At 63.8% G+C, this 218,253-nt stretch carries 234 protein-coding genes, 2 tRNA genes, 1 other RNA gene and 1 riboswitch (2 of these 238 running past the window's edge); of the genes, 113 read left to right on the plus strand and 124 right to left on the minus strand.

From position 1 onward, the window contains the following. Window positions 1–617, plus strand: the 3' portion of a protein-coding gene (locus NDO48_RS00780) for an NAD(P)H-binding protein (protein WP_267320687.1). 226 nt of this gene lie to the left of the window's left edge; only the last 617 of its 843 coding nucleotides appear in the window; its start codon lies beyond the left edge, outside the window; its stop codon occupies window positions 615–617. Then, complete coding sequence (locus NDO48_RS00785) at window positions 614–1,102, plus strand: DUF1772 domain-containing protein (protein ID WP_267320688.1); 489 nt, start codon at window positions 614–616, stop codon at window positions 1,100–1,102. The genes NDO48_RS00780 and NDO48_RS00785 overlap by 4 nt, the downstream gene beginning before the upstream one ends. Window positions 1,103–1,181: 79 nt before the next feature. Here the strand turns inward: NDO48_RS00785 and NDO48_RS00790 are convergent, their stop codons facing one another. From NDO48_RS00790 to NDO48_RS00820, 7 genes are all read right to left on the minus strand, one after another. Continuing rightward, on the minus strand, window positions 1,182–2,258 hold the full coding sequence (locus tag NDO48_RS00790; RefSeq protein ID WP_267320689.1) for a D-alanine--D-alanine ligase family protein: 1,077 nt from the start codon (window positions 2,256–2,258) through the stop codon (window positions 1,182–1,184). A 104-nt stretch (window positions 2,259–2,362) separates the two neighbouring features. Further along, window positions 2,363–2,668 (minus strand): SelT/SelW/SelH family protein, encoded by a 306-nt coding sequence (locus NDO48_RS00795; RefSeq protein WP_026227599.1) that lies wholly within the window; start codon window positions 2,666–2,668, stop codon window positions 2,363–2,365. After that, the gene (locus NDO48_RS00800; protein ID WP_267320690.1) at window positions 2,665–3,429 is read right to left on the minus strand and encodes an RDD family protein; all 765 of its coding nucleotides are present in this window, start codon (window positions 3,427–3,429) and stop codon (window positions 2,665–2,667) included. Before NDO48_RS00800 ends, NDO48_RS00795 begins: the two co-directional genes overlap by 4 nt. Before the next feature lie 74 nt (window positions 3,430–3,503). Beyond that, on the minus strand, window positions 3,504–4,253 hold the full coding sequence (locus NDO48_RS00805; RefSeq protein WP_018429967.1) for a YebC/PmpR family DNA-binding transcriptional regulator: 750 nt from the start codon (window positions 4,251–4,253) through the stop codon (window positions 3,504–3,506). A 111-nt stretch (window positions 4,254–4,364) separates the two neighbouring features. After that, window positions 4,365–5,816, minus strand: coding sequence for a sensor domain-containing diguanylate cyclase (locus NDO48_RS00810; RefSeq protein ID WP_267320691.1), 1,452 nt, complete (start codon window positions 5,814–5,816; stop codon window positions 4,365–4,367). 131 nt (window positions 5,817–5,947) lie between these two features. Beyond that, window positions 5,948–7,453, minus strand: coding sequence for a winged helix-turn-helix domain-containing tetratricopeptide repeat protein (locus NDO48_RS00815; protein ID WP_267320692.1), 1,506 nt, complete (start codon window positions 7,451–7,453; stop codon window positions 5,948–5,950). 340 nt (window positions 7,454–7,793) lie between these two features. Then, the gene (locus tag NDO48_RS00820; protein WP_018429964.1) at window positions 7,794–8,501 is read right to left on the minus strand and encodes a glutathione S-transferase family protein; all 708 of its coding nucleotides are present in this window, start codon (window positions 8,499–8,501) and stop codon (window positions 7,794–7,796) included. Between the two features lie 129 nt (window positions 8,502–8,630). On the opposite strand from NDO48_RS00820, the gene NDO48_RS00825 reads away from it, so the two are divergent. Next, window positions 8,631–8,966: a winged helix-turn-helix transcriptional regulator gene (locus NDO48_RS00825; RefSeq protein WP_018429963.1), complete on the plus strand. Its 336-nt coding sequence runs from the start codon at window positions 8,631–8,633 to the stop codon at window positions 8,964–8,966. 32 nt (window positions 8,967–8,998) lie between these two features. Here NDO48_RS00825 and NDO48_RS00830 read toward each other — a convergent pair whose 3' ends face one another. After that, the gene (locus tag NDO48_RS00830; protein WP_018429962.1) at window positions 8,999–9,322 is read right to left on the minus strand and encodes an ArsR/SmtB family transcription factor; all 324 of its coding nucleotides are present in this window, start codon (window positions 9,320–9,322) and stop codon (window positions 8,999–9,001) included. 51 nt (window positions 9,323–9,373) lie between these two features. Between NDO48_RS00830 and NDO48_RS00835 the strand changes: the two genes are divergently transcribed. Both NDO48_RS00835 and NDO48_RS00840 read left to right on the plus strand, forming a co-directional pair. After that, window positions 9,374–9,859, plus strand: coding sequence for an SRPBCC domain-containing protein (locus NDO48_RS00835; protein ID WP_018429961.1), 486 nt, complete (start codon window positions 9,374–9,376; stop codon window positions 9,857–9,859). An 11-nt stretch (window positions 9,860–9,870) separates the two neighbouring features. Then, window positions 9,871–10,233: a glyoxalase/bleomycin resistance/dioxygenase family protein gene (locus tag NDO48_RS00840; RefSeq protein ID WP_026227598.1), complete on the plus strand. Its 363-nt coding sequence runs from the start codon at window positions 9,871–9,873 to the stop codon at window positions 10,231–10,233. A 43-nt stretch (window positions 10,234–10,276) separates the two neighbouring features. Here the strand turns inward: NDO48_RS00840 and NDO48_RS00845 are convergent, their stop codons facing one another. From NDO48_RS00845 to NDO48_RS00870, 6 genes are all read right to left on the minus strand, one after another. Beyond that, on the minus strand, window positions 10,277–10,987 hold the full coding sequence (locus NDO48_RS00845; protein WP_026227597.1) for a DNA helicase: 711 nt from the start codon (window positions 10,985–10,987) through the stop codon (window positions 10,277–10,279). Window positions 10,988–11,224: 237 nt separating this feature from the next. Then, window positions 11,225–11,983, minus strand: coding sequence for a TerC family protein (locus NDO48_RS00850; RefSeq protein ID WP_018429957.1), 759 nt, complete (start codon window positions 11,981–11,983; stop codon window positions 11,225–11,227). A gap of 161 nt (window positions 11,984–12,144) precedes the next feature. Beyond that, entirely contained in the window at window positions 12,145–12,969 is an 825-nt protein-coding gene (locus NDO48_RS00855; RefSeq protein WP_026227596.1) for a TIGR00282 family metallophosphoesterase, read from the minus strand. An 87-nt stretch (window positions 12,970–13,056) separates the two neighbouring features. Next, window positions 13,057–13,641, minus strand: coding sequence for a 5-formyltetrahydrofolate cyclo-ligase (locus tag NDO48_RS00860; RefSeq protein WP_018429955.1), 585 nt, complete (start codon window positions 13,639–13,641; stop codon window positions 13,057–13,059). A gap of 114 nt (window positions 13,642–13,755) precedes the next feature. Then, window positions 13,756–13,911, minus strand: a non-coding RNA gene (gene ssrS, locus NDO48_RS00865) — 6S RNA. 17 nt (window positions 13,912–13,928) lie between these two features. Beyond that, entirely contained in the window at window positions 13,929–14,426 is a 498-nt protein-coding gene (locus tag NDO48_RS00870) for a DUF4345 domain-containing protein (protein ID WP_018429954.1), read from the minus strand. Between the two features lie 118 nt (window positions 14,427–14,544). Here NDO48_RS00870 and NDO48_RS00875 point away from each other — a divergent pair, with 118 nt between their 5' ends. Both NDO48_RS00875 and NDO48_RS00880 read left to right on the plus strand, forming a co-directional pair. Continuing rightward, the gene (locus NDO48_RS00875; RefSeq protein ID WP_267320693.1) at window positions 14,545–15,384 is read left to right on the plus strand and encodes an AAA family ATPase; all 840 of its coding nucleotides are present in this window, start codon (window positions 14,545–14,547) and stop codon (window positions 15,382–15,384) included. A gap of 428 nt (window positions 15,385–15,812) precedes the next feature. Next, window positions 15,813–16,259 (plus strand): GNAT family N-acetyltransferase, encoded by a 447-nt coding sequence (locus NDO48_RS00880; protein WP_026227595.1) that lies wholly within the window; start codon window positions 15,813–15,815, stop codon window positions 16,257–16,259. 36 nt (window positions 16,260–16,295) lie between these two features. Here the strand turns inward: NDO48_RS00880 and NDO48_RS00885 are convergent, their stop codons facing one another. After that, the gene (locus tag NDO48_RS00885) at window positions 16,296–17,384 is read right to left on the minus strand and encodes a GH25 family lysozyme (RefSeq protein ID WP_018429951.1); all 1,089 of its coding nucleotides are present in this window, start codon (window positions 17,382–17,384) and stop codon (window positions 16,296–16,298) included. A 181-nt stretch (window positions 17,385–17,565) separates the two neighbouring features. Between NDO48_RS00885 and NDO48_RS00890 the strand changes: the two genes are divergently transcribed. Together NDO48_RS00890 and msrB are read left to right on the plus strand one after the other, a co-directional pair. Beyond that, complete coding sequence (locus NDO48_RS00890; RefSeq protein ID WP_018429950.1) at window positions 17,566–18,756, plus strand: vWA domain-containing protein; 1,191 nt, start codon at window positions 17,566–17,568, stop codon at window positions 18,754–18,756. Window positions 18,757–18,857: 101 nt separating this feature from the next. Next, complete coding sequence (gene msrB, locus NDO48_RS00895; protein WP_018429949.1) at window positions 18,858–19,259, plus strand: peptide-methionine (R)-S-oxide reductase MsrB; 402 nt, start codon at window positions 18,858–18,860, stop codon at window positions 19,257–19,259. A gap of 143 nt (window positions 19,260–19,402) precedes the next feature. Here msrB and NDO48_RS00900 read toward each other — a convergent pair whose 3' ends face one another. From NDO48_RS00900 to NDO48_RS00915, 4 genes are all read right to left on the minus strand, one after another. After that, on the minus strand, window positions 19,403–19,663 hold the full coding sequence (locus NDO48_RS00900) for a hypothetical protein (protein ID WP_018429948.1): 261 nt from the start codon (window positions 19,661–19,663) through the stop codon (window positions 19,403–19,405). Window positions 19,664–19,893: 230 nt separating this feature from the next. Continuing rightward, on the minus strand, window positions 19,894–20,721 hold the full coding sequence (locus NDO48_RS00905) for a sugar phosphate isomerase/epimerase family protein (protein WP_267320694.1): 828 nt from the start codon (window positions 20,719–20,721) through the stop codon (window positions 19,894–19,896). Window positions 20,722–20,731: 10 nt separating this feature from the next. After that, window positions 20,732–22,084 (minus strand): LLM class flavin-dependent oxidoreductase, encoded by a 1,353-nt coding sequence (locus tag NDO48_RS00910; protein ID WP_018429946.1) that lies wholly within the window; start codon window positions 22,082–22,084, stop codon window positions 20,732–20,734. Window positions 22,085–22,184: 100 nt separating this feature from the next. Next, entirely contained in the window at window positions 22,185–23,144 is a 960-nt protein-coding gene (locus NDO48_RS00915) for a LysR family transcriptional regulator (protein ID WP_026227593.1), read from the minus strand. A gap of 141 nt (window positions 23,145–23,285) precedes the next feature. On the opposite strand from NDO48_RS00915, the gene NDO48_RS00920 reads away from it, so the two are divergent. Further along, on the plus strand, window positions 23,286–23,846 hold the full coding sequence (locus tag NDO48_RS00920; protein WP_267320695.1) for an NADPH-dependent FMN reductase: 561 nt from the start codon (window positions 23,286–23,288) through the stop codon (window positions 23,844–23,846). A 1-nt stretch (window position 23,847) separates the two neighbouring features. Here NDO48_RS00920 and NDO48_RS00925 read toward each other — a convergent pair whose 3' ends face one another. Next, window positions 23,848–24,318, minus strand: a complete 471-nt coding sequence (locus NDO48_RS00925) for an Lrp/AsnC family transcriptional regulator (protein ID WP_018429943.1) — start codon at window positions 24,316–24,318, stop codon at window positions 23,848–23,850. 128 nt (window positions 24,319–24,446) lie between these two features. On the opposite strand from NDO48_RS00925, the gene NDO48_RS00930 reads away from it, so the two are divergent. Further along, window positions 24,447–25,907: an aminotransferase class V-fold PLP-dependent enzyme gene (locus NDO48_RS00930; RefSeq protein WP_018429942.1), complete on the plus strand. Its 1,461-nt coding sequence runs from the start codon at window positions 24,447–24,449 to the stop codon at window positions 25,905–25,907. A 79-nt stretch (window positions 25,908–25,986) separates the two neighbouring features. On the opposite strand, the gene NDO48_RS00935 is transcribed toward NDO48_RS00930, so the two are convergent. From NDO48_RS00935 to NDO48_RS00950, 4 genes are all read right to left on the minus strand, one after another. Continuing rightward, window positions 25,987–26,649 (minus strand): TerC family protein, encoded by a 663-nt coding sequence (locus NDO48_RS00935; RefSeq protein WP_018429941.1) that lies wholly within the window; start codon window positions 26,647–26,649, stop codon window positions 25,987–25,989. 287 nt (window positions 26,650–26,936) lie between these two features. Next, window positions 26,937–27,674: an SDR family oxidoreductase gene (locus tag NDO48_RS00940; protein ID WP_018429940.1), complete on the minus strand. Its 738-nt coding sequence runs from the start codon at window positions 27,672–27,674 to the stop codon at window positions 26,937–26,939. A gap of 116 nt (window positions 27,675–27,790) precedes the next feature. Further along, entirely contained in the window at window positions 27,791–28,780 is a 990-nt protein-coding gene (locus NDO48_RS00945; protein ID WP_018429939.1) for an aldo/keto reductase, read from the minus strand. Window position 28,781: 1 nt separating this feature from the next. Continuing rightward, window positions 28,782–29,192 carry a cupin domain-containing protein gene (locus tag NDO48_RS00950; RefSeq protein WP_018429938.1) on the minus strand — a complete coding sequence of 137 codons (411 nt, stop codon included), beginning with the start codon at window positions 29,190–29,192 and terminating at the stop codon, window positions 28,782–28,784. 121 nt (window positions 29,193–29,313) lie between these two features. On the opposite strand from NDO48_RS00950, the gene NDO48_RS00955 reads away from it, so the two are divergent. Continuing rightward, window positions 29,314–30,213, plus strand: coding sequence for a LysR family transcriptional regulator (locus tag NDO48_RS00955; RefSeq protein ID WP_026227591.1), 900 nt, complete (start codon window positions 29,314–29,316; stop codon window positions 30,211–30,213). A gap of 96 nt (window positions 30,214–30,309) precedes the next feature. Here NDO48_RS00955 and NDO48_RS00960 read toward each other — a convergent pair whose 3' ends face one another. The 3 genes from NDO48_RS00960 to NDO48_RS00970 form a co-directional block, all read right to left on the minus strand. Next, a complete protein-coding gene (locus tag NDO48_RS00960; RefSeq protein WP_018429936.1) occupies window positions 30,310–30,570 on the minus strand; it encodes a DUF2312 domain-containing protein in 261 nt (86 codons plus the stop codon). A 192-nt stretch (window positions 30,571–30,762) separates the two neighbouring features. After that, window positions 30,763–31,071: a DUF1244 domain-containing protein gene (locus NDO48_RS00965; protein WP_026227590.1), complete on the minus strand. Its 309-nt coding sequence runs from the start codon at window positions 31,069–31,071 to the stop codon at window positions 30,763–30,765. Window positions 31,072–31,082: 11 nt separating this feature from the next. Continuing rightward, complete coding sequence (locus NDO48_RS00970) at window positions 31,083–31,880, minus strand: N-formylglutamate amidohydrolase (protein WP_018429934.1); 798 nt, start codon at window positions 31,878–31,880, stop codon at window positions 31,083–31,085. 242 nt (window positions 31,881–32,122) lie between these two features. Between NDO48_RS00970 and NDO48_RS00975 the strand changes: the two genes are divergently transcribed. Both NDO48_RS00975 and pyk read left to right on the plus strand, forming a co-directional pair. Continuing rightward, window positions 32,123–32,611, plus strand: coding sequence for a DUF1036 domain-containing protein (locus NDO48_RS00975; RefSeq protein WP_040457040.1), 489 nt, complete (start codon window positions 32,123–32,125; stop codon window positions 32,609–32,611). Further along, window positions 32,608–34,044, plus strand: coding sequence for a pyruvate kinase (gene pyk, locus NDO48_RS00980; protein ID WP_018429932.1), 1,437 nt, complete (start codon window positions 32,608–32,610; stop codon window positions 34,042–34,044). The genes NDO48_RS00975 and pyk overlap by 4 nt, the downstream gene beginning before the upstream one ends. An 85-nt stretch (window positions 34,045–34,129) precedes the next feature. Here pyk and NDO48_RS00985 read toward each other — a convergent pair whose 3' ends face one another. From NDO48_RS00985 to NDO48_RS01000, 4 genes are all read right to left on the minus strand, one after another. Further along, a complete protein-coding gene (locus NDO48_RS00985) occupies window positions 34,130–35,179 on the minus strand; it encodes an alpha/beta fold hydrolase (RefSeq protein WP_018429931.1) in 1,050 nt (349 codons plus the stop codon). A gap of 137 nt (window positions 35,180–35,316) precedes the next feature. Beyond that, window positions 35,317–35,898, minus strand: coding sequence for a tetratricopeptide repeat protein (locus tag NDO48_RS00990; RefSeq protein WP_026227588.1), 582 nt, complete (start codon window positions 35,896–35,898; stop codon window positions 35,317–35,319). 80 nt (window positions 35,899–35,978) lie between these two features. Next, window positions 35,979–36,104, minus strand: a complete 126-nt coding sequence (ykgO, locus tag NDO48_RS00995) for a type B 50S ribosomal protein L36 (protein WP_018429929.1) — start codon at window positions 36,102–36,104, stop codon at window positions 35,979–35,981. Between the two features lie 315 nt (window positions 36,105–36,419). Then, a complete protein-coding gene (locus NDO48_RS01000) occupies window positions 36,420–36,761 on the minus strand; it encodes a winged helix-turn-helix transcriptional regulator (protein WP_018429928.1) in 342 nt (113 codons plus the stop codon). Window positions 36,762–36,893: 132 nt separating this feature from the next. Between NDO48_RS01000 and NDO48_RS01005 the strand changes: the two genes are divergently transcribed. Together NDO48_RS01005 and NDO48_RS01010 are read left to right on the plus strand one after the other, a co-directional pair. Then, window positions 36,894–37,778, plus strand: a complete 885-nt coding sequence (locus NDO48_RS01005; RefSeq protein WP_018429927.1) for an NAD(P)-dependent oxidoreductase — start codon at window positions 36,894–36,896, stop codon at window positions 37,776–37,778. A gap of 74 nt (window positions 37,779–37,852) precedes the next feature. Beyond that, window positions 37,853–38,224 carry a hypothetical protein gene (locus NDO48_RS01010; RefSeq protein WP_018429926.1) on the plus strand — a complete coding sequence of 124 codons (372 nt, stop codon included), beginning with the start codon at window positions 37,853–37,855 and terminating at the stop codon, window positions 38,222–38,224. A gap of 26 nt (window positions 38,225–38,250) precedes the next feature. On the opposite strand, the gene NDO48_RS01015 is transcribed toward NDO48_RS01010, so the two are convergent. The 3 genes from NDO48_RS01015 to NDO48_RS01025 all read right to left on the minus strand — a co-directional run bounded on the left by NDO48_RS01015 (window position 38,251) and on the right by NDO48_RS01025 (window position 40,292). Continuing rightward, a complete protein-coding gene (locus NDO48_RS01015) occupies window positions 38,251–39,336 on the minus strand; it encodes a 5-(carboxyamino)imidazole ribonucleotide synthase (RefSeq protein ID WP_018429925.1) in 1,086 nt (361 codons plus the stop codon). Then, window positions 39,333–39,839, minus strand: a complete 507-nt coding sequence (gene purE / locus NDO48_RS01020) for a 5-(carboxyamino)imidazole ribonucleotide mutase (protein ID WP_018429924.1) — start codon at window positions 39,837–39,839, stop codon at window positions 39,333–39,335. Before purE ends, NDO48_RS01015 begins: the two co-directional genes overlap by 4 nt. Before the next feature lie 249 nt (window positions 39,840–40,088). Further along, window positions 40,089–40,292, minus strand: a complete 204-nt coding sequence (locus tag NDO48_RS01025; RefSeq protein ID WP_018429923.1) for a YdcH family protein — start codon at window positions 40,290–40,292, stop codon at window positions 40,089–40,091. 237 nt (window positions 40,293–40,529) lie between these two features. On the opposite strand from NDO48_RS01025, the gene NDO48_RS01030 reads away from it, so the two are divergent. Then, complete coding sequence (locus NDO48_RS01030) at window positions 40,530–40,709, plus strand: YdcH family protein (RefSeq protein WP_018429922.1); 180 nt, start codon at window positions 40,530–40,532, stop codon at window positions 40,707–40,709. 209 nt (window positions 40,710–40,918) lie between these two features. On the opposite strand, the gene NDO48_RS01035 is transcribed toward NDO48_RS01030, so the two are convergent. The 3 genes from NDO48_RS01035 to NDO48_RS01045 all read right to left on the minus strand — a co-directional run bounded on the left by NDO48_RS01035 (window position 40,919) and on the right by NDO48_RS01045 (window position 42,801). Then, on the minus strand, window positions 40,919–41,182 hold the full coding sequence (locus tag NDO48_RS01035) for an ArsR/SmtB family transcription factor (RefSeq protein WP_026227585.1): 264 nt from the start codon (window positions 41,180–41,182) through the stop codon (window positions 40,919–40,921). Between the two features lie 97 nt (window positions 41,183–41,279). Further along, window positions 41,280–42,527 (minus strand): MFS transporter, encoded by a 1,248-nt coding sequence (locus NDO48_RS01040; protein WP_018429920.1) that lies wholly within the window; start codon window positions 42,525–42,527, stop codon window positions 41,280–41,282. Between the two features lie 79 nt (window positions 42,528–42,606). After that, window positions 42,607–42,801 (minus strand): DUF1192 domain-containing protein, encoded by a 195-nt coding sequence (locus NDO48_RS01045; RefSeq protein WP_018429919.1) that lies wholly within the window; start codon window positions 42,799–42,801, stop codon window positions 42,607–42,609. Between the two features lie 113 nt (window positions 42,802–42,914). Here NDO48_RS01045 and NDO48_RS01050 point away from each other — a divergent pair, with 113 nt between their 5' ends. Beyond that, complete coding sequence (locus tag NDO48_RS01050; protein WP_018429918.1) at window positions 42,915–43,925, plus strand: NAD(P)H-quinone oxidoreductase; 1,011 nt, start codon at window positions 42,915–42,917, stop codon at window positions 43,923–43,925. Between the two features lie 14 nt (window positions 43,926–43,939). Here the strand turns inward: NDO48_RS01050 and NDO48_RS01055 are convergent, their stop codons facing one another. Beyond that, on the minus strand, window positions 43,940–44,740 hold the full coding sequence (locus tag NDO48_RS01055) for a class I SAM-dependent methyltransferase (RefSeq protein ID WP_018429917.1): 801 nt from the start codon (window positions 44,738–44,740) through the stop codon (window positions 43,940–43,942). Between the two features lie 257 nt (window positions 44,741–44,997). On the opposite strand from NDO48_RS01055, the gene NDO48_RS01060 reads away from it, so the two are divergent. The 4 genes from NDO48_RS01060 to NDO48_RS01075 all read left to right on the plus strand — a co-directional run bounded on the left by NDO48_RS01060 (window position 44,998) and on the right by NDO48_RS01075 (window position 48,951). Then, complete coding sequence (locus NDO48_RS01060; RefSeq protein ID WP_018429916.1) at window positions 44,998–46,665, plus strand: sensor histidine kinase; 1,668 nt, start codon at window positions 44,998–45,000, stop codon at window positions 46,663–46,665. Beyond that, entirely contained in the window at window positions 46,662–47,246 is a 585-nt protein-coding gene (locus NDO48_RS01065; protein WP_018429915.1) for a response regulator transcription factor, read from the plus strand. Before NDO48_RS01060 ends, NDO48_RS01065 begins: the two co-directional genes overlap by 4 nt. A gap of 191 nt (window positions 47,247–47,437) precedes the next feature. Next, window positions 47,438–47,926, plus strand: a complete 489-nt coding sequence (locus tag NDO48_RS01070; RefSeq protein ID WP_018429914.1) for a GlcG/HbpS family heme-binding protein — start codon at window positions 47,438–47,440, stop codon at window positions 47,924–47,926. A gap of 323 nt (window positions 47,927–48,249) precedes the next feature. Beyond that, window positions 48,250–48,951: a DUF1013 domain-containing protein gene (locus NDO48_RS01075; protein WP_267320696.1), complete on the plus strand. Its 702-nt coding sequence runs from the start codon at window positions 48,250–48,252 to the stop codon at window positions 48,949–48,951. 197 nt (window positions 48,952–49,148) lie between these two features. On the opposite strand, the gene NDO48_RS01080 is transcribed toward NDO48_RS01075, so the two are convergent. From NDO48_RS01080 to NDO48_RS01105, 6 genes are all read right to left on the minus strand, one after another. Further along, complete coding sequence (locus NDO48_RS01080; RefSeq protein WP_018429912.1) at window positions 49,149–50,624, minus strand: serine hydrolase; 1,476 nt, start codon at window positions 50,622–50,624, stop codon at window positions 49,149–49,151. A 119-nt stretch (window positions 50,625–50,743) separates the two neighbouring features. Then, window positions 50,744–51,169, minus strand: coding sequence for a GFA family protein (locus tag NDO48_RS01085; protein WP_018429911.1), 426 nt, complete (start codon window positions 51,167–51,169; stop codon window positions 50,744–50,746). A 149-nt stretch (window positions 51,170–51,318) separates the two neighbouring features. Beyond that, complete coding sequence (locus tag NDO48_RS01090) at window positions 51,319–52,032, minus strand: helix-turn-helix transcriptional regulator (protein ID WP_018429910.1); 714 nt, start codon at window positions 52,030–52,032, stop codon at window positions 51,319–51,321. Window positions 52,033–52,249: 217 nt separating this feature from the next. After that, window positions 52,250–52,834 carry a DJ-1/PfpI family protein gene (locus NDO48_RS01095; RefSeq protein ID WP_267320697.1) on the minus strand — a complete coding sequence of 195 codons (585 nt, stop codon included), beginning with the start codon at window positions 52,832–52,834 and terminating at the stop codon, window positions 52,250–52,252. Window positions 52,835–52,857: 23 nt separating this feature from the next. Beyond that, entirely contained in the window at window positions 52,858–53,028 is a 171-nt protein-coding gene (locus NDO48_RS01100; RefSeq protein WP_018429908.1) for a hypothetical protein, read from the minus strand. Window positions 53,029–53,123: 95 nt separating this feature from the next. Beyond that, window positions 53,124–53,909: an SDR family NAD(P)-dependent oxidoreductase gene (locus tag NDO48_RS01105; protein WP_018429907.1), complete on the minus strand. Its 786-nt coding sequence runs from the start codon at window positions 53,907–53,909 to the stop codon at window positions 53,124–53,126. A 184-nt stretch (window positions 53,910–54,093) separates the two neighbouring features. On the opposite strand from NDO48_RS01105, the gene NDO48_RS01110 reads away from it, so the two are divergent. Next, window positions 54,094–54,366, plus strand: a complete 273-nt coding sequence (locus NDO48_RS01110; RefSeq protein WP_018429906.1) for a metal/formaldehyde-sensitive transcriptional repressor — start codon at window positions 54,094–54,096, stop codon at window positions 54,364–54,366. Beyond that, window positions 54,363–55,355, plus strand: a complete 993-nt coding sequence (gene dmeF / locus NDO48_RS01115; protein ID WP_267320698.1) for a CDF family Co(II)/Ni(II) efflux transporter DmeF — start codon at window positions 54,363–54,365, stop codon at window positions 55,353–55,355. Before NDO48_RS01110 ends, dmeF begins: the two co-directional genes overlap by 4 nt. Window positions 55,356–55,378: 23 nt before the next feature. On the opposite strand, the gene NDO48_RS01120 is transcribed toward dmeF, so the two are convergent. Next, window positions 55,379–56,572 (minus strand): TCR/Tet family MFS transporter, encoded by a 1,194-nt coding sequence (locus tag NDO48_RS01120; protein ID WP_267320699.1) that lies wholly within the window; start codon window positions 56,570–56,572, stop codon window positions 55,379–55,381. Window positions 56,573–57,067: 495 nt separating this feature from the next. On the opposite strand from NDO48_RS01120, the gene NDO48_RS01125 reads away from it, so the two are divergent. Both NDO48_RS01125 and NDO48_RS01130 read left to right on the plus strand, forming a co-directional pair. After that, window positions 57,068–57,541 (plus strand): VOC family protein, encoded by a 474-nt coding sequence (locus tag NDO48_RS01125; protein WP_026227584.1) that lies wholly within the window; start codon window positions 57,068–57,070, stop codon window positions 57,539–57,541. Between the two features lie 278 nt (window positions 57,542–57,819). Beyond that, window positions 57,820–59,049: an MFS transporter gene (locus NDO48_RS01130; RefSeq protein ID WP_267320700.1), complete on the plus strand. Its 1,230-nt coding sequence runs from the start codon at window positions 57,820–57,822 to the stop codon at window positions 59,047–59,049. Window positions 59,050–59,106: 57 nt separating this feature from the next. Here NDO48_RS01130 and NDO48_RS01135 read toward each other — a convergent pair whose 3' ends face one another. The 9 genes from NDO48_RS01135 to NDO48_RS01175 form a co-directional block, all read right to left on the minus strand. Beyond that, window positions 59,107–59,553 (minus strand): GNAT family N-acetyltransferase, encoded by a 447-nt coding sequence (locus NDO48_RS01135; protein ID WP_267320701.1) that lies wholly within the window; start codon window positions 59,551–59,553, stop codon window positions 59,107–59,109. 31 nt (window positions 59,554–59,584) lie between these two features. After that, window positions 59,585–60,001 carry a DUF1801 domain-containing protein gene (locus NDO48_RS01140; RefSeq protein ID WP_267320702.1) on the minus strand — a complete coding sequence of 139 codons (417 nt, stop codon included), beginning with the start codon at window positions 59,999–60,001 and terminating at the stop codon, window positions 59,585–59,587. Then, window positions 60,001–60,225, minus strand: a complete 225-nt coding sequence (locus NDO48_RS01145; protein ID WP_026227583.1) for a hypothetical protein — start codon at window positions 60,223–60,225, stop codon at window positions 60,001–60,003. Before NDO48_RS01145 ends, NDO48_RS01140 begins: the two co-directional genes overlap by 1 nt. A 34-nt stretch (window positions 60,226–60,259) precedes the next feature. After that, window positions 60,260–60,670 carry an SRPBCC family protein gene (locus NDO48_RS01150; protein ID WP_018429896.1) on the minus strand — a complete coding sequence of 137 codons (411 nt, stop codon included), beginning with the start codon at window positions 60,668–60,670 and terminating at the stop codon, window positions 60,260–60,262. Then, window positions 60,667–60,990, minus strand: a complete 324-nt coding sequence (locus NDO48_RS01155) for an ArsR/SmtB family transcription factor (protein WP_018429895.1) — start codon at window positions 60,988–60,990, stop codon at window positions 60,667–60,669. Before NDO48_RS01155 ends, NDO48_RS01150 begins: the two co-directional genes overlap by 4 nt. A 70-nt stretch (window positions 60,991–61,060) precedes the next feature. Continuing rightward, complete coding sequence (locus NDO48_RS01160) at window positions 61,061–62,689, minus strand: TPR end-of-group domain-containing protein (RefSeq protein ID WP_267320703.1); 1,629 nt, start codon at window positions 62,687–62,689, stop codon at window positions 61,061–61,063. Window positions 62,690–62,840: 151 nt separating this feature from the next. Then, a complete protein-coding gene (locus NDO48_RS01165) occupies window positions 62,841–64,526 on the minus strand; it encodes a flotillin family protein (protein ID WP_018429893.1) in 1,686 nt (561 codons plus the stop codon). A 79-nt stretch (window positions 64,527–64,605) separates the two neighbouring features. Then, window positions 64,606–65,208 carry an OB-fold-containig protein gene (locus tag NDO48_RS01170; protein WP_018429892.1) on the minus strand — a complete coding sequence of 201 codons (603 nt, stop codon included), beginning with the start codon at window positions 65,206–65,208 and terminating at the stop codon, window positions 64,606–64,608. A 3-nt stretch (window positions 65,209–65,211) separates the two neighbouring features. Further along, window positions 65,212–66,327 (minus strand): PspA/IM30 family protein, encoded by a 1,116-nt coding sequence (locus NDO48_RS01175; protein ID WP_018429891.1) that lies wholly within the window; start codon window positions 66,325–66,327, stop codon window positions 65,212–65,214. 165 nt (window positions 66,328–66,492) lie between these two features. On the opposite strand from NDO48_RS01175, the gene ybaK reads away from it, so the two are divergent. Continuing rightward, window positions 66,493–66,966: a Cys-tRNA(Pro) deacylase gene (gene ybaK, locus NDO48_RS01180; protein WP_026227582.1), complete on the plus strand. Its 474-nt coding sequence runs from the start codon at window positions 66,493–66,495 to the stop codon at window positions 66,964–66,966. A gap of 110 nt (window positions 66,967–67,076) precedes the next feature. Here the strand turns inward: ybaK and NDO48_RS01185 are convergent, their stop codons facing one another. Then, a complete protein-coding gene (locus NDO48_RS01185) occupies window positions 67,077–68,729 on the minus strand; it encodes an alpha/beta hydrolase (protein WP_267320704.1) in 1,653 nt (550 codons plus the stop codon). Between the two features lie 170 nt (window positions 68,730–68,899). Next, window positions 68,900–70,807: a propionyl-CoA synthetase gene (locus tag NDO48_RS01190; protein ID WP_267320705.1), complete on the minus strand. Its 1,908-nt coding sequence runs from the start codon at window positions 70,805–70,807 to the stop codon at window positions 68,900–68,902. A gap of 247 nt (window positions 70,808–71,054) precedes the next feature. Here NDO48_RS01190 and NDO48_RS01195 point away from each other — a divergent pair, with 247 nt between their 5' ends. Then, window positions 71,055–71,210: a hypothetical protein gene (locus tag NDO48_RS01195; protein ID WP_018429887.1), complete on the plus strand. Its 156-nt coding sequence runs from the start codon at window positions 71,055–71,057 to the stop codon at window positions 71,208–71,210. Window positions 71,211–71,308: 98 nt separating this feature from the next. Here the strand turns inward: NDO48_RS01195 and NDO48_RS01200 are convergent, their stop codons facing one another. Further along, a complete protein-coding gene (locus NDO48_RS01200) occupies window positions 71,309–72,079 on the minus strand; it encodes a sulfite exporter TauE/SafE family protein (protein ID WP_267320706.1) in 771 nt (256 codons plus the stop codon). Window positions 72,080–72,294: 215 nt separating this feature from the next. After that, window positions 72,295–72,753 carry a cupin domain-containing protein gene (locus tag NDO48_RS01205; RefSeq protein ID WP_267320707.1) on the minus strand — a complete coding sequence of 153 codons (459 nt, stop codon included), beginning with the start codon at window positions 72,751–72,753 and terminating at the stop codon, window positions 72,295–72,297. A 163-nt stretch (window positions 72,754–72,916) separates the two neighbouring features. Between NDO48_RS01205 and NDO48_RS01210 the strand changes: the two genes are divergently transcribed. Further along, entirely contained in the window at window positions 72,917–73,633 is a 717-nt protein-coding gene (locus tag NDO48_RS01210; protein WP_267320708.1) for a type 1 glutamine amidotransferase, read from the plus strand. 92 nt (window positions 73,634–73,725) lie between these two features. Then, window positions 73,726–73,884: a hypothetical protein gene (locus NDO48_RS01215; protein ID WP_018429883.1), complete on the plus strand. Its 159-nt coding sequence runs from the start codon at window positions 73,726–73,728 to the stop codon at window positions 73,882–73,884. Between the two features lie 77 nt (window positions 73,885–73,961). Here the strand turns inward: NDO48_RS01215 and NDO48_RS01220 are convergent, their stop codons facing one another. Beyond that, the gene (locus NDO48_RS01220; protein ID WP_018429882.1) at window positions 73,962–74,216 is read right to left on the minus strand and encodes a DUF982 domain-containing protein; all 255 of its coding nucleotides are present in this window, start codon (window positions 74,214–74,216) and stop codon (window positions 73,962–73,964) included. Between the two features lie 421 nt (window positions 74,217–74,637). Here NDO48_RS01220 and NDO48_RS01225 point away from each other — a divergent pair, with 421 nt between their 5' ends. The 5 genes from NDO48_RS01225 (at window position 74,638) to NDO48_RS01245 (ending at window position 77,186) form a co-directional block, all read left to right on the plus strand. Continuing rightward, window positions 74,638–74,997 carry a DUF4189 domain-containing protein gene (locus NDO48_RS01225; RefSeq protein ID WP_267320709.1) on the plus strand — a complete coding sequence of 120 codons (360 nt, stop codon included), beginning with the start codon at window positions 74,638–74,640 and terminating at the stop codon, window positions 74,995–74,997. 156 nt (window positions 74,998–75,153) lie between these two features. Continuing rightward, window positions 75,154–75,567: a hypothetical protein gene (locus tag NDO48_RS01230; RefSeq protein ID WP_018429880.1), complete on the plus strand. Its 414-nt coding sequence runs from the start codon at window positions 75,154–75,156 to the stop codon at window positions 75,565–75,567. A 96-nt stretch (window positions 75,568–75,663) separates the two neighbouring features. Continuing rightward, on the plus strand, window positions 75,664–76,167 hold the full coding sequence (locus NDO48_RS01235) for a GNAT family N-acetyltransferase (protein ID WP_018429879.1): 504 nt from the start codon (window positions 75,664–75,666) through the stop codon (window positions 76,165–76,167). 1 nt (window position 76,168) lies between these two features. Then, window positions 76,169–76,627 (plus strand): hypothetical protein, encoded by a 459-nt coding sequence (locus NDO48_RS01240; RefSeq protein ID WP_267320710.1) that lies wholly within the window; start codon window positions 76,169–76,171, stop codon window positions 76,625–76,627. Between the two features lie 136 nt (window positions 76,628–76,763). Then, on the plus strand, window positions 76,764–77,186 hold the full coding sequence (locus NDO48_RS01245) for a hypothetical protein (RefSeq protein WP_267320711.1): 423 nt from the start codon (window positions 76,764–76,766) through the stop codon (window positions 77,184–77,186). A 9-nt stretch (window positions 77,187–77,195) separates the two neighbouring features. On the opposite strand, the gene NDO48_RS01250 is transcribed toward NDO48_RS01245, so the two are convergent. Then, a complete protein-coding gene (locus tag NDO48_RS01250; protein WP_267320712.1) occupies window positions 77,196–78,221 on the minus strand; it encodes a class I fructose-bisphosphate aldolase in 1,026 nt (341 codons plus the stop codon). 294 nt (window positions 78,222–78,515) lie between these two features. On the opposite strand from NDO48_RS01250, the gene NDO48_RS01255 reads away from it, so the two are divergent. Next, window positions 78,516–78,896 carry a cupin domain-containing protein gene (locus NDO48_RS01255; RefSeq protein WP_026227578.1) on the plus strand — a complete coding sequence of 127 codons (381 nt, stop codon included), beginning with the start codon at window positions 78,516–78,518 and terminating at the stop codon, window positions 78,894–78,896. Window positions 78,897–78,990: 94 nt separating this feature from the next. Here NDO48_RS01255 and NDO48_RS01260 read toward each other — a convergent pair whose 3' ends face one another. Beyond that, the gene (locus NDO48_RS01260) at window positions 78,991–80,187 is read right to left on the minus strand and encodes a phosphoglycerate kinase (RefSeq protein WP_267320713.1); all 1,197 of its coding nucleotides are present in this window, start codon (window positions 80,185–80,187) and stop codon (window positions 78,991–78,993) included. A 152-nt stretch (window positions 80,188–80,339) separates the two neighbouring features. Here NDO48_RS01260 and NDO48_RS01265 point away from each other — a divergent pair, with 152 nt between their 5' ends. Next, window positions 80,340–80,891 (plus strand): AAA family ATPase, encoded by a 552-nt coding sequence (locus NDO48_RS01265; protein WP_267320714.1) that lies wholly within the window; start codon window positions 80,340–80,342, stop codon window positions 80,889–80,891. Between the two features lie 36 nt (window positions 80,892–80,927). Here NDO48_RS01265 and NDO48_RS01270 read toward each other — a convergent pair whose 3' ends face one another. From NDO48_RS01270 to tkt, 3 genes are all read right to left on the minus strand, one after another. Next, window positions 80,928–82,787 carry a potassium/proton antiporter gene (locus NDO48_RS01270; protein ID WP_267320715.1) on the minus strand — a complete coding sequence of 620 codons (1,860 nt, stop codon included), beginning with the start codon at window positions 82,785–82,787 and terminating at the stop codon, window positions 80,928–80,930. Window positions 82,788–83,087: 300 nt separating this feature from the next. After that, on the minus strand, window positions 83,088–84,098 hold the full coding sequence (gene gap / locus NDO48_RS01275) for a type I glyceraldehyde-3-phosphate dehydrogenase (RefSeq protein WP_018429871.1): 1,011 nt from the start codon (window positions 84,096–84,098) through the stop codon (window positions 83,088–83,090). 23 nt (window positions 84,099–84,121) lie between these two features. After that, on the minus strand, window positions 84,122–86,110 hold the full coding sequence (gene tkt, locus NDO48_RS01280) for a transketolase (RefSeq protein ID WP_267320716.1): 1,989 nt from the start codon (window positions 86,108–86,110) through the stop codon (window positions 84,122–84,124). Window positions 86,111–86,394: 284 nt separating this feature from the next. On the opposite strand from tkt, the gene NDO48_RS01285 reads away from it, so the two are divergent. Together NDO48_RS01285 and NDO48_RS01290 are read left to right on the plus strand one after the other, a co-directional pair. Continuing rightward, a complete protein-coding gene (locus tag NDO48_RS01285) occupies window positions 86,395–86,667 on the plus strand; it encodes a DUF4164 domain-containing protein (protein ID WP_018429869.1) in 273 nt (90 codons plus the stop codon). 7 nt (window positions 86,668–86,674) lie between these two features. After that, window positions 86,675–87,037, plus strand: a complete 363-nt coding sequence (locus NDO48_RS01290) for a cell division protein ZapA (protein ID WP_018429868.1) — start codon at window positions 86,675–86,677, stop codon at window positions 87,035–87,037. A 17-nt stretch (window positions 87,038–87,054) separates the two neighbouring features. Here NDO48_RS01290 and NDO48_RS01295 read toward each other — a convergent pair whose 3' ends face one another. The 3 genes from NDO48_RS01295 to NDO48_RS01305 all read right to left on the minus strand — a co-directional run bounded on the left by NDO48_RS01295 (window position 87,055) and on the right by NDO48_RS01305 (window position 91,191). Continuing rightward, the gene (locus tag NDO48_RS01295; protein ID WP_267320717.1) at window positions 87,055–88,824 is read right to left on the minus strand and encodes a diguanylate cyclase; all 1,770 of its coding nucleotides are present in this window, start codon (window positions 88,822–88,824) and stop codon (window positions 87,055–87,057) included. A gap of 252 nt (window positions 88,825–89,076) precedes the next feature. Further along, entirely contained in the window at window positions 89,077–89,976 is a 900-nt protein-coding gene (gene rpoH, locus NDO48_RS01300) for an RNA polymerase sigma factor RpoH (RefSeq protein WP_026227577.1), read from the minus strand. Between the two features lie 186 nt (window positions 89,977–90,162). Further along, on the minus strand, window positions 90,163–91,191 hold the full coding sequence (locus NDO48_RS01305) for an RluA family pseudouridine synthase (protein ID WP_267320718.1): 1,029 nt from the start codon (window positions 91,189–91,191) through the stop codon (window positions 90,163–90,165). A gap of 25 nt (window positions 91,192–91,216) precedes the next feature. Here NDO48_RS01305 and NDO48_RS01310 point away from each other — a divergent pair, with 25 nt between their 5' ends. The 3 genes from NDO48_RS01310 to NDO48_RS01320 all read left to right on the plus strand — a co-directional run bounded on the left by NDO48_RS01310 (window position 91,217) and on the right by NDO48_RS01320 (window position 92,159). Continuing rightward, entirely contained in the window at window positions 91,217–91,603 is a 387-nt protein-coding gene (locus NDO48_RS01310; RefSeq protein ID WP_018429864.1) for a hypothetical protein, read from the plus strand. After that, on the plus strand, window positions 91,600–92,007 hold the full coding sequence (locus NDO48_RS01315; protein ID WP_267320719.1) for a VOC family protein: 408 nt from the start codon (window positions 91,600–91,602) through the stop codon (window positions 92,005–92,007). The genes NDO48_RS01310 and NDO48_RS01315 overlap by 4 nt, the downstream gene beginning before the upstream one ends. Window positions 92,008–92,084: 77 nt before the next feature. Beyond that, window positions 92,085–92,159, plus strand: a tRNA-Glu gene (locus NDO48_RS01320). A 356-nt stretch (window positions 92,160–92,515) separates the two neighbouring features. Here NDO48_RS01320 and NDO48_RS01325 read toward each other — a convergent pair. Continuing rightward, on the minus strand, window positions 92,516–92,836 hold the full coding sequence (locus NDO48_RS01325) for a hypothetical protein (protein WP_267320720.1): 321 nt from the start codon (window positions 92,834–92,836) through the stop codon (window positions 92,516–92,518). 587 nt (window positions 92,837–93,423) lie between these two features. Between NDO48_RS01325 and NDO48_RS01330 the strand changes: the two genes are divergently transcribed. Beyond that, window positions 93,424–93,912, plus strand: coding sequence for a hypothetical protein (locus NDO48_RS01330; RefSeq protein ID WP_157632806.1), 489 nt, complete (start codon window positions 93,424–93,426; stop codon window positions 93,910–93,912). 1 nt (window position 93,913) lies between these two features. On the opposite strand, the gene NDO48_RS01335 is transcribed toward NDO48_RS01330, so the two are convergent. Beyond that, window positions 93,914–94,249, minus strand: coding sequence for a hypothetical protein (locus NDO48_RS01335; RefSeq protein ID WP_267320721.1), 336 nt, complete (start codon window positions 94,247–94,249; stop codon window positions 93,914–93,916). Between the two features lie 621 nt (window positions 94,250–94,870). On the opposite strand from NDO48_RS01335, the gene NDO48_RS01340 reads away from it, so the two are divergent. The 3 genes from NDO48_RS01340 to NDO48_RS01350 all read left to right on the plus strand — a co-directional run bounded on the left by NDO48_RS01340 (window position 94,871) and on the right by NDO48_RS01350 (window position 95,915). Continuing rightward, window positions 94,871–95,173, plus strand: a complete 303-nt coding sequence (locus NDO48_RS01340) for an XRE family transcriptional regulator (RefSeq protein ID WP_267320722.1) — start codon at window positions 94,871–94,873, stop codon at window positions 95,171–95,173. Window positions 95,174–95,374: 201 nt separating this feature from the next. Then, the gene (locus NDO48_RS01345; protein ID WP_267320723.1) at window positions 95,375–95,686 is read left to right on the plus strand and encodes a hypothetical protein; all 312 of its coding nucleotides are present in this window, start codon (window positions 95,375–95,377) and stop codon (window positions 95,684–95,686) included. Between the two features lie 97 nt (window positions 95,687–95,783). Then, entirely contained in the window at window positions 95,784–95,915 is a 132-nt protein-coding gene (locus NDO48_RS01350; protein ID WP_018429856.1) for a hypothetical protein, read from the plus strand. 29 nt (window positions 95,916–95,944) lie between these two features. Here NDO48_RS01350 and NDO48_RS01355 read toward each other — a convergent pair whose 3' ends face one another. Together NDO48_RS01355 and NDO48_RS01360 are read right to left on the minus strand one after the other, a co-directional pair. Further along, on the minus strand, window positions 95,945–96,502 hold the full coding sequence (locus NDO48_RS01355) for a hypothetical protein (RefSeq protein WP_267320724.1): 558 nt from the start codon (window positions 96,500–96,502) through the stop codon (window positions 95,945–95,947). Window positions 96,503–96,613: 111 nt separating this feature from the next. Then, complete coding sequence (locus NDO48_RS01360; RefSeq protein ID WP_018429854.1) at window positions 96,614–96,841, minus strand: hypothetical protein; 228 nt, start codon at window positions 96,839–96,841, stop codon at window positions 96,614–96,616. A gap of 929 nt (window positions 96,842–97,770) precedes the next feature. Here NDO48_RS01360 and NDO48_RS01365 point away from each other — a divergent pair. The 8 genes from NDO48_RS01365 (at window position 97,771) to phoB (ending at window position 107,746) form a co-directional block, all read left to right on the plus strand. After that, window positions 97,771–98,127, plus strand: a complete 357-nt coding sequence (locus NDO48_RS01365) for a putative quinol monooxygenase (protein ID WP_018429853.1) — start codon at window positions 97,771–97,773, stop codon at window positions 98,125–98,127. 105 nt (window positions 98,128–98,232) lie between these two features. Then, window positions 98,233–101,175 carry a response regulator gene (locus tag NDO48_RS01370; RefSeq protein WP_018429852.1) on the plus strand — a complete coding sequence of 981 codons (2,943 nt, stop codon included), beginning with the start codon at window positions 98,233–98,235 and terminating at the stop codon, window positions 101,173–101,175. Between the two features lie 280 nt (window positions 101,176–101,455). Next, window positions 101,456–102,493, plus strand: a complete 1,038-nt coding sequence (locus tag NDO48_RS01375) for a PstS family phosphate ABC transporter substrate-binding protein (protein ID WP_018429851.1) — start codon at window positions 101,456–101,458, stop codon at window positions 102,491–102,493. A gap of 101 nt (window positions 102,494–102,594) precedes the next feature. Next, window positions 102,595–104,061, plus strand: coding sequence for a phosphate ABC transporter permease subunit PstC (pstC, locus tag NDO48_RS01380; RefSeq protein WP_018429850.1), 1,467 nt, complete (start codon window positions 102,595–102,597; stop codon window positions 104,059–104,061). Further along, on the plus strand, window positions 104,058–105,374 hold the full coding sequence (pstA, locus tag NDO48_RS01385) for a phosphate ABC transporter permease PstA (protein ID WP_018429849.1): 1,317 nt from the start codon (window positions 104,058–104,060) through the stop codon (window positions 105,372–105,374). The genes pstC and pstA overlap by 4 nt, the downstream gene beginning before the upstream one ends. A 23-nt stretch (window positions 105,375–105,397) precedes the next feature. Next, window positions 105,398–106,219 (plus strand): phosphate ABC transporter ATP-binding protein PstB, encoded by an 822-nt coding sequence (gene pstB, locus NDO48_RS01390; RefSeq protein WP_026227575.1) that lies wholly within the window; start codon window positions 105,398–105,400, stop codon window positions 106,217–106,219. A gap of 38 nt (window positions 106,220–106,257) precedes the next feature. Further along, the gene (gene phoU / locus NDO48_RS01395; protein ID WP_018429847.1) at window positions 106,258–106,959 is read left to right on the plus strand and encodes a phosphate signaling complex protein PhoU; all 702 of its coding nucleotides are present in this window, start codon (window positions 106,258–106,260) and stop codon (window positions 106,957–106,959) included. Between the two features lie 97 nt (window positions 106,960–107,056). Beyond that, a complete protein-coding gene (gene phoB, locus NDO48_RS01400; RefSeq protein ID WP_040457026.1) occupies window positions 107,057–107,746 on the plus strand; it encodes a phosphate regulon transcriptional regulator PhoB in 690 nt (229 codons plus the stop codon). Between the two features lie 75 nt (window positions 107,747–107,821). Here the strand turns inward: phoB and NDO48_RS30530 are convergent, their stop codons facing one another. Then, window positions 107,822–108,124, minus strand: a complete 303-nt coding sequence (locus NDO48_RS30530; protein WP_416377169.1) for a GCG_CRPN prefix-to-repeats domain-containing protein — start codon at window positions 108,122–108,124, stop codon at window positions 107,822–107,824. A gap of 144 nt (window positions 108,125–108,268) precedes the next feature. Then, on the minus strand, window positions 108,269–109,522 hold the full coding sequence (locus NDO48_RS01405) for an ROK family protein (protein WP_018429844.1): 1,254 nt from the start codon (window positions 109,520–109,522) through the stop codon (window positions 108,269–108,271). 244 nt (window positions 109,523–109,766) lie between these two features. On the opposite strand from NDO48_RS01405, the gene xylF reads away from it, so the two are divergent. From xylF to NDO48_RS01425, 4 genes are all read left to right on the plus strand, one after another. After that, complete coding sequence (xylF, locus tag NDO48_RS01410; RefSeq protein ID WP_026227572.1) at window positions 109,767–110,807, plus strand: D-xylose ABC transporter substrate-binding protein; 1,041 nt, start codon at window positions 109,767–109,769, stop codon at window positions 110,805–110,807. A gap of 147 nt (window positions 110,808–110,954) precedes the next feature. Then, a complete protein-coding gene (locus NDO48_RS01415) occupies window positions 110,955–112,307 on the plus strand; it encodes a sugar ABC transporter permease (RefSeq protein WP_018429842.1) in 1,353 nt (450 codons plus the stop codon). Between the two features lie 20 nt (window positions 112,308–112,327). After that, window positions 112,328–113,116 (plus strand): ATP-binding cassette domain-containing protein, encoded by a 789-nt coding sequence (locus tag NDO48_RS01420; protein WP_018429841.1) that lies wholly within the window; start codon window positions 112,328–112,330, stop codon window positions 113,114–113,116. A gap of 107 nt (window positions 113,117–113,223) precedes the next feature. After that, window positions 113,224–114,825, plus strand: a complete 1,602-nt coding sequence (locus tag NDO48_RS01425) for a CHASE domain-containing protein (RefSeq protein ID WP_018429840.1) — start codon at window positions 113,224–113,226, stop codon at window positions 114,823–114,825. 106 nt (window positions 114,826–114,931) lie between these two features. Here NDO48_RS01425 and NDO48_RS01430 read toward each other — a convergent pair whose 3' ends face one another. From NDO48_RS01430 to NDO48_RS01450, 5 genes are all read right to left on the minus strand, one after another. Beyond that, complete coding sequence (locus tag NDO48_RS01430) at window positions 114,932–115,177, minus strand: YMGG-like glycine zipper-containing protein (protein WP_018429839.1); 246 nt, start codon at window positions 115,175–115,177, stop codon at window positions 114,932–114,934. A gap of 143 nt (window positions 115,178–115,320) precedes the next feature. Then, a complete protein-coding gene (locus NDO48_RS01435; RefSeq protein ID WP_267320725.1) occupies window positions 115,321–115,638 on the minus strand; it encodes a hypothetical protein in 318 nt (105 codons plus the stop codon). A 110-nt stretch (window positions 115,639–115,748) separates the two neighbouring features. Beyond that, on the minus strand, window positions 115,749–116,711 hold the full coding sequence (locus NDO48_RS01440; protein ID WP_323848081.1) for a sensor histidine kinase: 963 nt from the start codon (window positions 116,709–116,711) through the stop codon (window positions 115,749–115,751). Window positions 116,712–116,970: 259 nt separating this feature from the next. Then, the gene (locus tag NDO48_RS01445; protein ID WP_018429836.1) at window positions 116,971–117,135 is read right to left on the minus strand and encodes a DUF1328 domain-containing protein; all 165 of its coding nucleotides are present in this window, start codon (window positions 117,133–117,135) and stop codon (window positions 116,971–116,973) included. Window positions 117,136–117,210: 75 nt separating this feature from the next. Beyond that, window positions 117,211–118,008, minus strand: a complete 798-nt coding sequence (locus tag NDO48_RS01450; RefSeq protein ID WP_018429835.1) for a response regulator — start codon at window positions 118,006–118,008, stop codon at window positions 117,211–117,213. Between the two features lie 197 nt (window positions 118,009–118,205). Between NDO48_RS01450 and NDO48_RS01455 the strand changes: the two genes are divergently transcribed. Beyond that, window positions 118,206–118,400 carry a NepR family anti-sigma factor gene (locus tag NDO48_RS01455; RefSeq protein WP_018429834.1) on the plus strand — a complete coding sequence of 65 codons (195 nt, stop codon included), beginning with the start codon at window positions 118,206–118,208 and terminating at the stop codon, window positions 118,398–118,400. Window positions 118,401–118,406: 6 nt separating this feature from the next. Further along, on the plus strand, window positions 118,407–118,955 hold the full coding sequence (locus NDO48_RS01460) for an RNA polymerase sigma factor (RefSeq protein WP_018429833.1): 549 nt from the start codon (window positions 118,407–118,409) through the stop codon (window positions 118,953–118,955). Here NDO48_RS01460 and NDO48_RS01465 read toward each other — a convergent pair. Then, a complete protein-coding gene (locus tag NDO48_RS01465; protein ID WP_267320727.1) occupies window positions 118,941–119,324 on the minus strand; it encodes a response regulator in 384 nt (127 codons plus the stop codon). The two genes, NDO48_RS01460 and NDO48_RS01465, sit on opposite strands and share 15 nt — an antisense overlap. A gap of 155 nt (window positions 119,325–119,479) precedes the next feature. On the opposite strand from NDO48_RS01465, the gene NDO48_RS01470 reads away from it, so the two are divergent. The 3 genes from NDO48_RS01470 to NDO48_RS01480 all read left to right on the plus strand — a co-directional run bounded on the left by NDO48_RS01470 (window position 119,480) and on the right by NDO48_RS01480 (window position 121,165). Continuing rightward, window positions 119,480–120,241: a Crp/Fnr family transcriptional regulator gene (locus NDO48_RS01470; RefSeq protein ID WP_267320728.1), complete on the plus strand. Its 762-nt coding sequence runs from the start codon at window positions 119,480–119,482 to the stop codon at window positions 120,239–120,241. Between the two features lie 124 nt (window positions 120,242–120,365). After that, window positions 120,366–120,692 carry a DUF883 family protein gene (locus tag NDO48_RS01475; RefSeq protein WP_018429830.1) on the plus strand — a complete coding sequence of 109 codons (327 nt, stop codon included), beginning with the start codon at window positions 120,366–120,368 and terminating at the stop codon, window positions 120,690–120,692. A gap of 20 nt (window positions 120,693–120,712) precedes the next feature. Continuing rightward, on the plus strand, window positions 120,713–121,165 hold the full coding sequence (locus NDO48_RS01480) for a hypothetical protein (RefSeq protein ID WP_267320729.1): 453 nt from the start codon (window positions 120,713–120,715) through the stop codon (window positions 121,163–121,165). Window positions 121,166–121,307: 142 nt separating this feature from the next. On the opposite strand, the gene NDO48_RS01485 is transcribed toward NDO48_RS01480, so the two are convergent. Beyond that, window positions 121,308–122,771, minus strand: a complete 1,464-nt coding sequence (locus tag NDO48_RS01485; protein WP_267320730.1) for a sensor histidine kinase — start codon at window positions 122,769–122,771, stop codon at window positions 121,308–121,310. 459 nt (window positions 122,772–123,230) lie between these two features. On the opposite strand from NDO48_RS01485, the gene NDO48_RS01490 reads away from it, so the two are divergent. Next, window positions 123,231–124,181: a PRC-barrel domain-containing protein gene (locus NDO48_RS01490; protein WP_267320731.1), complete on the plus strand. Its 951-nt coding sequence runs from the start codon at window positions 123,231–123,233 to the stop codon at window positions 124,179–124,181. A 62-nt stretch (window positions 124,182–124,243) separates the two neighbouring features. On the opposite strand, the gene NDO48_RS01495 is transcribed toward NDO48_RS01490, so the two are convergent. Beyond that, on the minus strand, window positions 124,244–125,800 hold the full coding sequence (locus NDO48_RS01495; protein WP_267320732.1) for an alkaline phosphatase family protein: 1,557 nt from the start codon (window positions 125,798–125,800) through the stop codon (window positions 124,244–124,246). A gap of 230 nt (window positions 125,801–126,030) precedes the next feature. Here NDO48_RS01495 and NDO48_RS01500 point away from each other — a divergent pair, with 230 nt between their 5' ends. The 5 genes from NDO48_RS01500 (at window position 126,031) to NDO48_RS01520 (ending at window position 129,576) form a co-directional block, all read left to right on the plus strand. Next, window positions 126,031–126,963: a VOC family protein gene (locus NDO48_RS01500; protein WP_267320733.1), complete on the plus strand. Its 933-nt coding sequence runs from the start codon at window positions 126,031–126,033 to the stop codon at window positions 126,961–126,963. A gap of 9 nt (window positions 126,964–126,972) precedes the next feature. Beyond that, window positions 126,973–127,593, plus strand: a complete 621-nt coding sequence (locus NDO48_RS01505) for an alpha/beta hydrolase (RefSeq protein WP_267320734.1) — start codon at window positions 126,973–126,975, stop codon at window positions 127,591–127,593. Next, on the plus strand, window positions 127,590–127,889 hold the full coding sequence (locus tag NDO48_RS01510; protein WP_018429822.1) for a GNAT family N-acetyltransferase: 300 nt from the start codon (window positions 127,590–127,592) through the stop codon (window positions 127,887–127,889). The genes NDO48_RS01505 and NDO48_RS01510 overlap by 4 nt, the downstream gene beginning before the upstream one ends. Before the next feature lie 318 nt (window positions 127,890–128,207). Next, window positions 128,208–128,618, plus strand: coding sequence for a hypothetical protein (locus NDO48_RS01515; protein WP_018429821.1), 411 nt, complete (start codon window positions 128,208–128,210; stop codon window positions 128,616–128,618). A 184-nt stretch (window positions 128,619–128,802) separates the two neighbouring features. Further along, window positions 128,803–129,576: a glucose 1-dehydrogenase gene (locus tag NDO48_RS01520; protein ID WP_267320735.1), complete on the plus strand. Its 774-nt coding sequence runs from the start codon at window positions 128,803–128,805 to the stop codon at window positions 129,574–129,576. 12 nt (window positions 129,577–129,588) lie between these two features. Here the strand turns inward: NDO48_RS01520 and NDO48_RS01525 are convergent, their stop codons facing one another. Together NDO48_RS01525 and NDO48_RS01530 are read right to left on the minus strand one after the other, a co-directional pair. Then, the gene (locus tag NDO48_RS01525; RefSeq protein WP_267320736.1) at window positions 129,589–131,673 is read right to left on the minus strand and encodes a PAS domain S-box protein; all 2,085 of its coding nucleotides are present in this window, start codon (window positions 131,671–131,673) and stop codon (window positions 129,589–129,591) included. 27 nt (window positions 131,674–131,700) lie between these two features. Next, window positions 131,701–132,480 (minus strand): response regulator, encoded by a 780-nt coding sequence (locus NDO48_RS01530; RefSeq protein WP_198292870.1) that lies wholly within the window; start codon window positions 132,478–132,480, stop codon window positions 131,701–131,703. Window positions 132,481–132,679: 199 nt separating this feature from the next. Between NDO48_RS01530 and NDO48_RS01535 the strand changes: the two genes are divergently transcribed. After that, entirely contained in the window at window positions 132,680–133,396 is a 717-nt protein-coding gene (locus tag NDO48_RS01535) for a response regulator transcription factor (protein WP_018429816.1), read from the plus strand. 22 nt (window positions 133,397–133,418) lie between these two features. Here the strand turns inward: NDO48_RS01535 and NDO48_RS01540 are convergent, their stop codons facing one another. Then, on the minus strand, window positions 133,419–133,571 hold the full coding sequence (locus NDO48_RS01540) for a hypothetical protein (RefSeq protein ID WP_085941129.1): 153 nt from the start codon (window positions 133,569–133,571) through the stop codon (window positions 133,419–133,421). 749 nt (window positions 133,572–134,320) lie between these two features. Between NDO48_RS01540 and NDO48_RS01545 the strand changes: the two genes are divergently transcribed. The 10 genes from NDO48_RS01545 to NDO48_RS01590 all read left to right on the plus strand — a co-directional run bounded on the left by NDO48_RS01545 (window position 134,321) and on the right by NDO48_RS01590 (window position 145,907). Then, window positions 134,321–134,782, plus strand: a complete 462-nt coding sequence (locus NDO48_RS01545) for a L,D-transpeptidase (RefSeq protein ID WP_267320737.1) — start codon at window positions 134,321–134,323, stop codon at window positions 134,780–134,782. Between the two features lie 535 nt (window positions 134,783–135,317). After that, complete coding sequence (locus NDO48_RS01550; RefSeq protein WP_267320799.1) at window positions 135,318–137,147, plus strand: ABC transporter permease; 1,830 nt, start codon at window positions 135,318–135,320, stop codon at window positions 137,145–137,147. Window position 137,148: 1 nt separating this feature from the next. Further along, on the plus strand, window positions 137,149–138,279 hold the full coding sequence (locus NDO48_RS01555; RefSeq protein ID WP_267320738.1) for an ABC transporter ATP-binding protein: 1,131 nt from the start codon (window positions 137,149–137,151) through the stop codon (window positions 138,277–138,279). 102 nt (window positions 138,280–138,381) lie between these two features. Next, window positions 138,382–139,512, plus strand: a complete 1,131-nt coding sequence (locus tag NDO48_RS01560) for an ABC transporter substrate-binding protein (protein ID WP_267320739.1) — start codon at window positions 138,382–138,384, stop codon at window positions 139,510–139,512. Between the two features lie 67 nt (window positions 139,513–139,579). Continuing rightward, window positions 139,580–140,722, plus strand: coding sequence for an ABC transporter substrate-binding protein (locus tag NDO48_RS01565; RefSeq protein WP_018429809.1), 1,143 nt, complete (start codon window positions 139,580–139,582; stop codon window positions 140,720–140,722). A 117-nt stretch (window positions 140,723–140,839) separates the two neighbouring features. After that, window positions 140,840–141,646, plus strand: a complete 807-nt coding sequence (locus tag NDO48_RS01570) for an HAD family hydrolase (RefSeq protein WP_267320740.1) — start codon at window positions 140,840–140,842, stop codon at window positions 141,644–141,646. Continuing rightward, window positions 141,643–142,521, plus strand: a complete 879-nt coding sequence (locus tag NDO48_RS01575; RefSeq protein WP_267320741.1) for an inositol monophosphatase family protein — start codon at window positions 141,643–141,645, stop codon at window positions 142,519–142,521. The genes NDO48_RS01570 and NDO48_RS01575 overlap by 4 nt, the downstream gene beginning before the upstream one ends. Window positions 142,522–142,653: 132 nt before the next feature. Next, complete coding sequence (locus NDO48_RS01580; protein ID WP_416377170.1) at window positions 142,654–143,487, plus strand: inositol monophosphatase family protein; 834 nt, start codon at window positions 142,654–142,656, stop codon at window positions 143,485–143,487. 21 nt (window positions 143,488–143,508) lie between these two features. Beyond that, window positions 143,509–144,150: a dual specificity protein phosphatase family protein gene (locus tag NDO48_RS01585; RefSeq protein WP_018429805.1), complete on the plus strand. Its 642-nt coding sequence runs from the start codon at window positions 143,509–143,511 to the stop codon at window positions 144,148–144,150. Window positions 144,151–144,179: 29 nt separating this feature from the next. Next, window positions 144,180–145,907 (plus strand): metallophosphoesterase family protein, encoded by a 1,728-nt coding sequence (locus tag NDO48_RS01590; RefSeq protein WP_267320742.1) that lies wholly within the window; start codon window positions 144,180–144,182, stop codon window positions 145,905–145,907. Here NDO48_RS01590 and NDO48_RS01595 read toward each other — a convergent pair. Further along, entirely contained in the window at window positions 145,865–146,884 is a 1,020-nt protein-coding gene (locus tag NDO48_RS01595; RefSeq protein WP_267320743.1) for a substrate-binding domain-containing protein, read from the minus strand. The two genes, NDO48_RS01590 and NDO48_RS01595, sit on opposite strands and share 43 nt — an antisense overlap. Before the next feature lie 152 nt (window positions 146,885–147,036). Beyond that, entirely contained in the window at window positions 147,037–147,516 is a 480-nt protein-coding gene (locus NDO48_RS01600; RefSeq protein WP_018429802.1) for an NUDIX hydrolase, read from the minus strand. A gap of 195 nt (window positions 147,517–147,711) precedes the next feature. Here NDO48_RS01600 and NDO48_RS01605 point away from each other — a divergent pair, with 195 nt between their 5' ends. Genes NDO48_RS01605 through NDO48_RS01615 form a run of 3 tightly spaced genes read left to right on the plus strand, consistent with a single transcriptional unit; the run spans window position 147,712 to window position 152,069 of the window. Beyond that, on the plus strand, window positions 147,712–148,734 hold the full coding sequence (locus tag NDO48_RS01605; RefSeq protein ID WP_018429801.1) for an ABC transporter substrate-binding protein: 1,023 nt from the start codon (window positions 147,712–147,714) through the stop codon (window positions 148,732–148,734). Window positions 148,735–148,737: 3 nt separating this feature from the next. Continuing rightward, complete coding sequence (locus NDO48_RS01610; protein WP_018429800.1) at window positions 148,738–150,993, plus strand: ABC transporter permease; 2,256 nt, start codon at window positions 148,738–148,740, stop codon at window positions 150,991–150,993. Continuing rightward, window positions 150,993–152,069, plus strand: coding sequence for an ABC transporter ATP-binding protein (locus tag NDO48_RS01615; protein ID WP_267320744.1), 1,077 nt, complete (start codon window positions 150,993–150,995; stop codon window positions 152,067–152,069). The genes NDO48_RS01610 and NDO48_RS01615 overlap by 1 nt, the downstream gene beginning before the upstream one ends. A 213-nt stretch (window positions 152,070–152,282) precedes the next feature. Here NDO48_RS01615 and NDO48_RS01620 read toward each other — a convergent pair whose 3' ends face one another. The 7 genes from NDO48_RS01620 to NDO48_RS01650 all read right to left on the minus strand — a co-directional run bounded on the left by NDO48_RS01620 (window position 152,283) and on the right by NDO48_RS01650 (window position 159,275). After that, entirely contained in the window at window positions 152,283–152,720 is a 438-nt protein-coding gene (locus NDO48_RS01620; RefSeq protein ID WP_018429798.1) for a YqaA family protein, read from the minus strand. Between the two features lie 17 nt (window positions 152,721–152,737). Then, window positions 152,738–153,136 (minus strand): Cu(I)-responsive transcriptional regulator, encoded by a 399-nt coding sequence (cueR, locus tag NDO48_RS01625; protein WP_018429797.1) that lies wholly within the window; start codon window positions 153,134–153,136, stop codon window positions 152,738–152,740. A gap of 165 nt (window positions 153,137–153,301) precedes the next feature. Then, the gene (locus NDO48_RS01630; RefSeq protein WP_267320745.1) at window positions 153,302–154,855 is read right to left on the minus strand and encodes a multicopper oxidase family protein; all 1,554 of its coding nucleotides are present in this window, start codon (window positions 154,853–154,855) and stop codon (window positions 153,302–153,304) included. A gap of 71 nt (window positions 154,856–154,926) precedes the next feature. After that, on the minus strand, window positions 154,927–155,367 hold the full coding sequence (locus tag NDO48_RS01635) for a hypothetical protein (protein ID WP_157632803.1): 441 nt from the start codon (window positions 155,365–155,367) through the stop codon (window positions 154,927–154,929). A 40-nt stretch (window positions 155,368–155,407) separates the two neighbouring features. Then, window positions 155,408–156,421, minus strand: a complete 1,014-nt coding sequence (locus NDO48_RS01640; protein ID WP_267320746.1) for a 2Fe-2S iron-sulfur cluster-binding protein — start codon at window positions 156,419–156,421, stop codon at window positions 155,408–155,410. Between the two features lies 1 nt (window position 156,422). Continuing rightward, complete coding sequence (locus NDO48_RS01645) at window positions 156,423–156,686, minus strand: glutaredoxin family protein (RefSeq protein ID WP_018429793.1); 264 nt, start codon at window positions 156,684–156,686, stop codon at window positions 156,423–156,425. Between the two features lie 63 nt (window positions 156,687–156,749). Then, the gene (locus tag NDO48_RS01650) at window positions 156,750–159,275 is read right to left on the minus strand and encodes a heavy metal translocating P-type ATPase (protein WP_267320747.1); all 2,526 of its coding nucleotides are present in this window, start codon (window positions 159,273–159,275) and stop codon (window positions 156,750–156,752) included. A 273-nt stretch (window positions 159,276–159,548) separates the two neighbouring features. Between NDO48_RS01650 and NDO48_RS01655 the strand changes: the two genes are divergently transcribed. The 7 genes from NDO48_RS01655 to NDO48_RS01685 all read left to right on the plus strand — a co-directional run bounded on the left by NDO48_RS01655 (window position 159,549) and on the right by NDO48_RS01685 (window position 165,075). Continuing rightward, window positions 159,549–159,746: a heavy-metal-associated domain-containing protein gene (locus NDO48_RS01655; RefSeq protein WP_018429791.1), complete on the plus strand. Its 198-nt coding sequence runs from the start codon at window positions 159,549–159,551 to the stop codon at window positions 159,744–159,746. A 238-nt stretch (window positions 159,747–159,984) separates the two neighbouring features. Beyond that, a complete protein-coding gene (locus NDO48_RS01660) occupies window positions 159,985–160,830 on the plus strand; it encodes a cytochrome c oxidase subunit II (protein ID WP_267320748.1) in 846 nt (281 codons plus the stop codon). Between the two features lie 73 nt (window positions 160,831–160,903). Further along, complete coding sequence (ctaD, locus tag NDO48_RS01665; RefSeq protein ID WP_267320749.1) at window positions 160,904–162,673, plus strand: cytochrome c oxidase subunit I; 1,770 nt, start codon at window positions 160,904–160,906, stop codon at window positions 162,671–162,673. Beyond that, window positions 162,670–163,374: a cytochrome c oxidase subunit 3 gene (locus NDO48_RS01670; protein WP_267320750.1), complete on the plus strand. Its 705-nt coding sequence runs from the start codon at window positions 162,670–162,672 to the stop codon at window positions 163,372–163,374. The genes ctaD and NDO48_RS01670 overlap by 4 nt, the downstream gene beginning before the upstream one ends. 9 nt (window positions 163,375–163,383) lie before the next feature. After that, the gene (locus tag NDO48_RS01675) at window positions 163,384–164,106 is read left to right on the plus strand and encodes a heme-copper oxidase subunit III family protein (RefSeq protein ID WP_018429787.1); all 723 of its coding nucleotides are present in this window, start codon (window positions 163,384–163,386) and stop codon (window positions 164,104–164,106) included. Window positions 164,107–164,114: 8 nt separating this feature from the next. After that, window positions 164,115–164,501, plus strand: a complete 387-nt coding sequence (locus NDO48_RS01680; RefSeq protein ID WP_018429786.1) for a cytochrome C oxidase subunit IV family protein — start codon at window positions 164,115–164,117, stop codon at window positions 164,499–164,501. A gap of 103 nt (window positions 164,502–164,604) precedes the next feature. After that, entirely contained in the window at window positions 164,605–165,075 is a 471-nt protein-coding gene (locus tag NDO48_RS01685) for an aminoacyl-tRNA deacylase (protein ID WP_018429785.1), read from the plus strand. A 161-nt stretch (window positions 165,076–165,236) separates the two neighbouring features. Here NDO48_RS01685 and NDO48_RS01690 read toward each other — a convergent pair whose 3' ends face one another. After that, window positions 165,237–166,085 (minus strand): DUF2189 domain-containing protein, encoded by an 849-nt coding sequence (locus NDO48_RS01690; RefSeq protein WP_267320751.1) that lies wholly within the window; start codon window positions 166,083–166,085, stop codon window positions 165,237–165,239. Window positions 166,086–166,328: 243 nt separating this feature from the next. Between NDO48_RS01690 and NDO48_RS01695 the strand changes: the two genes are divergently transcribed. Further along, the gene (locus NDO48_RS01695; protein ID WP_026227567.1) at window positions 166,329–166,727 is read left to right on the plus strand and encodes a c-type cytochrome; all 399 of its coding nucleotides are present in this window, start codon (window positions 166,329–166,331) and stop codon (window positions 166,725–166,727) included. 369 nt (window positions 166,728–167,096) lie between these two features. Here NDO48_RS01695 and NDO48_RS01700 read toward each other — a convergent pair whose 3' ends face one another. The 9 genes from NDO48_RS01700 to NDO48_RS01740 all read right to left on the minus strand — a co-directional run bounded on the left by NDO48_RS01700 (window position 167,097) and on the right by NDO48_RS01740 (window position 175,970). Further along, window positions 167,097–167,702 (minus strand): histidine phosphatase family protein, encoded by a 606-nt coding sequence (locus NDO48_RS01700; protein ID WP_018429782.1) that lies wholly within the window; start codon window positions 167,700–167,702, stop codon window positions 167,097–167,099. Then, window positions 167,702–168,796, minus strand: coding sequence for an ABC transporter ATP-binding protein (locus NDO48_RS01705; protein WP_018429781.1), 1,095 nt, complete (start codon window positions 168,794–168,796; stop codon window positions 167,702–167,704). Before NDO48_RS01705 ends, NDO48_RS01700 begins: the two co-directional genes overlap by 1 nt. After that, window positions 168,793–170,538: an ABC transporter permease gene (locus NDO48_RS01710; protein WP_051091921.1), complete on the minus strand. Its 1,746-nt coding sequence runs from the start codon at window positions 170,536–170,538 to the stop codon at window positions 168,793–168,795. Before NDO48_RS01710 ends, NDO48_RS01705 begins: the two co-directional genes overlap by 4 nt. Window positions 170,539–170,636: 98 nt before the next feature. Next, window positions 170,637–171,758, minus strand: coding sequence for an ABC transporter substrate-binding protein (locus NDO48_RS01715; protein WP_267320752.1), 1,122 nt, complete (start codon window positions 171,756–171,758; stop codon window positions 170,637–170,639). A 20-nt stretch (window positions 171,759–171,778) separates the two neighbouring features. After that, complete coding sequence (locus tag NDO48_RS01720) at window positions 171,779–172,615, minus strand: MurR/RpiR family transcriptional regulator (RefSeq protein ID WP_157632802.1); 837 nt, start codon at window positions 172,613–172,615, stop codon at window positions 171,779–171,781. A gap of 163 nt (window positions 172,616–172,778) precedes the next feature. Beyond that, window positions 172,779–173,252 carry a hypothetical protein gene (locus NDO48_RS01725; protein WP_267320753.1) on the minus strand — a complete coding sequence of 158 codons (474 nt, stop codon included), beginning with the start codon at window positions 173,250–173,252 and terminating at the stop codon, window positions 172,779–172,781. Continuing rightward, on the minus strand, window positions 173,253–174,134 hold the full coding sequence (locus NDO48_RS01730; protein ID WP_267320754.1) for a MurR/RpiR family transcriptional regulator: 882 nt from the start codon (window positions 174,132–174,134) through the stop codon (window positions 173,253–173,255). Then, a complete protein-coding gene (locus NDO48_RS01735; protein WP_018429775.1) occupies window positions 174,131–175,195 on the minus strand; it encodes an ABC transporter ATP-binding protein in 1,065 nt (354 codons plus the stop codon). The genes NDO48_RS01730 and NDO48_RS01735 overlap by 4 nt, the downstream gene beginning before the upstream one ends. 4 nt (window positions 175,196–175,199) lie before the next feature. Beyond that, a complete protein-coding gene (locus NDO48_RS01740) occupies window positions 175,200–175,970 on the minus strand; it encodes an SDR family oxidoreductase (protein ID WP_267320755.1) in 771 nt (256 codons plus the stop codon). Between the two features lie 190 nt (window positions 175,971–176,160). Here NDO48_RS01740 and NDO48_RS01745 point away from each other — a divergent pair, with 190 nt between their 5' ends. The 10 genes from NDO48_RS01745 to NDO48_RS01790 all read left to right on the plus strand — a co-directional run bounded on the left by NDO48_RS01745 (window position 176,161) and on the right by NDO48_RS01790 (window position 187,065). Further along, window positions 176,161–177,396, plus strand: coding sequence for an ABC transporter substrate-binding protein (locus NDO48_RS01745; protein WP_267320756.1), 1,236 nt, complete (start codon window positions 176,161–176,163; stop codon window positions 177,394–177,396). Between the two features lie 81 nt (window positions 177,397–177,477). Next, complete coding sequence (locus NDO48_RS01750; RefSeq protein ID WP_018429772.1) at window positions 177,478–178,347, plus strand: carbohydrate ABC transporter permease; 870 nt, start codon at window positions 177,478–177,480, stop codon at window positions 178,345–178,347. After that, window positions 178,344–179,171, plus strand: a complete 828-nt coding sequence (locus NDO48_RS01755; RefSeq protein WP_267320757.1) for a carbohydrate ABC transporter permease — start codon at window positions 178,344–178,346, stop codon at window positions 179,169–179,171. The genes NDO48_RS01750 and NDO48_RS01755 overlap by 4 nt, the downstream gene beginning before the upstream one ends. A gap of 32 nt (window positions 179,172–179,203) precedes the next feature. Then, on the plus strand, window positions 179,204–180,676 hold the full coding sequence (locus tag NDO48_RS01760; protein WP_267320758.1) for a M81 family metallopeptidase: 1,473 nt from the start codon (window positions 179,204–179,206) through the stop codon (window positions 180,674–180,676). Between the two features lie 132 nt (window positions 180,677–180,808). After that, window positions 180,809–181,537 (plus strand): FadR/GntR family transcriptional regulator, encoded by a 729-nt coding sequence (locus tag NDO48_RS01765; RefSeq protein WP_018429769.1) that lies wholly within the window; start codon window positions 180,809–180,811, stop codon window positions 181,535–181,537. Then, window positions 181,534–182,724, plus strand: coding sequence for a PLP-dependent transferase (locus NDO48_RS01770; RefSeq protein ID WP_018429768.1), 1,191 nt, complete (start codon window positions 181,534–181,536; stop codon window positions 182,722–182,724). The genes NDO48_RS01765 and NDO48_RS01770 overlap by 4 nt, the downstream gene beginning before the upstream one ends. Window positions 182,725–182,753: 29 nt before the next feature. Further along, on the plus strand, window positions 182,754–184,031 hold the full coding sequence (locus NDO48_RS01775) for an ABC transporter substrate-binding protein (RefSeq protein ID WP_018429767.1): 1,278 nt from the start codon (window positions 182,754–182,756) through the stop codon (window positions 184,029–184,031). Window positions 184,032–184,218: 187 nt separating this feature from the next. After that, window positions 184,219–185,142 carry a carbohydrate ABC transporter permease gene (locus NDO48_RS01780; protein WP_018429766.1) on the plus strand — a complete coding sequence of 308 codons (924 nt, stop codon included), beginning with the start codon at window positions 184,219–184,221 and terminating at the stop codon, window positions 185,140–185,142. After that, window positions 185,142–185,990 (plus strand): carbohydrate ABC transporter permease, encoded by an 849-nt coding sequence (locus NDO48_RS01785; protein WP_018429765.1) that lies wholly within the window; start codon window positions 185,142–185,144, stop codon window positions 185,988–185,990. The genes NDO48_RS01780 and NDO48_RS01785 overlap by 1 nt, the downstream gene beginning before the upstream one ends. Before the next feature lie 4 nt (window positions 185,991–185,994). Beyond that, window positions 185,995–187,065: an ABC transporter ATP-binding protein gene (locus NDO48_RS01790; RefSeq protein ID WP_018429764.1), complete on the plus strand. Its 1,071-nt coding sequence runs from the start codon at window positions 185,995–185,997 to the stop codon at window positions 187,063–187,065. A gap of 2 nt (window positions 187,066–187,067) precedes the next feature. Here the strand turns inward: NDO48_RS01790 and thiD are convergent, their stop codons facing one another. From thiD to thiC, 6 genes are read right to left on the minus strand one after another with little or no spacing between them, the layout of a single operon-like run. Continuing rightward, complete coding sequence (thiD, locus tag NDO48_RS01795) at window positions 187,068–187,823, minus strand: bifunctional hydroxymethylpyrimidine kinase/phosphomethylpyrimidine kinase (RefSeq protein WP_018429763.1); 756 nt, start codon at window positions 187,821–187,823, stop codon at window positions 187,068–187,070. Then, a complete protein-coding gene (locus tag NDO48_RS01800; RefSeq protein WP_018429762.1) occupies window positions 187,814–188,419 on the minus strand; it encodes a thiamine phosphate synthase in 606 nt (201 codons plus the stop codon). The genes thiD and NDO48_RS01800 overlap by 10 nt, the downstream gene beginning before the upstream one ends. After that, window positions 188,416–189,189, minus strand: coding sequence for a thiazole synthase (locus NDO48_RS01805; protein WP_267320759.1), 774 nt, complete (start codon window positions 189,187–189,189; stop codon window positions 188,416–188,418). Before NDO48_RS01805 ends, NDO48_RS01800 begins: the two co-directional genes overlap by 4 nt. Window positions 189,190–189,193: 4 nt before the next feature. Further along, window positions 189,194–189,391: a sulfur carrier protein ThiS gene (gene thiS, locus NDO48_RS01810; protein WP_018429760.1), complete on the minus strand. Its 198-nt coding sequence runs from the start codon at window positions 189,389–189,391 to the stop codon at window positions 189,194–189,196. Beyond that, a complete protein-coding gene (thiO, locus tag NDO48_RS01815) occupies window positions 189,369–190,364 on the minus strand; it encodes a glycine oxidase ThiO (RefSeq protein WP_018429759.1) in 996 nt (331 codons plus the stop codon). The genes thiS and thiO overlap by 23 nt, the downstream gene beginning before the upstream one ends. Next, window positions 190,361–192,187: a phosphomethylpyrimidine synthase ThiC gene (thiC, locus tag NDO48_RS01820; protein ID WP_267320760.1), complete on the minus strand. Its 1,827-nt coding sequence runs from the start codon at window positions 192,185–192,187 to the stop codon at window positions 190,361–190,363. Before thiC ends, thiO begins: the two co-directional genes overlap by 4 nt. 107 nt (window positions 192,188–192,294) lie before the next feature. Further along, window positions 192,295–192,411, minus strand: a riboswitch (TPP riboswitch). A gap of 188 nt (window positions 192,412–192,599) precedes the next feature. Here thiC and NDO48_RS01825 point away from each other — a divergent pair. From NDO48_RS01825 to NDO48_RS01845, 5 genes are all read left to right on the plus strand, one after another. Next, the gene (locus NDO48_RS01825) at window positions 192,600–193,835 is read left to right on the plus strand and encodes a 3-methyl-2-oxobutanoate dehydrogenase (2-methylpropanoyl-transferring) subunit alpha (RefSeq protein ID WP_018429756.1); all 1,236 of its coding nucleotides are present in this window, start codon (window positions 192,600–192,602) and stop codon (window positions 193,833–193,835) included. A 3-nt stretch (window positions 193,836–193,838) separates the two neighbouring features. Further along, the gene (locus NDO48_RS01830) at window positions 193,839–194,852 is read left to right on the plus strand and encodes an alpha-ketoacid dehydrogenase subunit beta (protein ID WP_018429755.1); all 1,014 of its coding nucleotides are present in this window, start codon (window positions 193,839–193,841) and stop codon (window positions 194,850–194,852) included. Window positions 194,853–194,854: 2 nt separating this feature from the next. After that, on the plus strand, window positions 194,855–196,159 hold the full coding sequence (locus NDO48_RS01835; protein WP_267320761.1) for a dihydrolipoamide acetyltransferase family protein: 1,305 nt from the start codon (window positions 194,855–194,857) through the stop codon (window positions 196,157–196,159). A gap of 4 nt (window positions 196,160–196,163) precedes the next feature. After that, window positions 196,164–197,561 (plus strand): dihydrolipoyl dehydrogenase, encoded by a 1,398-nt coding sequence (lpdA, locus tag NDO48_RS01840; RefSeq protein WP_267320762.1) that lies wholly within the window; start codon window positions 196,164–196,166, stop codon window positions 197,559–197,561. Between the two features lie 305 nt (window positions 197,562–197,866). Then, complete coding sequence (locus tag NDO48_RS01845) at window positions 197,867–198,616, plus strand: F0F1 ATP synthase subunit A (RefSeq protein WP_018429752.1); 750 nt, start codon at window positions 197,867–197,869, stop codon at window positions 198,614–198,616. Window positions 198,617–198,661: 45 nt separating this feature from the next. Here the strand turns inward: NDO48_RS01845 and NDO48_RS01850 are convergent, their stop codons facing one another. From NDO48_RS01850 to NDO48_RS01875, 6 genes are all read right to left on the minus strand, one after another. Continuing rightward, a complete protein-coding gene (locus NDO48_RS01850) occupies window positions 198,662–200,002 on the minus strand; it encodes a virulence factor family protein (protein WP_267320763.1) in 1,341 nt (446 codons plus the stop codon). Further along, a complete protein-coding gene (gene mprF, locus NDO48_RS01855; protein ID WP_267320764.1) occupies window positions 199,999–202,614 on the minus strand; it encodes a bifunctional lysylphosphatidylglycerol flippase/synthetase MprF in 2,616 nt (871 codons plus the stop codon). The genes NDO48_RS01850 and mprF overlap by 4 nt, the downstream gene beginning before the upstream one ends. A 329-nt stretch (window positions 202,615–202,943) precedes the next feature. Then, window positions 202,944–204,140, minus strand: a complete 1,197-nt coding sequence (locus NDO48_RS01860) for a trypsin-like peptidase domain-containing protein (protein WP_416377171.1) — start codon at window positions 204,138–204,140, stop codon at window positions 202,944–202,946. A gap of 90 nt (window positions 204,141–204,230) precedes the next feature. Then, window positions 204,231–204,491 carry a DUF1344 domain-containing protein gene (locus NDO48_RS01865; protein ID WP_267320765.1) on the minus strand — a complete coding sequence of 87 codons (261 nt, stop codon included), beginning with the start codon at window positions 204,489–204,491 and terminating at the stop codon, window positions 204,231–204,233. Between the two features lie 263 nt (window positions 204,492–204,754). Next, window positions 204,755–204,831, minus strand: a tRNA-Arg gene (locus NDO48_RS01870). 164 nt (window positions 204,832–204,995) lie between these two features. After that, on the minus strand, window positions 204,996–206,159 hold the full coding sequence (locus NDO48_RS01875) for a M20 aminoacylase family protein (protein ID WP_018429732.1): 1,164 nt from the start codon (window positions 206,157–206,159) through the stop codon (window positions 204,996–204,998). Between the two features lie 211 nt (window positions 206,160–206,370). Between NDO48_RS01875 and NDO48_RS01880 the strand changes: the two genes are divergently transcribed. Both NDO48_RS01880 and NDO48_RS01885 read left to right on the plus strand, forming a co-directional pair. Then, window positions 206,371–207,531: a D-alanyl-D-alanine carboxypeptidase family protein gene (locus NDO48_RS01880; protein WP_018429731.1), complete on the plus strand. Its 1,161-nt coding sequence runs from the start codon at window positions 206,371–206,373 to the stop codon at window positions 207,529–207,531. Next, window positions 207,528–208,685 carry a CobW family GTP-binding protein gene (locus NDO48_RS01885; RefSeq protein WP_040456349.1) on the plus strand — a complete coding sequence of 386 codons (1,158 nt, stop codon included), beginning with the start codon at window positions 207,528–207,530 and terminating at the stop codon, window positions 208,683–208,685. The genes NDO48_RS01880 and NDO48_RS01885 overlap by 4 nt, the downstream gene beginning before the upstream one ends. 21 nt (window positions 208,686–208,706) lie before the next feature. On the opposite strand, the gene NDO48_RS01890 is transcribed toward NDO48_RS01885, so the two are convergent. From NDO48_RS01890 to NDO48_RS01910, 5 genes are all read right to left on the minus strand, one after another. Next, window positions 208,707–208,940, minus strand: a complete 234-nt coding sequence (locus NDO48_RS01890; RefSeq protein WP_026227561.1) for a sulfurtransferase TusA family protein — start codon at window positions 208,938–208,940, stop codon at window positions 208,707–208,709. A gap of 5 nt (window positions 208,941–208,945) precedes the next feature. After that, window positions 208,946–210,211: a L,D-transpeptidase family protein gene (locus tag NDO48_RS01895; RefSeq protein WP_018429728.1), complete on the minus strand. Its 1,266-nt coding sequence runs from the start codon at window positions 210,209–210,211 to the stop codon at window positions 208,946–208,948. Window positions 210,212–210,430: 219 nt separating this feature from the next. Further along, on the minus strand, window positions 210,431–211,381 hold the full coding sequence (locus NDO48_RS01900) for an acetyl-CoA carboxylase carboxyltransferase subunit alpha (RefSeq protein ID WP_018429727.1): 951 nt from the start codon (window positions 211,379–211,381) through the stop codon (window positions 210,431–210,433). 99 nt (window positions 211,382–211,480) lie between these two features. Beyond that, window positions 211,481–212,398 carry a site-specific tyrosine recombinase XerD gene (locus NDO48_RS01905; RefSeq protein ID WP_018429726.1) on the minus strand — a complete coding sequence of 306 codons (918 nt, stop codon included), beginning with the start codon at window positions 212,396–212,398 and terminating at the stop codon, window positions 211,481–211,483. Next, window positions 212,395–212,544, minus strand: a complete 150-nt coding sequence (locus tag NDO48_RS01910) for a hypothetical protein (RefSeq protein ID WP_018429725.1) — start codon at window positions 212,542–212,544, stop codon at window positions 212,395–212,397. The genes NDO48_RS01905 and NDO48_RS01910 overlap by 4 nt, the downstream gene beginning before the upstream one ends. A gap of 148 nt (window positions 212,545–212,692) precedes the next feature. Here NDO48_RS01910 and NDO48_RS01915 point away from each other — a divergent pair, with 148 nt between their 5' ends. The 3 genes from NDO48_RS01915 to NDO48_RS01925 are packed head-to-tail and all read left to right on the plus strand — an operon-like array spanning window position 212,693 to window position 215,345. Further along, window positions 212,693–213,316 carry a shikimate kinase gene (locus NDO48_RS01915; RefSeq protein WP_018429724.1) on the plus strand — a complete coding sequence of 208 codons (624 nt, stop codon included), beginning with the start codon at window positions 212,693–212,695 and terminating at the stop codon, window positions 213,314–213,316. Then, window positions 213,313–214,428, plus strand: a complete 1,116-nt coding sequence (aroB, locus tag NDO48_RS01920) for a 3-dehydroquinate synthase (protein WP_018429723.1) — start codon at window positions 213,313–213,315, stop codon at window positions 214,426–214,428. Before NDO48_RS01915 ends, aroB begins: the two co-directional genes overlap by 4 nt. After that, a complete protein-coding gene (locus NDO48_RS01925; RefSeq protein WP_018429722.1) occupies window positions 214,425–215,345 on the plus strand; it encodes an HlyC/CorC family transporter in 921 nt (306 codons plus the stop codon). The genes aroB and NDO48_RS01925 overlap by 4 nt, the downstream gene beginning before the upstream one ends. Here NDO48_RS01925 and NDO48_RS01930 read toward each other — a convergent pair. The 4 genes from NDO48_RS01930 to NDO48_RS01945 all read right to left on the minus strand — a co-directional run bounded on the left by NDO48_RS01930 (window position 215,290) and on the right by NDO48_RS01945 (window position 217,250). Then, window positions 215,290–215,991, minus strand: a complete 702-nt coding sequence (locus NDO48_RS01930) for an aquaporin (protein WP_267320766.1) — start codon at window positions 215,989–215,991, stop codon at window positions 215,290–215,292. The two genes, NDO48_RS01925 and NDO48_RS01930, sit on opposite strands and share 56 nt — an antisense overlap. Window positions 215,992–216,002: 11 nt before the next feature. Beyond that, window positions 216,003–216,533 (minus strand): arsenate reductase ArsC, encoded by a 531-nt coding sequence (locus NDO48_RS01935; protein WP_018429720.1) that lies wholly within the window; start codon window positions 216,531–216,533, stop codon window positions 216,003–216,005. A gap of 6 nt (window positions 216,534–216,539) precedes the next feature. Then, on the minus strand, window positions 216,540–216,884 hold the full coding sequence (locus NDO48_RS01940) for an ArsR/SmtB family transcription factor (protein ID WP_018429719.1): 345 nt from the start codon (window positions 216,882–216,884) through the stop codon (window positions 216,540–216,542). Window positions 216,885–216,947: 63 nt separating this feature from the next. Next, the gene (locus tag NDO48_RS01945; protein ID WP_018429718.1) at window positions 216,948–217,250 is read right to left on the minus strand and encodes a BolA family protein; all 303 of its coding nucleotides are present in this window, start codon (window positions 217,248–217,250) and stop codon (window positions 216,948–216,950) included. Between the two features lie 145 nt (window positions 217,251–217,395). Between NDO48_RS01945 and NDO48_RS01950 the strand changes: the two genes are divergently transcribed. Both NDO48_RS01950 and cobS read left to right on the plus strand, forming a co-directional pair. After that, a complete protein-coding gene (locus NDO48_RS01950) occupies window positions 217,396–218,013 on the plus strand; it encodes a J domain-containing protein (RefSeq protein WP_018429717.1) in 618 nt (205 codons plus the stop codon). A gap of 116 nt (window positions 218,014–218,129) precedes the next feature. Further along, a protein-coding gene (gene cobS / locus NDO48_RS01955; RefSeq protein WP_018429716.1) for a cobaltochelatase subunit CobS crosses the window boundary here: on the plus strand, window positions 218,130–218,253 show its start. It continues 863 nt past the right edge of the window; the window shows 124 of its 987 coding nt (coding positions 1–124); it begins with the start codon at window positions 218,130–218,132; its stop codon lies beyond the right edge, outside the window.

Here is a 218,253-nt window from a genome sequence, read left to right on the forward strand (position 1 = left end):
CCGCCGAGATCGTTGGTAACTTCGCCCGGCTGGCGGTTGGTATGGGCGTCAAGCGGTTGGTGCTGCTGTCCGGTCGCGGCGAGCCCGAGGCGCAGCGCGCCGAACAGGCGGTCGTCGCTGCGGGTGCCGACTGGACCGTGCTGCGCTGCAGCTGGTTCATGCAGAACTTCAGCGAAAGCTTCCTGCTGGATGCGGTGTTGTCGGGCGAGATCGCCCTGCCGGTGGGTGCGGTTGGTGAGCCATTCGTTGATGCCGACGACATCGCCGACGCGGCCGTTGCCGCACTCATCGACGATCGCCATATCGGCCAGCTCTACGAGCTGACCGGCCCGCGCCTGCTCAGTTTCAGCGATGCCGCTGCCGAGATCGCGGCGGCCAGCGGGCGCGATGTCCGTTTCATCGAGATCATGCCGGCCGACTTCGAGGCTGGCCTGGCTGCGGCCGGGTTGCCGGAGGATCTCATCGCGCTGCTGTTGGTGCTGTTCACCGAGGTGCTCGACGGTCGAAACGCCCATGTCGCTGGCGGCGTCGAACGCGCGCTCGGGCGGCCTGCACGCGATTTCAGCGACTTTGCCCGAACCGTTGCGGCATCCGGTGCCTGGGGAGACACAAAATGATCGCCACCCTGTTTTCAGTGCTTACCTTCCTCGCCGTGATCGGGAGCGGCCTTGCTGCCGGGCTGTTCTTCATCTTCTCGAACACGATCATGGCGTCGTTTGCCAGGCTGCCTGCGGCGCAAGGCATTGCCACCATGCAGCAGATCAACCTCACCATCATCAATCCGGCCTTCATGGCGGTATTCATGGGAATGGTGGTGCTTGCGCTGGTGCTGGGCGGCAAGGCGTTGCTTGGCTGGTCCGAAGCGGGCGCCGGCTGGCTGATTGCGGGCGCCGTTGCCTATGTCGTCGGTTGTTTCCTGGTGACGATCATCTTCAACGTTCCGCTCAACGACCAGCTTGCGGCCGTCGACCCGTCAAGCGCGGAGGGGGCGGCACTCTGGGCCACCTACCTCAGCGACTGGCTGCCGTGGAACCATGTCCGTACTGTCGCCAGCATGATCTCGCTCGGCGCCTTCGCCATGGCCTTTGCGCGCACTGCGTGATTCTTCGGCGCCCAAGATCGGCCGATCTCGGGAACGCATGCGAAACAGAAAGGCCGGGGTCAGCGCCGGCCTTTTCGTCTCAGCTCTGGCGCTTCCAGCGCGCCACGGCATGCGCGATCAACCGGCCGACGAGGTCGGGATAGCTCACGCCCGAGGCGGCCATCGTCTTCGGATACATGCTGATGTTGGTGAAGCCGGGGATGGTGTTGACCTCGTTGACCAGCGCCGAACCGTCGGCCTTAACGAAGAAGTCCACCCGCGCCATGCTTTCGCAGCCCAGCGCCAGGAAGGCGCCGCGGGCAATCTCCTGCAGCCTGGCCGTGCCACCGTCGGGCAGCTCGGCGGGAATGCGCAGCGCAGCGCCGTCGGCATCGATGTATTTGGCCTCGTAGGTGTAGAAGCCGTGGCTTGCCGCCGGGACGATCTCGCCCGGCACGGAGACCTGCAGCTGTCCGTCGGGCGCCTCGAGCACGGCGAACTCGACCTCGCGACCGGCAATGAATTCCTCGATCAGCACCTTGCGGTCGTGTCTGAAGGCCTCGGCCAGCGCCGTCTCCAGCTGCGCTGCCGTCTCGGCCTTGCTGACACCGACGGACGAGCCCTGACGGGCCGGCTTGACGAAGACGGGCAGGCCGAGGGCTGCCTTCACCGCCTCGAAGCCCGGGCGTTCCCCTGCATGCACCGTCAGCCCTCGGGCGACCGGCAGTCCGGCCTCCTTCATCAGCCGCTTGGCCGTGTCCTTGTCCATGGCGTTGGCCGAGCCGAGCACGCCGCAGCCGACATAGGGAACATCCGCCACTTCGGCGAGGCCCTGGACCGCGCCGTCCTCGCCGAACGGGCCATGCAGCACCGGAAACAGCACATCGATCCGGGGCAGCTCGAAAGGCACTTCGCCGCTGGGGAGGCCGACCAGGCGGCCCTTGCCGCCCGGCACCAGCGCCACTTCCGTGCCGCCAGCGGGCACGACCTGGGGCAGCGTGCCGTCGCTGCCAAGCTCCGCCAGGAACCAGCGACCGTCACGGGCGATGCCGACAGGCACGACCTCATATCTGGCAGTGTCGATCGCCTTGACCACATTGCTTGCGGACATGATGGAAACGTCGTGCTCGGCGGAACGCCCGCCGAAAAGGACTGCAATGCGTGGTCTCGATGTCATGCTTTCTCCCGCTCGCGTCAACCGCCATCCAAAAAGTCAGGCTACCGAGTGGCCGCCGATTCCAGCTTATCTGTGGCGAGCCGTTTTGAGGCCCGTGGTAATCGTCAGGCCTGATCCTTGGCCTTGTGGCCCTTGCGGTCGGAGTGGCCGAGGTCGCGCTCGGGATCGATGAGGTCGCGCACCAGCTGCTTGAGCTGAGCTGCATCGGGAAAGCCGCCGTCGCGCTTGCGGTCCCAGATCATCTCGCCGTTGCAGGTGACGGTGAAGATGCCGCCCGTGCCCGGCACCAGGGTCACTTCGCCGAGCTCCTGGCCAAAGGTCGACAGAAGCTCCTGCGCCATCCAGCCGGCGCGAAGGAGCCACATGCACTGGGTGCAGTAGGTGATGCGGATACTGTGCGATGATGTCATATCTTGACCACGATTGTTCCTGCCAACCGATCATAGAGTGGATCGGTTTTGCGAGCCAAAGAGATTGTCACCGAGATAACCCAGATGGAGGCAAAGACCAAAAAGAGCCCGCCGAGAAACACCGCAGCACCCCGAGACGTTGCTCCATACTGTTGCAACAGGAACGCGAGGATTGGTGCGAACAAAACGGCCTGTCGAAAGATCGCCTTGGGCAACGGAATTCCAACTGCGTCCAGAGCGTCTCGATCCAATACCCTGATATCGAGCACATGCTTGCCGACGGTTTGCCCGATCCGCCACTCGAAGGCTATGAGATAGAGCAGGAAAATTGCGAGTGCGGCTCCGTTCGCATCGAGCCACAGGCTTTCAACATGGTAGCCGTCGGCGTTCAGCCATAGTTCTTCAGTGAGGGTTCGCTGTTGGCCCTCGGTCTGATCAGTCTGGCTGAGAACCAATTGCCGGGACATAGGCAGGCCAAACAGCGTGGTCTGACAGTCCTGAACAGTGTCGATCCGCTCTAGAGTGTGCGGAAACCCCTCTGGCACGCGATCCAGATCGGCACATATCCTAAAGATGAGGCCGAAACTTCCTTGAATTCGGCCGTCGGTCTGAGTGTAGAGAACGACAACAAGCAATTGCAGTGGGATGAGCACAATTGCTGCGTCGAGGAAAAATGCACCGACGCGGCGCCAGAAACCTACGCGCTCCCGCCACCATGGGCCGGTGTATGCGGCACTATTTTGGGCTGCAATATCTGTCACGATTCCCTCCCCCGAACTCCATCGCAGTTTGCAAAGTGCGATGGAGCATTCAATGGGGGAGGTGGAGTTATTGCTTACGCAGCGCTCAGCTTGGCCAGCGTTGCTTCGTCGACTTCGAAGTTGGCATAGACGTTCTGCACGTCGTCGTCGTCTTCCAGCGTGCCGACAAGCTTCATCAGCGACTGCGCGCGCTCTTCGTCGACCGGGATGTTGTTCTGCGGCTTCCAGACGATCTTCACCGACTCGGCGTCGCCGAGCGAGCTTTCGAGCGCCTTGGACACCTCGCCGAGGTTTTCGAAGGCGCAGGTGATGGTGTGGCCGTCTTCGTCGGACTGCACGTCATCGGCGCCGGCTTCGATGGCGGCGTCCATCACCTTGTCGGCGCTGCCGGCCTTGGCGGCATAGACGATCTCGCCGACCCGGTCCCACATGAACGACACCGAGCCGGTTTCGCCCATCGCGCCGCCGGCCTTGGTGAAGGCGGCGCGCACGTTGGAGGCGGTGCGGTTGCGGTTGTCGGTCAGCGCCTCGACGATCAGCGCCACGCCACCGGGGCCGTAACCCTCGTAACGCACTTCTTCATAGTTTTCGGCATCGCCCATCGAGGCCTTGGAGATGGCGCGGGCGATATTGTCCTTGGGCATCGACACGGCCTTGGCGTTCTGGACGGCCAGGCGCAGGCGCGGGTTCATCGAGGGGTCGGGCACGCCGGTCTTTGCTGCAACGGTGATTTCGCGTGCAAGCTTAGAGAACATCTTGGACCGCACCGCGTCCTGGCGGCCCTTGCGGTGCATGATGTTCTTGAACTGTGAATGGCCGGCCATGGGACCCCTGTTTGTCGCTTCGGCAGTGTCTGAATGGGGCGCCTTATAGATAAATCGGCTCAATACGTCCAGACTTCCGGGCTTTCAGTGCGTCAAGATCGGCAGATTTGCCTAAGCCGCGTCCCTTGCCGCTCTGGCGCCGACCCGTACCGTATTCCGGCCTGCGGCCTTTGCCTCATAGAGCGCCCTGTCGGCGGCAAGCAGCAGGTCGTCGATGTCCTTGACGTCTGATGCCGTCTGGGCGGTCACGCCGATGCTGACCGTCATGCGCAGCCGCTCGCCCGAGGGAACCGTGATCTTTGCCGCCTCGATCGCAGCGCGGATGCGTTCTGCCACACCCGTTGCCTCGATCAGGTCGGTGCGCGGCAACAGTACGGCGAATTCTTCGCCGCCTGTCCGGCCGAAAAGGTCGTCCTCGCGCAGTTCGGCCGAAACCAGGCGGAAGAACTCCGTCAGCGCCTTGTCGCCGGCTGCATGGCCGAGGCGGTCGTTGACGCGCTTGAAGTGGTCGATGTCGAGCATCAACAGGGATGCGTCGTGCGTGCCGCGGGCAAGTTCGCCAAGGCACGCCTCGCTGTGCTCCATCAGGGCGCGCCGCGACAGGGCGCCGGTCAGCGAGTCGTGGTTGGCCTGGTGCATCAGCCGCTCGATCAACTCGCGGCGTGCCGCGTTGGTGCTTGCCACCGTGAGCGGTCCGAGCGCCATCAGGGCCACGCCAAGCCGGATCGAATCGAGCAGCCGCAGCGGGTTTGGCAAGTGCGCGAACGGAATCATGTCCGCCGGCAAGGAAATCAGCAGCCATGTGGACAGAGCCATCGTCAGCACCGTGGTGGTGAACATGCTGTAGGTCAGCGCACACCACAGCAGCGCTGGGATGGGGAAAGCCAGTGTACCTGGGCCACCGACCGCGCTTCCGGCAACAACCGAGATCAGCAAGGCGAGACAGGGTGCCGCATGCATCAGGTTGTCCCTGTTGAGTTTCGCGAACGGGGCCCATTGCTGCCTGAGCGTCTGCAGGCCGGGAAAGGTCAGCCAGATCGGCACCACGATCAGGTAGTTGACCAGTTCGCTCACCGCCCAGAACGCCAGGCCGTCGGCGAAATCGCGTCCAAACAGCATGCGCGCGGCACCGCCGCCGGTCACCGCCGAGGCCAGAGAGGCCAGGCAGCAGATGGCAAAGACGTAGAGCACCGAGATCGAACGACGCAGCTTGCGGTCTTCTTCCGGCAGCAGCTTGAACAGCAGATAGCCGGTCATGGCGCCGGCCATGTTGGCGGCCGACAGCCATGCGGTGGTGATGAGATCGCTGCCGGTCGTGATGTCGGCGGCGAAGTAGCCAACAAAGGCGGCAAGCCAGCCGGCAGGCGAGGCGAATGCCTGATAACGCACCATCAGGCCGAGCAGGACGGCGTTCGCCGGCCATACCGCGGCAAGGAAGCCTATCGGGCGGGTGAAGATGCCGAACAGGGAGGCAGCGAAGATGGTGCCTCCGACGATGAGCGCGAACAGCAATGTGCGTTTCGCGCCGGTGTCGGCACGTGGGAGCAGATTGGCGGTGAACACGTCTTTCCTTCTGTTTCCGTCAAGCAGGTCCCTCAGGCGGGACCATCGACGAAAACAGTTCACCCGGCCTTAATGCGCGCGACGATTTTAACTTGAGGTTGCATTAGCGAGGTGCGGCAAAAGGCCCGGTGCTAGTTGGCGTCGAGCGCTTTGGCGATGCCTTCGGCCAGGTGGTCGGTATCGCGGGCATGCTCGTAAGGCACGCCGTGGCGGGCATAGAGGGCGGGCGAGAAGTCAGGGGCGATTGCCAACGCCCGGGACAAGGTCTGTCGCGCCTGCTCGACCTTGCCGTCCTGGGCCTGGCAGGCAGCCACATGGGCCAGCTGCCAGGGCGGCTGCGAGGTCATGCGCTCGAGGCGGACGAGCGCGCCGGCATAGTCGCTTATGCCGTACAGCGCCATCGAACGATTGCAGTCGTACCAGTCCGGATGGATCGGATTGATCTTCTCGGCCTTTTCCATCAGGGCGAGTCCCTCCAGTGGCCTGCCGCGCAGTGTCAACACATAACCGAGCTGCGTCATCGTGTCGGCGTCGTGCGGATTGAGGTCGAGGGCACGGCGCATGTGACCCTCGGCTCCGGAGTGCTGGCTGGCGAATAGCCTGATGACGCCGAGAATGCGATGACAGCGCGGCTCCTCCGGCGCGAGCGCGACGCCCCTGGCGCCGTGTGAGATCGCCTGATCGAAGACCTCAGGAGAGAGCACGATGTCGCCGACCAGATGCGCGACGGCGAGGCCGAGATAGCCATGGGCCAGGCCATAAGCCGGGTCTTTGTCGATTGCCGCTTCGAAGTACTCCCTGGCGGCCTCGTTGTCCTCCGGCTGGTAGCCGCGCAGGCGGCTGATGCCACGCAGCAGGAGCTCATAGGCGACGAGACTGTCCGTCGGCTTGGCAGCGGCGCGATGCGTGCCCGCATCCTCCAGTCGCTTGACCAGCCGATTGACGATCTGCTCGGAAATGTCGTCCAGCACGGCAAAGACGTCGCTGCCGTCGGCGACATAACGTTCATTCCAGGCAAGGACGCCCGCCGGCGCGGTGGCCAGGGAAACGCTGATGTCGAGCCGTTCGCCCGTGCGCCGGAGCGAACCCTCGACCGCGAAATCGGCGCCGAGTTGGGCGGCGCCCGCCAGTCCTGATTGCACCGAGAATGTCGATGTGTGGCCGAGAACCATGACGCTTCGAAAACGCGCCAGCCTGACGATGATGTCCTCGACGAAGCCGTCGACAAGCGGCTCGTCCGTCCTGTCGCCGGCGTTTTGGAAACGCAGGACCGCCACTATCGGCAATTGCCGTGGTTCAGGCGCGGGCGTTGCCGGAACCAGCATGTAGCCGCGCCCGGAAATGGTTCTTATCGTCTGCTGGGTGTCGTCGCCGAGCGCCTTCCGGATTTCCTTGATCGCCTGGGTCAGCGAGTCCTCGGTGACGAAGACGTCGCCCCACACAGCCGTCATCAGCTCGGACTTGGTGACGATGCGGCCAGGGTTGCGGGCAAGGTGCTCCAGCAGGCGATAGGGCTTGGCCCGAAGCCGCACCGGCTCCTGTCCACGACGCAACAGCCCCGACGCCAGGTCAAGGCAGTAGTCGCCAAGGGCGACGGTATGAGGCGCGTGTCCCACCATGAATGACGGCTTCGCCAATCTCCTGAAGCAAAGCCAATATGCCGCGCCGGGGTTTCGTCAAGGGGCGGGGTGTTTCCGGCCTGTCTTCCGCGGGGCCGCGGTCGCGGGACGCGGCGGCCTCGACCATGCGGTCGACTGGCGTCCCCGACATTGAGCCGACCGGCAGGTACAGCCGCCCGCCGGACATTGCCTCGTCAAGTTCCCGATCGATCCGGCTGCGATCTTCGACAGGCATGGGCCTCTCCTGCTTTGATCGCAGAAGCTTGCGCCTTGCCTGGCGTCGCGTACCGAGACGGTTCTGAAATTTTGCTGAAATCGGGAGCTCCCCTGCGACCACGGCCGCAGGGGAGCGGAGACATCATGCAGCGAGGCGAGGTTCCATGTCCTCGATACCGATGTGTCCAAGGAAGCCGCCCGAAGACACTGCCTGCCGTTGTTCCTCGATGGCATGGGCGAAGATCATGGCCGGATCGGCTTCGAGCTTGGCCATGTGCCTGTGCAAACGAGGAAACTCGCTGGCGATATCGAACAGCTTGAGGTCCTCGCCCCAGCGGGCGATGCCGATGAAGTAGGCGTCGGCCACGGTCTTATGGTCGCCGACCAGCCAATCCCGACCTTCGAGTACGCCCTGCAGGTAGGCATAGGCCTTGGTCGCACTCTCCTTTGCCAGCTTGCGCAGGAACGCGGTGCCGGCCGTGTCATCCTTGTCGAGCTTGTAGACGCTCCAGCCGTAGCCGAGCGCGGAATGCAGCGTCGTGTGGAGATAAGACAGCATCGCGTTCAGTTCGTCGAACTCCCTGGTGCCCTGGGCGAAGCCGAGCCCCTGGTCGATGCCGCGCGCGGCGATGGCGTGCAGGATCGCCAGGCTCTCGTTCAGGGGCTTGCCGTCGGCCATCAGCATCGCAGGCGTCTGGCCAAGCGGGCTCGCCTTGGCGAAGGCCCCGCCCGGTCGCTGCTCCGACATGTCGATGCGGTGCAGCCGATAGGGTTGGCCCAGCCATTCGAGCGCCACGATCGAGCCGAACGAGCAGCCGTGGGGCACGCCGTAGAAAAGTACAGGTTCCATGTCTTGTCCTTTCGAAGCCGCGGCCGCGATCCGTTCGCGGCGTGCCGCAGAACCTATGCATTGCACTCGCTCCAACAAGCACCTACCTTTTCGTAAGGTACTGACTTCAAAGTAAGAATTGAGGATTTAGTGGCAAAAACCCAGCCAGAAAGTTGTGGTCTCGGCCCTGCCTTCCAGGTCATCGGCGGCAAGTGGAAGGCGCTGATCCTGTGGTTGGTGCATACCGAGCCGCGCCGCTTCGGCGAGCTCAAGCGGCTGGTGCCCGATATCAGCGAGAAAATGCTGATCCAGCAGCTGCGCGAGATGGAGGCCGACGGCCTCGTCCATCGCGAGATCTTTCACGAGGTGCCGCCGCGGGTCGAGTATTCCGCCACCCCGCTCGGCCAGTCGCTCGATGAGGCACTGGCGCCGCTCGCCGTCTGGGGCAAGGAGCATGGCCCTGCCATCGAGGCGCGCAAGGCCTAGTCGGCAAGACATACATGCACCGAGGCTGGGTTTCAGCCTTCCAGGTTATGCTTCAGCCGGTCGAGAATCGACATGGCGTGACTGGCATATTCGCTGATCCAGCGGTCGTGGATCTCTTTGATCGGCATCGAGTTGAGGTGGTTCCAGCGCTCGCGGCCGTCACGCCTGGCCACCACCAGATCGGCTTCTTCCAGAACCTTCAGATGCTGCATGACGGTGCAGCGGTCCATGTCGTCGAAGCGCTCGCACAGGGCGCCCGTCGTCAACGGACCATCCTTCAAGCAATCGAGCATCAGGCGCCGGCGCGGATGAGCCAGGGCCTTGAAAACATTGTCGTCTTTCGCTTCGCTTGACATGTTATGTTTTTATAACACATTATCGCCAAGTGCAAGTACAGGAGGTTCAAAATGTCCTTGGGGTTCAAGGTTTCGGGGCGTATCGCCAAGCCCGTCCACGAGGTGTTCGACGCGGTCGTCAACCCGACGAAGCTCAGCGCCTACTTCACCACTATACGTGGCGCCAGCGCGCCGCTGGTCGCCGGCACCACCGTTACCTGGTGGGGCTCCGTGCCGGTCGAGGTGCAGGAGATCGAGCTGGACAAGCGCATCGTGCTGCGCTGGGACGCCGAGGTGACCGAGGGCCAGCCGGCCTACAAGACCAGGATCGAGATGGGCTTCGAGGTGCTCGAGGACGGCTCGACCTTCGTTACCATCGGTGAGTCCGGCTGGGTCGAGGACGCGGTCGGCCGCAAGGCGTCCTACGGCAATTGCGAAGGCTGGGCCGAGATGCTGTCGGCCATGAAGGCGTGGCTCGAATACGGCATCAACCTGCGCGAGGGTTTTTACCCCTCCGAGATGCGCGGCGAACTGCCAACGACAAGCGAACGCAAGTGAAGGCTGAGACAGTGACGACCAAGATCGAAGGCGGCATCAACATCGCCATGAAAGTGCCCAGTCACCAGTACGAGGCGACCATCGCCTTTTACCGTGACGTGGTTGGCCTCGAAGGCATCCCGGAGAAGGCGCCTGCGGTCGGCTTCAAGCTTGGCCCGAACCAGCTCTGGATCGATGAGGCGCCGACCATGAGCCAGGCCGAGGTCTGGCTGGAGCTGTTCACGCCCGATTCCGCCGGCACGCTCAAGCACCTTGGCGATGCGGGTGCCGTGCGTTGCGACCCGATCGAGCCGCTCGGCGAAAGCTTCCGCGGCGGCTGGATCATGAACCCGGCCAACATCGTGCACATGGTGCGCGAGCCCGACGCCTGGTAGGCATGCCCGTATCGGGCGGCGGGCAACCCGCCGCCCGATTTCGTCAGACCGAGTGAAACCGCATCTCGCCCTGGTTCAGGAAACACGCCTTGTCGAACAGCCTGAGGTCGAGCGGGTTGGGCAGCCTGACGTCGCGGAGATCGGGAACCGCCTTCGTCGAGGGGTCGTAGGCGCGGTCGATCTGCGAGATCATGACGACGATCAGCCCCTTGGCGCGCGCCAGTGACCTCAACGTCCGCACTTGATCCATCAGCGCCGGGTTCTCGCGCTTCTGGTCGAGCAGCTGCAGATAGTCGACCACCACCACGCTTCCGCGGGGCGCTGCCGCCATCCGCCTGGCGATATGCTCGGCGTTGATCATGTCGGAATTGTCGAGTTCGAACAGGTTGCCAAACTGCGCCGGATCAGCGCCGATGGCGCGGAACCGGTCCAACACCTCCCTTTCGGTGTACTCCAGCGTGAAGAAGGTGGCGCGCCGGCCTGCCTTCATCGCCTCAGCGGCAAGCTCCAGGCCCATCAGCGTCTTGCCTTGACGCGGTCGTGCGCCGAGCAACACCATGTCGCCGGCTGCCAGGCGGGCAAACAGCATGCCGGCAGGCCGGGCAGCAGCCGATGTGGCGGCAAGGAGGCTCCACGCGCCAAAGCCTTCAGCCGCCGCTATGCGGTCGAGGGCCTGATGCAGCGGGAGATTGTCGGTCCGGGCGAGAAGCCTGGCCCTGCGCTTCAGCATGGGTATGGGTGCGGACAGTTTCATGCAGCGAACCTCCAGATACGAGCAGTCGTCGCAACCCCTCCTTATGCAAGCGCTCGAACAGATGGTTCGGTGACCAAGGCACCCTGCACGATCAGTACTTTCCCGTTGGAGGGGGGAGGCGTGGGCCGCGCCAGAATCAGATCATAGCGCACAATCGAGTGTCTCGACATCGGCGCGCAAACGAAAACGGCGGGCATTTTGCCCGCCGTTCGTCTCGTTTGTCGGTCGTCGTGGCCGTCAGTGGCCGCCACCGCTTTTCCTGGAGCGCTTGCGCTGCAGCATGTTGAGGCCTTCGACCAGCGCCGAGAAGCCCATGGCGGCGTAGATGTAGCCCTTGGGCACATGGTAGCCGAAGCCGTCGGCAATCAGCGTCATGCCGATCATCAACAGGAAGCCCAGCGCCAGCATGACGATGGTCGGGTTTTTTTCGATGAAGTTGGCAAGCGGCGTTGCGGCCAGCAACATCACCGTCACGGCAACGATCACGGCGATGTACATGATGCCGATCTCGTCGGTCATGCCGACAGCGGTGATGATCGAGTCGACCGAGAAGACGAGGTCCAGCAGCAGGATCTGGAAGATCGCAGCGCCCAGCGACAGCTGCAGCGTGCGCGATACGATCTCGTCCTTGTGGTCTTCCGGATCGACCGAGTGGTGGATTTCCTTGGTCGCCTTCCACACCAGGAACAGGCCGCCGGCGATCAGGATCAGGTCTCGCCAGGAGAAGCCGTGGCCGAAGGCCTCGAAGATCGGCTCCTTGAGCGCCACGATGAAGGAGATGGTGGCGAGCAGCAGCAGGCGCATGATCAATGCGGCGCCGATGCCGAGGCGGCGAGCCGGGCGCCGCTGTTCTTCGGGCAGCTTGTTGGTGAGGATCGAGATGAAGATCAGATTGTCGATGCCGAGCACAACCTCGAGCGCGATCAGGGTCAGCAACGCCACCCAGGCGGTCGGATCGTTGATGAAGCCGAAATACGGCGCCAGAAATTCGATCATAAGTGTCCCCGTTGTTCTTCTAGATACGTTTCGAGCGGCCGGCGGCCGCTCTTTCATGTGTCAGCCATGCCAATGCACGGCGCGTCCAAAAGGATGCGTCGCGCTCTAACATTTGCTGACGTGCGGCGGGCAAGTAGGTGTCCACTGGCCCCTCGTCAATGTCAGGACCAGAAGGAGGGTACGGTTTCTTCGAGCCGGGGGCCGCGACGCAATGGCGCAACCCGCTCGGCAAGGCCGGTGCGGTCGGAGATGTCGACGCCGACACCGCAGATGGTGGCTGGCCCGTTGGCCGCCTCGAAGCGGCCCTTGGGCACCTTGGACAGGAAGCGGTTCAGCGGCTCTTCCTTGTCCATGCCGAGCGAGGAATCGTAGTCGCCGCACATGCCGGCATCGGTAAGGTAGGCCGTGCCGCCATTGAGGATCTGGTGATCCGCCGTCGGCTGGTGCGTATGGGTGCCGACCACGAGGCTGGCGCGGCCGTCGACGAAATGGGCGAAGCACATCTTTTCGCTCGTCGCCTCGGCGTGGAAGTCGATCACCACGGCATCGGCCTGTTCGCCCAGCGGGCAGGCCGCCAGCTCGCGTTCGCCGGCCTGGAACGGATCGTCGAGTTCGGGATGCATGAACACCCGGCCCATGATGTTGGACACCAGAACGCGGGCGCCGTTTTTCGCAATGTAGAGACCCGATCCGCGACCCGGCGTGCCCTTCGGAAAATTCGCCGGACGCAGGAAGCGCTCCTCGCGCGGGGCAAAGCCAAGCGCCTCGCGCTGATCCCAGACGTGATTGCCCGTGGTCACCACATCGGCGCCGGCATTGATGGTCTCGCGGAAGATTTCCTCGGTGATGCCGAAGCCGCCGGCGGCGTTCTCGCCGTTGACGATGACGAAATCGAGCCGGAAATCCGAAATCAGGCCGGGCAACTGCTGCCAAACCGCTGTGCGGCCAGCCTTGCCCACCATGTCGCCTAGAAAAAGAAGTCTCATGAAAAATGCTTCTACAGGGCCATTGCGAAATCATGCAAGTGGACGCTGCCGAATTTGCCCCGAGCCGATCAGCGCCGGCCGATCACCTCACGACGGCTCGAACCGGCGCAGCCCGCTCTCCGTCAGGATTTCGGGGATGATGACGTCGTGGTTCTCGTCCGGAACGCGCTCGACCTCCTGGCAGTCGAAGGCGATGCCGATCAGTCTTGGCTCGATGCCCTTGTCCTGCAGCTTGGCGATCGCCCGGTCGTAATAGCCCGCGCCATAACCGATGCGGTGGCCGCGCGCATCGAAGGCGGCCAGCGGCACCAACATGATCTCAGGGTCCAACACCTCGGCTTCCTCATGCGGGCCGACGGTGCCGAACCCCATGTCGACCATAGGTGCGCCGCGCACCAGCTCGCGAAAGACGATTGTGTGCTTGTCGAGGATGGCCGGCAGGCAGAGGCGGGCGCCGTGTTCGCGCAGGGCGAACATCATCGGCCTGACATCAACCTCCGAACGCATCGGCCAGAAGCCGGAGACGATGGTGCCGGGCTCGAACTGGATGTTGTCGCGCGCCGTCTCGGCCATCTCCAGCGAGGCCTCGATGCGCCAGAACTCGTCGAGCGCATCACGCCGGGCCAGCGCTTCCTTGCGCAGCTGCTTCTTGATCTCGCGATGGGAAGTCATGCCTGGCCCATTCTCCTGTCGTCGCCAGTGTGTTGCATATCATTTGTCGCTACGGCAACGCAGAAACCGACGCTTCCTGGCGTCGGGTGGGCAGGTTTTATCCTGATAGGGAGGTGACGATCCACACAACCGGTGAAGAAGTCGATCCCGGAGACCTACAAAGTAGGTGGGCGCCGTGTGAAAAGACCCACGGGTCTTCCCAGGGACAGCTCCCTAAGGATCGTTAAGGCCCCGGGGAAAATGCTCTCCTGCCGCGAGGCGCAGACCGTCGCTGCCAATATAGGCGCTCATGCCGCGATGCGCCATGGCAATGCGGCGGTTCGGGCAATGATATTTGCGGGCAGGTCGCAACCTGCTTCTCCCACTAGGGGAGAAAGGGATGGCGCAATTCTTTGCTGCCAGATGACCAGCAGCGGCACCGCGATCAGTTCGACCGACAGGCCGGCAAGATGTCCCGCTGAAGGAGTGCCCGAGGCGATCAAAGACAACAGCCGCGCGAGCCCGCCACAGAAGGTCAAAAGGGCGAGAAAACGAAACCGCGTCGTCTTTGCCTCGATCGCAGGCACGCATGTGAACCAGGCGATGCCGATGACAAGGAATATTCCGGACAGGAAGCGAAAGTGGCTATCGAGGTCGACTGGCCATGGTCGCCGAACATGGAGAAAGACCGGGCCGATGACCACACCAGCCAGCCCGACCAGGACAGGGGTGATTGCGAGGACGGTGACGATCGCTTGCAGACATCTCTTTTCCGGCCATGCCGACATCTTGCCACCCATCATCATCTGTACTGTCCGCAGGGAGACACGTTGTCGCAACGCCAGGGTTTCAGGCGCTGCCCGTCAGGCTTGCGCCTACTTGCCCTGCTCCTTAGGGTCGCGGCAGAAATTATGAGGAATTCGCATGCGCTTTGAAGGAACGTCGGCCTATGTCGCCGACAAGGATCTGATGGTGGCGGTCAACGCGGCGATCGCGCTGGAGCGGCCACTGCTGGTCAAGGGCGAGCCGGGCACCGGCAAGACCGAACTGGCCCGCCAGGTGGCGGCAGGCCTCGGCCTCGAAATGATCGAATGGAACGTCAAGTCCACCACCAAGGCGCAGCAGGGTCTCTACGAGTATGACGCCGTGTCGCGCCTGCGCGACAGCCAGCTCGGCGATGGCCGTTTCAACGACATCAGGAACTACATCAAGCGCGGCAAGCTGTGGGATGCGTTTGCCGCCGGCAAGAAGGTCGTTCTGCTGATCGACGAGATCGACAAGGCCGACATCGAGTTCCCCAATGATCTCTTGCAGGAACTCGATCGTATGGAGTTCTTCGTCTACGAAACCGGCGAAACGATCAAGGCCGATGTCCGCCCGATCGTCATCATCACCTCGAACAACGAAAAAGAGCTGCCCGACGCCTTCCTGCGGCGCTGCTTCTTCCACTACATCCGTTTCCCTGACGTCGAGACGCTGCACAAGATCGTCGAGGTGCACTATCCCGGCATCAAGCAGAACCTGGTGCGTGCCGCACTGACCCAGTTCTACGAGATCCGCGAGGTGCCTGGGCTCAAGAAGAAACCGTCGACCTCGGAAGCACTCGACTGGATCCGCCTGCTGGTCGCCGACGACGTCGCGCCCGAAGACCTGCGCGCCGACCCCAAGAATGCGCTGCCCAATCTGCACGGCGCGCTGCTCAAGAACGAGCAGGATGTGCATCTGTTCGAACGGCTGGCGTTCATGGCCAGAAGGCAGGGGTGAGGAGCGGTCCGCACAGCGGACGAAAAGCCAACGATTTGGCTTTTCAAGCGACGAACGCCCGGAGCCATAGCGGAGGGCAGGGGAGCGTCAATGCCCGGCTTGCGCGTCTGGCCTCCGTTAGCCCCTGACAACATGCATGCGAAGGCACCCCCACCCCTAACCCTCCCCACAAGGAGGAGGTGGACGAGGTTAGCGCTCTCCGACCCATGGTGATTGAGATTGGCGCCAAGTAGGTGATTGAAGTCTGGGCGAGGCGCCTCACGATTCCCCCCTTGTGGGGAGGGGTTAGGGGTAGGCCCCGTCCTCGCATAGATTTGCCGACCCGCGCGCCCCTCCGGCCAATCCATTCCCGCGCTGTGGACCGTTGGCCGCTCGACAATGCTCAGGCAGTTTGCCGCGCAATCAATCCATTCACGGAGGGCAACGCCATGACCGACATCACCATCCGCCCGCTTCAGCTTGCCGATCACGAGGATTGGCGCCGCCTGTGGACGGCCTATCTCGATTTCTACAACACTGTGTTGCCCGAGAATATCTACGAGCTCGCCTGGAAGCGCCTGTTCACCGAGAGCGAATTCGAGCCCAAGGGCCTGATCGCGTTGGTCGACGGCAAGGCGGTGGGGCTGACGCATTACCTCTACCACCGCTCGGGCTGGTCCGAGGCCAACAATTGCTACCTGCAGGATCTGTTCTCCGACCCGGCCGCGCGTGGCAAGGGCGTCGGTGCGGCCCTGATCGAAGCCGTGAAACAGGAAGCGGCCAAGCTCGGCGTCACCAATGTCTACTGGATGACCCACGAGACCAATGCCACGGCGCGCAAGCTCTACGACCGAGTTGCCCGCCGCACCGGATTCATCGAATACGATTTGCTGTAGTTCTCAGCCCATCATGCAGCCGCTTCGGGCGGCCGTTCAGCCTGCCGACCTCGACACCCACTGGTGCCACTGGGCCTCGCTGCCGCGGAAGACGTTGAGGTCGATCTTGCCGTCGACGCCGTGCGACAGGCCCGAACCCGAATACTGCCAGAACACCCAGTTGCGGCCCGGATAGACCTTGGACGGCGGCTCGGCCACGGCGCGCAGCCAGAACGGGTAGTCCTGGAAGTGGCCGCGCAGGTTGTCGCGGTAGAAATCGGGCGCCGTGTAGATGACAGGACGCTGGCCGTAATGGCGCTCCAGCTTGTCCATGAAGACCTGCATCTTTTCGCGGATCTTCTCGGGGCTGTGGCGGCGCTTGCAGCTCGATTCGCCATTGTATTCGACGTCGATGACCGGCGGGAGCGCGCCCGGGACCTTGGGCACGTTGCGGATGAACCAGTCGGCCTGCTCGCCGGCGGTGCGGCACCAGTAGAAGAAGTGATAGGCGCCGCGCTTCAGGCCGGCTGCCTCGGCCTCGCGCCAGTTCTTCTTGAACATCGGGTCGAGATGGTCGCCGCCGTCGGTGGCCTTGATGTAGGCGAAGTTGGCACCCTGTGTGCGCAGCTTCGGCCAGTCGATCTCGCCCTGCCAGCGCGAGACGTCGACGCCGTGGACGGCGAAGTTCTTGGGCGACATAGTGCGGCCGAAATTGATCGGCTTGGCGTCACCGAAGCGGCGGCCGTAGATCTTGCCCGGCGCAAAGGGCGTCGCCTTCATCGGGTTGGACGGCGCGATCAGCGCGATCGGCTTGGTGTCGGGCGTCGGAATGTTGTCGAGTTCGATCCTCGGTGCCGCCATCGCCATCTGGACCGGCGCTTCGGTCACGATTTCGGCCGGCACGGACGGCGGCGCGACCAGCACATTGGCCTGCGGCACGGGCGCTGCCATTGCGGCCTGCATCGGCACGACGGGTGCCGTCGAAGCGATTTCGATCTGCGGCACCGGGCTCGCCGGGCGGGTGACCGAGGCGGTCGTTTCCTTCGAAGGTGCTGACGACATGATGTCGCTGAGCCCCATGCTCGAGGTGCAGCCGGCCAAGGCCAGGCTGGCGAGAACGATCGCTGACGCCGCTGAGAAACGCATAGGTACCCGTACGCAAAACAAACCCGGATCCCAGCGCAGACTCGCCCCGGACCCCTCTGGTCGGAATTGCTAACGGGAAATTACCAAAAAAGACTGAATCTTATTTTTACCTTCGGGTGTGGCATCGAAGCGCCTGCCGGCGTACTTGCCTGCCGGTCCACGCCGAAGCAAAGTGCCCGTCATGTTCATACCCTTCTTCCTCGAACTCAAGGCGGCCAAGGTTCCCGTGTCGCTGCGCGAATATCTGGCGCTGCTCGAGGCGCTCGACGCCGACCTCGTCAGCTATGACGTCGAGGGCTTTTATTATCTCGCCCGCGCAGCCCTGGTGAAAGACGAGCGCCACATCGACCGGTTCGACCAGGTTTTTTCGCACTATTTCAAGGGCGTCGAGGCGGTCTCGGGCGAGGGCGGCGTCGATGTCGCCAACATTCCCGAGGAATGGCTGCGGCGGCTGGCCGAGAAGACGCTGAGCGACGAGGAGAAAAAGCTGGTCGAGGCGCTGGGCGGCTTCGAGAAGCTGATGGAGACGCTGAAGCAGCGGCTGGAAGAACAGAAAGGGCGCCACCAGGGTGGCTCCAAATGGATCGGCACCGCAGGCACCTCGCCCTTCGGCGCCTATGGCTACAATCCCGAGGGCGTGCGCATCGGCCAGGAGACGAGCCGTCATCGCCGCGCGGTCAAGGTCTGGGACAAGCGCGAATTCAGGAATTTCGATGACACGGTCGAGCTTGGCACGCGCAACATCAAGGTGGCGCTCAAGCGCCTGCGTCGCTGGGTGCGCGAAGGCGCCGAGGAAGAGCTCGACCTGCCCGGCACGATCCATGCCACTGCCGACCATGGCTATCTCGACGTCAAGACCCGGCCCGAGCGGCGCAACGCGGTCAAGCTTCTGATGTTCTTCGACGTTGGCGGTTCGATGGACGACCACATCAAGGTCGTCGAGGAGCTGTTTTCGGCGGCCCGCGTCGAGTTCCGCCAGCTCGAATATTTCTACTTCCACAACTGCCTCTACGAAGGTGTGTGGAAGGACAACCGTCGCCGCCATGCCGAAGTCATGCCGACGCTCGACGTGCTCCATAAATACGGCCACGACTACAAGGTGATCTTCGTCGGCGACGCGTCGATGAGTCCCTACGAGATCGCCTATGCCGGCGGTTCTGTCGAGCACTGGAACCCCGAGCCGGGCTCGGTGTGGCTGCGCCGCGTTCTCGACCAGTGGCCGAATGCTGTCTGGCTCAACCCGACGCAGGAAAAACACTGGAGCTACACCAGTTCGATCAAGATGATTTCCGACATCTTCGCCAACCGCATGTACCCGCTGACGCTTGCGGGGCTGGAAGCGGCGACGAAGCAGCTGTCGCGGAAACACTGAACCGCCTCACCAGGAAGTGATGCCCTGTCAAGCACCGCCTCTCGTAACTATCTGTGCTGAGAACGCGAACAAGAAGAACAATCCAGGGAGACCCCCAAAAAATGGACGCCAAGACCTATCCCGTCACCCGCACCGACGCCGAATGGCGCGCGATGCTGACGCCTGAGCAGTACCAGGTGATGCGCCAGCACGGCACCGAGCGGCCGGGCAGTTGCGCATTGCTCCATGAAAAGCGTGCCGGCAGCTTCACCTGCGCCGGCTGCGACCAGCCCCTGTTCGAAGCCAAGCTGAAGTTTGAAAGCGGCACCGGCTGGCCGAGCTTCAACGATCCGGTCGAAGGTTCGGTCGAAACCACCGTCGACCGCAGCTACGGCATGGTGCGGACGGAATGCCATTGCTCGCGCTGCGGCAGCCATCTCGGCCACGTCTTTCCAGACGGTCCGCCGCCCACAGGCCTGCGCTACTGCATCAATGGCGTGGCGCTGAACTTCCAGCCGTCCTAGAGCGTTTCGCTTTTCTTCGAATCGCAGAAACCCTCTATCTCGTTGTTTTTGCGTAATTCCGGGCGGAAAACCGCTGCGCACTTTTCCTGGAATTGCTCTGGAGCAATTTGCAGCCGGGTGGAAACGCCCGCGGTAAAAAACAGCTAAAGCAGGCTCGCCAGGATGATCCAGATCGTGGCGCCCATCTTCATCGTGTTGGCGTTGGGCGCCTCGGTCAGGTCGGCTGTCCGCAGCACGCTGCCATAGAGGAAGAGATTGTAGGGCAGCGGCACCAGATGGACGGCCACCGCCAGCAGGGCATTCATCTTGGCTGCCAGGATCACCAGCGCCACCACTGTGGTCACGACATTGATCAGGCTGCCGACCACGAACATGTCCCACCAGAACAGCTGTGCCAGCGGCACCTCGCCGTTCCAGCGTCTTGAAAAGAATGCCGAAAGCCCACCCTGTCCGCCCAGAGGGTTGTCGGAAGGATGTAGTCGCCCGGTATCCGTCATCGCCTCATGACCCCGCGCCATCGTAGCATTCGCCGCAACATAACGACCAATTAGGGCAACATATGCTGCGTTTTTACAAGTGCGCCGAAAGTCTCGCCTTGCAACAAGGTGAACGCGCAGCGTCGGTGGCGGGTTCCTCAACCTTCTGTCGCGTCGATGTCGGCAAGCAAGCGCACCGACGCCTCCAGGCAGCGGCGCGCGCGCTCCTGCGGCGAAACCGTGTCGCCAAGCCGCATCATCGGGATCTCGATGCTGAGTGGCCGATCTGCGGGCAGCGCGCCTAGATAGCCTTTCAACGGCAATGTGCCTTCGCCCGGCAGGTCGCGGTCGAAAGCGGAATGATGCACCATCGTTGCGAGATCGGTGGGTGCCGGCGGTGCGTCGCAGAGATGGATGTTGTAGATCAGACTGCGGTCGACCGAGGCCAGGGCGTTCGGCGAAATGCCCATGCGGTTTATGTGCAGCATGTCGAGGATCAGCCCGGTGCTGTGCGCCGCGCCCGCAGCCACTACCGACAGCGCTTCGTCGAGCGTCCCCGCAGCACGATGGGCAATCGGCTCGAAGTCAACGCCCAGCCTGAAGCTGGCGGCCATTTCGGCGAGGGCCGCGAACCTGTCCTCGATCTCCACCTGCTCGATTGCCCCGCGCATATCGGCCACGGCAATCAGGCGTGGCGCGCCTAGGCTTGCCGCCACTTCCATCGCTTCGGCACTTTGCGAGAGATCGAAATCCCTGCGGATCATCCAGCTTTCGACCTCTGTGACCGTCAGGCCGGTGTCGCCGAGCATTGCACGGCAATCGGCCAGAAGCGTCTTGTTGCCGAGCAAAGGCGACGGCGCGTCGGCCGCCGCTGTCGGATGGATGCGCAAGCCGAGATGATCGTAGCCGACCTCCGACGCGATCCGGATCGTTTCGAGCGGCGAGGCGACGGGTGAGGTCAGGTACGACAGCGAAAAACGTCTCATGGCCGAAATCCTATCTGCGGTGGCGTGAAGCCGGATGGTCCGAGGCTGTGCGCGGACCCGAGCCCGTCACCTTCTCGCGCAGGGTGCCCGCGCCGTATTCGGTCTTGAACATGCCGCGCCGCTGCAGCTTCGGCACCACCATCTCGATGAAGTTTTCCATCGTCTCATGCGCCAGGATGCGGGCGATGTTGAAGCCGTCGACATCGGCATGTTCGACCCAGCGCGCGAGTTCGTCCACCACCTGCTCCGGCGTGCCGACGACCAGTAGGTTGCGGCCGCTGACCACCATGCTTTCGGCCGCCTGGCGCACGGTCCAGGTGCCCTTGCGCGTCAGGATTTCGAGCTGCGACTGCGCTGCGTCGGTCTTCTCGTAGAGGATCGGCTCGTCCAGCGGGTATTTCGCGAGGTCGATGCCGAGTGCTGCCGACAGCTGGCACAGCATGCCTTCGACGCTGGTGTGGCGTTTGTAGTCCTCGTAGCGGGCGCGGGCGAGTGCCTCGGTCTCGTCGACGATGATGGTGGCGCCGGCGAAGAACTTCAGGCTCCTGGGATCGCGGCCAAGCTCAGCGGCGCGCTTGCGCATGTCGGCCACCTGCGGCGCAACAAGTTCGAGTTTCGGGCCGTTGATGAAGATGCCCTCGGCATGGCTTGCGGCGAAATGACGGCCACGCGGCGAACCGCCCGCCTGGAACAGCATCGGCGTGCGCTGCGGCGAAGGCTCGGCGGCGCTGACGGCGCGAATCTTGTGATGCGTGCCGTCATGGTCGAGTTCTGAGATCAGCGTGGGGTCGGCGTAGATTCCGCTCGCCTTGTCGCGCTTCAGCGCGCGGTCGGCCCACGAGCCCTCCCAAAGCCCGTACATCACCTCCATGAACTCGTCGGCTGCGTCGTAGCGTGCGTCGTGCTCGGCCAGCTCGTCGCGGCCCATGGCCAGCGCGCCGCTGCGGAGGAAGGAGGTGACGATGTTCCAGCCGATGCGCCCGCGTGTCATGTGATCCAGCGTCGTCATGCGCCGGGCAAACAGGTATGGCGTCTCATAGGAGGCGCTGCCGGTGATGGCGAAGCCGAGGTTCTTGGTCACCAGCGCCATGGCCGGTACGATCACTGCGGGGTCGAGGCTCGGTGCGAGCGCGCCGCTGCGGAACGCCGATGCGTAGCTCTGCTGGTAGGTGTCGGGCACCCCGAGCGAATCGGCCAGAAACAGAGCGTCGAACAGCCCGCGCTCCAGCAGGCGGGCATAGTCGGCCCAGTAGTCGATGCTGGTGAAATCGAGTGCTGTGTCGCGCGGATGGCTCCACAGGCCGAAGGCGAGGAAGCTCGGGTTGCACTGGTCGAGCGCGTTGAGCCTGATTTCCCTGGTCATGCGATGGCCTCCTCCTGCCGCGTTTGCGGCGCAACTTCCCGGAGGCGCGGCTGTCGATCAAATGACCGTTTTCGACGGGGCGATCTCAAAACGAGACCACTCATTCGGCGGTCTCGAATTGCCCGGCCAGCGTCTCGACAAAACGCAGCAGCACAGGCGTTTCAATCTCGGCGCGCCAGAACAGCTTGAGCGGCAACGGCACTGAAAATCCTGATACGTCACGGATCAAGACGTTCGGCGGATGCCGCCCGGCCTGCGAGCGGTTGACGAAGGCGATGCCGAGGCCGGCCGCGACCAGGCTCAACGTTGCCTCGGTGCTCCCGGTTTCCATCAGCACGCGGGTGGCGACGCCGCGTGATTGCAACGCCTGCGCCACCTTCTCGGCCATCAGGCCCGACTGGGCGAGGTCCATGCCGATGAAGTCGGCGCCGTCGAGGTCATCGACCGCAAGCTCGGCCTTTGCAGCAAGCGCATGGTGCTCGGGCAGGGCCAGTGCCAGATCGTCGAGCACCAACTGCCGCGACTTCAGGCTGTGCGGATAGCCGAGCTCATAGGCGATGCCGAGGTCGATGCCGCCCGCCGCCAGCGCTTCGAAAGCCTGCTCTGACAGCATCGGCGTCAGCCTGAGTTCAACCGTCGGGTTGGTGCTGCGAAACTGCTGCAGCCCATCGGGGATCGGCGCAAACATCATCGCCGCCCCGTTGAAGCCGACGCGCAGCAGCGACACCTGCCCGCTGTCGATCAGGTCGAAGCGGCGGATGGCAAGATCGACCTCGCGCAGGATGCGCGATGCGTCCTCCAGCAGCGCTTCGCCGGCCAAGGTCAGTCGCACGCCGGTCGGTTCGCGCTCGAACAGCCTGCCGCCGAGTTGCGCCTCCAGTTCGCCGATGCGCCGCGACAGCGCCGACTGCACGATCGCCAGTCTGTCGGCCGCCTTGTGGAAGCTGCCGAGCTCGGCCGCGACGACAAAGTGCTGCAGGTTCTTGAGCAACTGCGCCCGGCGGATGCCGGGCCTGCCGAGGCTCCTTGTCGGTGAAACATTTTTCGGATCGCCTGTCATCTGGGCACCACGCGCAACTGGTCGTGCCCGACTGTGCCGATGCCGAAACGAGATCGCCTCGTCCGAAAAGGTCATTTGCCGCCTAAAGCGGTTGCCTGTCTCCTGAAGCCGAAACACACATTGCCTCGGGAGGACATGATGATGGCCAAACCCTTGATCGTTGGGGTCGGCGGGACCACGCGTAACGGCTCGTCGTCGGAGCGGTTGTTGCATCAGGCGCTGGCAGCAGCACAGGCTGCAGGCGCCGACACGATGGCCTTCAGCGGCGAACGGCTGCTGTTTCCGATCTACGGCACCAACAGGCCGGGTGCGGCGGAACTGGAGTTCATCGAGGCGCTGCGCCGCTCGGACGGCATCGTCATCGCTTCGCCGGGCTATCACGGCTCGCTGTCGGGCATGGTCAAGAACGCGCTCGACTATGTCGAGGAGCTGCGCAGCGATGTCAGGCCCTATCTCGAAGGCCGCGCCGTCGGACTGATCGCAGCCGCCGCCGGCTGGCAGGCCGGCGGCTCGACGCTGCAGCATCTGCGTTCGATCGTGCATGCCCTGCGCGGCTGGCCGACGCCGCTCGGTGTCGTTGCCAACTCGTCCGATCAGGGGCACGATTGCGGTACGCAGATCGGATTGATGACGGGGCAGGTGATGGGCTTTGCCCGGGCGTTCGGCGTCGCGTCGGGCGCGCCCGAACGACTCTGCGCCTGAGCTATTTCAGCCGGTTCAGGTCTGCGGCGCGGTTGTCGATGATCGCTTCCATCGAGAAGAAGCCGGTCACTGTCGCCAGGTCGAAATCGGTGATCAGCTTCTGGTAGAACGCGTCGTAGCCCGACATGCCCCGGGTCACGACCTTGATGAGATAGTCCCAGTCGCCGCCGATGCGGTAGAAGTCGATCACCTCGGGCAGGCGCTCGACATGCTTGCGGAAATCGTCGGCCCATTCCTTCGAATGATGGCGGGTGCGGATCATCACGAAGACGGTCAGGTCGTAGCCGAGGGCGGCCACGTCGATGTCGGCGTGTGTCCCGCGGATCAGGCCGGTCGTGTTCAGTCGCTGCAACCTGCGCCAGCAGGCGTTCTGCGACAGCCCGACGCGCTCGGCCAAATCACGCTGCGAGATCGAGCCGTCCTTTTGCAGGCATGACAGGATCTTGCGATCAATTTCGTCGATCTTTTCCATGATCACGATCAGATGACACAATTTCAGTTGTCTGTCCCGAGAAAACGATGAAGTTTCTTCGCTGAATAGCGATTAGAATCCTCGCTCATTCCGATCTGGAAGAGTTTCGCAGTCAGAGGAGCGCGAAGATGACCACAACCGCCGGTTTGCTGCAGGGTTTCAGGCAGGGCCTCGCCGGCGACACGGTTGCCGCGCTCCAGGCCGGGTTGGTTGGCCAGAACGCCAGGATCGAAGGCCCGTTCGGTTCCAAGTCTCTTGTCTACGCCGACTATGTCGCCTCGGGCCGGGCATTGATGCAGATCGAGCGTTTCATCCTCGAAGAGGTTCTGCCCTTCTACGCCAACAGCCACACCGAGGCGTCCTATTGCGGCGGCTTCATGACCCGGCTGCGCCGCGAGGCGCGTGCGGCGATCGCCGAGTGCTGCGGCGCCAGCCGCGACCATGCGGTGATCTTTGCCGGCTCGGGCGCCACCGCCGGCCTCAACCGTCTGGTCAAGCTGCTCGGCGTCGCTGACGGTGTCGCCGCAGGCTCGCGCGTTCGCGTCATCATCGGCCCCTACGAGCATCACTCCAACATCCTGCCCTGGCGCGAGAGCGGTGCCGAAGTCGTCGAGATCGCCGAATGCGCCACTGGCGGCCCCGACCTCGCTGAACTCGATGCGGCACTCGCTGTGCCGGCCGATCTCACCGTCTGCGCCTTCTCGGCTGCATCCAATGTCACCGGCATCATCACCGACGTTGCTGCTGTCACCCGGCGCATCAAGGCAGCCGGCGCCAAGGCCGTCTGGGACTATGCCGGCGCCGGCCCCTATCTGCCGATCGCCATGACGCCGGCCGAGGGTGTCGAGATCGACGCACTGGTGGTCTCGCCGCACAAGTTCATCGGCGGTCCGGGCGCGTCGGGCGTGCTGATCGTTCGCCGCGATGCGGTGGTTACCGTCAAGCCGTCCTGGCCGGGTGGCGGCACGGTCAAGTTCGTCTCGCCCACCGGCCATGACTACAGCGACAACATCGAGGCGCGCGAGGAGGCAGGTACGCCCAACGTCGTCGGCGACATCCGCGCCGCACTCGCCTTCCAGGTCAAGGATGCGCTGGGCGCGGAAGCCATGCAGGCGCGCAATGCCGAACTCACCCGTCGGGCGATGGCTGCCTGGCGCGGACTGGACCGGCTGGAGCTTCTGGGCTCGCTCGACGTGGCACGGCTGCCGATCTTCTCGTTTCGGGTCAAGGACGGCAAAGGCGGCCATGTCCACCAACAGCTCGTCACCCGCATGCTGAGCGACCGCTTCGGCATTCAGGCACGAGGAGGCTGCGCCTGCGCTGGACCTTACGTCCATCGCCTGCTCGGCATCGACGCGAACGAGTCCGAGGCGATGCGCGCAGCGATCAAGGCCGGCGAGGAAATGAAAAAGCCCGGCTTCATCAGGCTCAATTTCAGCGTGCTGCTGTGTGAGGAGAAGATCGCCTTCATTCTCGATTCGGTGGCGCAGCTGGCGGGCGATGCGCCCCGCTATGTGGGCCATTACGACTTCGACCCGGCGCGCGCGATCTTCTTCCCCCGCAATGCCGAGATGGCCATCGCGGTCTAGCTGAAATACTCCCTGAAAGGAAAATGGCCGGAACGTTCCCGTTCCGGCCATTCTTGTCTGTGCTTGGCCGTGCAGCCGCTTAGGTGCTCGGACCCGTCAGGTAGGGCAATACCTCCAGTGTGCCGCGATAGATCATCTCGCCGGCGACGTAGAGGATGATGACCAGGCCGACATAGGCGATCCAGCGGAACTTCTGCAGCAAGTTGGCGATGAAGCTCGCGGCAACGCCCATCAGCGCAATCGACAGCACCAGGCCGAAGATCAGCACGTTCGGATGGTCGCGGGCAGCGCCGGCGACGGCCAGCACGTTGTCGAGCGACATCGACACGTCGGCGATGACGATCTGCCAGGCAGCCTGGGTGAAGGTCTTCTTCGGCGCGGTGGCGGCAACCTTGCCGTCCTTGTCGATATCGGTCTCGGACAGCGCCTCGACGGCCTGGGTCTCATGGCTGTGGTTGGCCCGCAGCTCACGCCACATCTTCCAGCACACCCACAGCAGCAGCACGCCGCCGGCAAGCAGCAGGCCGACGATCTGCAGGAGCTGGGTGGTGGCGGCGGCGAAACCGATGCGCAGCACCGTCGCGGCGATGATGCCCATGAGGATCGCCTTGGCGCGCTGTTCTTTCGGCAGGCCGGCTGCGGCCAGGCCGATCACGATGGCATTGTCGCCCGCCAGCACCAGGTCGATCATGATGACCTGGAACAGGGCTGTCAGCGCTTCCGGGGTAAAAAATTCTGTCATACGGCACCCTTTGCGTTCAGCTGGGGGCGGCATGGCTCGCAGGCATGATCGGTCGCGCTCACAGGAGCGGGAATACAGTTCAAGCGCTGCAATAAATCGGTGATGTCAAAGCCAGGCCGCCGGATTGGTTCCCAGTCCGACATCGCAGCCATGGTGACTGCCAGAGGGGCCCGGCCTGGTGGCGTGCTTTTAGTCGAAGAGCTCGGGAAACTCAAGGCTTGCATGCGACAACGGCGCGCATGGCTGCGCGCCGCATCGTTTCCGGCTCCTGGAAGGCGTCAGGTGCCTCAGTAGGCCTGCGCCGTCGGCCTAAACAGGATCTCGTTGATGTCGACCTCCTCCGGCTGGCTCATGGCGAACGCCACGGCCCGGGCGAAGGAACTGGCCGGGATCGCCAGCTTGTAGACTTCGCGGATGCCTGCCGCGACCACGCTGTCGGTGATCGTGTCGGGCAGTTCGGTTTCGACGGCGCCGGGCGAGATGATGGTGCTGCGGATGTTGTAGGGCTTCACCTCCTGGCGCAGACCCTCGGAAATCACCCGCACGCCATGCTTGGTCGCGGCATAGACCACGCTGCCCGGCCCGACCTTGTGGCCTGCCACCGAGGCGACATTGATGATGTGGCCGCTCTTTTGGGTCTTCATGTGCGGCAGGGCAGCCGCGATGCCATAGAGCACGCCCTTCAGGTTGACGTCGATCATCCGGTCCCATTCGTCGACATGCAGGTTCTCGAGCATGGAGCTCGGCATCAGGCCGGCATTGTTGATCAGCACGTCGATGCGGCCATGCGTTGCGACCGCGTGGTCGACGAGGCGCTGGACCTGCGCGCGGTCGGTGACGTCGGTCTTGAGCACGGCCTGTTCGCCGAGGCCCAGTTCGGCCGCCAGCGCCTGCAGCCGGTCTATGCGGCGGGCGCCCAACACCAGCTTGGCGCCGTTCTCTGCCAACAGCCGTGCCGCGGCTTCGCCGAGGCCGCTGCTGGCGCCGGTAATGACGACGACCTTGTTTTCGATACCTTTGGTCATGATTGTTCCTTTCGGGGGAGGTCAGGGAAGTGGACCGAGACGGGCGCGACCGAGCCTCGCCAGGGCCGCAATGTCGGACGATGTCGGCAGCTGCCGGTGGGGGAAAATGCGATCCGCTATTTGCCCACCCGCGCCTGCAGATGTGCCGGATAGCGGTCGCCATGGACCTCGATCTCGGCGAGTGCGCGTTCGATCTCGTGGAGGTCGTTCGCCGACAGGTCGACAGCGGCCGCACCGATATTTTCTTCGAGACGATGAAGCTTGGTCGTTCCCGGAATGGGCACTATCCACGGGCGGCGGGCCAGAAGCCAGGCGATGGCGATCTGGGCGCGGGTTGCGCCCTTGTCGTCGGCAATCCTGCTCAGCGCATCGACCAGGCCTTGGTTGGCCTGCCGGTTCTCGGCGGAAAAGCGGGGAACGACGTTGCGGAAATCCGACTTGTCGAACTCGGTTGCCTGGTCGATCGCTCCTGTCAGGAAACCCTTGCCCAGCGGGCTGAACGGAACAAAGCCGATGCCGAGCTCTTCCAGCACGGGCAGGATTTCCCGCTCCGGTTCGCGCCACCACAGCGAATACTCGCTTTGCAGCGCCGCCACCGGCTGGATGGCATGGGCGCGGCGGATCGACTGCACGCCGGCCTCTGACAGCCCGAAATGCTTCACTTTGCCTTCGCGGATCAGGTCGCGAACCGTGCCTGCCACGTCTTCCATCGGCACGTCGGGGTCGACGCGGTGCTGGTAGAACAGGTCGATCCGGTCGGTCCTGAGCCGCTTCAGCGCAGCCTCGGTCACACTCCTGATATGGGCAGGCTTGCTGTTCATGCCGCTCTGGCCGCCGTCGGGGCCGAAGTCGAAGCCGAACTTGGTCGCGATCACCACCTGGTCGCGCATCGGCGCCAGCGCTTCGCCGAGCAAGTTCTCGTTCTCATAGGGGCCATAGGCTTCCGCGGTGTCGAAGAAGGTGACGCCCTTGTCGAAGGCTGTACGGATCAGGTCGATCGCCGCCTGCCTGTCGGTCGCCGGACCGTAGCCGTAGCTCAGTCCCATGCAGCCGAGGCCGATTGCCGAGACCTCGAGGCCGCTGTTTCCCAGTTTGCGCGTCTGCATGTCACTCTCCCTGGCTTCCGCGCCGATATTGCGCGTCGGTGACCTGTTCCATCCAGTCGACGACCTTGCCGTTCTGGACTTCCTGGATGGCGATGTGGGTCATGGCCGTGTTGGGCGAGGCCCCGTGCCAATGCTTCTCCTCGGGTGCGAACCACACCACGTCACCGGGCCGGATTTCCTCGACGGGACCGCCCAAACGCTGGACGCGGCCGAGGCCGGATGTAACGACAAGCGTCTGCCCCAGCGGGTGGGTGTGCCAGGCCGTGCGCGCACCGGGCTCGAAGGTGACACTGGCGCCCTGGACGCGCTCGGGCATATGCGGGTTGAACAACGGGTCGATGCGCACCGTTCCGGTGAACCAGTCGGTGGGGCCTTTCCCGGATGCACGGGAGCCTGCTCGCAAGATTTCCATTGAAAATCTCCATTTCATCAAGCTCGCCGGCAGCGGCGGCTTCGATGAGTGGAATCTAGCCAGAACCCGATTGCAGGATTAGTAGGAGTAATCTGCATGTGGTTGTGAGCTGGATTCAGCAATGCCCAGAGAGAGCGTCAACGACATGGTCGCCTTCCTCGCGGTTGCACGCGAGCGGAGCTTCACCAAGGCTGCAGGCAAGCTCGGCGTGACGCCTTCGGCGCTCAGCCACACATTGAGAGGCCTGGAAGAACGCCTCGGCATCCGGCTTCTGTCGCGGACCACGCGCAATGTCTCGCCCACCGAAGCCGGGGAACGCCTGATGCAGGCGATCGGCCCGCATTTCGACCAGATCGAGGCGGAAATCGATGCGCTCAGCGAATTGCGCGATCGGCCGGCCGGTACTGTCCGCATCACATGCACCGACTATGTGGTCGAGACCATCTTCCGACCGAAGCTGCGGACCTTCCTGCGCCAATACCCTGACATCAAGGTCGAGATCGCCATCGACTACGGCTTCACCAACATCGTCGAACAGCGCTTCGATGCCGGCGTGCGGCTGGGTGAATCCGTGAGCAAGGACATGATCGCGGTGCGCATCGGGCCGGACTGGCGCTTTGCGGTGGTCGGCTCTCCCGACTATTTCGAACGTCGCTCGCCGCCGGAAATGCCGCAGGATCTGACCAACCACAAATGCATCAACCTGCGCCTGACCACGGCGGGCGGCATCTATGCATGGGAATTCGAGAAGGATGGCCGCGAGCTGAACGTTCGGGTCGACGGACAGCTCACCTTCAACAGCATCCTGCCGGTGCTGGATGCCGCGGTCGACGGCTTCGGGCTCGCTTATGTCGCGGAAGACCTGGCCCAGCCCTATCTCGCCGACGGCCGCCTTGTCGAAGTGCTGACCGACTGGTGCCCCACCCTGCAGGGCTACCATCTCTATTATCCGAACCGCCGCCAGGCTTCCCCGGCCTTCGCATTGTTGGTCGAGGCGCTGCGCTACAGAAGCGCGACCTAGCTGCCGGGGCGGGCCTGACCGGCACGCCGGCAGCCCCAGACGAAAAACGCCGGCATCGCTGCCGGCGTTCCTGCATTCCGAAATGAGCTCGTGGGCTCAGGCCATGCCAAGGGCGGCCTTGTAAAGGTCGAGGATCGTCTCTTCTTCGGCGCGCTCGTTCTGGTCCTGCTTGCGCAGGCGGATCAGCGTGCGGATTGCCTTGGTGTCGAAGCCAGTGCCCTTGGCCTCGGCATAAACGTCCTTGATGTCGTCGGAGATGGTCTTCTTTTCTTCCTCGAGGCGCTCGATGCGCTCGATGATGGCGCGCAACTGTCCGGCGGCAACGGTCTGGCTGGTCTCGGTGATTTCGTCGGCCATGTGGCACTCCGCAACTTGTGAATGGGAAAAAGGCGCGAGTCGTGCGCCACCTGATTTCGGCGGTTTCGATGCCTCATGATGCACGGGGGGTCAAGGGGACTATGCGGCGCAGCTGCCACGCTGCCGAGAAATCGGCCGCCACATCGGCCCGAAAACCGGGGCAGGTTTTCGCAAAGCCGACATGCAGGCTGGCTAGTGATCCTTGGGGCGGCTCACTTCAAAGGCGGCCTTCTGGGCGTCCGTCGCGTCGCGCTGGTACTTCGCCTGCCATTCGGCAAAAGGCATGCCATAGACGATTTCGCGAGCGGCTTCCTTCGAAAGTTCCACGCCGCCCGCGCCAGCCGCGTCGCGGTACCAGTTGGACAGGCAGTTACGGCAAAAACCGGCGAGGTTCATCATGTCGATGTTCTGCACGTCTGAGCGCTCGCGCAGGTGTTCGAGCAGCCGACGGAAGGCGGCGGCCTCAAAATCGCGCTTCTGGTCGTCGCTGAGTTCGGCCATCTCATCCTCCTTCACAGCGGCCCGGTGCGCGAGCCGAATTGCCTGACTTCATGTATATCGGGGCGGCGGTCGATGGCGTCAACGATGGGCGCGAGGCGTTCGGCCCAGGCGGTGGTACCGGCCTCGTCGCCGATCAGGTCCTGGCGGATTTCGAGCAGCGCATGGGCATAGCCGTTGACGATGCAGTGCTTGAACATGGTGTCGCCGCGCAGGGCGCCGTCATAGGGCTCGTTGTCGCCGACGACGAGCGCCGGATCGGCGGCCAGAAGTTCGATCAGCGGCCAGGCGGCGCGATGGTCCATGTCCCAGAGCACACCTGCGTGCCACGGCCGGGCGCGGCCTTGCATGACCGGCGTGAAGGAATGCACCGACAGGATGAAGGGCGCGCTTGCCGATTCCTTGTGCACCGAGGCGACCATGGCGCCGACAGCGTCGTGATAGGGGCGGTAGAAGTTGTCGAGCCGGCGCTCGCGCTCCGTCCCGGTCATGGGATAGTTTCCCGGGATGACTGAGCCGTCATAGAGCTGGCGGATCAGCGTCGGGTCGTCCTCGCCGCGATTGGGGTCGATCAGCAGGCGCGAGAAGTTGGCGAGCACCGCGGGCACCCCCAGAAGTGCCGCCAGCTTGCGGGTCACCTGTTCGGCGCCGATGTCGTAGGCAATGTGGCGGTCGAACTCTTCAGGCGGCAGGCCGAGGTCGCCATATTCCTGCGGTAGGTCGCGCCTGGCGTGGTCGCAAAGCAGGACGATGCCCCGCCTGCGGTCGCCGTCGACGATGTCGAAAGGGGCAAAAAGTGCTGTACGCGTCATCGGCGGCAATTTGTCCTTCGGCCGGCGGGCAGGCGAAAACCAGCGTCGCTGAGGTGGGGATATGTGCTAACGCCGTTGTTTTGCCAACCTTTTTTCGAATATGCCAGTTGGGGCAGCAAATCATGCAGGCCGTGCGCAATTAAATCGATTGGATAAGCGCTCGGCCGCGCGTTGACATGGGCCAAGACATTGCCGAAAAGGGGCACCGGAAAATGCAGAACATGTCGAAGAGGGGCTTTGGGATGGGATTTGCCGGGGGAACGCGCCTGCGCTCAACCGTCGCAACGCTCTCCCTGTTTCTTGCCGTTCCGATGATTGCCACCGTTGCCGCTTCGCCTGCTCACGCCGATTTCCGCGTCTGCAATGCGACCCAGAGCCTGGTCGGCGTCGGCATCGGCTACCGCTCCAAGGCCGGATGGATCACCGAGGGTTGGTGGCACATCGAGGGTTCGACGTGCAAGACGCTGATCGAAGGCCCGCTGTCATCGAGGTTTTATTATCTCTATGCAGAAGATGCCGAGCGTGGCGGCCGCTGGGACGGGCCGATCACCATGTGTGTGGCCGAAAAAGAGTTCAAGATTGCCGGTGTCACCGACTGTGTAGCGCGTGGCTTCCAGCGTGCCGGCTTCCAGGAATACGATACGGGCGAGCAGGCGAACTGGATGGTCCAGCTCACGGATGAGCCCGCAACGGGCGGCCCGACGGCCGCCTCGGGAACGAATGGTCAATGAGACGTAGCCGCAAGGTCAAGATACTCGCCACCCTGGGTCCCGCTTCGTCCGACGAAGCGATGATCCGAAAGCTCTTCGAAGCGGGGGCTGACGTCTTCCGCATCAATATGAGCCATACCGACCACGATTCGATGCGCGCGCTCGTCGCCCGCATCCGCAAGGTCGAGGGTGACGTGGGTCGACCGATCGGCATCCTCGCCGACCTCCAGGGCCCCAAGCTCCGCGTCGGTAAGTTCGCCAACGGCAAGGAAGAGCTGACCGTCGGCCAGACCTTCACCCTTGACGACAATCCCGACCTCGGCACCTCCAGCCGCGTGCACCTGCCGCATCCCGAAATCCTCAAGTCGGTCCAGGCAGGCCACCGCCTGCTGATCGACGACGGCAAGCTCGAGCTCAAGGCAACAAAGACCGACGGCAAGTCGATCGTCTGCACGGTCGTCGCCGGCACCAAGATTTCCGACAAGAAGGGCGTCAGCCTGCCCGATACCGACCTGCCGGTCGGCGCGTTGACCGAGAAGGACCGCAAGGACCTCGACGCGGTGCTGGAAACCGGCGTCGACTGGGTCGCGCTGTCCTTCATCCAGCGCCCGGAAGACCTGGCCGAAGCCCGTAAGATCGCTCAGGGCCGCGCGCTGCTGCTCTCCAAGATCGAAAAGCCGCAGGCCGTCGCACGCCTCGCCGAGATCATCGAGTTGTCCGATGCCTTGATGGTCGCCCGCGGCGATCTTGGTGTCGAAATGCCGATCGAGTCGGTTCCCGGCATCCAGAAGCAGATCACGCGTGCTGCCCGCCGCGCCGGCAAGCCGGTGGTTGTCGCCACCCAGATGCTGGAATCGATGATCACAGCACCAGTGCCGACCCGCGCCGAAGTGTCTGATGTTGCAACGGCTGTCTTCGAGGGTGCCGACGCGATCATGCTGTCGGCCGAATCCGCTGCCGGCCAGTATCCGGTCGAGTCCGTGGCGACGATGAACCGTATCGCCCAGCAGGTCGAAAAGGATCCGACCTATCCTGGCATCATCAACGCCCAGCGCTCGCAGCCGGAGGCTACCGGCGCCGACGCGATCTCGCTTGCGGCGCGTGAAATCGCCGAGACGCTGAAGCTGTCGGCGATCGTCACCTACACCGCCTCGGGCACCACCGGCCTACGTGCCGCGCGCGAGCGCCCGCAGGTGCCGATCATCGCCCTGTCGCCGATCCTGGATACCGCGCGTCGCCTGTCGCTGTTGTGGGGCACGCACTGCGTCGTCTCGCCCGATGCCGTCGATCTCGACGACATGGTCGACCGCGCCTGCAACGTCGCCTTCAACGAAGGTTTCGCCGCTGCCGGCGACCGCCTCATCATCACCGCCGGCGTGCCGCTCAGGACGCCCGGATCGACCAATATGCTGCGCATCGCGTATGTTGGGCCGGAAGGCAAAGGCAGCAGGTGAGCGAATAGGGAGTAGCGAGTAGCGAAGAATGCGTGCCTGTCGGTCAGGCAGGTGCGCCCAACTATTCGCTACTCCTATTTACTGTTCATTCCCCGCCCACTTTCTCGTTCACGCATCCCGCGGCATGCACGTCAGCCGCGATCCGCGCCTCGACCTCGGCTGCCGCCTGTTTGAGGTCGACATTCTTGCCGGCCAGTTTCTCGACCGCGGCGAGCACCAGGTCCGGGGCCACCCAGTCGGGTTTGTGGCCGAGGTTTTTGACCCACACCAGTTCGGCGCCGGGGATGTCGCGGGCCAATCCCACCGAGTGGATTTCCTCATAGACGACGGTGTCTTCGTCGCCCGAGATCACCACCGTCGGCGCCTTGATCTCGTGGTAGCGCGGCGCCGTCTTCAGCGCGTGGCGGTATAGCCCCTCGACATCTATGGCATTGGCGCGGAAGGCCGAGGGGCGCAGCACCAGCTTGATCTGGGCGTTGTCGACATACCCGTCCGGCACCTTGTTGGGCGAAAACACACAGGTCGTCGCCGCATCGATGCGCATGAGGCCGACGGGGTCCGAGAGCGTTGCCGTGAACAGGTTGCCCAGCATGGGTGTAGCCGCCACGCTGTAGTACCAGGAGGTAGCGCCGCCCGGCCAGGGATGGGTGGCGGCCGACAGGAACAATAGCCCGCGCGTCTTGTCCGGGTGCTGCAGCGCAAAGGTCGCCGCGATCGATCCGCCGAACGAATGGCCGACGATGATCGCGTCCTTGATGCCGAGGCGATCCATCAGTGCTGCGATGGTTGCTGCCTGCCCTTCCTGTGTCTCGTTGTTGCCGTTGCCGCGCCCGGACCAGCCGTGGCCGGGACGGTCGAAAAACAGCATCTCGGCGCGGTCCTCGAACATCGGCCCGAGCGGCAGCATCTGGTCCTTGAGATTGGCGCTGGCGCCATGGATGAAGACGAGTGGCGGCAGGTCGGCGCCGGCGGGCCTAGGGACGTGCACGTAGTGTATCCGCGCGCCATCGATGTCGGCAAAGCTGCCGACAGGCGGGTTCTGCCGTTCGATCAGCCAGGCCGAGATGCGGGTGAAGCCAGCAAGCCCAAGCACGATCGCGACGAGCAGGACCAAAATCGCTGTGAGGATGTTCATACGGGATGGGGCTGGGTGAAAGGGAGTGGCGAACAGCGAATAGTGAGCAGTGGGTGGCGAATGGCAACCAAAAATCGGCGCACGCCGCACCAGCGTCATGCCAACTATTCGCTACGCCCTATTCCCTGCTCGCTTCTCTAGATGCTTTCGCCGGCCAGTTCTTCGGACAGGCGCGACACCTCGCTCTGGGCGTTGCGCATCATCGGATAGATTTCGAGCACGCGTTGCCAGGCCTTGAGCGCCATGTCCTTGTGGCCTGTCGTCGCCATGATCTGAGCCATGCCGGAGAGGGCGCCGAAATGGCGCGGCTCCAGCAGCAGCGTGCGCTCGATGTCGACCACCGACTTGCGGTAATTCTGCATCAGGAAATGGACCGTCGCCCGCCGGTTCCAGCCTTCGGCATATTTGGGCTGCAGCGTCGTCACCTGGTCGAGGAAATCGAGCGCGACATCATATTTCTTGGCGTCGATGGCCTGCTGCGACCAAAGCATCATCAGATCGATGGAGGCGCTGCCCGAGCTGTTCCACTCGCCCCAAATCTGGCCGGCGATGCGTTCGGCAGCTTTTTCGTTGCGTTCGCGCTTCAGGTCCGCAAACAGCTTGTCGAGCCGGTTTTCGGTCTTGGCCTCGACCTGTTTGTCTGCCGTCTGGGCGTGCGCCGAAGCCGGCAAGGCGTTTGCCATCAAGGCAAGTGCTAAAATGGCAAAAACGCTCCGCATGCGGGAGAGTCTAAACTCCCGCACGGGAACGTCAAATTGAATTTGCCGTGATGCTCCGGCCGCAGGCGGCCGGGCTGACATCAGCCCTGGCGGGCCTTGTAGCGCGGAGCGGTCTTGTTGATGATGTAGATGCGGCCCTTGCGGCGGACCAGCTGGCAGTCACGGTGACGGCCCTTGAGCGCCTTGAGCGAATTCTTGATCTTCATGTCACTAACCCGTCAGATGGGGCCCATCTCCGGGCCGAAACAAAAGCGCGCCCAACAGCGCGCCCAAATTTGTGTGACTGGCTCTTAGACGAGGAGTCTGGGCCCGTCAACCGCGAGAGGGCTTTGCGCTGCGGATTGATCGGCTTTTTTGCCGGCAATGGTCGTGGCCAAGCCGGCGGGAGGACTTGCCGGTGTCCGGCACACCGGAATCCAATCGCTCATCCGGGCAAGGGAGGGACAGGCGCGGTCTCCGATTCTATCGATTCCGATCGGAAGGCCGGTGTCGGCGTGCCGGCAGAATGCGACCGTATCGTCTCAGGCGTATTCCGTCTTGTCCCCGACATTGCAGGGAAGGCCGAATTGTTCGCCCCAACGGCACAGTGCGCCTGCTGCCGCATTGAGTGCCGTGCCGCGTTCGGTGAGCGAATAGACCACCTTGGCCGGCGTCTCCGAATAGACTTTCCGGTCGACCAGCCCGTCGGCCTCCAGTTCACGCAATTGCTGCGCCAGCATCTTTTCACTGATGCCGGGAATCGACTGTCTCAGCCGGCCGAACCGGCGCGATGCCGTTCCGAGCTCGCAAAGGATGTCTACCTTCCATTTGCCTTCGGTCATCCTGACAGCCATGGCAAATCCATTGTCCGCCGTCTTGTCCATGGTGTTCTCCTTACCGCCAGGTGACCACTTACGCCGAGGTTCGTATTGTGCGCCGCCCATATCAGCATACCTCCACAACGTCGCGACAAATGTCGCGCCGTGGCGCGTCGCCAGTTGATATGGAGTGTTGGAATGAAGCGTTCAATCGCCGTTGTCGGAACCGGCCGCATGGGCTCTGCCCTTGCCCGCGCCTTGCTGGCAGAGGGCCATCGCACGACCGTCTGGAACCGGACAAGAGACAAGGCCGAACCGCTTGCGGCACTCGGTGCCGTCATTGCGCCTTCAGTGCTGGACGCCGTGTCCGCCGCAGAAATCGTCATCGTGAATGTAAGCGACTACGCAGCGACAGCCGACATTCTGCGCGATGTCGCGGTTGCCTCGGCCATCCGTGGCAAGCTGATCGTCGAACTGACCTCGGGTACGCCGCATGGCGCGCGCGAAGTCGCCGATTGGTGCGCCAGGCATGGCGCCAGCTATCTCGATGGCGCGATCATGGCGACACCCGACTTCATCGGCACGGATGCGGCTACGATCCTGATCTCGGGGCAGAGCCAGGCCTTTCAGGAAAACGATGCCGTCTTTCGCGCATTGGGCGGCAATGTCCAGCATGTCGGACAAGATCCCGGACGAGCCAATGCGCTTGATAGCGCTCTGCTGGCCCTGATGTGGGGGGCATTGTTCGGCGCGCTCAATGCGATCGCCGTGTGCCAGGCCGAAGAGATCGAGCTGGGCGAACTGGGCAGCCAGTGGACGGCGACAGCACCAGTCGTCGAAGGGCTCGTCACGGATCTCATCAAGCGCACCAATGCCGGCCGTTTTGCCAGCGACGAGGAGACGCTGTCGTCGATCGCCATCCATCACAGTTCATTCCAGCACCTTCTGGGGCTCATGGATGCGCGCGGAATCGACCGCTCCGTGGTTGACGGTTATGGCTTCATCTTCCAGCGGGCGATCGCGGCCGGCCAGGTACACGGCGACTTCGCGGCGCTGTCGCAGTTTCTTGGAAAAGCTGCATAGGATCGTCGGACAACAAGGCTGGTCGCGTTGTCGTCCAGCCTCACGCCCACAAGTCATAAGAAGAAGGAAGCAGAATGTCCCTGACGCATCTCATCGACACATATTGCGCCGCCTGGTCCACTGAAAGCGCCGAGCAGCGGCGGGCGTTGCTGCTGCCGCTCTGGGGCGACGGCGCAACCTACACGGACCCGTCGGCCCATGCCGACGGCGCTGAAGAGCTGCTGGCGCATATCGCGGGAATTCAGGCCAGGTATCCCGGTGCCCGTGTCCTACGCACCAGCGACGTTGATGTTCATCACGGGGTCGCGCGCTTTGCGTGGAAATTCGTCATGCCTGACGGATCGACCCTGCCAGAAGGCCTGGACATCGCCTTTGTCGACGGGGACCAGAGGCGGATCACCCGCATCATCGGCTTTTTTGGCACGCTGAAGCGGTCTTCTGATTGATTGCGCCAGCGAGACGAGCCAGTGCGTTAGCGCCGGCTTTGCGAAATGCGGGTGAAGTGGCCCATCTTGCGGCCGGGACGGGCCTCCGCTTTGCCGTAGAGATGGACCGCGACGTCAGGTTCGGCGAGCAGTGCCTGCACCTTCTCGATGTCGTCGCCGATCAGGTTTTCCATGACGCAGTCGGAATGGCGGTTGGCATTGCCGAGCGGCAGGCCGGCGACCGCCCGCATGTGCTGCTCGAACTGGGAGATGACGCAGGCCGCCTCCGTCCAGTGACCGGAATTGTGGACGCGCGGCGCCATCTCGTTGGCCAGCAGCGCGCCGTCGGGCATGACGAAGAACTCGATGCCGATAATCCCGACATAGTCGAGCGCCGACAGGATTTTTCGCGCCGCGTCGCGTGCAGCCTCGGCGGTCTGTTCGCTGATCCCGGCAGGCACGGTCGAACTGGCAAGGATGCCGCTGCGGTGGACGTTTTCGGCGGGGTCGTAGACGGCAATGCTGCCGTCGGTGCCGCGCGCGGCGATCACCGACATCTCGCGCTCGAAGGCGACGAAGGATTCGAGTATCAGCTGGCCATTGCCGAGCGAGGCACAGGCGCCGTCGAAGCCGCCGGCAGCCATGTTGCGGAAGACCATCTGGCCCTTGCCGTCATAGCCCATGCGGCGCGTCTTGAGGATGCCGTTGCCGCCGAAGGCCTTCAGGGCATCGGCCAGTTCGTTATCGTTTTCCACAGGGCGGAAATCGGCTGTGGATATCCCGATCCCGTTGAGGAAGGTCTTTTCGACCAGCCGGTCCTGCGCCACTTCCAGCGCCCGAGCCGGCGGATAGACCGCGACTGTCTTCGACAGGTGCTCGGCAGCCACGACAGGGACGTTTTCGAACTCGTAGGTGACGACGGCACTCGAGCGGGCCAGTTCGTCCAGCGCCGCCGGATCGTCATAGGCGGCAACGATCTGGCGGTTGGCGACCTGGGCCGCGGGGCAGTCGACCTGCGGCTCCAGCACCACAATGCGATAGCCGAGGCGGGCGGCGGCCATCGCCAGCATGCGGCCAAGCTGGCCGCCGCCGATGATGCCGATGGTCGATCCGAGGGGAAGGGGGGCGGTCACGCGTCGTCCGTCGGCTGTTCTGCGACCCTTGCGGTCTGGGCGGCACGCCATTCGTCGAGCCTGGTGGCAAGCGCATCGTCTGACAGCGCCAGGACAGCCGCTGCAAGCAATGCCGCGTTGGCGGCTCCGGCCTTGCCGATGGCAAGCGTACCAACGGGAATGCCGGCAGGCATCTGGACGATGGAAAGCAGCGAATCCTGCCCCGACAGCGCCTTGGATTCGACCGGCACGCCAAACACTGGCAGCGACGTCATGGCAGCCGTCATGCCGGGTAGGTGGGCGGCACCGCCGGCGCCCGCGATGATGACGCGGAAACCTGCTGCCTTGGCGCCCTTGGCGAATTCATAGAGGCGGTCGGGGGTGCGGTGAGCCGAGACGATGCGCGCCTCGAAGCCAATGCCGAGCACTTCGAGCAATTCGGCCGCATGGCGCATGGTCGCCCAGTCGGACTGGCTGCCCATGATGATGGCGACGTCGACTTTGTCTTTGCTCACGCGCGGCATCCCTGCTTTTGCAAGGCCTGCGCTTAGCGGAAATGCGCGTCGACCGCAACCAAACTGGGACGCATCGGCCCGAAAACCGGACACGGTTTTCGGAAAGCACGATGCGCAAGTACAAACAGGTCAGAGCGTCCTTTATGCGTCCGCCCGGATGCATGGCGCTCTGACGTATCGGCCCGAAAACCAGACACGGCTCCCCGACGGCCCGAACCGGCCGCTCACAATCAACCGCGCTGTCAGGCGTGGCCTTGCTCAGGCAATGATATCTGGAATGATCCGGTCTTCGATCTGGGCGATCTTGTCCTTGAGGACCAGCTTCTTCTTTTTCATGCGCTGGACCTGCAGCGGATCGCAGCCAGTTGCGATCATCGCGTTGATCGCGGCATCGAAATCAGCATGTTCCTGCTTCAAGCGTGCAAACTCGAGACGAATCTCGGCCTTTTCCTGTTCCGACATGTCTACCGTCTGCAAACTCACTGGCGCACCCGGGGCGCTCCGAAGGCGGGTCGACGACTCCCTGTCGCCGGCGCGAAGCCCTTACCACATTTCACCTCGTCAGGAAATGCTACCACACTTTATTCGACATTGCTGGTGGCTGGTGGCAGACTGTCACGGTTCCGTCACAGAGCCACGTCTGCGGTGGGCGGGTTCGCGTGCGGTGCATCGAGGAAACCATGAAAGGGAGCACCATTCATGTCTCTTGTATCCCATCTTGAAGAGCTTCAGCGGAAGCATGGCGATGTCTCTCGTCAGATCGACGAAGCGATGAACCATCCATCCGTGGACGACCTGTTGATCGTCGCGCTGAAGCGTCGCAAGCTGGCCCTCAAGGACGAGATTGAGAAATTGAAAGGAAAGCCGACCCAGCACTAAAGGTCGTCGAATTCATCTTTTTCATAGGTGCGCATGAACCCATGCGGATCAGTCAGCCGGCGGCGGAATCTACTGCCGCCGGGACCAGTGGCTGACATACTTGCAACGGGTCGATTCAGGGCGAGGCCTTTGGGCCTGACTGATGTGATGTAGCGCAAAGTCGCTGTTTTCTGACAAATTGCTGCGGCCGGGGCCACCACAGGCGTCGGTCAGGCGTTCCAGAACTGATCAAGCCAGATGTTGAGCTTCCTGAAGCCGTCGGTGCTGACAGCATAGACGCGCTTTGTGCCGTCGGCGCGGGCGCTGACCAATCCGGCATCGAGCAGCACTTTCAGATGTTGCGAGACCGCCGGGCGCGACACCGGCAGGCCGGCTGCGAGTTCGCTGACTGTTTTCGGACCGCGACGCAATTCCTCCAGCAGATGGCGCCGGTTGGCGTCGGCAATGGCCAGGAAGGAGTCGTCAGCTTTCATGGCTCCTTTGTGCCGCAACATGTCCGAAATCTCAACCATGAGTCGAAGTTCCGCCGCTGCTCGCGGGCACTCGCACGATGCTGGCCGAGGCCGGCCATCATGCGTCGGCGTCGGCCTTCTGGCGGGGGTCGAGGCGCAGCGATTCAGGTGTTGCGGCGCGGTCGGCCGGCGTGGTCTTGAAGGCCTCGCGCTCTTCGATCGGCACCGCTGCGCGGCGCCTGATGCGGAGCGCGGTGTAGCCGGCGAGGCCGAAATGCGCGGCGGCTGTGGCGAGGAACAGCGCCTCTGGCCTGAGCGCATCCATCAGCCAGGCGCCGAGCAGCGGGCCGACCATGGTGCCGAAGCCGTAGAGCAGCAGCAGACCGCCCGAAACCTTGACGAAGTCCTCGGGCTTGGCGTGGTCGTTGGCATGCGCCACCGCCAGCGAATAGAGCGTGTAGGCGAAGGCGCCATAGCAGGCTGTCATGGCGATGACGAACGGGCCGGAACGCGGCGCCACCAGGAAGATCAGCACAGCGGCGACAGCCGAGGCAAGCGAGGCGCCGATCAGCACGTAGCGGCGATCGGTCCTGTCGGAAATCTTGCCGACCGGGATCTGGAGCGCGGCACCTGCGATGACGACGAGGCTCATCATCAGGGCGATCTCCGGTGTCGAGATGCCGACGCGGGCGCCGTAGACGGCGCCGAGTGTGCCCCAATCGCCATTGGCCACGCCGATCAGGAAGCAGGCGACGGAGGCTACGGGCGAATTGGCATAGAGCCCCTTGAGGTCGAGTGATACGTCCTGCAGCGGCTTGGGGTGGGCGGCGCTGGAGACCGCTGTCGGGATCAGCGACAGGCAGAACAATATGCCTGTCACCATGAACAACGACGCGTTTTTGACGTCGCCGCCGGCGACCATCATCTGGCCGGCCATGATCGAGGCGTAGGTCACCATCATGTAGAGGCCGAAGACGGTGCCGCGGTTCTCGTTGGTGGCGCGCTCGTTGAGCCAGCTCTCGATCACCATGAAAGCGCCGGCCATGACGAAGCCGGTGAAGGCGCGCAGGAAGATCCAGACATATTCATTGACGATCAGCCCGGTCAGCAGGGCGACGATCGCCGCCGACGCCGCGAAGGTGCCGAAGGCACGGACATGGCCGGCGCGGCGCACGACGCGCGGAGCGAAATAGCAACCGGCAACAAAACCGCCGGCCCAGGCGGTTCCCATCAGGCCGAGTGCCGTGGTGGAAAAACCCTCCTCCTGGCCGCGAAGCGGCAGAAGAAGGCCATGCAGCCCGGACGCTGCCAGCAGGAAAGCTGTGCCGCGAAGCAGCGAAAGGATCGGCCTGTAGGTTGCGAGCATCGAACTGTCCCACCAAGAATCAATAGAGCGCCAGGTCGTGAAGACCGCCCCTTTGGGGCTTTTCGGCGACGACTGGATGTCAGTTGCGCTTGAACAGCGCCTCGGCTGCCGATTTGGTCGAGCCCTTGACCCCAAGCTCGGCCTCGAGCCGCGCGATCTCGCTGCGCAGCAGGGCAATACGCTCGTTCAGTTCGCCGACCGAAAGCAGCGATAGGTCCTGGCCGATCTCGTGGGCAAGGGGCTTCTTCTTGGGGTCGTCGTCGAACAGCGCCATTCGATGTCTCCATCCTCGGACAGGCGTTTGCCTGATTTGCCAATGAGAATACATAGTGCGGGCAAGGACATGCAAATGCCGGTTCAGGCCGGACGGAACGGAGAACGACAGAGATGGCCAACGCTGCCAAACTTCCGGCGAAAATGCTCGCGGTGGCGATCACGCAACCGGGCGGACCGCGCGTGCTCAAGGCGGAAAAGCGCGACCTGCCGGAACTGGGCACCGGCGAGATCCTGATCCGCGTGCATGCAGCCGGCGTCAACCGGCCCGACGTGCAGCAGCGCAAGGGCGCCTATCCCGCACCTTCAGGCGCCTCCGACCTGCCGGGTCTCGAGGTCGCGGGCGAGGTGGCAGCGCTTGGCGACGGTGTCAGTCGCTGGCGCATCGGAGACCAGGTCTGCGCCCTGACCCCTGGCGGAGGTTATGCCGAATATGCCAGGGTGCATGAGACCAACGCGCTGCCGCTGCCGGCGGGCTTCACCTACACGGAAGCAGCGGCGGTGCCCGAGACCTTCTTCACCGTCTGGCACAATGTGTTCGAACGCGGTGCGCTCAAGGCCGGCGAGACGCTGCTGGTTCATGGCGGTTCGTCGGGCATCGGCACCACTGCGATCCAGCTTGCCTCGGCCTTCGGCGCCTATGTGATCGTCACTGCCGGTTCGGACGACAAGTGCGCTGCCTGCCTCAAGCTCGGAGCCGACCGGGCGATCAACTACAAGAACGAGGATTTCGTCCAGGCAGTGAAGGAAGCCACCGACGGCAAGGGCGCCAACGTCATCCTCGACATGGTCGGCGGCGACTATGTCGGCCGCAACTACAATGCCGCCGCCGTCGACGGCCGCATCGTCCAGATCGCGACGCAGGGCGGGGCGGTGGCAAGCACCGATTTCTCCAAGCTGATGGTCAAGCGCCTGACCCATACCGGCTCGACACTCAGGCCGCGCACCACCGAGTTCAAGGGCGCAATCGCTGCAGCGCTCGAGGCCCAGGTCTGGCCGCTGCTCGCTGTCCGCCGCGTTGCCCCGGTCATGGACATGATCTTCCCGCTCAAGGAAGCCTGGCGCGCGCATGAGCGCATGGAAGAGGGGGAGCACATCGGCAAGATCGTGCTCGATGTGGGGTGAGGCTTCCCCATGCCTCAGCTGACGGTGCCGCGCACGGCCCAGGCGATGTTGGCGAAGGAGCGCGGGCCGTCGGGCCGACCGGCCTCATAGGCATCCCGTACGGCCGCCTCCGTACGCGCCTTGTCCGCTTGGTCGAGCGTGGCGACAAACTTGCCGATCGGGCCTTCGCCCGCGCCGATGGGCGCCCAGAGATCGGCGAAGTCGGCATAGTCCATGCGCTGCAAAAGCTGCGTTTCCTCGACGCCTGACAGTCCCTGCGCTGCGAAGGCCGCCTTCATCTCGCCCGGCTGCATCATCGGCTGGAAGCAATAGCGGGCGCGCAACTGCCGGCCGGCTTCGCTTTGTGTGGCAAGGGTGTCGACCACCATGCGCATGCCGGGCATGCCGCCATAGTGGTCCCACACAGTGGCCGCGACCACGCCGCCCGGCCGCGTCACCCTGGCCATCTCCGCGATCGCTCTGGGCGCCTCTGGCACGAAATGCAGCACCAAAAGCGCCAGCGCACGGTCGAAGTCGTTGTCGTCAAAGGGCAGCGCGCAGGCATCGGCCTGGCTGATGTTTATGCGCGGATCTGAGTTGCGCGCCTGTGCTGCGGCAACAAAGACCGGCGAGAAGTCGATTGCCGTGATTGCGCTGAGGTTTGCAGCCTTGGCCAGCGCGAAGGTCAGACTGCCGGTGCCGCAGCCGACGTCGAGCACCTTTTCGCCATCGGCAAGCCCGGCAAAATCGATGAACGGAACCGCGAGCTTTCGGCTCCAGCGGCCCATCAGCTGCTCATAGCCGGCCGCGTCCTGCACGTTGAAGCTTGATGCCATCGAAGCCTCCTATGCCTGGAGGCATGGTAGGCCGGGGTGTGGGAGATGGGAAGGTCTGTTGGCCAAGTCCGCTCTATGCGGGCTTGGTTCGCGAATGACCATTCTGCGCACCAATGGCAGTTTTCAGGGACTGGCCTTTGGCGCTGGAGTCTGCACAGCTTGACGAGGAGAGCCTTTTCGTTGAGCCGACACGCCGTTCCCTTCTGACTGGTCCGCGATTATGGTGACACCAAATTCAGGCTCAGCGTTCGTCCCACGTGATCTCACCCCTCTCCAATCCCCGCATCCTCTCTCTCTCGCTTTGGCTGGCCGCACTGGCGGCTTTCATCGCCGTGTCGGTGGAGACGTCGCGGACGCGGATGGCGGACGAGCTGGAGGTGACGGGGCGGACCTTGCACCGGCTGATCTCGCAGCGGGTGGCGCAGCATGATGCGCATCTGACCACGCTGATCGCCTTGTCGAGCGGGGCCGAGCCTGCGTCCGACGGAGCCGTACGGCAGGTGATGGAGAGCATTTCGCGGTTTTATCCGCGCATTACCTGGTTGGCGCTGGTTTCGCTTGAGCCGGATGGAGTGGCGAGTGGTGCCGCAGGCGCGGAGCAGGGATCGGCCGTACCCGGCGGTTTGGAGGCATCGCAGCCAGCCGGCGTCACCGCTTCGGGCGTTGCGGTGCGCGAGGCGGTGGATGTGCCACCAGGCGGTGGCGTCGATCTGGCGCCCCTGGGAGGAAACATCGCCGCGCAGGTGAGGGGCAGGCCGAGTGTTTATGCCGCTGGCGCGGGGCGCTATCTCCTGGCCAAGCGCGCGCCGGAGCCTTCCGACCACGCGGTGGTGCTGATGATCGATGCGGCGAAGCTTGTGGAGCCGGAGGAGCGGCCTGATTTTGCGCATCTCAGGATCAGCCTTGATGGCGACGAGCTGGTGGATTTGCCGGCCGAGGCGTCGGTTGGGCCTGGGGTGTCGTGGCTTGTGCCGCCACATTTCGAGAAGGTGATCGACGGCGAGGGGCAACGGCTATTGTTGTCGCTCGACCGGTCGTTGCCGTTGGCGGCGCTGGTACCGCCGGGGCGGTTCTTGGGCTTTGCCGTGGTGGCGGGCTTGTTGGCTGCGGCCTTGAGCTTTGGGCTCGGGCAGCGGGCTGAGGTGAAGCGCTCCGAGCTTGCGGCGCGCGAGGCCGAGGAGCGGCTCTACGTTCAGGAGCGGGAGACGCGTCTTGCGCACGCCTCGCGCGTCAATGCCATGGGCGAGCTGGCGTCGGGCATCGCGCATGAGCTGACGCAGCCGCTGACCGCACTTCTCAGCCGCAGCCAGGCGGCGCTCCGGCTGTCGCGGGCGGATAGGCCCGACATGGCGATGATTTCGCAGGCGCTCGACGTCAATGTGCGCGAAGCCAAGCGCGCTGGCGAGATGCTGAAGCGGATGCGCGATTATGCCTCCAACAAGGCGCCCGAGCGGGCACTGCAGGACCTGAATGCCATCGTCGCCGAGGTGGTGGCGCTGACCCGCACCGATCTCGAGCGACGCGGGGTGGCGCTGGTGCTGGAGCTTGGCGAGCCCGCGCCTGAGGCGGTGGTCGATGCCATCGAGATGGAACAGGTGCTGCACAATCTGATCCGCAATGCGGCGGAGGCGACGGGGTCGGGCGGGGTGGTGACGATCGCCACTGGGCGGGCTGGGCGCGAGGCGAAGGTTGTCGTCAGCGACGACGGACCGGGGATCCCTGCCGAGGTGCTGCCAAAACTGTTCACGCCGTTCTTCACCACCAAAGCCGACGGGATGGGGCTGGGACTGTCCTTGTGCGCATCGCTGGTGGAACGCGTGGACGGGCGGATCGCGGCGGAGAACGGGGCGCGGGGAGCGCGGTTCACGGTGAGTTTGCCGTTGGCAAGGAGCGGCGGAGCGTCGGCCACGGAGAGCAACGGATGACGCATAGGGTCTATCTGGTCGACGACGACGAGGCGGTGCGCGAGGCGCTGGCCTTCCTGCTCTCGACCTATGGGATTGTGGCGGAGACTTTTGGCGATCCGCAAACGTTTCTCGCGCATGTCGATGAGAACAAGCCGGGCGTGCTGGTGGTGGATTTGCGCATGCCCTTGGTGTCTGGGCAGCAACTGCACCAGAAGTTGGGCGAGCGTGGAATCGACTGGCCGACGATCATGATCACTGGGCATGGCGATGTCGCGGCCTGCCGACGCGCCTTCAAGGCTGGCATCCAGGATTTTTTGACCAAGCCGGTCGACGGCGAGGTGCTGGTCGATGCGCTGCAGCAGGGGTTTTTGAGCCTCGATGCCGGGCTGGAGAAACGCGAGGCGCGCGCTCTTCTGGCAAAACTCACGGAGCGCGAGCGCGAGGTGCTCGACATGGTGGCGCGCGGCTGGGCGAGCAAGGAAATCGCCGTAGCACTCGAAGTCTCGGCCCGCACCATCGACGCGCACCGGGCGAAGATCGCCGAGAAGCTGGGCACCAGTTCGGTGGCCGAGCAGGTGCGGCTGGCGCTGATCTCCTAGTGGACATGACCCCTTCTGAAAGCCGGCCTCCACTTTTTGGGGTCATGCCCTTGGCGGTCGCAGCAGTAGGTAATCCTACCTAGGCCAGGTGGTGGCATCGCGGATTCAGCCTGCGGTGCGATGCGGGTAGTTCTCTGTCCGGACAAGCGAAACGCTTTCTCCCGAGAAAACATCAGGACAGGAACCCAGTCATGATCAAGAACATCCTCCTTGCAGCCGTTACCACTGTCGCCGTCACCGGCGCCGCTTCCGCCCAGGTTCTGACCGAGAAGAACATCTCGTCGAGCCTCGCCGTCGAGATCGCCCAGGCCGCCGTCCAGGCATGTGCCGCCGACAAGTACAATGTGACCGCCGCCGTGGTCGACCGTGCGGGTGTGCTGCGCGCGCTGGTCCGCGCCGACAATGCCGGCACCCACACCGTTTCCGCCGCCCAGGACAAGGCCTTCACCTCGGCCTCGTCGCGCACGCCGACCTCGAAGATGGCCGAGAACGTGCAGAAGAACCCGGGTGCGGCCGGCCTGGTCGACATCAAGGGTTTCCTGGTGCTCGCAGGTGGCATGCCGATCAAGGCGGGTGATGCGGTCATCGGCGCCATCGGCGTCGGCGGCGCGCCCGGCGGCAATTTCGACGAGGCCTGCGCGGTCAAGGCGATCGAGGCCGTTGCCGACAAGCTGAAGTAAGCAGCTTCGATTGAACCAGGCTCGCCGGTATCAGGTCCGGCCGGTGGGCCTGGCCTGCCTGTCCCGAAAGCCAAAACCGGTTTTCGGGCCGATACAAAAAGCCCCGCTTTCGGAGTTTCCGGAGGCGGGGCTTTTGTCGTGGAGAGGCGTTTTGAGAGACAGCGCGCGCGTTGCGGCAGGCTGTTTGTGGGCAATTGGCCATTCTGCCCAAAATCGTTGCGGAGCAGGGCGAATACGTCTATATACAGCCCGAATTTCCCATTTTCTGGTGGTCTGACCACCGCCCGCGTGAGGGACGCGGGCGAGCGAAGAGGATATATCGCATGGCCAATACGCTGCTTATGCCCAAGGCGACCGCCGTCTGGCTGGTCGACAACACCGCGCTGTCGTTCGACCAGATCGCGCAGTTCTGCTCGCTGCACCCGCTCGAGGTGAAGGCGATTGCCGACGGCGAATCGGCGCAGGGCATCAAGGGCATGGACCCTGTCATGACCGGCCAGTTGACGCGCGCCGAGATCGCCAAGGGCGAGGGCGACATCAACCACCGCCTCAAGCTGTCGGATCCCAAGGTCCGCGTGCCCGAGACCAAGCGCAAGGGCCCGCGCTACACGCCGCTGTCGAAGCGCCAGGATCGCCCGAATGCCATCTACTGGCTGGTGAAGAACCATCCCGAGCTCAAGGACGCGCAGATTTCGCGTCTGGTCGGCACGACCAAGGCGACGATCGAGCAGATCCGCGAGCGCAAGCACTGGAACATCGCCCAGCTGACGCCGATGGACCCGGTTGCGCTCGGCCTGTGCTCGCAGATCGACCTCGACATCGAAGTGCAGCGCGCTTCGCGCGGCCGCGAGGCCCCGGCGCCTGTCGGCGACACCCTGCTGCCGGCAGCGCTGACCGAGCGCCTGACGCCCGCGGCCATGGCGCCGAAGGACGAGGACCAGGAACTCGACGCCAATGCCGTCTTCGCCAAGCTTTCGGCGCTCAAGTCGAAGGAGCCCGAGGACGAAGACGAAGACAAGTTCTGAGCCCAGAGCGTTTCCGCTTTTCTTCGAATCGCGGAACCCCTCTATGTCGTTGTTTTTGCGCAATTCTTGATGGAAAACCGCTGCGCACTTTTGCTGGAATGCTCCAGGCTGCTCACACATGAAAAGGCCCCGCAATGCGGGGCCTTTTTTGTTTCTTGCGGGAGCAGGTTGGATGGCGTCCCGGCTTCGAACTGCCGCTACTCCTGGACGCGGACGGCTGGGAGATCCTTGCCGGACTGGTGCAGGGTGAGGCTTGGGGCAGAGCCGTCGCCTGCCGCAAAGGTGATCGCCGCATCGACTTCCTTGTAGAAGAAGCGGCGCTCGCTCTCGGGGAACAGGCGCAGCCGGGGCTGGCCGGTCAGTTGGGCGTAGAGCTTGTCGCCATCGCGGCTGATGGTGAAGACAAGGCCTTGCATGGCAGCGTAGCGGCCGACATAGCCGTCGAACAGCGACGCATCGACCGACACCTGTTTGGGTCTGGGTTTTGGATCGTCGAGGGGGATTGCGGCGTCGAGCAGGTGCATGCCGATGTCATTGACGCCAGCGTCCGAGTTGGACAGCACAACCACGCCGGCCTTGGTCTTGGGGTTGAAACCGATGAAGGTGCTGAAGCCGCCGGTACCGCCATTGTGCCAGACGACCTGACCATTGGGTGTGTCGGTCAGCATCCAGGCGAGCCCGATCCTGCTGCCGCCGATGACGTCGTTGCGCGGCACCAGCGAGCTGGCGAGGGCCGCTGCAAGGGGCCTCTTGTCGGGTTCGATCGCCATTTCCAGGAAGTTCAGCATGTCGTTGGCCGAGGAACGCAGGGCGCCGGCGCCCTCAAGGGCCGGCAGGTCCCAGTTGGGCACGGGTTCGAGCCAGCTATTGTGGCCGCCCGCCATGCGCGCCTTGAGCTCTGGCGATAGCGCAATCACGGTGCTGTTCATGCCCAGCGGGCTTGTGATGCGCTGCCTGACCAGTGTGGCGTAGTCGACGCCGGCCCTATGGGCGAGCGCGTCGCCGAGCAGGCCGAAGCCGATGTTGGAGTATTCGTATTTGGCGCCGATGGCGCGCGGCAGTGTGTAGGACGAGAGGAACCCGTAGAGCTGGGCCGTGGTGTAGTCGGCATAGGGATTGGCGTCATCAGTGGGCGCCATCGTCTCTGGGATCGACGGCAGGCCGGAGCGATGCGTCGCGAGGTCGGCAAGAGTGATTTCCGCGCCGAATTTGCTAGGCACAGAGACGCCTGACGGCAGATGCCTGGCCAGTGGGTCGTCGAGCCTGAGTTCGCCGCGTGCATCCATGTCGGCAAGGACAAGGGCGGTGAACAGCTTGGTGATCGAACCGATCTCATAAAGCGTGTTGCCGTCGACCGGACGCTGGTCCGCGGCGCTGAACCGGCCATGCGCCAGGATATTGCGCCCCTCCGGGCCGATCGTGCCGACGACAATGCCGACGCTCTGGGCCTGGTCGTCGATGCGTCTCTTGAGGATGTTCAGGATGTCGGCATCGGCAGGGAAGCTGCCGTCACCGGTGCTGCTCGCCAATGCAGGTGTGGCGGCCGAAAGCAGCGGGCCGCCGATCAGCTTGTCGATGTAGAGCAGCCCCCCGGCAAAGGCGGCGACGGAGGCAATGGCGGTCGCGACAACAAGGGCGCCCTTGAGGGCGGACGGTTTTCTTCGAGAGTGCATGGCGTTGCTGTCTCCGGGCAGGACTTTCCGAACGGATCTTTCGAAAAGCCTTTGACCGGAACAGATTGCGAGAGCATTGCGGCGGGGCTGCCTCCGACCTCGCTACCGTTTCTGGCTCTCTAGCCGGCGGGGATGAACTTCAGCGTTCCGGCGACGCGCGGGCCGCCACCATTGTCGGACGGATGGTTGATGCCGTCCATGACCGGCAGCTCGGTGAAATCGAATGGGCTGACCCCTGCGAGGATGGCGGCGTTGACGCCATACTGGTTGGGGTCCGAGCGGCGCTGATGGTGGGTGTAGATGCCGCATTTCGAGCAGAAGTGATGCTTCGCCGACATGGTGTTGAACTGGTAGACGGTGAGCGCCTCTGCGCCTGCCACGACATCGACGCCGCCGAGATCGGCGGAGACGGCGACCGCGCCCTTCATCCGGCAATAGGAGCAGGTGCAGCGGCGGGCCGAGTTGAGGCCGTTCGACAGGCGCACGCGCAGACGCACCGTGCCGCAATGGCAGGCACCGTCGATTTCCTTGAGGTCCATGTTCATTGGCGAAGTCCTTCACTGGATACTGACCATCCAATGAGCGTTCGTTTCAGCCGGATCAAGACGGCGCGGACGCCGGTCCCTTGTGCCAGGGCAAAAAAAGAGCCCGGCACGGGGCCGGGCTTGACTTGGGAGGTGAAGGGAAAGCCCGGCTAGACCCGGGAGCTGCGGTCGCTGTCGAAGGTCTCGCTGCGTTCGACGCTGCGATAATAGTCGACCAGCAGTTTGCCGCGTTCGGGCTTGAAGCTGCGGCCGGCGGAGGTGACGGTCGAGATGCGGTCGATGCGGAAGGCGCGGAAGTCGTTGCGCATCTCGCACCAGGCGATCAGCGTCCAGACCTTGCCCCAGAACCACAGGCCGAGCGGGCGCACGTCGCGGGCCGAGCCGCGGCCTGCCTCGTCATTGTAGTCGAGGCTGAGCACCTGGCGCTTCTCGACCGCGCGCTCGATCAGGTCGATGGCCTCGCGGTCGGCATCGGAGACCACCCACATCGGGGTGTGAATCTCGGTGCGGGCGATGCGATCCTTTTCCTGGTCGGGCAGGACAGCACCGATCTTGACCAAAGCCTCGTCGGCGGCCCTCGCCATGGCAGCACCGCCGAAGGCGCGGACCATGCGGGCGCCGGCGACAAGGGCAACGATTTCATCGCGCGTGAACATAAGCGGCGGAAGGTCGAAACCCTCCCTCATCATGTAGCCCACGCCGGCCTCGCCATCGATCGGCACACCCGTCGACTGCAGGTCGGCGATATCGCGATAGATCGTGCGCTCGGACACCTCGAGCCAGGCACCAAGCTTCTGCGCGGTGACCAGGCGGCCGCCGCGAAGATGCTGCACGATCTGGAAAAGCCTGTCGGCCCGTCTCATGAAAATCCCTCGAAATCCGGGACGTCGCGCGTCCTCGATGGCAGCGCAATAACGTCCAAGGTCATTTTCCGCACATCGTCACCCCTTGGGTCGCCGCGACTTCAGGCGATGCGTTATTCCGGCAGTCCCATTGCGTCATTCCTGACTGGGGCGGGTCAGGCGGCCATGGCGGGACAATGCAACTGTATCATCGCACAGTGCTCCTGACAGCATATTGTCAGGAGGCTTGCGCATATTCGCGCGCGAACATGGTCCGCATCTGGCTGAATTGCTCTTTGTTTTCAGGCAGAAGGGCTTCGAGAAAGGCGACAGCGAAGGTGCCGGGCGCCGAACCGGGGGCGGAGACGATCCTGCCATCGGCAACCGCATGGAGCACGTCGCTGTAGCGCGATGCGCCGGCATAGGCGGGTTCGTGGCCAAGAATCCAGTCGCGGCCGTTGGAGGTGTGGGAGACACCTTCAAACAGGCCGGCGCGGGCGAGCGGCAGCGTGCCGCCGCAGATGCCGCCGACAACGCCGCCCCGCGTCCTGACCGCATGGAGGATGGCCGAGACATCGGGTGCATCCTTGCTGGTCCAGCCGTCGGAGCCGATGACGGCGATGGCGTCGAGGTCGGTGTTGTCAACAGGGTCGGCGCTGCGCATCGCGATGAGCTTGAGACCGCCGATGGAGGTCAGCGGCGAGGCATGCGGCGACAGCGACACCACGCGCAGCCCGAACCATTCGACCGCCGAGGCAGCCAGCAGGCCATATTCCCAGTCGGCATATCCTTCGATGAACAGCAGTCCAATGGTCTTGGTCATGGTCTTTCCCCGTTGTGGCCTTGTCAGTTGTAGTCGTTGCGCCGCGCGAAGCGGTCGGGCCAACCGATGTCCTTGCGGATGTCTTCCGGCAACGAATTCATGAAACGTTCGGTGCGGATCTCATTGTGGATGGTCCTGAGCTTGCCGGCATAATGCCTGACGGAGCGGAACAGATCGGGCGTGAAGCTGGGCATGACAAATCCTCCATTTCTTGAACGGGAGGAGTATCTCACACCCCTCCTGACAGCAGTCTGTCAGGAGTTGGCGGATGCCTGTTCGTCTTTTGTTTTCATGGCTTCACCGGCACCGTGTAGTTGAGCGCGAGGCGGCCGCCGTCGGCGAAAATCGTCTGGCCGGTGATGTAGCCGGCGTCGTCGGACGCCAGGAACGCGGCGACCGAGGCGATCTCCTCCGGCTCGCCCAGGCGGCCGAGCGGGGTGCGCGACAGCACGCGGCTGCGGGCTGCCGGATCGGCGATGCCGCGGGCCATCATGTCAGTGGCGATGGAGCCGGGGCCGATGGCGTTGACACGGATGCCCCAAGGCGCGAGCGCCAGCGCCATGACGGTGGTGAGTTGGGAGACGCCGCCCTTGGACACGGCATAGGGCACCTGGTCGGGGATGGCGACGACCGAATTGACAGAGGACATGTTGACGATGGCGCCGGGCGCGCCGCCCGACTTGACCTTCTCGACCATGAAACGCGCCACGGCCTGGCCGGCGAGGAACGAGCCCTTGAGATTGACCGACAGCACGCGGTCGAAATCGGCCTCGGCGAGGTCAAGAAAGTCGGCTTTATGGTCGATGCCGGCGTTGTTGACCAGGATGTCGACGTCGCCGAAGGCGTCCAGCGAGGCAGCGACGAGATTGTGGACGTCGAGGCGCTTGGCGACGTCGGCGCGGACGAACAGCGCCTTGCCGAGCTTCTCCAGTTCGGCCTCGGCGGCGGAGCCATCGTCCTGCTGGAGGTCGGCGATGACCACGCGCGCGCCCTCGCGCAGGAAGCGCTCGGCGATGGCAAAACCGATGCCCTTGGCTGCACCCGTCACGATCGCCGTCTTGCCGTCGAGCTTCATGATGCACTCCCTGCAGCCGCCATTGGGGAGGCGGACAGTGGCGGGAAGCGGGGCTGAGGTCAACGGGTGGCCTCGGGGCGACGCAGGTGCGGGAGCGGGCTCGCCTGATAGGGCTGAGATCGATGCTGGTTGCCAACATTCGCCGCAGGATATAGGGTACCCCCCTATATTATGTGAGGTAGCGATGTCGCATGTCGTCAAGGAAAAGGCCAAGCTGCTCGCCCGTGTCAGGCGCATCAAGGGCCAGGTCGAAGCGGTGGAGCGCGCGCTGGAGGCCGAACTCGGCTGCGCCGACGTGCTGCAGCTCGTCGCCTCGGTGCGGGGTGCTGTCGGCGGTCTGACTGCCGAGCTCATGGAAGACCACATCCGCGACCACGTGCTTCAACCCACCGACGCCGCCGAACGCCAGCGCGGCGGCGACGAACTGATCGACGTCATCAGGACCTACTTGAAATGAGCAACAATCATCCGCACGGCCACGGCCATTCCCATGGCGAGCACGCCCATCACGATCATGATCATCACGGGCATGGGCATCGCCGCGCGTTCGAGGCGGCGCACAGTCACGTCTTCCTCGGCGAGCGCCACGACCGCAATGCGCGTCGCACGATGTTCGTCATCGCGCTGACAGCGGTCATGATGGTCGTCGAGATCGTTGCCGGTACGATCTATGGCTCGATGGCGCTGGTGGCCGATGGTTGGCACATGTCGACGCACGCGGCAGCGATGCTGATCGCAGCACTCGCCTATGTCTTTGCACGCCGGCAGGCGCACAATCCGCGCTTCACCTTCGGCACCGGCAAGGTCGGCGATCTCGCCGCCTTTGCCAGCGCGGTGATCCTGGCGATCGTGGCGATCTACATTGGCTGGGAGAGTGGCGTCCGCCTGATGAACCCGGTGGCGATCAATTTCCGCGAGGCGGCCATCATCGCGATGGTCGGCCTTGCGGTGAATCTCGCCAGCGCCTGGTTGCTGCATGACGGCGGCCATGACGCACATGACCACGGCCATGCCCATGGTCATGGTCATGACAACAATTTGCGTGCAGCTTATGTGCATGTGCTGGCCGATGCGCTGACCTCGGTGCTTGCCATCTTCGCACTGGTCATGGGCGCGATCTATGGCCTGCGCTGGATCGACCCGCTGATGGGTACAGTCGGTGCGCTTGTCATCGCCCGCTGGTCGTGGACGCTGATCCGCGACGCCGGTCGTGTGCTGGTCGATTATGTCCCGTCAGGCGAGGACCTGCCCGACGAGATCCGCGACGCGGTGCAGACCGACAAGGACGTGATCACCGACCTGCATGTCTGGCAGGTCGGCCCGGGCCACCATGCGGCGATCGTGGCGCTCAAGTCGAGCGCGCCGGCGACGCCCGAGACCTACAAGTCGAAGCTCGCCCATATCCACGACCTGTCGCATGTGACCATCGAGGTGCAGCCGGCCTAGCGAACAGCTTCCAGTCGGGCACGCTAGGTTGCTGGAACCACTGCGGGCTCCTTGAACCTCAAACCGAGGATAAACGGCACGCTGAGCGCGTAGACGGCGACGACCGAGAGCCAGATCGCCCCGGGCCATTGAGTCCTAACCGCGAGGTAGATGCTGGAGAAGGCGAGCGGTGCTGCGATCGAGGCCAGGCTCAGGGCAGACGCCAGCACGCCCTGGAACTGGCCTTGTTGGCTTTCATCGACCTGACGGGTGGCAAGCGACTGCAGCGCCGGCACGCCGATGCCGCCAAGGGCAAAGACCGGCATGATGGCAAAAATCATCCAGCCGTCTGTGGCAAAAGCCATGACCACCAGTGCGGTGCAGGCGCAGGCGATGCCGATCAGGATGGTGGCCCGCTCGCCGAGCAGCTTCACCGCCGGTCCGGGAAGAAAGGCCTGGGCGAGGGCCTGGCAGACGCCGAACGCGCCGAGCGACAGGCCGATCCAGAGGCCGTTCCAGTTGAACGTATCGCTGCCCCACAGAGCCCAGGAGGTGCCGTAGGCCTCGCCGGTGGCGCTGAAGACGAAGAACACGAAGATGACCGGCAAGAGGCTCTTCACCGAAAACACCCAGCGCAGTGGCTTGAGCGGATTGAGGGCGGCGAGGTCGATCTTTTCGCGGCTGGGCGTTCGCGACTCCGGCAGGATGAAGAAAGCCAGCAGGAGATTGCAGGCGTTGAGCGCAGCGGCGGCGATGAAGGGCAGGCGCAGCCAATGGTCGCCGAGCACACCGCCCAGCACCGGCCCGATGATGAAGCCGACGCCGAACATGGCGTTGAACAGGCCGAAGCGGCGGGCTCGCTGTTCCTTGGGCGAGATGTCGGTGATGTAGGCGGTGGCCACCGAGATGTTGGCGCTGGTGAGGCCGGCGACGGCGCGGCCGAGCAGCAGCATCCAGAGGCTCGGGGCAAAGGCCAGGAACAGGTAGTTGACGGCTGCACCCGCGAGCGAGATCAGCAGCACCGGCCGGCGGCCGAGCCGGTCGCTCAGCGAACCGAGAACCGGTGCGAAGACGAACTGCATGGCTGCGTAAAGCGCGGTCATGACGCCGATATAGACGGCGACATTGTCGGCATGCGTGACGTCGCGCAACAGCGCGGGCAGGATCGGGAAGATCAGGCCTATGCCGACGGCATCAAGGACAATGGCAACATAGATGACGATGAGCGGTCTGCTCATGGCGGACTCCAATGAACGCGAGCGTACAACAGCGCCTCGCGCCGATGGCTGCTCGCAACGGGGCCTGATCGATATCAGGCGGGATGATTTTCGGGAGACGCTGGCGACCCACGCTCGAAACGGCATGGGTGCTTATGCTTGACCGCCTGGACGACTATTCGTCCACCTGTTTACTCCGCCACTGAGCGGATCAAGGGAAGCGGTCGCTTTTCGCGACAACGCTGTTTACGCCAGGTGATGTCGCCCGGCAAGAGGGCTCGGCTCCTGCACCGCTTCATCGTAGCTGCCGCGCCTGCGTCGGCCCTGCTGGCGCTGTTGGCAGCAGTGATCGCGGCCTGGCTCGACAAAGCTGCCGCGCGGGCCGCATAGTTCCTGGCGTCGCCCGGCCCGATCCAGCAACCGGCCGTGGCGGGTGCCCGTCCAGTTCGGAACGCCTGAGACGCTGATGCGTTGGGCCTGCGGCTGAGATCAACGAGGAAAGGATCAGACATGGCCATCGCCAAGAACACGATCTGCCTGTGGTACGACAAGGACGCAGAAGCCGCGGCGCGTTTCTACGCAACGGTGTTCCCCAACAGTAAGGTACATGCCGTCCATCGCGCGCCGGGCGACTATCCCTCGGGCAAGGAAGGCGACGTGCTGACGGTCGAATTCACTGTCGCAGGCATCCCCTGCCTCGGCCTCAATGGCGGGCCCGCCTTCGAGCACGACGAGGCTTTTTCGTTCCAGATCGCCACCGACGACCAGGAGGAGACCGACCGCTACTGGAACGCCATCGTCGGCAATGGCGGGCGGGAAAGCGCCTGCGGCTGGTGCAAGGACAAGTGGGGCGTCAACTGGCAGATCACGCCGCGCGTGCTGACCGAGGCCATGGCTGCCGGCGGCGGTGAGGCCAAGCGCGCCTTTGCAGCGATGATGGACATGAAGAAGATCGATGTCGCCGCGATCGAGGCGGCCCGGCGCGGGTGACAAGTCGGCCTGATAGCCGCAGTGCGCCCTGCCGGCGCGACCGGCAGGGCGGACATGGCTGGCAACCATTCCCGTTGACCAGCCAATAGTTGGTCCGTATGAATTTCGGCATGAGCATGATCTCGCGTCTTATCGTGGTAGGAAAGCGCATGGGCAAGGTGGCGTAACCACCGGGCGAAAGCACCCATGCGCGGCAAACAGGCTCCTCGCGGGGCCTTTTTTGTGCCCGCCGCCGGACATGCGTCTGCGGTGCAATTCCCCGGACGAAAGACCCTGCCATGGATCGCCAGGAACCTGATGCCTCACCGAGCCTCGTTGCTTCGTCCGGAAGGGCCGGCGATGACGGCTCGTCGCGGTTTGCGATGTTTGTGGCGCTGTCGGCGCTCTCGGTGCTGCCGGTCAACATCATCGCTCCCTCGCTGCCCAACATCGCTCAGGAGTTCGGGGCCGATGCTTCCGTCATCAACCTCGCCGTCGCAGGATATGCATTCGTCACCGCCTTTGTCGGGCTGATCTCCGGCGGCCTTCTTGATCGCTTCGGACGGCCGCCGGTAGCACGGGTGTCGATCTCGCTTTTCGTCGCGGCGTCTGTTGGATGTGCGGTTGCGACCGACATCACCACGTTCCTGCTGTGCCGTGCCGCACAGGCGGCCATTGCTGCCTGCTTTTCGGTGGCGCTTGTCGGGATCAAGTCGACGTCGAGCGCCGAGACCGGGGCCAGCCGGATGGGCTATGCTGCCATGGTGTGGGCGATCGCGCCGATGGTCGGTCCGACACTCGGCGGCACTTTGGACGCGTTGTTCGGCTGGCGGTCGATCTTCCTTGGCCTCACCGCTGCCGGTCTTTTTGTTCTCCTGCTACCTGGGCATGGGTTGCGGGAAAGGCCTGCAGTGGCTGATCGATCTGGATATCTCGGCGCGTACAAGCTGCTTCTGCGCAGCGCGAAATTCTGGGCTTATGTGCTGTGCATGACGTTCTCTATGGGAACGCTGTACATCTTCCTTGCCGGCGCTCCGCTGGCCATTGGCGGATCGAGTGCAGTGCTAGGACTGTATATGGGGCTGGTCCCTGCCGGCTTCATTTGCGGCAGCTTTCTGGCCGGGCGTATCGGCGCAAGGTTTGCCCGAGGCCGGATCCTTGTCCTGGCTCGGACGCTGACATGTCTGGGACTGCTGGCCTGTCTCGGACTGGCGGCGATTGCCGCATCCCACCCGCTGGCGTTCTTCGTGCCTTGCATGTTCATCGGCGTGGGCAACGGATTGACGATGCCTACGGCCAACATGGGCGTGATGTCAATTCGGCAGGACTTGCCCGGAACAGCCGCCGGCCTGTCGGCCGCCATGTCCATTGGCGGCGGTGCACTCGTCGTGTCGCTCGCTGGCCTGTTCTTTGAGGGGCATGGCGCCATCGCAGCACTTGCAACGACGATGCTGGCGTCTGCACTGCTGGCGCTGCTTGCGGCGGTCATCGCGGTCTGGCTGGACAGGGATGATCGCCCGAACGCATGAGGCGTGGGCGCGCTTTGCCAAGGGCGGGTGAGGGGCCACCAGGAACCGATCGTTGAGCTAGGGAAGATCCTTTCGCAACCGGACAGCGGGTGCGATGTCGGTCTGCACGGTCCCGGCAAAGCGGAAGCCTGAGGCCTCGTAGAACGGGCGCGCCCGCTGTCCGGCAACGACGTCGAGCGTTTGCGCTCCGAGAGCCTTGGCGCGGCGCTCGGCTTCGGCGACGAGCAAACTGCCAATCCCTTTCCGCCATGCTTCCGGCGCGACGAAGAGATCTTCCAGTTCAGCTCGGGCGGCATTTTTGCCGGCAAGGACAGTCACGAAGCCGATGGTCTCTCCGCCCAGTTCGGCTACCACGACATGCGACAGGTGCGCGGCCGGAACTTCGCTCGCCTCCGGCATTGCCTGCAATTCCTCGACATGGTCTCCCCAGGCCAGCGAAGACCGCAGCTTGAGCGCGCCGAGGGCGTCCCTGTCCTCGACCCGAGCGCGCCGGATGACGATCATCGAGGGTTCCGTGTTCTCGCTCAGTTGCGCCTCACGTCTTTTCGCCAGGCAAGGCTCTGGCCTGCCTGACCCAGTCGTAGAACTGGGCCTCGTCGAACGGCTTGTCCTCGTAGATATCAAGATAACGCACGTCGGCCTGCTTCGACGTGCCCGGCGGCGGCGGCGAGAGCTGCGCGCCTTTGAAGAACGCGACCTTGACGTATTTCGTCAGGCAGTGGAAGCCGAGGAACCAGAGGTCCTTTTCGGTGCCGTAGAAGGGCGAGTTCCACTTCACCGCCTTGATCACGCCGGGCACCGCCTCGGTGACGAGGGTGTCGATGCGCCGCCCGATATCCTGTTTCCATCCGGGCATGGCGTCGATGTAGGACTGGACGACGGCATCGCCGTAACCCTTTGATATCTGCGGGTTGCCGCCCGACAGCAGTTTGGGCGCCGCATCCTTGGCCATCAGGCGCGTCCCTTGGCAGCCGGTAGGGCGTCCTGCCTGTCGCTGAAATAGGGCAGGAAGAACATGTAGATGCCAGTCGGGATCAGCACGGCCAGCGGCGGCAGGGGCAGGTAGTAGAACCACTCCGGTAAGGTGCTGAGCGCCATTCCGGCAAAGATCGATGCGACGATCAGGCAGAAGAGGAGCGAGGTCCAGCGATGGACCGTGCGGATCACTTGTCTCATTGCAAATACTCCTGGAATCGATGGTGCAGCGAGGTCAATCGAACCTGGCTATGACATTGACCAGCTGGTCGAAGAAGCGCGGCCAGCCGACAGACGCACCCTGGAAGTAGGCCTTCTGGGCGGAGGTGAAACCACGCTGCTCCATGCGCAGGCTGGTGCCCGACGCGGTGGGGGCCAATGTCCAGGTAACGATGCTCCGGAGGTCCTTGGTGTCCCAGCGATAGGACAGGGTGCGGTTCTCTTCGACCGTCTCAACCTCGCAGTCGACCTGGCCCCAGTCGGCGGAGAGCGTGAAGCGGCGGCCGGCCACCGGGCTGAAGTCGTTGTTCATCAGCCATTCGGCAATGAGATGGGGCTGGGTCAGCGCGCGCCAGAGTTTTTCGGGCGGATAGGGGAAATCGCGCTCGACCACGACCGAGCGCGTGGTGTCCATTGTTTCGGTCATTGGTCCATCCTCCTGAGCAAATTTTCGAGATCGTCGAAGCGGTCGGTCCAGAAGCCCGACATCTCTGATGTCCAGTCGATCAGCGTCTTCAGCGCATCGCGCTCGACGCTGTAATAGGTGTAGCGGCCCTCATGCCGGTCGCGCACCAGCCCAGCCGTCTTCAGGATCTTGAGGTGCTTGGAGACCACGGGTTGCGAGACGCCTGCCTCGGCCAGCAGGCCCACGACGGTGGTGTCTCCATTGCGGCAAAGGCGCTCGAACAGGCCGCGCCGCGTCGGATCGGAAAGCGCGCGAAAAATCGCGTCCTGAGGTTCCGTCATAACTCATACCCAAATGGCTATGCGATGATACATAGTCAATCGGGTATGGGTGTGTCAATGCGATCCCGGATCAGGAAATCCTGGGGCGGAGCACCTGCGCAAAACGCGGATGATCACGCAGGGTGTCAAAATCGGCGTCGCTGCGCAGCATGTCGATGGTGTTCTGCGGGACTTTCCTGCCGGCCTTTTCGAGGTAGTCCAGCGCCTGTTCGACCTCGCCCGACAAAGCGTGAATGCAGGCTGCGTTGACCTGGGCGATGAATTCGTCGGGTTCGATTGCCAGCGCTCGCGTCAGCCAGGCGTGCGCCTTTTCCCTGTTGCCCAGATAGGTAAGCGCCAAAGCGCCGCGATGCAGCGGCGCAGCATCTTCGGGATAGAGGGCCGTGGCACGTTGGGCTCGCTCGAAACAGACACCTGCCCACTCCAGCCGTTCCGGATCGTCCCGTTCGACGAAGGCGGCGATCATCATCGGCGACACATAGTCGTCCGGTCGGAGCCGGGAGGCCAGCTTGAACAGCGAGACCATTTGCTCCCGATCGTTGCGGAAACGTGCCATGGTCGAGGCGAAGAAGAAATTGGCGTCGTAGGAATTGGGGTCGATCGCCAGCGCCTGCCGGTAAGACTGGTCGGCTTGGGTGTAGTTTTCGTTGCAGAACAACGCAAAGCCCTTGGCCGTATGCGCTTCCGGCAGACCGGGATCGAGCTCCAGCGCCTTGTCGGCAATAGCCAGGATGGCATCCGCCGGGATGCTGCCGCCGCCATGCCAGTCGCGCAGATAGCAGTCGCAGATGACCAGACCGGCATGGGCGCGGGCATAGGAGGGATCAAGCTCGGCCGCCCGGGCGAACATGCGCCGGGCCAGGATGAGGCGTGATTTCGTCAGTGCCAGCGCCAGCTGTCGGCCGTGAAGCTCGCAGTGATAGGCCTCGACATTGGCGGTACGGGCCTGGTGAATGGCCTGCCTCTCCTCCGGCAGCAGTTCGAGTTCCAGGTGCCCGACGACGGCTTCGGTGATCTCGTCCTGGATAGCGAAGACGTTGGCAAGCTCACGGTCGAAGCGCTCTGCCCAGAGCAATTCCCCGGTCGCGCCCTCGAGCAGGCGCGTGGAGACGCGGACGCGCTGGCCCGAGAGACGAACGCTTCCCTCGAGGAGGTAGCGGACCCCGAGTTCGCGGGCGATCTGGTCGCCCCTGACGGCGTGCCCCTTGAAGGCGAAGCTATAGTTCTTCGAGACGACCCTGAGCTTCCGGCTTTTGGCGAGCGCGGTCGTGATGTCCTCGGCGATTCCGTCGGAGAACCATTGCTGGTCGGGACCGGAGTTGTCGAACGGCAGAACGGCGATCGAAGGTCTGTCGGCCGGCGAGAGATCCGGAAGTGCGGTGTCGCCTGAGCGGGACGTGAGGCGCGCCGCATCGAGGATGTAGCCGCGTCGTGGCACGGTGCGGATCAGACCTTCCGCTTGCGGCCCTAGGACCATGCGGATGTCCTTCAGGCATTGGCTGAGCGAGTCGTCCGAAACGATGACATCCGGCCAGACGACCTCGATCAGCTCGTGCTTGTCGATGACCCTGCCGGGGTTGGTGACAAAGTAGGTGAGCAGGCAGAGGGATTTTGGGCGCAGTCTGAGTTCGGCAGCGCCGTTTCGCAGCGTGCCTTGCCTGAGATCGAGCGTGTGACCTGCGAATTCGAAAATCGACATGATCGGCATGGTCCGGCTGTCGTCACGCCACAATCATGCCCAAGGATCGCAGGTATTGCCACCGGCTGCGATCCATTCTCTTTTGCTGGTGCCGATACGGCTCGTAGCGGAAGTGGGCGCACCGCCTCCGCTACGTCGTCTTCTGGCTCGATCAGCCCTGTGGTGTCGCCGTCGCTTCTTCGTCGACGTCGTAGGCTTCGACAAGTTCAGGCTCTGCGTCGGCATAGGCCGGGTTGGGCGTAACGAGATCCTTGAGGGTTCCGCCTGCGCCGTCCATGCCTGCCGCGGCCAGCAGCGCGTCGATCAGCGGCTTGTTGCCGGTGAAGCGCAGCAGTTGGTCGGCGAGGTCGCCCGCGCCGGAGCGGTTGGCGCCGTCGCCGCCCGAGCGGCCGGCGGAGAAGCCCTGCGTGTCGAATACGCGGATGCTCTCGATGCGGCTTGCCGGCTCCATCAGCGCCTTGAGCGCTTCCGGCAGCATGCTGATGCGGGCCTGGGTCAGCTCGAACTGGATCATCTTGTCGGACAGCGTGTTCGACGCCTCGTTGCGGGCCCGGATGGTCTGGGCATGGGCCTCGCCCTCGACCTGGATGCCTTCGGCGCGCACCTTCATCGCCTCGGCGCTGGCACGTGCCTCGACGAGCGTCGCCTCGGCACGATCCTCTGCCGCGGCCTTTTCGGCGGTGGCGCTGACGGTGACGGTGACGGCCTCGGATTCGGCCGCCTCCTGCGCCTGCAGGATGGCGATCTGACGGTTACGGTCGGCGATTTCGCGCTCGCGGGCCGTCTGCACCTTTTCGTGGGCCGCAACGCTCAGGGCCTCTGCCTCGCGCGCCTTGGCCTCGGCGCGCAGCGTCTCTTCGCTCTTCTTGGCGATGGCGACTGCCATGGTCTGGCGGCTCAGTTCGACATCGCGTTCGGAGTTGATGCGGGCCTCTTCCCTGGCCTTGCTGGCGGCAGCCGAACGCTCGGCGATCTCGCGCTCACGCTCGATCTGTGCGCTCTGCTCGGCAAGCTTGGCGTCTTCCTCGGCCTTGGCTTTCTCGGCGCGGGTCAGCGCTTCCTTGTTGGCGACGTCGCGCTGCTGGTCGAGGCGGGCCTCTTCTTCCTGACGCTTGAGGGCGAAACGCTGCTTGGCGGCTGTCATGTCCTGCTCGGCGATCGCCACTTCGGTCTGACGGGTGATCTCGTTGCGCTCCTTGCGGCGTTGCTCGGTGATGGTGGTGAGCTTGGCCAGGCCGACGGCATCGAACGCATTGGTCTCGTTGAAGAACTCCTTCGGCGTCTGGTCGAGGCCGGTGAGGCTGACCGATTCCAGCTCAAGACCGTTGGAGCGCAGATCGGTCTCGACGGCGTCCTGCACCGCCTTGACGAAGTCGGAGCGGCTTTCATGCAACTGGTCGAGGGTGTTGCGGGCAGCCACTGAGCGCAGGGCATCGACGAGCTTGGCTTCGACCAGATCCTGGATCGCCTTGGGGTCGTTGACGCGGTCGCCCAGCGTCTGGGCGGCCAGGCCGATGCCGTCGTCGGTGCCGTCGACACGGACGTAGAATTCGGCACGGATGTCGACGCGCATGCGGTCGGCGGTGATGAAGGCATCTTCGCGGCGGCGGTCGACCACCAGCTTGACGGTGTTGAGCTTGACCCGTGCCAGCGCATGGACAACCGGCAGGATGAGCGCGCCGCCGTCCTTGACGACGCGGCGCCCGCCGACGCCAGTACGGACGAAGGCCTCGTCACGTTCGGCGCGGTGGTACAGCCGGCCGAAGGTGAAGCCGATGGCGGCAACGATGACCGCAACGATAGCGGCCCATATCAGGAATTCCTGGATAGCTTCCAAAGTCCGCTCCTATTTTGACATGCAGATGTGACGTGCAGGCCGGCTGTGCCGACCAGAAAACCTAAGGCCCCTGGTCGCTTCACTCGCTGGTGAAGGGGATGACCAGAAAGATGCGATCACTGCCGGGCACGGCCGAAACCACGACCACCTCGGCCCCCTTGTCGATAACGCTGCCAGGGTCGGCGGGCCGCGCCTTGACGGTGTGCAGGTCGCCGTGCTCATCGCGAACGCGGATTGCGCCGGGCACACCGTCGTCGAGCGGGCCAAGGGTGACAATGCCGCGCCGGCCGATCATGTGCTCGCGCGTCACCGCGTAACTTTCGTCACGCGGCAACACCTTGGCGATGCCGTTGCCGACCAGCTTGGTGACGCCGACCGCAACGGGTGCTGCAACTATGGCGTAGGTCCAAGCCGGCAGGGCCGAGATCGTGCCGTCGAGCAGCATGCCTGTTGCACCGAAGCTGGTTAGCAGCAGCATACCGAGAATAGAGAACGGCACGCGGCCGAAGTTCAGCCAGTCGAACAACTCGCCGATGCTGGTACCGTCGATCATGTCGGCCACTGAATCGCCGAGCGAGACGCTGCCGGCGAAGTAGACGACAATTTGCAGCACGCCGAGGCTCAGCCCGGCGAGCAATGGGTAAAGATAAAGCGTTGAGGCGGACGTGAAGTCCTGAAGCATCGCTTATTCCTTGTTCTCGATCTCTTCGCGCAGGGCGGCCAGCCGGTCGTCAATTCTTCGATCTCGCCCGAATGCCTCGAGCTCGGCAAGATCTTCGCTGCGGGACGCACCCGCCGGCAAGTCGGTCAGCCGGCCGACGGCGCTGAGGGCAGCGGCGATCCTGTCTTCAGGGGAGGGGTGACGGATCGCGGCGGCCGTGGCCTGGCCCTGCGTCTGATGCTGGCTGGCGCGGCGTGCGATCTTCACCCGCTCCTCGGCATCGCGGCGGGCTGCGGCAGCGGCATTGAGGGCGGCTCTGGAGTCCGCAATGCGGACATCGACATCATCGACCAGCTTGTCGATGGAAGCGACCTGGGCATTGATATCGTCCTGGCGGCCTATACCTGCACGCGCCAGGTCTTCACGGCCGGAACGCAGTGCAACACGGATGTTGGCGTCGAGCCCGACATGTTCCTCAAGTAGATCTTCGCGCTGCATGGCATAACGCTTGCGCTCGGCGATGAGCGCGGCAAGGCCGGACTTGAGCTCGTCGGCAGCCTTGTCGATCTCGCGGATGGCCTGCTCGGCAACCGCTTCGGGTGCCTTGCGCTCGAGGCTGTCGATGACGGTGGTCACGAGGCCTGCCGCGAGGCGGGACACTCGACCGGAAATGGACTCGGTCTGCATGGCGTCGATCTCCTTGTTTTGCATCTCTCGGGAAAGAGGCACTGACAGCGAATAGGTTCCATCCTGCCGGATGAGGTGAGAAAGTGAAATCTTTTCAGTTGTTTCGCTGTATCCTGTTACCAGGAAACTGGCGATCAGGCGGCCGTGGAGGGTGGCCAGGGATACGCTGTCCACGCCCTTGAACGACATCAGCTTTTCGTCGAGCGGCAGCCGGTCCGCCGACCACAGGCCGGCGGCGTATTCGCGGATACCGTTGGTCACCAGGCGGGCAGGCAAGCCTGTCTGCAATCTGATCTGCTCGTAGGCCAGGCGCTGCAGTTCGAAAGTGTCGGCACGGTTGGACGGCGTGAGCGCATCCAAGATGTCGCGAACGCCTGCATAGGCACGAAACGTATCGGCAAGGTCGTTGCGGCCGCTTTCATCTAGGATAAGCTTGTAGTTCGCAGACTTCATGCTCAACTCCTTACTTCAATCACTTAGGAGGTGATTTTGATTTTGTCAAGAAAATCACCGATACGGTGATTGAGCGCATTTCCTGGCGATGCAGGTGGCGCGCTTCGCGAGCCAGGCGCCCATCGCCGCCTTGCGAAAGGCTGGGGCAGTGTTGCACAACGGGGCATGTCCAAGACCACTCCCGCTACGCTCGTGCTCTCCAAGTCGGGCATCCCGTTCGCGCTTGCGACCTATGACTACGATGCCGGGGCCGAGCGTGTCGGGTTGCAGGCGGCCGAGGCGATGGGGGTTTCACCTGGCATCGTGCTCAAGACGCTGATGGTCGAGGTCGACGGCAAACCGGCCTGCGTGGTGGTGCCCTCGGACCAGGAGGTCAACATGAAGAAGGTGGCGGCGGCCTTCGGCGGAAAGGCGGCGCAGATGATGAAGCCCGACAATGCCGAGCGGTTGACCGGCTACAAGGTCGGCGGCATCTCCCCCTTCGGCCAGCGTAAGCAGGTGCCGACTGCTATCGAGGAATTGGCGACGCTGGAGGACGAGGTCTTCCTCAACGGCGGACAGCGCGGCCTGCAGATCCGCATGCGCCCGGACGACCTGATCGCCGCACTGGGCGCCAAGGTGGCCGACCTCATCCGCTGAAATCGGCTTGAAGGAGCTGGCCGCCTGGCGGCGGATTTTTGCACGTGCCGCCAGGAGCGGAGCGCGGTCGGGGGCCTGACGCGCAGATCCGTTACCCCCGGCGTCCTGCGCTACTTGCGCGCGTCGATGAAGTGCTGCTTCAGCCGCGTTACCTGTTCCGGTGACCAGTCCTTGACGTCGGTCACCTCGAGCCAGGCATCGATATAGTGCTCAGCGGCGTAGACGTGGCCATGGCCCATGGGCGAGGTGGTGCCGATGGCGATGTCGAGGACGAGTTGCAGGAAGGTGACGACCGGATACCAGCGCAGTTCGGGCGAGACATCGGGGCCGCGGGGCGTCTTCATCCAGTCCGGCTCGCGGTAGAAGGCGTGCGCGTCGAAAAAGGTGATCGGGTCGCTGGCATATTGCAGGTAGACGATGCGCAGCGGGCCCCAGACGGCGCCGGGAATGGCCAACGCGTTCTTCTGGGCGGTGAAGCGGACATAGGAGCCGTCGCGGAACTCGGGCAGCCATTGGGGCGTGCCGGGATTACGGTCGGTGGTGATGGCGTTCCAGATGCGACTGGGGAAGGGTGGGCCGACCCATAGTGCGCCCTGGTAGGGATCGCCCAGCACCTCGAACAGCTCGTTGGACAGCTCGGACGAGAGCGCGCCGAGACTGAGGCCGTAGAGATAAAGCTTCGGCCGTGTCTCCTTGGGCAGGGTGCGCCAGTAGCCATAGACCTCGGTGAACAGGGCGCGGGCCTGCTCGGCGCCGTAGCCAGGCTCGACCAGCAGCGACAGCCAGCTGGCCAGATAGGAATATTGCGCCGCGACACTGGCGATGTCGCCATTGTGCAGGAACTCGACGGGATCGATGCCCTGTTCATCGACCCATCCGGTGCCGGTGGGCGTGATGATGACAAGGGCCGAGCGCTCGAAGCCGCCGGTGCGCTTGAGTTCTTCGAGTGCGAGGCGGGCACGCTCTTGTGGCTTTTCGGCGGATTGCAGCCCGACATAGACGCGGACCGGTTCCTTGGCTGGCTTGCCGGTGAGTGCCCCAATCTGGGCAGCGGTCGGCGCGGTTGCGACGTAAGAGCGGCCCATGCGGCCGAGATCCTGCCAGCGGACAAGCGAGGCGGCACTGCCGGTCTTGGCCGGATCGGTCGGTTGCCGCTCGTCCGGCGGCATCAGGCGGTCGAGGCGCTGGAACGAGCTGTCGGTAAAGCGCAGGCCATAGCGGAAGACGACGCCGTCGGCGATGGACCAGAAGACGATGACGGCGATGGTGGTGCCGACGACATAAGAGACACGCTTTGGCACGAAGCGGTTGAGGTGCCGTGAGACGAAATAGAGCGTGATCTTGAACAGCCGGGCGAGTGTGATGAGGATGACGAAGGTGACCAGCGCCAGCGCGCCGACCTCGAGCGGATGGACGCTGTCGACCGGCTCGAGGCCCATGACTGATCGGATCGAATTCTGCCATTCGGAGGCGCGCCACAGGAAGGCAAGGCCGATTGCGGCGCAGGCGACTACAGCAACGATCTTGGAGATGCGCAGGAAACGCGCCTTCGGCTCGGGCAGGCCGAGATAGTGCCACAGCCAGCGCAGGAAGAAGCCGACACCGTAGCCTGCGGCGGCCGAGCAGCCCGACAGCACGCCCTGGGTGAGATAGTTGCGCGGGATCAGCGTCGGCGTCAGCGAGGCGGCGAAGAACAGGGTGCCGATCAACAGGCCCGTCAGCGAGAACGAGTACCAGTATCTGACGATCCAGTTGCGCAGCATATTCCGGTGCCCCTCATGCAATCAGGGGCAACTTGCCTTGAGGTTGGCGTGCAGGCAATGGCACAGCGTCCAAATCTGCGGGTGCGGAGGATGAAGCGTCGTCGCGTTCCCAATACTGCTCGACGGGCTCATGGCGTGTCGAATGGTGAGCCTGTCGAGCCACGAGGGCGCTAGACTCCGATGCCTCGAGCCTTCAGCGCCTCCGTGATTTCGTCGAGGATGGCAGGATCGTCGATGGTAGCGGGCATTTTCCATTCCTCGTGGTCGGCGATCTTCTGCATGGTGCCGCGCAGGATTTTTCCCGAGCGCGTCTTGGGCAGGCGCTTGATGGTGACCACCATCTTGAAGGCGGCGACCGGGCCGATGCGGTCGCGGACGAGGCCGACGACTTCTTTTTCGATCGTTGCCATGTCGCGGGAAACGCCGGAATTCAGCACGATGAAGCCGCAGGGCACCTGGCCCTTCATGGCGTCGGCAATGCCGATGACGGCGCATTCGGCGACATCGGGGTGCTCGGCCACAACTTCCTCCATGCCGCCGGTCGACAGGCGGTGGCCGGCGACGTTGATGATGTCGTCGGTGCGAGCCATGATGAAGAGGTAGTTGTCGTCGTCGATGTAGCCGGCATCGGCCGTCTTGTAATAGCCGGGGAACTCGGCGAGGTACGCGTTGAAGAAGCGCTCGTCGGCGTGCCACAGTGTCGGAAGGCAGCCGGGCGGCAGAGGCAGCTTGACCACGACATTGCCAAGCGTGCCGCGCGGAACGTCATGGCCGGCATCGTCGAGCACACGCACGTCGTAGCCCGGCATCGGCACGCAGGGCGAGCCGTATTTGACCGGCAGCAAGCCGAGCCCGACAGGGTTCTGGCTGATCGGGTGGCCGGTCTCTGTCTGCCACCAATGATCGATGACAGGAACCTTCAGCTTCTGCTCAGCCCATTTGATGGTTTCGGGATCGGCGCGCTCGCCGGCGAGAAACAGGGTTCGGAATTTCGTGAGGTCATACTGCGGAACGAAGAGGCCTTGCGGATCTTCCTTCTTGATGGCGCGGAAGGCGGTCGGCGCGGTGAACAGGGCGACGACACCGTGTTCCGAAATGACCCGCCAGAACGTGCCGGCGTCAGGTGTGCCGACCGGCTTGCCCTCGAACAGGATGGTGGTGGCGCCGTGCAGCAGTGGGCCATAGACGATGTAGGAATGGCCGACCACCCAGCCGACATCCGATGCGGCCCAGAAGACCTCGCCCGGCCTGACGCCGAACTCGTTCTCCATCGACCATTTGAGCGCGACCATGTGGCCGCCATTGTCACGCACTACGCCCTTGGGCTGGCCCGTGGTGCCCGAGGTGTAGAGCACGTAGAGCGGATCTGTGGCGGCGACGGAGACACATTCGGTGGTGCGGCCAGCGGCGCGTGCCGCCCCCACCGCCTCGGCATAGTCGAGGTCGCGGCTGGCGACGAGGTCACATGGCAGCTGAGGGCGCTGCAGGATGAGGCAGCGCTCGGGCTTGTGGGCCGAGAGTTCGATCGCCTGGTCGAGCAGCGGCTTGTAGGCGATGACGCGGCCGGGTTCGATGCCGCAGGACGCCGAGACGATCAGCTTCGGTGTGGCGTCGTCGATGCGGGTGGCGAGTTCCTTGGCGGCGAAACCTCCGAAGACGACCGAATGGATGGCGCCCAAGCGAGCGCAGGCGAGCATGGCTATGGCTGCTTCCGTCACCATCGGCATGTAGAGGATGACGCGGTCGCCCTTGCCGATGCCGTGGTCGCGCAGCACGCTGGCCAGCGCATTCACCTCGGCCAGAAGTTCGGCATAGGTGAATTTCTTGATCGTGCCGGTGATTGGGCTGTCGTGGATCAGTGCCACCTGGTCGGCGCGGCCGGACGCGACGTGGCGGTCGAGCGCATTGTAGCAGGTGTTGCATTCGGCTCCGGTGAACCAGCGGCCATAGACGCCCGCACCGGCGTCGAACACCTTGTCCCAGGGCTTGGACCAGTCGATTGCTTCTGCCGCCTCGGCCCAGAACCGCTCGGGGTCACGCGTCCAGCCGTCATAGACCTCATGATAGCGAGATGACATGGCGTCTCCTTCCCAGGATGTCTTTGCCCTCGAGGGCCTTTTATGGTTGGCGGATTTTGTAATGTCCTTGCGGCGGCGGCGTCCATTTGACCTTGGTTTAACAGCGGCTCCGAAAATGGTGTTTCGACCGTCTTTTCGAGGCGCTTCCGCGCAAGGCCGCTGTTCTCAATTCGTAGCGCCCACTTTAGCAGATCGCCGGCAGCGTGGGGCGCTTTGACAGCGGCGCGCGAAATTGGTCAAAGACGGCATGTCCAAAGCGCTGTCGCTCGTCATCATCGCCATGATGGCCATCCAGATCATCAAGCCGCTCGGTCTGCCAGGGCTCAGGCAGCGACGCGATTTCTGGAAGCTTGCGGTAGCAGCGCTTGCGGCGATCTCGATCACCGCACTTCTCGGGCACTAGAGCATTTCCGCTTTTCTTCGAATCGCAAAAATCCTCTATCTCTTTGTTTTTGCGCAATTCCGGACGGAAAACCGCGGCGCACTTTTCCTGGAATTGCTCTAGAAGGCTGGCGCCAGGCCCTGCCAGGAAATATGGGCGCCGAGGACGGCGAGCCCGGCAAAGAACCAACGCCTGAAGGTTTCCGGTTCGATGCGGCCGCGCAGCCAGCCGCCCAGCCACATGCCCAGCAATGCCGGCAGCACAGCGTAGGCCGAGATGCCGAGCGATTGCATGGGCACCGCGCCGTTCATCCAGAGCCCGACGGCAAGTGCTGCCGTGGAGACGGTGAAGGACAGGCCAAGTGCCTGCACCAGGTCGTCGCGGCCAAGGCCAAGGCCGCCGAGATGGGGCACGGCCGGAATGACGAAGACACCGGTAGCGCCCGTCATCACTCCGGTTGCGGCGCCGACGAGCGGGCTGGCCCAGGGCTCGATGGCGGGGGGCACCGACATGCGCAGCCTGAGCAGTCCGAGCACGGCATAAGCGAGAAGCACAAGGCCGAGGCTGGCCGTGACCGTAGTCGTATAGATGCTGGTGATGAGGCCGCTCGAGGCGAGGGTGGTGAGGAAGACCGCAACCATCATCGGCCACAGGCGACGCGTCAGCGCGGAGACATTCGGGCCGGCCAGCAATTGCCAGATGTTGGTGACGAAGGAGGGCAGGAGCAGGATCGCGGCGGCCTCGGCCGGCAGCATGACGAGGCCGAGCAGCCCCATGGCGATTGTCGGCAGGCCAAGCCCGACGACGCCCTTGACCAATCCGGCAAGAACAAAGACCGCACCGACTGTTGCGACCAGCAGTAAGGGCTCCAGCATGAAGCGAAGATGCATCGATCCCGGAGTTGGGGCAATGGAGGGCGAGGGGGCCGAGGCAAGCGGCGCCCGCACACTTGCCTCGGCTGCAGAACTCGCCGGAGAGAAACCCCTTCCCCACCCCGGCGAGCCTATTCCCGATCTGATGCAGACCGGGTCCGGCTTTCACCGGCAACCGAAACGTTGCATCAAGCGTGCCAGCCGGGTGTGTGCCGAAATGGGATAAAGGCGGTTCAAAGTGCCATTGTCGCCTCGTTGACGATGCCGAGGCGGGCTTCGATCGCAGCTATCTTTTCTGGGGTATCGGCGTTCGCCACCTCGATGTCGATGAACAGTTGCTCGAAGCCACCTGGCGTGACGATGGCGAACATCTGGCCGGGCTCGTCGCCGATGGTTTTCCAGGAATGCTCGACGAAGGGCGGCAGGGTTACCACCGTGCCGGCCGGGGCGTCGAACTCGTCACCGCCGCAGCGAAACCTGTAGGTGCCCTTGATGACGCGGAAGACCTCGGTCTCGCGTGTGTGGGTGTGGGGTTCCGGGCCCCGGCCGGGCGGCGTGAAGGTCTCCCACATACCGAAGGCGCCGTTGGTGTCGGCAGCGGTGGCGTGGATAACGACCCTGGCTCCGAAGGGCGCGCGGCCAAAACACTCGCTGTCGGGCAACGAGACTACGGCCTTGTCAAACTGGGACATCCTCTCCTCCATCCCGAAACGGCACAAGAATACCACTGAAACGGAGCGGCTGCGCCGCGGCTACAGGAGAGGTGCCTGCGCCAACTTGCGCTGACGCCGTGACCTATCGCGCCTCACGGACATTGGTTTCACATTGGCGGCTGCAAGCGGCCGAGGGCATCCGATGAAAATCCTTGTATTCCAGCATCTCAGGGTCGAACACAGCGGCATCTTCGCCGAGTTCTGGCGCAATGCCGGGCATAGTGAGCACATCGTCGAACTGGACGAGGGCGAGGCGATCCCCGACCTCGACGGCTATGACATGCTGGCCGTGATGGGCGGGCCGATGGATGTGTGGCAGGAGGAGCAGCACCCTTGGCTCGTGCCTGAAAAGGCGGCGATCAGGCATTGGGTGCGCAAGCTCCGGAGGCCCTATCTCGGCATCTGCCTAGGGCACCAGCTGCTGGCCGATGCGCTGGGCGGTAAGGTCGGGCTGATGAAAGCGCCGGAGGTCGGGCTGGCGACGGTCGAATTGACCGAAGCGGGCCGCCGCGACCGGCTGTTTTCCGGCGTCGAGCCGAAGATCGAGACATTACAGTGGCACGGCGCGGAGGTGTCGATGCTGCCGGAAGGCGGAGAAGTGCTGGCCGGGAATGCCGCCTGCGCCATCCAGGCGATGCGCGTCGGCCCCAATGCCTACGGTTTCCAGTATCACATGGAGATCACCGACCGCACGGTTGGAGACTGGTCGAAGATCCCCGAATATGCGGCGAGCCTGAAGCAGGCGCTTGGGGCGGAGGCGGCGGCGCGTCTCGCCCAGACGGTCGCGCCTTATCTACAGGCGTTCCGCAAGACGGCCAGCCGCATCAACGACAATTTCTTTGTCGCCACGGGTGGTTGAGGGGTAGGTGGGGTGGCGGGCGCCGACGTGGCCGGTTGTGTTCGAGGGCGTATGGCCCTAGGCAGGCATGAACCGGAACAAGAGGACGATGCATGCCCAGACCGACGAACTACAATCAGGAACGCCGCGACCGTGATCGCGCCAAGGCGGCGAAGAAGGCCGACAAGCTGGCCGCCAAAGCCGAGGCAAAGTTGCGCGGCAAGACCGGCGCGGATGCCCAGCCGGAGCCGGAAGGCGACACCGAAGAGTAGGGCTTCGATGCACCGGTGGGTGCATCGGGACGCCGAACTATTGCACCCTGCCCGTGATCGTCGGGCCGGTGCGCCGATCAATCCTTGTCGTTGATGAAGATGCCCGCCTCGCGCGCCGCAGCGACGAAGGCCCGCCGGGCAGCCATGGCCGGCTTTTCGCCCGAGATGGCGTCGGAGCATGCCTGAAGGGCTGCGCGATGCTTGGGGCTTTTCTTGCCGGGCCAATTGTTGAGCAGGAAAGCCGAGGCCTCCTTGGCACTGCGCAGCAGCAGCGGTGTGCCGGCGGCATCGCCCTTTACGGTGACGGGCGTTTCAAACCTGATATTTTCCATCGCCGCTCATACGCCAAACCGGCGCGGGAAGCGAGGCGGATTAAGCCAAGCGACGCCAAGCGCCCGCACAGGCCATTTTAGCGGAAGGATATATGCTTTGGGGCCTTGTCGGGCTTTGGCTGCCGTGACAGACAAAACCTGTCATTTCAGGCAATGAGACAACATTTCATGTCCAGCATTTCAGCAATCAAGGCCAGTTTTTGTGGTTTGACCTTGCATGGTCTTGCGCTTGCGCCGGCGGCTGGCTTTGGCACGATGGCCGCCTTGGACTGAAGCCGGCAACCGCGGCCGTAGGGCCAGAACAATCACATGCGTTTGTGCGTCTGTCGGCCGATCGGGCAGCGGGACGTGCATGGGAGGAAAGCCAGCAAGACCGGGCGCGTGGCGGACCGTTGGGGTTCGTCGCATTGGGGGACTATCTATGTTTCAGAAAATCAGAACCGGCCTGATCATCGCCGCGCTCGTCGGCTTGCAGGCCACGTCGGCGCTGGCGTTCGGTGCGATTGCCGTCAACGACTCGCAGGGCACGTCGGCCGAAGAGGCCGGCTACGGCCTGGGTTGGGGTTCGACGCAGAAGGAAGCCGAAAACAACGCTGTGTCGGCCTGCAAGGCAGTGGGCAACGACACTTGCGAAGTCGCGGTCTGGTTCGAGCAATGCGGCGCCTATGCCGGCGACCGGGTCAATTATGGCATCGGCTTTGGCGAGACCAAGAAGATCGCCGAGAGCAAGGCGCTTGAAGACTGTCCGAACTGCAAGATCATCGTTTCGGAATGCCAGTAAGCTCACGCGTCCTCCCGGACGCGCAAGGGTGCTGCAAACCCTGAATTCGTCCATGATCCCTCCCGAGAATCGATTCTGGGTTTCGTGAGCATGGCACTAGACTACGGCTGCGCGGTTGGCGCGGCCGCCACCCGCTCAAGATGGGATGAGGAAAAAATGAAACAGGTCCTGTCAGCCGTTTTCGGCTTTTTGCTTGCAAGCGCCGCGCCGGCCCTTGCCGAGGGTGACCGCTACCGGGCCTTCAGCACCACCGCCGAGAGCATCACCGGCGACATCACGATGGACGATTTCTCCATCACTTTCGCCAATGGCGAGGGACTGAAATTTTCGGCTTTGCTGGGCGATCATTTCGTCGTCGACGGCCAGCGGGTGAACGCGTCGGTCTACAGTGTCGAGACGCCGTCCGACCCCGAGTTGGAGAACGGCAACCGACTGTGCGGGGCGGGCGACGTTTCCTATCTTGCGACCTGGTCTGGCGGCGAGGGCCTGACGGTCGTTGCAGTGTTCACCGGCGACGAGCCGCCTGAAAGCAGCGACGAGATGTGTGCGTCGTACACCTACATGGACTAGGTCCGTCGGCGTGACTGCGGTCCCGCCTGCGTGGGCGCTTGGCAGCAGGCGCGCGTGGTGGTTTGGTGGCGGCGTCGCTGCTCAGGGAGATGCGCCATGCCAGACGGCCTGACGTTGCTTGCCAACCGGCCCGAGGCCTTCTCGGAGCCTGAACTTGCCGCCTTCGCTGCGCTTGTGGCTTCGGGTGGACAGGTGCCGACCGACGGGCTCGCGCACAAGGTGCGGCAGGCGGAGCTGCTGGTGACGATCTCCGACGGCGACAGCATCGTGGCCACCTCGGCGATCAAGACGCCGTCCGATGACTATCGCGCCTACCAGTTCGCCGAGGCCGGTTCGGTGCTCGATCCCGAAAACTTCCGCTGCGAGTTCGGCTATGTCGTGGTCGCTCCCAGCCATCGAAATCGGGGGCTGGGCCAAATGCTTGCCGAGAAGGCCCTTTCCTCCTGGGGCACGGCCCCTGTTTATGCGACGACGCTGATCGGAAACGCAGCGATGCATCGGGTGCTTGAGGCGAACGGTTTCGTGCGAAGCGGTGCGGCCTACCCCGATCTCGACGCGCCTGACGACCTCCTGCATCTGTTTGTGAAGACCGGGACCTGACATGACCATGGAAGCGGGCGGGGACATCAAGATCCCACAAGGGGTGCAGACGGCGGCCGCCATGGTGGTGGCGCTGGGGACCTATACGCTTGTCTACTACGTTGCCGTCAGTCTGGTGCTGGTCGCCCAGGATGCCTTTCCTGATCTGTTTGCACTCGTGTTGATGGGCGTCCGGCCGAATGTCGTGCAGATGATCGCCGCCGTCTTCGGCGCGGTATCGAGCATGTGGATTGCCAAGGCGGTGTGCGACCTGACGCTGACCCCGTATCAACAGCGGCCGGTGTTCTGGATGTTCACTGGCGTGCTGGGGGCGATGACGCTGGGCAAATTCGGGGCGCCGTCGATGGGACAGCAGATGGCCGTGGCGACGCAGTTCGTGACGGCTGTGGGCATGGCCTACGCGCTGTTCTGGCGGGAGGGAAGGATGCCCGATATCATAGATGAGGGACCAATCGACTGACGGCCGGTGAGGTCTTGGCTCTTCTGGGGGGAAGATCATGCACGACGAAGGTGTTGCCCGCGTCGCGTTCGGGCCAAAGACGCTGGGCGCCATGTTGCTGGCGCTTGTCGTCTATGTGGTTGCCTCATAGGTCGTCATGCTGGCGGTGACCTTGGCGGTGGGGGTGCTCGTCTCCGCTGCGCAGTGGCTGCTTGGTGATCCAAATGCGCCGCTGATCCGCCTCATCGGTGCGGTCCTCGGCTCGGTCGCCGGAATGTGGTCCGCGCGCCAGGCCTGCGATATGGCCTTCGACGCGTATCAGCCGCGCCCGGTGTTCTGGATGTTCGTGGTTGTGTTGCTGGCCGCTGCCGGCAGCCGGGTGTCCGGCAATCTGGATATCGCACAGCTGGTGCTCGGTGTGTGCAATATCTGGCGGCGCTGCTGGCTGCCTTCTTTTACTTCTGGACTACGCGCTCGCCGATCACGACGACAGCCGGAATGGTTCGTTCTGATTGAGCCCCGGTTGCCGTTTGACCAAAAGCCCCGGATCGCTCCGGGGCTTTTTCATTTCAAGCCATGAGGGCGAAGCTTACGCAGCCTTTTCCAGCGCGGACTTCCACTGGCCAAGGGCTGCCAGGTGGTTCATGTGGGCGCGGTGGGTGAAAGCGGCCTGGCCGGCGGCGAGGTTTTCGACCTTGCCCGACCATGCCTTCTGCGGCGCTGCCTGCAGCGCACGGCCGTAGGAGAAGGTCAGCTTCCACGGATGCGGGCCGATGGCGTTGATGGCGTTGAGGTTGGCGGTTGCCTCTTCGTCGGACTGGCCGCCCGACAGGAAGGCGATGCCCGGGACCGCAGCCGGAACCGTCTCGCGGAACAGCTTGATGGTCTTTTCGGCGATTTCTTCGGCGCTGGCCTGCTTGGCGGCCTTCTTGCCGGAGATCACCATGTTCGGCTTCAGGATGGTGCCTTCGAGCACGACGCGGGCGGCGTAGAGCTCGTCATAGAGCTTGACCAGCGTCGCCTTGGTGACGTCGTAACAGGTGTCGATGTCGTGGGCGCCGTCCATCAGCACTTCCGGCTCGACGATCGGTACGATACCGGCTTCCTGGCAGAGCGCCGCATAGCGGGCGAGGGCCTGGGTGTTGGCCGAGAGCGAATAGGTCGACGGCACGTTCTTGCTGGTGTCGATGTCGATCACGGCGCGCCATTTGGCGAAGCGGGCACCGAGCTTGTAGTAGTCGGCAAGGCGCTCGCGCAGGCCGTCGAGGCCTTCGGTGATGGTGTCGCCCGGGAAGTTGACGATGGCCTTGGCGCCGGCGTCGACCTTGATGCCGGGGATCGCGCCAGCGGCCTTGATGAGTTCGACCAGCGGGGTGCCGTCGGCAGCGTTCTGGCGAATGGTCTCGTCGTAGAGGATGACGCCGGAGATGTACTTGGTCATCGCCTCCTTGGTGCGGAACATCATCTCGCGATAGTCGCGGCGGCTGTCGGCCGTCGACTCGACGCCGATGACGTCGAAACGCTTCTTGATGGTGCCGGAGCTTTCGTCCGCAGCCAGAATGCCCTTGCCGTTCGCCACCATGGCGACGGCGATGTCTTCGAGACGTTCGCTCATACAATTACCTCCTGGTCAGATGCGGCGCGCATAGCAGATGGTTTTCCCGAACGGAATGCCGTCGGGAAGCCTATAACCGATTGAAATTATTTCAATCGTTTTAGCTACGAGCGAGGTTTTCGCATGGATGGCAAGTATATGAACTTATAGTTTTTTGATTGTACGAAAGTACATATTGGCGTCTGAAGTGGCTGAACCCGCCTGATCTGCGAGGGGCTTGCTACCAATTATATAAGTAAGTGCTAAAATATATCCTTCCGCGTGTGTCCACGCGTGACACGATGGGAGGATGCCATGGCCGATGGAGGAATGAACGTCACCAAATTCGAGACCAAGTCCCACAACGAGCCTGATGAGGTCCGCTCGCCTGCCAAGACGCGCGTCGAGGTGGTGCGGCTGGCAGGTTTCACGCTCGGGCGGCTCAACATGGAGCCGGGATGGCGGTGGTCGGAATGCGTGAAGCCGGTGGTCAAGACAGACAGCTGCCAGGTGTCGCATGTCGGCTATGTCGTCTCAGGCACGCTGACGGTGAGGCTGAATGACGGGACGCAGAAGACGCTGGTGAAGGGCGCGTCCTACACCATCCCGCCCGGCCACGATGCCTGGGTCGAGGGCAATGAACGCTTCGTCTGCATCGAGGTGATGAGCGCCGAGCAATACGCCAAGCCGGCTTAGGCGGGCCATGGCGAAGGTTGCGGCGAGGTGAGGGGCGAGGCGGGTTGGGGTTAGAGCCCTCCCCCGCCTTGCGAGGGAGGTCTCCCGCTCGGCGTTACGCCTTGAGCACTTCGACACCAGGCAGTTCCTTGCCTTCCATCCATTCGAGGAAGGCACCGCCGGCGGTGGAGACGTAGGAGAAGTCGTCGGCAACGCCGGCATGGTTGAGCGCTGCCACCGTATCGCCGCCGCCGGCGACCGAGACGAGCTTGCCGGCCTTGGTGCGGGCTGCCGCATGCTGGGCCGCCGAGACGGTTGCCTTGTCGAAGGGCGCGATCTCGAAGGCGCCGAGCGGGCCGTTCCAGACCAAGGTCGCGGCACGGTCGATCCAGTCGTTGATCGAGGCCACTGTCTTCGGGCCGACGTCGAGGATCATGGCATCTTCAGGCACGGCATCGATGGCGACGACCTCGTTGGCGGCGCCCGCCTTGAACTCGCGAGCAACTATGCCGTCCGACGGCAGGATGATGGCGCAGCCCGATTGCGCCGCCTCGATCATGATCTGCTTGGCAGTGGGTGCCAGGTCATGCTCGCACAGCGACTTGCCGACATTGGTGCCGCGCGCGGCGAGGAAGGTGTTGGCCATACCGCCGCCGATGACGAGTGCGTCGACCTTCTTTACCAGGTTCATCAACAGGTCGATCTTGGTCGAGACCTTGGCGCCGCCGACGATGGCTACGACCGGCTTGACCGGGTTTCCGAGGCCCTTTTCCAGCGCCTCGAGCTCGGCCTGCATGGTACGTCCGGCATAGGCAGGCAGCTTGCGGGCGAGGCCTTCGGTAGAAGCGTGCGCCCGGTGGGCGGCCGAGAAGGCATCGTTAACGAAGATGTCGCCATTGGCTGCCAGCTGTTCGGTGATGGCGGGGTCGTTCTTTTCCTCGCCCTTGTAGAAGCGTGTGTTCTCGAGGAGCAGGATGTCGCCGTCTTTCATTGCGCCGACGGCCGCGGCTGCCTTTTCGCCGATGCAATCGGCGGCAAAGCCGACCGGGCGGCCGATGACCTCGGACGTCGCACTGGCAATGGGCGCGAGCGACAGGGCCGGATCGGGGCCTTCCTTCGGGCGGCCGAAATGGGCCAGCAAGATGACCTTGGCGCCCTTGTCGGCGAGTTCGGTGATGGTGGGAGCGATGCGCTCGATGCGGGTCGCATCCGTCACCTTGCCGTCGGCGACTGGCACGTTGAGGTCAACGCGGACCAGAACCCGCTTGCCGCTGACGTTGCCGATGGTGTCGAGAGTCTTGAAGGCGGCCATGGGGTTCCCTTTCCGATGGAGAGATCGCGCGGACCATACAAATCGCGGGCGCGGATGCAAGGTTTGCGCAGGGGCGTGGGCGAAATTTTGATGCTGGATGCTCTTCCGGTCGCGGCCATGAGCGGCTATCGCCGGGAAAACAAGGGGTAAGCATGCGCATCGCGGTCACCGGCACGCACGGCAGCGGCAAGACGACCCTCATCGACGACTTCATTGCCGCATATCCCGGCTATGAGCACGAGCAGGAGCCCTATTGGGCGCTGGCACAGCTAGGCACGCCATTCGCCGACGGTGCAACATCGGCCGATCTTGAGGAGCAACTGGATCAGAGCTGCGGGATGATCCTGGCTTCAACCGCGTCGCCTGACATTGTCTACGACCGCTGCCCGCTGGATTTCATCGCCTATCTGGAGGTGGTCGCAGTGCAGGAGGGATTCGAGTGGACGCCGAGCGGCAAGCTGCTCGGCAGGATCGAGAAGGCGCTCGGGTCACTCGACCTCGTGGTCTTCCTACCGCTGTCGCGGCCGGATGAGATCGACGTGGCGATTGAGCTTCCCCGGCTGCGCAGCAAGGTGGACGCGCGGCTGAAGGCGATCATCCGCGACGATGAACTTGGTCTGCTCGAAGACGGCCCGAACATTATCGAGCTGCGTGGGACGCGGTCGGAGCGGCTGGCGCTGCTTGGGGCCATCCCGGCCGGGTGAGGATGGTGCAGCTTGCTGCGTCGTCCCTGACGCGCCTCAGGCGTCCTCGGATAACCCTTCCGAGGTCGTTGCGGTCTCCTGCTTGGGGGCCTTGTCCTTGCGCCTGGCGAAGAAGCGGCGGATGCGGTCGCTGATTTCGCCGCCGCTGAGGAACACCGGCACCGGCGGCGGCGGTGGGGCGGGCTCGATGGAGAGGCCGACCGAGACGATGCGGCCCTTTTCGTCGACGTCGCGGACGATCAGATCGATGAGGCCGAGCGAGACGCGGTCGGCATATTCGACATGGCCGCGCAGCCGCTGCTTGATGAGGTCGGCGATGGTGAGCTTGCGCTCCTCTTCCTTGACGGTGGCGCCATAGACCGCTTCCAGCTCGCCGGCGAGGTGGGTCTGATCGACGGTGAAAGCGCCGAAGAAATCCTCGTCCTCGGCATCGACCTCGGCGCGGCTGGCAAACAACCGGTCGAGCAGGCGCGGATAGCGGTCGGGCACGAAGATATAGACGTTGTCGCCGGCCTGCAGGCGACCCATGTCCTGGAAGCGCATGGAGCGACCTTCGCGGACCACCAGGGAAGGGCGGGCCCAGCGCGGGATGCGCTGGCCCTTGGCGACGGGGCTGCCAGGCACGACGCGATAGGCGAGCAATTCGTGATGGGCCGAGCCCGGAAGCTCGAGCTCGACCTTGTCGAGCGGACCGTAGCGCTGCGGCACGATGAGGCCGAGGCGGCGGGCCAGCGGGCCGACCGTCCAGCCCTGGATGACAAGCGAGGTCAGGACGATGATGAAGGCGATGTTGAAGATCGCCCGCCCGTTTTCCAGTCCGCCGAGCAGCGGCGTGATGGCAAGCAGGATCGAAACCGCGCCGCGCAGGCCGACCCAGGAGATGAAGGCGGTTTCCTGGCGCGGGATTTTGAACGGGATGAGGCAGAGCCAAACGGCCACCGGTCGGGCGACGAACATCAGGAACAGACCCAGCACCAGCGCCGTGACCAGGATAGCGGGAAACTGCGATGGCGTGGCGTAGAGGCCGAGCACCAGAAACATGATGATCTGGGCGAGCCAGGACACGCCCTCCTGGAAGCGTTTCAGCGTCGACACCGCGCGGATGTCGGAGTTGCCGGCGACGAGGCCGGCGAGATAGACGGCGAGGAAGCCCGAGCCACCGACGGCGCCGGCGGTGGCGAAGACCAGCAGCGACAGCGTCAGCACGAAGATGGGCAGGAGCCCGCGATCGAGATTGAGCCGCTCGACCAGCTTGACGATGAGGAAGCCGCCGAGCAGGCCGATGGCGGCGCCCAGGATCATCTGGACGAAGAAGCCGATGACCAGGTCGATGAGCAGGAGGTCGGCGTCGGGCTTGGCGCCGAGCGCGATGATCTCGACCAGGGTGATGGTGAGGAAGATGGCGATCGGGTCGTTGGTGCCGGACTCGATTTCGAGCGTCGAGCGGACGCGTTCGCGCAGGTTGATGTTGCCGGCGCGGAGCAGGAAGAACACGGCGGCCGCGTCGGTGGAGGCGACGGCCGCACCGAGCAGGAAGGATTCCAGCCAGGTGAAGCCGGTGAGGTAATAGGCGGCGACGCCGAAGATGACGGTGGTGATGGCGACGCCGATGGTGGCGAGTGTCAGCGCCGGCATACCGGCCAGGCGCAGCACGCCAAGCGGCGTGCCGAAACCGGAATCGAACAGGATGACGGCGAGCGCTATCGAGCCGACGAAATAGGCGAGGTGGGCGTTGTCGAAGACGATGCCGAGGCCATCGACGCCACTGGCGAGGCCGATGCCGAGGAAGAGCAGCAGCAAGGGGGCGCCGAAGCGGAAGGCGATCAGGCTCGAGAAGGCCGCTGCCACCACCAGCGCCGTTCCGACCAGCGTGATCAGATATATCGCCTGTTCCATCCCGCCCCGTCCACAATGCAGCTTTGGAGCCTGTTCCATTCCAACCAGATCGGAATGGGCTCCAACATCCTAGCTGGAGCATGATCCCGTCCGGAAACTCGATTCCACTTTTCGCTAAGCGGACCTGCGGTTCGGGAACATGCTCTTTGCTGCGTCGGTTCAGAGTGCGGCGAAGAAAAGGCCATCGGCAAGCAAGAATGCGATTTTGCCAAGTTGGGCCAAAGATTTTTATGCACTGCAGCAAAAACAAAAACGCCCGGCCGGAGCCGGGCGTTTCGCGATGCCGAAACGGCGTCGAGATCAGGCGATGGTCTTGCCCATGGCAACGGCCGTGTCGGCCATACGGTTGGAGAAGCCCCACTCGTTGTCATACCAGGACATGACGCGCACCAGGTTGCCGTCGATGACCTTGGTCTGGTCGAGCGCGAAGGTCGACGAGGCCGGGTTGTGGTTCAGGTCGATGGAGACCAGCGGCTCATTGGTGAAGGCGAGGATACCCTTGAGCGGACCGTTGGCAGCGGCGACGAGCACTGCGTTGACCTCGTCCACGGTGACCGTCGTCTTGGACACGAACTTGAAGTCGATGACCGAGACATTCGGGGTGGGGACGCGGATCGACACGCCGTCGAGCTTTCCCTTGAGTTCCGGCAGCACGAGGCCGACGGCCTTGGCAGCACCGGTCGAGGTCGGGATCATCGACATCGCCGCTGCGCGGGCGCGGTACAGGTCCTTGTGCATGGTGTCGAGGGTCGGCTGGTCGCCCGTGTAGGCGTGCACCGTCGTCATGAAGCCCTTCTCGATGCCGAAGGCGTCGTTGAGGACCTTGGCCACCGGCGCGAGGCAGTTGGTGGTGCACGAGGCGTTGGAGATGACGATGTGATCCTTGGTGATCTTCTCGTGGTTGACGCCGTAGACGACCGTCAGGTCAGCGTTGTCGGCGGGAGCCGAGACGATGACGCGTTTGGCGCCGGCTGCGAGGTGGGCCGAAGCCTTCTCCTTGGAGGTGAAGATGCCGGTGCACTCAAGCACGATGTCGACGTTCAGTTCCTTCCACGGCAGCTGCGCCGGGTCCTTGATCGCAGTGACCTTGAACTTCTCGGAGCCGATGATGATCTGGTCGCCATCGACCTTGACCTCATGCGGGAAGCGGCCGTGCACGCTGTCATAACGCAGCAGGTGAGCATTGGTCTCGACCGGGCCGAGATCGTTGATGGCGACGACGTCGATGTCCTTGCGGCCCGATTCAAAGATCGCGCGGACGATGTTGCGGCCGATGCGGCCGAAACCATTGATGGCAACTCTAACGGTCATGTCTGATCCTCCTGGGGGACGTCTTAAGCCTGAAGCCGTGCCTTGGCAGCGTCGGCGGCTGCCTCGGCGGTAATGCCGAAATGCTTGTAGAGATCTTCGATCGGGCCGCTGGCGCCGAAGCCGTGCATGCCGATGAAGATACCGTCGGTGCCGATGAAGCTGTCCCAGCCCATGCGGATGCCGGCCTCGATGGCGACCTTGACCTTGGCGTTGCCAATGATGGCCGTGCGGTACTCGGGGCTCTGCTTCTCGAACAGCTCGAATGCCGGAACCGAGACGACGCGGGTCGGGTGGCCGGCGGCCTGCAGCAGGTCGCGGGCGTTCAGCGCGATCTCGATCTCGGAGCCGGTGGCGAAGATGGTGACCTTGGCTTCGCCATTGGCGGTGGCCAGTTCATAGGCGCCGTAGCCGCAGAGATTGTCCTCGGTGTATTCGGTGCGCACCGCAGGCAGATTCTGGCGGGTGAGCGCCAGCGTCGACGGCGTGGTGCGGTTTTCGAGCGTCAGCTGCCAGCACTCGGCCGCTTCCGTCGCATCCGCCGGGCGGAAGACGATGTGGTTGGGAATGGCGCGCAGGGCGGCGAGATGCTCGACCGGCTGGTGGGTCGGGCCGTCCTCGCCGAGACCGATGGAATCATGGGTCATGACGAAGCCGACGCGGATGCCCATCAGCGAGGCCAGGCGCATGGCGGGGCGGGCATAGTCGGAGAAGCACAGGAAGGTGCCGGAGTAGGGGATGACGCCGCCATGCAGCGACATGCCGTTCATTGCGGCGCACATGCCGAGTTCGCGGATGCCATAGTGGACGAAGCGCTGGCCATAGTCGCCGGGGGCGATGTTCTTGGTCTGGCTGGTCTTGGTGTTGTTCGAGCCGGTCAGGTCGGCAGAGCCGCCGATCGTCTCGGGCACGATGCCGTTGATGACCTCGAGCGCCATTTCCGACGACTTGCGGGTGGCGACCTTCGGCTTGTCGACGGCGAGCTTCTTCTTGTAGTCGGCGATTGCGGCGTCGAAGCCGGCCGGCAGGTCGCCGCGCATACGACGTTCGAACTCGGCACGGGTTTCGGTGCCGGCCTCAGCCAGGCGACCTTCCCATTCCTTGCGCTTCTTGGCCGAGTTCAGGCCGGCGAGGCGCCATGCGTCGAGGATGTCGGAGGGGATCTCGAAGGCGGGGTATTCCCAGCCGAGCGCCTTGCGGGTGGCTTCGACCTCGGCAGCGCCGAGTGGTGAACCGTGGACCTTGTTGGTGCCGGCCTTGGCCGGCGAGCCGAAGCCGATGGTGGTCTTGGCGGCGATCAGGGTCGGACGGTCGGAGCGCTTGGCGGCCTCGATTGCGCCGGCGATCGCTTCCGGATCATGGCCGTCGATAGCGAGCGTGTTCCAGCCCGAAGCGGCGAAGCGCGCCAGCTGGTCGGTCGAGTCGGCCAGTGAGATCGGGCCGTCGATGGAGATGTTGTTGTGATCCCAGAAAACGATCAGCTTGTTGAGCTTGAGGTGGCCGGCAAGCGTCAGAGCTTCCTGCGAGATGCCTTCCATCAGGCAGCCGTCGCCGGCGAGCACGTAGGTGTAGTGGTCGACCAGCGCATCGCCGAACTGGGCGTTCATGATGCGCTCGGCGAGCGCCATGCCGACTGCGTTGCCGAGACCCTGGCCGAGCGGGCCAGTGGTGGTCTCGATGCCCGAGGCATGGCCGTATTCGGGGTGGCCGGCAGTCTTCGAGCCGAGCTGGCGGAAATTCTTGATCTGCTCGATGGTCATGTCCTCGTAGCCCGAGAGGTAGAGCACCGAGTAGAGCAGCATCGAGCCATGGCCGGCGGAGAGCACGAAACGGTCGCGGTCGTGCCAATGCGGGTTGGCCGGGTCATGCTTGAGGAAGCGGGTGTAGAGCACCGTGGCGATGTCGGCAGCGCCCATGGGCAGGCCGGGATGGCCGGAATTGGCCTTCTCTACGGCGTCAATGGACAGAAAGCGGATCGCGTTGGCCATCCGGTCGTGTTTTTCGCGCGAGGACATCGTCCCTCCCATAAGCCGAGAAAAGGGGGCCGCCGGGGCCCCAGAAAGGTGGGGCGACACATAGCAGGCACAGGGCTTGAGTCAACAAATCGGTGCGTTTTCGGCGGCATTTGCGGCGCCAAGTCACGCTTGTGACGGATTCGATCGCGGACGCCGGCGCGGTTAGCGGGGGAAAGGCCGAACAGCTTTGTTGACGCCCCGTTCAACCGGTGCCTAATGTTTCAGGCATAACGCGTTCTGAAACGTGCGCGATTCGGTGATGGGCGAGGGTCCATAAAGGAACCATGACCGGGGAAACGACACTCAAGGAAGTCATTGGCCGGCTCGGCAGGGCGATCGAGACGCTGGAAAGCGCTGCCGCTGCACGCCTGGAGCATGAGCAGGATTACGGCGAAGCTGAAGCCGAGGTCCAGCGTATGAATGCCGACCGTGCGCGATTGGCCCAGGAACTCGACAATTCCGAAGCCCGGGCCGAGCGGCTCGAAGAAGCCAACAAGGAAGTCTCGCGGCGGCTCGTGACCGCCATGGAGACGATCCGCGCGGTGCTGGACAGGTAGGGTGGAGATGGCGCAAGTCACAGTCACCATCGACGGCAAGCAATACCGCATGGCCTGCGACGAAGGGCAGGAAGAGCATCTGATCGATCTCGCCAGCCGGTTCGACCGCTATGTCATGCATCTCAAGGATTCATTCGGTGAGATCGGCGACCAGCGGCTGACCGTGATGGCCGGCATCATGGTGATGGACGAGCTCAACGAGCTGCAGAAGCGGGTCAAGGGCATGGAGACCGAGGTCCAGACCCTGCGTAAGACGCGCGACGACGCGCTGACCAAGGCCGACAAGAACGACGCGGCGCTCATCGGCGCGCTCGGTGGTCTGGCTCAGCGCATGGAAGACCTTGCCGGCAAGCTGGTCAGGAAAGGGTAGGGACGGGCAAGCTCGATCTATCGAGCGGATCCGCCGCTGCTCACCATGACCCGCGTCGCCCGGTCCGGCCAGGCATCAAAGACTGGCTCGGCATCATCCTTCGATCCTTGCGCCAATGCCGTCTGGGTTCGATTGCGACCAGCAAGCTTGGCGTTGTAAAGTAGCCTGTCGGCCTGTTCGTAGAGCTTTGCGAACTCCATATCCGCATTTAGCGACGCATCCGTCATGCCCATGCTTGCAGTTACGGGTCGTCCAAGGCCTGGAACGGCATTGGCCACGACAGCGGGGATCGCCTGGCGTCGACGCTCGGCATGAAGCTGGGCATCTTCTCCGCGTACAAGCAGTACGAATTCCTCTCCGCCGAGGCGGAACGCATGAACCTGCGGGTCCGCCTGGAGGGCTTCGGCCACGGCTTTCAGCACGGCGTCGCCGATCACGTGGCCGTGAACATCGTTGATCGCCTTGAAGTGGTCCAGGTCGAGCACGGCAAGCGTGCGGTAGCCCTCGGCGCGGAACCTCTCGAAATTCTGCTCGATTGCCCGCCGGTTGAGCAATCCCGTCAGCGCGTCGCGCTCGGACAGGCGCTCAAGCATGTCGGCTTCGAAGCGTGCGCTGTCGCGCTGGCGCTTGATCGTCATGAAGCGGTCTGCCACGCCGAGCGTGGTGAACAGAACTTCGCATACGCAGCCCACATAAAACAGGAGCATGGCATCGTTGCTCTCCAGTCCGGGTACCACACCCGTGACCAGGCGTACCAGTCCAACCATGATCACCGGTATGTAGCCGACCGCCTGGAACCTGGCGGCCCGGCTTCCGCGCCGCAGGGCGTCGGCAACCGACAATATGAAAATGACGACCACCGGCGCAAAAGCTGCGGTGTACGCTGTGGACTGAAACGAGCGCCCGACGAATGGAAACGCCGCGTGCGACGTGCTGAGAAACATGGCCCATATGGCGCACCAGAGCAGCGCCCGCCGCAGGAGCGGATGTAAGCGGCCGGGTTCGATGAAACTGTGTGTAAACATCGCTCCGGACGCGACCGTGAAGCCGAAGATCACTGTCGTCAGCCAGCTCAACGTCATGGCTGGCGGATCGAAGAGAATGGCTGCAAGACCCGAAGAGACAAGGATCGTCAACAGCAAGGAGATCGTCAGCATGGAATGCCAAAGCACGAATGGCTCGCGCAGGATCCGGTAGAAGGCCGCGTTGAAAATGAGCGGCATAGAGAGCATTCCGGCAAGAATGGCCAGGATAATCAGCGAGCGCACAAGGTCCGGGCCGAGAGCGATGTCAGACGGCGACAGATAGGCTCTCTCCAGCGTCATCTGGTGGCTCGGCAGATCGATCGCGACGACGACCTGCACCGTTTCTCGGGTTACATCAGGCAGGGGGGCCTTGAAGTAGCCGCCACGCAAAGCGCTAGGCAGTTCACCGGCCGGCAAGGAGGTTTGACGCATCGCGCCATCCCGGTCGATCGCCAGCAGATGCACGGCCGCGAGCGCACTTCGCCTTGAAAAGAAATATTGGGGAAGGGCATCGGTTGGTCCGACTTCAAAACGCAGCAGCGTACGTTCGCCTTCGAGCGAATAGCTCCGGTCTCCGCAGGTCCAGCGCCCGGACGAGTGGACCACTGTGCTCAGATCCTCCGACAAGCTGCCTGATGTCCAGCAGGAGCTGCGAATGTCCATGGCTTCAGCCGCACCAAGGGGGCCGGCACCCAGAGATGCAAGCATCACCAGGCTCAGCACTGCCGTCACGAGCGCTTTTCGGAGGTCATTCCAGAACATCGATTGACGCTATGCGCCAAGCATTGAGATGCGGTTACCGGCCTGCAGCCAGCCGGAATTCCTCTGTTAACGGCGTTCCCGAAACTGCCGTGGAGAAAGGCCATGCAGGCAGATGGCCGGCCGATAGGTGGCCCGCCGGGTGCCAATACACAAGCGCCGTGCGTCACGGATGACGCACGGCGCTATAGAGGCAGTTCAGATCGCGTTTTCGTTTGCAGATGCGTTCAGAAGCGCGATCAGCGAGCCGGAATCTCAGGCGTCGATGGTGCGGAGCGCCTGGGCCTGTTTCTTGGCTGCCGCCTTGACTGCGTCCTGCACCTTCTCGAAGGCGCGGACCTCGATCTGGCGGACACGCTCGCGGCTGATGTCGAACTCGGCCGACAGTTCTTCGAGCGTCAACGGCTCTTCTGCCAGGCGACGGGCCTCGAAAATACGCTTCTCGCGGTCGTTGAGCACCGACATGGCGCTCGCCAGCATGCCGCGACGGTTTTCGAGTTCGTCCTGCTCGATCAGCATCTCTTCCTGGCTGTCATGGTCGTCGACAAGCCAGTCCTGCCACTCGCCCGACTCGCCCTCGGTCGCGCGGATCGGCGCGTTGAGCGAGGCGTCGCCCGAGAGGCGGCGGTTCATCGAGACAACTTCGGCTTCGGAAACGTTCAGCCGGGTGGCGATCTCGGTGATCTGGTCAGGCTTCAGGTCACCATCGTCGAGCGCCTGGATCTTGCCCTTGACCTTGCGCAGGTTGAAGAACAGACGCTTCTGATTGGCGGTGGTGCCCATCTTGACCAGGCTCCACGAGCGCAGGATGTACTCCTGGATCGAGGCCTTGATCCACCACATGGCATATGTGGCCAACCGGAAGCCGCGCTCCGGCTCGAACTTCTTGACGGCCTGCATGAGGCCGACATTGCCTTCCGAGATCACTTCGCCGATGGGCAGGCCATAACCGCGATAGCCCATGGCGATCTTTGCCACGAGACGCAGATGGCTGGTGACCAATTTGTGGGCGGCGCCGGTGTCTTCATGCTCATTGTACCGCTTGGCGAGCATGTACTCTTCCTGCGGCTGAAGCATCGGAAAGCGACGGATTTCTTCCAGGTAGCGGCTGAGGCCGCCTTCACCGGAAACGATACTGGGTAGTGACTGGGCCATAAAGCACCCTCCCTCTCTACGAGAATTTGCTCCCTGATCCAGGCGAGCATGAGGCGCGGATGCCGACTGCCTACCGCGCCACGGGTTTCATACAGGAACAAAACCAGAAAAGACAGCTTTTGTTCAACGCGAAACAGAGTGTCACGCCAAAGTGAACAATGCCAGTCAAGTTTCTTGATCGAGGGTTCAGAGATTCCGAAAACCTTCGACCAGCTCCCCCATGTCGCGAGGCAACGGCGCCTCGAACCGCATCAATAGATGGGTAACCGGGTGGCGAAATGCAAGGAGGCGGGCGTGCAGGGCCTGGCGTGGAAACGCCTGGACGGCCGACTTCAGCGGCTCCGGCAGCCGGTTGGACTTGGTGCGGAAGGCCTGGCCGTAGTCGGGATCGCCGACGACGGGGTGGCCGATATGGGCCATGTGGACGCGGATCTGGTGGGTGCGGCCGGTTTCGAGCCGGCACTCGACGAGGCTAGCCGTGGTGAACTCGGCCTGGTCCTCGCCGAAGCGCTCCTGGACGGTGTAGTGAGTAACCGCATGGCGGGCATCGTCGCGATGCTCCGGCACTACGGCGCGGCGGACGCGGTCGGCATGGCGGCCCAGGTGAGCGTCGATGGTGCCGGTCATGCGCGGCAGGATGCCCCATACGAGCGCCGAATAGGCGCGTTCGAGGTCGCCGGTGAGACCGTGGTCGGCGAAGGCTTCCGACAGGGACTTGTGGGCGCGGTCGGTCTTGGCGACGACCATGACACCTGACGTCTCTTTGTCGAGGCGATGGACGATGCCCGGCCGCTTGACGCCGCCGATGCCTGAAAGGCTGTCGCCACAATGATGGATGAGGGCGTTGACCAGCGTACCGGTCCAGTTGCCGGCGCCGGGATGGACGACGAGGCCGGCCGGCTTGTTGATGACGATCAGCTCTTCGTCCTCAAAGAGGATGTCGAGCGCAATGTCCTCGCCCACTGGCTCGGCCGGCTCGGGCTCGGGCATGTCGATCGAGATCTCGTCGCCAGCGGCCAGCTTGCGTTTGGTTTCGTCGACAAGCTTGCCGGCGACGTGCACGGCCCCCTGCTTGATCAGCGCCTGGACGCGGCTGCGCGACAGGTCGGGACCGAGCCGGGCGGCCAACCACTGGTCGAGCCGCTGGCCTGCGGCATCGGCGTCGGCCGTCAGCACTATCAATGTGCCTGCCTCTTCGCTATCTGATGCGCTCATTACAACAATTCCGGAAGCCTTGCCCATGACAGGCCCTTACGCCGACGAAGCAGAAGAGGACAAGCCGCTCGACCCGGCGGTGGAACGCGTTCGCAGGAAACTCGTCCGGTTCGTGGCGATCAATCTCGGGCTGCTTTTGCTGGCCCTTATGACGGTCGTCGGCGCACTTGTCTACAAAGCGCGCACCAGCTCGGTGGCGACGCCTGAGATCGGCGGCGACATTCCCGCGCCTGCCGGCGGTCAGCTGACCGGCGAGATCGTGCTGCCTGTCGGTGCGAAGGTGGTTTCGCAGTCGCTGTCGGGCGGCCGCATCACCATCGATGCCGAACTCGTCGACGGCAATCGCGTCATCTATCTCTACGACATCGCCGAACGCCGCATCGTCGGCCAGTTCTCGATCCGCAACAAATGAGCGCTTATTCGGGCACCGGCCGGCGCGTCGCCACCGTCGCGGTAGTCGTTTCCGACTATGACGAGGCGATCGCCTGGTACACCGGCAAGCTCGGCTTCCGGCTTGCCGAGGATGTCGACCTCGGCGGCGGCAAGCGCTGGGTGACGGTCGAACCAGGGGGGCAGGGCGCGCGGCTTCTGCTTGCCAAGGCCGATGGCGAAAGCCAGGCAGCCAGCATCGGCAACCAGACAGGCGGCCGCGTCTTCCTGTTCCTGGAGACCGACGATTTTGCCCGAGACCACGCGTTGATGACCGAAAGAGGCGTTTTGTTTCGCGAAACCCCGCGGCGCGAGGCTTACGGCACCGTTGCCGTGTTTGCCGATCTCCATGGCAATCTGTGGGATCTGATCGAGCCGAAGCGCTGAAATCGCTTTGGCTGTAAATAACCCGGCCGGGGCTGTTGCTTTTTCAAAAATGGCCGCCTATATCGCGGTCCTCGGCTGCGCCCATCGTCTAGCGGTCAGGACACCGCCCTCTCACGGCGGGAACAGGGGTTCGATTCCCCTTGGGCGTACCAACAATTTAGAGCACTTAGCTGCTTCCCCCTGTCTTTCTGTCCAATGTTTGTGGAATGTCAGCAAGTATCCTCCGGCGCGGAGTGGTCTAGCTGGGTCGTTCTGCGGTCTCGCGCTTGAGGTTCCCACTGATTCCGGGCAATCCTGCGAAGATCGGATGGAGGCGAAGTCGCATGAAAGTGTCCATCAGCCGCAATAGGGCTGACAAGCCGACGGCGCGAGCAATGGTTGTGCTATTGGTGGACCATCCCGACCAGCATCACGGGTCCGCGCAGCACCGCCACCGCTGAAGGCACACGCGACAGCATCGCGTCGCTCTTTTTCAGGCATCGACGCAAGGCGCGCACGGGTCTCCTGCTCAAGCCCCAGGCCGACAGCGTCCTTTTGGCGACGGCGGGCTAGCCGTGCGCTTGGCAATACCGTCAATCTCGGCCTTTGCCTTGGCGCGCGCAGCATCAAGACGCATTGCTACGCGCTCGCCTGACTTCGGCGCGGCGTTGGCGATCTGCAACAGCGCGCCTTCGTGCGTCAGTGTTCTGTCGGCCAACGCAGCACGCTCAAGATTGACGAGGCTGGTTGCCTGTTCGCGGGCAAACTTCATGGCGGCGGACAGGTCGGTGAACGCCGCATCGGCCTTCATTATCGCGCGGTGCGCGTGATCGACAACAACGCCGTTCATCCGGGCAGCATTGATCTTCGCGATGATCGGGCGACGGCGGAAAGCCTGTTCCGGCTCCTAAACCTAATCTCGGAAAATATGATTTCCGAGCCAAAGCACGTTGATAAGATTTATGCTACACTTCCACCAAACGTACTTGCTGCAATAGAGACGCGAGACAAAAAAGGATGAACTCGACAGTGTTGGACTTCGGAAGGGCTAATATGCGCACCTGTACAATTGCCCTAGCCTGTATCGGCCTAAGCTCCCCAGCTCTTTCCGCCGGTCTCGGCACGTTCCTTGGAAAGGATAATGCCGCTCTAAGGACAGAGTTGGCGGGTGTGGCGTCGTGCACAGACGGCCCTCACACTATCAGATTGCCAATAGTGGATGCACACACAGAGGTGCGCTCTGATTTGTTCAATCCGGTACCTGGGAACTCTGTTGCCGCCGATGGTAGTGGTGAGTTCACGTACTCGCTAATTGGCGTTACCACGTGCGAAATGCCGGGGTCAGCTCTTGTCCGCAGCTATAGTCGGGCCGGACAGATTTTTCGAATTTCTGTGACTTATACGCGCTGCAAAACAGACGCGGCTGCGGGAAGTTGCTTGGAAACGGACGAGAGACCGCGCCCCTACGATGCCGAAATATATTCGGCCATGTCACATAAGGACGCCTACATTTCTTCTGCTGATGGGTCATTCTTCAGCGCGTATCCAGAAACTATCTCGGACCCGATGGTCAAGAAATATGTATACGATCTTGATTGTGGTCCTTGGGTTTCGGAATTCACGTTCAATCAAAAACGATCAGCGAAGTGCATTGCAGACATTTCAATGAAGGACGGTGTGTTTGCCTCCACGACTGTTTATGAAATCTACGACGACGGCTACATAAGCAATACATTGGTCGGGCGCTTTGCAGGTGAACGCATATTCGTGGACGTTGCTGCTGAACAAGATGTGATTGCCGATCTTGCAGCAAAAATGTCAACGATTGTCGAGCAGAAACAGGCTGAGATTGCGAAATTGAAGACTGAGGAGCAGACGAAAGAAGACCGGGTCAACGAAATTCTCGGCACAACTCCGGCAAAATAGCTCACGTGTAACGTCCCCCATCACGGCGACGCCGGTTTGCAAGGTCGCCCATTTTCTGCCCTTCCGTCCGCTTAAAGCTGTCCGGCTGATTGGCCTTCAACGCCCTGTCCACGGCCCCGGCGATGCGGTCGGCAAGCAGGTGATCGTTCCGGTTTCCTGATCCGGTGACGTTGATGGCAAGCGATGGCGCGTAGGTGTTCGACGGGGCAAAGGTCGAACCGTTCACGATGCCGCCAGCGGCAAGGACCACGGTCTTCCCGGAGTTGATGGCTTCCAGCATCGCCCGATGGCGCTTGGTGGATTTGGCGTTCACGACGAACTCGCCATCAGACAGCATGGCCGGAATGCTATCGGACGTGGACGTGCCGGGACCGGATCCGCCTTCCGCGAAGACTAAAAGCCCCCAAGCAGGGCAGCGCCGCCGCCGATAGGCATCGCATGAAGCTGCTGCACGGCTCCCCAAGGCCGAGAATGGCAGAGGTCAGGGGACCAATGGTGTCAATGGTGCCCTTGCCTCCTCTCCTGATAGTGCTCTTCATGCGCCCCATGAAGTCGCTCCACCGCGCGAGCACCATCGCAATCAGGCCGACGTGAAGCTCTTCCGCCTACTTTTTGGCGAGCTCCACTACATCGTCGCGCATCGCGCGCCGACCACCCTAGGCATTCGTGTCGGCATCAGAGATAGCCGAGCACGTAGAGAATGATGATCCCGATCAACGGGACACCCAGCAGCCACAAAACAAAACCTCTCAGCATCGTATTTTCCTTCCCTGTTGCAGGGGAACAATGCCCGGGGCGGGGATGGGTTCCGCATTTTTGCAGCCAAGGGCTGCGTGCCACGCACGGTTGCCGGCGCCAATTCCGGGCTTTTGTCAGGCAGTTGCGAGGGGTGTGAAGCTCGGCGTAACCTCTGCCGAAGCGATGGACGATGGTGCAGGCAGTTGAGGAGGAAGACCCCATGATCACTGGACCGATCTGCAGGGCGGCGCGGGCGATCGTCGAAATCAACCGGGCCAGGCTGGCGACCGCATCCGGCATCGGCGAGGACCTCATCGAGGCATTCGAGCGCAAGATCTCGACGCCGGCCGACGACGCCATCCACGCGCTGCAGTCGGCGCTGGAGGAACTGGGCGCGGTTTTCATCCCCGAAAAAGGCGCCGATGGCGCCGGCGTGAGGCTGAAGTTCAGCCGCTCGGTGACCAAGCGGCTGTCGACGCTCGAAAGCGAGGGTGGGCCGGTCGCCAGCGACGACGTACCCTGAGGATTACGGCTGCTGCGGCGCGCCCCATCATTGCGCTGTCATTGGAAGAAGATCCGGTTCTGGAGACAAGCTGTCGGCAGCCCGAGAGCGCAGGCGCTCGGGCCTTCGGTTGAAGCCCGTCCGCCGAAATGCGACAAAGGCCGGGAACGAGGACAGGAAACCATCAGCACCGGGACGGCTAAAGAACGGGCTTTGAGAGCGATGGGCGGGGCTGTGCCGCTGCGCCTGATCGCGCTCGTGCTTGCCTGGGCGCTGGTGCTGCTGCCGGCAAGCCTCGGCCCCCTGCCGATCTCCGTTGGCGACCAGCAGGCGCATCAGACGGTCGTGAACAACGGGTCCGCCGGGCTCGTGCTGTCGAACTACGATCGCAGCCAGAGCGCGATCCGCAATGCCGAGATAGGGCTTCCCGAGCCAGGGCCCCGTCGCCTCGAACTGTCGCGGCCGCGCGATGCTGCGGTCAAGGCCCAGCAATTCTCGGCGTTTTCGGCCCGCGCACCACCGCTCCGCGCCTGAACCAAGACTCCACTCGCAGCCAATGTCGAAACGCCTGTTCCGCCGAGCGGAGGGCTTTTGCGCAGCTGCACCAAAATATTGCCCGAAGAGGGATATCATGACCGACAAGAACGAAAACCCGGCCGGCATGGCCGACGCCGCCGGTGGCAGGGATGCACTGAAGGGTTGGGCCCTGATGTTGGCGCTGATCGGCATCGTGCTGGTTGCCGCTTACTTCTACGCCAGGTGACGACAACGAAGCCGGACCCGTGGCGAGCGCTACGGGTCCGGTGTTTCAGGGCTCGTTCGTGCGGGCAGGGCGCGCGAAAACTCGATGCCGTCGATGACCAGAAGACGCGGGTCGGGAGCGGACGCCACGCGCTCGATGCCGTCGCTGCACGAAAACACCGGCCAGCCGGCGTCGAGGCAACTTATCTCCACGAACCAGTTGCCGAGTTGATGGGTGAGGCTCAGATGCAGGCTGCCATCGGACAGGCGGCGGGCATGCGAGCCGTTGGCTGCGGTCCATGTCCAGGGGCCGCCGAAGGGCGGACGGTCGCGCAGCACAAAGGGATAGATGCGCGGCGGCAGGCTCTCCTGGGTCGCAGCGTTGCGATAGCGCATCATCGCCGTGACATAGTCGGCGGCGATCATCGGCCACGGTCCGTAAAGCTGAGCGAGCCCGCGCTGCTGCGGATCGCCGAGCTCGTGGTGTGCTCGGTTCTCCGTGCCGGATGCGGCAGGCGGCAATTGCAGGAAAAACGCCAGCGCGCCCACCCAAACGGCGGAACATCGCAAGCGGCCAATTCGCGACACACCAAGCCCCCGCGTGGTCACACGAATACATCCCCCACAGATGCGGCCCGGCCGGTGCTCATACCCAAGCAATCCGAAAGCTCTGGTGCCTGATGGCTTCGAGCCGGGATGCCTGGCATTCGCACCGAACGATCAGGCTGCGCTTTTCGCCCGGAAACGCGGAACGCTTGCCAGCAACTTCTCTTCGTCGCGCACTCCTGACCGGTAGAGGGAGATGAGGGTCCTGGCAATTTCTGTCGCCCAGATGGAACTCGGGTCTTCGCCGCGTTCGACGCAAATCTGGTCGAAGGTGCGTTGCAGAAGGGCGAGGTCCTTGGGGTAAATCGGGGAGTTAGGCCGGGTGAAAAGTACGTGCTCCATAGTTTTCTCCCATAACGTTACTCGGCTACTGACCAATCGGAAGCTTCATCATGTAGGGCGGTCTCACCTGACGGACAGGTGCGTGCGCCTGACAGCATGCACTGCGAATTCGACCGGAGGCATTCAGGCATCTTGCCGGCATACCTGCACTCAAGCAGCACATGCCAGGCCAATTCACTGCTTCAGGTCAGCGGATGCCGATGCCCAGGGCATAGGAGATGCAGTAAACGGCCATGTCCGGATTGAAAATCGCACCGGTCTCGACCGATTGCACCGACGTATCTCCCAAGCGCGTTGGTTGCAGGGCGCCGCTTTTCTATTTCCGGGCGAAGCTTGCTCCACAACCTGAAAGATGTCGAGTCACCCTGGGTTGCACCCGGATTGCGGGAAAGGCGGAAAACCGGGCAAAAACCGGCAAACGAAAAGGCCTGCCGCGGGGGGAGAGGCGGCAGGCCTTTCGGAACGTGGCTGAAAGGTAGGACCACGCTCGGTCTGCAGAAAGAACGCCTGACCGGCCCGGAAGTTCCAAAGCCACGGCGAACGTCGCTGTCTTCCAGCCCCGGCAATCACGACGGTGCGACCCGGTGTGCCGGGACGGGCTGTGCAGGAACAAAACAATGGCGGCCCGCATTCACCAATTGTTCACCATCCGCCCGCACCATCCACCTCGCGCAATGTATCGAGTGCGCGTCTTCGGCAACGCCCGGCGGGCTGCACAACCTTCCGCCCGCCGGTGCGTTGCGAAACCGTTTCCAGTCATCGACGAACAAAGCTGCGGGCGCTTGAGGCTGCTGATCGTGTTCCGAAATCGATTCCGATTTTCGGACCGATGCGATAGCCTGAACGCTCCACGCTTGCGGCGTGGGCGCCGTCGAGCGCCGGAGCGATGTCCGAGTTGCTGGCTATGGAGGACAGAACGCGTGCCTGAAATGACCATCATCGTTGAGTTCGAGACGCTCGAGGGCGCCGAACAGCAGTTTCTCGCCTTGATCTCCGAACATGCCCGGGCGACGCTGCAGGAGGAGCCGGGCTGTCTGCGCTTCGAGGTGATCAGGCCGGTGGAGCGCGACGGCACGCCGATTGCCAACAGGGTGATGGTCAGCGAGCTCTATGCCGATATGTCGGCCGTGGCCGCGCATGAGCGCAACCCACGCATGCCCGACGTGCAGAAGGCGACATCGCCGTTGCTCAAGTCGCGGCGGCTTATCCTCGGCACGGTCGAGGGGCTCAGCGATCCCGATGGCGGCCTGCGGCCTGAGGAGCTGAACGCCGCCAACGACGACTAAGACCTTCCGTCGTTAAGGTTAGTCAGTCGTTAATGCTTATCCGGCAAGGTCTGTTGCGGTGGGTTGCGGGGGAGCGGCCTGCCCTTGCATGCAGGGCTGTGTGGGATGCGGAAAAACTGGGGGCAGGGCATCGAGCCCGCCGACAAGCCGGCTAATCATTTCAGGCAAACGGCAGCCGTGCGCAATGTGCATGTCGGCGCCGAGGCCAACCTGCCCTATGCCGATCTCGAACGCACCATCGATTCGATGAACATGGGTGTGGTGCTGGTCGACGCTGCCCTCAATGTGCTGTTCATCAACAAGGCATTCTACGACATCTGGAAGGTCTCGACCGATCAGGTTGCGGCCGGCTGCACCTTCCGGGCGCTGATGGATGTGAACCGCCACAGCGGCGTCTATGCCATCCCCGATGTCGACTGGGAGGATTATGTAGCCTCCCGCCAGGCCGAGATATCGGCCGGCGACGTGGTGCCGCGGGAATTCCGCCGCGCCGACGGCTGCACTATGATCTATTCGGTGACGGCACTTTCCGGCGGCAAGCGGCTCGTCTCCTATTACGACGTGAGCGGGCTGAAGCAGCGGGAGACCGAGGCCGTGGAGGCGCGGCGGCGCCTGGCCCAGGTGCTGGAATCCCTGCCGGCTGGCGTCGTCATCTACGATGCCGAAGACCGTTTCGTGCTGGCGAACGAAAAACTGCGGAGCGTGCTTCCTGCTTTGGCGCCGGCGATGGCCGAAGGCGGCACGCTGCACCAGAGCCTCATTTTGGCGCAACAGCACGGCTATTTCCGCGATACCGGCGATTACAGCCTCGACAGCCTCTATGACGCCGACCCCGACAAATGGGTCGAGGGCATGGTCGCCCGCTATCACACCACCCAGGGCGAGCGCGAACGCCGCAACCCCGATGGACGCTGGTATCAGGTCTTCGACCAGCGGCTGCCCGACGGCACCTATATCGGCGTGCGCGTCGACATCACCGAACTCAAGCAGCGCGAACGGGCGCTGCAGGACTCGATGCGCGAGAACGAGGTGTTCCGCAGCCTGATCGACAACGTGCCGGTGTCGATCTACGCCAAGCACGACGACCTCAGGCTCATGTATGTCAACCAGGGCTGGTGCGAACTGACCGGCTATTCCAAGCAGGACGCCATCGGCAAGACCGACGCCGAGATCTTCGGTCCCGAAGGCGAGGTCTTCATGCGCGCCGACCGCGAGGTGATGCGCACCGGCGGCACCGTCGATGTCGAGGAAACAGCCACCGATCCCGACGGCGCGACGCGCCACCAGTTTGCGCGCAAGAGCGCGATGGTCGCCTCCGACGGTTCGCTCTACCTGATAGGCTCGACCACCAACATCACCGAACTCAAGCAGCGCGAGCAGGAGCTGGAGGAAGCGCAGCGCCGGGCGGTGCTGGCCGATCGCGCCAAGTCGGAATTCCTCGCCAATATGAGCCACGAAATCCGCACGCCGATGAACGGCGTGCTGGGCATGGCCGAGCTTCTGGCGAAATCCGACCTCGACCCCAAGCAGCGCACTTTCACCGACATCATCGTGAAGTCGGGCAATGCGCTTTTGACCATCATCAACGACATCCTCGATTTTTCGAAGATCGACGCTGGCCAGCTGGTGCTCGATCCGGTGCCGTTCAACCTGTCCGAGGCGATAGAGGACGTGGCGACGCTGATTTCGACGCGCGCCAAGGAGAAGGACCTCGAGCTGATCGTCAGGATGCAGCCCGACCTCAAGCATCTCTATGTCGGCGATGTCGGCCGCATCAGGCAGATCGTCACAAACCTGCTCGGCAACGCAGTGAAGTTCACCGACGCCGGTCATGTGCTGGTCGATGTGACCGGCCAGCACGCTGGCGAGGCGACGAAGCTGCGCATCGCCGTGACCGACACCGGCATCGGCATTCCAGAGGCCAAGCTCAAGCTCGTTTTCGATAAGTTCAGCCAGGTCGATGCGTCGTCGACCCGCCGCCACGAAGGCACCGGTCTCGGCCTTGCGATCACGTCGCGGCTGGTCGACATGATGGGTGGCACCATCGGCGTGGAAAGCGTTGAAGGCGCAGGCTCGACCTTCTGGTTCACGCTGACGCTACCCAATGCGGGCCGGCTGGACACGCAGCCGTCGGCGCTGATCGACGTCAGCGGCTCGCGCATCCTGATCGTCGACGACAACGCGGTGAACCGCACCATTCTGACCGAACAGATGGTGTCGTGGGGCTTCGATTCCTGTGCGGCGCGCAGCGGCGACGAGGGACTGCGCGTGCTGCATGCGGCGCATGGCATGGGTGTGAAGGTCGACTGCGTGGTGCTGGACTACCAGATGCCCGGCATGACCGGCGCCGAGATGGCGCGGATCGTGCGGCAGATGCCGGAACTGGCGGATACGCCCATCGTCATGCTGACCTCGGTCGACCAGTCGCTTTCGGGACCGGGCTTCAGCGATCTCGCCATCGATGCCCAACTGATCAAGCCGGCGCGGTCGTCGGCGCTGCTCGAGGCACTTGTGGCGACAATCCAGCGGCGGCGGACGCCGAATCTGACCCCGGCGCAAAAGGTCGAGGCACAGGTGCCGGCAAAGGAAGAGGAAAGCACCTCTCGCAATGTGGCGCGGCTGCGCGGCGGCCAGCGGCCGGCTGGCGAGGGCGGGCTGGACATCCTGGTGGCCGAGGACAACGAGGTGAACCAGATGGTGTTCAGCCAGATTCTTGCCGAGACCGAGCTGTCGTTCGAGATCGTCAACAACGGCCGGCGCGCGGTGGCTGCCTTCGGCGAGCGCCGCCCGAAGATGATCCTGATGGACGTGTCGATGCCCGAGATGAACGGGCTCGAGGCGACCAATGAAATCCGCAAGCTCGAACGCGGCACCGGCACGCGCGTGCCGATCATCGGCGTCACCGCACATGCGCTGAAGGGTGACAAGGACCGCTGCCTGGAGGCGGGCATGGACGACTACCTGCCGAAGCCGATCAGCCCCAGGGCATTGCTGGAAAAGATCGAGCGCTGGTCGTGGCAGGACGAGGAACGACGCGGCGTCATGTAAGCGTCGTCAGACCCGGCTAGAACCCAAGACTGTGGAAATGTGACAGAACGGCGTGTGAAACGGCTGCCTGCCTTTAGGTAGGCGGCTTGCTTTTGCTTGGCCATTGTTGTTTGCCTCGCGCCGGCAAAGGACCGGCTGCGCGAAGCCTTGGCCGCCATGCACAGCGACCGTTACCGGGGTGACACGAAACTGTCATCTAACTGTAATAGAGGGGGGCTATTGGCTCACCGGGCGCCGAAGAATGGCGTCAAACGAGATACTCCCACAGGAGCAGGCCCCAATGAAAAAAGCTCTTCTCACCGCGTCGGCTGCTGCCTTCGCGATTGCCGCCTCGGTTGGTTACGCGTCCGCTCGCGACCAGATCCAGGTTGCAGGTTCGTCGACCGTTCTGCCTTACGCCAAGATCGTTGCCGAGCAGTTCGGCGAGACCTTCTCGAACTTCAAGACCCCCGTGGTCGAGTCCGGCGGTTCGGGCGCCGGCATCAAGGAATTCTGCAAGGGCGTCGGCGAAAACACCATCGACATCGCCAACTCCTCGCGTCCGATCAAGAAGGACGAGATCAAGTCCTGCGTCGACGCCGGCGTGAAGGACATCCAGGAAGTGAAGATCGGCTATGACGGCATCGTCTTCGCGACCGACGTCAAGGGCCCGGACTGGGCGCTGACCCCCGAAGACATCTACAAGGCCCTGGCTGCCAAGATCGCTGTCGACGGCAAGCTGGTCGACAACCCGAACACCAAGTGGAACCAGGTCAACCCGAACCTGCCCGACTGGGACATCGCCGCCTACATCCCGGGCGAAAAGCACGGCACCCGCGAAGTCTTCGAAGAGAAGCTTCTGATCGCCGGCTGCAAGAAGCTCGGCGGCGTTGAAGCCGGCAAAGCTTCGGGCCTCGACGACAAGGCCGCCGAAGCAGCCTGCAAGGCCGTGCGCAAGGACGGCAAGGCCATCGACATCGACGGCGACTACACCGAGACGCTGGCTCGCATCGACTCGAACAAGACTGGCGTCGGCGTGTTCGGCCTGGCCTTCTACGAAAACAACGCCGACAAGCTGAAGGTCGCCACCGTCGGCGGCGTGACGCCTTCGGTCGAGACCATCGCCAAGGGCGAGTATCCGGTGTCGCGTCCGCTGTTCTTCTACGTCAAGAAGGCGCATCTCGGCGTCGTTCCCGGCCTGAAGGAATATGTCGAGTTCTTCCTCGACGACCAGATGGTCGGCCCGGAAGGCCCGCTCGCCGACTACGGCCTGGTTGCTGCTCCGGACGCAGAGCGCGCTGCCCAGCGCGAAGCCTTCGGCGCCGGCAAGACCATGTAATGAACTGATTGCCATGGGGCGGCGGAAAATCCGTCGCCCCATGGAATATTCCGCCGACTGTCCCGTTCGGCACAAAGATCCGAATTCACCGAGGCCGGCCCATGTCATTCCTGCTCGTCTTCGCCATAGTGCTTGCAATCGGCCTCGCAGCCTTCGTGCTCGGCCGCCAGAGGGCGCTTTCGCAGGATGATGGATCCGTCAAGCCACATTCGCGGGCCCACTACCATGGCTGGTGGGCGTTCCTCGTCGGTGTCGTGCCGGCCGTCATTTTCCTGGTCTGCTGGGACGTGGGCGCCAACGCCTATCTCAACAGGTACATCCACGCCTTGCTGCCCGCCGATGTCGCCGATGGCACGGTGGCACATGAGGACCTCGCTGCCGGCCTGGTCAAGAGCCTGGCCAACGGCATGCGCCGGCTGGACGCGCAGACGCTTGGCGCGCTGCCTTCGAGCTTCGCCGAACTCCAGCCCAAGCTCGCAGAGAAGGGCGTGGCGCTGGCGCCTGACACCCAGGACTACATGATCCCGATCGCAGCGGATGCCAATCGCATCTCCGACCGGATGAACTGGATCGCCGCCATCATCTCGATCGGGCTCGCCGCGGTCGGCTCGGTCTACGGTCTCAGCCGCATCAGCCCGCGTGCCCGTGCCCGCAACAATGTCGAGAAGATCATGCTGTGGGCCCTGCTCGGCGCCTCCACGCTCGCGATCCTCACGACCATCGGCATCGTCTTGTCGATGCTGTTCCAGACCATCGCCTTCTTCGAGAAGGTGCCGCTTACCAACTTCTTCTTCGGCACCGTCTGGGATCCGCGCTTTGCTGCAGCGGGCTCCGGTGGTGCAGAGGGCCAGTTCGGCCTGATCCCGCTTCTCGCCGGCACGCTCTATATCGCTCTTGTCGCGCTGCTCGTCGCCGTGCCGATCGGTCTGATGTCGGCGGTCTACATGTCCGAATACGCCGCCCCTAAGGTACGCGCGGTGGTCAAGCCGGCGCTTGAGCTGCTCGCCGGCATCCCGACCATCGTCTACGGTATCTTCGCGCTCGTCACGCTCGGACCCTTCCTGCGTGACATCTCGGCTGCCCTTGCCGGCGGCACCCCCTTCATCCAGGCGCAGTCGATCCTGACCGCCGGCCTGGTGATGGGCGTGATGCTCATCCCTGTCGTCTCGTCGCTCTCCGACGACATCATCACCGCCGTGCCCCGCGCCATGCGCGACGGCTCGCTCGGCCTCGGCGCCACGCGCTCGGAAACGATCAAGCGCGTCATCCTCCCAGCCGCGCTGCCGGGCATCGTCGGCGCCATCCTGCTCACCGCCTCGCGCGCCATCGGCGAAACGATGATCGTGGTGCTGGCGGCGGGCGTGGCGGCGAACCTGACGCTCAATCCCTTCGAGGCGATGACCACCATCACGGTCAAGATCGTCAACCAGCTGACCGGCGACCTTGAGTTCAATACGCCGCAGACGCTGGTGGCCTTCGCGCTCGGCATCACACTCTTCGCGCTGACCTTGGTGATGAACATCGTCGCGCTCTACATCGTCCGGAAGTACCGGGAGCAGTACGAATGACCGACATTTCGCTCGACACGCTGACCACGTCCGCCGCGCCCGCGCGCCGCGACATCGGCCTCAAGAAGCGCTATGCCGCCGAACGCCGCTTCCGCCTCTACGGCGTGCTGGCGATCGCTGTCGGCCTGGTGTTCCTGGCAATCATGCTGACCTCGATCGTCTCCAAGGGCTATACTGCCTTCTGGCAGGCGACGGTGACGCTACAGGTCGAATTCGACCCCAAGATCATCGATCCCGAGAACAAGCGGGCGACCGATCCGAACGTGCTGATCACGGCGAACTATCCCAAGCTCGCCGAGACCGCGCTGATCGCCAAGCTTGGCATCGACCCGAGCGACAAGGCCGCCGTGCGCAAGCTCAAGGGCTTCCTGTCAGAAGGATCGCGCGTCCAGCTGCGCTCGATCGTGATGGCCGACCCCTCGATCATCGGCACGACGCAGAGCGTGGACATCCTGGCAGCCGCCAATCTCGACTCCGCCTACAAGGGCCAGATCGACCTGACCGTGCCGGAAAGCCGCCGCAAGGTGTCGGACCAGCAGGTCGAGTGGATGAACAAGCTCAAGGCCGAAGGCGCCATGAGCGAGCACTTCAACACCGGCCTGTTCACGTTCGGCGCATCGAGCCGGCCCGAAACCTCAGGCGTGGGCGTCGCCATCATCGGCTCGTTCTACATGATGGTGATCGTGCTGCTCCTGGCGCTGCCGATCGGCGTCGCCGCCTCGATCTACCTCGAAGAGTTTGCCAAGAAGAGCCGCTTCACCGACCTGATCGAGGTCAACATCAACAACCTCGCGGCCGTGCCGTCGATCGTCTTCGGTCTGCTCGGCCTGGCTGTCTTCGTCAATTTCCTCGGCCTGCCACGCTCGGCTTCCTTCGTCGGCGGCCTGGTGCTGACGCTGATGACACTGCCGACGATCATCATTGCGACGCGTGCGGCACTTGCCGCAGTGCCGCCGTCGATCCGCGCGGCGGCGCTCGGCCTCGGCGCGTCGAAGATGCAGATGGTGTTCCAGCACATCCTGCCGCTTGCCGCTCCCGGCATCCTGACCGGCACGATCATCGGACTGGCGCGTGCGCTCGGCGAGACGGCGCCGCTGCTGCTGATCGGCATGGTCGCCTTCGTTGCCGATTATCCGAAGACCCCCTTCGATCCGGCGACGGCGCTGCCGGTTCAGATCTACATGTGGGCGAACGAGGCCGAACGCGCCTTTGTCGAACGCATGTCGGGCGCCATCATCATCCTTTTGATCTTCCTCATGGCCATGAACATCGTCGCCATCGTCCTGCGCCGCCGTTTCGAGCGTCGCTGGTAGACGTGGACAAGGAGCACCCTGCTATGAACATCATGAGCGAGAAAACCCTCGAAGACGCGGTGACAGCCGAGATGAACAAACCGAACGAAATCATCAAGATGCGCGGCGACAAGGTGACCGTGCACTACGGCGAGAAGCAGGCGCTCTTCGGCGTGGACCTCGACGTCCGCCAGAACCAGGTGACGGCGCTGATCGGCCCGTCGGGCTGCGGCAAGTCGACCTTCCTGCGCTGCCTCAACCGCATGAACGACACGATCGACGCAGCCCGCGTCGGCGGCAAGATCACGCTCGACAGCGAGGACATCTACGATCCCAAGATCGACGTGGTCGAACTGCGTGCCCGCGTCGGCATGGTGTTCCAGAAGCCGAACCCGTTCCCGAAGTCGATCTACGAGAATGTCGCCTACGGCCCGCGCATCCATGGCCTCGCCAGGTCGAAGGCCGATCTCGACAAGATCGTCGAGCAGAGTTTGCACAAGGCGGCGCTTTGGAACGAGGTGAAGGATCGCCTGCACGAGCCGGGCACCGGTCTGTCGGGTGGCCAGCAGCAGCGCCTGTGCATTGCCCGCGCCATTGCGGTTTCGCCCGAGGTCATCCTGATGGACGAGCCATGTTCGGCACTCGATCCGATCGCCACCGCCAAGGTGGAGGAACTGATCGACGAATTGCGCGAGAACTACACCATCGTCATCGTCACCCACTCGATGCAGCAGGCGGCGCGCGTGTCGCAGCGGACGGCGATGTTCCACCTCGGCTACCTCGTTGAGGAGGGGCCGACGGACAAGATGTTCACCAATCCAGACGACAAGCGGACGCAGGACTACATCACCGGCCGCTTCGGCTGAGTGATCGTCGCGTACAGTAAGCAGACGAGGAAACGATCATGGGCGATCATACAGTCCGGTCCTTCGACGAAGAACTCAAGCATGTCGACCAGCTCATCCGCGACATGGGCGATCTCGCCGGTTCGATGGTCGCGGGCGCCATCCGGGCATTGCTGTCGTCCGACCAGGCGATGGCCCAGAACGTGATCGCCGACGACGCGATCATGGACGCCAAGCAGCGTGAGCTCGACAACGCAGCCATCACGCTGATCGCCAAGCGCCAGCCGATGGCGCAGGATCTGCGCGCCGTGGTCGGCGCCATCCGCATGGCTGGCGATCTCGAGCGCATCGGCGATCTTGCCAAGAACATAGCCAAGCGCGTCGGCGCCGTCGGCCAGATGCCGACGCCGCGCAACCTGGCGCACTCGATCGATGCCATGTCGCAGCTGGTGCTGGGACAGGTGCGTGGCGTGGTCGACCTCTATGTGGCGCGTCAGCCGGAAGGCCTGAAAGGCCTGCGCATCGACGACCAGAAGATCGACATCCAGTACAATGCCGTGTTCCGCGAACTCCTGACCTACATGATGGAAGATCCGCGCAACATCACGGCCTGCACCCATCTGCTGTTCTGCGCCAAGAACCTCGAACGCATCGGCGACCATGTGACCAATATCGCCGAGAACGCCTATTTCGTGGTGACCGGCGAGCAGCTTCCGCTCAATCGGCCCAAGGTCGACGAAACCACGACGGTTTCGAACTGAGAACTTCCGCACCGCATGCGTTTGGCGCGGGGGCGCTGCATAGGTTAAACCAGCGCATGGTCCTGATCGGGCCGTGCGCAAGGACAAGGTACAGGCGATGATCGCTCCAAAGGTCATGGTCGTTGAAGACGAAGAGCCGCTGGGCGTGCTGCTTCGCTACAATCTCGAATCCGAAGGCTATCAGGTCGAGGTCGTCACCCGTGGCGACGAGGCCGAAATCCGTCTGCAGGAAAACGTTCCCGACCTGCTGGTGCTCGACTGGATGGTGCCCGCATTGTCCGGCATCGAGCTGTGCCGCAGGCTGAGGATGCGCCCGGAGACCGAGCGGCTGCCGATCATCATGCTGACGGCACGCGGCGAGGAAAGCGACCGGGTGCGCGGGTTGTCGACCGGTGCCGACGACTATCTGGTGAAGCCGTTCTCGACGCCTGAGTTCATGGCGCGGGTGAAGGCTCTGCTGCGCAGGGCCAAGCCCGAGGTGCTGTCGTCCATCCTCAAGGTCGGCGACATCCTGCTCGACCGCGAGTCGCACCGGGTCTACCGCAAGAAGAGCGAGATCAAGCTCGGGCCGACAGAGTTCCGCCTGCTCGAGTTCATGATGCGGCATCCGGGCCGCGTGTTCTCGCGCAGCCAGTTGCTCGACAATGTCTGGGGCGAGACGATCTATATCGACGAACGCACCGTGGACGTGCATGTCGGGCGCCTGCGCAAGGCGGTCAACAACGGCCGCATGCCCGACGTGATCCGCACCATCCGCGGTGCCGGCTACGCCATCCGCGAGGATTAGGCGCCCGGCCGGCGAGACAGTTAAATTTGGCTCGCCGGCTTATCGAACATGATCAGACGTTCGCGCAGCGGGCGGTCAGCGCCATCCGCCATATGGCAACCGCCCGTGATACGGCGTATTGCGGCAATGGCCGTATGGGCCGCGCCAATAGCCCGGAGGGCACCCGTAAGCGTGACGTGCACGGTGTACGACACGCCCATAGCGGCATCCGCCATATGGCCCTCGCCAGCCTCCCGCCCCGCAGCCCTGGGCAATGGGAATGACCATTGCCGAATCTCCCGCGACAAGCGGCATGGGGTTCGGGGTGGCTGATGCTGAAAACGATGAGGCACACAAAAGGCCTACGCCGGCCAGGATGTTACGCAGCAGACTGGTCATCGCAACGTCTCCGAAACGGACGACACGTCGGTTCCAGGGTTGGTTCCGCCTCTTTGCCAGGCTGGGCCTTTCAAGGGCGGTCGCGGACTGTCGTCTAGCACGGCAGTATGGTCGCGGCGATCGTCTTAATTGCGACGGCCGAAATCAAATGTCCTTGAGCGGAATGTCTGCCTCGGCCCGCCGCGGCACCGAGCCCGCCGCAAAGACTTCCTCGTCGACATAGAGCAGGGCGCGCATGGTGCAGCCTTCGCGGATCAGGGGGACCTCGTTCGGCTCGGTGTCGAAAGAGATCGCCTTGGAGTGCGTGCCGCCGGCCGTCTTGGCGATGGCCGAGCGCACATACGGCTCCATGATGTCGAAGGCGGTGGCGCCGACACCGACGAAGGCGAGGGGGGCGGGGTCGAACAGCGCGAACATCGAGCCGAGGCCGAAACCGATTGCCTCGCCCGCCTTGCGGAAGGCCTCGCGCTCGGGGCCGTCATGGTCGCGCGCGGCGTCGGCGAGCGCCTTGATGTCCTCGTCGGAGAGGTCGGCCAGCGGCTCGGCGTTTTCGTCGCCGAGCCGGGCGTTGCGCCAGATCGCATAATTGCCGGCATAGGCCTCGATGCAGCCGCGGCGGCCGCAGCGGCACAACGCTCCGTCGGGGCGGTGGACCATATGGCCGAACTCGGCGCCCGACGATTGCGTGCCGGTGAACAACTCGCCCTTGATGACCAGGCCCATGCCAATGCCGTGGGAAAGCAGGATGGCGATAAAGTCGTCGCGATAGCGCGCCGGGTCGCGCCAGTGCAGGGCCTCGGCGATCATGTTGCAGTCGTTTTCGACGGTCACCGTCACACCGAATTCGCGCTCGAGCCTGTCGGCGAACTGGATGTCGTCATGTGGGGTAATCGGCGACCACAGGAGCTTGCGGGCGCCGGCATCCGTGGTGCCCTGGATGGCCAGCGCGATGCGCAGTACTGACGCTTGCGGGCGCCCGCTGCGCGCGATGACCTGACGCACGATGGCGACGCATTCGTCGACCAGCGCCTTGGCGGGCAGTCGCTGGGTGACCAGCCGTCGGGTCTCCTCGACGATCTGGTTGCCGGCATAGTCGATGACCGAAGCCGACAGGTGGTTGAGCGACAGGACGACGGCAACAACCGAGGCGGCGTCGGCTTCGAGCGCCAGGCCCACCTGGGGCCGGCCGCGCTTCATCGGCGACTGTTCGCCACCCTTGGCCTCGGCAAGGATGCCTTCGGCTATGAGGTCGGAGGATATGGTCGAGATGGTCGAGTGGCTGAGCCCGGTGACGGCCGCGATCTCGGTGCGCGAGGGCTGGCTTGCTCGCCGGACTGCCGATATAACCATGGCGCGGTTGCGCCGTCTCAGATCGTCGTGACGTATGCCGACCGACATGTGTGCGTCTTCCTCCCGGTGGAACGCTGCCTTTCTTAAGGGGCAGTCGCCAGCGCATTCTTATCCTGCCAGAGCCGGCGCAAATTGTCTTTATTTATTTCGGCGCTCGAAAAAATTAGCAAGGCATGGTGAAACCATGTTGACAGCCGACAATGGCTGAGTCACTATTTTTTCGAGGCTCGAAAAAATGAGCTTCTCCAAGGGCTACCGCAGAAGCGCGCCCGTTGGGCGCAGGGAGGAAACTATGAGGAAATTTACAACCGCCATTCTGGCGGGTGTCGCCATGTCGATGTCGCTTGCGGCAGTCGCCGAGGCGAAGGACAAGGTTATCGGCGTTTCGTGGTCGAACTTCCAGGAAGAGCGCTGGAAGACCGACGAAGCTGCCATGAAGGCGGCCATCGAGGCCGCCGGCGACAAGTACATCTCGGCTGATGCCCAGTCGTCGCCGGCCAAGCAGCTCACCGACGTCGAAAGCCTGATCTCGCAGGGCGCCAACGCCCTGATCATCCTGGCGCAGGACGCTTCGGCCATCGGCCCGGCCGTCGACAAGGCGGTCGCCGAGGGTATCCCTGTCGTCGGCTACGATCGCCTGATCGAGAACAAGGACGCCTTCTACCTGACCTTCGACAACAAGGAAGTCGGTCGCCTGCAGGCCAAGGGCGTGTTCGCCGCCAAGCCTGAAGGCAACTACGTCTTCATCAAGGGCAGCGGTGCCGATCCGAACGCCGACTTCCTGTTCGCCGGCCAGATGGAAGTGCTGAAGGAAGCCATCGACGGCGGCAAGATCAAGAATGTCGGCGAGGCCTATACCGACGGCTGGCTGCCGGCCAATGCCCAGAAGAATATGGAGCAGTTCCTGACCGCCAACGACAACAAGGTCGACGCGGTGGTGGCATCGAACGACGGCACCGCCGGCGGCGCGATCGCAGCCCTCCAGGCACAGGGTCTTGCCGGCTCGGTGCCGGTCTCGGGCCAGGACGGCGATCATGCCGCTCTCAACCGCATCGCACTCGGCACCCAGACCGTGTCGGTGTGGAAGGATGCGCGCGAACTCGGCAAGAACGCGGCTGAAATCGCCTCGCAGCTTGCCGACGGCAAGAAGATGGAAGAGGTTGCCAACGTCACCAAGTTCAAGACGCCCGGCGGCCTCGAGCTGAACTCGGTGTTCCTGACGCCGGTTGCGATCACCAAGGACAACCTCAACGTCGTCATCGATGCCGGCTGGGTTGGCAAGGACGTCGTTTGCCAGGGCGTGGCCGCCGGTTCGGTCGCTGCCTGCAACTAACACCTATCAGACCTGTTCGGTCGAACGCCGCGGCCCCGATGGAGCCGCGGCGTTTTTCAAAAAGCGCCCGCTTCATGACATGGCGGATTGCCCCTATCATGCGCACACCGGCTGCCGCGGAGACGGCCACCCGGTTGGGAGGTAGCAATGACAGACACGACTTCCAACGCGCCGGCTGACCGCGCGCGAACGACCGAGCTCAGCCTGGTCGGACGCTTTCTCAAAGCGACTGAGATCGACACCCGCATGCTTGGCATGATCGGCGCGCTGCTGCTGATCTGGGTGGGGCTGCAGGTGATTTCGAGCCTGCGCCTGGGCGTCAATCCGTTCGATTTCGACAGCCGCACCTTCCTCACCTTCCGCAACCTGTGGAACCTGTCGGTTCAGGCTTCCGCTGTGGCCATCATGGCCACCGGCATGGTTCTGGTCATCGTCATGCGCAACATCGACCTGTCGGTCGGCTCGGCCGAAGGCCTGATCGGCATGGTGATGGGCTTCGCCCAGGTGCATTTCCTGGTAAAGGCCGTCGGTCTCGAACTCGGCAATCCGTGGATCTGGGCGCTCGCGCTCCTCATCGGCATCGCGCTCGGCCTTGTGATCGGCGCGCTCCAGGGGTTTGTCATCGCCTATATGGAGGTTCCCGCCTTCATCGTGACGCTGGGCGGACTGCTGATCTGGCGCGGCGCTGCCTGGTGGGTCACGTCAGGCCAGACGATCGCTCCGCTCGATGCGAACTTCCAGCTCATGGGCGGCGGTCCGCAGGGGGCCATCGGCGCGACGTGGAGCTGGATCATCGGCCTTGTCGCGTGCCTTGCCGTGATCCTCGCGCTGATGAACGGCCGCCAGCAACGCAAGCGTTTCAAGTTCCCGTTACGACCGCTCTGGGCCGAGGCATTTCTCGGCGCCGTCACCTGCGGCGTGATCATGGGCGCGGTGTGGATTGCCAATTCTTATCCCTGGCCCGTCGGGATCGTGCGCAAATATGCCGAGACCAACGGCATCGCCATCCCCGAAGGCGGGCTGTTCATCGCCCATGGCATTGCCATTCCCGTGCTGATCGCGGTGGCGGTGGGCATCATCATGACCTTTGTCACCAATCGCACCCGCTTCGGCCGCTATGTCTTTGCCATCGGCGGCAATCCTGAAGCTGCCAATCTTGCCGGTATCAACACGCGCTGGATCACCATGAAGGTGTTCATGATCATGGGCGTCCTGGCTGCAATCAGCGCCGCGGTCTCCAGCGCCCGCCTGAACTCGGCGACCAATTCGCTGGGCACGCTGGATGAGCTCCTGGTGATCGCTGCGGCTGTCATCGGCGGCACCTCGCTGGCCGGCGGTTCCGGCACGGTTGCAGGTGCCATGCTGGGCGCGCTGCTGATGCAGTCGCTGCAGTCGGGCATGGTGCTGCTCAACATCGACTCGCCGCTGCAGAACATCGTCGTCGGCATGGTGCTGGTCGTGGCCGTGTGGCTCGACACGCTCTATCGCAAGCGCGTCTAACGAAATCGGGAACCAAGATCATGGAACAGACCCGTATCCCGCTCGTCGACCTCAAGAACATCTCCATCGCCTTCGGCGGCATCCGCGCCGTCGACGATGCCTCGGTCGATCTTTATCCCGGCGAGGTGGTTGCTCTTCTCGGCCACAATGGCGCCGGCAAGTCGACGCTGATCAAGATCCTGTCGGGCGCCTACAAGCGCGACGGCGGCGCGATCTTCGTCAATGGCGAGGAGGCACAGATCGCCAATCCGCGCGACGCCAAGAAATACGGCATCGAGACGATCTACCAGACGCTGGCGCTGGCCGACAATGTCGACGCCGCCGCCAACCTTTTCCTCGGTCGCGAGATCATGACCGCCTACGGCACGCTCGACGACGTCGCCATGGAGGCCGAGGCGCGCAAGGTGATGGGCCGGCTCAACCCACGCTTCCAGCGTTTCAAGGAGCCGGTGAGCAAATTGTCGGGCGGCCAGCGCCAGTCGGTGGCGATCGCACGCGCCATCCTGTTCAACGCGCGCATCCTGATTATGGACGAGCCGACGGCGGCACTGGGGCCTCAGGAGACGGCGCAGGTCGGCGAACTGGTCAAGCAGCTGAAGGCCGAGGGGATCGGTATCTTCCTGATCAGCCATGACATCCATGATGTGTTCGATCTCGCCGACCGCGTCTGCGTGATGAAGAACGGCCAGGTGGTGGGTACCGCCCGCACTCAGGACGTAACCAAGGACGAGGTACTCGGCATGATCATCCTCGGCAAATGCCCGCCCGGTGCCGTGCCTGGGCCGGGGGCGATGCAGATCGCCGCCTGACCGCTGTCGCCTGCCGGCTCACTGCCCTAAACAAGGATCGCGAAAAGCCGTTTCGACTTTTCGCGATCATGCTTTAATGATCGGGCATTGAGACGAGCCGGCCAGAATTGAGAAAGTACTTTCCCAGCCTGATCTTTGTCGGCGTCGCGCTCGTCAGCCTGACGATGGCGGCGCTTGTCTATCTCGCAACGGTCGAGGCGGCGCGGATCAAGTTCCAGTCAATTGCCGACGACGCGCTCAACCGTATCGAGGGCCGGGTGGAATTCGATATCGCCCTGCTCAGGGCGACCCAGGCCATGTTCGCAGCCCAGAAGGGCGAGCTGTCGCGCGACCAGTTCCGTGCCTATTTCAGCTCGCTCGACGTTTCCCGGAATTTCACTGGCCTCAGGGGGATTGGTTTCCTGCGCTTCATCGAGCGCGGCCATGAGGCCGACATCGCGCGCGAACTGAAGGAAGGTTACGGCATCGACCGCATGCCATTTCCCGACACCGACCTGGAGTGGCGGGCGCCTGTCGTGCTGTTCGAGCCGATGAGCAAGACCGGCCTGGACGCCATGGGCCTGGACATGGCTGCCGATCCGCTGCGGCGGCCGGCCATCGAGGCGGCGATGGCCGCCAATGGCGAACCGCGGGCAACGGGGCGCGTCCTGCTCGGCCAGGACGAGGCGACGCGGCAACCCGGAATACTCGTGTTCTCCAGAGTGGCGCGGCAGGACGGCGATGGCTCGGCGCCGGCCGGCTTCCTCTACGTTGCCTTCCGCACGGCCGAACTGTTCCAGACCGCGCTCGGCCGGGGGCCGCTGCTGCCGGTCGCGGCCGAGGTCTTCGACGGCACCAAGGGCGACGACGCGCTGTTGTTCCGCTCGGAAGCGCCGCCGGATACCAATTTCAGCGACGACTTCCTGGTGACGCGCGAGACGACGGTTGCCGGGCGCAAATGGGTGATCAATTTCCGGCCAAGCTCGGCCTTCGAGCCGCCGTCGCCGCGGTCGGGGCCGCTGATGCTCGGTCTGTTCGGCCTGGTTCTCGCCGGTTCGATCGCGCTGGTGGCGCGTTACCAGCAACGTGCCTACGAGGCTGCGGCACAACTGCACGAAACGACCGAAAAGAGCCTGCTCGAAAAGGACCTGATGCTTCAGGAGATGAAGCACCGCATCAAAAATTCGATCGCGCGCGTGCTGGCCATGGCGCGGCAGACGGCGGCGCGGGCCAAGGACGTCGACGAATTCTCGTCATCGTTTTCGGCGCGGCTGCAGGCTATGGCCGCCTCCCAGGACATGCTGACGCGTTCGCGCTGGCAGCGGGCCAATCTCGGCGAGTTGCTGCGCATCGAGCTCGGTCAGGTGTTTGGCAAGGAATTGCCCGAAGACATGATGAAGGGTCCGCCGGTGGAACTGGACGAGACCACCACCCAGGCGCTGGGACTGACCTTCCACGAGCTTGCCACCAATGCGCTGAAATATGGCGAGGCGGCCAATTCGATGGATGTGCTCAAGGTCGAGTGGGCGCTGAAACCCCAGGGCAAGGAAACGCGGCTTGTGCTGAAATGGGCCGAACGCAACGGCAAGGGCGTCGTGCAGCCGGAAAAGACCGGTTTCGGCACGAGGCTCATCGACATGAACATCACGCGCGAGCTTGACGGCCGTATCGAGCGGCATTTCGGCGACGACGGGCTGAGGGTCGAGATCGACATCCCCTACCGCCATTAGCGCATCGAAAGACGGACCGATCTCCGACGCGCAGATTCAGCCACTGGAGCAAAAGAAAACCCGGCGTCGACAGGGTCGACGCCGGGTTTTGCCGTGGGCTGGCTGCTTAGCGGCAGCGCGCCGTATAGATCTGGCCGCGGCTGTTGCGGTATTCGCAGTAGCCGTTGCGCAGATTGCGCACCAGCAGGCCGGACGCAGCGCCCACCGCCGTGCCGATGACAGCGCCACGGCCGCCGCCGATGAGCGCACCCGCCACTGCGCCGACGCCGGCGCCAGTGGCTACGTCACGTTCAGTGGTCGTGCAGCCGGAAATCGCAACGACAGCTGCAAGAGCCAAAATCACTTTCTTCATGTGGTCAGTCCTCTCACTTTGACATCGTCCCCGTCAGACACTTAGCGCATCGTCAGGAAAATCGGAATCGTTTTTCATGGGCCAGGTGCATGGATTCAATATGTTAGTGGGTCCTTTCTGAGTGCATGCCAGAGGTTGCGCGGTCAGTGGGCATGGGCTGACGTATCCGGCGTCCCTGATGCCGTGATGACTTCCGAGACCGAAAGCTTCGCTTCAAGTGTCCCGTTGGGCAGCACGTTCCAGGTCAGCTGGTCGTAGTCGTCCTCAAGCGCGGGATCGACCTCCAGGCATTTGGCGAAGAGGCGTGGATGCTTGGGCGCAAGCGTCCTGATCGCCTGCGGCAACTCGGCCTGGCAATCCTCGAACACTTCGAACAGCGGGGTAGGAGCTGGAATCTCGCGACAACCGGAAAGGTCGGGGGAGCAGGAGACGACCAGAAGAAGGGCGGCGATGTGTTCCATGACAGACACCTCCGCCAAGAAACGATGTGGCCCGCAGAAAAGTTCCTCGCCGCCTCTACATCAATCGGTTGAATATAAGCGGGTCTGTCGTGGAAGCTTACAAGGCGAACTCAGTCCATTGCAAAATTGGCCTTTGGCATCGCGAGTCGATACTGAAGGCGGTCAGTTCCGATCTCCAGTTCGGCCTGTCCGTCGAGTGCGGCGGGCACGACACGCTCGAGGGCGACGCTGCCAAAACGCTTCTTGCCGATGGCCTTGTCGCCGCTCGGCTCGATCGCCTCTATCCAGCTGAGAGTGATGTTCTCGTTGCCATCGCCGCCCGACGTGTCGACGCAGACCTCGACATAGCCATCGGCGCGGGACAGGGCGCCGTAGCTGACCGAATTGACGGCCAGTTCGTGCATGGCAAGACCGACATGCAGCGCGGCATTGGGATTGAGATAGGGGTCTTCGCCGGAAAAGCGGATGGTGCGGTCGGTATCGATGCTGTAGCGCCCGACCTGGCCGACCACGAGTTCGCGGAAGCCGGCGCCGCGCCAGTTGGACGATGTGACCAGATCCTGCGAGGCGGCGATGGACTGCAGCCGGCCGCGGAAGCGCACCAGGAAACCGTCGATCGAGCCGGAGTAGTGGCCGGTCTGGCTGGCGATGCTCTGGATGATGGCAAGAAGGTTCTTCGAGCGGTGGCTGACCTCGCGCAGCAACGCCTTCAGAGTCTGCTCTCGCCGCTTCTGCTCGGTCGTCTCGACGACTGTCACGACCAAGCCCTGGACCTGGCCGTGTTCGGAGGTGTCGGGGTCGATCCAGACATCAAACCAGCGCATACCGGAGCTATTGTCGGCGACGCTTATCTCAAGCCCACCCGACACGCCTGTGGCGATGACGTTCTTCTTGGCCGCGTCGAGGCGGTCGGCCTGCTGTTGCGGCAGCAACCCGCCTGCGCCCGCCGTTTCCTTGACCGCTTCGGCCCAGGGCGGCTGCAGATTGTGCGACCAGACGGTGCGCAGCTTGCGATCCTGATAGAGAACCGCGATGCCGGCATTGCGGGAAACATGGAGGAGAGCCGCGTCCATTCGCGGTGCTTGACCCGGGGAAGAAGGGGAGGTTTGGGCCATGCGACAAGAGCCTGCCTTGCTCCGCTCGACAAAGGTTCCGGACTGTCCAAAAGACCATCGCGGCGCATGTTTTGGCGCACCTGATGCTCCCGGACTTGCCCTTTCAAATGGGACCGCCGGGCAACGCTTCTTTTTTGAGCGCTACCCGGCGGCGCTGGCTTCCGGCTGAGGGGGCCGGCTTCCAGACTCGGGTACTTTCTTCATTTTGCCAGCGTGGTCACGCACGCCTGAACAGGCCTGCGATGAGCGAAATGACAAGGAACGCCAGGAAGATGAAGAATAGTATCTGCGCGATGCCAGCGGATGTTCCGGCGATACCACCGAAGCCGAGGGCGCCGGCAATGATCGCGACAACCAGGAATACAAGCGCCCAGTAAAGCATGATCTATCTCCTTCATTTGACGTATAAAAAACGTGCCGCCCAAAGGATGGTTCCCCGAGGCGGTGCTAAAAAAGCCTATGCAGCAGCCTTGGCCTGCCTGTCAAAGAACAACGCCTGACTTATCAGCGCCTTGACCATTTCCGGGTTGAACGGCTTGGTGACGAGGAAGGCGGGCTCTGGGCGTTCGCCGGTCAACAGGCGCTCGGGGAAGGCGGTGATGAAGATCACCGGCAGGGGTGCGGACGAGAGGATCTCGTTGACGGCGTCGATGCCGGAGCTGCCATCGGCGAGCTGGATGTCGGCCAGCACCATCTTGGGGCTGGTGCGCTTGAACAGGGCCGCAGCCTCCGCATGCGTGCGTGCCGTGCCAACGACGCGATGCCCAAGGCTCTCCACCATCTCCTCTATGTCCATGGCGATCAGCGGCTCGTCCTCGATGATGAGGATGTCGGTCGCGACCTGGCGCGAGATCTCGTTGGACGCCTCCTGCAGCAGGGTGGCGAATTCGTCCTCGTCGGTGTCGAGAATCTCCGCGCCTTCAGCATCGTTGAAGCCTTCGACGGCTACCAGCAGGAAGGCCTGGCGCGGACGGGCGGAGAGTGCCGACAGGTTGGCCGCAGCACGTTGCTCCCAGGCGGGGCCAGTAGCCTCGCCCTGCGGGACACGAATGGCGACCGAAGTGAACAGCCTCGCGAAAACCTTGTAGAGGGCAATGCGGTCGGAGGAAGCCTTGGGGAAGACGTCGACGTCGGCGATGATTGCTTCGAGCATTGCGGCCACCAAGGCGTCGCCGCTCACCTGGGAACCGGAGACGGCGCGCGAAAACCTGCGCAGATAGGGCAGGTGCGGCGCAATTCTGGTGGATAGGGTCATGATTGGACGTCTCCCTCAAATGACGTTGTTGACCGGACTGCAGAACGCCATCAACGTTCCGCATGTTTAAAAGTTCCTTTCCATGGAACCTATCCGCATTTGCGGAGTTCTGTGCAAAATTCGCGTGATCGGGGACGACTGTTGGGTACCCTTGTCAAAACGAGGAACCAAACGGTGCAACAAGGCAAAGCAGGAATATGACAGGGCAGAGCAGTGGCGCAGGCAGCGCCAAGCCGACCCGCCAGGGTGACGGCGAACTTGGGGCAAGTTCCGAAATCGGTCGAAAGCTCAAGCAATATTACGATGACCTCGTGTCCGATGAGGTGCCGGATCGTTTTGCCCAGCTGCTGGCGCAGCTGGAACAGGCTGAACCCGCACAGCAGAAGGACTGACGACGCATGGCAGCATCCCTTGGTTTCAAGGCCGACCTGCTCGCGGCGATTCCTGGCCTGCGCGCTTTCGCCATGTCGCTGTCGCAGAACGCCGACCGCGCCGACGATCTTGTCCAGGAAACGCTGGTCAAGGCGTGGGACAAGCAGGCCAGCTTCCAGCCGGGCACCAATCTCAAGGCCTGGCTGTTCACCATCCTGCGCAACGAGTTCTACTCGCAGATGCGCAAGCGCGGACGCGAGGTGCAAGACAGCGATGGGCTGTTGACCGCGCGCCTTGCCGTGCACCCGAGCCAGCCTGGAACGCTCGACCTCGACGATTTCCGCAAGGCGCTGGAGCAGCTTCCTGAGGATCAGCGCGAGGCGATCATCCTGATCGGCGCGTCGGGCTTCTCCTATGAGGAAGCCGCCGAGATCTGCGGCTGTGCCGTGGGCACGATCAAGAGCCGCGTCAGCCGTGCCCGCAACCGGCTGCAGGAAATACTCGGCATTTCGGGTGAGGCGGATTACGGCCCCGACGCAATCGCAGCGCAGGTGATGGGTTCAACCGTCGGCTGAACGGGGCCTTCTTTCAAGACTGGCCGCGATGGCGTTGACCAGGTCGTCGCCGGCATATGGCTTGCTGACCAGCTCCACACCCGGGAACTGGCCGAGCAGACCCTCAAGGTCGTCATATCCCGAGGCGAAGATGAACGGCACACGCCGTGCACGCAGTTCGCGGGCGAACTCCAGCGTCGGCTCGCCGTCGAGCATGACGTCGATGACCGCCGCGTCGTAGCCAGCCGTTATTGAGGCTGCCTGGTGCAGATTGCCGGCGATGACGATCTCGCGGGCGCCGTTGTCGAGGCAAAGCTGCTCGACATCGAAAGCGATCAGCGCCTCATCTTCGAGAACCAGAATACGCAGTCCGGAAAGTGGCGAGGCCAAATCGCATCTCCATAGGCAGGACCGCGAAGATGGCTGTTCTCAGACTGACTGTCATTTAAAAAAGACATGACCGGTTAACGGCCCCGCCGCCTGCCTGTCGCCGGAACTTTCAAGGTCTCCGCCGCGTTGCGGCTTGCACGCATCGAGGGGTACGAATGACCGACACATCTTCCGCGACCGAAGCACGGCAACAGGTTGCCTGCAAAAACTGCCCGCTGCGGCAATTGCCGGTGTTCCGGCCTTTCGAGGAACCGGAACTGGAATTCGTCAGCCATTTCAAACGAGGTGAGCTTGCTGCGAGCCGAGGCGCCACATTGCTGGCCGAAGGTAGCCATAGCGCGCATCTCTATACGGTGCTTTCCGGCTGGGGCTTTCGATACAAATTGCTCGAGGACGGTCGCCGCCAGATACTGAACTATGTGCTGCCCGGCGACATGATCGGCCTGCAAGGCAGCCTGATGGGCGAGATGCAGCATTCGGTGGAAGCGCTCTCGTCGATGCTTTTGTGCGTGTTCGAGCGCGACCGGCTGTTGGAACTCTATCGCGACCATCCCGGCCTTGCCTACGACCTGACATGGATCGCGTCGCGCGAGGAGCGCATGCTGGACGAGAATCTCCTTAGCGTCGGGCGCCGCTCCGCGCTCGAGCGGGCGGCCTACCTGCTGGCTTTCATGGCGAGCAGGGCCAGGAAGGTCGGCATGAACGGCAAGGGTGTGGTCGAGATACCGATCACCCAGCAGCACATCGCCGACACGCTCGGGTTGTCGCTGGTCCACACCAACAAGACGATCCGCAAGCTGATCAACCGCAAACTGGTGCAGTGGCGCGATGGAGGCTGCAAAGTCCTCGACGTCGATGGCCTGATGGTGCTGGCAGGCTGGAGCGGCCTTGACGAGAGCATCCGGCCGCTGCTGTGACGACAGGAATTTCTGCAAGCCGTGGGCTGGCAAAACCGGTAACAGTCGCCGATGCTTCGGCAAATCGACGGAACCGACATGCGCACGAGGCGTTTCGCCTCCGTTGAACTGAAGGAGCAAGACCATGGCTGCTGCCGCTGGAAAGCAAGGAAACGGAACCAAGACGGCCCCTGACCTCGAAGCCGACATCAAGCAATTGAAGGCCGATATCGAAGCGCTGACCAAGCAGCTGGCACTGACCGGCGAGCATGGCTACGACGCGGCGCGGCGCGCTGCGAGCCAGGGCGCCGAGCAATTGAAGGTCCAGGGTGACGCTGCCCTGGAGAGCATCGGCGCCACGGCCCGGGACCTCGAGGATCAATTGATGGCAGCGGTGCGCGAGAAGCCAGTGACGTCGCTCGCAATCGCTGCCGGTGTCGGATTCCTCGTCGCGCTTCTGGCGCGGCGCTGAGCGGCCGGTTCGGGGGACCCATGCTGGCATCTCTGATTGCATCCATCGCATCGAGCGAAATTGGCTACGGGATGCGCCGCGCCCGCGGTGCGGTGATCGCCTATATGTCAGCAGCGCTGTTGGGCCTGTGCGGGGTCGGGTTTCTTGTCGGGGCTGCCTTCGTTTGGGTGGGCCGACGTTATGGGACGCTGGAGGCAGCGATCGGCTTCGGCATCGGCTTTCTCGTACTGGCAGCTGTAATCCTGCTTGTGCACAGACTGGCGTCCGCGGCGCGCGTCAGGGAAGACAGGCGACGTCGACGCGCCGACCTCGCGGCACTTGGCACATCCGCCGTGCTGGCTGCCTTGCCGACATTGCTGAGGAGCAAGGGCGGCATCGGCGCTGTCCTCGGTCCGGTCGTGGTGCTTGCCGCCTATGCGATCTATCGCGAAAACCGCAAGCCAGACGACAGCGACGGCGTGGCGGGCGACTAGGCCCCTGGCTTGTCGGGTGTGCTGTTGGCCGGTTGCCACGCTGGCATGGTGCAGGTCTGACGCCGGTCGCGCCTTCTTCCAAACTTTCGCCAATCTCGCTTTGCCGAGCAGCCGCTTCCGGCATCTGCTCCAGAGTCTTGTGTCAGTGCCCGGCCGGCTGGCCGAAGGGCATGGAGATGCGGGCGCGGACGCCCTCGGGCAGATATTCGTGCCTGACTTCGCTTGAAATGACCTTGGCCAGGCTGCGGCGGATGAGGATCGAGCCGAAGCCGTGACGGCTTGGCGGGGTGACGACAGGCCCGCCACTTTCGGTCCAGTCGAGCACCAACCGTTTGCCGTCGGCGCCGCCCTGGATGATCCAGGCGACGGAAACGCGACCTGGGGGTACCGACAGGGCCCCGTATTTTAATGCGTTGCTGGCGAGCTCATGCAGGATCAGGGCGAGGCCGAGTGCCTGGTCGGGTGTCAGCAGCGCATCCTGGCCGAGGATGGCGATGCGTGGCGCATTGGCTTCGTCGAAGGGCGTCAGCTCGACGCGGGTGAGTTCGCGGATGCCGATGCCGCGCCATTCATGCTCCGACAGAAGGCCATGGGCCAGACCGAGCGCGCGCAGGCGTTCGCTGAAGGCGTCAAGGAACTCGCGTGGCTCGCGGGCATGGCGCACCGTCTGCGTTGCCAGTGCCTGCACGGTGGCGAGCGTGTTCTTGACGCGGTGGTTGAGTTCGCGCAGCAGGAAGCGCTGACGCTCCTCCGTCGCCCGGCGTTCGGTGATGTCGTAGTTGACGCCGAAGACCAGCGTCGGCTTTCCGCTGGCATCGCGCTCGACAACGCGGCCGCGGGCGGCGAGCCAGCGCGGCGGGTCGATGCCTCTGATACGGTACTCGCCTGAGTAGTCGTCGCTGCCGGCCAGCGCTTCCTGAAACAGCGCGCGCGTCTTGCCGATGTCGCGGCGGTCGATGGCGACGAGCACGTCGCGTGCCCGCATACGGGTTGCCGCCGGCAGGTTGAAGAGTTGCGGCAGCAGCGCGTCGCATTCGATGGAGCCGCTGCGCGGGTTCCACACCCAGCTCGCCAGCGCGGCAGCCTCAAGGGCGATAGCGCGGCGGGTTTCGGCGTGGACGAGCGCCGCCTCGGCACGTGCGCCGGCATGTGAGCGGTCGCGCAGCGCGATCAGGCTGGCTGCGAGCGCTGCCAGTGACGTCAGGTATCCGATCTCGTCCGCGTCGAGGTCCGACCGCGGTTCGGAACTGAAAACGACGAGCTTGCCTACCTGAGTGCCCGACACGAGGATCGGAAGCTCGAAATGAAACGGCAGCCTGGCGGTGTCCGGGGCGGGCGTGTCGGCAACGTTCTCAATCTGCCGGAGCACATCTTGTGCTGTCGTGGCCTCGACACCGAACCGCGACCTGACGGCCAAGCCCTCACCCTCCGCCAAGGCAAGCAGGGCTGCGGGCGAGCTGCTGGCTGCGGCGGCAAGGGCGGTCAGGCGGTCGAAATCCGCGTCGGCCGGCATCTTGAGCTGCGCCGCAGGGGCGTTGGCGGCGTCGCGCGGTTCCACGCGTTCGCTGTCGGCCTTGTGAGCTGCGACGGTCTCGTTGTCCTGCACGGCTACCCCTCAGTCGCAGAAAACTAGCCGCCTATATCCAAGTTGAAAAGCCTCGGCCGGACAAACTGGCACCATGCCGGCAGGCTCACGTTGGCCCCATGACTATCAACGAGGAAACATTGTCATGACCAGGACTTTTCAGCTCGAAACGCCCGCCAGGGCGGCCCAGGACGAAATCTGCTGCTGATGCAGATCGCCGGGGTTGCTGCTTCCTGCGGCAATCTCTCCGACGGCCACAATGCCGAGCTAAGATATTGTTGTATTACGATGTTTTTCGAAATGCACTGCGCGTCCACCAAGCCGTATCCGGCTTTCATCTGCAAGATCGAAGGTGAAAAAGATCGGAACCCCCGGGGGATCACGACGTTGTGACCCCGTAGGAGCCGCGCCGGACCCATCCCGCGAAGAACCGGTCGAGGCGCGGCATATGCATGAAGAACACGCACGAGGAGAGAGTACATGATCCGCAATCTCTTGGCTACGACGGCCCTCGCCGCCCTGATTTCCACCGGCGCGATGGCGCAGGACACGACCACTCCGGCACCGGCGCCCGCACCAGCGGCACCAATGGAAGCGACGCCGTCGGCTCCTGCTGTCATTCCCCACGCTGACGGCTATCTCGCCACCAACATCATCGGCGAGAAGGTCTATAACGGCTCGGGCAATGACGCCGAGAATATCGGCAGCGTCAACGACATCGTGCTCGCCGCCGACGGTACGGCCGACCAGTTGGTGATTGGCGTCGGCGGTTTCCTCGGCCTTGGCCAGAAGAACGTCGTCCTGCCGTACAAGGAGTTCGACTGGGCCGAGAAGAACGGTGACCGCTGGCTGGTGATGGCGACGACCAAGGAGCAGCTGCAGGCGATGCCCGACTTCGATCGCCGCGCGTATGATCCGGCCCCGGCGCCGACTGCGGCGACCGAGCCCGCCCCGATGGCCGACCAGACGGCACAGGCGCCGGTGACGCCGGAAGCGAAGCCGCCGGTGACGGCAGAGCAGACGACACCCGCTCCAGTCACCCCTGATGCGACCGCGACCGATCCGACCAAGACGGCGGCGATCGACAAGTCTACGCTGAAGGACTTACCTGCGGCCGACATGCGCGCCGAGCAGATGGTCGGTGCGGCGGTGTATGGCACCGACGATGCCCGCATCGGTAAGATCGGCGACATCCTGCTGACTGCCGATGGCAAGATCGACGCCTATGTCATCGATGTCGGCGGCTTCCTTGGCATGGGCGAGAAGAAGGTGGCCATCGGTAGCGACAACCTCGCCTTCCTCGTAGACACCGAAGGCAACAAATATCTCTACACCACCTTCACCAAGGACCAGCTCGAGAAGCAGCCGGCCTACGACGCCGGCAGCTGGTCCGAGAAGCGTGATGAGCAGCGCCTGATCATGGTTCAGTAAGACCAGGCGTATCGTGTAGGAAAGCCCGCGCTTCGGCGCGGGCTTTTCGTTTGGAGGTAGGCCTAGGGCAGCCGGGCGAAATGGCCGACGGCGCCGGCCTCGGCCAGTTCCGACAATGCCAACGACTGGTCGAGATGCCGGGCGCGATGGGCTAGCAGCCGCTCGGCGAATTCGAGGCGCACCGGCAGCCATACGGGGGCGTCTGCAAGGTTGCGCGTTTCACCTGGATCGTTGGCCAGATCGTAGAGCAGTGGCGGCAAGCCGCCGCCGAAATGTATGTACTTGACCTTTTCGGTGCGGATGACAGCCAAGTTGAGCGAGCGTGAGTCAAGCCCGAAATGGGCCTCCGTCGTGCCTTCGGCGACCGAGCGGAAGTCGTATTCCCAAAAGGCGGCGTTGCGCCAGATTTCGGGCTCACGGCTTTCGAGGAATGGCTTGAGCGACTGGCCGTCGAGATGCGGCAGCGCCTTGCCGCCGATGAGGTCGAGCAGGGTTGGCATGATGTCGACCGCGCTGGTGAAGCGGTCGACCGCGGAGCCCGACGCCTGGGCGTGGCCGGGCGCCTTGATGATCAGCGGGATGTGGTAGCTGCCGTCGAACCAGCCGCCCTTGCCGAGCATAAAGTGGTCGCCCATCATCTCGGCGTGGTCGGACGTGAGGATGACGATGGTGTCCTCCCAGGCGCCATTGTCGCGGATGCCTTGCCAGATGCGGCCGAGCTGGGAATCGACCTCCGAGATCATGCCGTAATAGAGGGCGCGGATCTTGCGAAATTCCTGCTCGCTCCAGTCGCCGACCTTGCCTGTAGCGCCGGGGATGAAGCTCGATTTGTTCTGGTGATGCTCGAGGTGATAGGCGAGGAACGGGTGGCTCGCCTTTTCGGCCTCGAGGCTCGTGGCGCGATCATATGCCGGGCCCTCCGACGGCTCGTACATAGTGTTGAACGGCTCGGGCACGATGAAGGGCGGATGCGGACTGAGGAAGGAGACATGGGCGAACCAGGGCTGGCCTTCGTCCTGCTCGGAAAGCCAACGGAGAAACTCGCCGGCCAGGAAAGCGGTCGGGGTCTCATCCTTTGAATAGACAGGAACCGCGTTGCTGACCTCCGACGCATCGGCATTTGCCGGCTTATGGACATCGGGAAAGCCGGCGCTGGAGTCAATGCCGCGCGCGGCGAGCCAGGACAGCCAGGCCTTCTGGTGTTCGGGCAACAGCTGGCGGGTGGTGAAACCGGGCAGCACGCCTTCATAGGTGCGCAGGAACGGGTCGCCTGCAGCGCGGCCGCGTGGATCGGGCGAGACGTCGGTGTAGCCGAACAGCGTCGGGTCGTAGCCGACACGGCGGGCGGCGCGGGCGATGTTGTCGTGCCTGTCATCCAGCGGCGAGCCATTGCGACAGACGCGATTGTTCATCTGGTAGAGGCCGGTGTAGAGGCAGGCGCGTGCCGGCGAGCAGGGCGCGGTGCCGGCATAGTGGCGCCTGAAGGTGACGCCTTCGCGGGCGAGTGCATCGGCGTGGGGCGTCTTCACCACGGGGTGGCCGACCGTCGACAGGCTGTCGCCGCGCCACTGGTCGCAGGTGATGAGAAGAATGTTCGGTCGTCCGCCCCTGTTTGCCAAGCTCGCCCCCCGCAATTGAAATCGCGGCCAAGGAAGCCGGATTCACGGTGCCGTGCAAGCGTCTTCATGCAGCGATCGGTCATGCCAAAAAGTGTGAACGAATTCGCTTTTATTGTTCGATCTTTGTGAACGGACCATTCTGCGACCGGCCACTATGCCGCAACAATCGATGCGCCCATATTCAGCCCAACAGAGCGGCAAGGGCCGCGGCTAGCGAAAGGAGCGAGACGATGCTCAACCAGATCAAGGGCCTGCACCACGTGACCTCGATGGCCAGGGATGCGGCCGAGAACAACCAGTTCTTCACCCACAAGCTCGGCCTGCGCCGAGTCAAGAAGACGGTCAATTTCGACGCGCCGGACGTTTATCATCTCTATTACGCAGACGAGTTGGGCACGCCGGGTTCCGTCATGACCTACTTCCCGTTCCCCGACATCGGCAAAGGCCGCCCGGGCGTCGGCGAGGTTGGCACAACCGTGTTCTCCGTACCCGAGGGCACGCTGCCCTTCTGGGAGCAGCGCTTCGCCGACCAGAGCGTCACTGGCCTGGCCCGCGATGAGAAATTCGGCGAGAAGCGCCTGAGCTTTGCCGGTCCCGACGGTGACGGTTTCGCACTGGTCGAGGCCAAGGGCGACAAGCGCGCGCCGTGGGTCAAGGGCGGCGTCGCCAACGACGAGGCGATCCGCGGCTTTCACTCGGCCTCGCTGAGGCTGCGCGATGGCGGTGCCACCGAAGAGCTCCTGAAGTTTATGGGCTATGAGGAGGTCGACACCTCGGGCAACGTCAAGCGCCTGGCGGTGAAGGACGGCAACGGTGCCGATTTCATCGATATCGAGACGCAGCCGGGTGCTTCCTTTGCAGGCCTGGGTGCCGGTTCGGTCCATCACATTGCCTTTGCTGTGGAGAACCGGGCCAAGCAGCTCGAGGTGCGCAAGGCGCTGATGGAGACGGGCTACCAGGTGACGCCGGTCATCGACCGTGACTACTTCTGGGCGATCTACTTCCGTACCCCCGGCGGCGTGCTGTTCGAGATCGCGACCAACGAACCCGGCTTCGACCGCGACGAGGACACCGCCCATCTCGGCGAGGCGCTGAAGTTGCCGTCGCAGCATGCGCATCTGCGCGATTATCTTGAAAAGACCCTGCAGCCGCTGGGCGACTGAGGAGGACCGATGAGCAAGGACGCGTACATCCACAAGGTGCTGCCGGGGGAACCCGGCGGACCGCTGGTCTTTGCCTTCCACGGCACCGGCGGCGATGAAAACCAGCTGCTCGGCTTTGCCCGGGAGCTGGTGCCGGGGGCGACTGTCGTGTCGCCCCGCGGCGACGTATCCGAATTGGGGGCGGCGCGTTTCTTCCGCCGCACCGGCGAAGGCGTCTACGACATGGACGATCTCATCAGGGCGACGGTCAAGATGGCCGGCTTCGTCAAGGCGCATGTCAAGGAGGCAAAGCCGTCGGCGGTCTATGCGCTTGGCTACTCCAACGGCGCCAACATCCTGGCCTCGGTGCTGTTTGCGGCACCCGAGCAGTTCGATGCAACGGCGCTGATGCATCCGCTGATCCCGTTCGCACCCGAGATCAATGGCAGCCTTTCGGGGCGGCGGGTGCTGATCACCGCCGGGCGGCGCGACCCGATCTGTCCGCCCGAACTGACGAGCCGGCTCAACGCCTATTTGCGGGACGCCGGCGCCGATGTCAGGCTGGAATGGCACGAGGGTGGCCACGAGGTGCGCCCCAACGAAATCGACGCCGCGAAGCGGTTCTTCGCAACCAAGGAGCAGGGGCAATGACCGAAGAACTTCCTGTCATCGAGCTTGAGGATCGCGGTACCAAAGGACGCTACGTCATACGCGGTGCCGGCGGGGCGGAGGCCGAGATGACCTATACGACCATCAGCGATCATCTGTTCATCATCGACCATACCGAGGTGCCCGACGCATTCCGTGGCCAGGGGGCAGGATTGCGGCTGGTGACGCGGGCAGTTGAAGACGCACGTGCGGCCGGCAAGAAGATCATCCCGCTCTGCCCCTTTGCCGCGGCGCAGTTCCGTCGCCATCCCGAATGGGCGGATGTGCTGAACGGCTGAACGCCACAGGCCAACAGAACCATTCATGCCGAGGCCGATGCAGGTGACTGCATCGGCCTTTCGTTTGGTTCGAATTATTGCGACATGGGCGGCTCTTGTTACCAAAGGGAAGCTTTTGCTCCTCCCGTTTTGCGGCAGGATTTCGACAGAGTTGACTGATTTTGCGTAATTTTGTGACCGATTTGGCAGTGATATTGACTGTTTATGCGGATTATTTGTTGTTTCATGAGTTGACATCGGTCAGCATCATGTCGTTACATGTTTCGGTTAGTTTCATTTCAACAAGGGAATGAATTTTAACGAAAAGGCAAAATTGCCATGATCGGTTCCAGGAAAGTTCAGAAAGTCGACCGCCAGTTCCAGCCGCGCTCGCGCATCTATCGCCGGCCGCGCATCGCCATTCGCCAGCGTGCCAACGAGCACCCGATGGCCATGTTCTCGGTGTTCGTCGTTGCCTCGCTGTCGTCGATGGCACTGGCGCCGACCAGTGGCCCGGCTTTTGCCTCGATGGGGTCGGACCACCGTGTCGTCGATGGAGTGATGACGACCGAGAAGACCGACCGCCTGCCGCTCAAGGAAGCCGATATCGCCTGCCGCGGGCAGGCCTGGGGTGTCGAAAGCGAGGTCTGCCTCGACGCCATTGCCGAAGATTCAGGGATACGTGCGCCACGCAAGGTGCGGCTGATCGCCAGCGCCGGGCCGGTTCACACCACCCCGAACATCTTTTAGACGCCGGTCCGCCCGGTCACCGCGTTCCCTGCCGCGCCCTACATCCTTCCAGCGCGTACCTGCCCCGTGGTCTCGGCCACGGGGCCTTTTTTTGTGCCGAGGCGTCCGGCCGCTAGTCCCTTCCGACGATGCCGCTGTTCCTGATGGCAGGCGACGCTGGTGGCAAAACCGGGAGGAATTCGTCATGGGTCGCGTCGCAGGAAAGATCGCCATCGTCACAGGTGCTGCATCCGGCATGGGCGAGGCGACGGCGCGGCTTCTGGCGCGCCAGGGCGCGGCAGTCGTGGTCAGCGACCTGCAGCGCGAAAAGGGCGAGGCAGTCGCCGCCGGCATCGAGGCCGCCGGCGGACGCAGTCTCTACGTCGCCCATGACGTGACATCGGAGACGGGTTGGAAGGCAATCATCGAACGAACGCATGATGTGTTCGGCGGACTGCACATCCTGGTCAACAATGCCGGTGTCGGCGCACCTTTCGGCTCGGTCGAACAGCTCAGCCTCGATGATTGGCGCAAGGTCATGTCGGTGAACATGGAAGGTGTGTTCCTCGGCACCAAGTTCGCTATCGAGGCGATGCGCAAGACCGGGCAGGGCGGCTCGATCGTCAATTTCTCGTCGACCATGGGCATTGTCGGCAGCCCCTCGACTGCGGCCTATGTGGCGAGCAAGGGCGGGGTGAAGCTGTTCACCAAGTCGGCGGCGCTGCATTGCGCAAAGGAGCGCTACGGCATCCGCGTCAATTCGGTGTGCCCCGGCTGGATCCGCACGCCAATGTCGTCAGGGGCGCTCGACAAGCTGGCGGCAAGCGGCGAGGGCAACAAGGCGATCGAGCTGACACCGCTTGGCCGCGTCGGCGAACCCGACGATGTCGCCTATGGCGTGCTCTATCTCGCTTCCGACGAAGCGAGCTTCGTCACCGGGACAGAGCTGGTCATCGACGGCGGTTACACCGCGCAGTGACGGAAGCCTGTCTCAGAGGTGGGATGCCTGCTCGCTGACGGCACTCAGCGCGCTGCGCACGTCGAAGGTGCTGAACGGCTTTTCGAGGATGTGCGGCTTGAGCATCGGCGGCAGCTGTTCGATCTCGGCCTTGGCGCCGATCAGGTCGCCGGTGACGAGCACGAAGCGCTGGGCCATTTCCGGCCGCTCGCTGACGATCTCGCGGAAGATAGAGATGCCGCTGCGGTCCGGCATGCGCAGGTCGGAGAAGATGATGTCGACGGGCTGGCTGCCGAGCGCGTCTGCGACCGACGTCCACGACCAGACGATGCGCGCCTTGACGCCCATCAGTTCAAGGATGTCCGAGAGCGAGCCGGCGACGTCGGGTTCGTCGTCGATGATTACGGCATGGCGCAGGCCACTCGATTTCGGCGCTGCCTCGGCGACGATGCCATGGCTGCCCTTGATGGGCGGCAGCTCGACGACGAAGCGTGCGCCCTGCGGCGTGACCGGCTCGAACCAGACCTTGCCGTTGTGGCGATCGACGATCGACTTGGAGATCGACAGGCCGATGCCGGTGCCGACGCCGATCGGCTTGGTGGTGAAGTAGGACTCGAAGATCCTGTCGCGGATGCTCTCGGCGATGCCGGGGCCTGAATCTTCGACCGAGAAGCCGGCGCTGCCATCGGCATTGCGGAAGGTGCGGACACAGATGCGGCGCTCATCCACGGCACCGGCGAGCGCATGCTGGCTGTTGACCAGGAAGTTGGCCGCGACCTGGGTCATGTGGTCGGCGTCGGCCAGCACCATGAGCGGGCCTTCGACAAAGTCGGTGTCGATGCTGATGCCGCTGGAGCGGGCGCCGTAGGCGGTGACCTCGAGGGCGGCACGGACGACGTGGTTGAGATCGGTTTCCGACCGCGTCGTCGGATGCAGGCGCACCATGCCGAGGAAGCTCTTGACGATACGGCCGCAGCGTTCGGCGGCGGCGCGCACCTTTTCGGCGCGCATCTTGGTTTGCGCATCGGTGGCAAATTCATGCAGCAGGGTGGACTGGGCGACGACCACGGCGAGCGGGTTGTTGAGCTCGTGCGAGACGCCGGCGAGCAGCGAACCCATCGCCGCCATCTTTTCGTTCTGGTGCAACTTCTCGCGCTGGCGGTTGATCTCTTCTTCGGCGCGGTGCTTTTCCCGGAGGTCACGGATCGAGCCGAAGATCAGCCTGCGGTCGGCGAGCCGCATCTCGTTGGCGGTGAGCTCGATGGGGATGATTTCGCCAGTGGCATTCTGGGTCACGGTCTCCATGCGCTGGCCGACCATCGGTGCGCCGCGGCCGGTCATGTATTCGGCGCCGTTGGCGTATCCCTTGCGGTAATAAGCAGGGATGACGGTGTCGAGCAGGTCCTTGCCGAGCACCTCGTCGCGGGTCCAGCCATACATCTTCTCGGCGGCCGGATTGAACTCGATGATCGAGCCTGTCTCGTCGACGACCATGATGGCATCGAGCGACGACTGCAGCATGGTGCGGCGGATGATTTCGCTGACATGATACTCCGACAGCGAGCGCTCGATGGCGTCGCCGAGGGCGGCGGCGATGATCTCAAGGGCAGCGATGTCGTCGTCGGACCAGTTGCGCTCGACGACGCAGTCATTGACGGCAAGCGTGCCCCAGAGATGGCCGTGGGCCGAGACCGAGACCGACAGGAACGACTTGATGTGCTGCTTGTCGAAATCCTTGCGCAGGAAGCCGGCAAGGTCGCGTGTGTGGCCGATGAAGATCTTGCCTTGGCGGCCCTCCTCGGCGAGGCGCTCGAGCAGTGGGTCGGAATCGACGATTGCCTGGTTGATGGTTGTTGGCGGTGCTGCGACCTTGTCGATCCTCTGGTCGACCCAATAGGCCGAGATGGACTGTGCGAAGCCCTGGCCGGGGACATCGCGCAGCCTGAACAGGATGGTGCGATGGCCGCCGAAGGCACGTCCCAAGCGCTCGAGAATCTGGTCGATATCCTGCTGCCAGTCCTGCGCCTGCCGGAGATGGCGCACGATCTGGCCAGCCGCGACAGTGGGGCTCGGCGTGCCCGACTGCTGGTCGGTGCGTGAGACGGTCAACAAGGCCATAACGGTTTCCGACGAGGGCGCGATGCGTCAGTAGCTTTCGCTGCCGGGCAGGGAGAAGATATAGCCTTCGCCACGCACGGTGCGCAGAAATTTCGGGTTTGCCGGGTCGTCCTCGATCTTCTTCCTCAGCCGCATGATGCGGATGTCGACAGCGCGCGACGATTCCGGGTCTTCGGCAAAGCCGATCGCCTCGGAGATAGTGGTGCGGCTGAGCAGCCGGTTGGGCCGGGTGAGGAAGACCTCGAGCATGTCGAATTCGCTCTTGGCCATGTCGAGGATGGCGCCGCCATTGCCGGTGACGAGCCGGCCGTCGAGATCGGCCTGAAAGGCGCCGAAGGCGATGGTGCGGCGTGGCGGCTGGGCGGCGAGCTGCGCCTGCTTGATGCTGTCGGGCTGCGGAACGCGGCGGAGCACGCTGCGCACGCGGGCGAGCAGCTCGCGCAACTCGTAAGGCTTGACCAGGTAGTCGTCGGCGCCGATCTCGAGGCCGACGATACGGTCGAGCGCAGTGCCCGCGGCGGTGGCGTAGATGATGCCTATCGGCATTCGGCCACGCAGCCAGCGGCCGAGCGAAAGGCCGTCCTCGCCCGGCATGGCGATATCAAGTATCGCAAGATGAAATGCTTCGGTTTCGATGAGCGCGCGAAGGGCAGCTGCGCCCTCGACTGCGGTCACATCGAAGCCGTTCGCGCCGAGATACTCGGCGACGGCGTCCCGTAGATCGGGTTCGTCTTCGACAATGACTATCCGGGCTCGCAGTTTGGCCTCGCCTCCGCTACCTGCGGAAAGTAGATTGGGTATAAACATGATGTCCAGCGATCATTTCGGGTGGGCAGTTGCCAATGGCGTCCTGCCTCGTTAGGGGCGATTTGAAGCTTCGGGAGACACGACTGGGAACCCATCCCCGGCCGAGCGCATCCCTGGGCATCTTCTTGCCACGGCAGGCGCCGCGCAGCCCTCGCCGGCAGGCAATGGTCGCGATTTCGCTCGTGCTACGGACAGAGACATGGCTGGAAGATCGATCGTCGCACTCGTCGCCATAGCGGAGGTAATAGCCTCCGACCTTGCCGAGCATCTCGACAGGCGCGGCCACGACGTGCGTGTGGCCAAGCGGCTGTGGGAGGCGGAATCGCTGCTGTCGGCCAAGGGCATCGACGTGGTGGTGGTCGGCGACGGCCTGACGCCGGCCGAAGGTCGGGATCTGCTGCGCAGGTTCAGCGGCGAGAAAGGCCCGTGCTTCATCCTGATATGCCGCCCCGCCGAACTGGTCGACAAGGTGTTGGCGCTGGAATTGGGCGCCGCCGATGTCGTGGAGAGCCCTCTCAATGTGAGAGAACTCGCCGCGCGCATCGGCGGCCTCCTCGCGCGCCGGGGACGCGGCACGCAAGAATTGGTGGTGCTGGAGAATTCGACGGTCGACCTGCGCTCGGCGCTGGTCATGCACGCCTCGGGCGAGGAAGAGCAGCTGTCGCCCGGCCAGATCGCTCTGCTCAAGCTGTTCCTGTCGCAGCCGCGCAAAGTGCTGACCAGGGACGACATCATGGCCGCGGCGCCTGCCGAGAGCGCCGATGCCTTCGACCGCTCCATCGACTCGCGTATCGTGCGCCTGCGTCGCAAGCTCGATACCGAAAGCATCACCACGATCCGAGGCTCGGGCTACCGTTTCGACCCGCCGACCAAGGCGGCGGGCAAGGAAGCGGGACCCGCTGACAGCCAGACCTGAGTTTGCGCAGGCGGACAAGGTGTCAGCTTGCCGGCACGGGGGTAGCCGGCACTTCCACGCGCATCTCGGCATGCGCGTGGTCCTTGAGGAGGATTGTTGCAACGGCTGCAAACCCCAGCAAACCCTGGGCGTACAGAAGCGCCGAAAGCACCGATGCTGCGAATTGTGTCTTCATGATCGTCGGGCCTGTTCCCGTCTCGGTTTCCAATAAAACTTGGCACTCCGAGACACCCGCGTCGCCTGACCTGCCATAGGCGACGCGGGTACTCGGACCCGCGGCGACAAGCGCGCGGGGGTTCTGCTCACCGCCGCCCGGCCTGAAGCCGGGCACCCACGCCCATGGACCCGGCGGGTGCGCAGAATTGCGACGAACAAGGCTGTTGCGAGAGATGGATGCCGCCTAGTGCCGAAGCCATGCCCTGCTTCGAGAACCAGCGTGCGGCTGAAGCGTCGTCACGGTCGGCCAGCATTCCGATCCCTGTCAGTATCGCCGTGGCGATGCCCACCCGCAGGAACCATCGTGCCACCAATCGTCTCGCTCCCATCCAGCATTCGCAACGTTCGTTTCGTCGAGAGCGAATGTGCCGGCCTGCTGTATCGGGAAGATGCCGCCGGATGCGGTTTCATGATTCTGAATGTTTCAGTACGGTTTCCTCGACGGTGCTCCGCTTGTGCTTTTGATTCAGCTAGATAAGGCGCGAAGCGGAATGCGGGTACCTGACGCCGACGCTGTCGGAGTCGACTTTGCCGGCGAGGAAAGGCAGCGGCTCTCAATAAAATCTGAAACAGGCTTTTTGAAATGCGAAACACATAAGAAACACAAAAGTTAACGAACCGAAATATTGCCGAAACACGGCTTTGGCAAAAGCCTCCCCATTCCGAAACGTATTTCCGCCGGCGCGGCCGGCTTCGAAGGGGGACGACATGAACACCGAACTGAAGAGAAAGCTTATCAACGTCATCGCCGTTGCGGCGGCAGGCACTGCCCTTGTGGTGGCGGCTGGAGAGGGGGCGGCACAGGCTGCCAACAAGATCGTGGCGCGGGTGTCGATCGGCGAGCAGCGCATGCATGTCATCATCGACGGGCGCACGACCTATGTCTGGAAGGTGTCGACCGCCGGACGCGGCTACGTCACGCCGAAGGGTTCGTTCAAGCCGACGCGCATGCACGAGATGTGGTACTCGAAAAAGTACGACAACGCGCCGATGCCGCATTCGGTGTTCTTCAACGGCGGCTATGCCGTGCATGCGACGAACCAGATCAGCCGCCTCGGTCGCCCGGCGTCGCATGGCTGTGTGCGCCTGCACCCCGACAATGCCGCAGACTTCTACGAATTGGTCGAGGCTTTCGGCCCCTCGAACACCAGCATTCAGATCGTCAAGTAGGCTCGCCGGTCATTCGGCTGGAGCTTCAAAGCCCGCCCAGGGTCGGCCGTCGCGCCGTTCCCCGGGCGGGCTTTTTGTTGCCTGAAAGAAGACCGGGAATGGCGAATTGCACGGCAGTGCACAAAATTCCTTGAATCCATGCTGCATCGCCGGTCTGGATTGCGGTGTCGTTGCTAAAAATCATGGATTTCAAGCAAATTAAGATGATTTGCACGGCTGTGCAAAAACTTGAAGAATCCAATTGACACGAACGTGCCGCGGATGGAATGAATATGCCAACAGGCACAGAGATGTGCCGGTCTGCCCGGAGGAGGGCGGGCGTGCCTGAAAACGAGGTGGCCAGGGGACGATGCCCGGCCAGCACGTCGCAGGCGCCCAGTGGAGGAGAATGCATGTTCGTGCCATCGCATGAAGGCCTGGCTGCGCGTCCGACGGACAGCAGCTGCGGCCATGGCTCCGGCCCGGCCGGAGGCCGTGTGCCGCGGAGGGGCGGCTCGTGAGCGGTCGTGTCCAGACATCTGCCAAGGCTGCAGCCATGGGCCAAAGGCCTATCGCAGCCCGGCTCGCCGCACCGACGAAGACCCAGCGCCTGCGCTATCGTTTGAAGGTGGCGCTGCGCGAGCCGACGACGACCATCGGACTGCTGGCCGCTGCGCTGTTTGCCTATCTCATCGTGGTGCCGATCATTTCGATGCTGTCGGACGCGATGCGGGTTCAGTTTGGTGACGAGCGCCGTATCAAGCAGGATGTCGGTGAGCTGACCTGGTACTATGTCGACCGCGTCTTCCTCTCGCGCATCTCGCATGACCTGTTCTGGGAGCCGCTGGTCAACACGCTGAGCGTGGCGGCAGGCGCCATTGCGCTGTCGATGCTTGTCGGCGGCGTGCTCGCCTGGCTGCTCAGCCGCACCGACATGTTCGGCCGCCGCTGGTTCGCCACAGCCCTCATAGTGCCCTACATGCTGCCGGCCTGGACCTTCGCGCTGGCATGGACGACGCTGTTCAAGAACCGCACCGTCGGTGGCCAGCCGGGTTGGATGGAATCGATCGGCTTCACGCCACCCGACTGGCTGTCCTACGGCCAGATGCCTGTGACCATCATCCTTGCGCTGCATTATTCGCCCTTCGTCATACTGCTCTTCGGCAACGCGCTGCGCCGCTTCGACTCGCAGCTCGAGGACTCGGCTCGCATCCTGGGGGCGAGCAGGCTGACGGTGGCCAGCAAGATCATCATGCCGCTGATGCGCCCGTCGCTGATGTCGGCGATGGTGCTGATCTTCGCCAAGTGCCTCGGCGAGTTCGGCGTGCCTTATGTGCTCGGCCTGCCGGTCAATTTCGATGTGCTGGCGACCTCGCTCTACCAGAACATCTCGTCGCGCCAGGTTGGCGTGGGTGCGGTGCTGGCCGGCGCGATCATGCTGATCGGCATTATCACCATCACCATCGACGCCCGGCTGATGCGGGAAGCGCGCCGCTTCGTCACCATTGGCTCCAAGGGTTCGATGAACCGGCTGAACCCGCTCGGCATCCTCAGGCTGCCGGCAACCGGGTTTGCGGCGCTGATGTTCGTGCTCAGCGTCGGCGTGCCGATCGGTACCCTGTTCCTGTCGACGGTGATGCGGGTGCCCGGCCAGTTCAACCTCGACAATTTCACGCTCGACTACTGGATCGGCACCAACCTCAACACGGTTGCGTTGCAGACCGGCATCCTGCTGAGCCCCGACCTGTGGAACGCGGCCTGGAACAGCCTGCGCATCGTCGGCGTCGCCTCCATTACCTCTGGTATCCTCGGCCTGTTGGTCGGTTATGTCGTGGCGCGTACCCCGGTGAAGCCGCTCGGCACCTTCCTGCGCCAGGTGACGTTCCTGCCCTACCTGGTTCCGGGCATCGCCTTTGCGGCCGCATATCTCTCGCTGTTTGCCGTGCCGCGCGGACCGATCCCTGCTCTCTATGGCACGACGCTCATCCTGATGCTGGCGCTGATCGCCGACCAGATGCCCTATGCCTCGCGCGCCGGCATCGCCGCCATGACGCAGCTCGGCAAGGAGCCGGAGGAGGCAGCCCAGATCGCCGGCGCCGGCTGGTTCCGGCGCATGATCTCCATCGTCATCCCGATCCAGAAAGGGTCGCTGACGACTGGCATCCTGCTGCCCTTCATCTCGGGCATCAAGGGCCTCAGCCTGTTCGTGGTGCTGGCGGTTCCGTCGACCGATGTGCTGACCACCTATTCGCTCCGGCTCGTCGACTACCACTACACGCAGGCCGCCAACGCCGTCGTGCTCATCATTGCCGGCCTCGCCTATTTCGGCGCGCTGCTCGGCCAGAAGCTGACCAAGACCAATCTCGCCCAAGGACTGGGGAACTGACATGCCGAAGATCAATCTGAGCGGCGTCGAGAAAAACTACGGGGGCAACGGCGCCAATGCGGTTGCCGATCTCGATCTCGAAATCGGCGACGGCGAATTCATGTGCCTGCTGGGACCATCCGGCTGCGGCAAGACCACGACACTGCGTATGATCGCCGGGCTGGAGCACCTGACGGCGGGAGAAATCCGCGTCGGCCCGCGCGTCGTCGACTCGGTCGTCGAGGGCGTGTTCGTGCCGCCGGAGCGGCGCGAGATGGGGCTGGTGTTCCAGAGCTACGCGCTGTGGCCGCACCTGACCATCGAGCGCAACACCGATTTTGGCCTGCGCCTGCGCAAGATGCCCAAGGCCGAGCGCGAGGCGCGTGTCGACCAGGTGATGAAGACGCTCGGCATTGAGAAATATCGCGACCGCTATCCCTCGCAATTGTCGGGCGGGCAGCAGCAGCGCGTGGCGCTGGCCCGCATGCTGGCGGTCAACCCGGAAGTGCTGTTGCTCGACGAACCGCTGTCGAACCTCGACGCTGCACTCAGGCTCGAGATGCGCGCCGAGCTCAAGCGCCTGCATGCCGAATTCAAGACGACGATCGTGTTCGTCACCCACGACCAGTGGGAGGCAATGACGCTTGCCACCACCATCGCCGTCATGAGCGAGGGCCAGTTGCAGCAGGTCGGTACGCCCAACGATATCTACGACCGGCCGGCCAACCGCTTCGTGGCGCAGTTCGTCGGCAATCCGCCGATCAACATCGCTGAACTCGGCAATGGCAGGTCGGAGGTGTCGCGGCTTGCCAATGCCTATCTCGGCTCGCGCTTTGCCGAACTGCGCGATGCCGGGTCCATTGGCATCCGGCCGGAAGCCATTCGCCTCGCCGACGCCGAGCGTGGCGTGGCCGAGGGGGCGCTTTCTGGCCAGGCGGAGGTGACAGGCATCCTGCCCACCGGCGGCAGCTGGATCATCGAGCTGACGGCATCAGGTGAGAAGCTGTTCATGACCACGCACCAGTCGCCGGAGATCGAGGTGGGCGAGGCGGTGACTTGGTGGACCAAGCCCAAGGCGCTGCACGTCTTCGACAAGGCCGGCAACCGCATGGAGGCAGCCGACCGGCTGACGCGGCCGGCGAAGCTGCACTGAAGAGATTCCGCGGGCGGTGGAGGACCGCCCGCCGGGAGTGAAGCAGGACTATCGGGAAACGAGACGGCCGGCATGGAGCTGGCCCGACAGAGGGAGGAAAAGATGAGCAGACATTTCGATCTGAAACGGCTCCTGGCTGCGACGGCACTCGGCGTCGTTGCCGGCCTGTTTGCCGGCGCGGCACAGGCCCAGGAAAAATTCGACCTCAACGCGCTGATCGAGGCGGCAAAGAAGGAGCCGCCAATCAACGTCTATTCGAGCACCGGCAAGATCGTGAAGCAGGCCGAGGCCTTCACAAAGAAGTATGGCGTGCAGGCGACCGGCACCAAGGCCAATGCCGCAGCCCAGCTGGAAATGGTGATCCGCGAAGGTCAGGCCAAGAACGTGCAGGGCGACGTCATCCAGATCAGCGACGTGCCGGCCGGCGTGGCGCAGTTGGTGCCGCAGGGCTTCGTCGAGAGCTGGCTGCCGCCAGATCTCGCCGACAAGATCCCGGCGCAGTACCAGAATCCGCTGACCGTCTCCAACGAGGCCAATGTCTTTGCCTACAACACCCAGCTCAACGTAAGCTGCCCGGTCAAGAACATCTGGGAGCTGACGGAGGCCAAGTGGAAAGGCAAGCTCGCCATGCAGGACCCGCTCAACAAGGCGTCCTATGTCGACTGGTTCAACCAGATGGCGACCAATGCCGACGACAAGGTGGCCGCGGCCTATAGGGAGCAATATGGCAAGGACCTGGTGACCGACGAGGCAGGCGCAACCGCCGCTTGGGTCAAGGCGCTGGCCGCCAACGGCCCGCTGCTCACGGATGCCGACGAGGCCGCCGCACAGGCAGTCGGCGCGCCCGACCAGAAGGAACAGTTCATCGGCCTGATTAGCTCGGCCAAGTTCCGCAACAACCAGGATGTCGGCTCCAAGCTTGGCCTGTGCACGGACCTCAAACCCTTCGCCGGCTGGATGTATCCGAGCCTCGGCTTCATCGCCAAGGGCACCGACAGCCCGAACGCCTCCAAGCTGTTCATCCACTATCTGATGACAGAGGAAGGCATCGCCCCGCAGGCGGCCGACGGCAAGATGTCGACCAACAGCGACGCCAAGCTGCCCGACGACGAGCCCTCGGGCATCGGCAAGGCGCTGGACCAGATCTTCCCCTACGACTCGGCGTCGGCCCAGAGCGATTGGGACGCGCGCCAGGATTGGCAGGACCTCTGGCGCATCAACTACAAGAAATAACGCTTGCGATTGCCGCGCCCGGCACTGACGCCGGGCGCGTTTCAGCCGGATTTTTGGGGAGGAAACGATGAAACCGGCACTTGGAACGAGCAGGAAGCTTGCACTGGCGACGACGGCGCTGGCCGGGATGACGGCAGTGGTCGTGATGGCATCCGCACCGGCAAGGGCGGAAGCCTTCGACATCAACGCGCTGGTCGAGGCGGCGAAGAAGGAAGCGCCGATCAATATCTACGACAGCACCGGCAAGATCGTCGAAATGGCCGAAAATTTCACCGCCAAATACGGGGTGAAGGCAACCGGCATCAAGGTGTCGGCGAGCGCTCAGCTTGAGATGATCGTGCGCGAGGGGCAGGCCAAGAACGTCAAGGGCGATGTGGTGCTGATTACCGATGCGCCGGCGGGACTGGCGCAGCTTTTGCCGCAGAAATTCGTCGAGAGTTACCTGCCGCCGGACATGGCCGACAAGATCCCGGCAAAGTTCCAGAACCCGCTGGCGATTACCACCAATGCCGCCGTCTGGGCTTACAACACCGAGGCCTACGATGCCTGCCCGGTGAAGAACATCTGGGAGCTGACTGATCCCAAGTGGAAGGGCAAGGTCGCCTTCTACGATCCGCTGTCGAAGGGCACCTATCCCGACTGGTTCAACCAGACCGAGACGCATGACGATGACAAGATGAAGGCTGCCTACAAGGCGCATTTCGGCAAGGACATCGAGGTCGGCGAAGACAGCGCAACGGCCGCCTGGGTCAAGGGTTTTGCCGGCAATTCGCCCCTTTTGGCGGATGCCGACGATGCGATATCGGAGGCCGTCGGCGCGCCCGGCCAGAAGGAGCCGTTCTTTGGGCTGATGAGCTCGGCCAAGTTCCGCGACAATGCCGACAAGGGTTTCAAGCTCGGCCTTTGCGAAGGGCTCGATCCTTGGCCGGGCTGGACTTATGTCAAGCTCGGTTTGATCGCGACAGGCACCAAGAGCCCGAACGCGGCCAAGCTGTTCATCCACTACATACTGACATCGGAAGGCATCGCGCCGCAGGTGAAGGACGGCAAGCTGCCGACCAATCCCGACATTGGTCTGCCTGCCGACGAGCCCTCTGGTATCGGCAAGGTTCTCGACAAGCTGCAGCAATACGACGCCTCGACGGCGTTGGAAGATTGGGACGCGCGCCAGGATTGGCAGGACCTCTGGCGCGTCTCCTACAAGAAATAGTTTCCCGGTGGGCTAGGGACGGAGCCCTTCTCCTTCGGCTCCGTCCCGCTTTTTTCCACTGGTCTCGCTTTTTCCGCTGGCCCGCTTTTTCCGCTGGAATGAAATGGAGAACTGACGATGTCGACAAGTTCGGGCCGAAAGCTCGCCGCACCCAAGGCGCTGCTGCTCGATTTCGGCGGCGTGATCGTGTCGACGACGCATATGCCTGATTGGCGAGAGCTGCTGGCTGCGCATGTGCGCGGCCTGCTCGACCAGGCCGGCGTGAAAGCGCCGGTGCTTTCGGTCGAGCAGATCACCACCGATATCAAGGCGGGCGGTATCGCCGACTCGCACTGGAAGGATGCTATGTCGCGGCCGTTTTCGCCGCGCGAACTCAGGCATGAGGAATTCTGGGGCGACTTCGTTGCCGGCGACTGGCCGAAGCAGGCGCGGGAGGTTGTCGTGGCCGAGGCCTACGATCTCTGCCGCAAGATGGGCAACTGGAAAAGCGAACGCGTGTTGCGCACCGGCATGCTCGACCTGCTCGATGCGGCGGATGGCGCTGGCGTTCCGGTGGGCATTGTCAGCAACGCGTTGTGCGGTCAGGTGCACATCGATTTCCTAGACGCCCATGGGCTGACGGGCCGATTTGCCGTGGCGATCCACAGCGACGAGGTAAGGGTGCGCAAGCCCAACCCGGAGATGATCTGGCTGGCGGCGCGGGCGCTCGGCGTCGAAACGGGCGAGGCCTGGTATGTCGGCGACAATTTCGATCGCGACGTGCTGTGCGGTGTTCGTGCCGGGGTCGGCGGCAACATCCTGATGGAAGCCAAGGGCACTTACGATCTGCCCTACGATCTTAAGCTCAAGCCCGATGCCATAGTGGCCGACCCGGTCGGGCTGCTCGGTCTGTTCACCGAGGCGACGCGAGGGATCGCCGCATGACGAGCCTCGAGGAAGCAAAGCGCCTGCGCGACGTGGCTGAACGTGCGGCGAAGCTGAAGCGCGAGCCTCTGCTGGCTGCATTCCGCTCCAACATGGCCGTTGATTACAAAGTCGACCTGCATGACGTCGTGACCAAACACGACAAGGATGCGGAAATGGCGATCCGCGCCTTCATCCTGCGCGAAGTGCCGGACTCGGTCGTGGTCGGCGAGGAGGGCGGGGCGAGCGGCGAGGGGCGGGTGAAATGGTATGTCGATCCGATCGACGGCACTTCCAACTTCGCCCGTGGCTTTGCCTTCTGGTGCGTGTCGGTGGGTGTGGCGATCGATGGCGAGGTCGTCGCCGGCGCCGTTTATGACCCTGTCACGGGAAGCCTGTTTTCGGCCGACCTGACCGGCGCCTGGTTGAACGGCGTGCCCTTGCGCTCGCGCGCCATATCGGACGAGCGGCATGCGACGTTGATTACCGGCTACCCGGTGGCGCGCGACTTCAGGCTCGACGGGCATGAACAGACGCTCGCCAATTTCGGTGAGCTGGTCGAGACATTCTCGACGCTGCGGCGACCGGGCAGCGGGGCGCTCAGCCTTTGCCATGTCGCGGCGGGCTGGGTCGACGCCTCCGCCGGCTTCGGCTCCAATCCCTGGGATGTCGCCGCGGCGGTTCTCATCCTCAAGCAGGCTGGCGGCAGCTATCACCCGTTGACGCTGGGCAAGGTCGACGCCGACGTGCCCGACTTCATGTGCCCCGGCTATGTCGCGCTGGGGGAAGGCGCCGACTATCCGACATTGATGCGCATCGCCCGCGGAATCTCCGAAGGTCGCGAGGCGGCGAGCGCAAGAAGGCCGAAGCTTTCGGCTGCGGGAGGTGCCGCATGACCATACGTGGAACGGCTGTGCAACAGCTGTCACATTGCTGCGCTATGGTTCCTGCTGCACTGATAAAACATTATCGATCTTATGGCGTTGACGAATTTGCACACCTGTGCAATCTGACCTCGGAAATTACCAATGAGCATTGACATGACCGTTCACGCAGTCGCCCCGCAGCCGGACGCCGAAGCCGAGATGGACCGGCGTGCCGCCTTCTGCCGCGAGATCGCCAGGTCCGCAGGGGCCGTGGCGCTCGACGGCTACAGGAACAGGACGCCGGGCTTCGGCATGAAGGGACCGCAGGACTTCCTGACGGAAACCGATGCGGCAGTGGAGCGGCACCTCAAGGCACGCATCGCCGAGGTGTTTCCCGGGGACGGGTTCCTCGGCGAGGAGACGGGCGGGGCGATCAAGCCGGATACGTGGGTGGTCGACCCGATCGATGGCACTGCCAATTTTGCCCGCGACATCCCGCACTTCTGCATCGCAATCGCTTTCGTCAGCAACGGCGAAATGGAGATCGGCGCGATCTACAATCCTGTTCTCGATGAACTCTATTTCGCCCGGCGTGGCCATGGGGCGACGCGCAACGGCAAGCCGATTGCCGTTGCCGGAACCGGTGATTTCGATGCTGCCTGCGTCGAATTCGGCTGGTCGAACCGCAAGTCGAATGCGCGCTACATGGAGGTGCTCTCCAACATCCTCGAGCAGGGTGCCAATGTGCGTCGTGGCGCATCCGGCGCGCTGGGCCTTGCCTATGTCGCCGACGGCCGCTCGGACGCCTATGCGGAACTGCACATGCATCCGTGGGATTGCCTGGCTGGGTTGCTGCTGGTCAAGGAAGCGGGCGGCGTCGTCGCACCGTTTCTCGCCGTCGGCGGCCTGACAAAGGGTGGAGCGGTGCTGGCGGCGGCGCCCGGCGTGGCGCTTGGCATGAGTGCGGCGACCGGCATAGCGCTCGAAACGCGCTGACTGAAGAACGGGGACAGGGACATGGATACAGGCAGCCCACGCTACGAGCGGCCGGCGCTCAGCTTGATCGAGCGCGACATCGCCGGCTACGGCATCGACATCTATGTCGGCGGCATGGACGGCGCCGGCGATCTTGCGCTGCTCAAGGACAAGAACATCACCACGGTGGTGAATTGCGCGGTCAATCTCGACTTCAACTATGCGACCGAGCCGTTCGGCGAGGGTGAGGGAGCTGATGCCATCTACGGCGTCGGCGCGGTGCGTTACTACAAGCTTGGACTGATCGACGGGCACGGCAATCCCGAGACCATGATGCTGTCGGGTTTCTACCTGCTGCGCGGCGCGCTGAGCCAGGTGCTGCCTGACAAGGCCACATACAAGCGGCGCGAGAAGGGCAATGTGCTGGTCAACTGCCGAGGCGGCCGCAGCCGTTCGGTGTCGCTGGTGGCGCTGTTCCTCCATGTCGAGATGCCGGACAAGTTTCCGACGCTCGACGCAGCACTCGACCACGTGCGCACCCAGCGTGAGCTGCGTCGCGACGAGTGGCACGAGGCGCCGAAGCCGATGCTGGTCGAGGCGGCGCGCAAGGCAGCGCAGTGGATCGCCATGATCGACAAGGGATTGCCGCCGGCGCCGGTGTCGGCGCTTGCCGCCAACAACTGACGGCCGACTGGCCGCGCAGCGAGAATGACATGAAGATTGCCGTCATCGCCGACCCGCATTTCCACGACGTCGACAACCGTCAGGGCGTTGGACGAGGCGACCGGGTGGCGGTCCGAACCCTTGCCGACACCAATGCCTCGACGCGCGTGTTCAACGAGAGCTTCCATGCCACACGCGCGCTGCTCGACGACATCGTCAGACGCGGCATTTCGTTGGTGGCGATTGCCGGCGACCTGACCGACGACGGCCAGCAGTCGACAATGGCAGCGGCGACCGTGCTGCTGGCGGACTATTCCCGTCGCTTCGGCCTGCGCTTCGTCGCGACCCCGGGCAATCACGACCTCTATGCCATCCACGGTCGTCACCAGAGCAAGCGCTTCCTCAACCCGGATGGTTCGCACACGCTGGTGACAAGCGACGCCGATATCGGGCAGGACAACTCGGTCGACAAGATCGTCAGCGCCGAGATGTATTGCGGCGGCTATGAACAGGCGATCCCTGCACTGAGCGCGCTTGGCTTCTTCCGGCGCGACGGCGACCTGCATTGGGAATGCCCATTTGGAATCGATGACAGGCTTGAGGCGCGGATTTTCGACATCGTTTCCTCCGACGGGAAGACCGTCAGGCGTATGGCCGACGCTTCGTTTCTCGTCGAGCCGGTCGAGGGGCTGTGGTTGTTGTCCATCGATGCCAATGTCTTCGAGCCGAAGAATGGCGACCTCGATCCGGCGGCGGAGAAGAGCTACCACGACAGCACCGATGCTGGCTGGAACTCGATGCCGCGCAACAAGGGTTTTGTGCTGGACTGGATGAAGCACGTTGCGGCGAGGGCGAAAGCGCAGGGCAAGCGGCTGATCGCGTTTTCGCACTATCCTATCATCGATCCCCTCAACGGCACCTCAGCCGACGAGGCGAAGCTGCTCAACGACACCAGCTTCCTGCGACGAACGCCACGCGCGGACGTGTCGAAGGTTGCGGCTGCCACCGGCATCAAGGTGCATTTCAGCGGCCATTTGCACATCAACGACACCGCCATCTTCCGCGACGGTGATGACTGGCTGGTCAACATCGCCGTGCCGTCGATGGTCGGCTTTCCGCCTGCCTACAAGATCGTTGAGATCGGAGACGACAGGCTCGATGTCGAGACGGTGGTCGTCGCCGAAGTGCCTGCATATGACACCGCTTTTGCCCTCTATCGCGTCGAGGCGGCGCGGGAGGGAGCGTCGGCGGCGGTGACCGAGGCTATCGGCCATGCAGACTTCCTCAGCCGGCATCTCGCCGAGATGGTCCGGCATCGCTACCTGCCCAAGGAATGGCCCCGGGATCTGGCAATACTTGTGCCGCAGCTCGACCTTGGCGACCTCGAGCGGCTTGCGGGAGCCAGGGCGCCGCTGACGGCGAGTGACGCCATGCCGTTTCTCGCGGCTGTGGCGAAACCGGACGCGCAGGACTGGCGCGTGCTGCCCTTTTTCGAAATGGTCGTCGACTGGTACAGGCTGCGCAAGGGTCGCGAGGTCGCGCTCGATTTCATCGAGCCGGCGCGTATCGTCGCCTATCGCCATCTCGCGGCTCTTTTCGCTGCGGGCTCGTGGCCGGAAGGCTGCCTGCAGGACAGGCTGGCGTCGTTCATGCGGATGCTGACGGACTGGCTGGCGAGTGCGCCGTCAGGCGACTTTTCCGTCGATCTGGCGACAGGCGACGTGATCTCGAGAAGTCACTTGGGCCGGACGGTCCGGCGCCAGACCGGATCGGCGTGAAAGCAGACGCGGCCGCCGCGCACCGGTTCGGGTTCGTCGCTGTCGAGCAGCTTGGTGATGTGGTCGGCCACCTGTGCGATCGGCTGGCGGAAGGTGGTCAGCTGGTATGACGCCCAGCCGGCCTGCTCGATGTCGTCGAAGCCGACGACACAAAGCTCCTCGGGCACGTTCATGCCGAATTCGACGCGCGCCGCATCCATGAAGCCGCAGGCGAGCAGGTCGGTGACGCAGAAGGCGGCGTCAGGCCGGTGCGAGCCGCTGAGCAGCAGGCGCCCGGCCTCGAAGCCCGCGCCGTAGCCGGTGGGGCCAGCACGCGTGATGGTCACTTCGAGCCCTGCCTCGGCGGCGGCCGTTTCGAAGGCGCGCTCGCGTGCGACAAGGCTCGGCGTGCCGGCCTGCGAGGACACCACGGCGATGCGCCGGCTGCCGGCACGGTGGAGCATGTGGAATGCTTCGCGTGCGGCCGCAGCATTGTCGACGCTGATGTTTTCGGGGCCGTCGAGATGATCGTCGCGGTTGATCAGGATGACGTGCTGGCCGCTGTTGAGGCAGGTGTTGATGAGCGATGTCGGCGGCGTACCCGACAGCACCACGGTTGCGTTGGCGCGGTAGTTGAGCGTCTGGCGCAAGGCCGCTTCGACGCTGTCGGTGTCGCCAGAGGTGTTGATGACCATGGCGACGCGGTTGATGGCCTGCAGGCGGCGGGTGATCGCGTCGATCAGGCGTGAATGGTAGGGCGTGTTGATGTCGGCGCCGATGAGGCAGACGATGCCGCTGTCCTCGTGGATCAGGCTGCGGGCGAGGTGATTGACGTGGTAGCCGAGCGTCTCGGCTGCCTCGAGCACCTTCCTGCGGGTGGTCTCGGAAACGCTGGCGCCGTCGGTGAAGGTGCGGGACACGGCCGAGCGCGAAACGCCGGCCAGTTCGGCGACCTGCTGTGCGCTTACGAATGACCTGCCCGGCTTCAGTTCGGACATCGACAGCTCCAGTTTGGTCGGTCGTCAAACCGCATCTTGGCCTTTGCACAAATGTGCAACGGCTACCCTGATACAATCGGTTTCAGCGACCTGCAATCCTGCAACTGCAATCTTGCAGCCTTCAGCAATGCGTCCTGATGTCGAGCGGACGCCTAGGCTGGTTCCGCCTCAGGCTGGACGAGGTCCGCCACTGTGAGACCACGGATCAGGGTCGAAAGCTCCGGCTCGTCGATGAGCACGGCCGCATCCGCTGGCGCAAGCCAGGCACGCTGGCGAGCACCGGCCTCCTGCCAGGCATCGAGCTCTTCGGAGACCTGGATGAGGTAGGCGGTGACCACGACATGGACGAAGCTGGTCGACAGGCGCTTCCAGTAGCAATAGCTGCCGGCCGGCTTTTTCAACGCCTTGCCGTTCACGCCGGCCTCTTCGCGGGCTTCGATAAGCGCTGCCTGGCGCGCGCTCTTGCCCTTCATCGGCCAGCCCTTGGGCACGATGAAGCGGCGGGTGCCGCGCGAGGTGACAAGCATGACCTCAAGCGCGCCATCCTCGTTCACGCGGAACGGAATGGCAGCGACCTGGGCGATGCGTTCGCCCTTGTTCGCCTTGCGTATGGTCTTCTTGTCCTTGGGCATCTGCGCCTGATGTTCCTTTCCTGCGGCCTTTTGCGACCGTCTTTCCTCTTACCTAGCACTTCGGCCAGATCATGTTCGTGACGCAAAGATAGTGCGATGAACACGATTGCAAAATGCGTAAAAAGCACTCACTCTGCAACAGGCCAAAACGACATAAGATCGTTAGACGGCGAAAAAGATGGAGGGAACTGCAAAATGAAGACTGCCTACATGTATTCGGCGGCGTTCGCCGCCCTGATGCTGGCCACTGGTGTTGCCCGCGCCGAGAGCCTGACGCTCTATTGCAGCGCCGACGAGGCCTGGTGCCAGCAGATCAAGACCGGCTTCGAGGAAAAGACCGGCATCACCGTCGACATGACCCGCAAGAGCTCGGGCGAAACCTACGCCCAGGTGCGCGCCGAGGCGAGCAACCCGAAGGGCGACGTGTGGTGGGGCGGCACCGGCGATCCGCATCTGCAGGCAGCCCAGGAAAACCTGACCGAGGAGTATATATCGCCGATGCGCGGCGAGCTGCACGACTGGGCGATCAAGCAGGCCGAGGCCGCCGGCAACAAGACCATCGGCGTCTACTCTGGCGCGCTTGGGTTCGGCTACAACAAGGACCTGCTCGCCAAGAACAACCTGCCCGAGCCGAAATGCTGGGCCGACCTGACCAAGGCCGAATACAAGGGTCAGATCCAGATCGCTAACCCGAATTCGTCTGGTACCGCCTATACGACGCTGGCGACCATGGTGCAGCTGATGGGCGAGGACAAGGGCTTCGACTACATGAAGGCCCTGCACAAGAACATCAACCAGTACACCAAGTCGGGCTCGGCGCCGATCAAGGCAGCCGGCCTCGGCGAAACCACCATCGGCATCGTGTTCATGCATGATGCCGTGGCGCAGACGGCTGCGGGCTTTCCGATCGTGACTGTCGCGCCCTGCGAAGGCACCGGCTACGAGATCGGCTCGATGTCGATCATCAAGGGCGCACGCAACGCCGAGGCAGCAAAGAAGTTCTACGACTGGGCACTGTCAGCCGAAATGCAGGGCAAGGCCAAGGACGTGAAGTCGTTCCAGCTGCCGTCGAACAAGGCGGCGGCCGTGTCGGAACTGACGCCCGACCTGTCGACGATCAAGCTGATCGACTACGACTTCAAGAAGTACGGCTCGAGCGAGGAGCGCAAGCGGCTGCTTGGCAAATGGGATCAGGAGGTCTCCTCACTGCCGCAATAATCCATGCGCTCCCGCGATCTGAGCGGCGGCCTGCACCCGACAGTCATCCTGTGGATGGCGGTCGGGTGGCTCGGCTTTGCCGTGCTCCCCTGGTTTGGCGTCGAGGACGGGTTCTTCGGCTTGTCCTGGCTGTTGAAGGGCTATCCCCTGGACAGCGAGTTTGCGCCTGCGCTCGTTCTCAACCTCAAGAGTGAGAAGCTTTGGCTGGCGCCGCTCGGCCTGCTTTTGGCCGCGCCGCTCTTGCTATGGGGGCGGAAGAAATCCGATCCGCTGTTCGGCAAGCTGCTGGTGACGATAGGGGCGGCGGGCTTTGCCTGGCTGATGTTCCAGGGTTTTGCCATCGGCCTGCGCGGCTGGCAGTTCGGCTGGCTGCAAGGCCTGTTCGGCGAACTCGGCGACCGTCAATTCGGCATGGGCTACGGCGCGCTTCTGGTCGGCCTCGCCTTCCTGTTCCTGTTTTCAGTTGGCCTTGCCGCGCGCGGCGCGGTCGGCGGCGACGTCTTCGTGGTCTCGACCATCGCCTTCGTGGTGGCAGCGGTCGGCCTGTTCATCTTCATGCCGATCCTGCAGATGCTGGCCAATGCGTTGGTCACCGAGGACGGCAGCTATTCGGTCAGCACCTTCCTCGGCAAGCTGTTCAGCCCCAGGCTCTGGAGCCTCGACTGCCTTGCCGGCGGCAGCCGCTGCGGCGTCGCCTGGAACTCGCTGTTCCTGGCGGTCCTCGTCGGCGTGCTGACGACGGCGCTTGGCCTGGTCTTCGCGCTGATGGTCACGCGCACCGGCTTCCGCCATGGCAAGCTGCTCAGAGCGCTGACGGTGCTGCCAATCATCACGCCGCCCTTCGTCATCGGTCTCGCCATCATCCTGCTCTTCGGCCTGTCGGGCGCAGTGACGCAGACATTCTCCGAGCTGTTCGGCATTCAGCCGACGCGCTGGATTTATGGCCTGCCGGGTCTGCTGATCGCACAGCTGCTCGCCTTCACGCCGATCGCCTTCCTGGTTTTGATCGGCGTGGTCGAGGGCGTCAGCCCCTCCATGGAGGAAGCGGCGCAGACGCTGCGCGCCAATCGCTGGCAGACCTTCTGGACGGTGTCGCTGCCGCTGATGCGGCCAGGCCTCGCCAATGCCTTCCTGCTCGGCTTCATCGAGAGCATGGCCGACTTCGGCAACCCGCTGGTGCTGGGCGGCAATTTCGACGTGCTGTCGACGGAGATCTTCTTCGCTATCGTCGGCGCCCAGAATGACGAGGCGCAAGCGGCGGTGCTGGCCATCGTGCTGCTCGCCTTCACGCTGCTTGCCTTCTATGCCCAGCGTTTCTGGCTCGGCAAGAAATCCTACACGACGATGTCCGGCAAGGGCGACGCCGGCGTGCACCCTCAGCTGCCCATCGGCCTCAAGCGCGCCGTCTATGGCGTCGCCGGCTTCTGGGTTGCCTTCACCATCTTCGTCTATGCGACCATCTTCTACGGCAGCTTCGTCAAGCTCTGGGGCGTCGACCACAGCCTGACCCTGACACATTATGTGAAGGCCTTCGCGGTGGGGTGGAACGAGTTCGGTATCCACTGGAAGGGCTCGGCTTGGAGCTCGTTCTGGACCACACTCAAGATCGCGCTGATCTCGTCGCCGCTGACCGCCGCCATAGGCCTGCTCACCGCCTATCTTTTGGTGCGGCAGAATTTTGCCGGCAAAAACGCCTTCGAATTCGGCACAATGCTGTCCTTTGCCATCCCCGGCACTGTCATCGGCGTGAGCTATGTGATTGCCTTCAACGTGCCGCCGATCGAGCTGACGGGGACCGGCATCATCCTGGTGCTGGCCTTCATCTTCCGCAACATGCCTGTGGGCGTCCGGGCGGGGGTGGCGTCGATGTCACAGATCGACAAGAGCCTCGACGAGTCGTCGCTGACGCTGGGCGCCAATTCCTGGCAGACCTTCCGCAAGGTGGTGCTGCCGCTGCTCAGGCCGGCGATCGTCGCAGCACTCGTCTATTCATTCGTGCGCGCCATGACGGCGATCAGCGCCATCATCTTCCTGGTCAGCGCCCGCTACGACATGTCGACGAGCTACATCGTCGGTCGCGTCGAAAACAACGAATACGGCATCGCGATCGCCTATTCGGCGGTGCTGATCGGCGTCATGCTGGCAGTGGTCGGGCTGATGCAACTGCTCGTCGGCCGCCGGAACATCGGCCGCCGCGGCCACGAGCTGTCGCAGTCACGCACCAATGTGAGCCAACCGGCATTTTCAGGAGGCGGCTGATGGCCGAGATCAAGAGCAACGCCGCTTCGGTGGAGTTTCGCGAGGTCACCAAAGTCTACGGCAAGAGCCCAGTGCCAGCGGTCAACGACGTGTCGCTGTTTGTCGAGGCTGGCAAGCTGGTGACGTTGCTGGGACCCTCAGGCTGCGGCAAGACGACGACGCTGCGCATGATTGCCGGGCTGGAGATGGCGACGCGTGGAAAAATCCTGATCGGCGGGGCCGATGTCACGCATCTGCCGGCGACGGACCGTGACGTGTCGATGGTGTTCCAGTCCTATGCGCTGTTCCCGCACATGACGGTCAACGAAAACGTCGAATACGGCCTGAAGTTCTCAGGCTTCGCCAAGAAGGAGATCGGCGACCGGGCGCGCGCCGGGCTGGAGCTGGTCGGCCTCGGCGGCTACGGCCACCGCTTGCCGAGCGAATTGTCCGGCGGCCAGCAGCAGCGCGTCGCTGTTGCTCGCGCGCTCGTGCTGGAACCGCAGGTGCTACTATTCGACGAGCCGCTATCCAATCTCGATGCCAAGCTCAGGCGCCGCGTGCGTGAGGAAATCCGCGACATCCAGACCAAGCTCGGGCTGACGGTGGTCTATGTCACCCATGACCAGGAGGAGGCGCTGGCTGTCTCCGACCGCATCATTGTCATGAACAATGCCATCATCGCCCAGGACGGCACGCCGCGTGAACTGTATGACGCGCCGGCGGATGCGTTCGTTGCCGACTTCATCGGCGAGGCGAACATTTTCGACTGCGAGATCGCCTCGGTCGAGGGCGGGCTGGCAAGCGTGCGGCTCGGCGAGCTGGAGACGAAGCTCGACGCACGCGGCATGGCGCCGGGCGCGGCAAAACTCGCCGTGCGGCCGAGCCGCATCGAGATCAAGCCGGCCGGCAGCCCGCGCACAATACCGGGGCGGTTGGATAAGGTGACCTATGTCGGCTCCGACCTGGAGTTCATGGTCGGCACCGAGTTCGGCGAGGTCTTTGCGGTGTCGTCTGATGTCGATGCGCCGTTCCTGCCTGGGCAGGATGTGGGCATCGGGTTCGCCGCGCGCGGGCCGGTGCTGATCAGGACGTGATCGGGACGTTTGAGCTTACCTTCAACCCCTGACGGCGTTTCTCCTCGTAAGACCGGGAGGAGGTTGGCAACGACAGTGGCGCTCCCCTGCTCACGGGGAGGGGACTGCCTTGTCGAAGGACGCACAACCTAGTGGTCAACGAGTGCGTGGCGTTTCTCTCTCGGTCGAGAAGCAGCCACTGCCGGTTCGGTGTCCGATCATTCGGCTAAACGACTAGATGAAACTCTGCGCTGCCGCCGCCACTGCGAGGTAACGCACCAGCTTGGCCACCCCGACCAGCCCCAGAAAGCTCCACAGCGGCTCCTTCAGCGTGCCGGCAATCAGTGTCAGCGGGTCGCCGATGATCGGCACCCAGGAAAGCAGCAACGACCAGCGGCCGTAGCGGCGATACCAGTTTTCCGCACGGGCGAGGGCGGCGGGGCTGGCCGGGAACCAGCGCCGGTTTTTGAAGCGTTCGACCTGGCGGCCGAGCAGCCAGTTGACCCATGAGCCGAGCACGTTGCCGACGGTGGCAACTGCGATGAGCAGGGCAAGCGAATAGCTGCCATTGATGATGAGCCCGGCAAGCAGGGCCTCGGACTGGGCGGGCAGGAGCGTCGCGGCGGCAAAGGCCGCGACGAAGAGGCCGCCATAGGCGGCGAGGATTGTCATGGGAACGTGCGCGCCGGCTACTGGGTCTGCAGGCGGCCGGACAGGCCGTCGATGATCGGGCAGTCGGGCCGGTTGTCGCCGTGGCAATTGTGCACGAGGTGGCGCAGCGTGTTGCGCAGCTCGGTCAGTTCGGCAAGCTTGCGGTCGATCTCGGTAAGCTTGGTCTCGGCGAGCGCCTTGACGTCAGCGCTCTCGCGCTCTTTGTCGCCGTAGAGCGACAGAAGCTGGCGGCATTCCTCGACGGAGAAGCCAAGGCTGCGCGAGCGCTGCAGGAAACGCAGGCGGTGCACGTCGGACATCGAATAGTCGCGATAGCCGTTGTCGGCGCGGTCGGGGCGCAAAAGGCCGATGTCTTCGTAATAGCGGATGGTCTTGGCCGGCAGGCCCGACTTTTCCGAAGCGGTACCAATGTTCATCTGTCACTCCTTGCGCATTCTGGAGCGGCCTTGTGCGTCAATCCCGATGCACGGCGCTCGAGAGCGAGTTGTTGTCATATAAGGCTTCCAGTAACTGGAAGTTCAAGGGGCTGGCGAAATCGTGATGCAGGCCGGCGCCGAAAGCACCGGCCTGCATCTGTCGGATCAGCTCTCGTAGGCCATTGAGGTCATCATGCCGCCGGCCATGTGGTAGAGGTGGTGGCAATGCAGCGCCCACTTGCCGGCATTGTCGGCGTCGAAGGCGATGGTCACCATGCCCATATTGGCTGGCACCAGAATCGTGTCGCGCACCGCACCTGCAAAACGTTTGCCGTTGACCGCGACGACCTGGAAGTGGTGGCCGTGCAGGTGCATCGGGTGCGACATGGTGGTGTGGTTCATGAAAGTGAGCTCGAAGCGGTCGCCGCTCGTCACCGCCAGCGGCTTGTCCTGGCCATGCATGGCGCCATCGAGCGTCCAGACATAATTCGGTCCTTCGCCCAGCATCATGGTGTGCTCGCGGCTCGCGGCCTTCTTCTCCAGGGGCTTGGCGGTACGCAGCCGCTGTTCGAGGTCGACGCCGACGGCGGGGAAGTCCTCGTCGGCCATGTCGGCGAGCTTGACGACCGATGCGCCCTTCGCGGCAAGAACGACACCTGTCCGCATGCGGCCGCCTTCCTGCACAGCAAAGACCGGCCAGGCCGAAGCCTCCTTCGGCAGTTCGAGCAGGATGTCGAGGCGCTGGGCCACGGCGAACTCGAAGCGCGTGCCATCGATCGGTTCCACCGGCATGCCGTCGACCGCGATCAGCTTGCCCTCGAGCTTGCCGAGGTCGAGCCACATGTTGGTGGAGGCGGCGCCATTGATGAGGCGCAGGCGGATGCGGCTACCCGGCTCGACGGCAAACACTTCGGGGTCGTCGAGGGTGCGGTCGTTGGCCAGCAGCGCGTCGTACTGAACGTCCTGCAGGTGGGACATTGCCGGCATTTGGCCACCCATCTGCATGCCGCCCATCGCGCCATGGTCCATGGTGTCGTGGCTGGTCTGGCCGCTGGGCATCGCCATGCCCGACATGCCGGACATGTTGTGGCCTTCATGGCCGCCGCCGGCTGCGGGCGCCGGAGCTGGAGCAGGAGCAGGAGCCATGGCGCTCATGTCGTGACCGCCGGCCTTGAGTTCGGCAAGGATCTCCTGCGGGTCGCGGAAGGTGAAGTCGTGGAACAGCACCACCACTTCCTGCACGTCCTGGCCGGCCTCGGCCGGATCGCGCACGATCAGCGGGGCTGCCAGCATCAGTTGCTCCTGCAGACCGAAATGCGAATGCATCCAGAAGGTGCCGGGACGGGCGACGGGGAAGTCGTAGTCGTGGCTGCCGCCATCGCGGATCGGCTCCTGCGAGATGCCGGCGACGCCGTCCTGCTGCCATGGCGGGGTCAGGCCGTGCCAGTGGATGACGGTCGGCTCGCCGATGAGGTTCTTCAGCCTGACGCGGAAGTTCTCGCCGGCATTCATGACCAGGCCCGACGTGCCATCGGCCTGATGCAGGCCGAAGACGTTGGCGGCCTTGCCCTTGACCTCGATGACGCGCCTGCCTGCCGTGATGATCTTGTGACCTTCGGCGCGGGCCGGAAGCGCCGGCAGGAGAAGGGACGGGACTGCGGCAGCCGAAAGCGTGGCTGCGGAAGCCGCGAGGAAGCCGCGGCGTGAAAGGGTGTTCATTTCATTGTCTCCAAAACTGATGGTCTCCCGGCGCGGAACGAGCCGGGGCGTGCGCGTCGAAGCGCGTCAGTTCAGGAAAGCGACGGCGGTCTCAGATGCGGCGAAGCGATCGATCCGTAAAGCGGCTCTGTCCTGGCGGGAGCAGGCGAGATGGTAGTCAGATCGGGGAAGGCTGCGGGCAGAGGCAGCGGAGCGCAGTAGCTGCACGAGGCAAGACATTGCGCCAAGCAGGCCCTGCCGTCTTCGTCCTGAGAGAGGTCGCCGCAGCAGGCCACGTCGGCCTTGGCGTGATGCGAGATCGTTTGGGCAACCTGCGGCTGGTGTTGGCTGCCGGGTTGATGGGCGGAAGCCGCCTGCCCGAGGACCAGGAAGAAAAGAAGCAGCAGTGGCAGCATCAGGCGCAGCACCCGCAACGCCCTTGTCCTGCCATCTTCCATCACGGCAACATGCGCGCCGGCCTGCCCACACCTGTCGGCGTGGCGGGGAAGCGTCGTGGCTGAGATCTGCCGCATCGAATGCATGTCCTATCAATGGGTATTGGACCTGATCTGGTCAAGCGGCGTTGTTGTCGCTTCCTTCAGGCGTGAAGAAGACGTCGGCGTGAACATCGGTGGCCAGAACTCCGCGTACGCCGAGAACGGCCATGGCAGCGTCGACCATTGCCGGCGGGCCGGCGACATAGGCCTTGGCGCCGGCGAGGTCGCTGTGATCCTCAGCGAGCGCATCGGACACGAAGCCGCCGCGCCAGCGATCCGAAGCGGTCTGCGACAGCGCCGGGATGAAGGTCAAATTGGCGAACCGCTGTTCCAGTGCACGGAAGTGCTCGACGAGATAGAGGTCGTGTTCGGTGCGGGCGCCGAAATAGACATGGATCGGCTGGGCCATGCCTGAAAGCAGCGCTGTCTCGACGATCGACTTGATCGGCGCGAGGCCGCTGCCGCCGGCAAGGGCGACGATCGGTCCGACATGCGCTTCGCGCAGATAGGCGGAGCCGCCAGGACCTTCGATCCCGACGGTGTCGCCCTGTTTCAGCAAAGCGTGGATCAGGCCGCTGGTGCGGCCGCCGGGCACTGCCCTGATGTGAAGCTCGACAAGCTCTTCGTCCGGCCGGCTGGCCATCGAATAGCTGCGGGCTGGCGCACCCGGGACCGACAACGACAGGTATTGGCCGGCGGCGAAGCGGAAGCTCTCGCGGTCGGCGAGGGCGAGGCGGATCGCCACGATGTCATGCGTCATGCGGTCGATGGCGACGACCTCGGCTTCCTGCGCCTCTGCCGGCTCGGCATCAAAGGCTTCGTCCAGCCACTCGACGACAACGTCGTCGCTGGGCACCGAGCGGCAGGCAAGGATGAAGCCGTCGGCGCGTTCCTGTTCGCTGAGCGCAAAGGGCGAGTGCTTGCCCAATTCCACATGGCCGGAGACGAGGCGTGATTTGCAGGCGCCGCAGCGGCCGGAGCGGCAGCTGTGCGGATAGGCGATGCCGGCGTCGAGCGCCGCCTGCAGGATGGTCTTGCTATCGCCGACCGCAAAGCGGCGGCCGGGCTGGGGCAGAGTCAAATAGGTCATGTCAGGCTGCCCTTGTCAGGTCAAGAAGCGCCTCGATCTCGGCGCGCTGGACAGGGAAGGTGCCGAAGAAGACGTGCTTGCCATCGATTATGGTTATGGGGGCGACGCGGACGCCGGTGCGGCGCTTGGCTTCGTCGGCGATTGCCGGGTCGCGCAGGTCGCGCTCGACGAAGGGCAGTTGCTCAGCGTTCAGCCAGCGCTTCAGCGCCAGGCAGTCGGGGCAGGTGGGCGTGGTGAAGATCTCGATCCAGGGAGCGTTCGGCATGACGGCCTCGCGTGAGACGGAGGGGGATGAGCGGCCTGCCGGTCAGGCAGGCCGCAAGGAGGGTTACTCGGCAGGAACCAGCGCCGGGGCGCCCGATGCGGCCGTCGCGCGGGCAGGGGCCTTGAAGCGCTTCAGCCGCATCGCATTGCCAAGCACGAAGACGCTCGACATCGCCATCGCGCCCGCCGCCAGCATCGGCGACAGAAGCGTGCCGCTGACCGGATAGAGCACGCCAGCCGCGACCGGTATAAGGGCTGCGTTGTAGGCGAAGGCCCAGAACAGGTTCTGCCTGATGTTGGCAATCGTCGCCTTTGACAGCGCGATCGCGTTGGTCACACCGAGCAGGTCACCTGACATCAGCACCACGTCTGCGCTTTCGATGGCGACGTCAGTTCCCGTGCCGATGGCGATGCCGACTTCGGCCTCGGCCAGCGCCGGCGCGTCGTTGATGCCGTCGCCGACGAAGGTGACCGCGCGGCCACCGGCACGCAGGCGCTTGATGGCATCGACCTTGCCGTCGGGCAGTACCTCGGCGACAACCTCGTCGATGCCGAGCTGGGCAGCGATAGCTTCGGCCGTGCGACGGTTGTCGCCCGTGATCATCGCCACCTTCAGGCCCATCTCGTGCAGAGCGCGGATGGCCTGCGGCGTCGTCGGCTTGATCGGATCGGAAACCGCAATGACCGCCGCGAGCTTGCCGTCGATTGCCGCATAGAGCGGGGTCTTGGCCTTGTAGCCCATGCGGATCGCAGTTTCGGCGAAGTCCTGCACCGAAATGCCGAGCTTGGCCATGTAGCGGTCGGCGCCGACAGCGACGTTCTGCTTGCCGACCTTGGCGCTGACACCGAAGCCGGGCACCGCTTCGAAGGAGCCAACCTCGGCAAGGGCGAGACCGTCGTCCTTGGCTGCCGCCACGATTGCGGCTGCGACCGGGTGCTCCGACTGGGCCTCGACCGATGCCACCAGGGCCAGCACGTTGACGCGGTCAAAACCCTTGGCGACTTCGAGGTCGGTCATTACAGGCTTGCCTGCGGTCAGGGTTCCGGTCTTGTCGAGTGCGACGACCTCGGTCGACTTCAGCGACTGCAGCGCCTCGCCGTTGCGGAACAGCACGCCCAGTTCGGCGGCGCGGCCGGTGCCGACCATGATCGAGGTCGGCGTGGCGAGGCCCATGGCGCACGGGCAGGCGATGATGAGCACGGCAACCGCGTTGACCAGCGCGAAGCTGACCGCCGGCTCTGGACCGAAGACCAGCCAGACGAGGAAGGTGAGTGCGGCTGCGGCCATGACGGCGGGCACGAACCAGGCCGTGACCTTGTCGACCATTGCCTGGATCGGCAGCTTCGAACCCTGGGCTGTTTCAACCATGCGGATGATCTGGGCCAGCAGCGTGTCTGAACCGACCTTGGTGGCGCGGTAGGTGAAGCTGCCGGTCTTGTTGATCGTGCCGCCGACGACCTCAGCGCCTTCGCCCTTGCTGACGGGGATGGGTTCGCCCGAGATCATGGATTCGTCGACGAAGGACGAGCCTGAAAGCACGATGCCGTCGACCGGAACCTTGTCGCCGGGGCGCACCTGGACGACGTCGCCCGAGACGACTTCATCGAGCGGAACGTCGACGAATTCACCGTTGCGCTCGACACGGGCCGACTTGGCCTGGAGACCCATCAGCCGCTTGATCGCTTCGCTGGTGCGGCCCTTGGCCTTGGCTTCGAGGAAGCGGCCGAGCAAGATCAGCGTGACGATGACGGCCGACGCCTCGTAATAGACATTGGCGGTGCCTGCCGGCAGGACGCCGGGGGCAAAGGTGGCGACGACCGAATAGGCCCAGGCGGCGGTCGAACCGAGCACGACCAGCGAGTTCATGTCTGGCGCAAGGCGCAGCAGCGCCGGCACGCCCTTCTTGTAGAAGCGCAGGCCGGGGCCGAACTGGACGATCGTCGCCAGCACGAAGAAGGCGATATAGAGCTTTGGCTGGGCGATGTTCATCATCAGCCAGTGGTGCAGCGCCGGGATGGCGTGCGAGCCCATCTCCAGCACGAAGATCGGCAGGGTCAGCATGGCGGCAATGCCAAGATCGCGCTTCAGGTGTGACATCTCGCGGTTGCGGGCGTCCTCGCGGCTGTCGGTGCCCGACGCAGCCGTCGAGGTGTCGGCACGGCGCGGTTCGTAGCCGGCCTTGCGGATAGCGGCGTCGATGGCGGCGCGGGGTGCGACGCCGGCCAGGGTCTCGATGGTGGCGCGTTCGGTGGCGAGGTTGACCGAAGCCGACCTCACGCCTGGCACGGCGGCAATGGCCTTTTCGACACGCCGTACGCAGGAGGCGCAGGTCATGCCTTCGATCTCGACTTCGACCGTCTCGACCGCAACCTCATAACCGGCATTGCGGATGGCGGCGATGACGCCGTCGGAATTGATCTCGCTGCCGAAGCTCACATCGGCGCTTTCGGTGGCGAGGTTGACCGCAGCGGCGGTGACGCCGGGCACTGCCGCGATGGCCTTTTCGACGCGGCGCACGCAGGAAGCGCAGGTCATGCCCTCGATCGGGAAGCTTTGCCGTGTGGTCGCCAGGTTCAAGGGAGCGTTCATGGGTGCTGGACCTTCATTTCATCACTTTCGGCCCTGAGGTCTAAGGGTTCCAGCGTTGGGAAGGTCAACAGGATTTTTGCCGATTTTTCTCTTTTCGGTCAACCATCTGAAAATACTGCGTTTTCATGATGGAGGCCGGGTGTTCTCCATTCTCCGGACCTGAATTCCCACCGGTAACGGATCCGTGATCGAAAAACCATTTGACCTTCCAGTTGCTGGAAACGCCAGATTGCAGGGACGGTGCCAGGACGGACCGAAACAAGGATTTCTGAAATGCTGAAGATGAATGTTCCCGACATGACCTGCGGCCATTGCGCGGGCATGGTCACCAAGGCGGTCCAGAGCGTTGACTCGGCCGCGCGCATCGACATCGACCTGAAGTCGCAGACCGTGTCGATCGAGACCTCGGCGGATGCCGCCAAGGTTGCCCAGGCGCTCGACACTGCCGGCTATCCGGCCCAGGCAGTCTAAGCCTGCGCTCCGGAAAAGGGCGGTGCACCGGGGGCGGTGCGCCGCCCTTTGCATTTTTAGGCCACGCGCGAAGAACATCGCGGGCTTAGCGCAAGAGTTGTTTCCGGGCCGCCGGCGGCCGCTAAAGTGACGCAACGTCACCGTTTCGGTTCCCCTAGTATTTCGCCGACTTTTCAAGCTATGATGCCGCCGGCCTTCCTGCGGGACTGAGTCCCCGGAGGTGCCGGGAGGACCGTGGATGGCCATTGCGCTGGTACTGGTTCTTGTTGTCGTTGGCTCGGTGCTGTTCCATGTGCTGAGTCCCTGGTGGTGGACGCCGATAGCTTCCAACTGGAGCTATATCGACACCACCCTTGTGATCACGTTCTGGATCACCGGCTTCGTTTTCTCCGCCGTCGTGCTGTTCATGGCCTATTGCGTCTACCGCTTCCGCCACAAGGAGGGGGCGACCGCGCATTACGAGCCGGAGAGCAGGAAGCTCGAATCCTGGCTGACGGCGGTGACGGCCATCGGCGTGGCGGCGATGCTGGCGCCCGGGCTCTATGTATGGAGCCAGTTCATCAACGTGCCCAAGGACGCGACCGAAGTGGAGGTCGTGGCGCAGCAATGGCAGTGGAGCTTCCGCCTGCCAGGCAAGGACGGCAAGCTCGGCACATCCAATGTGCGGCTGGTCAGCGCCGACAATCCGCTCGGCATCAATCCCGACGATCCCAACAGCAAGGACGACGTGGTGGTCGAGGCTGCCGATCTGCATCTGCAGATCGGCAAGCCGGTGAAGATGCTGCTGCGCTCGATCGACGTGCTGCATGATTTCTACGTGCCCGAATTCCGCGCCAAGATGGACCTGGTGCCGGGCATGGTGACCTATTTCTGGCTGACGCCGACCCGCACCGGCACGTTCGAGGTGCTGTGCGCCGAGCTCTGCGGCACCGGACACAACTTCATGCGCGGAACGGTGCTGGTCGACACGGAGCAGGACTATGCGACGTGGCTGGAGAAGCAGGCGACCTTCGCCCAGCTGAGCACTCCTGCGAAGGTGGGCGCGCTGGCCACTCCTGCAAAGGATGTGGCGAAGGTGGAATAGCAGACGGATACGGCGCGACCGCTCGCAAGCGGCCTCACCGCGAAAGCAGAGGCATGGAGCAACAGGTGCACGCATGGTCGATGTCACGCCTCACGGAGCAGACCTGATCCCGCCGGCTGAAGTGGGCGAGATGGAGCTTTACCATCCGCACAGCTGGTGGACGAAATACGTCTTTTCACAGGACGCCAAGGTAATCGCGATCCAGTATGCCGGCACTGCCATGGCCATCGGGCTGGTGGCGCTGGTGCTGTCCTGGCTGATGCGCCTCAAGCTCGGCTTCCCCGACACCTTCTCGTTCATCTCGCCGGAGGCTTATTATCAGTTCATGACCATGCACGGCATGATCATGGTCATCTACCTGCTCACGGCGCTGTTCCTCGGTGGTTTCGGCAACTACCTGATCCCGCTGATGGTCGGCGCCCGCGACATGGTGTTCCCCTATGTCAACATGCTGAGCTACTGGATCTATCTGGTGGCCGTGCTCGTGCTGGTGGCGAGCTTCTTTGCGCCGGGCGGGCCGACGGGGGCAGGCTGGACGCTCTATCCGCCGCAGTCGATAACCTCAGGCACGCCAGGCGGGCAGGACTGGGGCATCATACTGATGCTGGTGTCGCTGATCATATTCATCATCGGCTTCACCATGGGCGGCCTCAATTATGTGGTCACCGTGCTGCAGGGCCGCACCCGCGGCATGACGCTGATGCGCCTGCCGTTGACCGTGTGGGGCATCTTCACCGCGACCGTCATGGCGCTGCTCGCCTTCCCGGCACTGTTTGTCGCCTGCGTGATGATGTTGTTCGACCGCATCATCGGCTCGAGCTTCTTCATGCCGGCGATCGTCGAGATGGGCGAGCAGCTGCCGCACAATGGCGGCAGCCCGATCATGTTCCAGCACCTGTTCTGGTTCTTCGGCCATCCCGAGGTCTACATCGTCGCGCTGCCCGCCTTCGGCATCGTTTCCGACCTCATCAGCACGCACGCCCGCAAGAATATCTTCGGCTATCGCATGATGGTGTGGGCCATTGTCGGCATCGGGGCACTCAGCTTCGTGGTGTGGGCGCACCACATGTATGTCTCGGGCATGCACCCCTATTTCGGCTTCTTCTTCGCCACCACCACGCTGGTCATCGCGGTGCCGACGGCGCTCAAGGTCTACAACTGGATTCTCACCCTGTGGCGCGGTGACATCCACCTGACCATCCCGATGCTGTTTGCGCTCGGCTTCATCGTCACCTTCGTCAATGGCGGGCTGACCGGACTGTTCCTAGGCAATGTCGTGGTCGACGTGCCGCTGTCCGACACCATGTTCGTGGTCGCCCATTTCCACATGGTCATGGGCGTGGCGCCCATCCTCGTTGTCTTTGGCGCGATCTATCACTGGTATCCCAAGGTCTCGGGTCGCATGCTGAACGAGACGCTCGGACGCTTCCACTTCTGGGTCACGTTCCTCGGCGCCTACCTGATCTTCTTCCCGATGCACTATATCGGCCTGGTGGGCGTGCCCCGGCGTTATCCGGAGCTCGGCGAAACGGCGTTCGTGCCGCCGTCGGTGCATACGCTCAACGAGTTCATCACCATCATGGCGCTCGTTGTCGGCTTTGCCCAACTTGTGTTCCTGTTCAACCTTTTGTGGAGCATCCGTCATGGCCGCGATGCCGGCGGCAATCCGTGGCGGGCGACCACGCTGGAATGGCAGACCGATGGCACGCCGCCGCCGCATGGCAATTTCGGCAAGCAACTGCCGCTGGTCTATCGCTGGGCCTATGACTACAGCGTGCCTGGTGCCCGCGAGGATTTCATTCCTCAGAACGATCCCTGGCAGCCGGAAGGCGGTCGGCAATGAGCGCGATCCTGATCTTCATGGCGGGCCTCGCGGCCGTCGCCATCTGGTGGCTGACGCAGCAGCGGCTGACGGCCAAGCCGTGGTTGGAATCCGGATCGACCGATGCCTATCCGCTGACAGAGGCGCCGGCGATCGAGCCCGCCAAGCTCGGGGTGGGCGTGCTGCTGGCGGTCATCGGCGCGATGTTCATGCTTTTGGTCAGCGCCTATTTCATGCGCATGGTCTATGCCGACTGGCAGGCGCCGCCGATGCCTGATGTGCTGTGGGTCAACACGGCAATGCTGGCCTTGGCGAGCATCGCGCTGCAATGCGCGGTGGCGGCGGCACATGGCGGACAGCTGAGCAATCTGCGCCTGGCGCTTGTCGCTGGCACGCTGGCTTCGCTGGCGTTCCTCGGCGGCCAGCTCATCGCCTGGCGCGACCTGGCGGCGGGCGGCTACTTCGCCATCGACAACCCGGCGATCAGCTTCTTCTACATGATGACGGCGCTTCACGGCCTGCACGTTCTGGGCGGGCTCGTGGCGCTCGGGCGCACAGACTTCCGGGCCTGGAGGTCCGTGCCTGCAGGGAGGCTGACGCTCTCGGTCGAGCTCTGCGCGCTTTATTGGCACGGCCTGTTCGTCGTCTGGCTGGTGCTGTTTGCCGTGCTTATGGGCTGGGCCGCCGACTTCATCGACATCTGCCGGCAGCTGCTGAGCTAGGAGGAAAGGATGACTGAGACCACGCTCGGACACGCCGACCATACCGCGCCGCGGCCGGGCGGCGCGCGGGGCTTCGTCGCGGACTGGTCGTCCGACCAGAGGGCGTTCAAGAACGTCTCCTGGGGGAAGGCCATGATGTGGATCTTCCTGCTCAGCGACACCTTCATCTTCGGCTGCTTCCTGCTCGCCTACATGACCGCGCGCATGTCGACGACCATACCTTGGCCCAATCCGGCCGAGGTGTTTTCGCTGCATATAGGCGGCAGCGACGTGCCGCTGCTCTTGATCGCCATCATGACCTTCGTGCTGATCTCGTCGTCGGGCACGATGGCGATGGCGGTTAATTTCGGCTACCGGCGCGACCGCAAGAAGACGGCGATCCTGATGTTGTTGACCGCCGCCCTTGGCGCCACCTTTGTCGGGATGCAGGCGTTCGAATGGACCAAGCTGATCACTGAGGGCGTGCGTCCCTGGGAGAACCCCTGGGGAGCGGCGCAGTTCGGCTCGTCCTTCTTCATGATCACCGGGTTCCACGGCACCCATGTCACCATCGGCGTGATCTTCTTGCTGATCACGGCGCGAAAGGTATGGCGCGGGGACTACGAGACAGGGGCGCGGGGCTTTTTCACCAGCAGGCGAGGCCAGTATGAGAGCGTCGAGATCATGGGGCTCTACTGGCACTTCGTCGACCTGGTGTGGGTCTTCATCTTCGCATTCTTCTATCTCTGGTGAGGCGAGCGATGGCACAGGTGGACGCACAGGATCATGGGCTGCATGGCGAAGCGGCAGCGGCGCCCGTCACTGGCCATGCAGTGGGCCAGCAGCATCCGATCAAGCTTTATCTCGTCGTCTGGGGCTGGCTTTTCGTGCTCAGCGCCTGCTCTTATGCGGTCGACTACTTCCAGCTCCAGGGGCTGCTTCGCTGGGGCCTGATCATCTCCTTCATGCTGCTCAAGGCCGGCCTGATCGTCGCGATCTTCATGCACATGGCCTGGGAGCGGTTGGCGCTGGTCTACGCCATCATTGTGCCGCCGCTGGCGATCCTGGTGTTCGTCGCGATCATGGTGGTCGAGTCGCGCTACACCGAACTGATCCGGGTGCTGTCCTTCGGCGTGGGGCACCAGTAGTCGGGACGCTCAGCGTTCTTCGTTGACAGGCGAAATGATGGGAGGAGAATGGATCGTCTCGTTCTCCGATGCGTCAGCACCGTCAACCAGAAGGGCGCCAACGATGACGATCGCTCGAAAACTCCAGGACTACCTCGCGGGCAAAGGCATCCACTACGATACCGTCGCCCATCATCGCACCTCGACCAGCAGCCAGTCGGCGCAGGCGGCGCATATTCCAGGCAGAAGGCTCGCCAAATCGGTGCTGCTGCACCACGAGATGGGTTATGCGCTGGCCGTCGTGCCGAGCAGCCACCGGGTCGAGCTGAACACGTTGCAGGACGTGATCGACAAGAGGCTCGGCCTTGCCTCGGAAGACGAGGTCGGCCAGCTGTTCAACGACTGCGACATTGGTGCCGTGCCACCAGTTGGCGCCGCCTATGACGTGCCCGTCATCCTCGACGAAAGCTTCGGCCCGGAAGGCGACGTGTATTTCGAGGCCGGTGATCACAGGACGCTGGTTCATGTCACCGGCGGTGACTTCCGCAACCTGCTTCAGGGCGCGCGGGTCGCAAGGTTCAGCCATCCGGCCTAGAGCAATTCCGGGAAAAGCGCACAGCGTTTTTTTCCGCTCGGAACTCAAGAAACACGCGGTTCCGCCTTCGAGGGAAAGCGGAGACCCTTTGGTCGGATTGATGGCACCTGCTGCCGCCCCATCGGGGCGGGAGCAGTATTTCAGAGGGGCAGTGTCAGACGTCAGCTGCTGCGCTTGCGCGACCTTGCGGCCTTGACGGGCACGGGTGCCGGAGCCGGTTCGATGACCTTGCGATAGAGGTGCCAGGTCGCGTGGCCGAGCACCGGCAGCACGATGGCCAGGCCGACCAGCAGCGGCAACGAGCCGATGAGAAGTGCCACCGCCACGATCAGGCCCCAGAACAGCATCGGCACCGGGTTTGCCATGATCGCGCGCGCCGACGTCTCGATGGCCGCATAGGCGCCGATGTCACGGTCGAGCAGCAGCGGGAAGGCGACCACTGTCGTGCTGAGGGCGATGAGTGCAAAAAGCAGCCCGATCAGATTGCCGAGGATGATCAGCGTCCAGCCACGCTGGGTGGTCAGCACGTCGCTGACGAAGGCGCCGATCGACAGCGGGACGGCGTCATCGTAGACGCGGGCGTAGAGCGTATGCGCGGTCAGGATCCAGACGACGAAGAGCGCCATCAGCATGATGCCGACCACCACGATTGCCGGCATAGCGGGCGAATTCCTGACCTCGAGGGCATGCCACCAGGAGGTGTCGAGATTGAGTTCGCGTCTTCGGCTGATCTCGTAGAGGCCAATGGCTGCGATGGGGCCCAGCAAGGCGAAGCCGGTCATCAGAGGGTAAATCAACTGCAATGCGTTGCCGCCGGAGGTCCAGGTGATCAGGACGACCCCGACGATCGGGTAAATCAGACCCAAAAACACGTAATGCGAGGGTTTGTCCCAAAAGTCTTCAAATCCGAGCCGGAGTGCGTCGAGCACGTCGGACACGCCGATGCGGCGTATGGTCGGGTGTTGGACGTCACTGCCGGTGCCTGCTGCATAGACATGGAAATTTGCCATGAACATTCCTCCGAGAACGGGTCCGGTATCGGTCGCGGCTCGTGGTGGTGCTGCCGTCCAGCATGACTGGTCACGCCAAACCGCGACCTGCACCGTCAGCACCATAACCTGCCTGAGACGATTTGTCGCCCCTGCCGGGGATGGCCCCAAAACCGGCAGCAGAATGGCCCATGGTGCGGCGACGCGAACGGTTCTAGTATCGCGTGTGTCGACGCCGTGCGCCGACCGATCAGGGAGAAAGCCATGAAAAGGACGGCGCTAGCCTTACCGGCTCTCGTTGCAGTTTCTTTTTTCACAGCCACCTCGACCCACGCAGCCGGTGACGCTGATGCGGGCAAGAAGGTCTTCACCAAATGTATGGCCTGCCACGAGGCCGCGACCGACAAGGACAAGGTCGGTCCCTCGCTGCACGGCGTGATTGGGCGCACCGCAGGCACGCTGCCCAGCTTCGAAGCCAAATATTCCGACGCGATGAAGAAAGCCGGTGCCGCTGGCCTCGTCTGGGACGAGGCCAATATTGCCGCTTACCTCAAGGCGCCGAAGGAAAAGGTGCCTGGCAACAAGATGGCCTTTGCCGGTCTTAAGGACGACACCGACATCGCCAACGTGATCGCCTATCTGGAAGCCGCGGCCAAGCAATAGGCGCGATCCTCCAGGGCAGAGTTGAAAACACCCCGGCCATCTCTTGTGGATCGGGGTGTTTTTTAAGCGATGCTTATGATTAGGGGTGCTAATAGTCCGTATGGACGACGCTGCGTTTCACTACGAAGTGTCGTCTGTCGTCGGGGTCCAGCCACACATCCTGACCTTGCCCAGGGGCGCAAGCCCGAGGGCGGGTTATTGCCGGTGGCGCCTGGCGAGTATTTTCATCGGACGCATATTGCCACCTGAACTGCAGACGACGGTTTTAACTCATCTAGATTTTTGTCTCCCTGGAGGGGGTAACTAGCGGCTTTCCTGGGGGACCATGGAAGCCGCCTTGTTTTTGGGCCCAGTCAGCTCTGGCCGATGTCAGTCTGGCGCGTCGAAGTCGGGCGTGACGGCGGCGATGTTGTAGGCTTCGAGGCGGGCTGCGGAGGCGTCCGGCCCATCGAAGCTGAGTATGGTCGCGGTGCCCGGCGTCACCGGCACGACCCGCGATGGCGGCAGCCCAAGAAACGAATGGCAGGCGGCGCGGATGACACCTCCATGGACGATGGCGAGCGTGTCGCCGCTGCACTTCTTCAGGCAGTCGCGCAGGCCCTCGACGATGCGGGCACAGAAATCCGCCCAGGGCTCGCCCCTGTCGGGGGTGAATGTGCCCGCCCTCCAGGCGAGATATTCATGCGGGCGTTCGGCTTCGAGCTCATGCTTGATGCGGCCCGTCCATTCGCCCATGTCGATCTCGCGCAGGCGAGGATCGAGCGGTGCATCGCCATAGCCGAGCAGGCTGGCGGTCTGGCGGGTGCGACCGAGATCGGAAACCACGATGCGGTCGGGGGCCATCGTTCTGGCGAAGGCGGCAAAGCGCTGGACCTGCCTGATGCCGCGCTCGGACAGCGGCGCGTTGTCGTGGCCCTGGAGCCGGTGCTCGGCGTTCCAGGTGGTCTCGCCGTGGCGCACCATAATCAGTCTCATCAGTCGATCCTTTCACCAGTCATCGCAAAGACCGCGCTCGGCTCGCCGAGGAAGCTGAGGCGGATAGGGGCGCCGCTGTCGGCGCTGAAATAGCCGTCGGCCATCGCCGTGAGACGACGGCCTCCAGAGAAGGCGGTCACCATGGTGCGCCCGGCAATCGGGGCTGCTTCCTCGAAACGTGCCGAAATCGATGGCCGTCCCGGCACCTCGCCGACGGTGATGTCGTGGGCGCGGTAGAGAAGCTGGACCTCGCGTCGGGCTTGCGCATGCGCCGCGCTTGCCAGCTTCAGCCCGTCATAGACCAGCCCGTCGCCGTCGCTCGACACCTCGATCAGGTTGGCGGGCGGCGTGCCGAGAAAGGTGGCGACGAAGGTGGTGCGGGGATCCTGCAGCAGCTCCAGCGGGGTGCCGAACTGCTCGACCCGGCCATTGTTGAGGACGGCGACATGGCTCGCCATCGTCATCGCCTCGACCTGGTCATGGGTGACGTAGACCGATGTCGCCCCCGTTGCCCGGTGGATACGCATCAGTTCGCTGCGCATTTCGATTCGCAGCTTGGCGTCGAGATTGGACAAAGGCTCGTCGAACAAAAGGATGCTGGGCTTCGGGCCGATGGTGCGGGCGATGGCGACGCGCTGCTGCTGGCCGCCTGAAATCTCGGCTGGGTAGCGTTCCTTCAGAGCCGAAATTCCGAGCAGGCCGAGCACTTCGTCGACACGGCTGGCGCGGTCGGCCTTGCTCCATTTGGCGACCTTGAGCGGCCACTCGATGTTGCCGGCAACCGTCATATGTGGCCACAGCGCGTAGCTCTGGAAGACCAGGCCGGCATCGCGGGCGCCGGCGTCAGCAACGAGGCCGCGCGTGCCATCCGAGACGGTGCGGCCCATGAAGGCCATTTCGCCGTCGCTGGGCGTCTCCAGCCCGGCGAGCATGCGCAGCAGGGTGGACTTGCCGCAGCCGGACGGGCCGACCAGCACGAGGAACGCGCCTTGCGGCACCGAGATGTCGACATTGTCAACGGCGGTGAAATTGCCGAAGCGTTTGCTGACGTTGCGGATCGCTATCGCGGCGGGATTGCCGTTGGCGGGGCTCATGCGGATTTCCACTTCTGGACGCGGTTCTGCAGGCGGTGCGCCAGGAGAGTGGCGACGACGCAGAGGACGAGGATGACCATGGTGATGGCGTTGGCGAACTGCATGAAGCCTTCGGCCGCATAGCGGTAGGCGAGCATGCTGAGCACCGGCGAGGTCGAGGTGAACAAGAGCACCACCAGCGACAGGTCGCGGACGATCTTGACGAAAACCAGCAGCGCACCGGCGAGCAGACCGCGGATGGCGAGCGGCATGATGATGACGCCCATGCGGCGGAAGAAGCCGGCGCCGGTCAACCTCGCACTTTCCTCGATGTCGGCCGAGATCTGGCCGAGCACCGAGCGGCCCGATTGCACCGCATAGGGAAGCAGGTGGGCGGAAGCCGCAAGCACCAGCAAAAGGAAGGTGCCGTAGAGCGACGGCAGCGGCCCGATGGGGGCGCCGAACAGCGCGATGTAGGCTGCGGCGAAGGCGATCGAAGGGATCAGGATCGGCGTGAACGACACCTGGCCGAGGACGGTGGCGAGCACGCTGCCCTTGTTGCGGGCGATGGTGTGGGCCAGCGCCAGGCCGAGCGCCATGGTGGTGATCGCGACCGTGACCGCCAGCTTGAGGGTCATCCACAAGGCATCGATCAGCACCGGATTGCGGAAGATGCCTGCCTGGCCCTGGGCCATGTCGGTGCCGCCTTCGCCGATCCAGAAATGTGTCGTCCAGTTGGAAAACAGCGAGCCGTTCTGGAGCGCGAAGCTCGAGGCGGTGAGGACGATCGCCGGCACAAAGGTGGTGAGCGCGCACATCAGCACGGCAACCGCAAACAGCGGCCAGCGCCATTTGCCGAGCGGGAAGCGCTTGGTGCGGCCGCCCTTGCCGGTGACTGTGACGTAGTTCTTGCGGCCGGCGACCAACCGCTCGCCAAGCCAGAGGAATGAGGCAGAGACGACGATCAGCAGCAGGGCGATGACGAAGCCGCGTTCGGTCTGGCCGGTTTCGATCATGCCGAACAGGCGAGTCGACAGCGTCTGCATCCTGACCGGCAGGCCGAGCAGGGCGGGGGCTGCGAAGTTGGAGACGGCACCTGCAAAGGTCAGTGACGCCGCTGCGATCAGTGCGGGGGTGACGACAGGCAGGATGATGCCGAAGAAGATGCGCGAGCGCTTTGCGCCGGCAACCTGTGCCGCCTCGACGAGGTCGGCGCCGACCGAACTGAGGGCTGCGGAGATGACGGTGAAGGCGAGCGAGTAATAATGGGCGGTGAGCACGATCAGCGTCGGCACCAGTCCCCAGGCCAGCCAATCCGGCACCATCCAGCCATTGGCCTCGAAGAAGCCGACTGAACCGCCGAGGCGGCTGTTGCGGAAGAGAGCGCCCCAGGCAAGGGCCGCGGCGAAGCTCGGGATCATGAAGGGCAGGGTGGCGAGCAGGCCCAGCGTCCTGGGTGCCGGTACGTCGGTCAGCACCACCAGCCAGGCGAGAAAGCCGCCCATCAGGATGCAGCCGGCGGCGACGCCGACGCCAAGCAGGATGGTGTTCCACAGCGGGCGCCACCACAGGTTCTCGGACATCTTCGAGGCAAGCACCGCCTGCCAGGCCTCGCGGCCATCGACGGTGAGGGTGGACAGGATGATCTTGACCAGCGGGGCCACGACCAGGACAGAAACGATCAGAATGAGAATGATCGGGACGAGCGTCTCGGAGCGCAGGAGGCCTCTCCGAGACAACGTGGAAGTTGCTGCGGCGGACATGACGAACTTTCTTGGCGGATCTGCGGGACGAAGCGGCGCTGAAAGCGCCGGCCGAACGGACCGGCGCCTCCCCTCGGGGCGCGCCGGTCCGGCCGCTGCTATTGCAGCGTCAGCACCAGGTCGGCGATGCGCTTGCGGGCGGCCGCGGTCTTCACCGGATCGATGCGCCAGGCTTTCAGGTCCTTGAGCGGAACGGAGTCGGCATTGTCCTTGATCGACGGCCGCACGGCATAGTCGCCGGCAACGTTGAAGGGTTCGAAGGCCGGCCCGCCGGTGGCGGAGTCGTCGCCCATCATGAAGTCGATCAGCAGGCGGGCCGCAGCTGGGCTCGGCGCCTTCTCGACCAGCGCCAGCACGGCCGGGAAGAGGATGCCGTTCGAGGGTTCGACGTTGTTGGCAACCTGCAGGGCCCAGCCTTCCTTCTCGTTGTCGCGGCGGTCGGAGTAGGTGGCGAAGCCGACCGGCGGGTTCTTGGCCGTCTTGTCGCCGATCGCCTTATTGATGGCGTCGGAGTTGGGCACGAGGATGAGGTCGTTGGCGAAGAGGTCGCGGATGTATTGTTCGCCCGCGCCCTTGAGGTCGCTGTCGACCGCGATCGGCTTGCCGAACTGGGCTTCGTAGGCCTTGGCCATTTCATCGGGGCGGAGCGAGAACTCGACCAGCAGGTCGAGCAGTTCGCCGCGCTGCAGCGGGTCGACCATCAGCACGCGGCCTTTCCACTCGGGCGTGGTCAGCTGCCAGAGGTTCTTGACCGGGGCGCCGTTCGGGTTGGCCGCCTCGTTGTACATCAGCACCTTGGTCGACAGGCGCTGGGTGAGCAGCGGCGTCTTGAGTTCGTCGGCCAGTTCGGCCGATACACGCGGCGGGATGTAGGCTGTAACGCGTTTGGTCTTGACCAGGTCCTCGTACACGACAGGCGTGTCGGCAATATAGAGCACGTCGACGGCGTTGACGCCGGCCTCCTGCTCGGCGACGACGCGGGCGATCTGCTTGACCGAACTCATGTCGATGCCGACGAGATCGATGCCGGGATAGGCTTCCTCAAAGGCCTTTTCGACCTTGGCGATGCGGCTGGACAGCGAGAAGACGGTGACCTTGCCCTCCTTCTGCGCCAGCGGCAGCAATTCGGCCGCGGTCATCTTGTCGAGTTCTGCGGCGTGCGCGGCGAGCGGCAGTGCTGCTGCCGCGGCGACGAGCGCCCATTTTATCGATCTGAGCATGTTTTCCCTCCCAGGTTTTCTCAATCGAATTCTTCGAACAGTCCGGACAGGCGCTCGAGGGCGCCCATGACGCGGTTCTGGTGCCGGCCGGCAATGGTGAGCAGGATCGCGTTGACGATGGCGAATGGCACCGTCGGCGTCTGGAATTCGCTGCCCGAACGGCCGCGCGGAGCGGCCAGCACGAGGTCGGCCTCGGGCTGCATCATCGACCCGGCAAGATCGGTGACCAGCATCGCCCTGGCGCCCTGGGCATGGCAGTGTTCGATCAGCGGCGCATAACTCGTCGGCTGCTTGCGGAAGGCCAGCGCCAGCACGAGATCGTCCTTCTGCATGCCGACGACGCGCTCGGCGATGTCGCGACCGCGGCCTTCCAGCACGATGGTGGTCATGCCGAAACGGTCGAGGCGGCGACGCAGGAACTGGGTGATCGACTGGGCGTGGCCCTGGCCGAACAGGAAGATACGCTTGGCGTCGACGATCATATCTGCGGCACGGTCGATGGCCTGCTGGTCGACGGCCAGACGGAGATTTTCGAGCGCCGCGATCTCGCTGCCGATCAGATCGAGCAGGAAGTCGCCATGCTCGACCTTGGCTATGGAACGACGCATGCGCTCGGCCGCGTCCTGGGTCGCCACCAGCTCGCGCTGCAGCTGTCCACGCAGTTCGGGATAACCCTTGTAGCCGAGCTTCTGGGCAAGGCGGGTGGTGGCTGCCTCGTGCACGCTGGCGCGCTCGGCGAGCCGGGCGCTCGACAGGAAGGCCGCTTCGGCGGCGTTTTCGAGCAGGGCCGAGACAAGCCGCTGATCGGCCTCGGTGAGACGGCTCGAATTGCTCTTGATGCGATCCAGCAGTGTCATGATCTTGCATCCATTTTGCATGAGACTCTTAAGATGCAAGATATCTTGCAGTCAAGCGCAAAGGTTGCAAGATCAAACTTTCTGCCTTGCACAGCTGGCGTCTTGGAAGACAAAAAAGGCGCCCGGAGAGGCGCCTTTGGAGAGTTCGAGCGGGGGGCGAAGGCTATTTGTACTTCATGTAGCCGACGAAGCCGGTGATCTTCCAGCGGTCGTCCGCCTTGCGACAGAAGTAGAGCGTCTGCCAGTTCAGCACGTCGTCGCTGCCGTCGGCGCGGCGGATGGTGCCGTCGAACTTCTTGCGGGCGACGGCGACGTCGCCATTGATGTCGATATCGGTCAGGCGCGTGGCGCGGAAAATGCCGTCGGCAAGCGGTTCGGCAAATTCGGTGGCCGCCGTTTCAGCTGCCTGACGCAGCCACTCGTCGCGATAGATGGAGAGTGCCGGGAATGCGGCGTTCCAGTCGTCGGGATTGGCCGAGTTGTGGGCATGGATGCCGAGGAAGCGGTTCTCGTCGAAGTCGCCAGCGACCATCGACCAGTCCTGCCCGACAAAGGCTGCGATGTCGCGCTCGACCAGCATCTCCCAGATCTGGGCGCGGTCGGCATCGTTGGGGAAGGGGTTCTGCTTGGGGTTCATTCAATCACCTAGAGGCAGCCTCGGGTCGTCGACCTTCAGCGTGTTGAGGCTTTGCTTGATGCGGCGCAGGCCTTCGAGAACCTTGGTTTCGCGGGTCTCGGCGGTGGCGGTCGCTATCATGTCGAGGATGGCGAGCAGGGCGAAGCGCGACGAGGTCGGCTTGTAGATGTTGCCATCCTCGATGGGCTGGAAGGGAATGACGGTGTCGGCCACCTTGGCCAGTGCCGACGACGGCACGGTGATTGCCACCGTATGGGCGCCATATTGCCGGGCAACCTGGACGGCATCGACCACCGATCTGGCATGGCCGGAGACGGAGAAGGCGACGACGGTGGTCTCCGGCGTTGCGACCGCCGCATACATGCGCTGCAGCTGGCCGTCGACCTGGGCGACGACCGAGATGCCAAGCCGGAACAGCCGGTTCTGCAATTCCGTCGCCATCATCGAGGAGATGCCGCCCGAGCCGAGGCAGAGCACGTTGCCCGAAGCGGAGATGCGCTCGGCGACGGAAACCAGCGTTGCCATGTCGAGATTGTCCGAGGCGCGCTGGATCGCCGTTATTGCCGCCTCGGTGACGGCAGAGGCGATGCGCTGCTCCCTGACGTCGCGGTTCAGCGGTTCGGGCTTGAGATACTGGCCGCCGATGGCGATGGCCTGGGCCAGGAAGAACTTGAAGTCGCGCACGCCATCGCAGCCGAGGTTTCGGCAGAAGCGCGTCACCGTCGGTTCGCTGACGCCGACGCGGGCGGCGATTTCGGAGATGGTGGCCTTGGAGGCGAAGTCGAGATCCGACAGTACCAGGCTGGCCAGGCGCCTGTCGGACTTGGAGCCGTCCTGCGCCATGACCTGAAGCCGGGTGATGATGTCGGCGATGTTGCTCATATGGGCAGGCCGGTTGCCTTGTCGAAGAGGTGGATGTTTTTCGGTTCGACGCTGACGGGCAGCGCCTCGCCGGGGCGAACGGCGACGCGGTCGCGGAAGACGGCGCGCACCTGTTCGTTGCCGACCGAGCCGTAGACATGGGTTTCGGAGCCGGTTGGCTCGACCACCGCAACCCGGATGGTGAGGCCGCCGGGCGCATCACCAACGATAAAATGCTCGGGCCGGACGCCGGCCTCGACCGGCCCGCCGAAGGACGAGCCGCGGCCGCCGTTCAGCGACAGCTTTTCGCCGTCCGCCGTCTCGAAATGCGCGCCCGACGCAGACAGGTTGCCGGAGACAAAACTCATCGACGGCGAACCGATGAAGCTTGCCACGAACTTGTTGGCCGGTCTGTCGTAGAGTTCGAGCGGCGCGCCCACCTGCTGGATTTTCCCCTGGTTCATGACGACGATGCGGTCGGCCATGGTCATGGCCTCGATCTGGTCGTGTGTCACGTAAACGACCGTGGATTTCAAGCGCTGATGCAGCGCCTTGATCTCGGTACGCATCTGCACGCGCAACTGGGCGTCAAGATTGCTGAGCGGTTCGTCAAACAGGAACACCGATGGCTCGCGCACGATGGCGCGGCCCATGGCGACGCGCTGGCGCTGGCCGCCGGAGAGTTGGCGGGGATAGCGGTCGAGATAGGCGTGCAGGTTGAGCACGCCAGCCGCGTCCTTGATCTTCTTGTCGATCGCGCTTGCGTTCTCGCCACGGATCTTGGGGCCGAAGGCAATGTTTTCGGCAGCAGTCAGATGTGGGAACAGCGCGTAGGACTGGAACACCATGGCGATGTTGCGCTTTTGCGGCGGCAACTCGTTGGCGCGCACGCCGCCGATCAGCAGATCGCCGTCGCTGATCGGCTCGAGCCCGGCGAGCATCCTGAGCAAGGTGGACTTGCCGCAGCCGGAGGGGCCGACCAGAACGACGAATTCGCCGCTTGAAATATCGAGATTGATGTCTTCCAGCACCGCGTGCTGGCCGAAGGACTTGGACAGATGGCGGAAGGCGACGTCGGTCATCTGCTCATGCTCCGAGGATGTCGTCGATGAAGGGCAGGTAGCCGGCGGTCAGTCCGGCATCAACCGGCAGCACCGTGCCGGTGATGCCGGAGGCGCGCGGCGAGGCGAGGAAGGCGACGGCCTCCGCCACTTCCAGCGCGTTGACGATGCGACCGAGCGGATAGAGCCGCTGCAGCTTGCCCAGCACCGTCGGGTCTTTTTCGAGCCGGTGGTCCCAGGCCGGCGTGCGGATAGAGCCGGGGCAGACGACATTCGAGCGGATGCCCTGGCGACCGTGCTCGACCGCGATGGCGCGCGAGAAGGCGTTGATGCCGGACTTGGCCGCTGCATAGGCGGGGTTGCCGAGATGCGCCAGCGCGTTGACCGACGAGATGAAGACGAAAGCGCCCGAGCCGCGCGCCACCATCGGCTTCAGCAGCAGGTTGGAGAGGGCCATGACGCCGGTGAGGTTCAGGTCGATCTCGGCTTCGATGCGGCCGCTGTCGAGCGTCGGCATGGTTTCGGCGCGCGTCCAGCCGGCATTGTTGATGACGATGTCGGGCAGGCCGTCCGTCGCCACCAGCCGGTGCACCGCAGGTTCGATGCTGCCGAGGTCGAGCAGATTGAAGGCGTGCCGGGCGGCGAGATCCAGCCCGTCCATCGCCTCGATCGACTGGTCGCAGCCGATCAGCCGCGCGCCGCGCGCGGCAAAGATGGCGGCCAGCGCGCGGCCCAGGCCGCCGCCAGCACCGGTGATCAACACGGATTTTCCCCCGAAGTCGCGTTCGTCACTCACCACTCTGCTCCCACAGCGATCTTGGCCGCTTTCTTGCTTCAGGACTATGGGCGAAAATGTAATTAAGCAACAAAGAAATTTGCTTGATATGCCGAAAATCAAGGATAATGTAAGAAAGTCACTTAATCAAATGGCGCAAAAAAGCGCTTGAGGAGCCGGGCACGCCGCCCGCGGAGAAGGGAACACCGAAATGGCGATTTCGAAGTGGAAGGCCGGCCTTCTGGCCGGGTTGAGCGTGCTGGCGCTGGCGGCCCAGGCGAATGCCGGCGAAGTCCGGGTGACGGTCGCGGAGTACAGCTCGAAGACCGGCCCCTATTTCCAGGAGGTCGAAAAGGCCTTCGAGGCTGCCAATCCGGGCATCGACGTCAAGTTCGAGGTGGTGCCGTGGGACGTGCTGCTGCAGAAGCTGACCACAGATATCACCGCGGGCACCAATGCGGATCTGTCGATCATCGGCACGCGCTGGCTGATCGACTTCGTCCAGCAGGACGTGGCCGAGCCGCTCGACGGTTTCATCACGCCCGAGTTCAAGGGCCGCTTCATCGACACCTTCCTGTCGCCGTCGATCATGGACGGCAAGACTTATGGTCTGCCGATCGCTGCCTCGGCGCGCGCCATGTATTACAACAAGGAACTGCTGGAGAAGGCAGGCGTTGCCAACCCGCCGGCGACCTGGGCCGAACTCAAGGACGCGGCAGCCAAGATCAAGGCGCTCGGCGGCGAGAACTACGGCTACGGCCTGCAGGGCAAGGAAATCGAGACCGACGTCTATTATTACTACGCGATGTGGTCGCAGGGCGCCGAGATCCTCGACAAGGACGGCTCGTCGGGCCTCGACAATCCGGGCGCCATCGAGGCGGCCAAGCTCTACAAGTCGCTGATCGATGAAGGCCTGACGCAGCCGGGCGTGACCTCCTATGCGCGTGAAGACGTGCAGAACCTGTTCAAGCAGGGCAAGGTCGGCATGATGATCACCGCCCCCTTCCTGTCCAACCAGATCAAGGAAGAGGCGCCGAACCTGAAATATGGCGTGGCGCCGATCCCGGCCGGCCCGACGGGCGCGCGCGGCACCTATGGCGTGACCGACTCGATCATCATGTTCAAGAACTCGAAGAACAAGGACGAGGCCTGGAAGCTGCTCGACTTCCTGTTCCAGACCGACTGGCGCGCCAAGTTCACCCAGGGCGAAGGCTTCCTGCCGGTGAACAAGGAAGAGGCGAAGATGGACTACTACGTCAACAATGCCGATCTCGCCGCCTTCACCGCACTTCTGCCCGACGCGCGTTTCGCACCCGTCATCCCCGGCTGGGAAGAGATCGCCCAGATCACGTCCGATGCCGTGCAGAAGGTCTATCTCGGCCAGGGTGAACCCGAGGCGACGCTGAAGGAGGCCGCGGCCAAGGCCGACGCCATTCTGAAGAAGTAACCACTTCCTCCCGCTGGCGGTGCCTCGAAAGGGGCATCGCCGGCTCCCCTTTCCCGCGATCCCGCGACGGTCATCAGCCGCATGCACAACCGCGCCTTGCCATATCTGCTGACGCTGCCGAGCCTGGTGCTGGCGGCCGTCGTCATCTTCTGGCCCGTCCTCGACCTGCTCCAGATCGCCACCCACGAGGTCAGCCGCTTCGGCCAGTTGCGCGCCTTCAACGGCACCGACAATTTCGCTTCGCTGATCCGTGATCCCGACTTCCTCAGGGCGCTGATCCGCACCGGTCTGTGGACCGTATCAGTGGTCGGCGGCGCGCTGCTGGTCTCTATCCCCGTCGCGATCATCCTCAACACGGATTTCTACGGCCGTTCGATTGCGCGGGTCATCGTCATGCTGCCCTGGGCGGTGTCGCTGACCATGACGGCCATCGTCTGGCGCTGGGCGCTGAACGGCGAGAGCGGCATGCTGAATTCCGCCCTGCGCGGGCTTGGCCTTGCCGACCAGAACATCCAGTGGCTGGCGAGTGCTGCAACTGCATTCCCGATGCAGATCATGATCGGCATCCTCGTCACGGTCCCCTTCACCACCACCATCTTCCTCGGCGGCCTGTCGTCGATCCCCGACGATCTCTACGAGGCGGCGGCCCTCGAAGGCGCGGGGCCGGTGCAGCAGTTCCGGCGGATCACCTTTCCGCTGCTCAAGCCCTTCGTGAACATCGCCATCGTGCTCAACACGATCTATGTGTTCAACTCGTTCCCGATTATCTGGGTGATGACCCAGGGTGGTCCGGCCAACTCGACCGACATCCTCGTCACCTATCTCTACAAGATGGCGTTCCGGCTGGGTAAGCTCGGCGAAGCGTCGGCTGTGTCGTTGATCATGCTGGCGATCCTGCTCGTCTTCACCGCCATCTACATCCGGCTCGCCATGCGGGGAGAACGCGCATGATGTCGTCCAAGCTCAAGCGCACCATCATCGCCTGGGGCCTGCTTTTGCCGCTGGTGGTCGTGACACTGTTTCCCTTCGCCGTGATGTTTCTGACGGCGGTGAAGCCGGCCCAGGAAGTGCTGAACCCAAGCTGGTGGCCGAGCGAATTCCGCTGGCGCAACTTTGCCGAAATGTGGGTGGCCACAGGTTTCGGCCGGGCGCTGTTCAACTCGCTCTACGTCTCGGTAATTGCGACCGCAGGGGCGATCGTCGTGTCGATCCCGACCGCCTATGCCATGTCGCGTTTTCGCTTCGCCGGCCATGGCGCCTTCCGCCAGTTCCTGTTGGTGTCGCAGATGATTTCGCCGATCGTGCTGGTGCTCGGCCTGTTCAGGCTGCTGGCCGCCTTCGGCCTGATTGAGAGCCTGAACGCCGTCGGCGGTGTCTACATGGCCTTCAACATCGCCTTCACCGTGTGGATGCTGCAGAGCTATTTCGACACCATCCCGCGCGATCTCGAGGAGGCGTCCTGGATCGAGGGCGGCAGCCGATGGCTCACGCTGCGCAAGGTATTCCTGCCGCTCTGCGTGCCGGCAATCGCGGTGACGGCGATCTTCACCTTCATCAACGCCTGGAACGAGTTCGTCGTGGCGCTGACCATGTTGCGCAGCCAGGACAGCTACACGCTGCCGATCCAGGTCTTCTCGCTGGTCGCCGGACGTTACACGGTGGAGTGGCATTACGTGATGGCCGCGACGTTGCTCGCTACAGTGCCGGTCGCGATCCTGTTCGTCTGGCTCCAGCGTTATCTCGTCCGGGGCCTGGCGCTCGGGGCGGTCAAGTGAACGGGCACAGCCCCAACAACAAGAGAATGCAGATGCGCATCTTCACCGCCTCGCTGGCCACCGAAACCAACACCTTCTCGCCGGTGCCGACCGACCGTGCGTCGTTCGAGATGGCGTTTTATGCCGGGCCGGGCCAGCATCCGGAGACGCCGACATTGTGCTCGTCGCCGATGGTCGTGCTGCGCAGGCGGGCCGCGGCCGAAGGGCTGACCGTCATCGAGGGCACCGCCACCTGGGCCGAGCCGGGCGGGCTGATCCAGCGCCAGACCTTCGAGGCGCTGCGCGACGAGATTTTGGACCAGCTCCGCTCTGCGTTGCCGGTCGATGCGGTCATCCTCGGCCTGCATGGCGCGATGGTGGCGCAGGGCTATGACGATTGCGAAGGCGATCTGCTGGCCCGCGTCCGCGAAATCGTCGGACCCGATGTGGTGATCGCCGCCGAGTTCGATCCGCACAGCCATCTGACGCCGAAACGTGTCGCCGCCTGCAACGCGCTGGCGACGTTCCTCGAGTTTCCGCACACCGATTTCTACGAGCGTGGCGAACATGTCGTCGAGCTCGGCCTTGCCGCCGCGCGTGGCGATATCCGACCCGTCATCTCGACCTTCGACTGCCGCATGATCGCGGTGCTGCCGACCAGCCAGGAGCCGATGCGTTCCTTCGTCGACCGCATCAAGGCGCTGCACGGCAAGGACGGCATCCTGTCGGTGTCGGTCATCCACGGTTTCATGGCGTCGGACGTGCCGGAGATGGGCGTGCGCCTGGTCGTGGTCACCGACAACGACCAGGCCAGGGGCGACGCGCTGGCCGAAAAGCTCGGCATGGAGCTCTATGCGCTCAGGGAGCGGACAGCGCTGGATATGGTCGATCCCGATGCGGGCATCGACCAGGCGCTGGCGGCGCATGCCGCCAACACCGCCAGGCCGGCGGTCATGGCCGACGTCTGGGACAATCCCGGCGGCGGCGTGCCCGGCGACGGTACGTTCGTGCTGCGCCGTTTGCTCGAGCGCGGCATCGGCAAGGTCGGCGTCGCGACGATCTGGGATCCCGTGGCGGTGACGTTCTGCCATGCGGCGGGGGAGGGCGCCGTCATCGACCTGCGTTTCGGCGGCAAGGCCGGGCCGCAGGCGGGCGAGCCGATCGACGCCCGCGTCAAGGTGGTGAAGGTGGTCGACGAGGGCTGGCAGAGTTTCGGGCCAAGCCGCGTCACGCTCGGGCCGACCGCACTCGTGCGTGTCGAAGGCACCGAGGTCGACATTATCCTCAACACCAACCGCACCCAGACCTTCGAGCCCGACGTCTTCTCCAATCTCGGCGTCGACCCGATGGCGAAGGACGTGCTGCTGATCAAGTCGACCAACCATTTCTACGCAGCGTTTGCGCCCATCGCGGCCGAAATCGTCTATGTCGCGGCGCCAAGTTCCTACCCGAGCAACCCGCGGCTGACCAACTACACCACGATCACGCGCCCGCTCTGGCCACGGGTTGAGAACCCCTGGGCGTGAGCCTCAGAGGTTCGCCTGACAACAGCGTGAGAAACTTACATCGCTCCTGAAAATTCCTGACATTCTCGATTGACAGCCGCGATCTGTTGTGTGGAAATTGGTCGGACCATTGTACCAATAGAAAGGGCCGCAGTGCTCGACCTGCCTCCCATCCAAGCCACTGGGCGCGACGACGCGGTGCTCCATGTGCTGGCGGATTTCGTCACCAATGAAGGCCTCCAGCCGGGCGACCGCCTGCCGACAGAGCGCGTGCTGTCGGAGCGGCTTAAGGTCAGCCGCACCACCGTGCGAGAGGCGCTGACGCGCTGGGAAGGGCTGGGGCTGGTCGAGCGCCGGCAGGGCAGCGGCACCTATCTCAAGGCTGCCGTGTCGCGCGACATGCTGCACATGCCGCTGACTTTTGCCTCGGGCAACGACTTCGAAAGCCTGATGCAGACGCTGGAGATACGGCGCGCGCTCGAGGCCGAGGCGGCGGCACTCTGCGCGCTTCGCGCCGGTCCGAGGGAAATCGCCTTCATCCGCGAAAAGCTCGACATCATGGAGGAGGCCTTCCATGCGCGGGCCGGCATGTCGTCCGACGAGGACTGGGACTTCCACCTGGCCATCTACAGTGTCTCGGGCAACCCGCTTTTCGGCCAGATCATCTCGGCCATGCAGGAGGCGTTTCACCGCTTCTGGGAACATCCGCTCGGCGTGCGCGATTTTGGCCACGCCAGCTTCCCCTATCATCGCAAGCTCTACGAGCGGATCGTTGCCCATGACGCCGAGGGCGCGCGCGCCGAGGCGCTGAAACTCATTGCCACCGTCGAGGATGATCTCAGGCGCGGGGCGGCCAATCTCAAACTCCTGGATCGCAGATGAACGACAGTTCGAACCCGTTTGACCGGGACTATATTGCCGAGGCGGCGACACTCCTGGCGCATGATGATCCCTTTCCCGGCGGGGCCGTGGTGCCGCCGATCTACCAGACCTCGCTCTTCACCTTCGACAACTATGCCGACATGGCCGACACCTTTGCCGGCCGCAGCACCCGCCCGATCTACTCGCGCGGCAACAATCCGACGGTCATGGAGTTCGAAAGCCGCATTGCAGCGCTCGAGGGGGCGGAAGCAGCGCGCGGCTTCTCCAGCGGCATGGCGGCGATCAGCTCGACCGTGCTCGCCTTCGTCGGCACCGGCCAGCGCATCGTTGCCATCCGCAACTGTTATGGCGACGCCTACCGCCTGTTCGAGCGGCTGCTGCCGCATCTCGGCATCAAGGTCGACTATGTCGACGGCTCCGACCCGGACGCGATCGCGGCGGCACTGCCCGGTGCTGCCATGCTCTATCTCGAAAGCCCGACCTCGATGATGTTCGAGCTGCAGGACCTCGAGGTGCTGACGGCGATGGCCAAGGCGCAAGGCATCGTCACGGTCATCGACAATTCCTGGGCGACTCCGCTGTTCCAGAAGCCGATCCTGCATGGCGTCGACGTGGTCATGCATTCGGCGTCGAAATATCTCGGCGGCCACAGCGACACGGTCGCGGGCGTTGTTGCCGGCTCAGTCGAACATATCCGCCGCATCAACGAGCGCACCTATCCCTATCTCGGCGCCAAGCTGTCGCCCTTCGAGGCGTGGCTGCTGCTGCGTGGCCTGCGCACCCTGCCGCTGCGCCTGCCGCACCACATGAAGAGTGCGCTTGTCATCGCCGAACGGTTGAAGGGGCATGCCCATGTCGAGCGCGTCAATCATCCGGCTTTCTCCAATCATCCGGGCAAGAAGACATTGTCGGGCTATTCCGGCCTGTTCTCCTTCGAGGTGACGGAGGACATCGACGTGCCGGCCTTCGTCGATGCCCTCAAGCTGTTCCGCATCGGCGTCAGCTGGGGCGGCCACGAAAGCCTTGTCGTGCCGGCGCTCGCCTCGCTGCAGCAGACGCCGGATGCCAATTCGATCGGCCGGTTCGGGGTCAGCCCGCGAACCATCAGGCTGAATGTCGGGCTGGAAAGCGTGGAGGATCTCTGGGCCGACGTCAGTCGGGCCTTCGGGGAAGCAAAAAGAAAATAACTTCAAATCCAAGAATGGGAGTGACTGGAATGAAGAAGTACGGAGTGTTGTTTGCAGCGGCCATGGGCCTGGCGCTGTCGGCCGGATCGGCGTTGGCCGACTCGACCATCAAGATGGTGGAGGTCATCACCAGCCCGCCGCGTACCGAGTTCATCAAGAAGCAGATCGCCGAGTTCGAGGCGGCCAATCCGGGCGTCAAGGTCGAGCTCGTCTCGCTGCCCTGGGGCCAGGCCTTCGAGAAGTTCCTGACCATGGTGCAGGCCGGCGACACGCCCGACGTGGTCGAGATGCCGGAGCGCTGGCTCGGTCTCTACGGCACCAACGGTCAGCTTGAGGATCTTGCGCCTTACATGGCCAAGTGGAGCGATGCGGCGACGCTGGGCGACCGCGCCAAGCAGTTCGGCTCCGTCGTCGACGGCAAGCAGTACATGCTGCCCTACGGCTACTATCTGCGCGCCATGTTCTGGAACAAGAAGCTGTTCAAGGAGGCCGGCCTCGATCATGCGCCGACGACGCTCGACGAGTTCATGGACGCCAACAAGAAGATCTCGGCGATCAACGGCAAATACGGCTATTGCATGCGCGGCGGCCCCGGCGGCTTCAACGGCGTGCAGATGTTCATGAACATCGCCAACGGCAAGGGCGGCTACTTCAACCAGGACGGGACGGCAACCCTCAACGAACCGGGCGCGGTGAAGGGCCTGGAGATGCTGGCCGAAATCTACAAGAACGGCTACGCGCCCAAGGACAGCGTCAGCTGGGGTTTCAACGAAATCGTCACCGGCTTCTACTCCGGCACCTGCGCCATGCTCGACCAGGATCCGGATGCACTGATCGGTATCGCCGAGAAGATGAAGGCCGAAGACTTTGCGGTGGCGCCGATGCCGACCGGGCCTTCGGGCAAGTCCTATCCGACGCTCGGCTATGCCGGCTGGGCGATGTTTGCCAACTCGAAGGTCAAGGACGACGCCTGGAAGCTGATGTCGACGCTGCTTTCGCCGGCAAACAACATCGCCTGGGCCAAGGAAGTCGGCGTGCTGCCGATCCACAACAGCGCTGCCGACGATCCGCACTTCAAGACCGAGCAGTTCAAGGGCTGGTTCGAGGAGCTGAGCAGCCCCGACAAGTTCGAGTTCGTCACGCCGCCGGTCCATCTCGAAAACCTCGGCAACTTCTATGACCAGGTCTCGGTCAAGAACTTCCAGGAGGTGCTCCTCGGCCAGCGTACGGCCAAGGACATAGCCGACGAGTGGGCTGCGTTCCTGACCAAGGAACAGCAGGACTGGATGGCCAAGAACAAGAAGTAAGTGGCTGCGGCGGGGCGTTCGCGTCCCGCCGCCAGCTTCCCTTGCCGCCTCCTTGCCCGGGCCGTCTGCGCGGCCGCCGTCTCCGACAATGGAACGGAAGTCCGGCACGTCCCTGAGCCTTTCTCCCCTTGGGGGCGAGGCCGGGCCGGGCGAGGGGCGGCTTTTTCTCCATGACGAGAGAATCGCCATGACCTATGCAGTCTCCGAGATGGGCACGTCCCGCACCGCGCCGCGCAAGCGCCGCTCGATGCCGGCGCTCGAACCCTGGCTCTATCTCAGCCCGGCCTTGATCCTGCTGGTCACGGTGCTGCTCGTGCCGCTGATCATCGGCATCAGCTATTCGCTCCGCAAGTTCTCGGCCTTCAAGTCCGAATATGTCGGCCTCGGACAGTACAAGGCGATGTTTTCCGACCCGCTGCTCGCACAGGCGCTGATCAACACGGCGTGGTGGACTGTCGGCAGCCTGTTCTTCCAGTTCTTCCTCGGGCTGGGCCTCGCGCTCCTGCTCGACCGGCCGTTCTGGGGTCGCAAGGTGGTGCAGGCAGTGGTCTTCCTGCCCTGGGCGGTGCCGTCCTTCCTGTCCGGCCTCACCTGGGCCTGGCTGTTCAACCCCATCGTCGGGCCGCTGCCGCACTGGCTGTATGCGATGGGCATCATGGCCGAGCCGAGCAACATCCTGGCCGATCCCAAGATCGCCATGTGGGGCCCGATCATCGCCAATGTCTGGTTCGGCATCCCCTTCTTCGCCATCACGCTGCTGGCCGCCCTGAAGTCGATCCCATCCGAACTGCACGAGGCTGCGGCCATCGACGGCGCTTCGCCGTGGCAACGCTTCTCCAAGGTGACGCTGCCATTCCTGGCGCCCACCATCGCCATCACCGTCATGCTGCGCACGATCTGGATCGCTACCTTCGCCGACCTGATCTTCGTCATGACCTCGGGCGGGCCGGCAGGCTCGACCAATACGGTCGCGACCTACATCTATGTCAGCGCCTTCAAGTCGCTCGACAAGGGTTATGCCTCCGCAGTCGCCGTGCTGCTTCTGGTGCTGCTCATCCTTTATGCGGTCGTGCTCATCGGCATCCGCCGCTCGTTGGCGAGGTATTCGTGATGATTGCCGGACGCTCCACTTCTTCGCGCCTGCTTGGTGGTATCGGCCTCTACGGCGCCATCGGCGCCTACGTCGTCTTCGCGCTGTTCCCGATCTACTGGACGCTGAAGATCTCGGTCACGCCGCAGTCGCTGCTCTATTCCGAGGGCATCACCCTGTGGCCGTCTGCCACGACCTTCGAGAACTACGCAACCGTGCTCAGGGCGAGCGACTTCCCCCTCTATTTCCTCAACAGCGTCATCGTGTCGGTGACCACGGCGCTCGTCGTCACGGTCATTGCCTCGGCGGCCGGCTACGCCATGTCGCGCTTCTCGTTTCGTGGCAAGACGACCGTGGCGATCGCGCTGTTGCTGACGCAGACCTTTCCGCTGGTGATGGTCATTCCGCCGATCTACCGCATCATGGGCGAGATCGGTCTGACCAACAGCCTGACCGGCCTCATCATCATCTACACCGCCTTCAACACCGCCTTCGCCACCTTCCTGATGCAGTCCTTCTTTGATGGCATCCCGAAGGACCTGGAAGAGGCGGCGATGATCGATGGCTGCACCCGCCTGCAGGCGCTGCGCCGCGTCATCATCCCGTTGACGCTGCCCGGCATGGGGGCGACGCTGGGCTTCGTCTTCACCGCCGCGTGGAGCGAGCTCTTGTTCGCGCTGATGCTGATCTCAAGCGAGGGCCAGAAGACCTTTGCCGTCGGCCTGCTCACCTTCATCGGCAAGTTCGCCGTCGACTGGGGGCAGATGATGGCCGCCTCGATCCTGGCGCTCATCCCGGTCTGCATCTTCTTCGCATTCCTGCAACGCTATCTCGTGACCGGCCTGACCGCCGGCGCCGTCAAAGGGTAAGCCGATGGCCTCCGTTTCACTTGACAAGGTTCAGAAGAACTACGGCGCGCTCAACGTGCTGGAAGCTGTCGACCTGGAGATTTCGGACGGCGAGTTCGTGGTGCTGGTCGGTCCGTCAGGCTGCGGCAAGTCCACGCTGCTGCGGATGATCGCCGGCCTTGAGGAAGTCTCGGCCGGCGAGATCCGGATAGGCGAGCGCGTCGTCAACGATGTCGCGCCCAAGGACCGCGACATCGCCATGGTGTTCCAGTCCTACGCGCTCTATCCGCACATGGATGTGTCGGCCAATATGGGCTTCAGCCTAGCGCTGAGGAAGACCGACAAGGGCGCCATAGACAATCGCGTTGCAGGCGCTGCCGACCGGCTCGGCCTCAACAAGCTGCTGCAGCGACTGCCGCGCCAGCTGTCGGGCGGCCAGCGCCAGCGTGTGGCCATGGGCCGCGCCATCGTGCGCGACCCCAAGGTGTTCCTGTTCGACGAGCCGCTGTCCAACCTCGATGCCAAGCTGCGCGTGCACATGCGCACCGAGATCAAGGCGCTGCATCAGCAGCTCAAGACCACCTCTGTCTATGTCACCCATGACCAGGTCGAGGCGATGACCATGGCCGACCGCATCGTCGTGATGCATGACGGTGTCGTCCAGCAGGTGGGTGCGCCGCTCGATCTCTACGATCGCCCGGCCAACGCGTTTGTCGCCGGCTTCATCGGCTCGCCGGGCATGAACTTCCTGCCCGCGAGGGTGGAGCGCCTGGGTACGCAGGCCATCGCCGTGCTTGCCGACGGCCAGAAGCTTGCTGTGCCCGTCGAGCTGCCACTGACAGATGGCGAAAAGATTTCCGTGGGCGTCCGCCCTGAGCACCTGCGTGTCCAGTCGGACGGGCCGCTTGAGGCCGAGGTCGAGGTGGTCGAACCCTTGGGCATGTCGACGCAGTTCTACGCGCGTATGGCCGGCCAGCAGATCTGCGTCTTTGCCATGGGGCGTGTTTCGGTCAAGCCGGGGGATATGGTGCGGCTCGGGGCGAGCCCGGAAAGCCTGCACCTGTTTGCACCCGGCAGCGGCAGGCGTATCGGCTGATCTCAGTCGGCGAGCCGTGCCGCCATCGTCGTGAAAACATGGCGCTTGGCCCTGGCGATGCTGTGCTCAAGCGTCTCGCCAAGCGCCAGATGAGCTGCGATGGCGCTGGCCAACATGCAGCCGGTACCGCGCATCGTGCCGGCAAGGCGAGGGGCGTCGAACGCGTGTTCTGTGCCGTCGGCCGTGACCAGCAGGTCGGTCGAACGGTCGCCCTCGGCGTGGCCGCCCTTGGCCAGCACGGCCTGCACGCCTGTGGCCAGCAGCATCTCGGCCTGCCGGACTGTTTCCCGATCGGACACCGCGACCGGCCGCCCTGTAAGAAGGGCAAGTTCCGGCAGGTTCGGCGTCACCAACCGGCAAAGTGGCAGCAGCTTGCGCTTGAGCGCGTGGACCGCACTATCGGCCAGCAACGCCCGGCCGGACGTCGAGGCGAGCACGGGGTCGAGCACCACGGACACCGGCAGACTGCTCGCAAGCACCGAGGCGACGGTATCGATTGTCGCCGCCGTTCCCAGCATGCCGATCTTGACCGCTGCCACAGGGTTGGCGGCAAACGCCGTCCGCATCTGCTCGGCAACCAGTTCGGGCGGCATCTGCTCGATCCGCTCGACCGCCTGATGCGTCTGCACCGTCACCGCGGTGACGGCGATGCTGCTGCGTAGCCCGAACGACGACACGGTCTCGACGTCGCGGACGATGCCGGCGCCGCCGCTCGAATCCGAGCCGGCGACGATGAGCACATACGGGGTCATCGCCATTGAGCCGTCGCTGCCAGCCACTCGCGCGTGCGCGCTTCGGGATCGGCGTTGAGCGTGATGTCGGTGACGACGGCAGCGCTATCCGCACCTTGCGCAAAGACGCCGGCGATGCGCTCGACATTGAGCCCGCCAATGGCGACCAGCGGCGTCGCGCCGACAAGCTGTTTCCAGATGGCGATGCGGTCGAGCCCTTGCGGCGCCCACTTCATCGCCTTGAGGATGGTCGGATAGACGGGCCCGAGCGCGACATAATCGGGCTCGGCGGCGAGGGCGGTGTCGAGCTCGGCAACGTCATGGGTGCTGAGACCTAGCCTCATGCCGGCGCGGCGGATCGCTGCCACATCGGCTTCGACCAGATCCTCCTGGCCGAGATGGACGAAGTCGCACCCCTCGTCGATGGCGAGGCGCCAGTAGTCGTTGACGATAAGCCGGCAGCCGTGGCGTTCGCAGATGGCCTTCGCGGAGCGGATTTCGCGGCGCAGGGTGGCGTCGTTCATATCCTTGATGCGCAGCTGCACCAGCTTCACGCCGAGCGGCACGAGGCGTTCGATCCACGCTGCTGAATCGACGATGAGGTAGAATGGGTCGAGCTTCATGAAAATGCTGCCATGCCGATAAGGGGGGTGGAGGGGACGGCCATGTCGCGCGGTTCGAGCGGGCCGGCGCGGAATGCCTGCCGCCCCGCATCGACCGCCTTGCCGAAAGCAGCGCCCATGGCGACGGGATCGCCTGCCTTGGCAACGGCGGTGTTGAGCAGCACGGCGTCGTAGCCGAACTCCATGACTGTTGCCGCATGCGACGGGCGGCCGATGCCGGCGTCGACGATCAGTGGCACATCAGGGAAATGGCCGCGCAGGCTGCGCAGGGCATCGAGGTTCTGCGGGCCCCTCGCAGATCCGATCGGTGCACACCATGGCATCAGCACCTTGCAGCCGGCATCGAGCAGCCGTCCGGCGACGACCAGATCGTCGGTCGTATAGGGAAAAACCTCGAAGCCTTCGGCCGACAGTATCTTGGCCGCCTCGACCAGGCCGAACACGTCGGGCTGCAGCGTGTCGTGGTTGCCGATGACTTCAAGCTTGATCCAGTTCGTGCCAAAGACCTCGCGCGCCATACGCGCCGTCGTCACCGCCTCCTTGACCGAATGGCAGCCGGCGGTGTTGGGCAACACCCGCATGTCGAGCGACTGGATGAGCGACCAGAATTTTCCGCCCGTCTTGCCGCCCGAGGTCTCCCGGCGCAGCGAGACGGTGACGATGTCGGCGCCCGACGCCTTGATCGCCTCGGCCATGATGGCGGGCGAGGGGTAGAGCGCGGTGCCCAGCAGCAAGCGGGACGCGACCTTTTGACCGTAGAGTTCGAGCATGGCCTCACCCTCCCTTCATCGGCGCGAGGATTTCGATGCGGTCGCCTTCTGCCAAGGTGCAGCCGTCGCGTTCCCTTGCCGGCACGATTTCGCCGTTCAGCGCAGTGGCGAGCCAGCTGCCTTCGTAGTCGAGCTCGGCAAGAAGCGCCGCCAGCGTGCCGGCCGCGACCTCCTGGCTTTCACCGTTGACGGTGAGCTTCATGGGCGCGCTCCTTCTTCGTCTTCTGGCCCAGGATCATGTCGGCGGCCTGTTGCGCCATGGCTGGCGCGAGCAGGAAGCCGTGGCGGTAGAGGCCGTTGATGCGGACCGTGTTTCCCGATCGCTCGACGCGCGGCAGGTTGTCGGCAAAGGCGGGCCGCACGCCGACCCCCGTTTCGACCAGCTCGGCTTCGCCGAAGGCCGGATGCAGCGCATAGGCAGCGTTGAGCAGTTCCATCACTGAGCGCGCTGACATCGGCCCCGCCGCATCGCTCTCGATCATCGTCGCGCCGACCATGAACAGGTTGTCGGAGCGCGGCACGACATAGACGGGAAAACGCGGATGCAGCAGCCGCACCGGCCGCGCCAGCGAGACCTCAGACATTCTGAGGATCAGCATCTCGCCGCGCACGCCGCGCAGGTCTGGCCTGATATCGGCCATGCCGGTGCAGTCGGCTTCGATATCAGGCACGCTGGGCGCCTGCACGGCGCCGTAGCCGAACTCGAAGCGTACGCCCATCTGCACCAGCTTTTCGTGCAGCCCGAGCAACGCCTTGCGCGGATCAAGATGCGCCTCCCCGGCGAAGAGCAGGGCACGCCCGAAACGGCCTTCAAGGTCTGGCTCGAGTGCGGCAATCGCCTCGGCGTCCACCTCGCGGTAGCCTGACGTGCGACGCGCGAAGCGCTGGAGCTCGCCCGTGTCGCGGGCCGGCGCCACGACCAGCGTGCCGTTGCGCATGATCTGGCCGGGCAGGGCAGTCGACCACCAGTCTCCGGCGCACCGTCCGAGCGACAGCACCGTCTGTTCGGCGCTCTCGCGCTCGCACCATGGCGCCAGCATGCCGCCGGCCTGCCAGGAGGCATTGCCGGCGATTTGCCTTCTGATGTCGACCACAGTCACCTCAGCGCCGCGCGCCGCCAACTCGTGTGCGAGCGTCAATCCGGCGACGCCCGCACCGCGGATCAGCACTTTCATGGCTGGCTCGCTGTCTCCGCCGGCTCGGCGTTGTCGACCGGCATGTAGAGGTCGCCGCCGTCGCGGTATTTCGCCGCCATCGCCGCCAGTCCTTCCTTCTGCGCCTCGGCGCGGATGTCGTGGGAGATCCGCATCGAGCAGAATTTCGGGCCGCACATCGAGCAGAAATGCGCCACCTTGTGCGCTTCCTTAGGCAAGGTCTGGTCGTGGTAGGAGCGCGCCGTCTCCGGGTCGAGCGAGAGGTTGAACTGGTCCTCCCAGCGGAACTCGAAGCGCGCCCGCGACAGGGCATCGTCCCTGACCTTGGCCGCCGGATGGCCCTTGGCGAGGTCGGCCGCATGGGCCGCGATCTTGTAGGTGATGACGCCAACCTTGACGTCGTCGCGGTCGGGCAAACCAAGGTGCTCCTTGGGCGTGACGTAGCAGAGCATCGCCGTGCCGAACCAGCCGATCATCGCCGCACCAATGCCCGATGTGATGTGGTCGTAGCCGGGTGCGATGTCGGTGGTCAGCGGCCCGAGCGTGTAGAAAGGCGCTTCGCCGCACACCGCCAACTGCTTGTCCATGTTCTCCTTGATCTTGTGCATCGGCACGTGGCCAGGGCCCTCGATCATCACCTGGCAGTCCTTGGCCCAGGCGATCTTGGTGAGCTCGCCCAGCGTCTCCAGTTCGGCGAACTGGGCGGCGTCATTGGCGTCCGCGATCGAGCCGGGGCGCAGGCCGTCACCGAGCGAGAAGGCGACGTCATAGGTCCGGCAGATGTCGCAGATTTCCTCGAAATGCTCGTAGAGGAAGCTCTCCTTGTGATGATGCAGGCACCACTTCGCCATGATCGAGCCGCCGCGCGAGACGATGCCGGTGACGCGGTCGACGGTCAGGTGGATGTAGGCGAGCCGCACGCCGGCATGGATGGTGAAGTAGTCGACGCCCTGTTCTGCCTGCTCGATGAGCGTGTCGCGGAACACCTCCCAGGTCAGGTTTTCGGCAATGCCGCCGACTTTTTCGAGCGCCTGGTAGAGTGGCACCGTGCCGATTGGCACCGGCGAATTGCGGATGATCCAGTCGCGGATGTTGTGGATATTGCGCCCCGTCGACAGGTCCATCACCGTGTCGCCGCCCCAGCGTGTCGCCCACACCATCTTCTCGACCTCCTCTGCCATCGACGAGGTGACGGCGGAATTGCCGATGTTGGCGTTGATCTTCACCAGGAAATTGCGACCGATGATCATCGGCTCGCTCTCGGGGTGGTTGATGTTGGAGGGGATGATGGCGCGGCCGCGGGCGACCTCGTCGCGAACGAATTCGGGCGTGACGAAATCGGGAATGGCTGCACCGAAGCTCTCGCCGTCACGCTGGAGTTTCGCCTTGATCTGCTCGCGGCCGAGGTTTTCGCGGATGGCGACGAACTCCATCTCGGGTGTGACGATGCCGGCGCGGGCATAAGCGAGCTGGGTGACGGCACGGCCGCCGGTGGCTCGCAGCGGCGCGTTGCGGACGGGGAATTCCGGCGTCAGTCGGTCGGCCGAGACAAAGCCGTTGTCCTCGTCCTTGACCTTGCGGCCATCGTAACGCTCGACGTCTCCACGGGAGACGATCCAGTCCTCGCGCAGGCGGGGCAGGCCGCGCTCGATGTCGGTCTTCACCGACGCATCGGTGTAGGGCCCGGATGAATCATAGACGGTGACAGGAGGCTCGCCGGCGCTCGGATGCACCGAAATCTCGCGCATCGGCACGCGGATGCCGGGGTGGATCAGGCCTTGCTTGTGGACTTTCCGCGAGGCGGGAAGTTCGCCTGTCGTGACTGTCGGGGTGTGGGCATTCATGAGTGAGTCTCCGTTACGATGGAGACCCAGTTCGTGCGAGGAGGAGGAGTTGAGGTTTGCCTGGGGGACTTCGGGCGTATGCCCGAATGCCAAACCGGATTGACCGGCCGCTGCGCCTCGCACCGTCCCTACGCCAGTGTGAACTGGATCAGGTTCAACGGGTCACTGCGCTGCGCGAGCCAGCAGTATCTCAGCCCCTTGTCGGGACCCCCCTGGTGAACCCTAAGCATGGGCGCGGAATGGGCGTGCTGTCAACGGCCTTTCGCAGACGGCGAGAGAATGCCAAAGTCCCGACGTCGGGACCCCATTGCAGTTCCCGTCGCGATCGGATAATAGGTCAGCGTTACTGACATAAATTGTCTGCCGCGCAGGGAGGACCGTTTGGCCTGCGCGCGAGACAGGAGGAGCATCCGTGACGGACAATCCCGCGCCGCTCAAGTTCCATGTGCCCGAGCCCGAAGTGCGCCCGGGCGGCACGCCCGACTTCTCCAACGTGCCGATCCCCAAGGCCGGTTCGGTCGACAGGCCGCCTGTCGACGTCGATCCCCGGACGATCCGCGACCTCGCCTATTCGATCATTCGCGTGCTCAACCGCGAGGGCGATGCCGTTGGCCCCTGGGCCGGCACGCTGACCGACGAGGAGCAACTCGAGGGCCTGCGCCACATGATGACGCTGCGCACCTTCGACGCGCGCATGCAGATGGCCCAGCGCCAGGGCAAGACCTCGTTCTACATGCAGCATATGGGCGAGGAGGCGGTCAGCTGCGCCTTCCGCAAGGCGCTCATCCAGGGCGACATGAATTTCCCGACCTATCGCCAGGCCGGCCTGCTGATCGCGGGTGGCTATCCGATGGTCGAGATGATGAACCAGATCTATTCCAACGAGAAAGATCCGCTGAAGGGCCGCCAGTTGCCGATCATGTATTCGGCAAAGGATCACGGCTTCTTCTCGATCTCGGGCAATTTGACGACCCAATACATCCAGGCCGTCGGCTGGGCGATGGCGTCCGCCATCAAGGGCGACACCAAGATCGCGGTCGGCTGGGTCGGCGACGGTGCCACCGCCGAGAGCGATTTCCATGCCGCCCTCGTCTTCGCCTCGACCTACCGGGCGCCCGTGGTGCTCAACGTCGTCAACAACCAGTGGGCGATCTCAACATTCCAGGGCATCGCCCGCGGCGGCTCCGGCACCTTCGCCGCCCGCGGCCTCGGCTTCGGCATTCCGGCGCTGCGCGTCGACGGCAACGACTATCTCGCCGTTCATGCGGTGGCGAAATGGGCGACCGAGCGTGCCCGCAGCAATCTCGGGCCGACGCTGGTCGAATACGTCACCTACCGTGTCGGCGCGCATTCGACATCGGACGATCCGTCCGCCTATCGGCCGAAGACCGAGTCGGACGCATGGCCGCTGGGCGACCCGGTGATCAGGCTCAAGAACCATCTCATTCGCCGCGGCCTGTGGTCGGACGAGCGCCACAAGCAGACCGAGGCGGAAATCCTCGAGGCGGTGATTTCGGCGCAGAAGGAAGCCGAGAGCCACGGCACGCTGCATGCCGGCGGCAAGCCGTCGACGCGCGACATGTTCGAGGGCGTCTATGCCGAGATGCCGCCGCATCTCCGTCGCCAGCGCCAGAAGGCGGGAGTGTAGCCCATGCCGCGCATGACAATGATCGAGGCTATCCGCAGCGCCATGGATGTCGCCATGGGCCGTGACGACAACGTCGTGGTGTTCGGTGAGGACGTCGGCTATTTCGGCGGCGTCTTCCGCTGCACCCAGGGGCTCCAGCAGAAATACGGCCGCTCGCGCTGCTTCGACGCGCCGATCAGCGAGCTGGGCATCGTCGGTGCCGCCATAGGCATGGCCGCCTACGGCCTCAGGCCCTGCATCGAAGTGCAGTTCGCCGACTATGTCTATCCAGCATATGACCAGATCGTTTCGGAAGCGGCACGGTTGCGTTATCGCTCGAACGGCGAGTTCACCTGTCCGATCGTCATCCGCATGCCCACGGGCGGCGGCATCTTCGGCGGCCAGACCCACAGCCAGAGCCCCGAGGCCCTGTTTACCCATGTTTCCGGTCTCAAGGTGGTGGTTCCGTCCAATCCGATCGATGCCAAGGGCCTGCTGATCGCCTCGATCGAAGACCCGGATCCGGTGATCTTTCTGGAGCCGAAACGATTGTACAACGGCCCCTTCGACGGCCATCACGACAGGCCCGTGACGGCCTGGTCGAAGCATGAGCTGGGCGAGGTGCCGGAGGGGCATTTCACCGTGCCGCTCGGCAAGGCGGAAATCCGCCGGCCGGGTTCGGCGGTCACCGTTCTCGCCTATGGCACCATGGTCTATGTCGCCCAGGCCGCAGCCGAGGAGACCGGCATCGACGCCGAGGTCATCGACCTCAGGACGCTGTTGCCGCTCGATCTTGAAACCATCGTCGCCTCGGTCAAGAAGACCCGCCGCTGCGTGGTGGTGCATGAAGCGACGCTGACCTCCGGCTTCGGCGCCGAGCTCGCAGCCCTTGTGCAGGAGCACTGCTTCTACCACCTCGAAGCGCCCGTTGCCCGCGTCACCGGCTGGGACACGCCCTATCCGCATGCGCAGGAGTGGGACTACTTCCCGGGCCCGAAACGCGTCGGCGAAGCCCTGATCGAAACGATGGAGGCCTGAGCATGGGCGAACATGTCATCAAGCTTCCCGACGTCGGCGAAGGCGTGGCCGAGGCCGAGCTGGTCGAATGGCACGTCAAGATCGGCGACCTCGTGCGCGAGGACGCGGTGCTGGCAGCCGTCATGACCGACAAGGCGACGGTCGAGATTCCGTCCCCCGTCGACGGCGAAATCCTCTGGCTCGGAGCCGAGATCGGCGACACGGTTCCGGTCGGTTCGCCCATCGTCAGGATCAAGGTCGCGGGCGATGCGCCAGTCGCGGCCGAGCCGGCAGCCGCGGAGGCGAAGCCGGAAGCAAAGGCAGCGGAGCCTGCCAAGGTAGCTCCTGCGCCGGCTAAGAAAGATGAGCCAGGTTCGGCGGCGGCGAAGCCCGCGGTCAATTCCGCAGCGCTCAAACCTGTACCGCGCGCCACGACCGTTGGCCTGCCGCGCCCCGAAGGCGAGCGTCCGCTGGCGTCGCCAGCCGTCAGGATGCGCGCCAAGGAAGCCGGTATCGACCTGCGCCAGGTGCCAGGCACCGGGCCTGCCGGCCGCATCACGCATGAGGACCTCGACGGCTTTGCCGCGCGCGGTGCGGCGGTTCCTGTCGCCGGCTTTCAGGAAAAGACCGGGGTCGAGGAGATCAAGGTCATCGGTCTGCGTCGGCGTATCGCCGAGAAGATGGCGCTGGCCAAGTCGCGCATCCCGCACATCACCTATGTCGAGGAGGTCGACGTCACCTCGCTGGAGGAGCTGCGCGCCAAGCTCAACGCCTCGAAGAAGCCGGACAGGCCGAAGCTGACATTGCTGCCTTTCCTCATGCGGGCGCTGGTGAAGGCGGTCGGCGAGCAGCCGCAGCTCAACGCGATCTATGACGACGATGCTGGCGTCATCCAGCGCCATGCCGGTGTCCATATCGGCATGGCGGCGCAGACGCCGGGCGGCCTGATGGTGCCTGTCGTCAGGCATGCAGAGGCGCGCGACCTGTGGGACTGCGCCTCGGAGGTCAACCGCCTGGCCGACGCGGCCAAGGCAGGCACGGCAACGCGCGAGGAGCTGACCGGCTCGACCATCACCATCACCTCGCTCGGGGCGATGGGCGGTGTGGCCACCACGCCCGTCATCAATTACCCGGAAGTGGCGATCGTCGGCGTCAACAAGATCATGATCCGGCCGATGTGGGACGGTACCCAGTTCGTGCCGCGCAAGATGATGAACCTGTCGTCCAGCTTCGACCATCGCGTCATCGACGGCTGGGATGCGGCTGTTTTCGTCCAGCGTCTCAAGGCGCTGCTCGAGGCGCCGGCAATGATCTTCGTGGAGGGCTGAGGCTGTGAAGGAAATCTCCTGCAAGCTTCTCGTCATCGGCGCCGGCCCTGGCGGCTACATCTGCGCCATCCGCGCCGGCCAGCTCGGCATCGACACGGTCATCGTCGAGGCGGTGAAGGCCGGCGGCACCTGCCTCAATGTCGGCTGCATCCCGTCCAAGGCGATGATCCACGCGGCGGACGAATATCTGATGGCGAGCGAGATGGCGGCGGGCAAGAGCCCGTTCGGCATCACAGTCGCCACGCCGGCCATCGACCTCGCCAAGACTGTCGCCTGGAAGGACCGCATCGTCGGTCGGCTCAACACCGGCGTTGCCGGCCTGCTCAAGAAGGCACACGTCAAGGCGGTGATCGGCTGGGCGCGGTTCCGCGACGGCAAGACCGTCGAGGTCGAAACCGAGACCGGCCTGCAGGTGATCCGCGCCGAGACCATCGTCATCGCCACCGGTTCCGCGCCGGTCGAGCTACCGTTCCTGCCCTTCGGCGGACCGGTGATCTCGTCGACCGAGGCGCTGTCGCTTAAGCAGGTGCCGCAGACCCTCGCCGTCGTCGGCGGAGGCTATATCGGGCTTGAACTCGGCACCGCCTTTGCCAAGTTCGGATCGAAGGTGACCGTGGTCGAGGCGCTGCCGCGCATCCTGCCGCAATACGATGCCGAGTTGACGCGGCCCGTCGCCAAGCGGCTCGAGGCGCTGGGCGTCAAGGTGCTGACTGGCGCCAAGGCCAAGGGGCTCTCCTCCAAGGGCGACGCATTGCTGGTCGAAGCCGCCGATGGCAGCGAGCAGAAGATTTCGGCCGACAAGGTGCTGGTCACCGTCGGCCGCAAGCCGGTCACCGAGGGCTGGGGGCTGGAAGAGATCGACCTCGACCGCGATGGCCGTTTCATCCGCATCGACGAGCAGTGCCGCACCTCGATGCGCGGCATCTACGCCATCGGCGACGTCACCGGCGAGCCGATGCTGGCGCACCGGGCGATGGCGCAGGGCGAAATGGTTGCCGAGATCGTCGCCGGCCACAAGCGCAGCTGGGACAAGCGTTCGATCCCCGCCGTCTGCTTCACCGACCCGGAAGTCGTGACCACGGGCCTGTCGCCCGATGAAGCCAGGGCTCTGGGCATCGAGATCAAGACGGCGCAGTTCCCGTTCTCGGCCAATGGCCGGGCGATGACCTTGTCCAGCGAGGATGGTTTCGTCCGCATCGTCGCCCGCGCGGACAACCATCTGGTGCTTGGCATCCAGGCGGTCGGCGCGGGTACGGCCGAGCTGTCGTCAGCCTTCAGCCTGGCGCTGGAAATGGGCGCTCGGCTGGAGGATATCGCCGGCACAATCCACGCCCATCCGACCCAGGGCGAGGCGTTCCTCGAAGCCGCACTGCGCACGCTCGGTCACGCGTTGCACATCTGAATCATGTGATTCATGGGCGCGGCCTTCGGGCCGCGTCACCTTATCGTCTTGCCCGCGCCGCAGGCTTGGGCTAGGAAGCCCGCGCACTGGACGACCAGTGCCTAGAACGTTCGGGGACGGCCCCATCCAAGAGATGGCGCCGATCAATTGTTTTCCCGACCCCAATCCATCCGGATCAATCGCAAGACCGCTGCGTGCCCAGGCACCGCAGGCCGTCGCCATGTGTCCTTGTCTGCTGCCATCGGACTTGGGCTGCCGGCCGCACGCGTCTTCGCACAAGCAATCGCACCATCAGGAGAGGCGCCGTGGCAGGACCGTTAGAACAATTTGAAATCAAGCCGATCGTCACGCTGTTTGAGCTGGGCGGCCAGCAGATCGCCTTCACCAACTCCTCGGCCTACATGGTGGGCGCCGCTGTCCTCGGCGGGTTGCTGATGCTGGTTTCGTCGAGCCGACGTGCGCTTGTGCCGACGCGGCTGCAGTCGATTACCGAACTGGTCTACGAGTTCGTCGCCAAGACCCTGCGCGACAATGCCGGCGAGGGCGGGATGAAGTTCTTCCCGCTGGTGTTCTCGCTGTTCACCTTCATCCTGATCGCCAACCTGATCGGCATGTTCCCCTATGCCTTCACGGTGACCAGCCACATCATCGTCACCTTCGGCTTTGCCATGCTGGTGTTCGGCACGGTCACGCTCTACGGCATCTGGAAGAACGGCTTCGGCTTCTTTCGCCTGTTCCTGCCGTCGGGTGTGCCGTTGATCCTGGCGCCCATCATCGTGCCGATCGAGATCGTGTCCTACATCTCGAGGCCGATCAGCCACTCGGTGCGTCTGTTCGCGGTCATGCTGGCCGGCCACATCACGCTCAAGGTGTTTGCCGGCTTTGTCGTCAGCATGTCTGATCTCGGAACGCTCGGCATCGTGGGGGCGGTGCTGCCACTGCTGATGACGGTGGCGCTGACGGCGCTTGAACTGCTGATGGCAATGATACAGGCCTATATCTTCACGATGCTGACCTGCATGTATCTCAACGACGCCCTGCATCCCGGGCACTGAGAAACAGGGGCGGCCGGCATTGCGGGCCGCCCGGTTCTCCTGGCGTTAGTTCGCTGCCTTCAGCTGGTCGAGCATCTTCTGGCCCAGCGCTTCGTAGTCGCCGTCGAAATGATGCCCGCCGGTCGTCTTGATCTTGGCGAGGTTGGCGAGCGAGGGGCTGAGGCAGGCGCTGTCGTCTTCTTCTTCGCCATAGATGCACAGCACCTGCTTGGCCGGCAGCTTGGCAATTGCAGCAGGGATGTCATAGCCGCTGTCGTCGATGCCGAGCCAGCCGGAGATGGTGACCTGGAACGACGTCGTCTGTCCCGGCGCCATCAGGCCGATGACCTTGGTGCGCTTCTGCAGGTCCGGTGGCAGCAACGGATAAGCGAAAGGCAGCGTGTCGGCGCCGAAGGAATAGCCGATCAGCATGACCGGCAGCTTCTTCGTCGGGTCGGCGCGCTCCAGCATCTTCGTCACATCGCGCGCCAGTTCTTCCGGCGTGCGCTTGGCCCAGAAATAATGCAGGGCGTCGAGACCGACGACATGGACACCCTTGCCCGACAGCCACTCGCCGATGGTCTTGTCGAGGTCGCGCCAGCCGCCATCGCCCGATACCAGCACTGCGACCGCCTCGGGCGACTTGCCCGCCGGCAGGTCGACGGCCGGAAGATCGCCGAAGGGCTTGTTGGTGGTGGCGAGTTCACCGAGCGCATCGACAATCTGCTGGGCCGTATCCGTGCTGTCGAGCGCTGCGAACGAGATGCCCTGCGCACCCTTTGCTTCGCCCTGGACGGCGTCCAGCGACTTCTCCTCGACGAACAGATAGGCAGGGTCGGGCAGGGGGCTGTCGAAGCCGTAGCTGAACGCGGAGCCGTCGGCCGTCTTCGTGGCGGTCGCACCGGGACAGAACGGCTCTTTCAGCGTCAACCGGTTGACAAAGCCCGAAGCAATGGCGCCGCCGAGCGTGTTGACCGGCGCGTCGGCCAGCGCGGCATAAGCGAAGGTTGCCCCTTCGCCAGAGCCGGCAATGACAGGCGGCAGATACGTCTGGATGCCGAGCTGGCGCTGGGCTGTCTGGGCGAGGTCGGTCAGTTCACCCACGACATAGAGGCACTGACCGGTGTCGGCATCAAGCTGCGCTGCGTATTTGGCGAAGTCGACTGATAGCACGACATTGCCCTGGTCGCGCATGGCCTTGACGATGACATCGTCCGCCGGCCTCCAGCCTTTGCGGTCCGAGAGGTAGATCACCAGGCCCTTGGCGTCGCCGTCAGGTGCTGTGACAGGCACGTCGACGAGGCGGCTCGCCGTGACTGTCTGCGCCTTAGGCTGACTGTCCTGGGCCGATGCCAAAGCCGGCGAAAGGCACGAAATCATGGTCGTGAGCAAAACCAGCCGCTTCATCTTTTGAGGATCCTTATGGGGCTTCCCGAAATCAGATTGGTCACGTCGATCAGCACCTGCGGAATGGCAAGTCCGTTGGGGCAGGCGAGATATTGCGGTGTCCACACCGGCTCGAACTTCTGCTTGAAGGTGCGCAGCCCTTCGAAGTTATAGAATTCGTCGGCCCGCCGGTAGACGAAGGTGCCGAGCCTGTTCCAGGTCGAGGCGAGCGGGTGGTCGGCGAGGCCCGCCAGCGGGGCAGCACCCAGGTTGAACCAGCTGTAGCCCTCCGACTTTCCGTAAAGCAGCAGCCTTGCAAACAGCGCGTCCATCAGGATCTTGGAGACGCCATGGCGGTAGCGCATCAGGTCGATCGACAATTCGTTCTTGTCGCCGCTGCGCCAGAGATTGGCGAAGGCGACGATGGCGCCGTCCTTCTTGAGCACAGCGCAGTCGAATTCGGCGAGATATTCCGGATCGAAGCGGCCGAGCGAAAAGCCCTTTTCGCGGCCGGCCTTGGTGCCCAGCCAGGCGTCGGACACGGCTTGCAATTCGTCCATCTCGCCGGGGACTTCAGCCTTTGGGATGATCGAGAATTCCAGTCCCTCGCGGGTGGCGCGCTTGTCGGCATACCGGAAGTCCTGCCGCGAGGCGCCTTCGAGCGAGAAGGTCGTGAGGTCGACGCGCGCGACCTCGCCGATCTTCAGGATGGCCAGGCCGAGGTCGAGGCAGGTGGTCAGATAGGTCGGCGAGATCGAATAGAAGACGGGGCGGGCGCCGGTGCGGTCGGCGCGTTCGGCAAACTGCCATATCAGGCCCTTGGCGGCTTCCGCGTCGCCGACAGGATCGCCCATGGTGATCCAGCTCCGGCCGGCGACACCATACATCAGGAAGGCGTCGTCATCGGGAGCGACCAGGAACTTCTTGTCGCCCAAAAGTGCGACATTGCCAGTGGTGTGCGAGGTGGTCTCGAGCACGTCGCGCACGGCATCGGGAATATCGGTTGTTCCGTGAACCGCGACATGCGGCCGGTTGACCAGCGCGTCGACGGCGATAGCGGCCGCCACGATCGTCAGCGCCAGCGTGGCGCGCAGGAAGCGCGAGGCGTCGCCATTCCAGGCGAAGTCCCACCACAGGCTGGCGGCGTAGTCGACATGGCGATAGGCAAGCATGCCGACCAGCGTCAGCGAGCCCAAGACGATGACGATCAGCGCCAGCCAGGTCGGCGTCGGCCGGAAGGAGCGCCAGTCGCCCTTGCGGTAGAAAACTTTTGGATAAGCGAGCAGGATGCCGGCGACGAACAGCAGGATCGAGGCTTCTTCCCAGTCGATGCCCTTGAGCAGGGAGAAGACAGCACCTGCAACCAGAAGCGCGATCGATGCGACGCGGGCCAGCGCTATGCGGCGATAGAGGCCGCGCGCCAGGATGATGAGCAGCAGGCCGACAAGGCTTGCGGCAAGGTGCGAGGCTTCGGCAAAGGGCAGCGGCACGACGTCGCTCAGCGAGTCGATGCGGTTGTCGACGGCAGGCAGGTTGCCGGAGAGCAGCAGCACGACGCCGCCGAGGAAGACGAGTGCCGCCGCTACCGGTGCAACGATGCGCCTGCTCAGCGCCACCGCCCCACCCGACAGCGCCTTGACGCCATGGCGGGCGCGATAGACCTCTAGGCCGACAAGGGCCAGGCCAGCGCAGGCGAGCGGGATCACGTAATAGATCAGCCGGAACGCGACGAGCGCGGCAATGACATCGGGCCTTGTGCCGGCGCCGAGCCCGACGAGCATGGTCGCCTCGATGATGCCGATGCCGCCGGGGGCATGGCTGATGATGCCGGCAGTGATCGCCGCCACGAACAACAGCAGGAAGACCGCAAATCCCGGCGCGATATCGGGCGGCAGCAGCACGTAGAGCACTGCTGCCGCGGCGCCGATGTCGACGACGCCGATCAAAATCTGGGCCGCGGCGCTCCTGGCCGACGGCAAAGGCAGGCGCCAGCTTAGAAGCGTGACCTGCCTGGGGGCCATGGCGAGCCAGGCGAGGGTTCCGGCAAGGGCCAGCAGTATGGCGAGGCCGATGAGGCGGTCCGTCGCCGGTGAAATGGCCTTGAGGAAGGGCAGGCCGACAGGGTCGATCAGAAGGGCAATGCCAAGAACGGCAATGATGCCCGACGTGAAGGTCAGGAAGGAGACGCCGACGATACGGCCGACATCGGCGGCGTCGAGGCCGGCACTTTGGTAGATGCGGTAGCGTACTGGGCCGCCGACAAAGACATGGAAGCCGATCGCGTTGGAAATGCTGTAACCGACTAGGCCGGCAAAGGCCGCCAGCGACAGCGGTACGCGCCCGGGTGCGACGCGATGGACGGCCATGACGTCATAGAGCGACATGGCGACGAAGCTGATCAGGGTCAGGCCGACGGCCTGGGCGATTATCGTGGGATCGCTGGCCCGCAGCGCCTGCCTGATTTCGCTGAGATGGACAGCGCCGCTGATCTGATGCACGACCACAAGGGCGAGCACGACCAGTGCCGCGCCGATCACCGGCCCCAGCACCCGGGGCTCGAGAAGCTTCGCGATCAGCTCCTCGGCCCTGCCTTTGCGGAGCGGGGCTTCGCTTGCTGCAGCTGCCTCCGACATCTTCGGCGACTCCATTCGCATATTCGATCACGCCTGGGGTCGCTGCGCGGCGGCGCCTAAGCTTTTGTTTTTTCGAAGGTCGTGAACCTCGGCGTCGCTCGACGCGTCCGGTCGCCCCGATTTCGCGGTCACTCATGACGCCAGATTCCGGCAATGCTGCGGCAGCGAAGGCGCCGAAACCGCCTCAACGCAAATTTTGGTTAGCGGTGTTTTGACGCGGCAGGAGCACTGCTGTGGTCATCTGGATTTCAGGCCGAAATGCAGTTTCGGCGGCGCGGGCTTTCGCCGACGCCGCCGTTGATACGAGCTGGAAGGATATGCCTGATACGTCAGCCGGCGCCGTCGGGCGCAAGGTTGTTGCTCGCCTTGACCATGATCTTGTGGTCGGACGGGCCGCTACCGACCGAGATCGGCAGATCGACCTGCTTTCCGCCCCGCAGCAATACGATGTGCGTTGCGGTGCCCGGACGCGTGTCGGCCACCAGACGCGTCAGATCGCGTGGTGACTGCACCGGCGATCCGCCGAAACTGACCACGACATCGCCTGGCTTGACCCCGGCATGCGCCGCCGGTGCCCCTGCCGTCACCTTGGCGACGAGCGCGCCTGTGGGGGCGTCTGTGCCCGCCGGTGCTGTGTTGTCGCTGGCGTCGCCGATCGTCAGCCCGACATAGCCGTGCTGGATCGAGCCGTCGTGGATCAGTCTGTCGACGACGCTCTGCGCCTCGCTCGACGGAATGGCGAAGCCGACGCCGACACTGCCGCCATTGGGTGAGTAGATGGCCGTGTTGATGCCGACGACCTTACCTGAGACATCGACCAGCGGGCCGCCCGAATTGCCGTGATTGATCGGCGCATCGATCTGGATGAAGTCGTCATAAGGACCGCTGTGCAGGTCGCGGCCCCGCGCCGAGACGATGCCGGCGGTCACGGTCGTGCCTATACCGAAGGGGTTGCCCATCGCCAGGATGCTGTCGCCGGCCCTGAGCGTGGACGAATCGCCCCAGTTCACCGTGGGCAGGTTGCTGCCTGCGTCGATCTTGAGCACGGCGAGATCCGTCTTGGTGTCGCTGCCGAGCAGCTTCGCCTTGAAGGAGCGGCCGTCGTCGAGCGTCACCTTGATCGCGCTGGCCCCGTCGATGACGTGATTGTTGGTGACGACTATACCGTTGGCGGCAACCACGAAACCGGAGCCGAGCGAGGCCTTGACCACCTCGCGGCCCCTGCTGGGCGCTGCTCCGCCCTGAGGCGCGCCTTCGCCAAAGAACTGCCGGAAGAATTCGTCGTCCGGCGATCCGGGCGCGAGCTTCGAAGACGGAGCCTTGACCCGTTGCAGGGTGGCTGTGGTCACGGTGACCACGGCCGGCTTGTCGACTGCGACGATGTCGGCATAGGAGCGCAGCGATGGTGTGCTCGTCGGGAACTGTCCGTTCTGGGCAAAGCCGCCGTAGATGGCTGTAGTCGCGGCGATGGTGGCGCCGGCCAATGCGACAAGGCCGGTCTTCTTGAGGTTTGATGCGTTTGGCATGGCTATGCCTCGCTTTTCGTGCAGGCTGCCTTCGTCGAACCGCCCGGCGCCGTCAGGCCGCCGCGCAAGCTTTCGCCGGTTGGCCGCTGTTCAGGGCGACATCAGGATGACGCGCTTCGCGACGACGACGCCGTTCTCCACCGCCCAGGACAGCCTGACCCATTGCCCGACCTTGACGCCCGGATCCCTGAAAGCCGGCGGCAGCGCATAGGCCACGCCATTGTCGAGGACGAGCAGGTGGGATCTGGCATCGAAGGTCCTGACTTCGCCGGTGGTGTCCTGCGCGGCAAAGGCGCAAGGTACCGCGGCGAATGTGGCTGCGGAGGCGATACCCATGGCAAGGATCCGCATCGTCTCGTCTCTCGAATGCGTCGGTCTGACGCTGCCAAAAGCTGTCCGGAGGCGTCGTGTCACGACCGACTTGCAGCCGCCGGCGCTTCCCAGCTCCTGAACCAATTTTTACCGGAGCGTCGACCAAGGCTCAAATTAAGGAAAAATAATTGTTACGGCGCTTGAACAAGCCGCATTTGCGACGGGTACGGGCCGAATTGTGGCGAAAGCCGCAAATCTCGCCACGATCCGGCATTTCGGTCGGTTGACGGGAATCCTGAAAGTGGTGATCCCGACAGGAATCGAACCTGTGACCTACAGATTAGGAATCTGCCGCTCTATCCTACTGAGCTACGGGACCACTCGGCTGCACACATAACGGCTTCCGGCGGATTCGCCAACGGTTTTTGCGGGGGTGGCCATGTTCGGCGCGATCCCGCAACGATGCGGCTGGCGGTTGTCGCCAGCCGTGGCCTGGCTGCCGGGAGATCAGGCGGCCAAGGCCGCCTTTCTCCGGTCGCCTGATCAGGCCGCCAAGGCGGTTTCGGCCAGGCGCACCCAATAGCTCACGCCATGCGGAATGACCTCGTCGTTGAAGTCGTAGGCAGGGTGGTGGAGGTTGGCGCTGTCGCCATTGCCGATGAAGATGAAGGCGCCGGGGCGCGCTTCCAGCATGTAGGAGAAGTCCTCGCCGCCCATCAGCGGCTGGATCTCGCGATGCACCTGCGGCTCGCCTGCGATGGTGGCGGCGACGTCGCCGGCAAACACCGTCTCTGCCAGATGATTGAAGGTCACGGGGTAGTTGGCGTCGTAGTCGAGCTCGACCTCGGTACCTGTGGCCTCGGCCACACCTCGGCAGATGGCCGCCATGCGTTCCTGGGCGAGCTTTGCGACTTCCTTCTTCAGCGTGCGCACCGTGCCGGCCAGCACCGCATGTTCGGGAATGACGTTGTAGGCCGAGCCCGCGTTAAACTTGGTCACTGAAACGACGATGGCCTCGGCCGGGTCGGTCGAGCGCGAGGCAATCGTCTGCAGCGCCGTCACCAGCTGGCTGCCGGCGACGATCGGATCGATGGCGCGGTGCGGCAGCGCGGCATGGCCGCCCTTGCCCTTGACGGTGATGGTGAATTCGGCGGTCGCGGCCATGATCGCGCCCGGACGGATGGCGAACTGGCCGACCGGCAGGCTCGGCATGTTGTGCATGCCGAATACCTTGTCGATGGCAAAGCGTTCCATCATGCCGTCCTTGACCATCTCGTTGCCACCGCCGCCGCCTTCTTCGGCCGGCTGGAAGATGACGGCCACGGAGCCCGCGAAATTGCGCGTCTCGGCGAGGTATTTGGCAGCACCCAGAAGCATTGCCGTGTGGCCGTCATGGCCGCAGGCGTGCATCTTGCCAGGCACGGTGGAGGCGTAGGGCTTGCCGGTGATCTCCTCGATCGGCAGCGCGTCCATGTCGGCGCGCAGGCCGATGGTGCCGCCGGCGCCGAGATTGCCCTTGATGACGCCGACCACGCCGGTCTTGCCGAGGCCGGTGACGATCTCGTCGCAGCCGAACTCCTTGAGCTTGTTCTTGACGAAGTCGGCCGTCTCGAAGACGTCGAAATTCAGTTCCGGCTTCTGGTGCAGGTGACGGCGCCAGCCGGCGATTTCTTCCTGCATTTCGGCGGCTCGGTTCAGGATCGGCATGGTAACTCTCGACTTCCTGTTGGGGACCGCGATGTCCCGGATTCGCAATTGTGATCGCGCAAGCTCTGCCATCTTGGCGTCACATAGGTTATCTAGCAGCGGCGGCGATGCCGTGGCCATGTGTTTTGAACCGGCCAGCGCGTCGCCATCCCGGTTTACGGAAATCTTATGGACGGCCGGCTATGATCGGCAAGAGGCGATTTCGGATTTGATGATGAAGAACAGGTTCGTCAGAAGCACGCTCATCGGTTTTGCGGCGGTGGCCGCACTGGGCACTGCCCCTGCCTTTGCCAATCCGGAGATGCTTTTCGACGTCAATTCCGGCGCCGTCATCGAGCACAAGGATGCCTTCATGCGCTGGCATCCGGCGTCGCTGACCAAGCTGATGACTGCCTACACCACATTCCGCGCGATCCAGGCGGGCGAACTCGCGCTCAACTCGCCGATCAAGATCAGCAAGCGGGCAGCTGCCTTCCCGCCGGCGAAGATGGGTTACAAGCCCGGCTCGGTGCTGACCCTCGACAACGCACTCAAGATCATCATGGTCAAGTCGGCCAACGACGTCGCCGCCGCCATCGGCGAAAATGTCGGTGGCACGACGGAGGCCTTTGCGGCACGCATGAATGTCGAGGCCCAGCGCCTGGGCATGAGCGGCAGCCACTGGGTCAACGCCAACGGGCTGCACGATCCGGACCAGTACACCACCGCCCGCGACCTCGCGATCCTGGTCAGGGCGATCCGTCTCGAATATCCGCAATATGCCTCCTATTTCGATATCGAGGGCATCATCGCCGGCAAGGCCAAGCTCAAGAACTTCAACCCGCTGGTCGGCCGCTTCCCCGGTACCGACGGCATGAAGACGGGTTTTGTCTGCGAGTCGGGCTTCAATCTGATCGCGTCGGCCACCCGCGACGGCAGGACGCTTGCAGCCGTCGTGCTCGGTGCGACGTCGCCCAACGACCGCGCCGAAGAGGCGGCCAAGCTCTTGCAAAGCGGTTTTGGCCGCACCGGCAGCTCGGTCAGCGTGACCGGGCTCGCGCCCTATGGCGACATGCGCGACATGCCGACCAGCATGCGCGACGAGGTGTGCTCGCCCAAGGCCAAGCACGCTGCCTCCGATGGTCCGGCTCCGACCGAAGCCGGGGCAGGCGAAGAGAAGTCCGAAGAGAAGGTCTCGATCATTCCCGAGATGACGCGTCCGCGCAGCTGGGTGACCGTCAGCCTCGGCGGCGCCAACGGCCCGGTGCCGCGCGCCATGATGGGCCGCGACGAGGTCGAATATGCCGACGTGCCGCTGCCGACCTGGCGGCCGGACATGCCGGCTCCCGCCGGTGCCGTGCCCGTCGCCCAGGGATCGAAGGCGCGCTCGTGAGCCCCCAAGCCTCATTCCCGATCCCGGTGTCGGTGCTGACCGGCTTCCTCGGTGCCGGCAAGACGACACTGCTCAACCGACTGCTCAAGGATCCGGCGCTTACCGACACGGCCGTGATCATCAACGAGTTCGGCGACGTCGCCATCGACCACCTGCTGGTCGAGAAGGCATCCGATGGCGTCATCGAGCTGTCCGACGGCTGCCTGTGCTGCACGGTGCGCGGCGAACTGGTGGATACGCTGGCCGATCTGGTCGACCGACTGCAGACCGGCCGCATCCAGCGGCTGGCGCGGGTCGTCATCGAGACCACCGGTCTTGCCGACCCGGTGCCGGTGTTGCAGTCGATCATGGGCCATCCGGCACTGGTGCATGCCTTCAGGCTCGATGGTGTCGTTACCGTCGTAGACGCGGTCAATGGTCGTGCCACGCTCGACGCCCATGTCGAGGCGGTGAAGCAGGTGGCGGTCGCCGACCGTATCGTGCTGACCAAATCCGACCTGGTCGACGATCCGGCCTGGACGGAGACGCTTCTGGGCCGGCTGCGCCATATCAATCCCGGCGCCGAGATCAGGGCGGCGGGCGAGGGCGCGGTGGCGCAGCTCATCCAATGCGGGCTTTACGATCCCGCGACCAAGACCGCCGATGTCAGGCGCTGGCTGGGCGAAGCGGCCGCGCACGATCATCATCACCATCATGGCGGCAATCACGACCTCCACGATCACGATCATGGGCACAACCACGCGCATGACTGCGGTCACGGACATGACCATGGTCATGGACATCACGACGCCCGCATCGGCTCGTTCACGTTGGTGCATGGCGGCGCACTGCCGTTCTCGACGGTCGAGATGTTCCTCGACCTGCTGTTGTCGACACAGGGCGACAAGCTCCTGCGTATCAAGGGCATCGTCGAACTGGCCGAGGATCCATCGCGGCCGCTGGTGATCCATGGCGTCCAGAAGATGCTCCACCCGCCGGCGCGACTGCCATCATGGCCGGATGCGGTGCGCGGAACACGGCTGGTGCTGATCGGCATCGACCTGCCGCGCGACTATGTCGAGCGCCTGTTCGCCGCCTTCGTCAACAAGCCGGCGATCGACACGCCTGATCGCGAGGCGATGGAAAACAACCCGCTGGCGATTGCCGGGCGGTAGCGTCCAGAAAGTCAGTTGATATCAGCCGGTGCGTTCCACCAGGAAGCGGTGGCCGCCGTCGACAGCCATGGTCTCGACCAGCCTGTGGCCGGCATCCTGACAAAAGGCCGGAATGTCGATGACCGCGAGCGGATCGGTGGTCTCGAGCCACAGCCTGCTGCCGGCCGCCATGTCTGCCAGGCGCCGCTTGGCCTTCAGCACTGGCAGGGGGCAATTGAGCCCCCTGAGGTCGTAGATTTCGGTGGTTTCGCTCACGCGGATCAGCTGCCGAACAGGTTGAGCAGCTTCTTCTTCAGCTTGGCCGTCGTGCCCGGCTCTTCGACCGGGGCCGCCTGCGCTGCCTGGGCAGGGGCTTCGGTAACAGGGGCCGGTGCGGGTGCCGCGGCGGCTGCGATCGCCTGCTGCTGGGCGGCGATCTTGGCTGCTTTGGCGGCGGCCGCGGCAGCAAGCTTTTCTTCTGCGGCCTTCTTCTTTGCGGCTTCTTCAGCCTCGAGTGCCGCCATGCGGCGACCCTCGGCCGAATCGATGCGGCCCATGCGCGTTGTCGTCTGCACGACAGTACCGTCCTGGGCCATGGCAGGCGGATCCATGGTCACACGCTCGCCGCGGGCGCGGCGCTTGGTCCAGTCGGACACCAGATTGGCTTCCTTGATGCCGGCAATCGTCGGCTTCGGCGCTTCGCCGCCAGTGGCGCTGGCAAAAGCGCTGTCATACTGGCTCTTGTAGGACTGGTAGGCCGTCATCAGCGGTTGCGGCTGGGTCGTGGCCGGGCAGGCGCCGGTCGGGTTGAAGCTCGCACCAGCCTCCGCAACACGGTTGAAAACGTAGCGCTTTTCGCAGACGTCGACCTTCGGCGGCACCTTGGTGATTTCGAAGTGGTCGTAACCTTCCTTCAGCATGGTCCAGAACTGGTAGTTCGGGTCGTTGCGATAACGCGCCATGTTGGCGGCGTTCATGCGGAACGGATACGACTGCACCTGGAACTCGGTCTGGCCACCCTTGAACGCGTCGCGGGCGAAAGCATAGATCTCCTCGATCTGGGCATCGGTCATCGAGAAGCAGCCCGATGACGAACAGGCGCCGTGAACCATCAGGTTCGAGCCGGTGCGGCCGTTGGCGCGATCATATGTGTTGGGATAGCCGATGTTGAAGGCGAGGTGATAGCTGGAGTTCGGGTTCATCTGCCCCGGACGAACGGTGTAGAACCCCTCCGGCGACTGGCGGTCACCCTCGGTATATTTCGGGCCGAGCTTGCCGGACATCTTGCAGATGTCGTAGCTGGCGATGATGTCGTAGCGGCCGTTGGTCTTCTGCTTCCAGACCTCGAGCTTGCCTTCTTCCTTGAACACGCGCGCCAGCACGGGCGAGCTCTTGTCCATGCCCTTGGCCTTCATTTCGGCAAGGATCTTGGGCGACAGCTGCCGGTTGGCGTGCTGCGGCACGAAGTCGTTGACAGAAGATTCCGAGCAGCCGGCGACTGCGAAGGCGGCAATCAGCAATCCGGCGCGTGCGATATTGGCGATCATCGGTACTAAAGTCGTCTCTTTGCGGCCGTGGCGCATCGCTGCCCAGGCCGGGCCCGTCCTGATACTGCTTCGACCTTAAGGTCGTTAACCTTGAGAATTCCTTACCGCAAGATTGCTTGCGATCCCACGCGCGCAAAATCACGGCAAGTTCATTGAACTTGGCGAGGCGGCGATTTTGTGGCGAAAAGGTGCCCGGCTGCAAAGACTGCAGCCGCGCAATCAGAGGCTGCGGCCGATCGACAGGTATTTTTCGCGGCGCTGCTCGCGGAAGTCGATGCCGGAGCCGGCGAAATCCTTGAGGGTCTTGGCGATCAGGTCGCCGGTCGCCGAAATCACCGCATCGGCATTGCGATGGGCGCCGCCCAGCGGCTCGTCGATGATCTGGTCGATGATTTTGAGACTCAGGAGATCCTGCGCGGTGATCTTCATGTTGGTGGCAGCATCCTTGGAGCGCGTCGTGTCGCGCCACAGGATCGAGGCTGCACCTTCCGGCGAAATCACCGAGTAGATCGCATGCTCCAGCATGAACACCCGGTTGGCGGTGGCAATGGCGATCGCGCCGCCCGAACCGCCTTCGCCGATGACGATCGCAATCGACGGGACTTTGAGGCCAAGGCAGGCGGAGGTGGAACGGGCAATGGCTTCGGCCTGGCCACGCTCCTCGGCGCCGACGCCCGGATAGGCGCCCGCAGTGTCGACAAGCATGACGACGGGGATTTTGAAGCGGTCGGCCATTTCCATCAGGCGCACGGCCTTGCGGTAGCCTTCGGGGCGGACCGAGCCGAAATTATGCTTGAGGCGGCTCTTGGTATCGGAGCCCTTCTCCTGGCCGAGCACCAGCACCGGCTCGCCACGGAAGCGGGCGAAGCCGCCGACCATGGCTGCGTCCTCGCCGAAATTGCGGTCGCCGGCAAGCGTGGTGAAATCGGTGAACAGGCCTTTGACATAGTCGAGGCAGTGTGGGCGATCAGGGTGGCGCGCCACCTGGACCTTCTGCCACGGCGTCAGCGCTTTGTAGGCATCGCGCAGCGCGTCGCGGGAGCGCTTCTCGAGCCGCTTGATCTCTTCGCCGACATCGACCGCCTCGCCGCTCTCGGAGAGCTTCTTGAGCTCGAGGATCTTGCCTTCGAGGTCGGCGACCGGTTTTTCGAAATCGAGGTAATTGTACATTGGCGAGCGGACTACCACGCTTGAAAAATTGAGGCACCGGGGGCCGAAGAAAGTGGCACCGCGCCAGTGGAACGTGGCACTCACATAGCGATATGGGCACTAATCGGCAAGCGGGTGATGCTCGTTGACCAGTTTCAGCAGCCGTTCTTCCAGAACATGCGTGTAGATCTGGGTGGTCGAAATGTCGGAATGTCCGAGCAATTGCTGCACCGCCCGGAGGTCCGCCCCGTTCTGCAGGAGGTGGCTGGCAAAGGCGTGCCGCAGCACGTGCGGCGATATCTTGGCAGCCGAAATCCCGGCGCGGGCGGCAAGGCCCTTGAGGTCGCGGGCAAAGACCTGGCGGGGCAGATGGCCGCTCTCCGACGAGGCCGGAAACAGGAAGGGGCTGTCGACCAGTCTTGGGTTGGCATTGCGCTGGTGCAGCCAACGCCGCATCGCCTCACGCGCCTTGGCCGAAAGCGGCACCATGCGTTCCTTGTCGCCCTTGCCGCGCACGACGAAAAAGCGCTCGTCGCGCAATGCCACCGTCAGCGGCAGGCTGACCAGTTCGGAAACACGCAAACCCGTGGCGTAGAGCACTTCGACAAGCGCATGCAGGCGCGCAGCCGCCATGCCATCGGTGCCGTTGGCCTCGGGATTGCCGGCTTCGCTGGCAGCGCGGTCGAGCAGCCGGCCGGTCTCGTCTTCGCTCATGGTCTTCGGCAGCGCCCGTTCCTTCCGGGGGCTGTCGACGATGCCGGTGGGGTCGTCGCCGCGCAGGCCCTCGGCATAGAGGAAGCGGAAGAACTGGCGCAGCGCCGAAAGCTTGCGCGCCTGCGAGGTGGTGGCGAAGCCTCGGCCTGCCAGATTGTCGAGATAGTCGCGGATCCCCGAAGCGTCGGCGTTGGCCAGCCTGCCGCCCAGATGCGCGGAGGCATCTTCCAGATCACGCCGATAGCTGGCCAGCGTGTTGTCGGCGGCGCCGCGCTCGGCCGCCATCATTTCGAGGAAGGCCTCGATGCGCGCGCCCGATTTCATTTCTTCGGATTGAGCTTCTCGGGCGGGATGCGGACCGAGATTTCCGACTTCTTCGGCTCCACGAACATCACCAGCGCAAACATGGCGCCGTAGACGATGCCCGCCAGGACTGCGAGCGTTACAAGGAACCGGAAAAGTGTCGGCATCGATGTGTTCGCCCGTCTTACCCAGTCAAGGTCTTAATGAGTCGTGTGCCCTTATGGGACGCCGTTCGTGCCATTTCAAGGGCAGGGGCGGCGCATGCGCTTGACGCAACGGGGCTTTTCATGTCGAAACGCCGACGAAAGGGAACCCATGACACCCGACGCGCCAAATACATCGCCCGAGTGCTCCAGCGCTGCGCTGCTCGACCGGCTCGGTACCCGCTCGATCGTCTTTGTCGGGCTGATGGGGGCAGGCAAGACGGCCATCGGCCGCAAGGTCGCCCAGGTGCTCGGCCTCGGTTTCATCGACAGCGACCACGAGATCGAGGCCGTGTCGCGGATGACCATCCCCGAACTGTTCGAGCGCTACGGCGAGGCTGAATTCCGGGCGCTCGAGCAGCGCGTCATCGGGCGTGTGCTGGAGGGCGGGCCGCAGGTTCTGTCGACAGGTGGCGGCGCCTTCATGAACGCACAGACGAGGGGCGCAATCGCTGCCAACGGCGTCTCGGTCTGGCTCAAGGCCGAACTCGACCTGTTGATGGAGCGCGTCTCCAAGAAGCAGAACCGGCCGCTGTTGCAGAATGCCGACCCGCGCGCCGTGCTCGCCAAGCTGATGGACGAACGCTACCCGGTCTATGCGCTGGCCGACCTCACAGTGCCGACGCGCGACGATCGCAAGGAGGCGATTGCCAGCGAGGTGATCGAGGCGCTGTGCAACCATCTTGGTGTGCCCGGCCGCATACACGTTTCGGAAGGCTCGGAGGATCACGAATGACAGACATCGTCACAGTCGAAGTCGGGCTTGGCGACCGCGCCTATGACATCCTGATCGGTCCGGGGCTGATCGCGCGCGGCGCGGACCTGATCCAGCAACGCCTGCCAAAGGCGCGCTGCGCCATTGTCACCGACGAGAACGTCGCTGCCGCCCACCTCGCGCCCTTGGTCGAAAGCCTCACCGCTGCCGGCAACCCGCCTGCAGTCATCAAGCTTCCGGCCGGTGAAAAGACCAAAAGCTTCGATTCGCTCGAGAAAGTGGTCGACGACATCATCGCCGCCCGTCTTGAACGCGGCGACGCGGTGATAGCACTCGGCGGCGGCGTCATCGGCGATCTGACCGGCTTCGCCGCCGGCATCGTGCGCCGCGGCATGAATTTCGTGCAGATGCCGACCTCGCTGCTCGCCCAGGTCGATTCTTCCGTCGGCGGCAAGACAGGCATCAACAGCCCGCGCGGCAAGAACCTGATCGGCGTGTTCCACCAGCCCAAGCTGGTGCTGGCCGACACCTCTGCCCTCGACACGCTGCCTGTGCGCGAGTTCCGCGCCGGCTATGCCGAAGTTGCCAAATACGGTCTCATCGACCGCCCCGATTTCTTCGCCTGGCTGGAAAAGAACTGGCAGGACGTGTTTGCTGGCGGCCCCGCCCGCACCGAGGCTATCGCCCAGTCCTGCCGCGCCAAGGCCGATGTGGTTGCCCGCGACGAGTTCGAGACCGGTGACCGCGCACTGCTCAATCTCGGCCATACCTTCGGCCATGCGCTCGAGGCCGCCACCGCCTATGACGGCGCTCGCCTGGTGCATGGCGAGGGAGTCGCCATCGGCATGGCGCTGGCGCACCGCTTCTCGGCCCGGCTCAATCTCGCCAGCCCCGACGATGCGGCGCGTCTCGAAGCGCATCTGCGTGAGGTCGGCCTGCCGTGGCGCATGTCGGACATTCCCGGCGACCTGCCCGACGCCGAGGCGCTGTTCAACTACATCACCCAGGACAAGAAGGTGTCGCGCGGCGCGCTGACCTTCATCCTGACGCGCGGCATCGGCCAGTCCTTCATCGCCAAGGACGTGCCGGCTTCCGAAGTGCTGTCTTTCCTCAAGGAGAACCGTCAGGGATGATTGCGGCCGGCTGGATCGTCGCGGCGGTTTTGGCAGGGATCATCCTTGCCTTCCTGGCGTTTCGCGACCAGTTGCTTGCCGCACTCGGCTTCGAACTGACGGCGGTCGTGCCGCAGCGCTCGGCGCATGACGAGCTGCGCGGCACGATGAACGAACTTCATCGCGAGGGGCAGGTGGTGAAGCAGGATCGCGACCAGGTCGGCGGTCTGCTCGACCTGCACGAACTCGAAGTCTCCGACGTCATGGTCCATCGCACCAACATGCGGCTGATCAACGCCGACATGGCGCCGGAGGCGCTGCTGCGCGAAATGCTGCAGAGCCCCTACACGCGCTTGCCGCTGTGGCGCGGCACCACCGACAACATCGTCGGCGTCATCCATGCGAAGGACCTGCTGCGCGCCCTCAACGAGGTCGAGGGCGACTATGCCCGGGTCGACCTGGTCAAGGTGGCGTCCAAGCCGTGGTTCGTGCCCGACACCACGACGCTGCAGGACCAGCTCAACGCCTTTCTGCGCCGCAAGCAGCACTTTGCCATCGTTGTCGACGAGTATGGCGAGGTCGAGGGGCTGGTGACGCTCGAAGACATCATCGAGGAGATCGTCGGCGAGATCGCCGACGAACACGACATCGACATCCAGGGCGTCAAGCAGGAAGCCGATGGCTCGGTGGTGGTCGACGGCTCGGTGCCGATCCGCGACCTCAATCGTGCGCTCGACTGGAGCCTGCCCGATGACGAGGCCACCACCATCGCCGGCCTCGTCATCCACGAAGCCCAGTCGATCCCCGAGGAAAAGCAGGCCTTCACCTTTCACGGCAAGCGCTTCATCGTCATGAAGCGCGACAAGAACCGCCTGACGCGAATCAGGATCCGGCCGGTTTTGGCGGTGGAGCCGGTCGCGCAGCGCAAGCAGGGCTGACCCCCGGCCACAGTGCTTTCCCGGTCAGCACTGCCGCAAAGGCGCCAACCATTTGCGCTACAATGAACGTTGGTACGTCGGTGGGCGCGATGCCGGCAAAGGTATCGGTCAGACTGCGTGCGATGGTCACCGCCGGATTGGCAAAAGACGTCGACGAAGTGAACCAGTAGGCTGCCAGAACGTACAAACCAACGGCAAGGGGCGTCGATTTCGGGGCTCGCGCTATGCAGCCGAAAATGGTGAGCAGGAGACCGAAGGTGGCTATGGCTTCTCCGAGCCACTGGCCGGGACCTGTCCGGCCAGTTGTCGACAGCTGCAGCATGGGCTGTTCGAACATCATATGAGCGGCGATCACTCCGAGGACCGCGCCGACAAGTTGTGCTGCGACGTACGGGCCGAGCGCCGTCCATGCGAGGCGCCGCTCCAGCGCCATTGTCAGGCTGACCGCCGGGTTGAGATGGGCGCCCGACACCGGCCCCAGCACGGTGATCAGGACGACGAGAATGGCTCCGGTGGCGACTGCGTTGCAGAGCAATGCAAGCGCTGCGCTCCCGCCTGACAATTGCACTGCCGCGATCCCCGATCCGACGACGGTCGCAAGCAGGAATGCCATTCCAAGCGTCTCGGCCAGGAGCCGGCGCAGCATTGGCCCGCTTTTCACCTTGCCGTGCCGCCGGCCTTGCCGGTCGCGCCGTCCATTCTTCCTATCTCTTCGAGATGGGAAGCCAGTGCCATGCGGTCGAGGCTTGCGATCGGCAGGGCAATGAAGGCCTGGATGCGGTTGCGCATGTATTTGAAGGCAGTGACGAAGGCTGCCTCCTTTTCGATGTCAGTGCCTTCGACATGGCTCGGGTCCTCGATACCCCAGTGGGCATTGGCCGGGTGGCCGAGCCACACAGGGCAGGCTTCACCGGCTGCGTCGTCGCAGACTGTGAAGATGAAATCCATCTGCGTCGCGCCTTCGGCGGCGAACTCGTCCCAGGTCTTCGACCTGAAGCCGTCGGATGGGTAGCCGTAGCTTGCGAGCACCTTCAGGGCGAACGGATTGACCGCGCCCTTGGGCTGGCTGCCGGCGGAGAAGGCGTTGAAGCCGGGAGCACCGTCCTTGCGCAGGATACCCTCGGCAAGGATCGAACGGGCGCTGTTGCCCGTGCACAGGAAGAGCACGTTGAAAGGCCTGTGGGTCATGGGGTCTCACTTCGACGGAATGCAGCAGGGGGTTGGTTCGGCAAGCAGGGGCGCGCAGGCTTCCGGCCTGCCGCCGCAACAATCATCGAGCAGGAAGGCGAGCACGCCACGCAATGCCGGCAGGTCGGGGCGATAGACGATGGAGCGGCCGTTGCGCTCGCTTCTGGCAAGGCCGGCTCGGGCCAGTACGGCGAGGTGGGCTGACAGCGTGTTCTGCGGAACGGCAAGCCGGCGCGCCAGTTCGCCGGCGGCGATGCCCCCGGGCTCGGCCGCCGCCAGTTGGCGGAAGGCCTCGAGCCGCGTCGGCTGGGCCAGCGCGGCCAGCGCGTCTATCGTCGTGTTTGCATCCATATATCCAGATTGATGGATATATGTGACGGGCGGATGACAGGTGCCTGTCGGCCCGTCAGAAGCCTACCAGCGGGTTGCTTCGCCCGGGGCCGCCGGCTCGATGGCCAGCGCATGCAGGCCGGCCTTCAGCTCCGCCGAGAGCGCGTCGTTGACGGCGCGGTGGCGGTCGATGCGGCTCATGCCGGCGAATGCAGGTGAAACGATGCGGATGCGGAAATGGGTCTCGCCGGAGCCGTCGAAGGTAGCATGATGGCCGCCGTCGACATGGTGATGGCCGGCATGCAGGTGGCTCTCATTGATGACCGCAAGGCGCTCGGGCGAAAACGCCTTGTTGAGCTTGTCTTCGATGGACGTCTGTATGGACATCGGGCTCACCTTTCACCACATGTGTCTTTGCCGCCACCAATCACAGCCTTCGGGCACAATTGGGCCGCAAATCAGGGGTTAGGGCGATCATCCTGGAAATGTCAATTCTTGTTTCGCCGCTCGATACGGCGGTAAATGTCATCAGATGAAGACGAACTCGAAATATTTCGACAAGATCCGCGTCCGTCCCGATCCGGAAGCGGAGGTGAAGTCGCGCGCGCCGATCTGCCAGTGGGATGGCTGCAAGGAGGCGGGCACCCACCGCGCGCCCGTGGGCCGCATGAGGGAGGGCGAGTATTTCCAGTTCTGCTTCGACCATGTGCGCGAGTACAACAAGGGCTTCAATTATTTCTCCGGGCTCGCCGACGGCGACATCGCGCGCTTCCAGAAGGAAGCGTTGACCGGGCATCGCCCGACCTGGACCATCGGTTCCAACGGCTCTGCCACAGCCCGCTCGGCACCGGACTTTGCCCAGCAGCGCTCGGGCCGCGCCGGCTACTACAATCGCATGCGCGACCCCCACAACGTGTTCGGCACAGGGGCCGGGACGCCGCGCCAGCGCAAGGCAAAGCCGCTGGAGGCCAAGGCGCTGGATACGCTGGGGCTCGATTCCAGGGCCACCGGAGCCGACATCAAGGCGCGCTACAAGGAACTGGTGAAACGCCACCACCCCGACGCCAATGGCGGTGATCGCGGGTCGGAGGACCGCTTCAGGGACGTGCTCCAGGCCTATCGCGTGCTCAAGCAAGCGGGATTGTGTTGAGCCAGCCGCGGTCGCGGCCTTTTTCCAACTTTCCTCTGGCTGGAAAAGGCTTTAAGACCGCCCCCGAAGAAAAATTCGATTGCCAGCGTAGCTGAGGCTTCGCGCGTGGAGACGTCATGAACAAGGTCGATCGCGACATTGCCAACCTGCCTGACACGACGGTGTCGGTGAAAGAAGCCTTCGGGTTCGATTCGAAGATGGTCGTACCGGCCTATTCGACCGCCGGCGAGCATGTGCCAG

The sequence above is a fragment of the Aminobacter sp. MET-1 genome, from assembly GCF_026521175.1.
Classification (GTDB): Bacteria; Pseudomonadota; Alphaproteobacteria; order Rhizobiales; family Rhizobiaceae; genus Aminobacter.

Excerpts from the sequence above, each read along its gene's own strand:
- NDO48_RS01595 (WP_267320743.1), bottom strand. The coding sequence starts at position 146,884 with ATGTCCGAACTGAAGCCGGGCAGGTCATTCGTAAGCGCACAGCAGGTC.
- NDO48_RS01670 (WP_267320750.1), top strand. The coding sequence starts at position 162,670 with ATGAGCGCGATCCTGATCTTCATGGCGGGCCTCGCGGCCGTCGCCATC.
- NDO48_RS01045 (WP_018429919.1), bottom strand. The coding sequence starts at position 42,801 with ATGGCGCTGTTCGACGACGACCCCAAGAAGAAGCCCCTTGCCCACGAG.
- NDO48_RS01860 (WP_416377171.1), bottom strand. The coding sequence starts at position 204,140 with ATGCCAAACGCATCAAACCTCAAGAAGACCGGCCTTGTCGCATTGGCC.
- thiC (WP_267320760.1), bottom strand. The coding sequence starts at position 192,187 with ATGAATGCCCACACCCCGACAGTCACGACAGGCGAACTTCCCGCCTCG.
- gap (WP_018429871.1), bottom strand. The coding sequence starts at position 84,098 with ATGACCGTTAGAGTTGCCATCAATGGTTTCGGCCGCATCGGCCGCAAC.
- NDO48_RS01130 (WP_267320700.1), top strand. The coding sequence starts at position 57,820 with ATGGATCGCCAGGAACCTGATGCCTCACCGAGCCTCGTTGCTTCGTCC.
- NDO48_RS01540 (WP_085941129.1), bottom strand. The coding sequence starts at position 133,571 with ATGAAGACACAATTCGCAGCATCGGTGCTTTCGGCGCTTCTGTACGCC.
- NDO48_RS01215 (WP_018429883.1), top strand. The coding sequence starts at position 73,726 with ATGCCCAGACCGACGAACTACAATCAGGAACGCCGCGACCGTGATCGC.
- NDO48_RS00835 (WP_018429961.1), top strand. The coding sequence starts at position 9,374 with ATGTCCTTGGGGTTCAAGGTTTCGGGGCGTATCGCCAAGCCCGTCCAC.
- NDO48_RS01460 (WP_018429833.1), top strand. The coding sequence starts at position 118,407 with ATGGCAGCATCCCTTGGTTTCAAGGCCGACCTGCTCGCGGCGATTCCT.
- NDO48_RS01675 (WP_018429787.1), top strand. The coding sequence starts at position 163,384 with ATGACTGAGACCACGCTCGGACACGCCGACCATACCGCGCCGCGGCCG.
- NDO48_RS01525 (WP_267320736.1), bottom strand. The coding sequence starts at position 131,673 with ATGGCCTTGTTGACCGTCTCACGCACCGACCAGCAGTCGGGCACGCCG.
- aroB (WP_018429723.1), top strand. The coding sequence starts at position 213,313 with ATGACAGACATCGTCACAGTCGAAGTCGGGCTTGGCGACCGCGCCTAT.
- NDO48_RS01865 (WP_267320765.1), bottom strand. The coding sequence starts at position 204,491 with ATGCGGATCCTTGCCATGGGTATCGCCTCCGCAGCCACATTCGCCGCG.
- NDO48_RS01660 (WP_267320748.1), top strand. The coding sequence starts at position 159,985 with ATGGCCATTGCGCTGGTACTGGTTCTTGTTGTCGTTGGCTCGGTGCTG.
- NDO48_RS01545 (WP_267320737.1), top strand. The coding sequence starts at position 134,321 with ATGAACACCGAACTGAAGAGAAAGCTTATCAACGTCATCGCCGTTGCG.
- NDO48_RS01480 (WP_267320729.1), top strand. The coding sequence starts at position 120,713 with ATGCTGGCATCTCTGATTGCATCCATCGCATCGAGCGAAATTGGCTAC.
- NDO48_RS01600 (WP_018429802.1), bottom strand. The coding sequence starts at position 147,516 with ATGCCCAAGGACAAGAAGACCATACGCAAGGCGAACAAGGGCGAACGC.
- NDO48_RS00970 (WP_018429934.1), bottom strand. The coding sequence starts at position 31,880 with ATGACGCGTACAGCACTTTTTGCCCCTTTCGACATCGTCGACGGCGAC.
- NDO48_RS01850 (WP_267320763.1), bottom strand. The coding sequence starts at position 200,002 with ATGAAGCGGCTGGTTTTGCTCACGACCATGATTTCGTGCCTTTCGCCG.
- NDO48_RS01630 (WP_267320745.1), bottom strand. The coding sequence starts at position 154,855 with ATGAACACCCTTTCACGCCGCGGCTTCCTCGCGGCTTCCGCAGCCACG.
- NDO48_RS01930 (WP_267320766.1), bottom strand. The coding sequence starts at position 215,991 with ATGCTGCGCCGGCTCCTGGCCGAGACGCTTGGAATGGCATTCCTGCTT.
- NDO48_RS01565 (WP_018429809.1), top strand. The coding sequence starts at position 139,580 with ATGAAACCGGCACTTGGAACGAGCAGGAAGCTTGCACTGGCGACGACG.
- NDO48_RS00940 (WP_018429940.1), bottom strand. The coding sequence starts at position 27,674 with ATGACCAAAGGTATCGAAAACAAGGTCGTCGTCATTACCGGCGCCAGC.
- NDO48_RS01450 (WP_018429835.1), bottom strand. The coding sequence starts at position 118,008 with ATGACCCTATCCACCAGAATTGCGCCGCACCTGCCCTATCTGCGCAGG.
- NDO48_RS01515 (WP_018429821.1), top strand. The coding sequence starts at position 128,208 with ATGATCGGTTCCAGGAAAGTTCAGAAAGTCGACCGCCAGTTCCAGCCG.
- dmeF (WP_267320698.1), top strand. The coding sequence starts at position 54,363 with ATGAGCAACAATCATCCGCACGGCCACGGCCATTCCCATGGCGAGCAC.
- pstC (WP_018429850.1), top strand. The coding sequence starts at position 102,595 with ATGTCATTCCTGCTCGTCTTCGCCATAGTGCTTGCAATCGGCCTCGCA.
- NDO48_RS01350 (WP_018429856.1), top strand. The coding sequence starts at position 95,784 with ATGACCGACAAGAACGAAAACCCGGCCGGCATGGCCGACGCCGCCGGT.
- NDO48_RS00950 (WP_018429938.1), bottom strand. The coding sequence starts at position 29,192 with ATGGAAATCTTGCGAGCAGGCTCCCGTGCATCCGGGAAAGGCCCCACC.
- NDO48_RS01505 (WP_267320734.1), top strand. The coding sequence starts at position 126,973 with ATGAGCAAGGACGCGTACATCCACAAGGTGCTGCCGGGGGAACCCGGC.
- NDO48_RS01270 (WP_267320715.1), bottom strand. The coding sequence starts at position 82,787 with ATGGAACAGGCGATATATCTGATCACGCTGGTCGGAACGGCGCTGGTG.
- NDO48_RS00790 (WP_267320689.1), bottom strand. The coding sequence starts at position 2,258 with ATGACATCGAGACCACGCATTGCAGTCCTTTTCGGCGGGCGTTCCGCC.
- NDO48_RS01785 (WP_018429765.1), top strand. The coding sequence starts at position 185,142 with ATGATTGCCGGACGCTCCACTTCTTCGCGCCTGCTTGGTGGTATCGGC.
- NDO48_RS01105 (WP_018429907.1), bottom strand. The coding sequence starts at position 53,909 with ATGAAGCTCGACGGCAAGACGGCGATCGTGACGGGTGCAGCCAAGGGC.
- NDO48_RS01900 (WP_018429727.1), bottom strand. The coding sequence starts at position 211,381 with ATGTACAATTACCTCGATTTCGAAAAACCGGTCGCCGACCTCGAAGGC.
- ctaD (WP_267320749.1), top strand. The coding sequence starts at position 160,904 with ATGGTCGATGTCACGCCTCACGGAGCAGACCTGATCCCGCCGGCTGAA.
- NDO48_RS01150 (WP_018429896.1), bottom strand. The coding sequence starts at position 60,670 with ATGACCGAAACAATGGACACCACGCGCTCGGTCGTGGTCGAGCGCGAT.
- NDO48_RS01080 (WP_018429912.1), bottom strand. The coding sequence starts at position 50,624 with ATGCACTCTCGAAGAAAACCGTCCGCCCTCAAGGGCGCCCTTGTTGTC.
- NDO48_RS00945 (WP_018429939.1), bottom strand. The coding sequence starts at position 28,780 with ATGCAGACGCGCAAACTGGGAAACAGCGGCCTCGAGGTCTCGGCAATC.
- NDO48_RS01640 (WP_267320746.1), bottom strand. The coding sequence starts at position 156,421 with ATGACCTATTTGACTCTGCCCCAGCCCGGCCGCCGCTTTGCGGTCGGC.
- NDO48_RS01375 (WP_018429851.1), top strand. The coding sequence starts at position 101,456 with ATGAAAAAAGCTCTTCTCACCGCGTCGGCTGCTGCCTTCGCGATTGCC.
- NDO48_RS00795 (WP_026227599.1), bottom strand. The coding sequence starts at position 2,668 with ATGACATCATCGCACAGTATCCGCATCACCTACTGCACCCAGTGCATG.
- NDO48_RS01140 (WP_267320702.1), bottom strand. The coding sequence starts at position 60,001 with ATGGCCAAGGATGCGGCGCCCAAACTGCTGTCGGGCGGCAACCCGCAG.
- NDO48_RS01635 (WP_157632803.1), bottom strand. The coding sequence starts at position 155,367 with ATGCGGCAGATCTCAGCCACGACGCTTCCCCGCCACGCCGACAGGTGT.
- NDO48_RS01415 (WP_018429842.1), top strand. The coding sequence starts at position 110,955 with ATGACAGACACGACTTCCAACGCGCCGGCTGACCGCGCGCGAACGACC.
- NDO48_RS01325 (WP_267320720.1), bottom strand. The coding sequence starts at position 92,836 with ATGAACGGCGTTGTTGTCGATCACGCGCACCGCGCGATAATGAAGGCC.
- NDO48_RS01875 (WP_018429732.1), bottom strand. The coding sequence starts at position 206,159 with ATGCCGATCCTGAACCGAGCCGCCGAAATGCAGGAAGAAATCGCCGGC.
- NDO48_RS01835 (WP_267320761.1), top strand. The coding sequence starts at position 194,855 with ATGGGCGAACATGTCATCAAGCTTCCCGACGTCGGCGAAGGCGTGGCC.
- NDO48_RS01315 (WP_267320719.1), top strand. The coding sequence starts at position 91,600 with ATGAGCGCTTATTCGGGCACCGGCCGGCGCGTCGCCACCGTCGCGGTA.
- NDO48_RS00920 (WP_267320695.1), top strand. The coding sequence starts at position 23,286 with ATGGCCAAACCCTTGATCGTTGGGGTCGGCGGGACCACGCGTAACGGC.
- NDO48_RS00890 (WP_018429950.1), top strand. The coding sequence starts at position 17,566 with ATGTTCATACCCTTCTTCCTCGAACTCAAGGCGGCCAAGGTTCCCGTG.
- NDO48_RS00870 (WP_018429954.1), bottom strand. The coding sequence starts at position 14,426 with ATGATGATGGGTGGCAAGATGTCGGCATGGCCGGAAAAGAGATGTCTG.
- NDO48_RS30530 (WP_416377169.1), bottom strand. The coding sequence starts at position 108,124 with ATGACCAGTCTGCTGCGTAACATCCTGGCCGGCGTAGGCCTTTTGTGT.
- NDO48_RS01265 (WP_267320714.1), top strand. The coding sequence starts at position 80,340 with ATGCGCATCGCGGTCACCGGCACGCACGGCAGCGGCAAGACGACCCTC.
- NDO48_RS00830 (WP_018429962.1), bottom strand. The coding sequence starts at position 9,322 with ATGTCAAGCGAAGCGAAAGACGACAATGTTTTCAAGGCCCTGGCTCAT.
- NDO48_RS01220 (WP_018429882.1), bottom strand. The coding sequence starts at position 74,216 with ATGGAAAATATCAGGTTTGAAACGCCCGTCACCGTAAAGGGCGATGCC.
- thiD (WP_018429763.1), bottom strand. The coding sequence starts at position 187,823 with ATGGCGATGACCCCGTATGTGCTCATCGTCGCCGGCTCGGATTCGAGC.
- NDO48_RS01175 (WP_018429891.1), bottom strand. The coding sequence starts at position 66,327 with ATGAAGTCTGCGAACTACAAGCTTATCCTAGATGAAAGCGGCCGCAAC.
- NDO48_RS01695 (WP_026227567.1), top strand. The coding sequence starts at position 166,329 with ATGAAAAGGACGGCGCTAGCCTTACCGGCTCTCGTTGCAGTTTCTTTT.
- NDO48_RS01910 (WP_018429725.1), bottom strand. The coding sequence starts at position 212,544 with ATGCCGACACTTTTCCGGTTCCTTGTAACGCTCGCAGTCCTGGCGGGC.
- NDO48_RS01950 (WP_018429717.1), top strand. The coding sequence starts at position 217,396 with ATGAAGACGAACTCGAAATATTTCGACAAGATCCGCGTCCGTCCCGAT.
- NDO48_RS01050 (WP_018429918.1), top strand. The coding sequence starts at position 42,915 with ATGGCCAACGCTGCCAAACTTCCGGCGAAAATGCTCGCGGTGGCGATC.
- NDO48_RS01605 (WP_018429801.1), top strand. The coding sequence starts at position 147,712 with ATGAAGACTGCCTACATGTATTCGGCGGCGTTCGCCGCCCTGATGCTG.
- NDO48_RS01570 (WP_267320740.1), top strand. The coding sequence starts at position 140,840 with ATGTCGACAAGTTCGGGCCGAAAGCTCGCCGCACCCAAGGCGCTGCTG.
- NDO48_RS01255 (WP_026227578.1), top strand. The coding sequence starts at position 78,516 with ATGGCCGATGGAGGAATGAACGTCACCAAATTCGAGACCAAGTCCCAC.
- thiS (WP_018429760.1), bottom strand. The coding sequence starts at position 189,391 with ATGAAGCTCACCGTCAACGGTGAAAGCCAGGAGGTCGCGGCCGGCACG.
- NDO48_RS01455 (WP_018429834.1), top strand. The coding sequence starts at position 118,206 with ATGACAGGGCAGAGCAGTGGCGCAGGCAGCGCCAAGCCGACCCGCCAG.
- NDO48_RS01305 (WP_267320718.1), bottom strand. The coding sequence starts at position 91,191 with ATGAGCGCATCAGATAGCGAAGAGGCAGGCACATTGATAGTGCTGACG.
- NDO48_RS01935 (WP_018429720.1), bottom strand. The coding sequence starts at position 216,533 with ATGACCCACAGGCCTTTCAACGTGCTCTTCCTGTGCACGGGCAACAGC.
- NDO48_RS01075 (WP_267320696.1), top strand. The coding sequence starts at position 48,250 with ATGGCCAATACGCTGCTTATGCCCAAGGCGACCGCCGTCTGGCTGGTC.
- NDO48_RS01655 (WP_018429791.1), top strand. The coding sequence starts at position 159,549 with ATGCTGAAGATGAATGTTCCCGACATGACCTGCGGCCATTGCGCGGGC.
- NDO48_RS00875 (WP_267320693.1), top strand. The coding sequence starts at position 14,545 with ATGCGCTTTGAAGGAACGTCGGCCTATGTCGCCGACAAGGATCTGATG.
- phoU (WP_018429847.1), top strand. The coding sequence starts at position 106,258 with ATGGGCGATCATACAGTCCGGTCCTTCGACGAAGAACTCAAGCATGTC.
- NDO48_RS01430 (WP_018429839.1), bottom strand. The coding sequence starts at position 115,177 with ATGAAGAAAGTGATTTTGGCTCTTGCAGCTGTCGTTGCGATTTCCGGC.
- NDO48_RS01585 (WP_018429805.1), top strand. The coding sequence starts at position 143,509 with ATGGATACAGGCAGCCCACGCTACGAGCGGCCGGCGCTCAGCTTGATC.
- NDO48_RS01590 (WP_267320742.1), top strand. The coding sequence starts at position 144,180 with ATGAAGATTGCCGTCATCGCCGACCCGCATTTCCACGACGTCGACAAC.
- purE (WP_018429924.1), bottom strand. The coding sequence starts at position 39,839 with ATGCCGCGCGTGAGCAAAGACAAAGTCGACGTCGCCATCATCATGGGC.
- cueR (WP_018429797.1), bottom strand. The coding sequence starts at position 153,136 with ATGAACATTGGTACCGCTTCGGAAAAGTCGGGCCTGCCGGCCAAGACC.
- NDO48_RS01230 (WP_018429880.1), top strand. The coding sequence starts at position 75,154 with ATGAAACAGGTCCTGTCAGCCGTTTTCGGCTTTTTGCTTGCAAGCGCC.
- NDO48_RS01245 (WP_267320711.1), top strand. The coding sequence starts at position 76,764 with ATGCTGGCGGTGACCTTGGCGGTGGGGGTGCTCGTCTCCGCTGCGCAG.
- NDO48_RS01340 (WP_267320722.1), top strand. The coding sequence starts at position 94,871 with ATGATCACTGGACCGATCTGCAGGGCGGCGCGGGCGATCGTCGAAATC.
- NDO48_RS01770 (WP_018429768.1), top strand. The coding sequence starts at position 181,534 with ATGAACGACAGTTCGAACCCGTTTGACCGGGACTATATTGCCGAGGCG.
- NDO48_RS01035 (WP_026227585.1), bottom strand. The coding sequence starts at position 41,182 with ATGAAAGCTGACGACTCCTTCCTGGCCATTGCCGACGCCAACCGGCGC.
- NDO48_RS01500 (WP_267320733.1), top strand. The coding sequence starts at position 126,031 with ATGCTCAACCAGATCAAGGGCCTGCACCACGTGACCTCGATGGCCAGG.
- NDO48_RS01715 (WP_267320752.1), bottom strand. The coding sequence starts at position 171,758 with ATGCTCAGATCGATAAAATGGGCGCTCGTCGCCGCGGCAGCAGCACTG.
- NDO48_RS00845 (WP_026227597.1), bottom strand. The coding sequence starts at position 10,987 with ATGAAACTGTCCGCACCCATACCCATGCTGAAGCGCAGGGCCAGGCTT.
- NDO48_RS01040 (WP_018429920.1), bottom strand. The coding sequence starts at position 42,527 with ATGCTCGCAACCTACAGGCCGATCCTTTCGCTGCTTCGCGGCACAGCT.
- xylF (WP_026227572.1), top strand. The coding sequence starts at position 109,767 with ATGAGGAAATTTACAACCGCCATTCTGGCGGGTGTCGCCATGTCGATG.
- NDO48_RS00930 (WP_018429942.1), top strand. The coding sequence starts at position 24,447 with ATGACCACAACCGCCGGTTTGCTGCAGGGTTTCAGGCAGGGCCTCGCC.
- NDO48_RS01345 (WP_267320723.1), top strand. The coding sequence starts at position 95,375 with ATGGGCGGGGCTGTGCCGCTGCGCCTGATCGCGCTCGTGCTTGCCTGG.
- NDO48_RS01755 (WP_267320757.1), top strand. The coding sequence starts at position 178,344 with ATGATGTCGTCCAAGCTCAAGCGCACCATCATCGCCTGGGGCCTGCTT.
- NDO48_RS01100 (WP_018429908.1), bottom strand. The coding sequence starts at position 53,028 with ATGCCCAGCTTCACGCCCGATCTGTTCCGCTCCGTCAGGCATTATGCC.
- NDO48_RS01610 (WP_018429800.1), top strand. The coding sequence starts at position 148,738 with ATGCGCTCCCGCGATCTGAGCGGCGGCCTGCACCCGACAGTCATCCTG.
- NDO48_RS00955 (WP_026227591.1), top strand. The coding sequence starts at position 29,314 with ATGCCCAGAGAGAGCGTCAACGACATGGTCGCCTTCCTCGCGGTTGCA.
- NDO48_RS01195 (WP_018429887.1), top strand. The coding sequence starts at position 71,055 with ATGTCCAAAGCGCTGTCGCTCGTCATCATCGCCATGATGGCCATCCAG.
- NDO48_RS01370 (WP_018429852.1), top strand. The coding sequence starts at position 98,233 with ATGCGGAAAAACTGGGGGCAGGGCATCGAGCCCGCCGACAAGCCGGCT.
- NDO48_RS01405 (WP_018429844.1), bottom strand. The coding sequence starts at position 109,522 with ATGTCGGTCGGCATACGTCACGACGATCTGAGACGGCGCAACCGCGCC.
- NDO48_RS01615 (WP_267320744.1), top strand. The coding sequence starts at position 150,993 with ATGGCCGAGATCAAGAGCAACGCCGCTTCGGTGGAGTTTCGCGAGGTC.
- NDO48_RS01010 (WP_018429926.1), top strand. The coding sequence starts at position 37,853 with ATGTCCCTGACGCATCTCATCGACACATATTGCGCCGCCTGGTCCACT.
- NDO48_RS01110 (WP_018429906.1), top strand. The coding sequence starts at position 54,094 with ATGTCGCATGTCGTCAAGGAAAAGGCCAAGCTGCTCGCCCGTGTCAGG.
- NDO48_RS01650 (WP_267320747.1), bottom strand. The coding sequence starts at position 159,275 with ATGAACGCTCCCTTGAACCTGGCGACCACACGGCAAAGCTTCCCGATC.
- NDO48_RS01925 (WP_018429722.1), top strand. The coding sequence starts at position 214,425 with ATGATTGCGGCCGGCTGGATCGTCGCGGCGGTTTTGGCAGGGATCATC.
- NDO48_RS00960 (WP_018429936.1), bottom strand. The coding sequence starts at position 30,570 with ATGGCCGACGAAATCACCGAGACCAGCCAGACCGTTGCCGCCGGACAG.
- NDO48_RS01645 (WP_018429793.1), bottom strand. The coding sequence starts at position 156,686 with ATGCCGAACGCTCCCTGGATCGAGATCTTCACCACGCCCACCTGCCCC.
- NDO48_RS01185 (WP_267320704.1), bottom strand. The coding sequence starts at position 68,729 with ATGCTGCGCAACTGGATCGTCAGATACTGGTACTCGTTCTCGCTGACG.
- NDO48_RS00855 (WP_026227596.1), bottom strand. The coding sequence starts at position 12,969 with ATGAGACTTCTTTTTCTAGGCGACATGGTGGGCAAGGCTGGCCGCACA.
- NDO48_RS01760 (WP_267320758.1), top strand. The coding sequence starts at position 179,204 with ATGCGCATCTTCACCGCCTCGCTGGCCACCGAAACCAACACCTTCTCG.
- NDO48_RS01030 (WP_018429922.1), top strand. The coding sequence starts at position 40,530 with ATGTCTCTTGTATCCCATCTTGAAGAGCTTCAGCGGAAGCATGGCGAT.
- NDO48_RS00990 (WP_026227588.1), bottom strand. The coding sequence starts at position 35,898 with ATGCGGAGCGTTTTTGCCATTTTAGCACTTGCCTTGATGGCAAACGCC.
- NDO48_RS00850 (WP_018429957.1), bottom strand. The coding sequence starts at position 11,983 with ATGATCGAATTTCTGGCGCCGTATTTCGGCTTCATCAACGATCCGACC.
- NDO48_RS00785 (WP_267320688.1), top strand. The coding sequence starts at position 614 with ATGATCGCCACCCTGTTTTCAGTGCTTACCTTCCTCGCCGTGATCGGG.
- NDO48_RS01690 (WP_267320751.1), bottom strand. The coding sequence starts at position 166,085 with ATGGCAAATTTCCATGTCTATGCAGCAGGCACCGGCAGTGACGTCCAA.
- NDO48_RS01335 (WP_267320721.1), bottom strand. The coding sequence starts at position 94,249 with ATGCTGTCTGATGGCGAGTTCGTCGTGAACGCCAAATCCACCAAGCGC.
- NDO48_RS01520 (WP_267320735.1), top strand. The coding sequence starts at position 128,803 with ATGGGTCGCGTCGCAGGAAAGATCGCCATCGTCACAGGTGCTGCATCC.
- NDO48_RS01800 (WP_018429762.1), bottom strand. The coding sequence starts at position 188,419 with ATGAAGCTCGACCCATTCTACCTCATCGTCGATTCAGCAGCGTGGATC.
- NDO48_RS01805 (WP_267320759.1), bottom strand. The coding sequence starts at position 189,189 with ATGCTCGAACTCTACGGTCAAAAGGTCGCGTCCCGCTTGCTGCTGGGC.
- rpoH (WP_026227577.1), bottom strand. The coding sequence starts at position 89,976 with ATGGCCCAGTCACTACCCAGTATCGTTTCCGGTGAAGGCGGCCTCAGC.
- msrB (WP_018429949.1), top strand. The coding sequence starts at position 18,858 with ATGGACGCCAAGACCTATCCCGTCACCCGCACCGACGCCGAATGGCGC.
- NDO48_RS01310 (WP_018429864.1), top strand. The coding sequence starts at position 91,217 with ATGACAGGCCCTTACGCCGACGAAGCAGAAGAGGACAAGCCGCTCGAC.
- NDO48_RS00985 (WP_018429931.1), bottom strand. The coding sequence starts at position 35,179 with ATGAACATCCTCACAGCGATTTTGGTCCTGCTCGTCGCGATCGTGCTT.
- NDO48_RS01535 (WP_018429816.1), top strand. The coding sequence starts at position 132,680 with ATGGCTGGAAGATCGATCGTCGCACTCGTCGCCATAGCGGAGGTAATA.
- NDO48_RS01780 (WP_018429766.1), top strand. The coding sequence starts at position 184,219 with ATGACCTATGCAGTCTCCGAGATGGGCACGTCCCGCACCGCGCCGCGC.
- NDO48_RS01290 (WP_018429868.1), top strand. The coding sequence starts at position 86,675 with ATGGCGCAAGTCACAGTCACCATCGACGGCAAGCAATACCGCATGGCC.
- NDO48_RS01880 (WP_018429731.1), top strand. The coding sequence starts at position 206,371 with ATGATGAAGAACAGGTTCGTCAGAAGCACGCTCATCGGTTTTGCGGCG.
- NDO48_RS01945 (WP_018429718.1), bottom strand. The coding sequence starts at position 217,250 with ATGTCCATACAGACGTCCATCGAAGACAAGCTCAACAAGGCGTTTTCG.
- NDO48_RS01750 (WP_018429772.1), top strand. The coding sequence starts at position 177,478 with ATGCACAACCGCGCCTTGCCATATCTGCTGACGCTGCCGAGCCTGGTG.
- NDO48_RS01745 (WP_267320756.1), top strand. The coding sequence starts at position 176,161 with ATGGCGATTTCGAAGTGGAAGGCCGGCCTTCTGGCCGGGTTGAGCGTG.
- NDO48_RS01490 (WP_267320731.1), top strand. The coding sequence starts at position 123,231 with ATGATCCGCAATCTCTTGGCTACGACGGCCCTCGCCGCCCTGATTTCC.
- NDO48_RS01145 (WP_026227583.1), bottom strand. The coding sequence starts at position 60,225 with ATGAGACAAGTGATCCGCACGGTCCATCGCTGGACCTCGCTCCTCTTC.
- NDO48_RS00975 (WP_040457040.1), top strand. The coding sequence starts at position 32,123 with ATGGGATTTGCCGGGGGAACGCGCCTGCGCTCAACCGTCGCAACGCTC.
- NDO48_RS01005 (WP_018429927.1), top strand. The coding sequence starts at position 36,894 with ATGAAGCGTTCAATCGCCGTTGTCGGAACCGGCCGCATGGGCTCTGCC.
- NDO48_RS01055 (WP_018429917.1), bottom strand. The coding sequence starts at position 44,740 with ATGGCATCAAGCTTCAACGTGCAGGACGCGGCCGGCTATGAGCAGCTG.
- NDO48_RS01685 (WP_018429785.1), top strand. The coding sequence starts at position 164,605 with ATGACGATCGCTCGAAAACTCCAGGACTACCTCGCGGGCAAAGGCATC.
- NDO48_RS01260 (WP_267320713.1), bottom strand. The coding sequence starts at position 80,187 with ATGGCCGCCTTCAAGACTCTCGACACCATCGGCAACGTCAGCGGCAAG.
- NDO48_RS01575 (WP_267320741.1), top strand. The coding sequence starts at position 141,643 with ATGACGAGCCTCGAGGAAGCAAAGCGCCTGCGCGACGTGGCTGAACGT.
- NDO48_RS01000 (WP_018429928.1), bottom strand. The coding sequence starts at position 36,761 with ATGGACAAGACGGCGGACAATGGATTTGCCATGGCTGTCAGGATGACC.
- NDO48_RS01775 (WP_018429767.1), top strand. The coding sequence starts at position 182,754 with ATGAAGAAGTACGGAGTGTTGTTTGCAGCGGCCATGGGCCTGGCGCTG.
- NDO48_RS01510 (WP_018429822.1), top strand. The coding sequence starts at position 127,590 with ATGACCGAAGAACTTCCTGTCATCGAGCTTGAGGATCGCGGTACCAAA.
- NDO48_RS01735 (WP_018429775.1), bottom strand. The coding sequence starts at position 175,195 with ATGACCGACGTCGCCTTCCGCCATCTGTCCAAGTCCTTCGGCCAGCAC.
- NDO48_RS01620 (WP_018429798.1), bottom strand. The coding sequence starts at position 152,720 with ATGACAATCCTCGCCGCCTATGGCGGCCTCTTCGTCGCGGCCTTTGCC.
- NDO48_RS01155 (WP_018429895.1), bottom strand. The coding sequence starts at position 60,990 with ATGACGGAACCTCAGGACGCGATTTTTCGCGCGCTTTCCGATCCGACG.
- NDO48_RS01160 (WP_267320703.1), bottom strand. The coding sequence starts at position 62,689 with ATGTCGATTTTCGAATTCGCAGGTCACACGCTCGATCTCAGGCAAGGC.
- NDO48_RS01905 (WP_018429726.1), bottom strand. The coding sequence starts at position 212,398 with ATGAAATCGGGCGCGCGCATCGAGGCCTTCCTCGAAATGATGGCGGCC.
- NDO48_RS00935 (WP_018429941.1), bottom strand. The coding sequence starts at position 26,649 with ATGACAGAATTTTTTACCCCGGAAGCGCTGACAGCCCTGTTCCAGGTC.
- NDO48_RS01445 (WP_018429836.1), bottom strand. The coding sequence starts at position 117,135 with ATGCTTTACTGGGCGCTTGTATTCCTGGTTGTCGCGATCATTGCCGGC.
- NDO48_RS00905 (WP_267320694.1), bottom strand. The coding sequence starts at position 20,721 with ATGAGACGTTTTTCGCTGTCGTACCTGACCTCACCCGTCGCCTCGCCG.
- NDO48_RS00965 (WP_026227590.1), bottom strand. The coding sequence starts at position 31,071 with ATGGCCGAACTCAGCGACGACCAGAAGCGCGATTTTGAGGCCGCCGCC.
- NDO48_RS00860 (WP_018429955.1), bottom strand. The coding sequence starts at position 13,641 with ATGACTTCCCATCGCGAGATCAAGAAGCAGCTGCGCAAGGAAGCGCTG.
- NDO48_RS01225 (WP_267320709.1), top strand. The coding sequence starts at position 74,638 with ATGTTTCAGAAAATCAGAACCGGCCTGATCATCGCCGCGCTCGTCGGC.
- tkt (WP_267320716.1), bottom strand. The coding sequence starts at position 86,110 with ATGTCCTCGCGCGAAAAACACGACCGGATGGCCAACGCGATCCGCTTT.
- NDO48_RS01085 (WP_018429911.1), bottom strand. The coding sequence starts at position 51,169 with ATGAACATGGACCTCAAGGAAATCGACGGTGCCTGCCATTGCGGCACG.
- mprF (WP_267320764.1), bottom strand. The coding sequence starts at position 202,614 with ATGTCGGAGGCAGCTGCAGCAAGCGAAGCCCCGCTCCGCAAAGGCAGG.
- NDO48_RS01895 (WP_018429728.1), bottom strand. The coding sequence starts at position 210,211 with ATGATCGCCAATATCGCACGCGCCGGATTGCTGATTGCCGCCTTCGCA.
- NDO48_RS01170 (WP_018429892.1), bottom strand. The coding sequence starts at position 65,208 with ATGCTTCAGGACTTCACGTCCGCCTCAACGCTTTATCTTTACCCATTG.
- NDO48_RS00915 (WP_026227593.1), bottom strand. The coding sequence starts at position 23,144 with ATGACAGGCGATCCGAAAAATGTTTCACCGACAAGGAGCCTCGGCAGG.
- NDO48_RS01720 (WP_157632802.1), bottom strand. The coding sequence starts at position 172,615 with ATGACACTGCTGGATCGCATCAAGAGCAATTCGAGCCGTCTCACCGAG.
- NDO48_RS01120 (WP_267320699.1), bottom strand. The coding sequence starts at position 56,572 with ATGAGCAGACCGCTCATCGTCATCTATGTTGCCATTGTCCTTGATGCC.
- NDO48_RS00925 (WP_018429943.1), bottom strand. The coding sequence starts at position 24,318 with ATGGAAAAGATCGACGAAATTGATCGCAAGATCCTGTCATGCCTGCAA.
- NDO48_RS01440 (WP_323848081.1), bottom strand. The coding sequence starts at position 116,711 with ATGGACGCGGCTCTCCTCCATGTTTCCCGCAATGCCGGCATCGCGGTT.
- pyk (WP_018429932.1), top strand. The coding sequence starts at position 32,608 with ATGAGACGTAGCCGCAAGGTCAAGATACTCGCCACCCTGGGTCCCGCT.
- NDO48_RS01475 (WP_018429830.1), top strand. The coding sequence starts at position 120,366 with ATGGCTGCTGCCGCTGGAAAGCAAGGAAACGGAACCAAGACGGCCCCT.
- pstA (WP_018429849.1), top strand. The coding sequence starts at position 104,058 with ATGACCGACATTTCGCTCGACACGCTGACCACGTCCGCCGCGCCCGCG.
- NDO48_RS01250 (WP_267320712.1), bottom strand. The coding sequence starts at position 78,221 with ATGAGCGAACGTCTCGAAGACATCGCCGTCGCCATGGTGGCGAACGGC.
- NDO48_RS01705 (WP_018429781.1), bottom strand. The coding sequence starts at position 168,796 with ATGAGCCCCGCCAACGGCAATCCCGCCGCGATAGCGATCCGCAACGTC.
- NDO48_RS01470 (WP_267320728.1), top strand. The coding sequence starts at position 119,480 with ATGACCGACACATCTTCCGCGACCGAAGCACGGCAACAGGTTGCCTGC.
- NDO48_RS01700 (WP_018429782.1), bottom strand. The coding sequence starts at position 167,702 with ATGAGACTGATTATGGTGCGCCACGGCGAGACCACCTGGAACGCCGAG.
- NDO48_RS01915 (WP_018429724.1), top strand. The coding sequence starts at position 212,693 with ATGACACCCGACGCGCCAAATACATCGCCCGAGTGCTCCAGCGCTGCG.
- NDO48_RS01365 (WP_018429853.1), top strand. The coding sequence starts at position 97,771 with ATGACCATCATCGTTGAGTTCGAGACGCTCGAGGGCGCCGAACAGCAG.
- NDO48_RS00910 (WP_018429946.1), bottom strand. The coding sequence starts at position 22,084 with ATGACCAGGGAAATCAGGCTCAACGCGCTCGACCAGTGCAACCCGAGC.
- NDO48_RS01235 (WP_018429879.1), top strand. The coding sequence starts at position 75,664 with ATGCCAGACGGCCTGACGTTGCTTGCCAACCGGCCCGAGGCCTTCTCG.
- NDO48_RS01095 (WP_267320697.1), bottom strand. The coding sequence starts at position 52,834 with ATGACCAAGACCATTGGACTGCTGTTCATCGAAGGATATGCCGACTGG.
- NDO48_RS01065 (WP_018429915.1), top strand. The coding sequence starts at position 46,662 with ATGACGCATAGGGTCTATCTGGTCGACGACGACGAGGCGGTGCGCGAG.
- NDO48_RS01710 (WP_051091921.1), bottom strand. The coding sequence starts at position 170,538 with ATGTCCGCCGCAGCAACTTCCACGTTGTCTCGGAGAGGCCTCCTGCGC.
- NDO48_RS01830 (WP_018429755.1), top strand. The coding sequence starts at position 193,839 with ATGCCGCGCATGACAATGATCGAGGCTATCCGCAGCGCCATGGATGTC.
- NDO48_RS01790 (WP_018429764.1), top strand. The coding sequence starts at position 185,995 with ATGGCCTCCGTTTCACTTGACAAGGTTCAGAAGAACTACGGCGCGCTC.
- NDO48_RS01070 (WP_018429914.1), top strand. The coding sequence starts at position 47,438 with ATGATCAAGAACATCCTCCTTGCAGCCGTTACCACTGTCGCCGTCACC.
- NDO48_RS01360 (WP_018429854.1), bottom strand. The coding sequence starts at position 96,841 with ATGGAGCACGTACTTTTCACCCGGCCTAACTCCCCGATTTACCCCAAG.
- NDO48_RS01725 (WP_267320753.1), bottom strand. The coding sequence starts at position 173,252 with ATGAACCCCAAGCAGAACCCCTTCCCCAACGATGCCGACCGCGCCCAG.
- NDO48_RS01295 (WP_267320717.1), bottom strand. The coding sequence starts at position 88,824 with ATGTTCTGGAATGACCTCCGAAAAGCGCTCGTGACGGCAGTGCTGAGC.
- NDO48_RS01555 (WP_267320738.1), top strand. The coding sequence starts at position 137,149 with ATGCCGAAGATCAATCTGAGCGGCGTCGAGAAAAACTACGGGGGCAAC.
- NDO48_RS01025 (WP_018429923.1), bottom strand. The coding sequence starts at position 40,292 with ATGTCGGAACAGGAAAAGGCCGAGATTCGTCTCGAGTTTGCACGCTTG.
- NDO48_RS00885 (WP_018429951.1), bottom strand. The coding sequence starts at position 17,384 with ATGCGTTTCTCAGCGGCGTCAGCGATCGTTCTCGCCAGCCTGGCCTTG.
- NDO48_RS00805 (WP_018429967.1), bottom strand. The coding sequence starts at position 4,253 with ATGGCCGGCCATTCACAGTTCAAGAACATCATGCACCGCAAGGGCCGC.
- NDO48_RS01210 (WP_267320708.1), top strand. The coding sequence starts at position 72,917 with ATGAAAATCCTTGTATTCCAGCATCTCAGGGTCGAACACAGCGGCATC.
- NDO48_RS01200 (WP_267320706.1), bottom strand. The coding sequence starts at position 72,079 with ATGCATCTTCGCTTCATGCTGGAGCCCTTACTGCTGGTCGCAACAGTC.
- phoB (WP_040457026.1), top strand. The coding sequence starts at position 107,057 with ATGATCGCTCCAAAGGTCATGGTCGTTGAAGACGAAGAGCCGCTGGGC.
- NDO48_RS01940 (WP_018429719.1), bottom strand. The coding sequence starts at position 216,884 with ATGGATGCAAACACGACGATAGACGCGCTGGCCGCGCTGGCCCAGCCG.
- thiO (WP_018429759.1), bottom strand. The coding sequence starts at position 190,364 with ATGAAAGTGCTGATCCGCGGTGCGGGCGTCGCCGGATTGACGCTCGCA.
- NDO48_RS00820 (WP_018429964.1), bottom strand. The coding sequence starts at position 8,501 with ATGGAACCTGTACTTTTCTACGGCGTGCCCCACGGCTGCTCGTTCGGC.
- NDO48_RS01530 (WP_198292870.1), bottom strand. The coding sequence starts at position 132,480 with ATGTTTATACCCAATCTACTTTCCGCAGGTAGCGGAGGCGAGGCCAAA.
- NDO48_RS01435 (WP_267320725.1), bottom strand. The coding sequence starts at position 115,638 with ATGGAACACATCGCCGCCCTTCTTCTGGTCGTCTCCTGCTCCCCCGAC.
- NDO48_RS01240 (WP_267320710.1), top strand. The coding sequence starts at position 76,169 with ATGACCATGGAAGCGGGCGGGGACATCAAGATCCCACAAGGGGTGCAG.
- ybaK (WP_026227582.1), top strand. The coding sequence starts at position 66,493 with ATGTCCAAGACCACTCCCGCTACGCTCGTGCTCTCCAAGTCGGGCATC.
- NDO48_RS01420 (WP_018429841.1), top strand. The coding sequence starts at position 112,328 with ATGGAACAGACCCGTATCCCGCTCGTCGACCTCAAGAACATCTCCATC.
- NDO48_RS00880 (WP_026227595.1), top strand. The coding sequence starts at position 15,813 with ATGACCGACATCACCATCCGCCCGCTTCAGCTTGCCGATCACGAGGAT.
- NDO48_RS01190 (WP_267320705.1), bottom strand. The coding sequence starts at position 70,807 with ATGTCATCTCGCTATCATGAGGTCTATGACGGCTGGACGCGTGACCCC.
- ykgO (WP_018429929.1), bottom strand. The coding sequence starts at position 36,104 with ATGAAGATCAAGAATTCGCTCAAGGCGCTCAAGGGCCGTCACCGTGAC.
- NDO48_RS01580 (WP_416377170.1), top strand. The coding sequence starts at position 142,654 with ATGAGCATTGACATGACCGTTCACGCAGTCGCCCCGCAGCCGGACGCC.
- NDO48_RS01550 (WP_267320799.1), top strand. The coding sequence starts at position 135,318 with ATGGGCCAAAGGCCTATCGCAGCCCGGCTCGCCGCACCGACGAAGACC.
- NDO48_RS01680 (WP_018429786.1), top strand. The coding sequence starts at position 164,115 with ATGGCACAGGTGGACGCACAGGATCATGGGCTGCATGGCGAAGCGGCA.
- NDO48_RS01285 (WP_018429869.1), top strand. The coding sequence starts at position 86,395 with ATGACCGGGGAAACGACACTCAAGGAAGTCATTGGCCGGCTCGGCAGG.
- NDO48_RS01135 (WP_267320701.1), bottom strand. The coding sequence starts at position 59,553 with ATGATCGTCATCCGGCGCGCTCGGGTCGAGGACAGGGACGCCCTCGGC.
- NDO48_RS01090 (WP_018429910.1), bottom strand. The coding sequence starts at position 52,032 with ATGAGACGGGCCGACAGGCTTTTCCAGATCGTGCAGCATCTTCGCGGC.
- pstB (WP_026227575.1), top strand. The coding sequence starts at position 105,398 with ATGAACATCATGAGCGAGAAAACCCTCGAAGACGCGGTGACAGCCGAG.
- NDO48_RS01560 (WP_267320739.1), top strand. The coding sequence starts at position 138,382 with ATGAGCAGACATTTCGATCTGAAACGGCTCCTGGCTGCGACGGCACTC.
- NDO48_RS01730 (WP_267320754.1), bottom strand. The coding sequence starts at position 174,134 with ATGAGCAACATCGCCGACATCATCACCCGGCTTCAGGTCATGGCGCAG.
- NDO48_RS01205 (WP_267320707.1), bottom strand. The coding sequence starts at position 72,753 with ATGTCCCAGTTTGACAAGGCCGTAGTCTCGTTGCCCGACAGCGAGTGT.